The organism is Mesorhizobium sp. M1A.T.Ca.IN.004.03.1.1 (genome assembly GCF_003997555.1).
In the GTDB taxonomy this organism is placed as follows: Bacteria; Pseudomonadota; Alphaproteobacteria; order Rhizobiales; family Rhizobiaceae; genus Mesorhizobium.
Map to the genome: position 1 here is coordinate 294,380 of NZ_RZTV01000001.1, position 170,499 is coordinate 464,878.

Sequence of the window (170,499 nt, forward strand, 5' to 3'; positions counted from 1 at the left end):
GTTCGGCTGCTCCATGTAGCCGAAGGTCAGCGTGACCCGCATGAACAGCTCGTTGACCGTCTCCATCTTCACCCGCTCGTTGTCCGGCACCACCGGCTGCGGCGCGGTCACCACCGAAAGAATGACGTTCTTTTCGTGCAGCACCTTGTAGTGCTTAAGGCTGTGCATGAGCGCGGTCGGCGCGCTCAGCGGATCGCTGGTCAAGAACACGGCGGTGCCGGACACCAGCTGCGGCTTCTTCTTGAGGAGGTTCATCGCCAGAAAGTCGAGCGGGATTTCGTTGCGGCGCGTCTTGTCGAATAGGTAGCGGGTGCCGCGAATCCAAGTCCACATGATCAGCCCCATGATCAAAGCGACAGTGATCGACACCCAACCGCCTTCGACCATCTTGACGACATTGGCCGAGAAGAAGCCGAGGTCGATGACGCCGAAGAGCAGCGCCAGCGCCAATGCGAGCGCCAGCTGCCATTTCCAGAGCCAGCGCATGACGACAAACAAGAGGATCGTCGTCATCAGCATCTCACCGGTCACCGAAATGCCATAGGCGGAGGCGAGCGCGCTCGAGTTGCCAAAGCCGACGACCAGAAGCATCACGCCGAGCGCGACCAGCAGATTGACCCTCGGCATATAGATCTGGCCGCTTTGCATCTCGGATGTGTGCTGCACCTCGATGCGCGGCAGAAGATTGAGCTGCACCGCCTGTCTGGTCAGCGAGAAGGCGCCGGAGATCACCGCCTGGCTGGCGATGACCGTCGCCGCCGTTGCCAGGGCGACCATCGGCATCAGCCCCCATTCGGGAAGCATCTGGAAGAACGGGTTGGTCGGCTTGCCGCCGTGCGAGAGCACGAAGGCGCCCTGCCCGAAATAGTTGAGGAGCAGGCAAGGGAAAACGATGGAAAACCAGGCCAGCACGATTGGCTTGCGGCCGAAATGGCCAAGGTCGACATAGAGCGCCTCGGCGCCGGTGACCGCGAGGAAAACCGCGCCGACGGTGACGAAGGCGCCCGTCGGCGTGGTGGCCAGGAAATAGACCGCATAGTAGGGGTTTATAGCCAACAGGACGGACCAGTCGTCGACGATGTGATAGAGGCCGGCAACGCCGATCGCCACGAACCATGTCGCCGTGATGGGTCCAAACACTGCCGCCACCTTGCCCGTGCCGAAACGCTGCACGGCGAAAAGCACCGCCAGAATCACCAGCGTGATCGGAACGACATAGGCATCGAGCGCCGGCGTGATGACTTCCAGGCCTTCAACCGCCGAAAGCACGGAGATCGCCGGCGTGATGATCGAATCGCCGAAGAAGAGGGCCGCGCCGCAGAGGCCGATCACGAGGATCAGGCTGGAGCCCTGCGGATAGGCGCTCCTTGCCAGCGCCATCAGCGACAGCGTGCCGCCCTCGCCCTTATTGTCGGCCCTCAGCACGAAGGCGACATATTTGATCGTGACGATGATGGTGAGCGCCCAGACGATCAGCGACAGCACGCCGAGCACATCGTTGCGGGCAACCACTCCCCCTGAAGCATGGAGAGCCTCTCGAAAGGCGTAGATCGGGCTCGTGCCGATATCGCCGTAGACGACGCCGAGCGCGCCGAGCATCAGAACCTTGGTGCTGTGCTGCCGCTCGGTTTCGGCATGGCCCGAAGGTTCGAGGGATTCTGTTTCGCTGGCGTTGGCTAGCACCATGAACCCCACTTCATCAGATTCGCCACGCTCCGAGGCTGCCGCAAAGCGCGGAACACGCCGGAGCTACGCAAGGCATCCTCGCCCTACCATCCGCAGGCCTTCAAGAACCGCCCAACCGTGCCGGCCATGCCATACTCCAGCGCATCCGCTGTCAACCCATGTCCGATCGATACTTCGGCCAATGCGGGGATGCGTTTGATCAATGCCGGCAGATTGTTCACGGTCAAATCGTGGCCGGCATTGACCTGGAGCCCCGCCGCGAGTGCCGCGTCCGCGGTTTTTCCCAGTCTTTCCAATTCCTTGGCTGCCTTGGCGGAATCGGAATGGTAACCGCCATACGGCCCGGTATAGAGTTCGATCCGGTCGGCGCCGGTATCGCGCGCGGCATTCACGCCGGCCGCATCGGCGTCGGAAAACAGCGACACGCGAAATCCGCCCTTCTTCAGCCGCTTGACGATCGGTGTCAGGAACGCGGCCTGCGCGACGAAGTTCCAGCCGTGGTCCGACGTCGCCTGCGCCGGATCGTCGGGCACCAGTGTCACCTGCTCCGGCTGGTTCTTCTCGACAAGCGCCAGGAAATCCTCTGTCGGATAGCCCTCGATGTTGAATTCCGTCTTGGGGAACTCATCGTCGAGCAGCGCCCTGATCTCCGGCAGGTCGGAATGTCTCGTATGCCGCTCATCGGGACGTGGATGGACGGTCAACCCATGCGCGCCGGCGGCAAGAGCGATGCGCCCCAGCCCCGTGACGCTCGGCCACGGCAGGTCGCGGCGGTTGCGCAGCATGGCGACAGCGTTGAGGTTGACCGAAAGCTTTGCAGGCATGAATTGGCATCCAGCTTGGTTTTGGCGGGCATCTATAGCGCCTTTGCAGGGAACAGATAGTGGGTTTCCGGTGTTCCAGAGACTAGCTGATGGCCAACACAAGGATTTGCCAGTGAATTTCCTCGAGGCGGTGCCGGCGATACGCCGCATTGAAACCAACCGTGACGCGCTTTTTGCCATCGACGTCGTCGGCGATGTCTCGCCGGCGGATGCGGAAAACCTGTTCGGCCTGCTGGAAGCTGCCTATGCCCTGCACCCGAGGATCGACGTGCTGGTGCGGCTGACTGACGAGGAGAGCGTCGATTGGGCCAACATCTCGCAAGAGACGCTGCAGCAAGGTGTGGCCGACGCGCTGGAGCATGTCGTCCGTTGCGCAGCTATCGGCGAACCGCGCTGGGCATCGCTTGTCGGCGACTTCTTTCCGAAGGTTCTGCCGTTCGAATTCCGGCATTTCCCCAGTCAGGACGAAGCCGCGGCCTGGCAATGGCTCGATGCGAGGCCCGCGGAATAAGCGGACTGGAGCATTTCCAGGAAAGGTGAGAACGGCTTTCCGTTCGGAATTGCGCCAAAGCAACGAGCTAGAGGGGTTTACCGTTTCCTGACCCGGTGAACCGCTCTATCGCACGATCGTCAGCCGCTCGGCCGCACGCGTGATGGCCGTATAGAGCCAGCGTTGCCGGGTCTCCTTGAAGGCCCAGCTCTCGTCGAACAGCACGACGTCATTCCACTGCGAGCCCTGCGCCTTGTGCGCGGTCAGCGCATAGCCGTAGTCGAAATCGTCGAATCGCTTCTTCTGCTGCCATGGAATCTCGGCATCCGGATCCTCGAACGCTGCCTTCAGCAGCTTGATCTTGGCAACGCCGCGGTCGGGATCGTCCTCCTCCGGCGAGACCAGCAGGTTGATGCCAGGCTTCACCGTCTCGCGCGACGAGGTCATCACTTTCCACAGCGATCCGTTGAGCAGCCCCTTGGCCGGATCGTTGCGCAGGCAGACCAGCTTGTCGCCGGCCTGCGGATAATCGGCGGAAAAGCCCTTCAGCTCGCGCAGGCGCTGGTTGTAGCGCCGCCGCGTGCGGTTGGTGCCGACCAGTACCTGATCGGCTTTCATCACCAGATCCTGCGTGACCCCTTCCCTGCCGATCACCTGCGCCGTGCCGTAGTCGCCATGCATGAACTCGCGGCCTTCGCGCACGTCGAGCGCCAGCCGGATGATCGGGTTGTCGCGCGCCTGGCGATGGATCTCGGTGAGCAGCACATCCGGCTCGTGCTCGGTGAAGAAGCCGCCGCCCGAGATCGGCGGCAACTGCGCCGGATCACCGAGCACTAGGATCGGCGTGCCGAAGCTCTGCAGGTCGCGGCCGAGTTGCTCGTCGACCATCGAACATTCGTCGATGACGACGAGCTTGGCGCGCGCGATCGGACTTTGCCGGTTGAGTGAAAAGGTCGGCGACATCGACGTCTTGCCGGTCACCTGGTCCTCGACCGATTCCTCGCCCTTCGGCCTGTAGATCAGCGAATGGATGGTGCGGGCGTTGGTCGCTCCCTTGGAGCGCAGCACCTGGGCAGCCTTGCCGGTGAAGGCCGCGAATTGCACCTGCCCGTCGACGTGCTCGGCGAAATAGCGCGCAAGCGTCGTCTTGCCGGTGCCGGCATAGCCGAACAGGCGGAAGATCTGCGGCCGCCCGTCCTTCAGCCAGCGGCCGACCGCCTTCAAAGCCTCGTCCTGTTGGGGAGAGAATTCCATCAGTTCGACAGACCGGATTCGCGAGCGAAACACAAGGTTGGCGTGCCATCACCGGCGTCGTCGGCGACGGTCTCATTCATTATCAGCTCGGCACGCTATCAGGCGCAAACAAGAACGTAAAGGGAACGAAGTTTGAGTCCGGGCTACCGGTGGGCTCCGGGATCATTCTCCAGCAGGATCGGCTTGCCGTGCGGCGTGGCGTGGGCGGCACGCTCCCAGGCGGCCGCGAGCGCATCGATCTCGTGCTTGCCGGCGACGCCCTTGATCGCCAGCAATTTTTCCAGCGCCGACAGCCAGTGCTCGTAATAGTCGTGGCCGTCCCTCGCGGCGTCCGGCTTCTTCACTTCGGCGGACAGGGCGTCCGCCCATTCGTTCCACGAAAACAAGCCGCTGTCGTGCAGCGCGACCGTGATGGCGAAAGCCTCCGCCTGCCACGGTTCGGCGAACACCGGATCGTCGAAGCCGCCCGGCAGTTCGGTCTCATGCGGGCTCAAGGTAGCTCTCCCAGGCATCGATCGAGACCTCAAGCGTCGGGTCGGCGCCCTCGCCCCAGATCTCGGCGCCGTCGAAAACCACGGTGTAGACCCATTGCGGGTTCTCGCCCTTGCCATGCGCGTTGCTGTCCGGGAACACGAAGCCATCGCGAACGGCCTCGATCCTTCCGTTCTTGCCGCGCGCGTAGCGCGGCAGGCGCGTATGGCCGGTCGGACTGAAATTCTTCGTCCGCACGCGGTCGCCCGCCTGGAAGCGCGCCGGCGCAGCCACGGGACGGTCGCAAGGCCCACCTTTGGCGAGCACGGCAGGCACATCGGCAGCCTTCAGCACGCGTTTGGGTGTCGACGCCGGATCGACAGCCTTGCCGGCGGCAAGGTCGCGTTCCGTCACGAAGCCATGGCGCTTCAGGAGTACCTCAAGCGCCTGGATCCAGATCTGGTAATAGCTCGACGAATAATAATCGGCGGGATGCAGCGACTCTCGCGCATGCCGGCTCTCGTCGATGTTCCAGGCACCCATGGCGCCGGCAGTGAGCGTGACGCCAAGCGCCCGCCGCTCCCAGGCAGCATGGAAGTAAGGCTCGTCCGTCTCGGGCGCGACCGGCCCGAACCCCATCTGCCCGCCGAGATCTTGCGGCCCGTTCATGCCGGCTCCTTCGCCAGCGCAGTGCCGATCATCGAATCGCGGCTGACCAGGCCGGCGAGTTGCTCCTCGCTCCAGCCCTCGGTGCCTTTCGGCCGCATCGGCACCACCAGATAGCGAAGCTCGGCCGTCGAATCCCAGACGCGGATTTTCCTGCCCGCGGGCAAGGTTAGCCCGAATTCTTCCAGCACGCCGCGCGGATCGATAACAGCCCGCGAACGATAGGGCGGCGCCTTGTACCAGACCGGCGGCAGGCCGAGCACGGACCACGGATAGCAGGAGCAGAGCGTGCAGACGACGAGGTTGTGCGTCTCGTGCGTGTTGAACACCGCCTGCATGTGCTCGCCCTGGCGCCCGGTATAGCCGAGCGAGGCAATTGCCGCCGTCGCGTCGCGCTTCAGCCATTCGGCATAGGCCGGATCGTTCCAGGCCTTCGCCACCACCCTGGCGCCGTTGCGTGGGCCGATTTTCGTCTCGTAGGTATCGACGATGACGTCGATGGCCGCCGGATCGATCAGGCCCTTCTCGGTAAGGATCGTTTCCAATGCGCGCACGCGCGCCGCAAACGGATCGAGCTCGTTGTCGTGGTCGTGATCATGGGACATGGCGCAAGGTTACGATCGTGCGCACGCCCCCGCAAGCTCGGCAACTTGGGCCAGAGCCGGGCCGCCTATTCGGCGGCCAACTTTCTCGGTTCGGCATTTTCTCCGGGGTCAAAGAGCGAGGGCTGCTCGACCGGCTCGACCGCATGCAACTCCGGCCGGCTCTTCTTCGAGGAGAAGCTGAGCAGCCAGCCGGAGAAATGCTCGAAATAGACATAGATGACCGGCGTGACGAACAGGGTCAGCGCCTGGGATGCGAGCAGGCCGCCGACCACGGCAACGCCGAGCGGCTGGCGCAGCTCGGCGCTGGCGCCGGTGCCGAGCGCGATCGGGAACGTGCCCATCAAGGCCGCCAGCGTCGTCATCATGATCGGCCGGAAACGCATCAGGCAGGCCTTGTGAATGGAGTCCAGCGCCGACATCCCTTCGCGCCTCAACTCCAGCGCCACGTCGATCATCATGATGCCGTTTTTCTTGACGATGCCGATCAGCATCAGGATGCCGATCACGGCTATGACCGACAGGTCCATGCCGAAGAGCCGCAATGCAACCACCGCGCCCAGTACCGCCGATGGCAGGCCCGTCAGAATGGTCAGCGGATGAATGAAGCTCTCGTAGAGCATCCCGAGCACGATGTAGATCGTGAGGATCGCGCCCCCGATCAGCAGCCCTTGGTTGGCAAGCGAATCCTGGAACGTCTTGGCCGTGCCGGCGAAGGTGGTGCCGATTGCCTGCGGCATGCCGATCTGGTCCTTGAGCTGGTTGATGCGGGTCACCGTGTCGCCGAGCGAGACACCCTGCGGCAGGTTGTAGGAGATCGTCACCGCCGGCAACTGGCCAAGCTGGTTGACCGTCAAAGCGCCGGCTGTGCGATCGACCCGGGCGAAGGCACCGAGAGGAACGAGGCTGCCGCTTCCCGTTCTCACCTGAATGGCCAGCATGCGCTCCGGCGACCACTCGATCTTCGGATCGAGCTCGGTGATGACTTCGTAACTGTCGGCCGAGCCGAAAATGGTTGAGACCTGATCGGTGCCGAAGCCGCCATAGAGGGCGGAGCGCAGCGTGTCCGTGTCGATGCCGAGCTGAGCGGCCTTGTCGCGATCGACGACCAGCGACGCCTGCAGCGCGTTGTTCTGCAAATCACTTGTGACGTCGGTGAAGAATTTATGATCGGCGGCCATGGCGTCGTTCAATTTCTGCGCCCAGGCGTCCGTCGCGCCGTTATCGAGGCCTTGGACGACCAACTGATAGGCGCTGGCCGAGGACCGCGAGCCGAGCCTGAGGTTCTGCACCGGTTGCATATAGGTTTCGATGCCGGCGACGCCGGACAGCTGCCGCCTCAAATCGGAAAGCACCTTCTCTATGTCGGGACGCTTGTCCTTGTCCTTCAGTTGCACGAACAACTGTCCCTGATTGAGCGCATTATTGCCGCTGCCCACCGACCAGGCGACGTGATCGACGTAAGTCGAATGCGAGAAGACGTCGGCGACCTGGCTCTGCAGCTTCGTCATCGCGTCGAAGGAGATGTCCTGGCGGGCGATGGTGGTTACCGAGATCTGGCCTATGTCTTCTTGCGGGAAGAAGCCCTTCGGCGAAACCTGGATCAGCCAGACGGAGGCCGCCGCGGTGCCGACGAAGACCAGGAACACCAGGAAGGTGTGGCGCAGGCAGAAGCTCAGGATCCAGTCATAGCCACGCGTGATGAGATCATGTCTGTGACCGTCGGCATGCGCCTCGCGATCGGCCTTGGTCACCGACAAAAGCCGCGAGCACAGCATCGGGGTCAGGGTCAGCGACACGAACATCGACGCCAGGATGGCGACCGTTACCACGACGGCGAATTCGTTGAAGATACGGCCGATGACGCCGCCCATCAGAAGCACGGGGATGAACACCGCCACCAGCGAAATCGAAATCGATATGATGGTGAAGCCGATCTCACGCGCGCCCTTGAGCGCGGCGTCGAAAGCCGACAGCCCGTCCTCCTCCATGTGGCGGAAGATGTTTTCGAGCATGACGATCGCGTCGTCGACGACGAGGCCGACGGCCAGCGTCAGACCCATCAGAGATATGTTGTCGATCGAAAAGCCGAACAGGAACATCGCGCCGAGTGTGGCGATCAGCGAAATCGGCACGGCCACCGCCGGGATGATCGTTGCCGTGACGCGGCGCAGGAACACGAAGATCACCATCACCACCAACGCGATGGTCAGGAGCAGCGTGAACTGCACGTCGTCGACGGCCTGGCGGATCGAGGTGGATCGGTCGTTGAGCAGTTTGATGCTCGCGGCAGCCGGCATCTGGTCCTGGAAGGACGGCAGCATCGCCTTGACCTTGTCGACGACGTCGACCGTATTGGCGTCGGGCTGACGCTGCACGGCCATGATAATGGCGCGCGTGCCGTCATACCAACTCGCCGTCGTCGTGGTTTCGACCGAGTCGATGACGCGCGTGACCTCGCCCAGCCGCACCGGATGGCCGTTCTTGGTGGCGATGATAATGTTTGAAAAATCGGCGGCGTTCATCAACTGAGTGTTGGCCGTGATCGTCAGCTGCTGCTTGTCGTTCTGCAGCACGCCGAGCGGGGTGTTGCTGTTGGCCGAGGCCACGGCCGTCTGCAACTGGTCGATCGAGATGCCGCGCGCGGCGAGCGCGGTCGGATCGATCTGGATGCGCACCGCATATTTTTGCTGTCCGTAGATCGAAACCTGCGCAACGCCATCGATGGTCGATAGCGAGGGCGAGATGACGTTTTCGGCGAAGGCGTCGAGGTCGGTGAGTGGAACGGTGTCGCTGACCAGCGACATCAGAAGAATCGGCGCATCGGCCGGATTGACCTTGCGATAGCTTGGCGGCGCCGTCATTTGCGGCGGCAGCGATTTTTGCGTGCGCGCAATGGCTGCCTGAACGTCCGCGGCAGCCGCGTCGATGTCGCGGTTGAGCACGAACTGGATGGCGATCGAGGTCTGGCCCAGCGAGTTGGTGGTCGAAATCGAATCGATGCCGGCAATGGTTGCGAACTGCTTGATCAGCGGCGTCGCGACCGAGGTCGCCATGGTCTCCGGCGAAGCGCCGGCCAGTTGGGCCGAGACATTCACCACCGGGAACTCCGCGCTGGGCAGCGCGGCAACCGGCAGGAACTTGTAAGCGAACAGTCCGCCCAGCACGAGGGCGAACGACATCAGCAGCGTGGCGACGGGCTTTCGTATGCAGAATTCGGAAATCATGGGCGGGCCTCGCCGGCCTTGTCGGCTTGTGCGACCTTAGGCGAATTTTGATCGCCACTGTTGCTCGCTGTCTTGCCTTCGTGCACCGTCGCGCCGTCCTTTAGCCTTGTCTGGCCTTCGACCACCACTTTCTCGCCGCCCTTGAGGCCTTGGCTGATGGCGCTGTTATCGCCCTCCGTCAGCGCCACCTGCACCGGCCGCATCTCGACCGTGTTGTCCGGCTTGACCACATAGACGAAGGGACCTTTCTGGCTCGGCTGCACCGCGACCGTCGGCACCGAGGTCATTTGCGGCATCGTGCCGGCATCAAGGATGACGTTCACATACTGCCCCGGCCAAAGCGAAAGATCGGAGTTCGGTATGCTCGCCCGCGTGGCGATGGTGCCGGAGGCGGTGTCGACGCTGGAATCGACGAAATCGAGCGTGCCCTTGCCGATCGGCGTCGGATCGCCGTCCTTGGTCAGCGTCACGTCGCCTTGCTGTGGGCTCGCCAACGCCTTGTGCAATAAAGCAAGGTTGCTTTCCGGCAGAGTGAAATTCACCTGCAGCGGGTCCATCTGTGTGATGGTCACAAGCGGCGTCGTGGTGCTTGAGCCGTTGCTGGTGGTGACGAGATCCCCGACCGAGACATTGACCGCCCCCAGCCTGCCTGAGATGGGCGCGCTGATGGTCGCGTAGCTTAACTGGACCGTATCGGCGTCGATCGTCGCCTTGTCGGCATCGATGGTGGCGGCCGCGGCCTTCTGCGCCGCCAGTGCCTGGTCGTAAGTCTGCTGCGTGCCAGCCTGCTTGGCGACAAGGTCCTTGGCGCGCTGAAGATCCGCCGTGGCGCTCACCAGCAGGGCCTGGTCCTTGACGAGCGTCGCCTGATCCTTGGCAAGCTGCGCCTTCAGTGCGCGGTCATCGAGCGAGAAGAGAAGGTCGCCGGCCTTGACCATTTGCCCGTCCTTCACCGCGATCGACACGATCTGGCTGGAGACACGGGCATTTACGCTGACCACCGACGGTGAGGAGACGAAGCCGATGGCGTAGCGACGGATCGGAAAATCGGCGGTCGTCGCAGTTGCCGAAACGATCGAGGCGGAACGCGCGCCGCCAGCGCCGCCCTTCTGGCTGCCCGATGCCTTGGTCGTGTCGGCGCCGGCTGTGTCGGCCTGCTGGCCGGAGATCAGCTGCTGCACCCTGCCCATCGTAGCGGGCGACAGATAAAGGCCGACACCTGCAAGGCAGGCCAGAGCAACGACTGTGAAGGCGATTTTTCCGCGCATCGACAACTGGCCCTCTATCCGACACGCCGAAACCGGTGGTCTATTCTCAGCTCATTTCACGGCCGTTGCCGCGAATTTCGCCGAATAGATAGGACAAGGCTTTGGCGGAAAAGGGCCAAAACGCGGGATTACGAAGATTTAATATGCACTGCACAATTGTTGTGCAGCCGGCTAACGTGCCGTGGCGATCCCTTAACGCAGCATCGGCCAGAGCGTCGCTGCGAGCAGCAGACCCATTCCTATGTTGAACCATTTCAGCCGCATGGGATCCGAAAGGAAGCCGCGCAGCGCGGTGCCGAACCCGGCCCACACCGAAACGCTGGGCAGGTTGACGATGGTGAAGGCGATTGAAATCAGCGCCACCGAGACGAACGGATGATCCGGATTGGTGTAGACGGCCATGGCAGTGATCGCCATCACCCACGCCTTCGGGTTGACCCATTGGAACGCGGCGGCATCGATGAAGCGCATCGGACGCGCCTTCGCCCCGTCCTTGCCACCCATCGAGCGCGACATGCCGATCTTCCAGGCAAGATAGAGCAAATAGGCGGCGCCGGCGATTTTCAGCGCCATATGCAGCACCGGAAACGCTGTCAGCACCGCGCCGAGTCCGAAGCCGACGGCCAGCAGCAGAACCAGAAAACCGATGCTGATGCCGAGCATATGCGGAACCGTTCTGAGGATGCCGAAATTGACGCCGGAGGCCAGCAGCATGAGATTGTTCGGCCCCGGCGTGATCGACGTCACGAAGGCATAGACCAGGAGTGCAAGGAACGCGTTGACGGACATCATATCCTCCCGCGGATAGGTCAGCTATATTGTCCTTTTCCGGCAGGCGCGCAAAAGCCACGGACGGGCGACTGCCGGACCAGCAAGGAGAATTTGAAGCAGTCGGAGCGGTGGGTGGCGCGCCTACATCCCCTGCGGGCCACGGTTCATGGCTGCGACACCGGTGCGGCAGATCTCGACCAGGCCGAGCGGCTTCATGATGGCAATGAACTGGTCGAGCTTGGAACCCTTGCCGGTGATCTCGAAGATGAAATGCTCGGTGTTGGCGTCGATGACCGACGCGCGGAAGGCATCGGCCAGCCGCAGCGCCTCGACGCGGGCGTCGCCGGTGCCGGCGACCTTGACGAGCGCAAGCTCGCGCTCCAGCGGCCGCTCCTGGCCGAGTTCGTGCGAGCGCACGGTGAGATCGACCACGCGGTGCACCGGCACGATCCGCTCGAGCTGGTGCTTGATCTGCTCCAGCACATGCGGCGTGCCGCGCGTCACGATGGTGATGCGCGACAAATGCTTCTCGTGCTCGGTCTCGGACACCGTGAGGCTTTCGATGTTGTAACCGCGCCCCGAGAACAAGCCGATGACGCGGGCAAGCACCCCCGGTTCGTTGTCGACCAGCACGGAAAGCGTGTGCGTTTCCGGCTTTTCGGTTTCCTTGGCGATGAAGTAGGCGGAGCCGGTCGGCTGGAGCTGTGCGTTCATGACGTGAATCTCGATTTCAAACTTTGGCGCTAATTCTATGTTTCCACACGGCTTCCGCCGCAGACGCTGCCTGCCGCTACACCAGTTCCCTGCCCTTGGCGTCGATGGCGTTGGCCACCGCCTCGTCGGTCGCCTCGTCAGGCAGGAGCATCTCGTTGTGCGCCTTGCCGGACGGAATCATCGGGAAGCAGTTGGCGAGAGTCGCCACGCGGCAGTCGAATAGCACCGGCTTCGTCACCGAAATCATCTCGCGGATCGCGTCATCCAACTCGTCCGGCTTGTCGCAGCGTATGCCATGGCCGCCATAGGCGTCCGCCAGCTTGACGAAATCCGGCATCGCCTCGGTGTAGGAATGCGACAGCCGGTTGCCGTGCAACAGCTGCTGCCACTGGCGCACCATGCCCATATACTGGTTGTTGAGGATGAAGATCTTGATCGGCGCGTCGTACTGCACGGCCGAGCTCATCTCCTGCATCGTCATCTGCACCGAAGCGTCGCCGGCGATGTCGATGACCAGCGCATTCGGATGTGCGATCTGCACGCCGAGCGCCGCCGGCAGGCCATATCCCATCGTGCCCAGGCCGCCCGAGGTCATCCAGCGGTTGGGCTTGTCGAAGTGATAGTGCTGCGCCGCCCACATCTGGTGCTGGCCGACTTCGGTGGTGATGTAGGTGTCCATATCCTTGGTCAGCGCATAGAGCCGCTGGATCGCGTATTGCGGCATGATCACGTCGTTGTTCATCCTATAGGCGAGCGAGTCCCGCGCGCGCCATTTCGCGATCTGCTCCCACCATGGATAGAGCGCCTTCTTGTCGGCCTTGGCAGTCGCCCGCCACAGCCGCACCAGATCCTCCAGCACGCGGCCGACATCGCCCAGGATCGGCACATCGGCATGGACATTCTTGTTGATCGAGGACGGATCGATGTCGATATGGATCTTCTTCGAGTTCGGCGAGAACGCGGTCAGCCGGCCGGTGATGCGGTCGTCGAAGCGCGCGCCGATGCAGATCATCACGTCGCAATCATGCATGGCCATGTTGGCTTCGTAGGTGCCATGCATGCCGAGCATGCCGATCCAGTTCTTGCCCGAAGCCGGATAGGCACCGAGGCCCATCAGCGTCGAGGTGATCGGGAAGCCGGTGAGATCGACCAGCTCGCGCAGCAGATGGCTGGCTTCCGGACCTGAATTGATGACGCCGCCGCCGCTGTAGATGATCGGCCTCTTCGCGCCGGCCATCAATTCGACGGCGGCCTTCACCTTCTCAAGATCGCCCTGGACCTTCGGCTGATAGCTGGTGCGCGGCGCCGTTTGCGGCGGCACGTAGATGCCCTTGGCGAACTGCACATCCTTCGGAATGTCGACCACGACCGGGCCCGGCCGCCCGGTAGTCGCGACATGGAAGGCTTCATGGATGGTGGCGGCGAGCTCGTTGACGTCTTTCACCAGCCAATTGTGCTTGGTGCAGGGGCGCGTGATGCCGACGGTGTCGCATTCCTGGAAGGCGTCGGAGCCGATCAGCGAAGTCGGCACCTGACCGGTGAGACAGACCAGCGGAATGGAATCCATCAGCGCGTCCTGCAGCGGCGTCACCGCATTGGTGGCCCCGGGGCCGGACGTGACCAGCAGCACGCCGGCCTTGCCGGTCGAACGCGCATAACCTTCGGCGGCATGGCCGGCACCCTGCTCGTGCCTGACCAGAATGTGCTCGACCTCATCCTGCTGGAAGATCTCGTCATAGATCGGAAGGACCGCGCCGCCCGGATAGCCGAAGACATGCTTGACGCCGTTGTCCTTCAGCGCCTGCACCACCATTTCGGCGCCCGTCATTTCGCGCCGCTCGTTATGTCCGTTGCTCATCGGTCTGGTCCCGTACTGTTCGCCATCTGGCGATTTGCTGGTCGTTTAGTTGGGTTTTGGGCAATAAAAAAGGCCCCCGAGGGAGCCTGTGGGATGCGCATGGGAGGTTTTCGCCCGGCGGTTACACCGCCTTGCCCACGCGCCAGCCTACGAGAATGAGTGCTGTTTTCATGGGCGCGGACAATAAGGTCGGTTCCGCGCCGCTGTCAACGGGCAATCTGTCGGTCCCATTGTTCAGCGGCGCGGATTGTTCAGGCCGCCAGCACCACACCCCTTGCCTGGTTGCCGCCAACGCATTTTGCCGGGTATGTCGAGACGCATGATGTTGCCGAGAAACGGCGCACTATTGTAGGCAAGTGTGCCGGGTGGGGCGGCGCCGGTGATCACGTCGCGCTTCGGGCCGCGAACTTTTTCACCACCCGCTCCAGCAGCGGCACGTAGTCGCGAAAGGCGCGCGTCTTCATGTTGGCGACCTTGCCACCCTCGTCCCAGATGCGCACACGCACGGCTTCCTGATGGAATGGATTGCTGCGGAACTCCGCCACCTCCTCCGCGCTCATCGGCCCGCCCTGCAGCGACAGCGTATGGACCGAGGCCGGCGACAGCTTGCCGAAATAGCTCGGATCGGTGGCGCAGAGATAACGCTTGGCCGCAACATGCAGCCTGACGCATTCGACGATGACCGGCGGAAAGAACGGCGCCAGCACCTCGCCACCCGCCTCGTCGTGGTGCTTGTCCTCGACGTCGTCGGGCGAATAGGTGCCGAACTCGCTGGTGTAGTGGCCGATGTCGTGCAGCAGCGCCGCAGCCACAAGCTCCTCCGGCGCGCCATCCTGCTCGGCTAGCCACGCGCCCTGCAGCATATGCTCGGACATGGTGACCGGCTCGCCGAGATAGGATTCCGCGCCGCGACGCTCGAAAATTTCGGCGATGAACTCGACGATGTTGCCGGTGTTCAGTTCATTCGATTTCATTCGGCCGCCTCTCTGACATCGTGTTCGATTGCCGCCAGCGTCGACAGCAGGCCGTCCTTGTCGGTGTAGCAGCCCTGCAGCCAGCGCTTGCCGCTGCCGGAAAAGGCCTTGCGCGCATGCATGACGCGCGTGTTGTCGACGATGAAGGACTGGCCCGCCTCGAGCTTGAAGGTTACCTCGAAGGCCGGATCCTCGATCAGTTCGGCGAACCGGCGATAGGCGGCGTAATATGCGTCCATTTCGGCGAACGGCACGTCGATGGTCGGCGCCAGCGAGCGGTTGTTGAAGCGCACGCAGATGAGCTCGCCATCCGGTCCGAGCTCGATCATCGGGCGCTTGGACTGCAGCCGCACGCCCGATGAGCCGGCATATTCGAAGCGCGCCGGATAGGAGGAAAGCAACCGGAAGCCGTTCGAATTCTCCGCCTGCAGCGCGGCCGCCACCGCGAACCCGTCGACGACGCTGGATTCGCCGCCTTCCACCGTATTCTCGATGCAGGCCAGGATCTGCAGCGTCGGCACCGGGTCGCGGTAGGGATTGTCGGTATGCGCCTGCAGGCCAAGGTTGGTGTAGGCAAGATTGTTCGGATTGACCTCGGCGCGCACCTCGAACCAGCGCCCGTAATTGGTTTCCCTGATATATCCGAAGAGATCGGCCACATTGCATAATGCCCCGGATTCTGCCGGCAGACCGTCCATGACGGCAAAGCCAAAGCTCCGTACCGCCGTCAGCCATTGCCGCAGAACATTCGTGTCGTGCCGCGCCTCACTATAGGCCGCGCGCGGCACCGAACTCTGCATCGTGGCCTTGGTCCACCGCCGAATGTCGCTGCCGGTCCAGCCGGGCTGCCGATTTTCTTCGCGGTCGTAAGTATGGGCGCGAAGCCAGCTTGCGGGAAAGCTGACGGTCTTGTCTTCAGGCACGAACGTGACCACCAGCGCCTCGCCCTTGATCGAGGCCTCTCCGATCCGTGTCTCGGCCGGAATGTCCAGGATGGTGATCAGCCGCTGGCCGTTGCCGGCGCTGCGCGTCCTGTCGTCCAGTGCGTTGTCGCGCAGCCACATGGCATGGAATCGGCTGCGTGTTCCGTCGTCCCAGCCAAGCGCGATCGTCCGTCCTTCGTCGACAAGGGTTGCTCTCGTCAGCACGTTTCTGAAACTCCCGTCTTCGGGCCGTCGCCGCGGTACCGATTGCATGCTGTCTTTGCCGAAGGCATAAATCAAGTTATTGTTTTTCAGCCGATGCTGCCAAAAACCTAATGACTGGAAAAGCTGCCGATCCCATGCCTCCGCTCGACTGGCTACGCAGTTTCGAAGCGGCTGCGCGCCTGTCGAATTTCACCGCCGCTGCCGCCGAGCTCGGGCTCACGCAAGCCGCCGTCAGCCAGCACATCCGCTTTCTGGAAGAGCGTCTCAAGACGCGACTGTTCGCGCGGCTGGCACGCGGCGTGGCGTTGTCGCCGCAGGGCGCCGCCTATCTTCCCCACATCCAGTCGGCGTTCGCGATCATCGGCAGCAGCACGAACGAGTTGTTCGAGCCACGCGTTTTGCAGACCGTCACCCTTCGCGTTCCGATTTCTTTCGCGCTGCTGGTGCTGGTCCCGGCTCTTCCTGATCTCGCAAAGGCGCTGCCGTGGATCAGGCTCGATCTGGTGACCATCCATCGGCCGACGGACTACGACGAGGCAGGCTCGACGCTCGACATCCGCTTCGGCAACGGTTCGTTTTCCGGGCGCGACGCCGACCGGCTGACGGTCGAGCGGCTCGTTCCGGTCGCTGCGCCGATCTTGGCCGGAAATGCCGAATGGACATCGCTGCCGCTGCTGTTGGTGGCGGGCGCGCGCGAGATGTGGGCGGAGTGGTTCGCAGCCTCCGGCCTTGCCGGCCACTCCCAACGCTCGCATCGCTTCGACAGTTTTGTCGCCGCGATGGAGGCGGCGAAGTCCGGCGCCGGAGCGCTGCTGGGCTCGCGGCCGCTCATCGAGGCCGCGCTAAAGGACAATCTCCTTGTCAGGCTTTCCGATTTCGAGCTCTCGAGCCCATCGGGTCACTTCCTGACATGGCCATCGTCATCGCGGCTGTCCGGCGCCGAACAGGATTTTCGCCGCTGGCTTTTGTCGCGTCTCGCCAGCATTTCAGGATAGCGCCCGGGCTGGCTCCCCTATCCGCTTCCAATAGATGAGCGTGCCGGTGAGCCCACCATGGGGTTTTAGCGCATAGTCCGGAATCTCGCCGGTCAGCGAGAAGTCGAGTTTTTCGTAAAGGCCGCCGGCCCCCTCTTCGCTTGCTGTGTCCAACACCAGCAGGGTGCGCCCTTTCTTGACCGCCAGTTCCTCGGCGGCCCGCATCAGGCCGGTGGCAATACCTTTGCCGCGACAGTCGAGGCGGGTCATCAGCTTGGCAATCTCGGCGCGGTGCGGTTGGTTGGGCGGGCAGTCGAGAAGCAGTGAGACGGTGCCGGCAAGCGTCTTGCCATCCCATGCGCCCAGCACCGCCCGTTCTCCGCGCGCCGCGGCAGCGAGCGATTTGCGCCAGAACTCATGGGCCGCATCGGGAGACAAGGGATGCATGAAGCTTACCGATCCGCCGGCGGCGACTGTCTCGATCAGCAGGTCGGCGAGCATCCCGCTGGTTTTTGCGTCGTCGTTCAACGCCCTGATTTCAAGGGGATTCATGTCGGGGGTCTCCAGGTGATAAGGTGTCGGGCCGCGGTCATGCGAAATGACTGCTCCGACTTCGGCGGCGCGCCCTTCGGATTTCCGCGATCCGCTCGGCATCGTCCTCGCTGAGGTGCCGCCCGCGCTCCAGGATCTCGAGCGTGTATTCCTCATAGCTGAGCCCAAGCCGCTCGGCCTTTTCCAGCCGCATCAGCATGACGGCATGGCTCGGCGCCTTCCAGGCTTTGTCGTGGGCGGTGCGCCAGGCAAGAAAGATGTAGGGGTCGCCCTTGCCCCAGGGCGGACCTTCGTAGTCGTCGAGAGGCGGCCCGCCATTGTGGGACCGTTCAGGCCGGCGTGCCATGCGATCAGCCCCGGACCAGCGCCACCAGATACTCGGCGGCTTCCGGTCCCGGAGCGTGGAAGGTGCAGTCCGACGGGGCTCCGAGCGCCAGGCAGTCGCCCGGCTCCAGCCTGTGCACGACATTGCCTTCGGTGAAGTCCAGGCGGCCGCCGATCAGCCAGATCTGCTGCTTGATGAAGGCATAGGACGCTGCCGGGAAATCGACCTTGGCGCCTGCCGGCAGGCTGACCCGGATCAGCTCGAGCGGCATTTGCGTTGCAGGCGACAGATGGCGTCGCACATAGCCGGTCGCCGGATCCTGCCAGACCGGCTGCTCGTCCTTGCGGGACACGCTGCCGCCCTGCATTTCGGCGCGGGCAATCAGCGTCGAGAGCGTCATGCCGAAAGCCGACGCGATGCGCACGAGGAGCGCCGCGGTCGGACTTGTCATGCCGCGCTCCATGGCGCTCAGCATCGCCTTGGAAACGTCGGAACGCTCGGCCAACTCGGCCAGCGACCATCCCCGCAAATCACGCTCGGAGCGTATCCGCCTGCCGATCGTGGACGTGATGTCGTTCGATATATCAGTCATTCATCCAATATATCGAAATTCCGGGATGAAGGAAGAGGCTGGTCGATCGCATTTTCGCGAGTGGTTTAACGGGCCCTACACCATCCGACCTCACGCGGCTTTAACCCCGATTGGGATAGCTTTGACCTCGAGGGGAATGGGACAGGTAACCGATGTTTGTTGAACGCGAAGCCTCCATTGGGGAGCCGACCTCGCAGGAGCGCCGCGACGCCCAGCAGAGCGACAAGCGCATCCTGGGCAACGTCGTGCAATGCGACGGTGCGCGCGCTACCATCAGCGCCTATGCCGAAGATGCCGAAGGCACGGTGACCGGCCTGTGGACCGTCGGCAAGATGATTTCCATCAACCTTGGCGCGACGCGAACCGTTGGCCTTGTCTATGCGATCGGCAAGTCTGACCGCGCCTGGAGCAATGAGGGCCAGAACGCAATCGAGGTCAGCATCGAACTGATCGGCGAGGTGCGCGACGGAGCCGAGCCCAGCGCCAAACCGGTCTTCGACCGCGGAATCACCACCTATCCGCATATCGGCGCGGTTGCCCACCGTATCCGCAGCCGCGACCTGCAGGCCGTCTACGATCTCGCCGGCCGCCATTCGATCACCATCGGCACGCTGTCCCAGGACGAGGCGATCGACGCCAACATCGCTGTCGACGACACGCTGGCGCGCCATTTCGCCATTGTCGGCACGACCGGCGTCGGCAAATCCACGGCTGTCTCGCTGCTGTTGCGCAAATCGATCGAGGCGCGGCCCGATCTGCGCGTGCTGATCCTCGACCCGCACAACGAGTTTGCCGCCTCGCTTCCGGAATACTGCGTGAAGGTTGATTCCAAGACGCTCGACCTGCCGTTCTGGATGTTCAGACTGGAAGAATTCGCCGAAGTTCTGTTTCGCGGTCGCGAGACCGTTCCGGAGGAAGTCGACGTCCTGCGCGACCTCATCCCGGCCGCCAAGAACCTCTATCGCAACCCGAGCTCCGGCTCGTATATCAGGCGCGGCAGCGATGCGCTGACGGCGGACACGCCGGTGCCTTACCGCATCGCCGATCTGCTCAAGCAGATCGACGAGCGCATGGGTCTGCTCGAAAGCAAGAACGATCGGCCGACACTGAAGTCGTTGAGGACGCGCATCGAATCGGCCGCTTCCGACCCGCGCTACCGTTTCATGTTTAATTCGCGGCTGATCGAGGACACCATCCACGAGACGATCGGCAACATCTTCCGCGTACCGAACCATGGACGTCCGGTGACCTGCTTCGAGATGGCGGGCATGCCGTCCGAAGTCGTCAATTCGGTCTGCTCGGTGCTGGCGCGCCTCGCCTTCGACCTTGCGCTCTGGAGCGAGGGCCGGCTGCGGCTGCTCCTGCTTTGCGAGGAAGCGCACCGCTACATGCCTGCCGATCCGCGTCTCGGCTTCGCGCCGACCAGGCACGCTTTGTCGCGCATCGCCAAGGAAGGCCGCAAATATGGCTGCTATCTCGGCGTTGTGACCCAGCGTCCAGGCGAGCTCGATCCGACCATCCTGTCGCAATGCTCGACTTTCTTCGCCATGCGGCTCGCCAACGAGCAGGACCAGGCGATCATCCGCTCGGCGATCGCCGATTCCTCGGCCTCGACGCTCGCGTTCCTGTCCTCCATGGGCCAGCGCGAAGCCATTGCCTTCGGCGAAGGCGTGGCGACGACCATGCGGCTCAAATTCGAGAAACTGTCCCAGGAATTCATTCCCGGCACAGCGAAGCGGGAGCAGGCCTTGCCCGCGGATTCCGGCGACGATGTCGATCTCGCCGGAATTGTCGAGCGTCTGCGCAACGTGCCGAAACCGCAGCAGTCGATAGCGTTCGCCGAAGCCGTCGATACCGGGCGCCAGGCTGGCGACCCCGACTACCGCAAGCCATCGGCGCCGCGCGTGCAACCGGACGACGATTTCGACATGCGTTACGGCCTGAGGCCCTCGACCTTCGGCATGCGCCAGCAGAACGACTAATCGTTCTGCATCTTCGCGCCGACTGAGTCCCGGGCTGAGTCGACTGAAGTCGCTTTCGAGAACCGGAGCGGACATATAGTCCGTGAGCACGCGCATGACCCCGAAAATCGAGAACGCTTTTCGGAAAGGATCATAGGAGACGCGCGGCGCGGTAGAAGCGCAGAACACGGCTCCCGGCGGCCAGCGTCAAGAATTTGATCATGGAATTTCAGGCGCAGACGCGGTTGCGGCCCTGCTTCTTCGCCTCGTAGAGCTGCCGGTCGGCGCGGCGATAGAAGTCCTCGGCACTCTCCTTGCGGTCCCAGACGGCGAGGCCGACGCTGGTGGTGACCTTCAGCCGCACATTGCCCGACATGATCGACAGGTTGGCGATCGCCTTGCGGATGCGCTCGGCGAACCGCGCGAGCAGTTCCGCATCCATGTTGGGCGTGACCACGGCGAACTCCTCGCCGCCCAGCCTCGCCACCACATCGTGATAGCGGGTCATGCCCCGTACGCACTGCGCGACAGACCGCAGAACCTCGTCGCCGACATCGTGGCCATGCGTGTCGTTGACCTGCTTGAAATGATCGAGATCGAGGATCATCAGGCCCACCGGCTTGTCGATGCGGCCGAATTCGTCGAGATATTCCCGCAACGCGTCATCGAAGTAGCGGCGGTTCTGCATTCCGGTCAGGCCGTCGGTGAGTGCTGCGTGCTCAAGCGTTTGCGAACGGGCGCTCAGCGACACCGTCATGGCGCGCAACTTGCCCTCTTCCCTCACCTGGCCGCGGATCAGCGGGTAGATGAAGAAGGTTCCAAAGAACAAGGCAGCAGCCAGCAGCGCACCGGTCACGAACAGCAATTTGTTGAGATAGGCGATTCTGTCGAGACGCGATGCGGTGTCGAGAGCGGTCGCGATATCCTGCAATTGGCCATAGGCGTGAAAGGTCACCAGGCCGGCGGCCAGGATCACGAAGATAAAGACGAAAAACGCCGATTCCGCCTTGTGAAAACGCATAACGCCCCGCGGTACTGCGACCGTCGCCGTTATGGCATGCCAGGCCTTACGGACGGTTAACCCGGACAACCGTGACGGGAAGCTGCGCCCTCAATTCCAAGCCCTGATCAAATCGCATTCTATCAGTCCTCGATTGACCATTTCTCGCCCGGGCGTAACCTTTGCCACTCCGGCCCCAGTTGGTGTTTGAACCAGGTCGTCTGCCGCTTGGCATATTGGCGCGTCGCGATCTTGGCTCGCTCAATCGCTTGGGGAAAGCCCATGTGTCCGGCCATCGCGGCCTGCAGCTCGCGCACGCCGATCGCCTTCATCGCCGGCAGGTTCGGATCGAGGTCGAGTGCCATCAACTGCCTGACCTCGTCGAGCGCGCCCTTGTCGAGCATTTGATCGAAACGCGCCCCGATACGCGCCACCAGTTCGCCGCGATCCGGCTCGATCACCAGGAAGCGTGCGCTGTCGCGGTCGATGAGCGGCTGGCCGCGTGCCGCTTGCCATTCAAGGATCGACCGTCCCGACGCGTCGAGCACCTCCAGCGCCCGCACAATGCGCTGGCCATCGGTCGGCCGGAGCTGCATGGCGACAGCCGAATCCTGATGCATCAGTACACGGTGCAGCCGTTCTGCCCCTTGTTCCTTGAGTTCGTAGCGCCAGCGCTCACGCACCGAAGGCGGAATGTCGGGCATGTCCGAGATGCCTTCGGCTAAAGCTCGGAAATAGAGCCCGGTGCCGCCGACGAAGACAGCCGGCCGGCCGGAGAAAATACCTTCCGCGATCAGCCCGGTGACGTCGCGCAGCCAGGCGCCGGTCGAGTAGGCTGTCGAAGGATGCACGTGACCGTACAGATAATGCGGCACGCGCGCCGTTTCGGCCGCGCTCGGACGCGCCGTCAGCACGTCCAGAACCGAATAGCCCTGCATGGAATCGGTGTTGACGATCACGCCGCCCTTGCGCTCGGCGATGTCCAGCGCCAGCGCCGACTTGCCGCTGGCGGTCGGCCCCGCTATCAGGATGGCGTTTTTCACGCGGCCTTTGCCCGCCTGCCTGCCGGAATTTTCGATGCCTCTGATCGCCACGCTTGTGTCCAATCCCAAAGACCGCCGAGTGTCGGTCCCGCTTGCGAATATCGCCTCGCGAGCGGCAGGCGCAAGCGCCGTTCATTGGCTGGCCGAGGATGTCGCCTGCGATCTGGTTTTGCTGGAGACTCCCGACATCGGCGAATTGACGGCCAATCTGCGCGCGGCATTGGCCTCCGAGCCGGTCGACATCATCGTCCAGCCGGCTGAAGGCAGGAGGAAGAGGATCCTGCTTGCCGATATGGATTCGACCATGATCAATCAGGAATGCATCGACGAGCTTGCTGACGAGATCGGCGTCAAAGACCGTGTCGCTGCGATCACCGCGCGATCGATGAATGGCGAGATCGCATTCGAGCCGGCCTTGCGCGAACGCGTCGCCTTGCTGAAGGGCCTCGACACGGCGGTGGTCGACCGCATCCTCGCCAACCGGCTGACGCTGGCCGCCGGCGGCCGCGCGCTGGTGCAGACCATGCGTGCCAACGGCGCCTGGACGGCGCTGGTCTCAGGCGGCTTCGACGTCTTCACCAACCGCATCGCCGCAATGCTGGGCTTCCAGGAAAACCGCGCCAACCGGCTGATCGAGGACGGCGGCAGATTCACCGGCACGGTGGCCGCGCCTATTCTCGGCCGCGCCGCCAAGGCCGAGGCGCTGCTCGACATCGCGGCAAGGCTGGGCGTGACGACGCAGGATGCCGTTGCCGTGGGCGACGGCGCCAATGACCTCGACATGATCCGCCTGGCCGGCACTGGCGTCGCTCTTCACGCCAAGCCGGCGGTGGCTGAGCAGGCAAGGATCCGCATCGACCACGGCGATCTGACGGCGCTGCTCTACCTCCAGGGCTATCGCCAGGACGAGTTCGTGCAATGAAGCCGATCCGCACCGAGCGCCTCATCTTGCGCAATTGGGAAGAGCGCGACCGCGCGCTCTTCCATCGCATCAACTCGGACGAGCGCGTGATGGAATTTTTTCCGTTCCGCCGCGACCGGGCCGCGGCGGACGCAAAGATGGACGAGCTCCGCGCCTGGATCGATGAGGATGGCTACGGTTTCGCCGCCGCCGAGATTGCCGCCACCGGCGAGTGCATCGGCTTCGTCGGCCTCCTCCAAACCGATCATGTGCCTTCCCTGCCGGCCGGCACGATCGAGATCGGCTGGCGGCTGGCACCGGAATACTGGCGCAAGGGCTATGTCACCGAGGCATCCGAAGCCTGGCTCTCCTTCGGTTTCGAAACGCTGGAGCTGGACGAAATCGTCTCCTTTGCCGTCGTGGAAAACCATCGTTCGATCGCCGTCATGAAGCGGCTCGGCATGCGCGCCGACCCGGGCGCCGATTTCGACCATCCCGCCGTGCCGGACAGCCACCCTCATCTTAAGCGGCATGCGCTGTACCGGCTGTCGCGCGACGACTGGCAGGCGCGAAAAAGGGCGGCCCGCTAGCCGCCCATTCTTGCGAATCAACCCGTTCGGGCTCTCCGGAATCAGTCCATCCGGATCGTGACGAAGCGCAACTCGCCGGATTTCGAGGCGAGCATCAGCAGCGCGTTCTTGCGGCCCTGCTCTTTCAGCGCGCCGATCCGGTCCATGACATCCTTTGGCGTGCCAACCGATTCCTGCGCGATCTCGGTGATCACCTCGCCGGGCTGGATGCCGCGTTCGGCGGCGGCCGAATCCTTGGCGACGTCGGTGATGACCACGCCCGACACATCGGCCGCGATGCCGAATTTCTGTCTGGTCTGCTCGTTGAGCTCGCCAACGGTCATGCCGAGCACCGAAGCCGTCGACACAGGAGCCGCCTTGTCGCCCTTGTCCTCGCCGGTACTGCCGTTCTCGCCGCTGGCCAGCTTCTCGCCGTCCTCGAGCCGGCCGAGCGTCACCTTCACTGTCTGCTCGACGCCCTTGCGCACGATGACGACGTCGACGGCCTTGCCGACCGGGCTTTCGGCGACGACGCGCGGCAGGTCGCGCATTTCGTGGATGTCCTTGCCGTCGAATTTGATGATGACGTCGCCGGCTTGAACCGTGCCGTTGTCGACCGGTCCGCCCTTGATGACACCGGCCACCAGCGCGCCCTTGGCCGTCGCCATGCCGAGGCTTTCGGCGATGTCTTCCGTCACCGGCTGGATGCGCACGCCAAGCCAGCCGCGCCGCGTTTCGCCGAACTGGCGAAGCTGATCGACGACGCCCGCGGCGAGCTGCGAGGGAATGGAAAAGCCGATGCCGATCGAGCCGCCGGACGGCGAGATGATCGCCGTGTTGATGCCGATGACCTCGCCACTGCTGTTGAACAGCGGACCGCCGGAATTGCCGCGATTGATGGCGGCGTCGGTCTGGATGAAGTCGTCATAGGGGCCGGAATTGATGTCGCGGTTGCGCGCCGAGACGATGCCGACCGTGACCGTGCCGCCAAGACCGAAAGGATTGCCGATCGCCATCACCCAGTCGCCGACGCGCATCTTAGTGGAATCGCCGAACTTCACCGCCGTCAATTTGTGGCCCTTCGGATCGACCTTCAGCAACGCGACGTCGGTCTTTGTATCGGTGCCGACAAGCGTCGCCTTCAGCGTCACGCCGTCGGAGAAATTGACCTCGATGTCGTCGGCATCGGCGATGACGTGATTGTTGGTCACCACGATGCCCTGCTCGGCATCGATCACGAAGCCGGAGCCAAGCGACTGCACCTTCTGCCCACCGCCCTTGTCGCCGCCGCGGTTCTTGAAGAAGTCATCGAAAAAATCCTGGAAGGGCGAGCCTTCCGGAAGCTGCGGCATCGGCACCGCACCGGGGCCTTCCGTGCCTTTGACGGTTTGCGAGGTCGAGATGTTGACCACCGCGCCGAGCAGGCGTTCGGCAAGGTCGGCGACGGAAGGCGGCGCGTCGGAAGCGATCGTGGGCGTGACGAAGGACGGGACGGCAACTATGCCGACGACGAATGCGGTGGCGCCGGCGAAAAACCTGCGCCGCGCCGCGCGCAACAGGGTGTCGGATATCATCGTGGCCTCCCGGCGTTTTGAAAAAGAAAGGCGCTTCCGCAAAGGCGCCCGTCAATTCATGTTGGCAAGAAATAAGGCACGTTTGCGGCTATAGCTATCGGCGGAAGATAAATCGTCAATCGCCTCGGCACCAAGGAATTTCATCAGCCGCGAACCAGCCAGACGATGGCGACGCCGAGGGCGATTGCAGCCAATCCGGCGATCCGCAGCACATTCTCCGGCAACGACAGCACCTCCGCCGCCAGTTTCCTGGCCAGAGCCGGAAACCCGCCATAGACCAGGCCCTCGATGACGAGGACCAGGCCGATGGCCGCGAGGAAATCCTGCACCGTCCGCTACTGGGCGCTGCCGGGTTGCGTGGCCGGGGCTGCCGGCGTCGCGGGCGCGGGCTGCGATGCCGCCGGCTGTCCGGGCTCGGGCTTGCTTTCCGGATCGCGGAAGAAACGGAAGAACTCGGAGTCGGGCGACAGCACCATGGTGGTTCCGGTGCTGTCCAAGGCTGTGCCGTAAGCATTCATCGAGCGATAGAAATCGAAGAAGCCCGGGTCCCGCTTATAGGCTTCAGCAAAGGTGGCGCTGCGCTGCGCCTCGCCCTCGCCGCGCAGGATCTCCGATTCTTTCTGCGCCTCGGCGATGATCTCGACGACCTCGCGGTCGGCCCTGGCTTTGATACGCTGCGCCGCCTCGTTGCCACGGGCTCTCAGCCGCTCGGCTTCCGCCAGGCGTTCGGCTTTCATGCGATCGTAGGTCTGCTGCGATACTTCGGCGGTCAGATCCGTCCGGCGGATGCGCACATCTTCGATGTCGAGGCCGAGCGACGTCGCGTCCGGACGCAGTTGGTCACGCACCTCGCGCATCATGACGCCGCGTTCTTCGGAAAGTGCCGCCTCGAAATCGCGCAGACCATAGACGCGGCGCAGCGCCGCATCGAGACGCGTCTTCAGCCGGGCTTCGGCGAGTTCCACCTGCCCCGATACCGCCGCGCGGAACGTGCGCGGATCCGAAATGCGGTAGGCGATGAAGGCATCGACCTCGTAGAACTTGCCGCCGGAGACCTGAACGCGGATATTGTCGAGGTCGAAGCGCATGACTTTTTTCTCGATCGTCTGAACGCTGTCGGCATCGAAGAAGGCGAATGGCGCCTTGAAATAGATGCCCGGCTCGGTCTTGACGTCGATGATCTCGCCGAACCTCAGCACGATTGCCTGCTCGCCCGCCTTGACGACGAACACCGACGAATAGAGCAGAAACAGAAGGACGGCCGCGATGACCGCGATGATGGGAAGACGGTTGGCCATCACTGGTTACCTCCCAGCGCAGGCGCGGGCGGCGCCTTGGGCTGCAGTGCCGGCAGCGGCAGATAAGGAAGCACACCCTGCCCGTTGCCCTGCTCGACGACGACCTTGTTCGAGTCCTTCAGGATCCTCTCCATTGTTTCCAGGTAAAGGCGCTTGCGAGTCACGTCGGGCGCCTTGGCGTATTCGTTGTAAACGGAGATGAAGCGCTGCGCCTCACCTTCGGCTTCCTGCACGACCCGGTTCTTGTAGGCGGCGGCATCTTCGCGGATCTGGGCCGCCTCACCGCGCGCCTGGCCGAGCTTCTGGTTGGAATATTGATTGGCCTGCTCGACGAACTTGTCCTCGTCCTGCTCGGCGCGCTGCACCTCGTCGAAAGCATCGGCGACCTCGCGCGGCGGCGCGGCGTCCTCGATGGAGATTGCGTTGACTTGCAGACCCGTCTTGTAACCATCGAGCGTGTTTTGGATGATCTCACGCACCGATGTGGCAATACCCTGGCGATCGTCGCGGAAAATATCCTGCGCGGGGCGCCGGCCGACGACCTCGCGCATGGCGCTTTCGGCCACCTGCGTCAGCATGCCGTCGGGATCTGAGACGTCGAAAAGATAGGCCCTTGGATCGGAAACCTGGTAGGCGACCGAGAACTGCACATTGACGATGTTCTGGTCGCCGGAGAGCATCAGCCCGGAGCCGCTGCTCGCCCCGCCGCCGATGCTGACGAGCTGCTCGGAAATCTTTGCCGTTTCGATCGTTTCGATCGGCCACCAGTGGAAATGCAGGCCTGGCTGCGAGAGCTCGGCCTTCGGCTTGCCGAAGCGCAATTCGACCGCGACCTCGTCAGGCTGCACGGTATAGATGGCCTTGAAAGCCCAAAGCACGACAAGCGCGAGCGCGATCAGCCCGAGGACGGCCGGGCTGGCGCCGCCGCCTCCCGGAAGAGCGCGCCGCAGCCTGTCCTGGCCGCGGCGGATGATGTCCTCGAGATCGGGAGGCGACCCGGGCGGGCCGCTCGGGCCTTTCGGTCCCTGTCCCCAGGGCCCCTGATTGCCGCCGCCGCCCCATGGGCCGCCGCCACCGCTCTTGTCGTTCCAGGGCATGAATGTCCTTTCGCTTCGGTTCCCTCAGGCCTTGCGGCGCGATCCTAGCGCATGACCTCGAAAACCGATATCGGTTTTTCCGAAAGGAATCATGCGCCAAATCAAAGTTTTACGGCGACCTTCTTGCGCGTCCGGTTGGAAGCGTGGCGCTGTACCCTCGTTCTTCTATAGGGACGCCGTGACGCGCTTTCAACGCGATCCGCTACGCGCGCCTCCGATTTGAGCCGTCAGCGACCCTTTGTCCTCGTCAGTGACCGTCGCCGCGGCGCTCGTAAACCGTATAGCGTGTCGCGTGGCTGTCCTTTTCGCCCGCCGGAAAATCCTCGGATCGGACGATCCGCCAGATCGCGGGGTCGATCGGCGGAAAATGAGCGTCGCCATCGACCGCGGCCAGCACATGGGTGACGTGGAGACGATCGGCCAGCGGCAGGGCCTGGGCATAGATCTCGCCGCCGCCGACGACGCAGATCTCCTCGGCACCTGCCGTGCAGCGGCCGCGCACCTTGGCCAGCGTGATCGCCTCGTCGAGCGAATGGGCGACTTCGGTGCCCTCGGATCGCCAGTCTCTGGCTCGCGTCACCACGATGTTGAGCCTGCCGGGCAGGGGCCGGCCGATGCCCTCATAGGTCTTGCGGCCCATGATGATCGGCTTGCCCATCGTGTCGGCCTTGAAGCGTTTCAGGTCGCTGGAAAGCCGCCACGGCAGCCCGCCTTCGCGTCCGATCACGCCGTTCTCGGCAATGGCGACGTAGATCGCGATGTCCATCAGCCGCCGTTCCCACTATTGTCCGACGGCTCAAGCAGCAAGATGCCGATATCGTGCTCCGGATAAAAATCCTTGGCCGTCATCTCGAACGTCGTCGGACCGACCTTGCGGACATTGTCGCCACAGAAGGAGACCAGATTCTTTGGGCTGCCCTTGTCGATGGTGAGCTTGAAATTGCCGATACTGCCGGACGCCCAGTTGCCGCCGGTGGTCAGGATATATGCGATGCGGCTCTCGAAATATTTGGGATAGCCGTCGGGATTTTCCTTCGCTGCCTTGCGCACAGCGTTCTCGAACCCGCCGTCCATGCAGTAGCGGGTCTTGTAAGTGTCGTACTGCCCCTGGAACTTGCCGTCGTAATAGAAGCTGACCGATGACGTGCCGCCGACGCTCGGCTTGTAGCGGTGCGAGACATGGACTTGCTTGTTGGCCGGGAAGGTGGAGCGCCACCAATAGGTCGAGCGCAATTGCCAGAACGGCGCGTAGGCAGTTTGCATGCCCGAACCGTTGTCGGCGGTGTCTTCGATGATGATGCCGCGATCTTCCCAATCCTCCGCGACGTCCTTGGGCAGCTTTGCCAGCGCCGCCTTGGCGGCGTCGCCGAACGGATAGAGCGGCACGTCGTGCGCCTGGAGTTCCGCGGTGATGTCGATGCCCAGCGCGAACGCCTTTTGTTCGAGCTGCGGGTTGGCGTCGACGCCGTCGATCGTCACCTCGAAGCCGAGGAAATTGTCGCTCTGCGCTTCCGGGATCGCCGGCATCTCGTTCGGGTCGCCTTCGATGTCCGGCATCGGGAAGGCGACGATCGCGCTGACGTCCTTGTCGGTATTGTTGCGGAAAACGTAGTCGACGGTCACTTTTTCCGGCGAGATGAAGAGATCCTCGCTTTCCATGGCAACCGCATCGCTGCGCGACAGGATCAGCCCGCCGGTGCCAAGCTCGGCAACGGAATCGTTGGCGAAGGCAGGTGCAACCGAGAATGCCAGCGCTGCAGTCAGGATAGTGCGTAACATGGCTCCCCTCTCGACGGCATGACCGGGATCATGCGGGTGCGCTTCCATCTAGAGCAATTCCAGGAGAAGTAGCTAGAGGCGTTCAACGTTTCTGCCAATCGGTGGAAGTTTTGCGTTCCCGCATGCCTGCCTGCCCCCGTCTGGACACCGGCCGCCCGATCGGGCAGGAGGACGCCTATGCGCAAGCTTCTCGTCATCGGCATCGGGGCCGGCAATCCCGACCACATGACCGTACAGGCCATCAACGGCCTGAACCGGGCCGACGTGCTGTTCGTTCCCGACAAAGGCGCCAGAAAGAACGACCTCGCGGAACTCCGCCGGCAGATCTGCGACCGCTTCGTCACAAACCCGAAGTCGCGCCGCGTCGAATTCGACGTCCCGGTTCGGGCCGAGCCGACATCGTCCTATCGCGTGACCGTCGACGACTGGCACGAGGCGATCGCCGAAATCTATGAAGGGCTGATCCGCGACGAGCTTGCCGAGGACGACTGCGGCGCGTTCCTGATTTGGGGCGACCCCTCGCTCTACGACAGCGCGCTGCGCATACTGGAGCGCGTGCGCCTGAGGGGCAATGTCGGTTTCGAGCTCGAGGTCATTCCGGGCATCACCGCGATCCAGGCGCTTGCCGCCGTCCACGCGACCGCGCTCAACCGCATCGGCGATTCGATCCTGGTCACCACCGGCCGCCGGCTGACTGAGGAAGGCCTGCCCGCGAATGCCGGAAGCACCGTTGTCATGCTGGACGGCAAGTGCGCCTTCAACACACTGGTCGACCAAGATGTTTTCATTCAGTGGGGCGCTTATCTCGGCACGGCGGACGAGATCATCCTTTCCGGCCGCCTCGGCGATGTCGGCGCCGAAATCGAGAAGGTCCGAGAGGAAGCTCGGCGCAAAAAGGGCTGGATCATGGACACCTATTTGCTCCGCAAGCCCGGGGAGCCGGAGGAATAGGCCCCTTACAGGCCCAATCAACCGGCGTCGATCTCGGCCTGCAACGCCTGCATATGTACGGCCGCCGCTGAAGCCGCCGCGCGCTCGATCGCTCTGAAACGGCTGACGACGGCGAGACCCACGGCGGTCAATTGCGCGCCGCCGCCTTTTCGGCCGCCGGTCTGCGCCGCCACCAGCGGCTTGCCGAACACCCGGTTCATGTCCTCGACCAGGTCCCAGGCATGCTTGTAGGACATCTCCATGCCGCGCGCCGCGGCCGAAATCGAGCCGAAAGCGGCGATCTGCTCCAACAATTCGATCTTGCCCGGACCAATTCGTCCGTCAGGGTCGAGATTTATCCGCAGGCTCAGCGATGGCATCCCTTGTCCTCTGCGATCATGTCGAGATTACCCTCTCCGCCGCCACATCGCTATTCCAAACCAACATAGCGATATTGCCCTTTCGTCAACCATCGGCCTCCACCGGCAGCCCAGCACCTGTCGTCGCGCTGTCAAAGCTCACCGTCTTGATCACCGCGAAGACCTCGCGGCCGAGCGCGAGCCGAAGGCTCTGCTTCGACTGTTCGGTGACGCGCGCCAGCACCGTTGCTCCGTTGCAGTCGATGGCGATCTCCACCGTAGGCCCGACGCCCGGCCTGACCGCGGCGATTTTGCCCGGCAGTATGTTGAGCGCGCTAAGACCCGACGGCTGTTCGGTCGCGATCATGACATCGCGGGCGCGGATGCGGAGCCGCACCAGAGCTCCCGCCGGGCGTGAAACGCGCGGCACGCGGATCTCGCCGGCCGGCGAGCCGAGCACAGTCATGCCGAAAGCCTCGTCGTGACGCAAAACCCTGGTGTCGAGCACCGCGCCGCCCTCGCCGCGCTCCTCCGCCGGCAAGAGGTCGAGCCGCTGCATGATCGCCTCGGTCGGGCCGAAAGCCGCGATCTTGCCTTGGGACAGCACCGCCACGTCGGTCGCCAGCCGCGCCACCTCGGCGACGGAATGGCTGACATAGGCGATCGGGATCTTCGTCTCATCGCGCAGCCGCTCGATATAGGGCAGGATTTCGGCCTTTCGCGCCTCGTCGAGCGAGGCAAGCGGCTCGTCCATCAAAAGCAGTTTCGGGCTGGCAAGGAGCGCGCGGCCGATCGCCACGCGCTGCTTTTCACCACCCGACAATTTCGCCGGCCGCCGGTCGAGCAGGGGACCGATGCCAAGGAGTTCGACCACCGCATCCATACTGGCGTAGCGCTCGGCAACCGGCGTGAACCAGCGGCCATAGCGCAGATTGCCGGCGACGCTCAAATGCGGGAAGAGCCGCGCATCCTGGAACACCATGCCGATCCGTCGCTTGTGCATCGGCACGAAGATGCCGGCGGCGGTGTCGACCAGCACGCGCCCGTCCACCGCGATCCGCCCTTTCCGCGGCCGGATCAGCCCGGCGAACACATTGATCAGCGTCGACTTGCCCGAGCCCGAAGGCCCAAACAGCGCCGTCAGCCGGCCGGCGCTTTCGAAACTCGCCTCGATGGCGAAATCGCCGAGACGATGACTGACGTCCACCGAGAGCGTCATTCGACGTCCATCCGCTGGCCGATCCGGCGCGCCAGAACCTCGGAGGCCACCAGCGCCACCATCGAGATGACGATCGAAATCAGCGTCAGGCGCAGCGCTCCGGGATCGCCGCCCGGCACCTGCGTGAAGGTGTAGATCGCCGAGGGCAGCGTCTGCGTCTCGTTGGGGATGTTGGAGACGAAAGTAATGGTCGCGCCGAACTCGCCCATCGCCTTGGCGAAGGACAGGATCGCGCCGGCGATCAGGCCGGGCAGGATCAGCGGCAGCGTGATTGTGGCGAACACCCAGACCGGGTTGGCGCCGAGCGTGCCGGCGGCCGCCTCCATCTTGCGGTCGACTGCCTCGATCGACAACCGGATCGCCCGCACCATCAGTGGAAAACCCATCACCGCGCAGGCAAGTGCTGCCCCCGTCCAGCGGAAGGAAAAGACGATGCCGAAATGCTCGGCGAGGAAGGCGCCGGCCGGCCCGCGCCGGCCGAAGGTGAGCAGCAGCAGATAACCGGTCACCACCGGCGGCAGGATCAGCGGCAAATGCACCAGCCCGTTGAGCAAGGTCTTGCCCCAGAACCGCCCCCGGGCCAGGACCAGCGCGATCAGGATGCCGGGCGGCAGACTGGCGATCATCGCCACCGTCGCCACCTTGATCGACAGCCGGACCGCATTCCATTCGTCGGGAGTGAGGTCCAGCAGCCAGTTCATATGCGGTGTTAGGTCTTTCTCAGTTGCTCGGCGCGAGCACCGTAAAACCCTGTTCCTTGAAGAGCGCGGCGGCCTTGGCCGACTCGACGCATTTCAGGAAGGCAGCCGTATCCTTGTCCTTCGAATCCGCGGTCTGGGCAATCGGATAGATGATCGGCGGGTGCGAATCCTCGGGGAAGGTGCCGACGACCTTGACGCCCTTTTCGGCATGGGCGTCGGTGGCGTAGACGATTCCGAGCGCGGCCTCGCCCGTCGATACCAGCTTGAGCGCGGCGCGGACATTCTCGGCCTGCGCGACCTTGCCTTCGACCGAGGACCACACGCCCAGCCATTCCAGCGCCGCCTTGCCATATTTGCCGGCGGGCACCGCCTTGAAATCGCCCATGGCGAGCCGACCGTCGCCGATGAGCCCGGCGAGGTCGAAGCCCTTCTCGACCTTCGCCTCGACCTTGGAATCTTGCGGCGCCACCAGCACGATCTGGTTGCCGAGCAGTTTCACTTCGGTGTCGGGCCTGGTCAGCTTCTTGTCGGAGAGATACTTCATCCAGTCGAGGTCGGCCGAGACGAAGACATCGGCCGGCGCGCCGCCTTCGATCTGCTTGGCCAGCGCCGAGCTTGCCGCATAGGAAATCGTGGCCGCCTCGCCGACCTCCGGCTCGCAGGCCTTGTTGACCGCATCGAGCGCGTCCTTGAGGCTGGCCGCGGCGAACACGATCACCTTGTCGTCGGCCTGAGCAGCGGGGACAGCCGCCATCAACGCTGCCGTCAGTCCGCCGATGGGGATCGCCTTCAAGCCAAAACCCTTGCCCGTCATGAAACCTCGTCCTCTTCTGAAAATCCGTTCGGCTCGAGCCCTGACCGATATATCCCGATGAACATAACAAGAAAAGGACTTTTAGGCTCCGCGCCGTTGTCCGTCAGGATCCCACCAGCCCACGGTGAAGTCCGTTCGATACAGCGAGGCATAGGCAGATGTAGATCAGCGCCGGCAATGTCCTGAAGGGCAAGGTCATCGTCGAGGGAGCGACCACGTCGCATGTCCGGATAGCTATCGGCGGCGGCGTCCTCGACACGGCTTCGATCACCAACGAAGCGGTTGCCGATCTGCGACTGGGCAAGTAGGGCCTATGAAGTGATCAAGGCCTCCGACGTCATCGTCGGGACTGGCTGACGGCTTGAGCGCTGGCAGCGCTCAAAGCGGGCCTTATACCGCGATCGGCGCCTTGATATTGGCGTCCGCAAAATAGTTCTCGAGGCGGAAATCCTCGAAGCGGAAGGCAAAAAGATCCTTCACATCCGGGTTGATCCACATCGTCGGCAGCGACTTCGGCGTGCGCCGCATCTGCTCGCGCGCCTGCTCGAAATGGTTCGAGTAAAGATGCGCATCGCCGAGCGTGTGGACGAAATCGCCAGGCTTCAGGCCGGTGACCTGCGCCACCATCAGGGTCAGCAGGGCGTAGGATGCGATGTTGAACGGCACGCCCAGGAAAATGTCGGCCGAGCGCTGGTAGAGCTGGCAGGAGAGCCGGCCTTCCGAAACGTAGAACTGGAACAGGCAATGGCAGGGCGGCAGCGCCATCGCCTCCACTTGGGCCGGATTCCAGGCTGAGACGATCAGCCGGCGCGAATTGGGATTCTTGCGTACCTCCTTGAGAAGGGCGGCGATCTGGTCGATCTCGCCGCCATGCCCATCCGGCCATGAGCGCCACTGCTTGCCGTAGACAGGGCCGAGATCGCCGTTCTCGTCGGCCCATTCGTCCCAGATGGTGACGCCGTTGTCGTTGAGATATTTGATGTTGGTGTCGCCGGCCAGGAACCACAGCAACTCGTGGATGATCGACTTCAGATGCAGCTTCTTGGTGGTGGTAACCGGGAAGCCGCGCGAAAGGTCGAAGCGCATTTGGTAGCCGAACACCGACCGCGTGCCGGTACCGGTGCGGTCGCCGCGATCGGCGCCGTTCTCCAGCACATGCTTCAACAGGTCGAGATATTGGCGCATCGGCTCGGCCTCGATTCGGATGACAAGCGATCATAGCCGACTGGCGGTCGGTCGAATACCCAAAGCCTACAGATGTCGATCCGGCGCGAAAAATCCACGGCGCCGGCACGTTGCCATGCCGGCTGCCGATCGCCTTGCCTCACAGAGAACCCAGTTTGCCCAGGTCCTTCGCCACCAGATAGTAGAAGGTCACGCGGCTCTTGGTGTTGTCGGCGGCCATCGCCTTGCACGCCTTCTCGATCGAGGCGTCGGCCTTCTTGGCGTCGGCAATCCCAAGCTTCTTGGTCACCCAGTTGTCCCGGACGCGCTCGAGCTCCTTCGGGTCCGCACAGGAGACCAGGGAGGAATCGCGGTTCCTGAGCGCGATGCCCAAATGCTTGACGATCTTCTCGACCGCATCGGCGCTGGCGCCGGCATCGTATTTCTTCACATCCGCAAGATAGTCGGCCATGAAACTTCCCCTCGTCGGCGCCACGGATCCGATCGATGAGGCTTGTGGCGCGCCGCGCAACTTGTGCGCTAGGTCAGGATATTCCTCATCGCCGGCGGAGCTTCGATTGAGTAGACGCGCAAGTCAACCCTCGGCTGTCGAGTTTGGCGCAGGGGACAAGCCTCGACTTGGCCCTTTCATTTTCCGTAACCGCTCCCTATATTCGCTTCGTCGGCTTGACCGACTATGGCGATAAACAGGCGATGAAATAAGCCGTTCGGACCCGGGGGCGGTACCCGGCGCCTCCACCAAAAACCGCTCTTCCAAAGGGAGCGGTTTTTGCTGGGGGCGAAATAGGATCGACGAAGGTGTAAAGATCGTACTTTTGCCCGGCATTGTACCACCGTCATCGGGCTAAACTTATAGTTGCCAACGACAACTATGCGGAAGCTCGTCTCGCTGCTTAATGCAGTGCGAACGCTTCAAATCAAGCCCTAGAGGTTCGCACTTCTAGGCGGGGTTCGGAGGTACCTGGCAACAGAAACCTCCACCTTCCCCCTCGCCTTCTTTCCAAGTCAATTGAACGGCCGAGCATGCTTGGCGCGCATGCTTGCGGTCCTGCCTGGGCTGAAAAAGGCCGGGCAATCCCGGCCTCTTCCGATTTTCTATCCGCGTCTTACTCGGCAGGCGCTTCGACCGCTTCGCGCGCACGGCCGAGCGTCAGCTTGGCCAGCATGAAGGAAATCACCGCGCAGAGCGTGATGCCGGCCACCATCGGCAGCGGCGTGCCGTCGAAGAAGAGGCCCGCCACGCCCATGGCCAGCGCGCCGATGGCGAAGTGCAGCGTGCCCATCAGCGCCGATGCCGTGCCGGCGATCTCGCCATGCTCTTCCATCGCCAGCACGGAGGTGGTCGGAATGACCAGGCCAAGGAAGCCGTAGCCGACAAAGAGCAGCGCCGCCATCACGTCGAGCCGGTCGACACCGGATGCCATGATCGCGAACAGCGCCACCATCACCGTGGCATAGCCGGTCACCGCGACCCACACGACCCGCTTCAAGCCGAAGCGATCCGCCAGCATCCCGGTCAGCTGCGACATGCCGATGAAGGCGACCGCGTTGATCGAGAAGAACACGCTGTAGACCGACGGCGACAGGCCGTAGTGGTCGATCAGGATGAAGGACGAACTCGACAGATAGACGAAGAAGCTCGCAATGCCGAAGCCGGCGATCGCCGTCAGGCCAAGGAAGTTGCGGTCGCTCATCAGGTAGCGGTAACCGGCAAGTGCCGTGCCGAAGGACGAGTTGGCGCGCTCCTCCGCCGAACGCGTCTCTTTCAGCGAGGTCGCGAGCAGGATGGTGGCTAAAGCGGCGGCGCCCGTCACAGTCCAGAACACGGCACGCCAGCCGAAGCTCTCGATGATCTGGCTGCCCGTGAGCGGCGCGAGGATAGGCGACACCGAGAACACCAGCATCAGCAGCGACATCAGCTTGGCGGCCTCGTTGCCGGTGTGCAGGTCGCGCACGATGGCGCGCGGCACTGCCATGCCCGCGCTGGCGCCGAGCCCCTGCAGGAAGCGGAAGGCGATCAGCCACTCGATATTGGGCGCCATAGCCGAGCCGACGCCGCCAACCATGAACAGCGCGAGTCCGACATAAAGCGGCAGCTTGCGCCCGACAATGTCCGAGATCGGTCCGACGACGATCTGGCCGAAGCCCATCGACAGGAAGAAGATCAAGAGGCTCATCTGCACGGCGGCGGTGCCAGCTTTCAAATCCTCACCGATCGAAGGCAGCGCTGGAAGGTACATATCGATGGCGAAGGGGCCGATTGCGGACAACAAGCCGAGCACGACCGCGATGCGGAGGAATTTGGGACTCATGATAAGGGCTTCTTTCGGATCTGGTTGTCGCCGTGGTCCGGCGTCTACCCGAGGACGTTCCATCCCGTGGAACCCCGACATCCGGGATGTGAAATCATCGTCGCTTCAAAGCGCGATTCTGTCGTTCCCGGGAGCGGGCTTCGCTTTATTGTGTCTACAAATTTAGACAGCCTTGTCCAATTCGTCAATCATCGCTATATAGTTTTTTATGAAGGTCGGCGTTTCTCCTGACACTTTCCCGCCACGCAGCCACGAGGCCAAGCGCATATCGGTGGTTGATGCTGCCGCTTCGGTCTTCTGCCGCGAAGGCTATGCCGGCGCCAATATCGACCTGATCGCGGCCGAGGCCGGCGTTTCGCGCCAGACCGTCTACAATCACCATGGCGATAAGGAAAAGCTGTTCATGGCCATTGTGCGCGACCTGACGGAGCGCTGCAATGCCGGCATCTTCGCCACCATTGCCACCTTTCCCGACCAGCCCGCCGATCTCGAAGCCGATCTTGTCGCCTTCGCGGTGCGCATGAACCGCAACTGTATCTGCAACCGCGACGGCCGCTTCCTGCGCAAGCTGATCCAGGCCGAGGGCGAGCGCTATCCCGAGCTTTTTGCCGAGTGGCGCGAACAGGGACCGGGCCGCACCTGGTCGGCGCTTGCCGCCCGCTTCGCGCGGCTGGCCTATGCCGGGCACCTCTCGATCGACGATCCGGACGTGGCGGCGCGGCAGTTCCTCGCACTAGTCAACGCCGAGTTGCAGACAACCTTCATGCTCGGCGGCATACCGACGGAGGAAGAGGTGGTGCGCTCAGCGACCAATGGCGTGCGCACCTTCCTGGCCGCCTTCGGCAGGAAGAAAGCGGCAGCCGCCCGGCAGGCCGCCCTCGCCCACGCCTGAGCGATCAAATCGCCGCCAGCCCTCTTGGCCTTAGCTTTCGGCGCCTATATGCGGTTTACGCCGCGCCCAAGCTTGATTACAGCTATGCGGACGATTCAACGGAACCCGACCGTCACATGGCCGACGACCACATCCGCTACGACATTCTGGCCCAGGAGGCATTGCGCGGTGTCATGCGCAAGGTCCTGGCCGAAGTCGCGCGCACGGGCCTTCCGGGCAACCATCATTTCTTCATCACCTTCCTGACCGGCGCGCCGGGCGTGCGCATCTCCTCGCGGCTGCGCGAGCGTTATCCGGAGCAGATGACCATCGTCATCCAGTTCCAGTACTGGGACCTGAAGGTGACCGACACCGGTTTCGAGGTGGGACTCTCCTTTTCCGACGTGCCCGAAAAGCTCGAAATCCCCTTTTCCGCCGTGCGCGGTTTCTATGACCCATCAGTGAATTTCGAACTCGAATTCGACGTCAAGGCGGACAACGCCGCGGAAGACGACGACGCCGCGCCGGCCCCGGAGCTGCCGATCGCGGTCGTGACCGAAAAGAAACCGGAATCGAAGAAAAAGGCCACCGAGGCCGAGAAGAAGCCGGCTGCCGCCGATACCGGCGGCAAGGGTGCCGAAGTGGTTTCGCTCGACGCCTTTCGCAAGAAGTGAGCCGGGGAAATGGGCGAGGTCGTCAATCTCCGCCAGGCCCGCAAGCAGAAAGCGCGCATCGAGAAGGAACGCCTGGCCAGGGAAAACCGGGCATTGCACGGCCGTTCCAAAGCCGAGCGCGAGCGTGACCGGCTGACGTCCGACATGACGGAAAAATTCATGGACGGCCATCGCCGCGAAAAGCCCGGCGATCCGGACCGGCGCTGAGCGCCCGGATGGCCGCTGTCGAAAAACGCTCGGTGACGATCCGCGGCCACCGCACCAGTTTTTCCCTGGAGCAACCCTTCTACGACGATTTGGTGGCGATCGCGACGCAGCGCTCGCTGTCGCTCGCGGCCCTCGTTGCCGAGATCGACGAAACGCGGACCCGTGACGCCAACCTCTCCTCCGCGCTCAGACTCTACGTGCTCGCCTGGGCAAAGCGCGGCGGCAAGGCATCTTGACCGGCCTCAGACCGGATCGCCGAGGCTTTCCTGCGCCTTGCGCTTGGCGCCGAAGCTGAGCAGGGCCGAACGGTCGCGTTCCTCGGCCTGCTTTTTCGACCGCACCCGCATCAGGTCCTTCCAGCCGATATAGCCGACCAGCCGTGCATCCTCGCGCGAGACGACCGGCAGATGCGAGACGTTGGCCAGGAGCAGCTTGTCTGACAGTCCTTCCAGATATTCGTCGGGATAGGCGAGCGTGACCTTGCTGCCGGCCAAAAGTTCGCCGAGCGTCGTCTTGCGGTGCTTGCCGGCGCGGCGCCAACGCAGGATCGCCGGCGGATCGATGAGGCCGAGCACATGGCCTTTCTCGTCGATCACAGGAAAGCTCGGATGGCGCGTGTCCGGGGCGGTCAGGAATGCCGCCGCGCCGTGCAGCGTCATCGTCGCCGGCACGCTCTCGACCTTGGTCGTCATCACCTCGCGCACCCTGGTCAGCGCGAAGGGATCGACGCGGTATTCGCGAACGAGGTGGTGTCCGCGCCGCGCCACCTTTTCGGTCAGGATCGATCGCTTCATCAACAGCACGGTGACGGCATGGGCGGTGGCGCAGGCTGCGATCAGCGGCACCAGCATGTGGGTGTTGCCGGTGAGTTCGACCGCGAAGAAGGTCGCGGTCAGCGGCGCGCGCATGGTGCCGCCCATGGTCGCGGCCATCGCCAGCAGCGGCCAGAAGCCGGGCGTCGCCTCGGGCAGGATACCGGCAAGCACCGCGCCCATCGCGCCGCCCATGATCAGGAGCGGCGCCAGCACGCCGCCCGACGTTCCCGAACCCAGCGCCACCGACCAGATAATGGCCTTGACGACCAAAAGCGTCAGCGCCGCCGCCAGCACATGGCCATCCAACATGTTGGCGATGTTGTCGTAGCCGACACCGAGCGCCTGCGGCTCGATCAGTCCACCGATACCGACCACCAGGCCGCCGATCATCGGCCACCACATCCAGTGTATCGGCAGCTTCTGGAAGGCGTCCTCGCAGGCATAGACCATTTGCGTCAGCAAGCCGGAGAGCAGGCCGGCGGCAATCCCGACCAGCACCCAGCCACCCAATCCGGCGATCGTCGCTTCCATGCTGCCCGAGAACGGGAAGATCGGTCCCGGCAGGTGCAGCAAGGTGCGTTCGACCTCGGCGATGATGGCGGCAACGGCGACCGGGATGAAGCTGCGCGGCGTCCATTCGAACAGCAGCAGCTCGACGGCGAGCATGATTGCCGCGATCGGCGTGCCGAACACGGTCGTCATGCCGGCCGCCGCGCCCGCCACCAGCAGCGTCTTGCGTTCATTGTCGCTGACCGGCAGCATCTGCGCGATCAGCGAGCCGATCGCCCCGCCGGTCATGATGATCGGCCCCTCGGCGCCGAACGGTCCGCCGGAGCCGATCGAGATCGCCGACGACAATGGCTTCAATACCGCCACTTTGGCGTCGAGCCGCGAGCGGCCGAGCAGGATTGCTTCGATGGCTTCCGGAATGCCGTGGCCGCGGATCTTTTCGCTGCCGAAGCGCGCCATCAGCCCGATGACCAGCGCGCCGATCACTGGAACCAGCACGGCGGCATAGCCGAGCGGCGTGTCCTCGAGCCTGAGCTCGGCCAGTGTGAACTGGCCGAAATAGGCGATGTTGGTGGCGAGCCTTATCAGCTTCAACAGCGCGATGCCGGCAAACAGCCCGGCGGTCGCCACAACGACTGCGATGGCGGCGATGATGAGCACCCGCGGATCGGTGGTGAAGTCGCGGAGATGGCCGTTTCCGGCATGAGCGGATTTCATTGGGGAGCCTGAGCTTTCTGGCGGCGCGGTACCGTCCGGTTGTCGGCCGGCTACATATCGTAACACGATATAATTCTTCAAGGCCGTTTTTGGTGGTTGCTCCGCGTCATTTTGGTCATGGATGTGCCAGGCTTTCATAAGAGTTGAGCTTTGGCCGGAAAGGGCGATAAGTCGTGGCATGACGCATCCGAAGAAACCACGTCCCGCCATCAGCCAGGCCGACTATCAGCGGCTTTCGGAGTTCCGCTACCTGATCCGCCGCTTCCTCGAATTCAGCCAGTTGCAGGCGAATGAGGCGGGCTTGACCCCGCGCCAGCACCAGGCGCTGCTGGCGATCAAGGGCTATCCCGGCGGCGGGCCGGTGGCAGTGGGCGATCTGGCGGAGCGGTTGCGCATCCGCCACCACAGCGCCGTCGAACTGGTGAATCGGCTGAGCGAGGCCGGCTTGGTCGCGCGGGATCAAGATAAGGCCGACCACCGCCGCGTCCTGCTGCAACTCACCCCGCTCGCCGACGACCGTCTCGCCGAATTGTCGGCCGCCCATCTCGACGAGCTTGCCCGCATCGAGCCTATGCTCAAGCGCCTGCTTTCGCGGCAGGAGCCGGTTTGAGCGCTACATCCAGCGCTGTCCTTCGCGACGTCTTGGGTGTTTTGTTCGCCCGCGATTCCGGGCGGAACCGCTATGCAGTTTTCCCGGAATAATGGGTTTCAACCGCCGTCCAGCGACTTCAGGAGGTTGTCGATCGTGAACGGATTGGACTTGGGCTTCGGCGGCTCTGGAACGGAACCGTCGTTGACGCCGGGAAGCGACCGGTCGACTTTTGGCGCCTGCTCAACCGCCCTGCGTTCAGCTTCCAGCCTCGCCTGCTCGGCACGCTTGCGATCCGCCTCGGCCTGGGCTTTCGCGGCTGCGGCCTGTTGCTCGGCCTTTGCCTTGGCATCGGCTTCCGCCTCTGCTTGCGCATCAGCCTCGGCCTTGGCGCGCGCCTCGGCCTCGGCCTGAGCCTTGGCGTCGGCTTCCGCTTTTGCCCTTGCCCCTTCTTCCGCTTTGGCTTGCGCCTCGGCTTCTGCCTTCGCTTGCGCCTCCGCTTCGGCTTTCGCCCTGGCTTCAGCCTGGGCTTTCTGTCGCGCCTCTTCCTCTTGCCGGCGCAGTTCCTCGGCCGCCCGGTCGCGCTCCGTCTGCAGCGCAGCGTAGTAGCGCACCTCGCGCCGCAGCCTCTGCTTCTCGAGCAGCGCCGCCTGCATCGCCTCGACGCGCTGCTGCTCCTTCTCCAGCGCGCGCTGGGTCAGGAACTGCGCCAGCGGCGCGCTGTCGAACTGGAGCGACGTCGCCCCGATCTGGCCTGCAAGGCTGAAGTTCACAGCCGGTTCGGAGCCGACAAGCGCCTCGTCGCCCGGTCGATAGGTAATCGCTCCCTTGGCGGCCAGCGTGCTCGCATCGAGGTCGGCGGTAACGTCCGCCGACAGCGTCGCCGCCGGATTGTCGAGGCTGATCGGCGGCGCCCGCAGCGTGCCATTGGCAACGGTGAAGGGGATATCGGTGTTGCCGGCCGCGAAACTTCCCTGTCCGGCGATCTCAGGCGCGAAGCCGGCGGTCTTGGCGGCATCGATGTCGCGTCCGATTGCATCGGCCTTGGCGATGACGGGGGCAAAAGCATCGGGATTGATGCCGGCGATGGTCAGTCCCTTCAGCGCCGCCGTGCCGGACCCTGACAGGGCGGCGATCATCGCATCGACAGACTTGCCGCTGGTCGACAGCGCGGCCGAAATGTCGCCGCTGCCGCTGATTCCGGCGCCAGGCAGCACTGCGGTAAGATCACTGCCCGCCAGCTTCAACTGACCCGATAACAGGCCGGTGCCCTCCGTGTTCTTGAGCTCGAACAGGCCGGTCAGCGTGCCCTCATAGAGCTTGGCTTTGAGGTCCGAGACACGGATGCCTTCCCGGTCGAGCTTCAGCGACAGCGTCGCGTCATGCGCGGTCGCGAACGGTCCGGCGGCAAGGGCCGCCGTGTTGAGGTCGAGATCGGCGCTGAACGGCAGGGTCGATTTCCGGCTGAACGGCGTCGTCGGCCAGCCACCGTCCTTCCCGGCGAGGAAGGACTGGTCGCCGAACAGCGACACCGCCAGCGGGTCGAGGTCGAGCTCATCGAGCGCCAGCGCGCCGGCAAGATGCGGCAGTCCGTCCTTCATGTCGGCGTTGACGTCGCCGGACACAGTCGCCTTGTTGATGGCGCCGCTGAGCCCGCTCAGCACCAGAAGCCCATTGCCGAAGTCGGCATCGCTGGCGAGCGAAGCCGACGTCCCGGTGCCCATGCCGGGCAGCCCGACACCTGTCGTCATCAGCCATGGCTCGATATCGGCGGCGTCGAGATTGACCTTGCCCTTGGCGGTGGCGCCTTGCTCTGTCTCGGCGATGGTCCCGTCAAAGCTCGCCCTGAAATCGTCGGCCGTCAGGTTGAAGCTGGTTGCCAGACCGCCGCCCAGCGAGCCTTTGGCCGTGATATCGGTGGTGGCCTGTCCAAGCATGCCGAGCGGCAGCGCCGGCAGGCCGTAGAGTGCAAGCAGCGTGGCGGCGTTCTCGTTCCTGGCATTGAAGGTGATCGATACCGGCGCATCGGGAAGCCGATCCCGCGTCCCCCTGCCCGAAAGCGAAGCCGAGAAGGCGGAACCGCCGGCCTTGCCTTGCGCCGAGAGCGCGAGTCCGGTGGTGCCGTCGCCATTGTCGGCGGCACTTATCACCAGGTCGATCCGGGCGTCCTGGAACAGCTCCGGATAGGCAGCAACACGGGCAGCCAGGCCTTTCAGAACCTGATTGTCCGGATAATGCTGGGCTGCGACATCGATGAGCGGCTTGAGATCGACGGCCACCACGGATGCGTCGAGCTTGCCGGTCGGGCTTTCCGGAAAATCCTTGATGCGCCCGGTGGCGCTGATCGAAGCGCCGGCGAGCCCTCCGACCGAGAGCCGGTCGATCTCGAGCAGGCCCTTGCGCAGCCTCAACGCCGTATCAACTGTATCGGCGGTCAGCCCGGCGGCGCTGACCGGGCCCGCCTTGATCTGGAAATCGAGGTCGCGGTCGGAGAAGCGGTTGGCGCCCTTGTCGCTGACGAAGATCGAGGCGAAGGCCGCCAGCCCATCGACGTCGAGTTCGCCGCCCTCCAGCTGCATCAGCACCGAGGGCCTGGCGCCATCGGGTTGGCTGGAATCGATGCGGCCGGAAAATTTCGCCTTGCCGAGGATCAGCTCGAGGTCGCTGAACGACTGCCGGTTCTCGCTGAGATCGACCTTGGCCTTGAAGCCCGCCGCCGGCAGACGGCGGATCGCGTCGTCGACATCCTTCGACAGCCAGGCGGCGAAACCGGACGGCTGTCCGACAGCAAGCAGCAGGGATCCGGTGAAGCCGAAATGGTCCTCGACGTTCAGCATGCCGTCGGCTTCAAGCGTCGCCCGGCCCGGCAGTGTCGCGGCGAGCGACTTCACCGACCACCCGCCTTCGGCCGGCTCCGCCGAGAGCCGCACGTCGCGAACCGTGGTATCGCCCGCCACCACCGCCGGCAGCCTGACCTCGACCGTGCCCGGTATCGTCGGCTTCGGCATGTGCTGAAGCGTCTGCTCGAACGCCGCGATACGCTGGTCGAGCGTCAATCCGGCACCTGCGGATGCGCCCACCGCCTCGTCGAACTGCACCTGCGCGCCGTTCGCTTCGATCGAAAAATGCGGTTTCAGGCCGAGATCGACCGAGGCCTTGCCGTCGGCGGTATAGGGGTTGTCGAGCGGTCCGGTCTCGAAGCGGAATTCATCGACACCGAGCTTCTGATGGTCGAGCGCGAATTTGCCGTTCAGCCGGAAGCCGGGATCGGGCTTGCCGGCGCTGACCTTCACGGGCTCGCCGTCAGTGCCGCGCAATTCGGCCGAGCTCCTGTCGGCCCCATTCTTGTCAGAGGCCGAAACCTTGAACTGACCGGAATAGACCGCCGCGCCTCTGACGATGCCGGCATTGCCGTCCGTCTCGATGATGAGCGGATAGGCATCCGGGTCGGCTTTGAGTCTGACCCGCATCTGGCCGTCGGCTTCCGCTCTGCCGGTTGAGGCCGAGACTTCCGTGCGCAGTCCGTCGAAGCGCAGGGAGCCATCCATCCGCCACGGACCGGCGAGCGACTTTGCCGACACGGTCGAGTTGATCTCGGAGATGAAATGGCTGCGCCCGCCGGCGGCATGGCGCAATTCGATCTGCCCTTCGGTCACCGTCAGCTTCTCGATCGCGATCTGTCCGGGATCAAAGGGCGTCGACGGCCGGATCGCCCAGTCGACCGTGCCGTCGCCGGCAACATCGATGGTCGCCTTCGGATGCACCAGCCGCATGTCGAAGATCAGCAGTTCGCCGCGCAGGAACGGCGCCAGCTCCGCGTCCATGGAGAAGGTCTCCATCGTCATCGCCGGCTGTCCGCCAGGGCCGCCTGCGACCTCGACATTGGAGAAGGTCACCGAAGGGAATGGCAAGAGCCGCGCGGTCGCGTCGCCTTTCACGGTCACCTTGCGACCGAGGATGGTGCTCGCCTCGCGCTCGAAATCGGCGCGGTAGCCGGTCCAGTCGACGAAATACGGCACCACCAGCGCCGCGCACAGCACCAGCACGAACAGGCCACCGAAGATCACGAACAGGCGAGCGAGCATCGGCCCCAAAGCCTAGGATTAAGTCAGCCGCACTCTACCCGCATCCGCGCGGCGATAAAGAGGCAATTCGGCTGCAACCCTCGGCGTCTAGGCTCTCGGCAAGATCTTGCCGGGGTTCATGATGTTCAGCGGATCGAGCGCCTGCTTGATCGTTCGCATGACCTCAACGCCATGGCCGAGCTCATGGCGCAGGAAGCCGACCTTGCCCTGGCCGATGCCGTGCTCGCCGGTGCAGGTGCCTTCCATGGCGATCGCCCGCATGTTGAGCCGCGCGACGAATTTTTCAGCGAGTGCGATCTCCTGCGGGCTGTCCACATCCATCAGCACCAGCACATGGAAATTGCCGTCGCCGGCGTGGCCGACGATCGGCGCGATGAGGCCCATTTCGGCAATGTCGGCTTCGGTCTCCGTGACGCATTCGGCAAGCCGCGAGATCGGCACGCAGACATCGGTCGAAAGCCCCTTGGCGCCGGGGCGCAGCGTCAGCGACGACCAGTAGGCGTCGTGCCGCGCCTTCCAGAGCTTCGTCCGCTCCTCGGCGACGCTGGTCCACAGGAACGGTCCGCCGCCATTCTCCTCGGCGATCATGCCGAAAGTCTCGGCCTGTTCGGCGACACCGGCGTCGCTGCCGTGGAATTCGACGAAAAGGCATGGGCTCTCGGGATAGTCGAGCTTCGAATAACTCTTCATCGCCCGCATCTGCAGCGCGTTGACCAGTTCGATGCGCGCCACCGGGATGCCCATCTGAATGGTCGCTATCACTGCGTTGCATGCGGCCTCCAAGGTCGGGAACGGGCAGACGCCGCCGGAGATCGCCTGCGGAATGCCCTGCAGCCTGAGCGTCAGTGCTGTGATGATGCCGAGCGTGCCTTCCGAGCCGACCAAGAGCCGCGTCAAGTCGTAGCCGGCCGAGCTTTTCTTCGCCCGTTTGCCGGTCGTCACTGCCTCGCCGTCGGCCATCACCGCCGTCAGCGACAGCACGTTGTCGCGCATCGTGCCGTAGCGCACGGCATTGGTGCCCGACGCCCGTGTTGCCGCCATGCCGCCCAGCGAGGCATTGGCGCCGGGGTCGATCGGGAAGAACAGGCCGGTGTCGCGCAAATGGCGGTTAAGATCCTCGCGTGTCACTCCGGGCTCGACCGTGCAGTCGAGATCCTGCGGATTGACCGAGAGGATGCGGTTCATGCGAGAGGTGTCGATGGATATGCCTCCGCCCGGCGCATTGGTGTGGCCCTCGAGCGAGGAGCCGACGCCGAAGGCGATGACCGGGACGCGGTGCGCGGCGCAGGTGCGCACGATCTCCTGCACCTCCGGCGTGGTTTCGGCGAAGACGACGCCGTCCGGCGCCTGGGTCGGGATGTAGGTGGTGGTGTGCGCATGCTGGTCGCGGATCGCCTCGCCGGTCTGAAAACGCTCGCCGAACCGCTGCTTGAGGATGCCGAGTGCGGCGGCGATGCCTTTCTCGTTGCGCTCGACGGGGTTGAGGTCGCTCAAAGCCATGAATTCCTCCGCGAATGGACCAGCGGCCACTCTTGTAATGCAGCTATGGATGATGCCTAAAGCAATTCCAGGAAAAGAGTGAAGCACCGGAATTGCGCCAGAGCGAAGAGAACCTCACCAGCCAGGCCCTGTCCAGCGACGATCAAGGAAAACCAGATGACGATGACCGCGCCGATCATTTCCAAGCCGATGGCGATCGAGAAGGATTGGATCGACTATAACGGCCATCTCAATATGGCCTATTACAACGTGCTGTTCGACTGCTGCTCGGACGAAGCGTTCGAGCTGATGGGCATGGGACCGAACTATGCCAGGGACCGCCGCCTCACCATCTACACGGCGGAAGTCCATGTCTGCTACGTGCAGGAGCTTCACCTCGACCACAAGGTGAAGGTCTCGTTCCAGCTCATCGACCACGACGAGAAGCGGCTGAGGGCCTATCAGGAGATTCGCCACGTCGATGGCTGGCTGGCCGCGACGTCCGAGCAGCTTGCGCTGCATGTCGACATGGCAGGGCCGAGGGTCGCTCCCTTCCCGGCCGATGTGATGGCACAGGTTGAAGCCATGCGCGCCGCCCACGCCGCGTTGCCGATGCCGGAGCGTGCCGGCCGTTCGATCGGCATCAAACGCAAGAGCGCTTGAAAACCCGCACACCGGCGTTAACCTTACCAAGGTTTTAACGTGAACAAGCCGATTGAGTCTGTTGAACGACTCAGTGGCGCGTTCGAAAACCGCCGCACCGGGTTTACGCGCGGGCGGCAGGCGGAATGCGGTGCGAGGACAGTGCATGAAAACCGACATCAAGGTCGAAGTGGAGCGGTTGGCGGCCGATCCGCGCATCACCGACTATGATTTCTGGCGATCGTTGAAGAACGTCAACAACGAGATCTTCCACATCGCCAACAACAAGGAGCCCATCCCCTTCGACATGATCCGCTGGCGCGCGATTCTCAAGCAGGCGCGCATCAGACGCGGTCACACTGAGCCTTCAGCGCTCCCTTAAACTGCCAAGCGGCGAGCGCGCCTCGACCGGCGACGACTGTATGATGGCGGTGTTGGTCATCGCATAGGGAATAATTTTGTCGATCACCCGCTCCAACTCGGCCACCGAGCCGACATGCGCGAGCGCGATGAAGCAATCCTCGCCGGTCACTCGGTCGCATTGGGCGATTTCCGGCAGGTCGCGAATGATCCCGGCCACCACGGCAAGCTGCCCCGGGACCGGCCTGATTCGCAGCCATGCCGACAGCTTCATGCCGAGCGCCGTCGGATTGATCTTCACCGTATAGGCTTCGATCACGCCATTCTCCTGCAGCTTGCGAATGCGTTCGGCCACGCTCGGCGCCGAGAGCCCGACGGCGCGCGCCAGTTCCGCCGTGCTGGTGCGCGCATCCTTTTCCAGGAGTCGCAGGATTTTCAGGTCCGCCGCATCCAGCTCGCCATTTTCATTTCGCAGGCGTTTCAAATAATTCTCTTTTCTTCAGAAGGTGAACGGCGATCGGAGCCGTGCATCATCCATATAAGTCGCGAAGTTCGCCTGCGATAATGACCCTATGAATTCTGAAGCGCAAGTTCGTCCGACAAACCGGGCCGGCAGCGACACCGACGCTGCACGCCCTGCCCTCGCCGGACTGGCCGATGCGGTGCCGCCGCATGTCTGGTTCTGCGTCAGCGCGATCTTCCACTATCTTGGGCCGGCCTTCGCCGTGCTGCTGTTCGCTCAAGTCGGCGTGCTCGGCATGGCCTGGCTGCGCATCGCCACGGCCGCGCTCGTCTTCGCGCCGCTTACCAGGCCATGGACGGTTTTCACGCGCGCCGACCGCTCGGCCCGCCTGCTGCTGTTGGCCTTCGGCGCCTGCCTGGCGGTGATGAACTGCGCCTTCTATCTGGCTCTAGACCGCCTGCCGATCTCGCTAGTCGCCGCGATCGAATTTGTCGGCACCATAGGCGTCGCGATGGTCGGCCTCAGAACCCCGCGCAATTTCGCGGCGCTCGCCATCGCTGTCGCCGGCACGTTGCTGCTCATCGATGTCAAATGGTCGAGCGATCCCGTCGGCCTGTTCTGGGCTTTTCTCAACGGCGCGCTGTTCATCGGCTATATCGTTTTGGGCCACCGCATCGCCCGAACTGGCCTCGGCATCGCCGGCCTCGGCACCGCCATGGCGATCGCCTTCCTCGTCGTGCTGCCGGTCGGCTTCAGCGAGGCGCTGCCAGCCTTCTCGGCGCCGCAACTGCTGATCGCCGGTATCGGCGTCGGCCTCTGCTCCTCCGTCATCCCCTACATTTGCGATCAGCTCGCCATGGCGCGGCTGCCGCGCGCGAGCTTCGCGCTCATGCTATCGCTCTTGCCGCTCACCGCGACCCTGATCGGCGTGGTCGTGCTCAGGCAGGTTCCGAGCCTTACCGATTGCCTCGGCATCGCGCTGGTTGTGGCGGGCGTCGCCATGCACAAGCCAGCGCCGGAGTGATCCGCCGCCCGTCGAGGTGTGTTGAGGTTCAGGTCAGGCCGAGCCGAGAATGGTGGATTCCGAGAACCAGAGCGGAGCGTACTTTGAAGTACGTGAGCACCGGAAGCGCAGGAAGCCGCCATTCGCAGGCCGGGCTAACCTGAATATCAACACACCTCAGGCCAGTTTCTCCTTAAGGAAGGCGACCGTCCTCCCCCAGGCCAGATCGGCCGCCTTCTTGTCGTAGCGCGCGGCCGAGGTGTCGTTGTTGAAGGCGTGGTTGACGCCGTCATAGACATAAACGGTGTATTCGACATGCGCGGCGTCGAGCGCCTTCTTGTAGGCGTCGATGCCGGCATTGATGCGCTCGTCCAGCCCGGCATAATGCAGCAGCAGCGCCGCCTTGATCTTCGGCACATCCTCGGCCTTAGGCTGCATGCCGTAATAGGCGACGCCGGCACTGAGGTCCGGCGCATTGACGGCGAGCGTGTTCACCGTGCCGCCACCCCAGCAGAAGCCGACCGCGCCGACCTTGCCGTTGCTGTCTTGGTAAGTCTTGAGATAGGCGACCGTCGCTACGCCGTCGGCCGCGACTTGGGCAGCATCAAGCTTGCTGAACATGTCGCGCGCCTTGTCCTCGTCGGCTGGCGTGCCGCCGAGCGGCGACAGGAAGTCCGGCGCCAGCGCGACGAAGCCTTCCAGCGCCACGCGCCGGGCGACGTCACGGATATGCCCATTGAGCCCCCGGTTCTCATGGACGACGATCACCGTGCCGAGTTTGCCGGACTGATTCGCCGGCTTGACCAGATAGCCCTTCATCTCGCCGCTGCTGCCGGGATAGGTAATGTCCTCGCCCTTCACCCTCGGATCGTTCTCGGCGACGATCGCCGCCTTGGCCGAATTCGCAGCCAGCATCGGCGCGATCGCGGCGGCCGCGGCGCCCGATCCAGCGAGCCGAGTCAATTGCTCCATGAAGCGCCGCCGGTCGAGCGTCAGATGCGTATATTCGTCATAGGCATCGATCATCGCCTGAGTGATGATGGGCTGTGTGACGACAGGCTTGGCGACAGGTTCGGTCATGGCTCTCCTCGACGACTGTTTGACGCGCAAGATAGGGTTAGAACGCGCACGGTCCAGTCATCCGCCGGCGACAACGGCACTCGATCCGAACTTCGACCATGACGATTGCCGGTGGCTTCTGCATCCATCACATTTTGGTCATTCCGAAAAAGTTGATGGTGCTGTCACGGTGGGACGGGAAACTGCGGAGCGGCCCCGCCCGGTCCGAACGGCAAAAAGGGGAATGCCGGGAACGTGATGGCCGCCGGCGTAGCGGCTGGCTGAGGCGGCGCTTGCTGTCGTCGCTGCAGGCGCTTGGCCACGTGCTCGGCGAAAAAGGACGGCGCGATTGGATGTCCTCGTCTACTTGGGCAGCGTGTAAGCCATCACATAATCGCCCGGCCTGGTACCGACCGAGCCGTGGCCGCCGGCGACGATGACCACGAACTGGCGGCCGTCGGCAACCGTGTAGGTCATCGGTGTCGACTGCCCGCCGGCCGGCAGCCTAGCGCGCCAGAGCTGCTTGCCCGTCGTAAGGTCATATGCGCGCAGATAGTCGTCGACCGCGGCCCCGAGGAAGGCGACGCCGCCGGCCGTGATCATCGGCCCGCCGATGCCTGGAACGCCGACCTTGAGCGGCAGGGGCAGCGGCGTCATGTCGTAGACGGTGCCGTTGCGATGCTTGTAGGCGATCTGGCCGGTTCTCAGGTCGACGCCGGCGACATAGCCCCAGGGCGGCGCCTGACAGGGAATGCCGAGTGGCGACAGGAATGGCCCCATCACCACCGCGTAAGGCGCGCCCTCATTGCGGTTGAGCCCCTGCTCGCTGCCCTTGGTGTCGCCGGGCGGCGGCACGTCCGCGCGCGGAATGAGTTTCGACGTGAAAGCGAGATAAGTCGGCATGCCGAACATCACCTGTCGCACCGGGTCGACCGCGACGCCGCCCCAGTTGAACACGCCGAAATTGCCGGGATAGACCAGCGTGCCCTGCAGCGAGGGCGGCGTGTAGCGTCCCTCGTAACGCAGTCTCTTCAGTTCGATCCGACACGCCAGCTGATCGAACATGGTGATCCCCCACATGTCGGCGCCGGTCAGCGGCTTCGGGTTGAACGACAGGTCGGAGGACGGCTGCGTCGGCGAGGTATGGTCGCCTTCGATCGCTCCGCCCGGTGCCGGCACTTCCTTCACAGGAATGATCGGTTCGCCAGTGCGCCGATCGAGCACATAAAGATCGCCCTGCTTGGTCGGCCCTACCAGTGCCGGCACCACGCCGCTCCCCGTCGTGATGTCGACCAGCGTCGGCTGCGCCGGCACGTCCATGTCCCACAGGTCGTGATGCACCGTCTGGCGCACCCAGCGCAACTGTCCGGTGTTGAGGTCGAGCGCAGTGATCGAGGAGGAGAATTTTTCGACATTGGCGCTGCGGCCCATGCCGAGCTGGTCGGGCGTCTGGTTGCCGAGCGGCAGGTAGAGCAGGCCAAGCTTCTCGTCGGCGCTCGCCGTTGACCACATGTTGGGCGAGTTGTTGGTGTAGTTCTGCCCCGCCGGCAGCGGCGTCGTCTGATCCGGTTTGCCGGAATCCCAATTCCACAACAGCGCGCCGGTGCCCGCGTCATAGGCGCGGATGACGCCCGACGGCTCCTCGGTCGAATAATTGTCGTTGACCGCGCCCCCAACGATGATCTTGCCGGCGAGGATCAGCGGCGCCGAGGTCGAATAGTAGTAGCCCGACTTCGGAAAGGGCATGTTGGCCATCAGGTTCAGCGTGCCGCCTTCCGCGAAGGACGGACAAACTTGCCCGTTCGCGGCATCGAGGGCGATCAGCCGGGCGTCCGAAGTCGGCAGGTAGATGCGTGCCGCGCAGGGCTGGCCCGCCGCGATCTTCGCATCGGCGTAATAGGAAACTCCGCGGCAGGTCTGGTGCTGGCGGTTGGGATCGAGCTTGATCTTCGGGTCGTAGCGCCATTTCTCCTTGCCGGTCGCGGCATCGATGGCGATGGCGAAATTGTGGGGCGTGCAGATGTAGAGCGCATCACCGACCTTGAGTGGCGTTACCTGATAGGTCGTCTCGCCGATGTCGTCCGGACCCTTCATGTCGCCGGTGCGGTAGGTCCAGGCCGGCTGCAGCTTGGCGACATTGTCCGGCGTGATCTGAGCGAGCGGCGAGTAACGCTGGCCGAACGGCGTGCGGCCGTAGAAATGCCATTCGCCCGCCGGCATGTCGCCGCCGAGATTGGCCGTCGGCGTCACCTTATCGGTGTTGAGCGTGCCGCCGATGTCCTTCGGATCGGCGGTCATCGAATAGCCGGCCACCGCAAGCGATGCGAGCACCGCCAGGATGAGCGGAGCGCGTCCGTCCGGACCGGTGAATCCCCGCCTGGCCCATGGCGTCAGCAGCCAGAGCGCGATGAGAACGATGATGCCGCCGCGCGGGCCGAGCTGCCACCAATCAAAGCCGGTTTCCCACACCGCCCAGCACAGCGAGGCGAGCACGATCGCGGCATAGAGCCAGAGCCCTGTCGATCTGCGGCGGAAAACGAGCCAGGCGGTGATCAGGAAGGCCAGTCCGGCAATCAGGTAGTACCAGCTGCCACCCAACGTCACCAGCCAGATGCCGCCGCCGCCGAGGACCAGGCCGATAAGCAAAAGGACGAGGGAGGTGATGGTGACAGCCAAGACGATACTCCTTCGACTGTTGCGCGCTTGCGGCGCCTCTGAGGCAACGGCTTGCCGTCCCTGCCCTGTTGGCAGCTTTCTCTCGCAAGTTGCGCCTGTCAAGGCGGCCCCGAACAGGAACAACTAGAACAAAACGGAGACACTTCTGGCCTTTCGCTGCCGAATCACTACATTCGGGGGCGATGTCCGGCTTTTCGGAAGACATGCCCTTTTTTGACGAACCGAATGCGCGGCCCGCCGCCCCATCCGGCCTCGCCGCGCGCGCCATGGCCGCACGCAACGCGCAGAACCGTGCGCCCGATTATCTGAACGGCCTCAATCCCGAACAGCGGCTCGCTGTTGAAACGACCGAAGGCCCGGTTCTGGTGCTGGCCGGCGCCGGCACCGGCAAGACGCGGGTGCTCACCACGCGAATCGCCCACATCCTTGCCACCGGCAGGGCCTTCCCCTCGCAGATTCTCGCCGTCACCTTCACCAACAAGGCCGCGCGCGAGATGAAGCAGCGCATCGGCTTGCTGATCGGCGAGCAGAATGTCGAGGGCATGCCCTGGCTCGGCACCTTTCACTCGATCGGCGTCAAGCTGCTGCGCCGGCATGCCGAGCTTGCCGGATTGAAATCCGATTTCACCATCCTCGATACCGATGACGTGGTGCGGCTGATCAAGCAGCTGATCCAGGCCGAAAATCTGGACGACAAGCGCTGGCCGGCCAAGACCTTCGCGCAGATGATCGACAACTGGAAGAACAAGGGCCTTGGCCCCGACGAGATTCCGGAAGGCGACGCGCGCAGCTTCGGCAACGGCAAGGGGCGCCAGCTCTACAAGGCCTATCAGGAACGGCTGCAGACGCTGAATTCCTGCGACTTCGGCGATCTCCTCTATCACCCGATCCGCATCTTCCGCGCCTATCCGGACGTGCTGAGGGACTATCATCGCAAGTTCAAATACATCCTGGTCGACGAGTACCAGGACACCAACACCGCGCAATACATGTGGCTGCGCTTGTTGGCGCAGAGGTCGCAATCCTCCCCCCTTGAGGGGGAGGTGTCCGCGAAGCGGACGGAGGGGGTCGCCGCGGAAGGCGCCGCCCAGTCATCAGGCGCCGGAGCGTCGAGCACTGCCGCGAGGACCCCTCCCGACCGGGCTTCACCCGGCCACCCTCCCCTCAAGGGGGAGGGAAACCGGCGTCGATCCACTGTCAACATTTGCTGCGTCGGCGACGACGACCAGTCGATCTATGGCTGGCGCGGCGCCGAGGTCGACAATATCCTGCGCTTCGACAAGGATTTTCCGGGCGCCACCATCATCAGGCTGGAGCGCAACTACCGCTCCACCGCGCATATACTGGGTGCGGCTTCGCATCTCATCGCCCACAATGAGGGCCGCTTCGGCAAGACGCTGTTCACCGACCGCAACGACCCCGAGGACGATAAGGTGCATGTCCATGCCGCCTGGGATTCGGAGGAAGAGGCGCGCGCCATCGGCGAGGCGATCGAGGCCTACCAGCGGCAAAAGCACAACCTCAACGATATGGCGATCCTGGTGCGCGCGTCCTTCCAGATGCGCGCCTTCGAAGACCGCTTCATCACGCTCGGCTTGAGCTACCGCGTCATCGGCGGCCCGCGTTTCTACGAACGGTTGGAAATCCGCGACGCGCTGGCCTTCTTCCGCGTCGTCGCCAACAGCGGCGACGACCTTGCCTTCGAGCGCATTGTCAACGTGCCGAAGCGCGGGCTCGGCGAAGCCACCATCCGCCAGATCCACGACACCGCGCGGGCCATGCAAATCCCGATGCTTGAGGCCGCGGCGACGCTCGCCGAAAGCGACGAGCTGAAGCCGAAGCCGCGCGCCGCGCTCCGCGAGGTCGCGGCCAATTTCGAGCGCTGGCAGAAGGCGCTGGAGACCACGCCGCACACCGAGCTCGCCGAGACCATCCTCGAGGAGAGCGGCTACACCGACATGTGGAAGAACGACCGTTCGGCCGAAGCGCCCGGGCGGCTGGAGAACCTCAAGGAACTGATCCGCTCCATGGAGGAGTATGAATCCCTGCGTTCGTTCCTCGAGCATGTCGCGCTGGTCATGGAGGCAGAGCAGGGCGAATCGCTCGATGCGGTCTCGATCATGACGCTGCATTCGGCGAAAGGGCTTGAATTCGAGACCGTATTCTTGCCCGGCTGGGAGGAAGGTCTGTTCCCGCATCAGCGCGCGCTGGACGAAGGCGGCCGCTCCGGCCTCGAGGAAGAACGCCGCCTCGCCTATGTCGGCCTGACGCGCGCGAAAAAGAACCTGCACGTCTGGTTCGTCTCAAACCGCCAGATCCACGGCCTGTGGCAATCGACCATTCCGTCGCGTTTCGTCAATGAATTGCCGGAAGCCCATGTCGATGTCGCCGATGGCGGCAATTCCTATGGCGGCTATGGCAATCCCTATGGCGGCGGCTCCTTCGCCTCAGGCCGCGGCGGCGGCCGGCAGAATCCCTACGGCGCCTCGCGCTTCGACAATATCGGCGCGGAAAAATCCGGCAGCTTCTCCAACACCTATGCGACACCCGGCTGGCAGCGCGCGCAGGCGAACCGCACCGAAGCGACCGACCGCAACTGGGGCACACGCTCCGGCCACCAGGTCGAACGCATCGGCTATGGCGAGACTGACAGCGGCTATGGCGCCGGCCGCACCTCGGTGAAAGGCCGCACCATCGAAGGCGAACTGGTCGCCAAATCGGTCGCCGACACACCTTCGCCATTCAAGCTCGGCGACCGCGTCTTCCACCAGAAATTCGGCAACGGCAATATTGCCGCCATCGACGGCAACAAGCTGACCATCGACTTTGACAAGGCCGGCCAGAAACGTGTGCTGGACGGGTTTGTCACCAGCGTTTGAGCGGCGGCCGCCAACGGATCACCGTCCGAAAACCGCAGCCTCTCAGCGATACCGCGCCTGGTTCCATTTGTGGCCGAGCAGGGACAGGATGATGATCAGCCCGTTGAAGAACTGGACGTAGAAGCCGCTCAAACCAGCCGCCACGACGCCGGTCTGGATGAACGACACGGTGACCGCGCCGATCGCGCCGCCGACCACTGTACCGATACCGCCCCAGGTCGGCGTGCCGCCGACGAACACCGAGGCCAGCACCGGCAGCAGATAGCCGTCGCCCGCCGTCGGCCACCAGGTGAAGTTGATCATCACCGAGAAGGTTCCGGCGATCGCCGCCCCGATGCCGGTGAAGACGAACACCTTGACCCGGACGCGCTGGACGTCGATGCCCATTTGCTTGGCGCTGTCCGGATTGTCGCCGACCACCTTGACCTGGGCGCCGAAGCGGTGGCGGTTGTAGAGCAGCGCCGAAAACACGACGAAGGCGATCGCCCAGAAGATCTGCACCGGGATGCCCCAGAGCTGGCTGGAGAAGATCGCGTAAGCTGAGCTGTCGGCCAGATTGGTCAGCGCCGTCGACCTGCCCTCGTTGATGATCTGGATCAGCCCGCGCAGCAGGAAGTTCATGCCGAGCGTGGCAATCAGCGACGACAGGCCGCCATAGACCACCAGCGATCCGACCAGGAAGCCGAGCAGCGTGCCGGTGAGAAGCGCCGCGGCGATGCCGAGGAACGGATCGTAGCCGGCCTGCACGACGATCGCGAAGGCCCATGAGGCGAAACCCATCGTCGCCGGGAACGATAGGTCGATCTCGCCGCAGGTGACTACGAAGACCAGCGGCACGACAACGAACAGCGCGACGGGAAGCGTCGTCAGCACCGAGCTGTAAAGATACCAGGTGGTGAAGACGGTCGGGTTGGCGATCATGAAGATCGCCATCATGACGATGAACACGGCGAGCGTGCCTAGCGCCGCGCGATTGTCGAGGACGAAGCCGCGCAGCCAGTGATCGGAAGGATGACTCCACTGCTTGCCTGATTCTGTCGGGCCGCTTGCCCTTCCCAGAGGTGTTTGCAGATCGGGTTCCATGGCCTTGCTCATCACGCTCTCTGCTCCGCTCCGCCCGCCTCGTGTAGCCCTGGCAGGCCACCCGGATGCGCGATCTCTTCCATAAAGTTGATGAGGTCGTCGGCTGACTTGACCTCGCTGCGGTCAGCCGTCAGCGCCACCTTGCCGCGGTCGAGCACCACGAAGCGGTCGGCGATGTCGAAGACATGATGAATGTTGTGGCCGATGAACAGGATCGAGCGGCCACTCGCCCGCACCTGGCGCACGAAATGGAAGACCTTGGCGGTCTCCGTCAGCGACAGCGCCGTCGTCGGCTCGTCGAGGATAATCAGCTCCGCCTGCTTGTAGATGGCGCGCGCGATCGCCACACCCTGACGCTCGCCGCCCGAGAGCTGGCCGACGATGGAATGCGGCGTGAACACTTTCGAGGTGAAGCCGATCTCGCGCATCAGCCGGCTTGCCTCGTCGATCTCCTTGTTGACTTTCAACCAGCCCATGAAGCCGGTCAGCTCGCGGCCCATGAAGATGTTGCGCACGATCGTCTGCTGCACGGCCAAAGCGCGGTCCTGGAAGACTGTCTCGATGCCGGCATCGCGCGAGCGGGCGGCACTCCATCCGGTCACCGGCTTGCCGCGTACGAGGATGTCGCCGCTTGTCGGCTTGACCACGCCGGATAGGATCTTGATCAGCGTCGATTTGCCGGCGCCGTTGTCGCCGATCAAGCCGACCACCTCGCCGCGGTCGACGCTGAGGTTGACGCCGCCCAGCGCATAGACCTGGCCATAGGATTTCTTGATGTCGCGCAGTTCGATGATGCGTTCGCCCATGCGATCCTCGCTTCCAATTGTCTTATCGGCCGCTTGCCGGCGATCCGGTCGGCCGGGCCCAACCCCGACCGACCGCCTGGGAGGTCAACGCAGCGCCTGCTTGGCCAGCTCAGCGACGATCTCGTAATTCTGCGGCGTGACGAAGCCGGCCCCGGTATCGACATTCATCGGCGCCAGACCCAGCACCACCTGCTGGCAAAGGCTCAAGATCGGCAGATAGCCCTGCAGGAAAGGCTGCTGGTCGGCCGTCAGCTGCACCCAGCCGCCCTTGAAGCCTTCGACGATCTGCGGGCTGGTATCGAAGCCGAAGTTGAAGATGTCGCCGGGCTTGCGTCCCGCCGCCTGCATATAGGTGGCGACGTTGCCGAGCATCTGTCCGCCGGGATAGCCGACCGCCTTGACGTCGGGGTGGTTGAGCAGAGCCGCCGTGATCACCGGAATGGCAAGGTTGGGGTCGGACGCCCATTCGCCGCTCGGCGGCGAGGACAGCTGGATCACCTCGACGCCCGCCTCCTTCAGCGCCGCGACCGTGCCGCGCTCGCGCGCGCCGCGATTCTCGTTCTCGAACGGGCCGATCATGATCGCCTTGTCGCCGGCCTTGAGCTTGCCGAGCTTGAACGCCTCGGCGCCGAGCGCGCGGCCCTGCTGCTCCTGCTGCGCGCCGACATAGCCGCCGCCGAACGCTTCCACCACCTTCGGCACCGGCACGTTCTGGTACATCATCTTGATGCCGTCCTTATGCGCCTGCTCGGCCAGCGGCATGATCGCGGCATCGCCCGGATGGCCCATCATGGCGATGCCTTGCGGCTTGACCGCGACCGCCTCGCGCAATTGCTGCACCATCTTCTCGACATCCCACTGGGAGAAGATGTAGTCGACCTTCGGCCCAAGATCGGCCGCCGCCTGCTTGGCGCCATTGTAGACGATGGTGCCGAAGGCGTCGCCCTCGGCGCCGCCGACGAAGAAGCGGATATGGACGTCCTTGCACCATTGGGCGTCAAGCGCCTTTGCCGGCAAGGTGGAAATCGAGGCGCAGAGCGCCGCAGCAGCCGCCGCGACGGTCGAGCGCAGAACAGTCCTTCTCGTCGTGATGCTCATGCACGTTCCTCCCTTTTGGTCCCTCGCAACAGAGGGTTTCGACGATTGCTTCGGCCGTAGTCTTGGTGGCCGGCACCTCCCGCCGGCCGGTCCTCACACCGGATTGGGCAGGTAGCTGGCTCCTCCCCTGCACTGCTTCAGATAGCCCAGCGCCCGCACCTGACCGGTCATCTCGAGGTCGCCGCGATAGACCGGGTCGTGCCAGCCTTCGATGTCGATGGCGCCCTTGTAGCCGGCCAGCCGCAATTCGCTGATCACCCGGGTCCAGTCGCTGTCGCCGAAGCCGGGGCTGCGCATCTGCACGAATGGCAGGCGTCCGAACACGCCGTGCTCGCGGATCACGTCCCAGCGCACGGTGGCGTCCTTGCCGTGGACGTGGAAGATACGCGGCGCCCATTTGCGAATCTGCGGAATCGGGTCGATCAGATAGACGAGCTGGTGGCAGGGCTCCCATTCGAGCCCGAGATTGTCGTCGGGCAATTCGTTGAACATCAGCTCCCAGGCGTCTGGGTTGTGGGCGATGTTCCAGTCGCCGCTCGCCCAGTTGCCGTCCATCGCACAGTTCTCGAAGGCGATGCGCACGCCCTTGTCGGCGGCGCGCCTGGCCAGCGGCCCCCAGACCTCGCGGAAACGGGGCAGGCTGTCGGTCAGCGGTTTGCCGCGCAGCCGGCCGGTGAAGCCGCAGACCATCGTGGTGCCGAACAGATGTGCGTTGTCGATGACGGTCTCCCACGCCGCGAGCACGCCGCGGTCGACCTCGCCGTTCTCCAGCGGATTGCCGAACACGCCGATCGATGAGACGGCGACGTCCGCATCGCCGATCGCTTCGCGGATTTCGCCCGCCAGGCGCTTTAGGTCCTTGCCGCCCAGCGTCTGCCAGAAAAAAGGCTGGATGCTCTCGAAGCCGAGCGGCAGGATCTGTTTCACATAGACGGCCGGGTCGTCGAGATTGGCTCGCACCATGGTGCCGATCCTGATGTCGAGAAGCGGGTTCGGCATCACGGCGTTTCCTTTGCGATTGCGACGCGGCGTCCGGTCTCTGCGCTTTCGATGGCGCCAAAGACCATGGCTAGGCTTTTGATGTTGTCGGTGCCGCGCGTCTCCGGTTCGGTGCCGGTCTCGATCGCGCGCATGAAATCCTGGATGATGCCGAGATGGCCGTCGACTCTGTCGGCCGCGTCGAGCGCCGGCACCTCGATCGACTGGGTCTTGTCGATGATACCGTCGCGGCCGGATGCAACCACCTCGGCCTTCAACCCGTCATGCCCGTCCCACAACAGGCTGCCGCGCTCGGCGACGATGCGCCAGCTGCCTTCCCAACTCGTGCGGAAACCGTCCGCGCACCAGGAGCCGGCATAGGTGAAGACCTTGCCGCCGCCGAAATCGAACACCGCGCTGGCCGACGAGCCCTGACGGTACCAGGAATTGGCAGGCTCCCACTCCTGGCAATAGACGCCGGCCGGTTCGCCGGCGACCATGTAGCGGGCGGCGTCGAACGTGTGGATCGCCATGTCGAGCAAAAGCACGTGGCGCATCTCCTCGCGAAAGCCGCCGAAGTGCGGCGCGACGAAGAAGTCGGCATGGATGCTGGTCGGCTTGCCGATGGCGCCGGAATCGAGGAACCGCCGGATCCGCCTGACATTGGCGACATAGCGCCGGTTCTGAACCACGGCATGGACCCGCCCCGCGCGGCGCGCCGCTTCGATGATGGCGCGCGCATTTTCTGGGCTGTCGGCAAGCGGCTTTTCGGTGAGCAGATGGCAGTTATGGGCAAAGGCTGAAAGCGCGACCTGGCGCCGCGCAGCAGGAACCACGACATCGAACACGGCATCGGGCCGGGTCTGATCGAGAACGGCATCGAGGCTGGTGCCGATGACGGCATTGGGGAGCTCGTACTCGCGCGCCCTCGCCTGCGCCCGCTCGGCATCCAGATCGACAAGGCCGGCAATGGCAAGCCCGTCGATCTGCCTCGCGGCATCGAGCCACTGCCTGCTCATGGCTCCGCACCCGACCAGGACGACCTTCATCATCCAGCGCTCCTCCTCCGCTCGGCCCCTCCAGGCCGAGTGTCACGGCATTTCCGGCTTCACCGTAAACGTTTTTCCGTAAACGTTTACGAGAACACACCCGATGGCGTAGAATGTCAATCACCTGCTCGCGAAAATCGACATGCACTGCTTGGCCTGAAGGACGGCCGGTGCTAGCGAAGTCAGGGGGAGAACCTACCTTGGCGTCCAGCATCCACGATCTCGCGCGTCACCTGAACATTTCGATCGGCACCGTGTCGCGCGCGCTGAACGGCCGCGCCGACGTCAATGCGGAGACGCGCCAGCGCGTGCTCGAGGCGGCCAGGAAGCTGAACTATTCGCCCAACCAGTCGGGCCGCAGCCTGCGCCAGGGCGCCACCCGCTCGATCGCCTTCATGCTGCAACCGCATCCCGGCGACCAGCAATATGGCGAGCCGTTCTTCATTCCGTTCCTGACCGGCCTGCAGGCGCGGCTCGCCGAGCATGAGCTGGATCTGATGGTCGTCATGGGCGAGCCCGGCCAGTATCAGCAGGAGCGGCTGCGCCGCGTGGTTGAGACGCGCCGGGCCGACGCGGTCGTGTTGGCCAATACACGGCGGGAAGACGATCGGATCGACTATCTGAGCAAGGCCGGCTTTCCCTTCGCCACGCTTGGCCGAAGTCAATCCGGCGGCGACACCTATCCTTCGCTCGATATCGATTTCGAGAGGGCGGGTAATGAAGCCGTCGACCGGCTGGTTGCGCGCGGCCACCGCCGCATAGCTGCCATCCGCCCTTCGCTTGATCTCAACTTCGGCTACCTGTTCCTCGACGGCTACCGCAAGGCTCTGAAGCGGCACGGCATCGAAGTCGACCCCGGCCTGATCGCCGACGGCTTCATCAACGAGACCGGCGGCTACCAGGTGACGCCGCGTGTCATGCTCTCCAAGGACCGGCCGACAGCCATCATCTTCAACAATGACGCGATGGCGCTCGGCGGCTGCAAGGCACTGGCCGAGATGGGCATCAGGCCCGGCCACGACATCGCGGTGATCGTCATCGTCGACACGCCGCTCTGCCGCTACTTCTCGCCGACGCTGACCGCCTTCCGTCCGGCGCTGGAGCCGATGGGCCGGCGGCTGGCCGAGATGCTGCTGGCGTCACTCCCGGCCCATGCCGGTCCGGAGGGGCCACGCACGATCCGCGAAGTCTGGCCGCTGGAGCTCGTCGCGCGCGAGAGCGATTGAGCACCCTCTCCTTCTCCCCTTGCGGGAGAAGGAGACGCCGAAGGCGACGGATGAGGGGTGCTCCAGGGAAAGCCAACGTCTCGCTCCGCTGGAACACCCCTCATCCGTCTCGACGCTGCGCGCCGATCCACCTTCTCCCACATGGGGAGAAGGAAGGAGCCCCACTCCTGTCACGCAAGTATCATGTTCGCGTCCTAGACCCGATGTGACACCATTCCGGCTCCGCTCGTCACATGGCGACATCATGAAGCACCTCAACCGAACCGTCGCGCTTGGCGCGGCAATCGCCCTGTTCACCGTGCTGAGCCCTGCGCTCGCCGAGGGTGTTGGCTATGTCAACAAGGGGCTGGTCGGCGTTGGCCGCATCCCCGCCAGCCAGAAGGACAAGTTCGGCGAGACCTTTGGTTCGGGCTCCGGCATGGCGATCGACGCCAAGAGCTGGGCGCGTGACGGCGCCGGCTACAAAGGCTCGCTCTGGCTGCTGCCGGACCGCGGCTACAACGTCGCCGGCACCACCGACTACCGGCCCCGCTTGAACACCATTGCAATCGAGCTGACCCCGACCGCTCCGGGTGCTGCGCCCGCCGCCGGCCAGGAACAGTCGGGCGTCAAGGCAACGCTCGTCGACACCATGCTCCTGACCGACGACAAGGGCGCCGACGCCACCGGCCTCGACCCGCTCAACGGCGTGCGCCCCGCTGCCGGCGACATGCCGATCCTGCCGCAGGCCGACAATGGCAAGCTTTCGCTCGACGACGAGGCGGTCGTGCGCCTGCCCGACGGCACCATGTTCATTTCCGACGAATATGGCCCCAACATCTATCGCTTTTCGGCCGACGGCCGCCTGATGTCGGCGACGCAGCCGCCGGCGGCCCTGGTGCCGATACGCCATGGCAAGCCGAACTTCGCTTCCGACAATCCTGGCCCGGGTGCCGCCGAGCCGGATCCCAAGGATCCCGAGACCGGCCGCCAGAACAATCAAGGCCTCGAAGGCATGTCGATGACGCCGGACGGCAAGTTCCTGATCGCCGTGCTGCAGTCGGCGCCGCGCCAGGATGGCGGCGATTCCGGCTCGACCCGCCGGAACACCCGCGCGCTGGTCTATGACGCCTCCGACCTCGCCCACCTCAAGCTGGCGCACGAATATGTCGTACCGCTGCCGGTGTTCAAGGACGCCAAGGGCAAGACCAAAGTGGCCGCGCAGAGCGAGATCGTGGCGCTGTCCGACAAGAGCTTTTTGATGCTGGCACGCGACAGCGGCAACGGCCAGGGGCTGAAGGACGCCGAGTCGGTCTACCGCAAGATCGAGATCGTCGACCTGTCCGCGGCCACCGATATCGCCAACGGCCCATTCGACGCCGCCGACAAGCCGGTTGCGCCGAAAGGCGTGCTCGATCCGTCGGTGACGCCGGCCAAGCTCACCTCGTTCATCGACATCAACGACAAGGGCGAACTCGGCCGTTTCGGCCTGCACAACGGCGCGCCGAACGACAGGAACAACCTCTCGGAGAAGTGGGAGGCGATGTCGCTGGTGAGCGTGCTGGACCCGAAGCTGCCTGACGACTATTCCTGTTCGTCGCCAACGACAACGACTTTCTCACCCAGGACGGCTTCCAGGTTGGTGCCCCGTACAAGGCCGAGGATGGCGCCGATGTCGACACCACCTTCCTGGTCTATCAGGTTACCCTGCCCGGCCTGTCGGGGAACAGTCTCGCCGCAAACTAGTTGCGATTACCTGGTTTACGCCGGACAGGCGGTTCGAGCGTCTCGTGGAAAGATAGCGGGTTCTTACTGCCGCATCACTTTCAGTTTTTCTGCCGCCGAGGCGGCAAGGTCGGCATAGCGCTCTTCCAGCCGCTCTGCTGCCTTGATGACGGGAAAGTCATGGCCGAACTTCTCCAGCGCCAGGCGCAGCTTTTCCGCGAAGTCCGCCTGTTGCTCCAGTGCCGAAAACAGGGTCTTGACCTGCGCCTCGCTGATATCGGGGTTGGCGAGCATCTTCGGCACATCCCGGCCCATCTGTTCGCCGGTGGCGGTCTGCTCCTTCAGGATTCCGATCCAATCGGTCAATGCCGAACTCCTTTTCCGGCAGCATGCGCGGGGCAAGCTGCTGCGGTCAACCCATTGGCGGTACCGCCGTCGATCATTGCAGCGATCAAGGCTTGCCTCGCCCCTGACCGGCGTTAAGTTCGGCTCGACCCGGAATAAGGACATCAACCATGACCAGCGACGCCGAAATCCAGACCGCCCTGCCCGCTTTCGCCTCCGGCAATGTCGCCGTCATCACCGGCGGCGCCAGCGGCATAGGCCTGGCCGCCGCGAAGCGCTTCGCGGCCATGGGCATGAAGACCGTGCTTGCCGACATAGGCGGCGTGCGCCTCGACCAGGCCCGGCAGGCGGTCGCCGTCATTGCCGGGGACGATGCCGTTCTCCCTATCCCCACCGATGTCTCCAAGGCCGACGAAGTCGACCGGCTCGCGGAACTCACCTACGGTGCATTCGGTGCGGTTTCGGTGCTGATGAACAATGCCGGCGTCGGCAACAATCCCGGCAAGCCGTGGGAAAACCGTGAAGCCTGGAAACGGCTGCTGGACATCAATTTCTGGGGCGTCGTGCATGGTGTCGAGGCCTTTGCGCCGCGCATGCTGGCTGCGGGCGAGCCCGGCCTGATCATCAACACCGGATCCAAGCAAGGCATCACCACGCCGCCCGGCAATCTCGCCTACAACGTCTCCAAGGCGGGCGTGAAGACCTTCACCGAGGGCCTGGCCCACACGCTGCGCAACGAGCCTGGGGCCAAGCTTTCCGCGCATTTGCTCATCCCCGGCTTCACCTATACCGGCCTGACCGAGGGCGCGACGGAAAAGCCGGCCGGCGCCTGGACGGGCGAGCAGGTGATCGATTTCATGCTGGCATCGCTCAAGCAGGACTACTTCTACATCCTTTGCCCGGACAACGAGGTCGCTCGGCCCATGGATGAAAAGCGCATGGCCTGGGCGATCGGCGACATCATCGAAAACCGCCCCGCTTTGTCGCGCTGGCATCCGGATCACAAGGACGCTTTCGCCGCCTTTATGAACCGCTGACGGGCCGTTCAGGCGGCGCCTTCCTCTTAGAGCTTGCCTTCCGTGGCACGGTCTTGTTGGCGGCCGCCTCAGCGATCTTGCGGTCGCGCCCGGAACCGTTTTTTATCGTCATAGCCTGCTTGGCCGCTGTTTCGGCGATCTTGCGGTCGTGCCGTTTTGCCGCCGCTTCGCATTTGGCGCGGATCTCCTCGACCTCCGATTCCGTCAGGTGCTCGATGCCGATGAAATGGTTGTGGGCCTCGCTGACGCGAATCAACTCGTCGAGCTTGGTCTGGATTGCGGCGCCATCGCGGTTCTGCGTGTTCTGGATCAGGAACACCATCAGGAAGGTGATGATGGTTGTCCCGGTGTTGATCACCAGTTGCCAGGTATCCGAGAAGCCGAAGACCGGGCCAGTCGCGGCCCAGATCACCACGATCAGAACGCAGACGGCAAAAGTCAAAGGCATACCGGCCAGGTGAGCCACCCAATTGGCAACCTTGGTGAAAAGCTTTTCGATCATCCAGTCCTCACAAAACGCAAGAGCGCGGCATTTCGAGAGAAACAAGGGCCGGCCTCTCCGGTTCCCGCCGGCCCGATTTTCCGCCTGCAATCGCATACACGCGAGAGGCGCATGGCGACGAAAAAACACCTTATGCGTTGTTGCCATGGTGCCGGTGCAGGTCGAAAAGCCTGCTCGTTCCGCTTCACGGCGGCTTACCTCCGGCCCCTTCAGCTGCTCCCCCCGCATGGCGGAGGGGCGCTTCACGGGTTCAGGTCGCGGCGTTTTCCCAACGATCGAGGAAGGCCTCGATCGGCAACGACTGCATGTCCGGGATCGCCCTGGCGAGTTTTTCCGGCGTCCAGTCCCACCAGGCGAGGTCTTCAATGCGCGCCGCCACGTCGGCGCTAAAGCGCTGGCGCAAGGGTTTGGCCGGAACGCCGGCGACGACAGCGTAAGGCGGCACGTCATGCGTCACCACCGCGTTGGCACCGATGACGGCGCCATTGCCGATCGTGATGCCTGGCATGATGACGGCGCCATGGCCGATCCAGACATCGTGCCCGATGCTGACCGGCTTTGCCTGCCGCCGCTCTCGAAATGCCGCGTCGACGCCAAGCCAGCGGAAATATTCGTTGGGCCGGTAGCTTACCTTATGCTGGGTCAGCCGCTCGATCGGATGCTCGAGCGCGTTGATGCGGCTGTTGGCGGCGATGGAGCAGAACTTGCCGATCGTCGTGTAGATCGCTTCCGAATGACGCTCGAAATAGGAAAAATCGCCGATCGTCACGTCGCGCAGGATAACCCGCTCGCCGATCGATGCATAGCGGCCAAGCTTGCACCCCTTCAACTCCGCGGTCGGATGGATGCGCGGCTCGGGATCCTTCGCAACGAGATGTTCAGGACGGTCCATGGCGCGGCTTTACGCCCGAGCGATTGCCCCGGCAAGCGGGACCAATCATCATTGCGGCTTGCCCTTGGCCCACACGACGTTCTGGCCATAGAGCGGCACGGTCGTGACCGACATCTTCGCCGAGCCGTTCTGGACCTGGCGCGAATGCGAGAGATAGATCAGCGTCTCGTTCTTCTTGTCGTAGATGCGGTTCACCACCTGTTTCTTCCAGATCAGGCTGAGGCCCTGCTTGAACACCTCTTCGCCGCGCTCGCTCATGTCGATGTCGCCGATGGTGATCGGCCCGGTCTGGCGGCAGGAGATCGACGAGTCCGACGGATCCTCGAACCAGTTGCCCTTGTGCAGCCGATCGATGATGCTGCGGTCGAAATAGGCGACGTGGCAGGTGACGCCGTCGACCTTTGGATCCTTGATCGCATCGATCATGATGTCGTTGCCGACCCAGTCGACGCCGACCTTGCCGACCTCGTCCGCCATCGCTGCGCCGGCGCCGAGGGCAATGCAGGCGGCAATCAAGCCGATCAGTTTTCGCAAGGAAGCCTCCTCGGGTTTTGCGTTTAGCCGATGTCAGGTGGGACAGGACAATGGCATTTGCAAGCCATTCGATGATCGTCGCGACGGAGGCGGCAGGTCTCGTGGTTGCGGCAACGCGACCTCTTTGCGCTCGCGCCGCCAAACCGCTAAGACTGTCGCCGAACAGGCTCGCGCCGGATCCGCCGGGCCGCGACGATCGCAACGGATAGTTTCTGATGATGCGCTCAATTCTGGTCGGCATCCTCGTCCTGATGGCGGCGGGCATCGGCTGGCTCACTTTCGACTGGTATCGCGGCCATTATGGCGGCCAGCCCTACGGCGCACCGTTCACACTGATCGACCAGAAGAGCGCGCCGATCACCGAGGCCGCGTTCCGGGGCCACCCAAGCGTCGTCTTCTTCGGCTTCACTCATTGTCCGGAAGTCTGCCCGACAACGCTGTTCGAAATGGCCGGCTGGCTGAAGACGATGGGCGACAGCGGCAAGAACCTCAACGCCTACTTCGTCACGGTCGACCCGGAGCGGGACACGCCGCAGATCATCAATTCCTACGTCGGCAATTTCTCCGACCGCATCACCGGCATCACCGGCGATCCGGACAAGGTGCATGCAATGGCCAAGGCCTTCGGCATCTACTGGAAGAAGGTCGACACCGGCGACGGCGATTACACGATGGACCACACGGCCTCCGTGCTGCTCCTCAACGCCAAGGGCGAGTTCGCCGGCACCATCGCCTATGGCGAAAGCGCCGACACGGCTATTGCGAAGCTGAAGCGGCTCGCAGCAGGCGGCCAGGCGTGATCCCGAACCGAAGGTTTGCGTAGCAACAAGTGGAACCGGTTCTCGGAAATGATCACGCTCAAACATGAGTCGCCCTGATGGGGCAGACCAGGTTCCATTTCACGGCGGGCAAGGCCGAGGCTGACCGCATCTTCGCGGCGCTTGATGCAGCTTTCGAGGACGAAGGCCTGCCGCTTGCCCTGCTGGAGGTCGACGAGGCCAATGACATCCACGAAGTGTCGCTCTATGCCGATGGCGATGTCGATGCCGTCGCAGTCCGGATCAACGGCATACTCGCGGACCTGGCCCTGCCGAAGCAGGTCGAGCGCGAGGCGCTCCCCGACATCGACTGGGTTGCACGCTCGCTCGAAGGACTGAAACCGGTCCGCGCCGGGCGTTTCTTTGTCCACGGCGCGCATGTTCGCGACAAGCGCCGCAGCGGTGACCTCGCCATTGAGATCGAGGCGGGTCTTGCCTTCGGCACCGGCCATCACGGCACCACGGCCGGCTGCCTCGAACTGCTGGAACAGGTGGTGGTGCGCGAACGCCCCGGCAACGCGCTCGACCTCGGCACCGGCAGTGCCGTGCTGGCGATAGCGCTGGCCAAGCTCGCGCACATCCCGGTGCTGGCGACCGACATCGATCCGGTCGCCGTTCGCGTCGCTGCGACCAATGCGCGACTGAACCGAGTGAAGGCGCTTGTCGAGACGGTGACGGCGCCCGGCTTCCACCATCCGATCTTCTCTAGGCGCGCGCCCTTCGACCTCATCGTCGCCAATATCCTGGCGCGCCCGCTGATGCGGTTGGCGCCCGAGATGGCCAGGCACATCAGGCTCGGCGGCTCGCTGGTGCTCTCCGGCATTCTCGACCGTCAGCGCGATGCGGTGATCTCGGCCTATGTCGGCCAGAGCTTCCGCCACGTCCGCACCTTGCACCGCGAGGGCTGGGTGACCATCCACCTCAAGCGCTGAAAACCGGATCGTTCAAGACTGGCCCTGTCGAAATCGATTCCGGTTTCGAAGACCTTGCGCTACGGTCGCGCGAGCCATTCGAGGAGATGCGGAAAAATGTTCCAGACCTTTGATTCCGCCGGCGATCCGGCTGTCGGCAAGCCGCGCGTGGCGACGCTGCGCCAATGGCTGGCCGAGAACAAGCTGGACGGCTTCATGGTGCCGCGCGCCGACGAGCATCAGGGCGAATATGTCGCCGACCGGTCGGCCCGGCTGAAATGGCTGACCGGCTTTTCCGGCTCAGCCGGCGTCGCCATCATCCTGCGCGACCGCGCCTTCATCTTCGTTGACGGCCGCTACACGCTGCAGGTGCGCAATGAGGTCGATCTTTCGATCTTCACCGTCGAGAGCCTCGTCGACAATCCGCCGGCCTCCTGGATCAAGGACAATCTCGGCAAAGGGGCCAGGCTCGGCTTCGACCCGTGGCTGCACACGATCGGCGAGATCAAGGCATTGAAAGCCTCGGCCGAGCAGTCCGGCGCGACACTGGTGCCGCTCGAGAAGAATCCGATCGATATCATCTGGGAAGATCAGCCCGAGCCGCCGCGCGCACCCGTGGAACTCCATCCGGTCGCCTTCGCCGGCGAGCTCGCCAAGGACAAGCTGGCGCGGCTGGCGGGCGCGATCGAAAAGGAGGGCGCGACGCACGCCGTGCTCACCGACCCTTCTTCCATCGCCTGGGCCTTCAACATCCGCGGCGGTGACGTGGCGCATACGCCGCTGGCGCTCGGCTTCGTCATTCTTGCCGCCGACGGCAAGCATCAACTCTTTATGGACCAGCGCAAATTTTCGCGCCAGGTCGCGGCCTATCTCACCCAGCTCGCCGATCCGCACGATCCAGGCGAATTCGAAGCGGCGGTCGCCAACCTCGCCAAGGGCGGCGCAAAAATCGCGCTCGATCCCGTTCTGGCGGCGGAAAAGCTCAAGATGCTGGTCGAGGGCAATGGCGGCATCGTTGTCTCTGCGCCAGACCCCGCCCGCATTCCGCGCGCCACCAAGAACCACGCCGAGGTCGCCGGCAGCCGCGCCGCGCATCGTCGCGACGGCGCCGCCATTGCCAAGCTGCTCTGCTGGCTCGACCGGCAGCAACCGGATACGCTCGACGAGATCGACGTCGTGACCAAGCTCGAGGAGGTGCGGCGCCAGACCGGCGAGGAAACGCAGATGCCGCTGCGCGACGTCTCTTTCGACACGATTTCCGGCGCCGGCCCGAACGGCGCCATCATGCATTACCGGGTCTCCCGCGCCACCAGCCGCAAGCTGCAAAGCGGCGAGCTGTTCCTGCTCGATTCCGGCGGACAATACCAGGACGGCACCACCGACATCACCCGCACCGTGCCGATCGGCCAGCCGACCGAAGAGATGCGCGAGCGCTTCACGCTGGTGCTGAAGGGCATGATCGGCATCTCGACGCTGCGCTTTCCGGCCGGCACGCGCGGTTCGGAAATCGATGCCGTCGCCCGCGTGGCCCTGTGGAAGCATGGCTGCGACTTCGCCCACGGCACCGGCCATGGCGTCGGCTCTTACCTCGCCGTGCATGAGGGCCCGCAGCGCATCGCCCGCACCGGCACCGAAAAACTGCTTGCCGGCATGATGCTGTCCAATGAGCCGGGCTATTACAAGGAAGGCTCCTACGGCATTCGCATCGAGAACCTGATCCTGGTCACGCCTGCCGAGCAGATCGAGGGCGGCGACATCGCCATGCACGGCTTCGAGACGCTGACGCTGGCGCCGATCGACAAGCGCCTCATCCGCAGTGACCTGCTGACCCGCGACGAACTGCACTGGCTCGACCAGTATCACGCGCGGGTTCTGGCCGAGATCGGTCCGATGGTGGACGGCGAGACGCTGGCCTGGCTGGAGAAAGCCACGGCGCCGCTGCCGCACGACGCCAAGATCTGACTTCTAGCCGACGAACTGCCTGGCCAGAATCAGCACCGCGGCACCGGCCAAAAACATCGCCATCAGGCCGCCGCGCAGCGACACCAGCGCGGTGACGATCAGCGCTGCCCATTCGGCCGGTCCGGCGCCGAGCGCGGCAGGTGCCACAAGTGTCGTCAGCACAGCGGCCGGCACGGCGTTGAGGCCGGCCTCGACACGCGGGTGGACGGTCTCGAAGCGCGAGATGACGAGATGGCCGCCGACGCGCGTGAGATAGGTGGCGACGGCGCCGGCGAGGATGATCCAGAAGGTCGTGCTCATGTGCGCTGCCCCACGCCGCTATGATGCGGCGGCAGAATGACCGCCAGAAGGACGCCGGCAATGGCGCCGATCGAGACATGCCAGGGCGAGCCGACCGTCTTGTAGGCGACGATCGAGGCGGCCGCGCTGGCGACGACCACCGGCAGCCACAGCGGCCGCTTGCGGAAGCCGAGAACCAGGCCGAGGAAATAGATCGGCAGCAGGAAATCGATGCCCAGAGCATGGGTATCCGGGATCATCTTGCCGAAGATTGCGCCGAGCGCGCTTTCGGCCACCCAGAACACATAGACCGGCAGGCCGAGCCCGAGATACCAGACGAACCCGACCGATTGGCCGGACGCCGCGCGCGCCTCGGCCACGGCATATTGCGGATCGGTCAGGATGAAATAGCCCAGCGCTTGCTGCAGCAGCGGCCAATGCGCCATGCGCCGGCCGATGCCGGCGGAATAGAGCACGTGACGGAAATTCACCGCGAAGATCGAGAGCACGATCAGCCAGGGCGCGACATGCTGGCCGAACAATTCGATGCCGACCATCTGGCTGGCGCCGCCGAAGATCAGCGCGCTCATGAGAAATGCTTCCAGGACCGAAAACCCGTTGTCCACGGCAATCGCGCCGAACAGGATCGCGAACGGCGCGGAGGCGACGACGACCGGCATCGACAGCCGCACGCCGTCCCAGAAATCGCTCCTCGCACGGCTTTCGGAGATTGCTTCCGCCGTCATCCAACTGCTCCCTTGAGCGGCTTGATTTAGGGAGCGTCGCCCCGCTTGTCACACCAATTCGCTTGAGCCGACGATCAGCGGAACTGATTGCCGGGCTTTGAGCGGCTCAGGCAGCCTTGCCCTGGATCGCCCTGCCCCAATCGAGCAGCGGCTTGGCGCGCAAGGTGAAGCCGACGAGATCGTCAACTAACGCCGCCATGCAGATGGTTTCGGGATCAATATTATGCCGCACCACGAAATGGCGGTTGCGGACTGCTTGCGCGAGATCGGCTTCGCTGACGTCCTCGAAACCACGCGGCGCGCGCTTCAGGCAATCTTCCCTATCCAGCTCCAGCCCAGTCTTTTTCAGCGCTGAAACCATGGCGCGGAAGGCGGCCGGCTTCGTCACGATCGCCTTGCGCATCGCCTGCAGCAACTCCGGTCCGGGCTGCCACCAGGCGACGCCGGCAAAGCAGCGCTCGAGGCCGATATGCACATAGAACACGCCCTGCTCCATCTTGGTGCCGTCTGGCGACAGGATTGCCGACAGGTGCCGATTATAGGGGCGCTTGTCCTTGGAGAAGCGAACGTCGCGATTGATGCGGAACAGCGACTTCTTGCGGTCGCCGCGCAGGCCAAGTCCCGCCGCCGCGAAACGCTCGCTGAGCGCTTCGACGAGATCGCAGAACGGCTCGTGCAGCTCACTCTCGTAGAGACCGCGGTTTTCCTGAAACCATTCGCGGCTCTGGTGGAAGTCGAGCGCCTTGAGGAACGGAATGGCCTTCTCGCCAAAACCCTTGAACGCTCCGGCCATCAGCCGCCCCTGCCGATGCGCTGCAGCCAGGTGTCCTCGTCGATCACCTCGATGCCGAGATCGCTCGCAACCTTGAGCTTGGAGCCGGCGCCCGGACCCGCCACCACCAGATCGGTCTTGGCCGAAACCGAGCCGGCGACCTTCGCCCCCAGGCGCTCCGCCATCGCCTTGGCCTCGGAGCGCGTCATCTTTTCCAGCGTGCCGGTGAACACCACCGTCTTCCCGGATACCTCGCTGCCGGCCGAGATCTCGACCACATAGGGCTTGGGATGGACTTGCGCCAGCAGCGCATCGAGCACGTCGTCATTGCGCTCATTGCCGAAGAAGTCGCGCAAGGCGTTGATGACGGTGTCGCCGATGCCGTTGATCGACGGGAACACGTCATGCGGATCCTCCGCCTTCGCCGTCTCCTTGCCGACGCGGATCAGTTCCTCGATGGTCGAGAACTGGCGGGCAAGCACCGCCGCCGTCGTCTCGCCGATATGGCGGATGCCGAGCGCGAAGATGAAGCGGTCGAGCTCCGGCTCGCGGCGCGCGTCGATGGCTGCGAACAGTTTGTCGAGGCCTTCGTAGTTGCGATCTTCGATGCTGCGCACATTCTTGCGCGTCTTGCCCGATGCGGCCTCGCGCAGTCTGGCCTGCTCCTCACGCCGCTCCGCCAACGCCTTGGTGACGGCCGGCCGGCGGTCCTTCAGCGTAAAGATGTCGGCGGCGGTCTTCACCAACCCGGCATTGAAGAACAGGTCGATGTTCTCGGCGCCAAGGCCCTCGATATCGAGCGCGCCGCGCGACACGAAGTGGCGCAGCCCCTCCACGGCCTGCGCTGCGCAGATCAGCTCGCCGGTGCAGCGGCGCCGCGAATCCTCCTTGCCGGTCTTCTCGTTGATCTCGCGCGTCGCCGGCGAGCCGCAGACCGGGCAGGTGTGCGGGAACTCATACGGCACCGCATCGGCCAGCCGCTTGTCGATGAGGACCCTGACGATCTGCGGGATGACGTCCCCTGCCCGCTGGATCACCACCGTGTCGCCGATGCGAACGTCAATGCCGTCGCGGATCGGCTGCCCGTTGCTGTCAAAACCCTTGATGTAATCTTCATTGTGCAGCGTGACGTTTTCCACCACCACGCCGCCGACCGTCACCGGCGCCAGCCGCGCCACCGGCGCCAACGTGCCGGTGCGGCCCACCTGGATGTCGATCTTCTCGACCGTCGTCATCGCCTGTTCGGCCGGGAATTTGTGGGCAACTGCCCAGCGCGGCTCGCCGGTCACAAAACCCCAGCGGCGCTGCAGCTCGAGCTGGTCGACCTTGTAGACGACGCCGTCGATGTCGTAACCCAGCGAAGAACGCTGTTCCTCGATCCGGTGGTAGTGCCCGATGAGGTCGTCGATCGACCTTGCCCGCACCATCAGCGGACTGATCTTGAAGCCCCATTCCTGGAACTTCTGCACGGAATCGTACTGGGTCGGAGCGGGATCCGCCGTCGTGTAGCCCCAGGCATAGGCGAAGAATTTCAGATTGCGGCTGGCGGTGACGGCTGGATCCTTCTGGCGCAGCGACCCGGCCGCCGTGTTGCGCGGATTGACATAGTCCTGGCCGCCGATAGCTGCCGAGCGCTGCTTCAACGCCTCGAACTCCGCGTAGGTCATGTAGACCTCGCCGCGGATTTCGATGACCTCCGGCCAGCCAGAGCCCTGCAACTTCTTCGGGATGTCGGCGATGGTCTTGAGATTGGCGGTGATGTCCTCGCCGACCGCGCCGTCGCCGCGTGTCGCGCCTTGCACGAAGATGCCGTTTTCGTAGCGCAGCGATGCCGACAGCCCGTCGATCTTCGGCTCCGCCGTGAAGGCGATATCGAGGTCCTTGTCGCGGTCGAAGAAGCGCCGGCCACGCTCGATGAAATCGGCCACGTCCTGGTCGGTATAGGCCTTGGCGAGGCTCAGCATCGGCACAGCATGCCGCACCTTGGTGAAGCCTTCCGCCGGCGGCGCGCCGACCCGACGCGACGGCGAATCCTCGCGAACGAGATCGGGAAAGCGCCCCTCGATGGCAAGGTTGCGCCGCGCCAATGCGTCGTATTCGGCGTCCGAAATCGTCGGCGCATCCTCCGTGTGGTAGCGCCGGTCGTGCTCGGCGATCTCCGCCGCCAGCCGCTTCAGCTCCTCCGCGGCCTCGCTTTCGCTCAGCGAATCGACTGGTTTTTCAGACATGAAGCGCGGTCCTCGAATTGTGGCGGGCCACTATAAATCAGGATTCGGTATGGAGGAGTCGGCTTGCGCAAAAATCATTGCCGAACAGCAGGATGCAGCCACCTGCTGACTCGGCATTCCAGCCGGGGATCAAGAAGCCTAGGCTGCCGCCGTGTTCTCGCGCAGCAACCGCTCAGCGGCGGCGCGCGCTTCATCGGTGATGGTGGCGCCGGCCAGCATGCGCGCGATCTCTTCCTGGCGCGCCGCGCGATCCATTTCGGCAACGCCGGTTGCGACACGGTCCTTGCCGCCGGACTTCGAGATTAGAAAATGCGTCGCGGCGCGCGCCGCCACTTGCGGCGCATGCGTGACCGAAAGCACCTGCACCCGCTTCGACAGCCTCGCCAGCCGCTGACCGATGGCGTCGGCCACGGCGCCGCCGACGCCGGTGTCGATCTCGTCGAAGACCAGGGTCGGCGCCGAGCCGCGGTCGGCAAGCGCCACCTTCAGGGCCAGAAGGAAGCGCGACAGCTCGCCGCCGGACGCAACCTTCATCATCGGCCCGGGCCGTGTGCCCGGATTGGTGCGCACCCAGAACTCGACCTGGTCGATGCCTTCTTCCATGCGGCCATCGGCATCGCTCACCATCTCGACGATGAACTCCGCCCGCTCGAGCTTGAGGGCCGGCAGTTCGGCCATCACCGCCTTGGTGAGGCCCGCCGCCGCCGCATGGCGCAGCGAAGAGAGCTGCGCCGCGGCTATGTCGTAAGCTTCGCGCGCGGCGGCTGCTTGTTTCTGCAGCCCGTGCAGGCGTTCCTCGCCCGCATCGAGATCGGCAAGGTCGGCCGCCATCGTGTCGCGCAGCTGCGCCAGATCGTCGACCGCGACATTGTGCTTGCGTGAGGCCGCGCGCAGCGAGAACAGCCGCTCTTCGGCCTTTTCCAGGCGCTGCGGATCGTATTCGGTGGCGCGTAGTGCTGTCTGGACGCCGGACTGCGCCGCGTCGAGCGAGATCATTGCCTCGTCCAGCGACTTGACCACATCGTCGAGCAGGCCCGGCACCTCACCCGATTTGCGCTGCAGCCGCCTGAGCAGGCTGGCGAGCTGCGGCAGGGGCGAAGACGGCCCCGACAGCACATCCTGCGCATCGTGAATCTCGGACGCGATCTTTTCGGCGCGCATCATCTGGGCGCGTAATTCGGCAAGCTCGGTCTCTTCGCCCGGCTGCGGATCGAGCTTCGCCAACTCGGCGACCGAGGCCCTGAGATAATCGGCCTCGCGCGCCGCCGCCTCGACCTTGGCGCGGTGCCGCGAAAGCTCCTGTTCGCAGTTCCGCCAATAGCGCCAGGCTTCGCCCGTCCCGCGCACGGCGCCGAGATGGCCGCCGAAACTATCCAGCAATTCGCGGTGGGCGCCGGGATCGACGAGCGCCCGCTCGTCATGCTGGCCGTGTATCTCGACCAGCGCGCGGCCGACGTCGCGCATCAGGGTCACGCTGGACGGCTGATCATTGACGAAAACGCGGGTGCGGCCGTCGGCGGTCTGCACGCGGCGCAGGATGATGTCGCCATCATCCTCGATGTCGTTGTCGGCAAGCAGCGCGCGCGCCGGGTGGTTGCGCGGCACGTCGAACACGGCGATGACCTGGCCCTGCGCCGCGCCATGGCGGACGAGCGAAGCGTCGCCGCGCGCGCCAAGCGCCAGCGACAGCGCATCGAGCAGGATGGATTTGCCGGCGCCGGTCTCGCCGGTCAGCACCGAAAGCCCAGGCAAGAAGTCGATGTCCAGCTTCTCGATCAGGACGATATCGCGGATCGACAGTCTGGACAGCATCAGAAGTGTCAGGCGCCGGTGATCAGCTTCCCGGCCTTGGAGATCCACGACCCGGCATTCTCGCGCGGTTCAAGCCCGTTGCTCTGCAGGAGCTTGTAGGAATCCTTGTACCACTGGCTGTCCGGATAGTTGTGGCCGAGCACCGCTGCGGCTGTCTGCGCTTCCGACGTCAGGCCCATCGCGTAGTAGGCTTCGGTCAGTCGCGCGAGCGCCTCCTCGACGTGGCGCGTGTTGGAGTAGTTCTCGACCACGGTGCGGAAGCGCTTGACGGCGGCGATATATTCGCGGCGTTCCAGATAGTAGCGGCCGATCTGCATCTCTTTGCCGGCGAGCTGGTCGGTGGCAAAGCGGATCTTGTCCTTGGCGTCGTCGACATACTCGGAATTCGGCCAGCGGGTCACCAGGTCCTGCATGGTCTGCACCGTCTGGCGCGCTTCCTTCTGGTCCTGGGTGACGTCCTTGATCTGCCGGTAGTAGCTCAAGCCGATGATGTACTGCGCATAGGCGGCATCGTCGGTTGACGGATAGAGCGTCAGGTAACGTTTGGCGGAACCGATCGCCTCGTCATAGTTGCCGGCGCGATAATCGGCGAAGGCGCCCATCACCATCGATTTGCGGGCGAATTCCGAGTAGGGATGCTGGCGGTCGACGGCGTCGAACTTCTTGCTCGCCTCATCGAGGCGGCCGGCATTCAGATTGGCGAGGCCCTGGTTGTAGAGAACGTCTGCGGGTTCGGTGTGGTCGACATAGGTCGCCAGATTGACGTCCTTTTCGGAGGACATGCAGGCCGACAGCATGAGCGACGGGGCGACCAACGAAAACGCCAGGAAAACAGCCCGATACGGCGCCTTCGATTGACCAACTCGCGAAAAAAACATGTTTGGATTCCGCCCTTTCGGCGTCGTTTCGGTCCCGGCCGCAGCCATAAACCATTATCCCCTTGCCCGGCAACGCTATGTCCGGCCAATCGCACATTTTTGTGGCGGTTTGGGACCGTCCCCAAAGCCGCTCGATTTCACGGGTTTGTGATGCATTTGCGCAACACCGGCTTCGCTACAAAGCCAGAAAATCGTCAAAAATCAGATGACCCAGGGCGCGTAGACCGGTCCGCTGACGGCGATCATTTCGGCGACCCGGCCGCGCTCGCGGCGCCGCGTCTCGACGATCTCGAAGGCCGTACGGTCCGAAAGCAGGCGGCGCAGCGCCGCCGCGTTCATCCGATGGCCGCCACGATAGGAGCGGAAGCAGCCGATGAAGCGCGCACCGGCAAGCGCCAGGTCGCCCATGGCGTCGAGCGTCTTGTGGCGGGCGAATTCGTTCGGATAGCGCAGTCCGCCGACATTGATGACGCGGTTGTCGTCGCCGATGACCAGCGAGTTCTCCAGCGACGACCCGAGCGCGTAGCCGGCGGCCCACAGCCGCTCGACATCCTTCATGAAGCCGAAGGTGCGGGCCCGCGCGATGTCGCGGCGGAAGATGTCGGGGTTGATATCGGAGGCGAAGAGCTGGCGGCCGATAGCTGGGCTCTCGAAGTCGATCTCGACCTCGAATCGCGTGCCGTCATAAGGACGGAACTCGGCCCAGGATGCACCGGCTTCGACGCGGATCGGCTTGACCACGCGGATATAGCGGCGCTTCACCGAAAGCGTCTCGATCCCCGCCTGGTCGAAGGCTTCGACAAAGGCCACCGCGCTGCCGTCGAGAATGGGAACTTCCGGACCGTCGATCTCGATGATGAGATTGTCGATGCCAAGTCCGAACACCGTCGCCATGAGATGTTCGACGGTTCCGATATGCTGGCCGACCGGATCGCCGAGCATGGTGCACAGGTCGGTGGCGCCGACCTCGGAGACCAGCGCGCGGAACTCGCGGAACTCGCCGCCATTCGCGAGGTGGAACACGATGCCGGTATCGGCGTCGGCGGGCAGGAAATGAACGGTGACGGGCTTGCCGCTGTGGACGCCGATGCCAGTCAGCGTCACGCGCGCCTTAACTGTCGTCTGATAGTCGTGCAAGACAAACCCCATAAGCCCAAACCGCCTGTGTCCGCTTGTCAGCCTTAGGCATTATGGCCCGACGGATCATCTGGCCTGCGCGCAAAAGCGGCGAATGAGCAAGGCAGCGGCTCTGATGTATCGGCAGGCAGGGCCAACTCCCCGAATCCCGGCAAACCGACTTTAGTCCGACGCGAAGATAGTGGCCCGTCTGGGAGACTCCAAATCACGGTTTCTTACCCCGTGTAACCGCTGCCCTGAGCGAAAAAACACTCGTAATGCGTTGTTTTTTCTATAACTTTTAAAGGCAACAGACAGACGATCTCTCGCCCGCCTGTTAACAGCTGTTATATATCGTTAGTGTATGTTCCGCCCGAAAGTGCACAGCGGTTTTGGGAGAACGACATTATCAAACATTGCTTAAAGCGCGCCGCATAGGCGGCGCGCTTTAACGATTAGTTCGCCTGGCGACGCAGGAACGCCGGGATCTCCAGCTGGTCGTCTTCCTGCACCGTGCGGCTTTGAGGCGTGAGGCGCCCCTGGTCGTCGAGCTGGCCGCGGCGCGGCGCATAGAGCTGCGGGTCCTGGCTGGCAAGGCGGCGCATTTCCGGTGCCGCCTGGCGCAGTTTCGGCTCGCGCGGCTGCGCCGGCTGCAGCCGGGCCGGCTCTTCCTCGCGGCGGGTCAGGCCGTTGGTCAGCCGCTTGATCAGCCCCATCGGTCCGCTGTTCTCATGATCCGCAGGGCGGCTCTTGGCCTCCACCTCGGCCCTCACAACCGGTGGAAAGTCCTCGACGCGCGGCATGCGCTGCGGCGCTGCAGCCACAGGCTGCGGCATCTCGCGCTGCGGCGCGGGCTGCATGACCGGCTGCTGGGCGATCGGCTGCGGCTGAGGCTGGGCCGGCGGAGCCTGGAAGATCTTGCTCTGCGGGCGGAAGTCGTCGACCGGCGCGGGGCGCGGCTGTGCCATCGCGGCGGCGTTCGCCTCTGCAAGCTGGATCGCCTCGGCAACCGGATCGACGGCGCGCGGCTCGTAGGCCTGCTGCTGAACCGGTGCGGGACGGCTTTCCTGAACAGGTGCCGCGGGACGGGCGACCGGCTTCTGCGGCGCGCGGATGGAGATTGGCGCCGCGGCGATTTCGGCCGCCGACTTGTCGATGCCGGTAGCGACCACCGAGACGCGGATCACGCCTTCCAGTTCCTCGTCGAAGGTGGCGCCGAGGATAATGTTGGCGTCCTGGTCGACCTCCTCGCGGATCCGGGTCGCAGCTTCGTCGACCTCGAACAGGGTGAGGTCGCGGCCGCCGGTGATCGAGATCAGCAGGCCCTTGGCGCCCTTCATCGAGGTCTCGTCGAGCAGCGGGTTGGCGATCGCCGCCTCGGCGGCGGCCATGGCGCGGCCCTCGCCCGAAGCCTCGCCGGTGCCCATCATCGCCTTGCCCATCTCGCGCATCACCGAGCGGACGTCGGCGAAGTCGAGATTGATCAGGCCTTCCTTGACCATCAGGTCGGTGATGCAGGCTACGCCGGAGTAGAGCACCTGGTCGGCCATGGCGAAGGCATCGGCGAAGGTGGTCTTGTCGTTGGCCAGCCGGAACAGGTTTTGGTTGGGGATGACGATGAGCGTATCAACGCATTTCTGCAGTTCCTCGATGCCCATGTCGGCCGTCTTCATGCGGCGCTGGCCTTCGAAGTGGAACGGCTTGGTGACGACGCCGACGGTGAGGATGCCCTTTTCGCGCGCCGCGCGGGCAACGACAGGTGCAGCGCCCGTGCCGGTGCCGCCGCCCATGCCGGCGGTGACGAAGCACATATGCGTGTTGGACAGATGATCGATGATCTCGTCGATGCACTCTTCCGCCGCCGCGCGGCCGACTTCCGGCTGCGAGCCGGCGCCGAGGCCTTCCGTGACATGCGCGCCGAGCTGGATCAGCCGCTCAGCCTTCGACATCGTCAGCGCCTGCGCGTCGGTGTTGGCCACCACGAACTCGACGCCGCGCAAGCCGGCTGTGATCATGTTGTTGACCGCGTTGCCGCCGCCGCCGCCGACACCGAACACGGTGATGCGTGGCTTAAGCTCGGTGATGTCCGGCTTCTTGAGATTGATGGTCATAGTCTCCGTCCTTTGCCTTTCCCGCCGCCTCGCCGCTGCGGCCGCCTTTGGGGCTGTCCCCGTCAAATTAAAAACTGTCTCTCAACCACTGACTCATGCGATGCAGTTTTCCGCCCGTTCCGGTCATCCTGAAACCGGAAAGTCCTTTCGCCGAATGGCTCTCGAAGCTCGCCATTTGAGGATAGATCAGAAGCCCGACCGGGGTCGAAAACGCCGGCCCCTTGGCCGCTTCCGGCAGGCCTGCCACGCCGAGCGGCCGGCCGATGCGCACGTTGCGCCCAAGAATGCGGCGCGCCGCCTCCGGCAGGCCCGCCAGTTGGCTGGCGCCGCCGGTGAGGACGACCCGTTTGCCGACGGCGTTGCCGTAGCCCGATTTGTTCAGCCGGTCGCGCAAAAGCTCGAGCGTCTCGTCGATGCGCGCCCGGATGATCCGCGTCATCACCGAGCGCGGGATCTGTAGCGGCAGCTCGCCCTCCTCGCCGATCGGCTGGATGGAAACCAGGTCGCGGTCGTCCGCACTGCCCGGCAGCGCAGAGCCATGCATCACCTTCAGCCGCTCGGCGGCGTCGAGCGAAGTCGACAGCCCCTTGGCCATGTCGAGCGTCACATGATTGCCGCCGATGGCGATGGCGTCGCCATGCACGAACTTGCCTTCCGAGAACACCGAGATCGTGGTCGTGCCGCCGCCCATATCGATGCAGGCCGCGCCCATTTCGAGCTCGTCGTCGACCAAAGCCGCGAGACCGCTGGCATACGGCGTCGCCACCATGCGCTCGACCGACAGATGCGAGCGGTTGATGCAAAGCTCGAGATTGCGCATCGGCGCAGCATCGCCGGTCAGCACATGCATATCGACGCCCAGCGTCTCCCCGACCATACCGCGGGGATCCCGCACGCCGCGCTCGGCATCGAGCGAGAAGCCGACGGGAAGCGAATGAACCACCTCTCGCTCGGCCCGCAGCGCCTGCTTGGCGCCGGCAGCGAGCACGCGCTTGATGTCGGCTTCCTCGACCTGATGGCCGCCGAGATTGATGGTTGCCGAAAAGGCCTCGCTCTTCAGCCGGCCGGCCGTCATGTTGACGATAAGGGAATCGACGGTGAGCCCCGCCATGCGCTCGGCGGCGTCGACGGCGAGACGGATGGCATGCTCGGCGCGGTCGAGATCGACCACGACGCCCGACTTAACTCCCTGCGACTTCTGATGGCCGATGCCGATCACCTGGATGCGATGCGAGCGTCCGCGCAACAGCTTGCCGTCCTCGCGCGGCTTCAGCTTCGCCACCACGCAGCAGACCTTGCTCGAGCCGACATCGAGCACCGTCAGCGTGCCCGACCGGCGCGAAGAGGCATCACCGCCGCCGCCAAGCCAGCTCATATCTTCGTCTCCGGCTTGCGTTTCGTCAGGGTCTTCGGCTTGTCGCTGAGCGCGGCTTCGCGCTGCGTCGCCGCTTCCGGCGAGAGCTCGACGACCAGGCGATCCGACAACCGCATGTCGACGGCAGCGATGTCGCGCGTCAACAGTCCGTTATCATGGTCAAGCTTGACGAGCTCAGCGATCGCCTGATCCTCGCCGTCTTCCGGCAGCTTCACGGTGATGCCGTTCTCCAGCTTGAGATCCCAGCGCCGCTCGCCGACACGGATATAGCCTTTGACCCGCGCCGCCAGCTCGGGATAGCGCTTGATCCTCTCGAGGAAATCCGGTGCCTTGGCCGGCGCGCCCGTGCCGATGATCAGCGGCAGCAAAGCCTGCTTGCCGCCCGAGAACGGCGCGATCACCTCGCCCGACCGCTCGATGACCGAAAGCGAATTGCCCTGCTGCCAGAGCGCGAAGGGCTCACGCTCCTCGACACGGACCTCGAGCGTATGAGGATAGATCTTGCGCACCGCCGCAACCTCGACCCAGGGCAACGTCGCGATGCGCTCGCGCGCAGCCTCGGCATCAAAGCCGATCAGCGACGTCCAGCCATCGAGGCCGAGGCGGTCCAGGATATCGATCTCGGAAGTCTGGCGATTGCCGACGACCTTGATCTGGTCGACGGCAAAACCGGTTCGGGCCGTCACGCCCTGCACGATGCTGTCGGCGTAGCCGCCGAGATAGGCCCCGTAGGCTCCGGCGGAAGCCAACAAGGCAGCCGAGAGGATCGCAGCCGAGAAGCGCGGCGCCTCGTACTCGCCATCGCAGAGACGGGCAAGCAAACGCACCGGCCGCCGCAGCTGGCGCGGCAACACGAAATTGTCGAACGACAGCGGCACGCCGAACAGCGCGGGCCCAGTCCCGCGGCCCTTGCCCTGGCCCCACCTCAACGCAGACACGAAGCGTCCTCCACCATCCAACTCAACAATTCGCCGAACGAATGCCCCGCTTGCGCGGCGATTTCAGGCACCAGAGACGTCGGCGTCATGCCCGGCTGGGTGTTGATCTCGAGCCAGACAACCTCGCCGTTTTCGGAGTGACGGTCGTCGTAACGGAAGTCCGACCGGGAAACGCCCCGGCAACCGATAGCAAGATGAGCCTTGAGGGCCAGTGTCTGTATTTTTTGGTAAATATTCGGTGAAATTTTTGCAGGGGTTTCGTGTTTTGATCCACCCGGGACGTACTTTGAATCGTAGTCGTAGAAGGAATGACCGGTCGGGATGATTTCACAGACCCCAAGCGCCACGTCACCCATCACCGCGCAGGTCAACTCGCGCCCGTGGATGTAGCGCTCGACCATGACGATCTCGCCATACTTCCATTCGGACGAGCCGATGACTTGCGGCGGATGCGACTGCCCCTCATGCACGATGACGACGCCGAAGCTCGAGCCTTCATTGACCGGCTTCACCACGTAAGGCGGCTTCATCGGATGCTTGTTCTGGACGGAGAAGCGGTTGACCACCTTCGATTCCGCGACGGGAATGCCGGACGCCTTGGCGACCTTCTTGGCCTGCTCCTTGTTCATGGCCAGCGCCGAAGCGAGCACACCCGAATGGGTGTAGGGAATTCCGAGATATTCGAGAATTCCCTGGATGGTGCCGTCCTCGCCGAACGGGCCATGCAGGGCGTTGAAGGCGACATCGGGCTTGAGCTCGGCAAGCACAGACCCGACATCGCGCGAAACATCGACGCGGGTGACCTGATAGCCTTCATTCTCGAGCGCATCCGCACATGCCTTCCCCGACGACAGAGACACGGGCCGCTCCGAGGAAAATCCCCCCAGGAGAACAGCCACATGCTTCTTCTTCATCCCGCCTTCCCCTTTCACGCCGGGCCTGCAACCAATATTTCCGCACGCAACATTTCCGCACATTGAGTCCGAGTCTTCCGGCAGGTTGCCCCCCCAGACGGAAAACGCGGGTAACGCGTCAAACGACTCAAATCAGGAAACGCTTTAGAGCAGAGAATCAGAGAGTTGATTCCCTGGCAAGTACCTATGATTCCGAGAGATTCACTTTCCGCGAAAACGGGCGAGAAAAGTGTGTTGTTGAGTCTTTGCGGTAACGCTTGACGGCGTCGCCGACGACGCAAGTTCAAGCACTACTTGAACATCGCAGCGAGCTAAAGAAGCTGGCCCAGGAACTCCTGCACCGCGTGACCCGGCCGGAAGTTGCCCAGCCGCTTGATCTCCCAATGCAGGCGGATGCCCGAATTTTCCAGCACCCGCGCGCGCACCGTCTCGCCGAGATATTCGAGATCGTAGCCGGTCGCCGTGCCGGTGTTGATCATGAAGTTGCAGTGCATGGGAGACATCTGCGCGCCGCCGATCATCAGCCCGCGGCAGCCGGCCTTGTCGATCTCTCTCCACGCCGACGAGCCTTCCGGGTTCTTGAAGGTCGAACCGCCGGTCTTCTCGCGGATCGGCTGCACCGTCTCGCGATGGTTCTGCACGGCATCCATCGCCGCCTTAATCGCAACCTTGTCTTGCGGGATGCCCTCGAAGATGGCGGAGGTAAAGATCAACCCGCCAGGCGCCGACGAATGGCGGTAGGCATAGCCCATATCCGCATTGCTCAGCGTATGGACATTGCCTGCGCGATCGAGCGCCTGCACCTCGACCATGCGCTCGCGCGTCTCGACGCCATTGGCGCCAGCGTTCATCCTCAGCGCCCCGCCGACAGCGCCCGGAATGCCGTGATAGAAATGGAACCCGCCGATGCCGGCTTCATAAGCCACGGCGGCCAGACGCTTGTCCGGCGTTGCCGCGCCAGCCTTAATGGTGGTCGATCCGGTGACTTCGGCCTCGCCGAAGCCCTTGGCGGAGAGCCTCACCACAAAACCGGGGATGCCGCCGTCGCGCACCAGAAGGTTTGAGCCGACGCCGACGACCGTAATCGGGATTTCCTCCGGCACCGCGCGCAGGAAGGCCGCGAGGTCCTCCTCGTCGGCCGGCTGGAACAGCGCTTCCGCCAGCCCACCGGCACGGAACCAGGTGATCTTGTCCATCTCGGCATTGGGCGTGACGCGGCCGCGCAGGCCGGCAAGCTTGTCGCCGAGCTTGTCGATCAGGTCCTGGCCGCGCATCATGAGGGGCCCCCACCGAGTTCCTTGGGCAGCGCATAGGCCCATTGCGTGATGTTGCCGGCGCCAAGGAAGATGACGAAGTCGCCCGGCTTGGCAAGTTCGCGGACGGCCGGCGCGACCGCCGTCGGGCCTTCGATATAGCGCGCGTCGCGATGGCCGCCGGCACGGATGCGCGACACCAGCGCGTCCGAGGTCACGCCCTCGATCGGTTCCTCGCCGGCCGCGTAAACGGGCGCCACCATGACCGTGTCGGCATCGTTGAAGCAGACGGAAAACTCATTGAACAGGTCGTGCAGCCGGGTGAAGCGGTGCGGTTGCGCGATCGCGATGACGCGGCCCTTTGTGGCCCCGCGCGCGGCCTTGAGCACCGCCGCGATCTCCACCGGGTGGTGGCCGTAATCGTCGAAGACCTCGACGCCGTTCCAGGAACCGGTGTGCGTGAAACGCCGCTTGACGCCGGCGAAGGATGACAGGCCTTTCTTGATGGCTTCGGCGGACAGACCGAGCTCGTGCGCGACCGCGATCGCCGCCGTCGCGTTGGAGACATTATGGCGGCCGGGCATGGGCAGTCGCAGACCTGTGATCGTCGTCGTGCCCCGTCCCTTGCGGTCGCGGATCACCACGTCGAACTCGGATGTAGCTCCGTCCATGCGATGATTGGCGAAGCGCACGTCGGCCTGGGCATTCTCGCCATAGGTGATGACGCGCCGATCCTCGATGCTGCCGACCAGCGCCTGCACCTCCGGATGGTCGGTGCACATCACGCCGAAACCGTAGAACGGAACGTTCTCGACGAACTGGCGGAAGGCCTCGCGCACCTTGTCGAAGCTGCCATAGTGGTCGAGATGCTCGGGGTCGATGTTGGTGACGACGGCGATGTCGGCCGGCAGCTTGAGGAAGGTACCGTCGCTCTCGTCGGCCTCGACCACCATCCACTCGCCGTCACCCATGCGGGCATTGGTACCATACGCGTTGATGATGCCGCCATTGATGACGGTCGGGTCGAGCCCGCCGGCTTCGAGCAGCGTCGCGACCATGGAGGTGGTCGTCGTCTTGCCATGCGTGCCGCCGATGGCGACCGCCTGGCGGAAGCGCATCAGCTCGGCCAGCATCTCGGCGCGGCGCACGACCGGCAGCAGTTTCTCGCGCGCCGCCTTGAGCTCTGGGTTGGATTTCTTGATGGCGGTCGACACCACGACCACCTCGGCCTCGCCGATGTTCTCGGCCTTGTGGCCGACGAAACATTCGATGCCCTTGTCGCGCAGCCGCTGCACATTGGCGCCGTCCGCCTGGTCCGAGCCCTGCACCTTGTAGCCGAGATTGTGCAGCACCTCGGCAATGCCGCTCATGCCGATACCGCCGATGCCGATGAAATGCACGAGGCCGATCGTCTGCGGCATCTTCATGCGCGCGTCCTCCTGTAGTCGGAAACCGTTTTGCCGGACGCAATAGCCTCTGTGAGATCGCCGAGCAACCGCGCCGCGTCGGGTTTTCCGGCCGAGCGGGCAGCCGCGGCCATTGCGGTCAGCCGGCCGGGATCCTCCATCAGCCCGCCGACCAGCGCGGCGATCCGCTCGGCCGAGAGCGTCGATTGCTGATGGACCTCGGCCCCACCGGCGGAGGCAAGTGCCGCGGCATTCGCCGCCTGGTCGTGATCGAGCGCATGCGGGTAAGGCACCAGCAGCGCCGGGCGTCCGATGACCGCGATCTCCGATACGGTCGAGGCACCGGACCGCGACATCACCAGATGTGCGGCCGCCATGCGCGCCGCCATATCGGTGAAGAAGGGCGAGACCTGCGCGTCGACGCCGAGATCGGCATAGGCGGTCTTCACTCGCGCCACGTCTTCCGCGCGCGCTTGCTGGGTGATCGCCAGCCGCTTGCGCTGCGCTTCGGGCAAAAGCGCGATCGCCGCCGGCACAGCATCGGAAAAGAACTGCGCACCCTGGCTGCCGCCGAAGACCAGGAAGCGGAACGGCTCGCTGGCATCCGACGCGACATAAGGCGATTTCGCCGCTTCAAGTATCTGCGGCCTCACAGGATTGCCCGTGGTCACCGTCTTGGCGCCGGCCGCGCTTTCCCCCTCCGGCAGGAAACCGCCGGCAATCGCATCGACCCGGCTCGACAGCGCCTTGTTGGCACGGCCCATGACGGCGTTCTGCTCATGGATCAGCGTCGGCACCTTGCGCCGTGTCGCCGCATAGAGCGGCGGCAATGTCGGATAGCCGCCGAAGCCGACGACGACGTCGGGCTTGATCCTGGCGATGACACGCCCCGCTTGCCGCACGCCTTGCCAGATCGCCCAGAAGGCGGCGAGCACGGCGAAGGGATTCTTCGAGCCCAAAGTCGCCGAGCGGATGGAGTGGATCGCGGCGGCGGGAAAGTGGCCGGAGTAGCGCTCCGCGCGGCGGTCGGTGGCAAGATGCACCTCCCAGCCCCGCTCGATCAGCTCATGCGCAAGCGCCTCGGCTGGGAACAGATGTCCGCCCGTTCCGCCGGCCGCCAGCAGGATGACACCCCTCGACATCCCGCCTCATTCCGCCGGCATGGCGCGCTGCGAGAAGGCGTAGCCAATCTGCTTGCGCTTTTCGGGATGCCTGCGCGTCAGCGCCAGCACCATGCCCATCGAGACGGCAATCGCGATCTGCGAGGAGCCGCCGTAGGAAATGAAGGGCAGCGTCATGCCCTTGGCCGGCATCAACTGTAGGTTCACGCACATGTTGATGGCCGACTGCAGGCCGAAAATGGTGACGAGCCCGCCGACGGCGTAACGGGTGAAGTCGTCATGCTCCTTGAGCGCGATGCTCAATCCGCGCAGCACGATGAAAGCGAAAATCGACATGATGAAGAAGCACATGATCAGCCCGAACTCCTCGCCCGCGACCGAAAACACGAAGTCGGCGTGGCTGTCGGGGATGACCCGCTTCACCGTGCCCTCGCCTGGGCCGACGCCGAACCAGCCGCCATTGATCAGCGCCTCGCGGCCCATGTCGACCTGGAAAGTGTCGCCTTCGCCGGTGAGGAACTTGTCAATGCGGGCGGCCACATGCGGAAACACTGTATAGGCCGCGAACACGCCGCCGACGCCGGCAGCCCCCAGCGTGACGATCCAGAACCACGGCAGGCCGGCCATGAAGAACATCACGCCCCAGGTGCCCAGCACCAGCATGGTCTGGCCGAGATCCGGCTGCGCGATCAGCAGCGAGATCACCAAGGCCAGCAGCAGCATGGCGAACAGATTGCCGGGAATGTCTGGCTGGCGCTTGTGCTCGGCAAACAGCCAGGCGCAAATGATGACAAAGGCCGGCTTCAGGAACTCGGACGGCTGGATCGAGAGCCCGGCGAGCGATACCCAGCGCCGCGCGCCCTTCACCTCGACGCCGATATAGAGAACCGCCACCATCAGCACCAGCATGATGCAGATCATCGCCAGCGACATGCGCCTTATTTGTCGCGCTTCCAGGAAGGAAACCGCGAGCATCACGACGAGCGCCGGGATGGTGAAGATGATCTGTCTTGTGGCGAAGTGGAAGCTGTCGAGACCGATGCGCTCGGCGACCGCCGGGCTTGCGGCGAAGGACAAGACGATGCCGAGCCCCATCAGCGACAGGAATGCCGCCAGGAACCAGCGATCGATCGTCCACCACCAGGTTGCGACCGGACTTTTGTCGAGACGGCTTTGCATCAACGTGGCCCTCCGATGGGTTTCACCCCATCAATAGCAGTCGCGGCTTGCCTGAAGGCTTCGCCGCGAACCTCGAAATTCTTGAACTGGTCGAAACTGGCGCAGGCCGGCGAAAGCAGGACGACGGCCTCGCCGCCGGTGTCGCCCGCGGCGTCATGGGCGGCGTGCTCGACCGCGGCCGCCAACGTTCCGGAAATTTCGTAAGGCACCGCCTCGCCGAGCGTGGCGGCGAAAGCGGGAGCGGCCTCGCCGATCAGATAGGCCTTGGCGATGCGTGGGAAGAAACCGCGCAGCGGCTCTATCCCTCCTTCCTTGGGTAGGCCGCCTGCGATCCAATAGATGCGGTTGAAGCTCGACAGCGCGGGAGCCGCCGCATCGGCATTGGTCGCCTTGGAATCGTTGACGAACAGCACATGATCCTTGCGGCCCACCTGCTCCATGCGGTGCGCCAGCCCCGGGAAGCTTTCCAGCCCCGCCTGGATCTCGCCGAGTTCCAGCCCGACCCTGAGGCAGGCGGCCACGGCGGCGAGCGCGTTCTGCGCATTATGCTGGCCGCGCAGCGAGCCGATGCCTTCCAGGAATGCGATGCGGCTGTAGCGACCGTGCACGGCTTCCATCAGATTCGTGCCGTCAGCGAAATAGCCGTCGGTCAGCGGCAGGCGCTTGGAAATGCGGATCACTTGCCGGCCTGCCCGCTCCAGCCGGTCGGCGATCTGGGCGCACCAGGAATCGTCGACGCCGATGATCGCGGTGTCGCTGCCGGCGACCAGCCTTTCCTTGATCGAGGCGTAATGCGCCATGGTGCCGTGGCGGTCGAGATGGTCGGGCGTCAGATTGAGCAGGATGCCGGCGGTCGGATTGATCGAGGGCGCGAGATCGATCTGGTAGGAAGAGCACTCCACCACATAGTGCCGTTCGGCCTCGGGCGGATCGAGCGTCATGATGGCGCGGCCGATATTGCCGCCCATCTGGGTGTCGCGTCCGGCCGACTTCAAGATATGCGCCGTCAGCGCCGTGGTCGTCGACTTGCCGTTGGTGCCGGTGATCGCGACGAAGGGTGCGGCCGGCGCGCGCTGGATGCGCTCGCGGCAGAACAGCTCGATGTCGCCGATCACCTCGACGCCGGCGCCGCGCGCCAGTTCCACCGTCCAGTGCGGCTTCGGATGCGTGAGCGGCACCCCGGGCGACAGGACGAAGGCCGCAAAGCGCGACCAGTCGGCGCCGCGCAGGTCGCCGGTCGCGATCCCGGCGGCTGCCGCCTTGGCGACGCTGTCCGGATTGTCGTCCCAGGCGAGGATCTCGGCGCCGCCGGCGATCAGCGCATGCGCGGTCGCAATCCCCGATCCGCCGAGCCCGAAGAGCGAAACGCGTTTGCCTGCAAAGGAAGCGGCGGCGATCAAGCGGGCATCCTATCTGAGCTTGAGGGTGGAGAGGCCGACCAGCGCCAGGATGACGGCGATGATCCAGAAGCGGATCACCACCTGGCTCTCGGTCCAGCCGAGCTTTTCGAAATGGTGATGGATCGGTGCCATCAGGAAGACGCGCTTGCCGGTCATCTTGAAGTAGCCGACCTGAATGATGACCGACAGGATCTCCACCACGAACAGGCCGCCGACAATGACCAGCACGATCTCGTGCTTGGTGGCGACAGCGATGGTGCCGATCAGGCCGCCCATGGCAAGCGAGCCGGTGTCGCCCATGAAGATCGCGGCCGGCGGCGCGTTGAACCACAGGAAGCCGAGGCCGGCGCCGATGACGGCGCCCAGCACGACCGCCAGTTCGCCGGTGCCGGGAACGAAATGGATCTGCAGATACTCGGCGAACACCGCGTTGCCGGAAAGATAGGCGATGACGCCGAACGACGCCGCAGCGATCATGATCGGCACGATCGCCAGCCCGTCCAGACCGTCGGTCAGGTTCACCGCATTGCCGGCGCCGACGATCACGAAGCAGGAGAACGGCACGAAGAACCAGCCGAGATTGATCAGGAATTCCTTGGCGAACGGGAAGGTCAGCGACGACGAGAACGGCGCCTGGCCATTGTGCATGATCACCCAGGCCGCGATGCCGGCGACAATGAATTCGATCGCCAGCCGCGCCTTGCCGGAGAAGCCCAGATGCGACTGTTTCGTCACCTTGAGATAGTCGTCGTAGAAACCGATCGAGCCGAAGCCGACGGTGACCAAAAGCACCACCCAGACATAGATGCTGGAGAGGTTTGCCCACAGAAGCGAGGAGCCGATGATGCCGGACAGGATCATCAGCCCGCCCATCGTCGGCGTTCCGGCCTTCTTGAAATGTGTCTGCGGTCCGTCGGCGCGGATCGGCTGCCCCTTGCCCTGGCGAAGCCGCAGCGAATTGATGATGGTCGGTCCGAATATGAAGACGATCAGCGCCGAAGTGATCAGCGCACCGCCGGTGCGAAAGGTGATGTAGCGGAAGACATTAAAGGCCGAGATCTTGTCCGCAAAATCAACGAGTAAAGTGAGCATCGGTCCCCCGGATCCCGACCTCAGGTCGGTTCAATGGTTGCGGCTTCCGCCGGAAATTTGCCGAGCAATGCCTCGACCAGCTTTGAAAAGCCGATGCCTTTCGACGACTTGACCATCACCACGTCGCCCGGCCTGATCGCCGACATGACGACGGGCTTCAGCTCTTCGGCTCCTGGCCGGTACTCGGTTTCGACATCCGAAGGCAAAACCTCGGCCAGTGCCCGCATCTCCGGGCCGCCGAGAAAGACCTTACGCGTTTCTGTGCCGACAATAAGTTCGGCAAGGGCCGCGTGGAGCTTCGCCGAATGGCTGCCGAGTTCCAGCATGTCGCCAAGCACGGCGATGCGCCTGCCCTCGCCCGATACCGGCGTGGCGTTGAGCAGCGCCATGGCTGCCGCCATCGACGCTGGATTGGCATTGTAGCTCTCGTCGATCAGCGTGATCGGACCGTTCGGATGGCGCAAAATGTGGCGCCGGCCGCGCCCGCGCTCGGCCGAAAGATCGGCGAGCGCCGCCGCGACCTTGTCGAGATCGGCGCCGACCAGTTGCGCGGCGCCAAGCACCGCCAGCACATTCTGCACGATGTGGCGGCCGGGCGCCCCCACACGGGCCGTCACGTCCCTCTTGCCGATCTTGACCGCGATATCGGAGTGATCGGCATAAAGGTCGCAGCCAACAAGACGAAAGGCCGAGCGGGCGTTCTCGCCGAAGCCGAAGACATGCTCGACACCTGCATCCTTGGCCACTTTCCCGAGCAGCTTCCAACGCGGATCGTCGCGATTGAGCAGCGCGGCGCCGCCGGCCTCTATGCCCTCGAAAATCTCGGCCTTGGCCATGGCGATCTCGTCGAGATTCTTGAAGAAGCCGAGATGGGCGGCCGCGATCAGCGTGACGATCGCGACATGCGGCCTCACCATCTTGACCAGCGGCCTTATCTCGCCCGGATGATTCATGCCGATCTCGAAGATCGCGTAGTCGCAGTCTGCGGGCATGCGCGCCAAGGTAAGTGGCACGCCCCAGTGATTGTTAAACGACTGCGCCGAGGCGTGCACCTTGCCGACCGCCGACAGCACATGGCGCAGCGCTTCCTTTGTGGTCGTCTTGCCCGCAGAGCCGGTCACCGCGATGATCTTGGCCCGTGAGCGAGCGCGCGCCGCAATGCCGAGCTTTTCCAGCGCCGCAAGCACATCCTGCACGACGATCATCGGCGCCGTCAGCCGGCCAAGGGACGGCAGCTTGCCCTCGGCCACCACCAGCACCGCAGCGCCCGCCTTCACTGCAGCGGTTGCGAAATCGTGGCCGTCCATCGTCTCGCCCTTGATGGCGAAGAAGGCGTTGCCCGGCTCGAGGGTGCGGCTGTCGATCGAAATGCCGGTGATGCCTTCCGGCAGCGAGCCGATCGGCCTGCCGCCCATGGCCTCGACAAGCGCTTGCGACGTCCACAGCAAGCTCATGCGGCGCGCTCCTGGAGCGCCTCGCGCACTTCCTCAAGATCGGAAAAGTGGAAGGTTTCGGTGCCGATCGTCTGGCCTTCCTCATGCCCCTTGCCGGCGACGATCAGCGTATCGCCGGCATGGAGCATGGCGACGGCCTCGTGGATCGCTTTGCGGCGGTCGCCGATCTCGATGGCGCCGGGCGCCGCGGCAAGGATTGCCGCGCGGATGGTTTCGGGGATTTCCGTGCGCGGATTATCGTCGGTGACGATGACGACATCGGCGAGCCGGGTCGCGATCTCGCCCATGATCGGCCGCTTGCCGCGATCGCGGTCGCCGCCACAGCCGAAGACGACAACGACCCGGCCCGTGGTGAACGGACGAACCGAGGTCAGGACATTTTCCAATGCGTCGGGCTTGTGCGCGTAGTCGACATAGACCGGAGCGCCGGCGGCCGTCGTGCCCACAAGGTCGAGGCGGCCCGGCGCACCTTTGAGTTTCTCCAATGCGGCCAAGGCCTTATCAACGGATGTTCCAGTCGAGATGGCGAGGCCGGCCGAAACCAGCGCGTTGGCGATCTGGAAATCACCTGCCAACGGCAGGTCGATCTCGTGAAGCACACCATCGGCCTCCACCTCGGCACGCTGGCGCCGCCGCTCATGCTCGACGCGCTTCAGAGTCAGGAATTCGCCGTGGCGGCCGACTGTCAGCACGTTCAGGCTCGCTGCCCGCGCGGCATGAACCGTCGGCTGCGACCAGGGATCGTCGGCGAAGATCACGGCCGGCGCCCCCTTCGGCAGCAGCGTGTCGAACAGACGCAGCTTGGCGCGATGATAATCCTCGACCGTCGGATGGTAATCCATGTGGTCGCGGCCGAGATTGGTAAAGCCGCCGGCGGCCAGTTTCACGCCGTCGAGCCGACGCTGGTCGAGACCATGGCTGGAAGCTTCCATCGAGGCGTGCGTTACCCCTGCCTCCGCCAGTTCCTTGAGCAACTGGTGCAGCGCGACGGGATCGGGCGTGGTCAGCGAGCCATATTCGTTGCGGCCAGGCGCCACCACGCCCGTCGTGCCGATCGAAGCGGCGGCAAAACCTGCCTGCTCCCAGATCTGGCGGGTGAAGGCGGCAACCGATGTCTTTCCGCTGGTACCGGTGACGGCGACCATCGTCCGAGGCTGCTTGCCAAAGAAGCGCGCCGCGCTCAGCGCCAATGCCAGACGCGGATCATCGACGGCAAGAACCGGGATCGACAGACCGGAGATGGTATTGCCTTTGGCCGCCACGATTGCGGCAGCGCCGCGGCCGGCGGCATCGGCGGCATAGGTCGAGCCATCAGCCTTGCTGCCGGCGAGCGCGAAAAAAACGACGCCCGGTCTTACCTGGCGGGAATCGGAGGAGAGACCGGTAACCTCCAGATCGGGGGAAGCTGTTCCCTCGACAGGCAGGATGCCGGCTAGATTTTTCAGATACATTGAGTCCCGTTCACCGCAACAAAATAGCGCGCAGTTGCCGGCGCGCCCTAAGAATCACTGATAGGAAACCAGCGTTGCACCATTTTCATGGCTGAAATCTGGCTTCACGCCAAGCATCGAAGCCGCACGCCTGATGATGTTGCCTGCCATGATGCCGGCATTCGAGGCGGCGGTGGCGCCCATGCCGGGCTTTTCCGGCTTCGGCTCATCGGCGATGGTCAGCACGATATATTGCGGATCGTCCATCGGAAAGGCGGCGACGAAAGCGTTGAAATTCTTCTCTTTCGAATAACGGCCGTTAACGACCTTTTCCGCCGTGCCCGTCTTGCCGCCGACGCGGTAACCCGGAACCCTGGCGCTCTTGCCCGAGCCTTTCTCGGCGTTGAGTGCGTAGAGATAGCGCATCCCTTCCACGGTTGTGTCCTTGACCACCCTTTTGGCCACCTCCATCGCCTGCTCGGCCGTGCGCGGCAGAAAAGTCGGCTCGATCAGGTAGCCACTCATCAATGCGGCGCAGCCGACGGCAGTCTGCAGGGGCGTTGTCGAGACGCCATGGCCGAAGGCGATGGTGATCGAATTGACCTGCTTCCATACTTTCGGTTCGGTCGGGCGCGCCACTTCCGGCAACTCCGTCTGCATCTTTTCGAGCACGCCCAGCCGATGCAGGAACTCGCGATGCCCTTCGATGCCGACAGCCTCGGCTTCTTTGGCCGAGCCGATGTTGGATGAATAGATGAACACTTCGGGCACCGAAAGCACACGGCCTTTGCTGTGGAAGTCATGGATGGTCTGGCGGCCGATCCTGATCGGGCGCGACGCATCGAAGCGACTCTCCAGCGTCACCTTGCCGGAATCGAGCGCCATGCCGGTGGTGAAGCTCTTGAAGGTCGAGCCCATCTCGTAGAGCCCGGCCGACATACGGTTCAGCCGGTCCTTTTCCTGAGCATTGTAGGGATTGTTGGGGTCAAAATCCGGCACCGAGGCCATGGCCAGGACTTCGCCGGTCTTGATATTGAGGACCACCGCGCCGGCCGCGATCGCGTGAAACCGCTCCATGCCGGTCGCCACCTCGTCGCGCACCACATGCTGGACGCGCAGGTCTATCGACAGCTTCACCGGCTTCAGATCCCTAGCCACCGCCAGTCCTGACGCCTGCAGATCGGTCAGGCCCTGGTCATCGATGTACTTCTCCATACCGGAGATGCCCTGATTGTCGATGTTGGTGAGCCCGACAATGTAGGATGACGTTTCGCCGCTCGGATAGAAGCGGCGCTTTTCGGTGCGGAAACCGAGACCCGGGATGCCGAGCGCCATGATGTCGGCCTGCTGCTTCGGCGTCAGCTGCCGCTGCAGCCAGACGAAGCCGGCGCCGCTCTTCAGCTTGTGATAAGTCTGCTCGTAGTCAATCTCGGGAAGTACGGTCGAGAGCTTCTCGATCGCCTCGTCGGCGTCGACGATACGGCGCGGCTCGGCGAACAGCGACGCCGTCTTGATGTCGGTCGCCAGCACCTCGCCGTTGCGGTCGACGATGTCCGGCCGCGATGCAGTGACGCGGCTCTGCGGACCACCCGAATTGTCCGGATTCTGCAGGCCGAGATAGACCAGTCGGCCGGCAATCGTCGAATAGATGGTGAAGAACACCGCCATCGTCATGACGATGCGGGTCTTGGCCTTGCCGCCGGTTGCCTTGCGGGCGGCGTCGACGACGATCGAGCCGTCCTCAGCTGCCTTGCTTCGGCGCTTCAGCAGGTTGCCGATCCCTGGAAGCCTGCTGATCATTGCACGGTGCTCCCGGTCACCACCGGATCCTTGCCGTCCGACGGCCCTTTGCCCGAATTGTCGGCCATGCCGCCGAGCGGCTGCGACGACAGGTCCTCGATATTGAGCGGCTTCATCGGCACGTCGTCGAGCCCGCCGATTTGGTGGGCGTTGAGCGGCTCGAGCCCGAGCTGCGACTTGTAGATTTCGGCAAGCTTCTGCAGCCGCGCCGGCTGGGTGAGCAGGCTCCAGTCCGCCTTGAGAAGATCGATTGTGTCTTCCTCGTAGCGGATCTGCGCCTGCAGCTTCTGCACCGCCGCCAGCTGGTCCTCGGCCTCGCGCTTGGTCTTGTAGGTCAATGCCGCCGCCGAGACCATTACGGCGATCAGGACTATATCGCTGGTGCGAAACACGTGCTTACCTCTCCCCCGGCCGCTCGACGGCGGGAAGCTTTGGAAGGCCGAAAATCGAAAAGTCGCCGGCGCGCGCAGGCGCGCCGGTGCGGATTGCCGCGCGCAGCCTCGCCGAGCGCGCCCGCGGATTGCCGGCGATCTCGGCCTCTCCCGGCGTCACCCCGCCGCCGGATTTGCGGAAGGTCGCCAGCCGCGCCGGCGCGTCCGGCATATGACGCGATCCGCTGGCCGCATCGGCGCGATCGGCGATGAAGCGCTTGACGATGCGATCCTCCAGCGAATGAAAGGTCACGACGGCGAGCCTGCCGCCCGGCTTCAGCACCCGCTCGGCGGCGAACAGCGCGCTCGCCAACTCGCCGAGCTCGTCATTGACGAAGATGCGCAGCGCCTGGAAGACGCGGGTGGCGGGATGGATCTTGTCCTTCGGCGCGCGGCCGACATGGGTGGCGATGGCGTCGGCAAGATCGAGCGTGCGCTCGAAGGGCCGCTTCTCGCGCCGGGCCTCGATCATGCGGGCGATGCGGCCGGCATGCCGCTCTTCGCCGAGAAAGCCGAAGATGCGGGCAAGGTCGCCCGCCTTGAAGGTGTTCACGACGTCGGCGGCGCTCAGGCCAGCCTGCGCCATGCGCATGTCGAGCGGTCCGTCGGCGCGAAAGGAAAAGCCGCGCCCGGCCTGGTCGAGCTGCATCGACGAGACGCCGATGTCGAGCACGACGCCGTCGGCGCTTTCGACATGCTTGTCCAGGGTCGAGAACGGCTCCTGAACGAGCTTCAGCCTGCCGCCGGCCTGCTGTTCCAGAGCCTGGCCCGCGGCGATCGCATCCGGATCGCGGTCGATGGCCACGACCGAGGCGCCGCGCTCGAGGATGGCGGTGGTGTAGCCGCCGGCGCCGAACGTGCCGTCGACGATCGTCTCGCCCGCCTTGGGGTCAAGCGCCTCCAGCACTTCGGCAAGGAGGACCGGAATGTGACGGACCAGTCCGCCAACGGCGTGAAGATCATCGCCGTGGCCAGTCATCATTCCGGTCGCTCCCCGGGCTTCGTCCCCTGCCGAAGCTGCAAAAGCCTGGCTCGAGCCTGCGCCCCATAGGCGGCAAGTCGGCCCGGCTCCCAGATCTGGAAGAAATTGCCGCGGCCGACAAAGGCCACCTCGTTCGAGATGCCCGTGTGCTCGCGGATGAAATCGGTCATCGTGATGCGGCCGTCCTGGTCGAGTTTCAGGAACGTCCCGTCGCCATGGCAGAAGAAGGACATATCGTCCGCCGTCTGCAGGAAGGGATCTTCCAGCGCGATCCGCTGCTCGTAGCGGTCGAGCAGATCGAGCCCGCCGACGTCCATCGCCGGAAGGTCGAGGCAGCGTAGCGCATAGAGTTCCGCATAGCCACGTTTCTGCACGACCGAACGGAAATGCGCCGGAACGGATACCCGCCCCTTCGCATCGATCCTGTTCACTGCGTTTGACAGAAATCGGTCCACTACGCCTTACAGCCGCTGTCGCCGCCGCACCCCTGCCCATGTTTTTCTCCGCGCCGCCGCCGCGCATCGCCTCGCGACAAATCGCTTCATTCACCAAGGCGAAAACCGGCAAACGCGCAGCCGCTGCGACTGCCCGATTGGCGTACGCTTCACCCTGACGCGGAACGAAAGCTTGATGGGAATGGGATATCATGGGGTAATATGGGCGTCAACGGGAAGAGGCATCACAAACACGCATGCCACAACCTGAAAGCGCAGGCTCGCGGCACGTCTCGTCTTTATCGTCCATTAAGCCTAACGAAGCGTTTAGAAGGCTCTGGCCCAAAAGGACGCGGCTTGCCGCGAAGGTCCGGCACGCCTAGCGTTCGGACGTCAGTTCAGCGAAGGAATGCGCCCAATGTCCGAAACCGCGAAGTCACGCGCCGCGACACTTGCCCATCTGCGCAGCGGCGATTTCGCCAAGGGCGATCCGATCCCTTTGCCGCTGACAATGGCCTCGATCTTTCATTCGCCGGGCGACGCGACGGGCTTCGATCAATACGGCCGCTTCAGCAATCCGACATGGCACGCGGTCGAGCATGCGCTTGGTCATCTCGAAGATGCGCAGTGCATCGCCTTTCCGTCGGGCATGGCGGCGATTTCGGCAACGTTCTTTGCGCTGGTCAAATCTGGCGACCGCATCCTCTTGCCCTCGGACGGCTACCACACGACGCGGGCTCTGGCGGAGCGTTTCCTGAAACCGCTCGGCATCGCCTATGACGTGAGGCCGACATCGAGCATGCTCGACGGCGGCTTCGCCGGCTACCGGCTGGTCTTCGTCGAAACCCCCTCGAACCCAAGGCTGGATATCTGCGACATCGCCGCCGTCGCCAAGACCGCCCACGAACAAGGTGCGCTCCTCATCGTCGACAACACGACGATGACGCCCTTCGGCCAGCGCCCGCTCGACCTTGGCGCCGACATCGTGGTCTCGGCCGATACCAAGGCGATCAACGGTCACTCGGATGTGCTGTTCGGCCATGTCGCCAGCCGTGATCCGGATATTATCGCCAAGGTCAGGGCCTGGCGAGAAACCGCCGGCGGCATTCCCGGGCCGTTCGAGGCCTGGCTCGTGCATCGCGGCCTTGAAACACTTGAGGTGCGGTACGATCGCATGTGCTCCTCGGCGGAAACGATCGCCCGCCGGCTCAAGGGGCATCGCGCCGTGAGCGGCTTGCGCTTTCCAGGCCTTGAGGGCGACCCCTCGCACAATCTGGCGCGTGCCCAGATGGAGCGCTTCGGCTTTCTCATCTCGTTCGAACTGGCTTCGGAAGAGAAGGCCGAGGATTTCATCAACAACTGCGCGCTGATTGAATCGGCGACCTCGTTTGGTGGCGTCCATACATCGGCCGAGCGGCGATCGAAGCGCGGCGATGCCGTGCCGCCCGGCTTCCTGCGGCTGGCCGTCGGCTGCGAGCCGGTGGAAGAGCTCTGGCAGGCGATCGAGGCGTCTTTGGACGGCTTGGCGGCTGAGCGGCTCGGAGCGCTGTAGAGGAAAATGCCAGCTGGCCTGTAAGCCGGGTTCTGTATGGCCCCCACGCCTTGCGGCGCGGGAACGTGGCGGCCATTCATCTTGGGCGCATGTCGCCATGCGCCTCACGCAACCTACCCGGGCGGTGGGCCGGAAACAGCCCTCGAAGGTTTCCCTTCGCACCGCCCCTATTCGGTCTTGCTCCCGGTGGGGTTTGCCGTGCCGCTTCTGTTGCCAGTCGCGCGGTGGGCTCTTACCCCACCCTTTCACCCTTGCCGCGGCAAATGCCGCGGCGGTTTGCTTTCTGTGGCACTTTCCCTGGGGTCTCCCCCGCCGGCCGTTAGCCGGCACCGTGTCTCCATGGAGCCCGGACTTTCCTCACCCGCAGCCTTTCGGCTCTTGCGGGCGCGGCCGCCCGGCCAGCTGACAAGGGCGTATAAAGGGATTCGCGCCTGAAAACGCAACAAAAAAGGCAACTGTCCCGCTTAGACAGGCGAACCGAGCGCTGCCATCTGCACCTTCACCTTGCTGCAATAGGCGGCCGAAATCGGATTCATCCGCGTCGCCCCATGGCCGGCATTGTATTTGAGGATGGTACCGCAGGTGGTGCCGCCACCTAGCCCCTGCGCCATGGCGAGGTACTTCATGCCGTATTTGATGTTGGTGTCGGGATCGAACAGTCCCTTGACCGAACCGGTATAGCCCATCATCCGGGCCGTCGCCGGCTTGATCTGCATCAGGCCGATCTCGCCGGCGCCGCCGACCATGTTGGGCCGGAAGTTGCTCTCGATCGTGATGACGGCCTTGGCCAGCGACACCGGCACGCCGTAGCTTGCCGCATAGCGGGCGATGATCGCCGAATATTGGCCGTCGCCAGTTGCCGAAGAAGACAAGGCGGGCTTTTCAGGACGGATGGAAGCTGTCGCGGTCAGGTCGATGGTTTGCCTGCTGCGCTTTGCGTAGCGTTTGACTCTTGATTTCGCGGACCGCGCTGCGGCGGCTTTCTGCACCTTCGCCGGGGCAGCTCTCTTGGTCGTCGAAGTCTTGGCGCTTGGCGCAGCCTTGGGCTTTGAGGCGGTCGCAGCAAACCCATTGTCCGCCGCCCGGAGGCTCAGGGGGGCGCTGTTCGCTGGGCTGAAGGCAAAAGTCATCACTCCGGCAGCAACGGCTGCCGCTACAACGGTCAATCTTTGCATGTATTCCTGTTCTGTTAGAACCGCGCGAAGAATTTCACGCGGCGAGGCCAATCCAACACCGGAGCATCTTGAAGGGATAGATGCCCGACAACTTGCGGGAGATGCGTTTGGAGACCGAATTGGCGCCAATAAAGGCGAGGCAATTCACTTTGTATGACAAATTGTAATTTAGTCAGCTTGACCGGCTATTTGGAAGAGGCTGCCTTTACCGCAGCCAGCAGCCTTTGGAGCGTGCTGATCGTCGAACCGTCCGCCACGCCGTCGACGAGCCGCCGTCGAAAATGCCGCTGAAACGCCGCCACCACGATTTCCGTCTGGCGGTCGAAGACACCCGATATCTCGGCGCTGTAGCCGTAAAGCGCCAGCATCGACTGCAGGGCTTCCACGTCAGCACCTGCGTCGCCCGCCCTCAGCGCCGCGCCCATCTTGATCGGGGCCGCGGGAACGAGATGACCGACGCCGGCCGCAAAGAGCGCCTTCCAGGGAAACTTCTCGCCCGGGTCGACCTTGCGTCCCGGCGCCACATCGGAATGCCCAAGCACCCTTTGCGGTGGAATGGAATGCCGGTCAGCGATCCCCACGCACAAATCGATCACGGCCTTGATCTGCCGCTTCGGGAAGGTTTTGTAGCCCAGCGAATGCCCGGGGTTGACGATCTCGATGCCGACAGAGCAGGAGTTGATGTCGGTGCACCCGAACCATGAACTCTTGCCGGCATGCCAGGCGCGGTCGCTTTCGCGCACCATTTGCACGATGCGGCCGTCCTCATGGACAAGATAATGCGAGGATACCTCGCTTGCCGGATCGCACAGCCAGGCCTCGGCGCCGGGCCCCGTCGGCATGCCGGTATAGTGCAGCACGATCATGTCGGGCCTGAGTGTCTCGCGTCGCGGACCGAAATTCGGCGATAACCTGACCTCGGCACCCGGCTGGTCGGGCAAGAAACCGCTCATACGTGCCTGAGGCCCCGTTCGATCATCTCATAGGCGGCATTGATCGCAGCGACCCTTGTCGTGGCGATCTTGATGAATTCCTGCGGCAGGCCGCGCGCGATCAGCCGGTCGGGATGGTTGTCGGAGATCAGCTTGCGATAACGCTTCCTGACCTCCTCGAATGGCTTCCCGCGTTCGACGCCGAGAACCACATAGGGATCGGCGGCGCCCAGATTGACGTGGCGCGCCAGGATCGCCTGGTAATGCGCCTCATCGATCTGAAAAATCTCGGCGATGCGATGCAGGAATTGCCCTTCCCTCTCGTGAACCAGGCCATCCGCCTTGGCGATGTGGAACAGCCCGTCGAGTATGTCTTCCAGCATCTTGCAATTCGCATGACCGGAACCGCAAAGCTGCGACATGCGCTGGGCGTAGATTTCAAATCCGGCAACATCGCGCTTGGCGAGGTCATAGAGGCGCGCCACATTGCGCGTTTCGCTCGGCGGCACCTCAAAGATTTCCTGGAAGGCCCTCACCTCGTCCTGGGTGACGATGCCGTCGGCCTTCGCCATCTTGGCCGAAAGCGCGATCATCGCCACCGAGAAGGCCACGCGCCGGCGTAGATCCGGGTCGCCCGAGTACATGGTCCGCACGGCCTCGACGACATCGCCGACGCCCGAGGACGCCGACGACGAAACACGAGCGATGAAGTCGCCGAGGCGGTCCCAAATCGACATGCGGCTTCTTAGTGCGAACCGGGCACCGCTATCAAGCCGGGACGATGCCGCAGGTCGATCGACTTTGAGGACAGTCCCGCCAAAAAGGAAGGCCGGCACAGGGGCCGGCCTTCCTGATTCAGTGGATGAACTTCTACTGCGCGGGCGCAGCAGGTGGTGTTGCCGGAGCCGGTTCAGCAGGCTTCGAAGGGTCAGGGGTGGCCGGCTTCATTGGCTGTTCGTTGGCCGGCGGGTTGGTGCTCTGCGTGGTGGTGTTGTCGGTGCTGCTGTCGCTGCAAGCCGCGACCCCCAGCAGGGCGAGCGCCGAAACAGACGCCAGAATAAGCTTCTTCATGGTATCTCTCCTTCAGCAAACGCTCACGTTTCGGTGAACGTCGCAGAAGAAATGCAGAAATCAGACCTGGGTTTCGTAACGTTGCGTTTCCATGTGTAACACCAAGCGCATGGTTGCCGGGGCCAAAACGGCGAACTAACAGAACGGGTTGTCGCAGATAACGGATAAGCAGCATGCAGGACGCCGCAGCCAACAAATGGGATTTCTGGATCGACCGGGGCGGGACCTTCACCGACATCATCGGCCGCGATCCGCAAGGCCGACTGCATCCCCGGAAGCTTTTGTCGGAGAACCCTGAGGCCTATGCCGATGCCGCTATCCAGGGCATCCGCGAACTGCTTGGACTGAAAACCGGCGCCGCCATCCCCGCGGAGCGCATCGGCGACATAAAAATGGGCACCACTGTCGCTACCAACGCGCTGCTGGAGCGCAAGGGTGACCGCGTGCTGTTGCTCATCACCAGGGGTTTTCGCGACGCGCTGCGCATCGCCTATCAGGCGCGGCCGGATATTTTCGCCAAGGAGATCATCCTGCCCGAACAGCTCTATGAGCGGGTGGTAGAGATCGACGAGCGCGTGCGCGTGGACGGGTCCGTCGAGCGCCTGCTCGACATCGCCGCCTGCCGCCCGGCCATCGAGCAGGCCAAGGCCGACGGCATCGACGCGGTCGCCATCGTCTTGATGCACGCCTGGAAATATCCCGACCATGAAAAGGCAGTCGCGAAAGTCTGCCGCAAGATCGGCTTCAGCCAGATATCGGTCAGCCACGAGGTCTCGCCGCTCATCAAGCTGGTCGGTCGTGGCGACACCACGGTGGTCGACGCCTATCTGTCGCCGATCCTGTCACGCTACGTCGAAAGGGTGGCGGGAGAATTGGGCGCCGGCCCGCGGCTGATGTTCATGATGTCATCGGGCGGGTTGACCGCCGCCGACATGTTCCAAGGCAAGGATGCGCTGCTTTCCGGCCCGGCCGGTGGCGTCGTCGGCATGGTCGAGACGGCGAAGCTCGCCGGCTTCGACAAGGTCGTCGGCTTCGACATGGGCGGCACCTCGACCGACGTCGCCCATTATGACGGCGAATACGAGCGCGCCTTCGACACTGAAGTCGCCGGCGTTCGCATCCGCGCGCCGATGATGCGTATTCATACCGTCGCGGCCGGCGGTGGCTCGATCCTGCACTACGAGGCCGGTCGCTTCCGCGTCGGCCCGGACTCCGCCGGCGCCAATCCCGGCCCGGCCGCTTACCGACGCGGCGGCCCGCTCGCCGTCACCGACGCCAATGTCATGCTCGGCAAGCTGCAGCCCGATGTCTTCCCGGCGATCTTCGGCCCCGGTCAAGACCAGCCGCTCGACGTCGCCGCCGTGCGCGAAAAATTCGCGGCTTTAGCCGCCGAGATCGGCGATGGACGCTCGCCCGAAGCGGTGGCCGAGGGTTTCGTCACCATCGCCGTCGAGAACATGGCCAACGCCATCAAGAAGATTTCGGTGCAGCGCGGTTACGATGTCACTGAATATCTCTTGAACTGTTTCGGTGGCGCCGGCGGCCAGCATGCCTGCCTCGTCGCCGATGCGCTCGGCATGGAAGCGGTGCTTATCCACCCCTTCTCCGGCTTGCTTTCGGCTTACGGCATCGGGCTGTCGACGGTTTTCGCCTCGCGCCAGCAGGCGTTGCTGAAGCCGCTCGCCGAAGAGTCCCGCTCCTCGATCGAGGACCTGATTGCGACCTTGCACCAGGGCGTCATCGCCGAGCTTGCAGTGCAAGGCATTGCGCAAGACGCCATCGCCTCAAAGCCGGTCCTGCAGATCCGTTATGACGGCACCGACACAACTTTGCCGGTCAACTTCGAGCACGGCTCGATTTTTCGCGCCAGGAGCGATTTCGAGGCCGCCCATCAAGCGCAATTCGGCTTCGTCTACGAAGACAAGCCGATGATCGTCGAGGCAGTCGGCGTCGAAGGCAGCGATGTCGGGACCGCCAGCCGCGACGAAAGTGAATCAGGGCTCGAAGACCAGGTGGGAAGCCCCTGGCAGTCCCGGCAATTCTTCGCCGACGGCGCCTGGCGCGATGCCGGCATCTTCCGTCGCGAGGATTTGAAGCCTGGTCACAAGGTGGCCGGCCCCGCGCTCGTGATCGAGCCGAACCAGACCATCGTCGTCGAGCCGGGCTGGCAGGCCGAGATCACGGCCAGGAACCACGTGCTGCTGCGGCGTATAGAGAAAAAGGCGCGGCAGGCGGCGCTCGGCACCGAAGCCGATCCGGTGATGCTCGAGGTCTTCAACAACCTTTTCATGTCGATCGCCGAGCAGATGGGCGTCACGCTGCAGAACACCGCCTATTCCGTCAACATCAAGGAGCGGCTCGATTTTTCCTGCGCCGTGTTCGACCGCCATGGCGCGCTGGTCGCCAACGCGCCGCACATGCCGGTGCATCTGGGGTCCATGGACCGCTCGGTCGAAACCGTCATCCGCCTGAATTCGGGTGATATCCATCCCGGCGACGTTTTTGCTCTCAACGCGCCCTACAATGGCGGCACGCATCTGCCCGACATCACCGTGGTGACGCCGGTGTTCGACGACGCGCGCACGGAAATCCTGTTCTGGGCGGCCTCGCGCGGCCACCATGCCGATGTCGGCGGCACCGCGCCGGGCTCGATGACGCCTTTGGCCACAACCGTCGACGAGGAAGGCGTGCTGTTCGACAATTTCCGCATCGTCGATCGCGGCCGCTTCCGCGAGGAGGAGCTCGAGGCGCTCCTCACCGACCATCCCTATCCTGCCCGCAATCCCGCCCAGAACATCGCCGACCTCAAGGCGCAGATCGCCGCCAACGAAAAGGGCGTGGCGGAGTTGCGCAAGATGGTCGCGCATTTTGGCCTCGCTGTCGTCGAGGCCTATATGGGCCATGTTCAGGACAATGCCGCCGAGAGCGTGCGCCGCGTGCTGGAAAGGCTGCCCGACAGTTCCGACTACGAGTATGCCACCGACACCGGCCAGGTGATCAAAGTGAAGATCACCGTCGATCGGCAAAGGCGCGACGCGACGGTCGATTTCGCCGGCACCTCGAAGGTCATGCAGAACAATTTCAATGCGCCGGAGCCGGTGGCGCGAGCCGCTGTGCTCTATGTCTTCCGCGTCATGGTCGAGGACATGATCCCGATGAACGCCGGATGTCTCAGGCCGATCAACATCGTCATCCCCGACGGTTGCATGCTCAAACCCTCCTACCCTGCCGCCGTCGTCGCCGGCAATGTCGAGACCTCGCAGCATGTCACCAACGCGCTGTTCGGCGCCATGGGCGCGATGGCCAACGCGCAAGGCACAATGAACAATCTCACCTTCGGCAACCGGCAATACCAATATTATGAGACGATCTGCTCCGGCTCGCCGGCCGGCCAAATGAATTCGGGCCGCGGCTTTGCCGGCACCTCCGGCGTCCACACGCATATGACCAATTCGCGACTTACCGATCCCGAAGTGCTGGAACTGCGCTTCCCGGTCGTGCTGGAAGACTTCCACATCCGCGACGGTTCCGGCGGCAAGGGCAAATGGAACGCCGGCAACGGCACCAAACGCACGATCCGCTTCCTCGAAAAAATGGAATGCGCCATCCTCTCCTCACACCGCAACCGCCCGCCGCAGGGTCTGAACGGCGGCGGCGACGGCGAGGCCGGCTCGACCAAGGTCAGACGCAACGACGGCTCGATCGAGGTGCTGAAGGCCTGCGACCAGACCACGCTCGACGCCGGCGAGGCCGTCATCGTCGTCACGCCGACGCCCGGCGGATTCGGCAAGGCCTAAGACTCAGCGTCAGCAGCCTGTCACCCGCCTGTCACAACGCTGCGCTACCCGCTTGCGCCAATGCAAACGGGGAATCAGCTTGCCATGTCGGATGTATCGGGAGAACTCGTTTTTCGACGCGGCAAGGAGGTTGGAAAAGCCGTCTACCAGAACCGCGCCCTGTCGAAGGACGGCATTTCCGAGCGGCTTTTCGCCTTCCTGTTTTCCGGCCTCGTCTATCCCCAGATCTGGGAAGACCCGGAGGTCGACATAGACGCCATGCAGCTTGGCGCCGGCCACCGCGTCGTCACAATCGCATCGGGCGGCTGCAACATTCTGGCTTACCTCACCCGTTCGCCGGCCCGGATCGACGCCGTCGACCTCAACGCCGCGCACATCGCGTTGAACCGCATGAAGCTGGAGGCGGTGCGCCATCTGCCCTCGCAGGGCGATCTGTTCCGTTTCTTCGGCGCAGCCGACACCAGCCACAACTCGGAAGCTTACGACCGCTTCATCGCGCCGCATCTCGACCCGGTCAGCCGTCACTACTGGGAGCGCAGGAACTGGCGCGGCCGCCGCCGCATCGCGGTTTTCGACCGCAACTTCTACCAGACCGGCCTGCTTGGCCTCTTCATCGCCATGGGCCATCGTGTGGCAAAACTGTTTGGTGTCGATCCGGCCGGCATCATGAAGGCCGAGATCATCGGCGAGCAGCGCCGTTTCTTTAACGAGGAGCTGGCGCCGGTCTTCGACAAAAAGCTGCTACGCTGGGCGACATCGCGCAAGGCCTCGCTTTTCGGTCTGGGTATCCCGCCGGCACAGTACGACTCGCTGATCACGTCCGGCGACGGTTCGATGGCGAGCGTCTTGAAGGCGCGGCTGGAGAAGCTCGCCTGCGATTTCCCGCTGAAGAACAACTATTTCGCCTGGCAGGCCTTTGCCCGCCGCTATCCGCAGCCCGGCGAGGCAGCCCTGCCCGCCTATTTGGAACAGCGCAACTACAGGACGATCCGCGCCAACACCGAACGCGTCGCCATCCATCATGCCAACTTGATCAAATTCCTCGCCGGCAAGGATGCGGGCTCGGTCGATCGCTTCGTCCTGCTCGATGCCCAGGACTGGATGACCGACGACCTGCTCAACGATCTGTGGACCGAGATCACCCGCACGGCCTCGGTTGGCGCGCGCGTGATCTTCCGCACCGCGGCCGAGCCCAGCCTGCTGCCGGGCCGCGTCTCCAGTTCCCTGCTCGACCAGTGGCGCTACGAAGCCGAGGCCTCGCGCGAATTCTCGGCCAGGGATCGCTCGGCGATCTATGGCGGCTTCCATCTCTATGTGAAGCGCGCCGCATGAGCACGACGGAGCTGCCGGTCCGCCATGCCGATCTGATGGATGGCGTCTATCGCTGGCAGCGCCATATCTACGACATTACCCGCAAATACTACCTGCTCGGCCGCGACCGGCTGATAGCGGGGCTCGACGTGCCGCAAGGCGGCACCGTGCTCGAGCTCGGCTGCGGTACCGGCCGCAACATCGTTCTTGCCGCCCGGCGCTATCCAGACGCCCGCTTCTTCGGTTTGGATATCTCGGCCGAGATGCTGGAGACGGCAAACGCGGCTATCGCCCGCGAAGGTCTCTCCGACAGGGTCGAACTGGCGCGCGGCGACGCCACGGATTTCGATCCGGCGGCGCTCTTCGGCATCGAGCGCTTCGACCGTGTCTTCATATCCTATTCGTTGTCGATGATCCCCGGCTGGGAGAAGACCGTGTCGGCCGCGCTTGCCGCGCTCGCACCCGGCGGCTCGCTGCATGTCGTCGATTTCGGCCAGCAGGAAGGTCTGCCAAACTGGTTCCGGGCCTTGCTGCGCGGCTGGCTGCGGAAATTCCATGTCACGCCGCGCGCCTCGCTGCGCGACGTCCTTGACTCGGAGTCGAAACGGACCGGCGCAACCTTCCGTTTCAGAACGCTTTATCGCGGCTATGCCTGGCTCGGCGTCATCGGAGCTCGGATGTAGAGAGCCTTACTGGTGTAAAGCTTTCACCAGCGCGGCCACCATCGCCTGCGGCCGATAGCCGAGCTTGGCAGGTGTCAGCCCGAGCCGCACCACCACCAATTGCTCCGACGGAATGATGGCCACCGTCTGGCCGTCATGGCCTTCCATCCAGTAGGTGTCCTTGGGCAGGCCGGCGGCAGCGCCCGCGCCCGGATTCTCCTCATCGCCCGGACCCTCGATCCACACCTGGCCGTTGCCGTAGACCTTCGAGGCCGGCGCCGGCTGCCGCATCCAGTCGACGAATCCGGCGGGCAGGATCTGCGCGCCGTTCCAGACACCGCCCTGCAGCAGGAACTGGCCGAAGCGGGCCCAGTCGTGCGCCGTGGCGTAGAGATAGGACGAGCCGACGAAAGTGCCTCGCTCGTCGGTTTCGAGCACCGCGCTGTGCATGCCGAGCGGCTCGAACAGCGCCGTGCGCGGCCAGGTCAGCGCCTTCGCCTTGTCGCCGATTGCCTCCTGCCACAGCCGCGACAGCATGACGGCCGTGCCGCTCGAATAGGAAAATGCCTTGCCCACCTCGCCGCCGAGCGGCTTGGCCTCGGCAAAGCCCGCCATGTCCGGCTCGAGATAGAGCATGCGCGTCACGTCGGCGACGTCGCCATAATCCTCGTTGAACTCCAGCCCGCTCGACATCGCCATCATGTCGGCAAGGCTGATCGCCGCCCGACCGTCGGCCTTCCACGGCGAGAACAGGCCCTTCTTGTCGAGCGCCATCTTGCCGTCCTTGACCAGCGTGCCGACGATCGCGGCATTCACCGTCTTGGTCATCGACCAGCCGAGCAGCGGCGTCTTGGCCGAAAAACCCTCGCCATAGCGTTCCGCGACGATGCGGCCGTTCTTCACCGCCACGACCGCGCGCATGCCTGTCCCGACCATCGCGGCATCGTCGACGATCTTCGTGACGGCGGGGTTTTGCAGGGCGTCCACCCTTTCGCCCTCCGGCCAGAGCGCATCCTGCGAGGCCACCGCCAAAGGCTCGATATGGACGGAGGTCTGCCGCGCCCTGCCGGTGTCGCCATCCGGAACCGACGCGCAGCCGACCCCGTGGCGCTCTACGGCGACGCTCTTGCCCAGCGTCCAAAGCAGGCCCGCCGAAACAAGGCCCCTTTCCTTGTCGACGGATACCTTCATCAGCTTGAGCAGCGGATGGCCCGGCGCCTGCACGTCGACGGCCAGCACTTCATTCGGGTCGCGGCCGGCGATGAACACGTTGGAGCAGACGATCTTGGCCGCATAGCCCGAGCCGACACGGATCAGTTCGGGCGGCGCAAAGTAGAGCCAGGCGAAGAGCGCGATCACCGCCAGCACAATGAGGCCGAACAGCCATTTGATGAACTTCACGACAGCCCGCATCTTTCCGCCCTTGGGTTTTCCGGTTCGCTTTATGTCATTGATTTGCCGCCATTGCTTCTCCAAAATCATGGTCGATGTCGAGCGCCGTCAATGGATTATCAACCATGTTCGGCGATGAACGGAGAGACTGGGCGGTCCTGTGGGGCGACCGTCCGGAGGGGGCCTGCGGAAGCGACCACCATCAGTGAAGGACCCATCAGCGGCCGGCTGATCCCGGCTCGGGGGATATCATGCGCCGTCTTGCGGCCATCCTGATGCTGACGCTGTTGAGCGCCTGCTCGACCGTGGACGATCTATCGCCGCTGGCGCCGTCATCGCAGACGGTCGCCCTGCGCGCGCCCCGTTTCGAAGATTCCAAACCGCATGAATGGGACAGCGGCGCGCCGTGGAATTATGCGATCCACGGCACCGACGTCTCAAAATACCAGACCTCTGTCGACTGGCCGACGGCCAAGGCCAGCGGCATCTCCTTCGCCTTCATCAAGGCGACCGAGGGCGGCGATCGCTTCGACGATTATTTCAACGAGCATTGGGCACGCACCAAGGCCGTCGGACTCCCGCGCGCGGCCTATCATTTCTTCTATTTCTGCACCCCGGCCGCCACCCAGGCGCGCTGGTTCATCGCCAATGTTCCGAAAGATCCGTCGGCGATGCCGCCGGTGCTCGACATGGAATGGAACCCGAAGTCCCCGACCTGCCGACTGCGCCCCGATCCCGCGACGGTGCGCAGCGAGATGACCACCTTTCTCGAGATCGTCGAGCGCCATTATGGCAAGAAGCCGATCATCTATACGTCGCTCGACTTCTTCGATGACAATAACCTGGCGACGTTCCGCGGCTATCCTTACTGGCTGCGCTCGGTCGCCGGCCATCCGCGCCAGAAGTATGGCAGCCATCCTTTCACCTTTTGGCAGTACACCGGAACCGGCATCGTGCCCGGCATGACCGGCAAGTCCGACATCAATGTTTTCAACGGCTCGGAAGCCGCCTGGAACAAGTGGCTGCGGCAGAACACCCGTTGACATCGGCCCCCTTGCCTGCTTTCGACATGGCGGGCGGTGATAGTTGCAACCGCTGGCGATGCGGAGCGGCGCACCCCACCGGGGTGCCGCACGGCGCTCCTGAATTTTGAAATCTACGCATGATGCGTCCGCACCCGGCCGTGATCATGCCCCGGTCTCGTAAGGGAAGCGATGCGATTGCGCGTTGAAATCCTGGCGGCGCTGCTGGTCGGCGCTTTCGCTTGGCCTGCGGCGGCGCAGGAATGCGGCGGCGATTTCGAAGCGTGGAAACAGGGCGTGGCCGCGGAAGCCAAGGCAGCCGGCGTCGGCGCCGTTGGCCTGAAGGCGCTGGAAAATGCCGCGATCGATGAAAAGGTGCTGGCGCGCGACCGCGCTCAAGGGGTGTTCGCCCAGACCTTCACCCAATTCTCGAACCGCATGATCTCGGCCTATCGCCTGAAGCAGGGCGCGGCCAACCTCAAGAAATATGCCGACGTCTTCGCGCGCGCCGACAAGGAATTCGGTGTGCAGCCGGCCGTCATCACAGCGTTCTGGGGACTGGAGACGGATTTCGGCGCCGTGCAGGGCGATTTCCACACGCTGGACGCGCTGGTCACCCTCGCGCATGACTGCCGCCGCCCTCAGTTGTTCCGGCCGCAATTGGTGCCGTTGCTGACCTTGATCGACCGCGGCGTGCTGCCGGCCGACGTCAAGGGCGCCTGGGCCGGCGAGATCGGCCAGACGCAAATTCTACCGACCGACTATCTCGCCCGCGGCGTCGACGGCGACGGCGACGGCAAGGTCGATCTCCGGAACAGCGTGGCGGACGTGATCATGACCACGGCTGACAAAATCCTGTCGCGCGGCTGGAAGCGCGACCAGCCCTGGGTCGAGGAGGTGCGCGTTCCCGACGACATGCCCTGGGACCAGACCGGCCGCACCAACAAGCTGCCGCTGTCGCAATGGGCCCAATGGGGCGTGACCAATCCGGACGGCACGCCGCTCGTCGACAACGGCCTGAAGGCCGGGCTCGCCTTGCCCATGGGTCGCAAGGGTCCAGCCTTCCTGACCTACGACAATTTCGACGTTTATCTGGAATGGAACCAGTCCTTCACTTACGCGCTCACCGCTGCGGTGCTGGCGACCCGTCTGGCCGGGGCGCCGCAATTCGATCCGCGCACGCCCGAGCCCGGCCTCAACGGTGACCAGATGAAGGCCCTGCAGACCAAGCTTGAGGCCAAGGGCTACGATGTCGGCACGGTCGACGGTATCCTCGGCACGAATACCCGCGAAGCGATCCGCAAGGAGCAGATGCGCCTGGGCATGGCCGTGGACGGTTGGCCGACGCCGGAATTGCTGGCGAAATTGTAGCGCCCTGTCCTTCTCCCACAAGGGGAGAAGGGGGAGCTCAATCCGCCATCGTCTCCAAGCTCGCGAAACCTTGCGGCGCGTCGCCCTCGTCGAACGGCGTCGTCACCTCCACGAACGTGTCGGGATAGAACCCGTTGAATCGCGTCCTCAGTGACAGCGAGTAGGCGCCGATATGGCCGATCTCGATCCAGTCGCCCGTGTCGACCGTTTCCGGCAGCCAGAACGGCCTCGACAATATGTCGACGGAATCGCACGTTGCGCCGCAGACCTTGAACGGCACGACCGTCTTGTCGCTGCCATTGCGCGTGCGGATCGCCGGATCGGGAATGAAGCGCGCCGGCAGCGTGATCTTGCCGGTCCATGAATCCGAGAGCGACGCCCAGATGCCGTCATTGATGTAGAGCCTTTTGCCCTTGCGCAAGAGCACGCGCACGATCAGCGACAGGCAGCGCGCCACGATCACGCGGCCGGGTTCGGCGACCAGCGGCATCTCGTCGAACCGGTATTCCTTGAGGTCGCCGGCCAGCCGCGACATGAGCTGGCCGAGCGACGGCATCTCGATGTGCTTGCGGTTGGGATCGTGGCCGTACTCGGCCGGAAAGCCGCCGCCCACGTCGAGCCCGGCAATGTCGAAGGTCAGCCGGTTGCGCACCCAGTCGGCAGAGGCCAACGCGCGCTCGTAGGTGTCGGGGTCCTCGATCTGGCTGCCGACATGGAAGCACAGCCCGACCTTGTAGCCGGTACGGCTGAGCCGCTCGGCAAGCTCCACCGCATTGGCGGGACCGGCGCCGAATTTCTTCGACAGCTCATAGGCCGCGTGGCCTTTGGTCTGGATGCGCACGAAGACGGTGAGAGCGCCGGGATCGATGTCTAGCGCACGCACCACGCGCGTCAGCTTGGTGATCTCGTCCTCATGATCGAGCGAAATCACGCGGATGCCGTATTTCTCCAGCGCCAGCTTGATGTCCGACTGCGCCTTGATCGGATGCATGTAGAGCATTTCGGCCTCGGGCGAGACCCCCCGCACAGCGGCGAATTCGCCGGGCGAGGCGACGTCGAAGGCGCTCACGCCGGCCTCGACCAGCGTCTTCAGCACGATCTGCTCGCCATTGGTCTTGACCGCATAGGCGGTCTTGCCCGGGAACATGCCCATGAACTGCAAAGCATCGGCCTTAAGCACCTGCGGGCGGAAGCAATAGACCGGATCGTCCGGACGAAGCGCCAGTGCCGCCTCGCGGGCATTTTCGAATCGCTGCATGGACGAATCCTTGATCTCGGCGCGCACAATTAATCCTAGCTAGCCGCCAAAGAAAACAGTTCTGTGTCTCGCCTTCGCCTGCGAGCGGCCGTTTTGCGCCACGCTAAACCATTGGGCAGGTTTCGGGTGGCCCTTGCCACCGAACCGTATATCGGTTGGAGCTGGTTCGGCGGATTGAGGGAGCGATCGGCATGGGAGGGGTGACGACATGACGATGGCGGCTGGCGCCGCGCCGACACGCGGACCGATGACGCTCAGAGATTGGGCGCAGCTCCTGCTGCTCGGCGCGATCTGGGGCGGCTCCTTCTTCTTTGCCCGCATTGCCGTGGCGGAGATCCATCCTTTGGCGCTGGTGCTGTTTCGCGTCGCCATCGCGGCGGCCGCGCTTCAGCTCTATCTGGCGATCCGCGGCCCGTCCTTCCGTCTCGCCTTTCCCCACGCCGGCCTGTTCTTCCTGCTGGCGTTGGCCAACAATGTCATTCCGTTTTCGCTGATCTTCGCCGGCCAGACCGAGCTCGGCGCCGGTATTGCCTCTGTGCTCAATGCCACGACGCCATTTTGGACGCTGCTCCTCGCCAATGCGCTCACCGCTGACGAAAAACTGTCCTGGAACAAGCTGGCCGGCATCTCGCTCGGCGTTGCAGGAACAGCTGTCATGATCGGTCCTGGTTTGGCTGCTGGCCTCGGCGAGCCGGCCTGGGCCAAGTTCGCGCTGATCGGCGCCTCGGTGTCCTACGCGATTGCCCTGATGATCGCGCGCCGGTTCAAGGGGGTGCCAGCGCCGGTCATCGCCACCGGGCAACTGACCGCATCGACCATCATCATGATCCCCGTCGTGCTGATTGCCTACGGCCCGACCGGACTGTTTTCGGTCTCGCCGCCAGTCTGGGCCGCGGTGCTCGGGCTGGCCCTGCTCTCCACAGCCTTTGCCTACATCCTCTATTTCAACCTCGTGGCCTCGGCCGGCGCCACCAACGCCTCGCTGGTCACTTTGATCGTACCGGTGAGTGCCGTGCTGCTCGGATTCCTGTTTCTGGGCGAGCGGCTGCAGCTCTTCGAAATGGGCGGCATGGCGCTGATCGGAGTCGGTCTGATCACCATTGACGGGCGCCTGTTCGGCCGATGGTAGCGGTGCCATGCCACGGCTTCGCCATAATATATTCACAAACTCTTGGATCGATTTTTGCCGAAGAGTTTCAATGGCTAACGGCAAATTCGAGGTCGCAAATTCCACAATCACGTCGCAATGCAGCACATTTTCCGCTTGCCTGTGACCCAAATGACTCTAGATTCCGGCCATAGCTCTTAAGAGGAGGCTATGGCATGGGACTGACGAGGCCAATCAACGCATTGATGATTTGTGCTGCGTTTGCATTCATCGGCGCCCTTATCATGGGCGTTCTTCCCTGACCCGCCGAAGCCGGGAAGACCAGCACCGAGGATGAGTCCAACCGATTCGAAAAGGCCGGGTTCCGCCCGGCCTTTTCCGTTTCAATCATTGTTTTGAATGCATGTCGTTTCGCAAAACCGCTGCACACTTTTCGGCGAGTTTGATCAGGCCGCGGCCGAGCCGGCCGCCTCCGCCTCATGCGAGCGGATGCCGATCATGTGGCAGACGGCGAAGACCAGATCGGCACGGTTCATCGTGTAGAAATGGAAATCGCCGACGCCGCGCTCGACCAGATCATGGACCTGCTCTGCCGCGACCGCTGAGGCCACCAGTGCATGCGTTTGCGGATCGTTCTCCAGCCCTTCGAAGCGCTCGGCCAGCCAGGCCGGCACCAGCGCGCCGCAGCGGGAGGAAAAATTGGCGACCTGGGTGAAGTTGTGCACCGGCAGGATACCCGGCACGATCGGGATGTAGATGCCGGCGCGGCGCGCGCGCTCGACATAGCGCTCGTAGAGGTCGTTATCGAAGAAGAACTGGGTGATCGCCCGCGTCGCGCCATTGTCGACCTTGCGCTTCAGCATGTCGATGTCGGTGGCGAAGTCCGGGCTTTCCGGATGCTTTTCCGGATAGGCCGAGACCGAGATGTCGAAATCGCCGACGCTCTTCAGCGCCCCGACCAGTTCGGCGCCGTTCGCATAACCATCGGGATGCGGACGATAGGCGGTCCCCACGCCTGCTGCCGGATCGCCACGCAAGGCGACGAAACGGGTGACGCCAAAGTCGGCGAATTCCTGGATGACGGCGTCGACCTGATGCCGGGCCGCGTCGACGCAGGTCATATGCGCCGCCGGCGTCAGCGTCGTCTCGTGCAGAATGCGCTTCACGGTGCGCGCCGTGCGCTCCCGGGTCGAGCCGCCGGCACCGTAGGTCACCGAGACGAAGCGCGGCTTGAGCGGCTCGAGCCTTGTGACGGTGTCCCAGAGCCTTGCTTCCATCTCATCCGTTTTCGGCGGGAAGAACTCGAACGAAACCCGGACCTTGTCGCCAATGTCGGGGCGGCGGGAAAAGCGGAACTGGTTCATCAGGCTGTTTCCCTTGCTGGAAGTGTGTCGTTGGACGGATCGGCGATCAGCAGGCGGCGATCGCGACCCAACCAGAGCTTGACGGTGAGTCTCGCCTCGGCCTGGCCGCGCGGCTCGAACTCCTGGCTCTCTTCGAGGTCAAGCCCTGCCTCCTCGAACCAGTCGGCGATCTGCCGGTCGGAAAAGCCGAGCCGCATATGCGCGTGCTGGTCGCGCAGGAACTCCAGATTATGAGGCGCGAAATCGACGATCACCAGCCTGCCGGACGGACGCAGCAGCCTCGCGGCCTCGCCGATGGCGCGGGCCGGATCGTCGAGATAGTGCAGCACCTGGTGGATGGTGACGAGATCGAAGGCGTTGCGCTCGACCGGCGGCGAAAAGATGTCGCCCTGGCGCACCTGCGCATTGGCGACGCCGGCTTTGTCGAGATTGGCGCGCGCCACGGTCAGCATCTCGCGCGACATGTCGATGCCGACGCCGCGCCGGTAGAGCGGCGCGAAGATCTCCAGCAGCCTGCCCGTGCCGGTGCCGAGGTCGAGCATCGACTGGAACGGCCGTTTGCCGACAAGCTTGAGCAGTGCCGCTTCCACCGCGCGATCCGGCACATGCAGCGAGCGGATGCGATCCCAGCTGGCGGCGTTCTCCGAAAAATACTCCGCGGCCCGGTCCTGCCGCTTGCGCTTGACAGCGGCCAGCCGCTCCAGGTCGCGCACCACCTGCGGATCGGCCTCGCGCACGCCCGAGACGAGCCGCTGAACGAAATCGCGCGAGCTGTCTGTGTCCGACAGCCTGAAAAAGGCCCAGGACCCTTCCTGGTAGCGGCCGATCAGCCCGGCATCGAGCAGTAGCTTCAGATGCCGTGAGACGCGCGGCTGCGACTGGCCAAGGATTTCGGTAAGGTCGGAGACCGTGAGATCGCCGCGCGACAGCAGCACCAGAATGCGCAGGCGGCTGGATTCGGCAGCCGCCTTCAATGTATCTACCATCGTGTCGAGCGTGACATGCATGAAAGGTTCTCGCTGAAAGATATAAAGATATGTTTATGTCGAATTTAAAACCCTGGCAAGCGTTATGTCGCTCTCGGACAAGAAAATGGCGCAGCCATGGTCCGCGCATTGCAGGCCATGCGTCCGCGGATTGATTGAACGATGTTCGAGAGACGCGAGGACGAGACGCTCCTGGAAAACGACCCGGCCAATCTGCCGCCGGACGGCCATGTCGTCTTCATCGGCCGGATCGCCTCGCCTTGGACGAGCCGCGAGGATTGTCCCAAGAACATGCGCGCCGCCCGCGAGACCGGTCGGACTGGGGCCATCCTGATCGACAAGCCCTACCGCCGGGGGCTGCAGAACCTCGATCGCGCCAGCCACATCGTCATCCTGTCCTGGCTCGATCATGCCCCACGGAATCTGATTGTGCAGAAGCCGCGCCATGCGGCTGAACCGAAAGGCGTTTTCTCGCTGCGCTCCCCTGCCCGGCCGAACCCTGTCGGCCTGCACATCGCCAAGCTCGTCGCGCTCGATATCGAGGAAGGCCGGATCGAGATCGACGCCATCGACGTGCTCGACGGCACGCCGGTCGTCGACATCAAGCCCTACTATGCGTCGACCGATGCCTTCCCTGAGGCGGCCATTGCCGGACGGGAGGAGAAATGAGCGCGCCGACCGGCCGCCGCCGCGCGATTGCCAAGGCGCTCACCGCGCTCTTGCCGCTCGCCCCCTATTCCGACATGGAAAAAATCCGCGCCGATGCCGGAGCCGTGCATATGAAGAGCTTGCCGCCGACGATCGCGGTGTGGCTGGCAACCATCGCGCATGTCCGCCACACCCATACCGACTATGACAAACTGCTGGCCGAAGGCTATGACCGCGACTCGGCACGCTTCTTTGTCATCGACGAGACCAATGAGGTGCTGACCCGCTGGCGCGCGACGCGGCTGCTGGAAGAGGATGACGAGGACGAGTAAAGCACAGGCTAGGCTAGACAGCGCCGTTGGCCTGGCTCTTACTTCATTCGAAGCTGGACGCTAACCTGCCTTTCCACAACGACGAAGATGGAGCGAAATGAGCCAAGCCGCCCCCGCGCCTGCCGCGCCACTACCCATTCTGTCAGAGCGTCATCTCGATCCGCATGCCTATCCCAACGGCGTCGCTTACCTCGATGGACAATATCTGCCGATGTCGCAGGCAAAGGTGTCGGTGCTGGACTGGGGCTTTCTGCATTCCGACGCCACTTACGACACGGTCCATGTCTGGGACGGCCGCTTTTTCCGTCTCGATCTGCATCTCGACCGTTTCTTCGGCGGGCTGGAAAAGCTTCGCATGACCATCCCGTTCGGCCGCGACGGCGTTGCCGAAATCCTGCACAATTGCGTCGCGCTGTCCGGCCATCGCGGTGCCTATGTCGAGATGCTGTGCACGCGCGGCGCCTCGCCGACCTTCAGCCGCGATCCGCGTCAGGCGATCAACCGGTTCATGGCTTTCGCCGTCCCCTTCGGCTCGGTCGCCAATGCCGAACAATTGCGAAGCGGCCTCCACGTCGCGATCAGCGACAAAGTCCGTATCCCACCTGCCTCGATCGATCCCTCGATCAAGAACTACCATTGGCTGGACCTGGTGCGCGGGCTCTATGACGCTTATGACCGCGGCGCCGACACCGCGCTGGTCCTCGACTTCAACGGCAACCTCGCCGAAGGTCCAGGCTTCAACGTGTTCTGTGTCAGGGCAGGCAAATTGACCACGCCCGCCGTCGGCGTGCTGCCCGGCATAACGCGCCGCACCGTGTTTGACCTGTGCGCCGAGGCGGGACTGCCCACGGTTGCCGCGGATGTCAGCGTGGCCGCGCTCAAGTCAGCCGACGAAGTCTTCATCACCTCGACGGCCGGCGGCATCATGCCCGTCACGATGATCGACGGTGCTCCGGTTGCCGATGGCAAGGTCGGGGCGATCACTGAGCGTCTGATGCGCCTCTACTGGCAAAAGCACGAGGATCCGGCCTGGTCGAGCGCAGTGCGCTACGGATGACAACCAAAGCCACTCCAACAGTTCACTCGAGCGAGACTTGAACCGGCGATATCCAAAGCCGAAGCCCGATCACGCGCGATAGATCCACTGCTCCGGCACCCGCACCGAAATCTCTTCGCCGGTCCTGATGATGCCGGGTTTTTCGACCCAGGCGACCAGACCGCGCAGCCTCTTCGCCGTCTTCGGAAACAGCAAGGCCGTCGCGTCGCGATCCGCCGCGTTGACATGTTCGGCGATCGATTGCCCGGCGACCCGGCAGGGCTTGTTCTGGCCGTCGATCTTGATCGTCACGCCGCCCTTGAAGAACAACAGCGACCCCGCCGGCAGCATCGAAAGATGCGGCAGGCCTTCGATCATCAGGTTGGCGCCGATCCATTCCGCCTTGATCTCCTCGAGGCCCATGCGGTGGGCGACGATGGCGAGCTCATCCGCGGCGACGAGCGACAATTGCCGCTCGTTGCGCATTTCGGTGCCGCGCGGGTACCAGGGCTCGCGCCCGCCGGAGCGCCGCGTCGCGCCGGCATGGAAGTCACCCTCGATCCCGTCGAAGCCAAGGCGCAATTCGTCCACGGGCCTTGTCTCGAAATGATCGGACTGCGCGGCATAGAGTGCCGCTGCCAATGCTGTCAGCTTGCGGCCGGCGACGATGTCGGCCGTCGGCTCCGCCGACGGAAAAAGCTCTAGGTTCGTTTCCTGCATAGCGTTGGTCTAGACACGCTCGGCTACTCGGTCCAGTCGAAAGCGCTGATGATCCGATCACAGCGCTTCATGGCGATCACGACTTTCTTACCTGAAGATGCCGCACGCTTTCACATTCCGCCGCATTGCCGCCGCGCCGGCGGCGTAAATGGCGGCGCGAACTTGGGAGGGTTCAGATCATGCAGGTTCAACATGCGATCGCCGCGCTCTGGTTGGCCTGGGTGGTGTCTTGGGTGCTGGCCGCCGCGTGGGCCGATCCAGCGCAAAAGCGCGCGGACTTCAAGGCTGAGGCCCGTTACCGGGTTCTCTGGCTGGCCGGCACCTTTCTGCTGTTCGCGCCGGCGCACGGCTATGTCGGCCGATTGCGGCTGTGGACGCCGACGCTTGCCAAGGGCTGGATCTGCGTCGCCCTGATCGCGATCGGCATCGCTTTCGCCTGGTGGGCGCGCTTGCATCTCGGTCGGCTGTGGTCGGGCACCGTCACCGCCAAAGCCGATCACCGCGTGGTCGACACCGGTCCCTATCGGCTGGTCCGCCACCCGATCTACACCGGCCTGCTGGTGTCGATCCTCGCCACCATGGCAGCCAAGGGCACTGTCTGGGGTGTTGCCGGCGCTGCCCTGCTGCTTGTCGGCATCGTCGTCAAGGCTAGGCTGGAGGAGAGCTTCCTGCGCGGCGAGCTCGGCCCCGCCTATGACGACTATGCCAGGCGCGTGCCGATGCTGGTGCCGTTCGTTCCCGCCTGAGCCGGTTTACAACATCCTCAGCAGCGCGCCGCCGATCGAATAGCCTGCGCCGAAGGCGCAGAGCAGGCCGAAATCGCCGGCCTTCATGTCCGCATGATTTTCGGACAGTGCCACGATGGCGCCGGCGCCCGCCGTGTTGCCGAGCCGCTCCAGCACCATCGGCGCGCGGTCATGGTCGACATCATGGCCGAAGGCGAGTTTCAGGATCATCGCATTCATGCGCGCATTGGCCTGATGCAGCCAGAAGCGGCGGATGCCTTGCGGCGCCAGACCATGCTCGGCCAGGAACTCGACGATGAATTTGTGGCCCGCGACCGTGACTTCCTTGAACACCTTGTTGCCGACCTGCTTGATCAGATTGCCCTCGAGGTTGATCTGGTAGGGATCGTCCTGGGCAGTGCGGGTGTGGTAGCCGAGATTGGTGCGGATGTTGTTCGACATTTGCGTCCAAGTGCGCGTGTCGAGCACCTCGAAGCGTCCCGGCCGCTTCTCGCCCTGGTCGAGCCCTTCGACGATCATGGCGACCGAGGCGTCGCCGAAGATGAAATGCGTCTGCCGGTCGCGGAAGTTGAGATGGCCGGTGATGATTTCGGGCGTCGACACCAGGATGCGCTTGTGCGCCCCTGCCCTGACCAGGTTGACCGCGATGTGCAGCGCCGCCGCGGCGGAAGAGCAGCCGAGCCCCATGTCGAAGCCGGCGCCATTGGTGCCCAGGGCCTGCTGCATCTCGATGGCGATCGCCGGATAAGGCCGCTGATGATGCGAGGCCGAGCAGATCACCAGATCGATATCCGAGCCTTCCACGCCGGCATGGGCGATGGCCTTTTTGGCCGAAGCGATGCCGAACTCCGCCTGCAGCGACAGCGCGTCGTCCGGCCGGGCCGGAATGCGCGGCGCCATGCGGGTTGGATCGAGGATGCCTTCGCGTTCGATCACATGGCGGGTCTGCACGCCCGACGCATGGACGATGAAGTCGCTGTCCGACTTCTGCAGCAGCGTCTCGCCTGTGACGGCGCGGCGCGCATTCTCGGTGTCGACCCAGCTGTTGAAGCTTTCGACCAGCTCTTCATTGGTGATGACAGGCTCGGGGATTTCGGCGCCGATGCCGCTGATGATGACGCGATGCATGTCCAATCCGTCCGAGGCACGGCCTTTGTGCCGGAGCGCGCTACCCTTGTCGCATTTGGCCGGTTTATGCCAGCCTAAATCGCAGTTCCGGCTATCGCGATGAGTTGACCGGAAACGGTCAGGCCCGCTTGGCAATGATGAAGATGCGCGGGAAGCGCAGCAGCACCTTGCCGGTCGCCGTCTTCGGATAGGCCTTTGCGATCTTTGCGGTGTAGCTTTCGAGGAATGTCTTTCTCTCGTCCGCGTCGAGCGGATCGAGGAACGGCTTCAGCCCCGTCGCCTTGACCCATTCGACGATCGCTTCGGCATTGGCCAACGGATGATTGTAGATCGTGTGCCAGATATCCACGCGATCGGCGAGCGGCGACAGAAGATCGTAGTAGAAGGAAACCGGGGGCAGCGGCGCGCGGGCGGCGCTCCTGAGCTTGGCCGAGAACGGCATCTCGGCCGCGGTGTCGCGCATCAACCGATGCGAGGGTTCACCAAGATTATCGGGCATCTGGATGGCCAAGGCGCCGCCCGGCGCGAGCAGCCCGATCAGCTGCTGGAACACCGCCGGATGCTCCGGCAGCCATTGAAAGACCGCGTTTGCGAAGATCACGTCGACGGGCTGTGCCGGCTGCCATGCGGAAGCATCGGCTAGAGCGAAATTCACGTTGGGCAGCCGCGCCTTCGCCTTCTCGATCATGTCGGGTGAGGTGTCGAAGCCGCTGACCTCCGCATCCGGCCAGCGCTCGACCAGCAGCTCCGTCGAGTTGCCCGGACCGCAGCCGATATCGACGACGCGGCGCGGGAAATCGACCGGGACTTGTGCTGCCAGGTCCCGCGCGGGCCGCGTGCGCTCGTCCTCGAACTTCAGATATTGGGCGGCGGACCAGTCAGCCATTTCAGAGCCTCATATGTGTTCGCCGCCCACGGACTTTGTTACCGCGTCAGCCGCTTGTGCGTCATGCGGTGCGGGGTTGCCGCCTCCGCGCCCAGGCGGCGCAGCTTGTCCTTCTCATATTCCTCGAAGTTGCCTTCGAACCATTCGACATGCGCATCGCCCTCGAAGGCGAGCATGTGGGTCGCCATGCGGTCGAGGAACATGCGGTCGTGGCTGATGATCACCGCGCAACCGGCATAGGCTTCGAGCGCATCTTCCAGCGCGCCCAGCGTTTCGGTGTCGAGATCGTTGGTCGGTTCGTCGAGCAGCAGCACATTGCCGCCGCCCTTCAGCATCTTGGCCAGATGCACGCGGTTGCGCTGGCCGCCGGAAAGGTTGCCGACCTTCTGCTGCTGGTCGCCGCCGCGGAAGTTGAAGGACGAGCAGTAAGCGCGGCTGTTGACCTCGTGCTTGCCAAGCTTGATGACCTCGGCGCCGCCCGAGATCTCTTCCCAAACAGTCTTGTTCGGGTCGAGCGCGTCGCGGCTCTGGTCGACATAGCCGAGCTTCACGGTCTCGCCCTTGCGGATCGAGCCGGCATCCGGTGTTTCCTGGCCGGTGATCATCCTGAACAACGTCGTCTTGCCGGCACCGTTCGGGCCGATGACGCCGACGATACCGCCCGGCGGCAGTTTGAACGACAGATCCTCGATCAAAAGCTCGTCGGCAAAGCCCTTGTTGAGGCCCTCGACCTCGATGACGACATTGCCGAGGCGCTCGCTCGACGGGATGACGATCTGCGTGTCGGTCGGCTTGCGGTTCTGCGACTGCTCGACCAATTCCTCGTAGGCCTTGATGCGCGCCTTGGACTTGGTCTGGCGCGCCTTCGGCGAGGATTGGATCCATTCGCGCTCGCGCCAGATCGCCTTCTGGCGGGCGTCGTCCTCGCGCCCTTCCTGGATCAGGCGCTTGGCCTTGGCATCGAGATATTTGGTGTAGTTGCCCTCGTAGGGAATGCCGCGGCCGCGGTCGAGCTCGAGAATCCAGCCGGTGACGTTGTCGAGGAAGTAGCGGTCGTGGGTGATGATCAGCACCGAGCCCGGATAGTCGCGCAGGTGCTTTTCCAGCCACTGCGTGGTCTCGGCGTCGAGATGGTTGGTCGGCTCGTCGAGCAGCAACAGGTCGGGCTGCTCGAGAAGCAGCCGGCAGAGCGCCACGCGGCGCCGCTCGCCGCCCGAGAGGTTGGTCACTTCGGAATCGGCCGGCGGGCACTGCAGGGCGTCCATCGCCATCTCGACCTGCTGCTCGAGATCCCACAGGTTCAGCCGGTCCATCTCGTCCTGCAGCTTGGCCGACTCGTCCGCCGTCTCGTCGGAATAGTTCATCATCAGCTCGTTGTAGCGCTCGATGATGGCGGTCTTCCTGGCGACGCCGTCCATGACGTTTTCACGCACGGTCTTGCTGTTGTCGAGCTGCGGCTCCTGAGCGAGATAGCCCACGGTCGCGCCTTCGGCCAGCCACGCCTCGCCCTGAAACTCCTTGTCGAGCCCGGCCATGATGCGCAGGATGGTCGACTTGCCCGAACCGTTGGGGCCGAGGATGCCGATCTTGGCGTCCGGATAGAAGGACAGGTGGATGTTGTCGAGCACCTTCTTGGTGCCGTAGGCCTTCGACAGGCCTGACATGTGATAGATGAACTGGCGAGCCACGCGCGCTTTCCCTGAAACTGAACTGTCGAATTGGATGGGGTTGCGCGCTATGTAGGCGATGAAGCGCCGAACGGCAATCGCTTTCGGCACGCCGCGATCTTCACCAGCCGGCGATCATGCTCGGTTCGGCGGCCAGATCCGGGCCTAGGCACGCGCCCTATTGAAACCCTATCGCGTCCACCATGCCCTTCGGGCAGCCCGCCTTGCTCGTCGGCGCCGAGGCGATCAGCAGGCTGGCGAGCTTGCTGTCGGGGCCGATCGGACCGGAGAGACCGAGCGTCAGCTCGCCGATCAACCGCCTTCCGCTCGACGGATCGACAAGGCAGGAGACGCGCACGCGGTCCCCAGCGCCCTTGCCGAAGGCCTGGTCGAAGGCATTGCGGATCTGCTCCGATGTCAGCTGCTTGCCGATGTTTTTGACAAAGAGATCGCGCACCGGCGAGGCGTTCACCGCGCGCATCAGATTGAGCGCGTCGGAGAAATACTCTTGCTGGCTCTTGCCGTAGCAGGTGCCGTGCTTGATCCATTCATGGCGCTCCAGCTTGGACGCCGTGCCCGGCATCATCTGGTCGAGCTCGGCGCGCGTGTTGGCGTCGAGTTCGACGGGTGGCAAATCTCCCCAATGCGCGGGATTGTCGTTGGCCTTGTCGCCCGCCGACACCTGGCAATAGAAATTGCCGTTCGGCTGCGGCCACAGCCCATGCAGCGTGAAGTGCGAAGCGTCGAATTCGTTGGGATTCTGCGCCTTGCATTCGGGTTTGTTGGCCTTGGTCTCACAGAATGCGGGCTGCCAGCTCAGCGCGAACACATATTCAGGCTTGCCGGAACCAGGTTGCGACGGCTTCATCGGATCGGCCGGCGAGGGCGTGGCGGACGCGCTGCTGCCGGTGACATGACCGCAGCCGATCTTCACCCAGCGTCGCTCCGGATCGGCGCCAGGAACCTGGATGAGATAATGGGTGGGCTCGTCCTTGTTGCCTGCCAGAAGCTGATAGGTCTGTCCCGCTTCGGTAGACACGTTGCCGGAGTTCTTGCCGCTCCTGATGGCTTGCGTTGCCGGACAGGCGCTGTCGGCCACGAAGGTGCCGCTCATCCTCACATCGGCCTGAGCCGCGCCGGCGCCAACCAGGGCCAGAACAACCGAACCCCATACTGCCCAAACCCGCATTCCCGCTCTCCCGGCGATCATCGAACCGTATCGGATTCGCCACATTAGAACAGGCGACGTGTCAGAATTGCGATCTTTGTCGTCGCGCGAAAATAATCCCCAGGAGAGCGATAAGCGCACTCCATAGGCTCGAAAGGATCTCGCACTCTTGACGCAGCCGAAGCCCTCGCCCATCAGTCGCCAAGGGAGCGAGACATGCCATTCGACAAGCAGACCAGGCTGGCCTCACCGACCGGGGCCGACCTCAACCTCTATGTGAAACATGCGCAACTATCCCCGCGCGCCGTCATCCAGATCAATCACGGCTTGGCCGAGCATGCGGCGCGTTACGCCCGCTTTGCCGACTTCCTCGGCGCGCGCGGCTTCCATGTCTACGCCCATGACCATCGCGGCCATGGCGCGACAAAGGCGCCCGATGCGCCGCTCGGCCGGTTCGCCGATACCGACGGCATCGCCAAGGTGATTGCCGATGTCGGCGCGGTGCATGATCTGATCGCCGTTGAACATCCGGGATTGCCGGTCATCGCTTTTGGACACTCGCTCGGCGCCTCGATCGCGCTGAATTTCGTGCTCCGCCATTCCGATCGCGTCCATGCCGCCGCAATCTGGAACGGCAATTTCTCGCAAGGCCTGCTCGGCCGGCTGGCCCTGGCCATCCTGGGCTGGGAAAGGATGCGGCTGGGCTCCGACGTGCCATCTCGGCTGCTGCCCAAGCTGACCTTCCAGGCCTGGGGCAAGGCCGTACCCAATCACCGGACCTTGTTCGACTGGCTGTCGCGTGATCCGGTCGAGGTCGACAAATACATCGCTGACCCGCTCTGCGGCTGGGATGCCTCGGTCTCCATGTGGCGCGATGTGGTCAACCTGGCGCTCTACGCCGGCAGGGATTCTAGCTTCGCCGGCGTGCGCCGCGACCTCTTCGTCAATCTGATCGGCGGCGGGAAGGATCCGGCATCGGACCACGGCAAAGCGGTTCACCACCTTGCCCGGCGGATGGACAAAATGGGCTTTTCGAATCTGGTTTCAAAGATTTACGCCGACACCCGCCACGAAAGCCTGAACGAGGTCAACCGCGACATCATCATGAATGATTTCGCCGCCTGGGCGGATCATACGCTGAACTCTAGCGGCATTGGCCCATTGCATGGGTCGTGACAGGGGCGACCTCTGTTGGTAGACGCTGCGCTTTCGACCACTCACGGTGATCCATGGCTGAACCCCCGCTGAAAGGCATCCGCGTCATCGAACTCGCCCGCATCCTGGCAGGCCCCTGGGCCGGGCAGTTGCTCGCCGATCTCGGCGCCGATGTCATCAAGGTGGAGAGCCCGCACGGCGGCGACGACACCCGCAAATGGGGCCCGCCCTTCGTCATGAGCCATGACGGCGAGAACCTTTCGGCGGCGTACTATCATTCCTGCAATCGCGGCAAGCGCTCGGTCGCCATCGATTTCTCCAAGCCCGAGGGCGCCGACACGCTCCGCCGCCTCGTCGCCACGGCCGACGTGCTGATCGAGAACTTCAAGCTTGGCGGTCTCAAGAAATACGGGCTCGACTATGAAAGCCTGAAGAGGATCAACCCGCGTCTCGTCTATTGCTCAATCACCGGTTTTGGCCAGGACGGGCCCTACGCGCCCCGCGCTGGGTACGATTTCATCATCCAGGCGATGGCCGGCATGATGTCGATCACCGGCGAGGTCGGCCGCGAGCCGCAGAAGGCGGGCGTCGCCATCTCCGACCTGTTCACTGGGCTTTATTCGGTGATCGCCATCCAGGCGGCGCTTCGCCATGCAGAAAGGACCGGTGAAGGCCAGCATATCGACATGGCGCTCTTCGACAGCCAGATCTCGGCGCTCGGCAACCAGAACCTCAACTATCTGGTCTCGGGCAAGTCGCCCGTGCAGATGGGCAACGCGCATATGAACATCGCGCCTTACGAGGTGCTGCCGGTCAAGGACGGCCATATCATCCTCGCGGTCGGCAATGACGGACAATTCACCAAGTTCTGCGCAGCGGTCGGCCTCACCGATCTGCCAGCCAATCCGGATTTCGCCACCAATCCGGCGCGCGTCGCCAATCGCGCAAAGCTGCGCGAACAGATCATCGAGACGCTGAGCACGTGGGATCGCGATCCGCTGCTGGCGAAGCTAGAGGCGGCCGGCGTGCCGGCAAGCCCGATCAACACGATCGGCCAGATGTTCGCCGACCCGCAGACGATCGCGCGCGGCATGCGGCTCGACCTGGACGACGGTCATGGCAATTTGCTGCCTACGGTACGTGCGCCGATGGTGATGTCCGGCACGCCGCTCGTCTATGAGCGCCCCTCGCCGCGTCTCGGCGAGCACACTGAGGAAATCCTTGCCGAACTGGAGAGAGCAGCAAAATGAAAACGGGCGGACAATTGATCGTCGAGGCGCTCCAAGCGAACGGCACCGACCGCATCTTCTGCGTTCCAGGCGAATCCTATCTGGCAGTGCTCGACGCGCTGCATGACTCGCCGATCCGCACCATCGTCTGCCGTCAGGAAGGCGGAGCGGCGATGATGGCCGACTGCCAGGGGCGCCTGACCGGCAAGCCCGGCATATGCTTCGTCACCCGCGGCCCCGGCGCCACCAACGCTTCGGCCGGCATTCACATCGCCATGCAGGATTCGGTGCCGCTGATCCTGTTCATCGGCCAGGTCGCCAGTCACGCCAAGGAGCGCGAGGCTTTTCAGGAGGTCGACTACAAGCGTTTCTTCGGCGACATCGCCAAATGGGTGGTCGAGATCGACGATGCCTCACGCATCCCGGAATTCGTCACCCGCGCCTTCGCGGTGGCGACGTCAGGCCGCCCTGGCCCAGTTGTCATCTCGCTGCCCGAGGACATGCTGACCAGCGAGGTCGAGGCCCCAACGGCGCTGGCTCATACGCTGGTCGAAACAAGCCCTGGTGAAGCCGAACTCGACCGGCTTGAGGCCCTGCTCAATGCCGCCAAACGGCCGATTGCCATCCTGGGCGGCACGCGCTGGGATATTCAAGCGGTTCAGGACGTCACCCGTATCGCAGAGGCCTGGTCACTGCCGGTCGGCTGCTCCTTCCGCCGCCAGATGCTGTTCGACCACTTGCATCCGAACTATGCCGGCGATGTCGGCATCGGCATCAATCCGAAGCTGGCGGCAACGGTCAAGCAGGCAGACCTGGTGCTGCTCATCGGCGGCCGCATGGGCGAGATGCCGTCCTCGGACTATACGCTGTTGAAAAGCCCTTACCCGGACCAGATGCTGGTGCATGTCCACGCCGACGCCGGCGAGCTTGGCCGCGTCTATCGGCCGACCCTGGCGATCAACGCCTCCCCCGCCGCCTTCGTGCGAGCCTTCGCCAGACGCAAAGGTCCGGCCGCGCCCGGTTGGGCGGCGGAGACGGCAAAGCTGCATGCCGCCTATCTCGAATGGTCGACGCCGCCTCAGACCGGCCCCGGCGCCGTCCAGATGGGGCCGATCATGACCTATCTGGAAAAGGCGCTGCCGGAAGACGCCATCCTCACCAACGGCGCCGGCAACTACGCCACCTGGGTGCATCGCTTCCACCGCTTCCGCCGCTTCGCCACGCAGGCGGCGCCGACTTCCGGCTCGATGGGCTACGGCACGCCGGCCGCGGTCGCGGCCAAGGCCCTGTACCCGGATCGCGAGGTCATCGCTTTTGCCGGCGACGGCTGTTTTCTGATGAACGGGCAGGAGTTCGCGACCGCCGTGCAATACGACCTGCCGATCATCGTGGTGGTCGTCAACAATGGCATTTACGGCACGATCCGCATGCATCAGGAGCGGGAATATCCGAGCCGCGTCGTGGCGACCGACCTCAAGAACCCGGATTTCGCCGCCCTCGCCCGCGCCTATGGCGGCCATGGCGAGACCGTCGCAAGGACCGAAGACTTCGCTCCGGCCTTCGAACGCGCACGCGCCAGCGGCAAGCCGGCGATCGTCGAGATCAGGCTCGATCCCGAAGCCATCACGCCGACCCGCACGCTGACACAGATACGCGACAAGTCCTGATCAGGCAGAACGAGGCGGTCGCCCCCCTCGCTGCTGCCTGAGGAAACTCCGCTACATCGATCCGCCGGCTTTCTCGATCTGGCCGCGGATCTCGCCGTCCGGATTCGCCTTGGTGTGGACGTTGACGTAGTACTTGCCGGCCTCGAGGTCGGCCGCCTGCGCGTCGGTCAGCGTCGCCGATCCCTTGATCGGGCTCTTGAGCTTCTTGAATGGGATCACCGGAGGTGCGTTTTCACCCGACGCGGCCGGCCCGTGAATGTGAGCAGCCGTCGCAGGTCCGCTGAGGCCGGAATATTTGACGTTCCAGCTGAGCTTCTTCTTGGCGGTGTCGAAGGTGAATGTGGCGGTTCCCTTGCCTTTGGTGGTGACGGGCGGGCTCTGCTGGCTACCGTCGAGCGTCGCATTGTACTTCACAGTTTCGGCCAAGGCCGGAGATGCGAGCAGCAAAGCAGTCGAGACAGCAAAGGCCGAAAGCATCGGCCATGATTGGATGCGCATTGGAGAACCTCCTTGGCTGGCGCGCATCCGCCCCGCCGCGGCTCCCCCGGCGCGCGGATGCCCCACTGCAACGGTTGGCAGGCCGCTTGTATCCCTGCACACGGATATTTTACCACAGCCAAGCAAAAGGGGCGGTCACCCGCCCCCGTTAAGTCTCGACTGGCGAGGTCGACCTTACTTGATCGCCTTGTCGGTGATCGCGGTCGTGTAGGCGCCCGACGGCTCCTTGGCGATGATCTTCTGGTCGAGCAGCGCCTTGGCGGTGCGCTCATAGGTGGCCGGATCGAGCTTGCCGTCGGCATTGTCGATCAGCTTGGCGACTTCGCCCATCATGCGCTTCTGATGGTTCTCGTCCTGGCCGCCATTATCCATGACGATCTCGGCCGCCTCATCCGAATTGTCGACGGCGTATTTCCAGCCCTTCATGGAGGCGCGCACGAAGCGCACCATCTTGTCCTCGAAGGCCGGATCCTTCAGCTTGTTCTCCAGCGCGTAGAGGCCGTCCTCGAGCAGGTCGTTGCCCATGGCCGAATAGTTGAAGACGGTGAGCTGCTCCGGCTTGTAGCCGGCGTCGATCAGCTGCCAGTACTCGTTATAGGTCATGACCGAGATGCAGTCCGCCTGCTTCTGGATCAGCGGCTGAACGTCAAAACTCTGCTTCAGCACGGTGACGCCGTCCTTGCCGCCGTCGGTCTTGAGGCCAAGCTTGTTCATCCAGGCATAGAACGGGTACTCGTTGCCGAAGAACCAGACGCCGAGGGTGTGGCCCTTGAAGTCGGCTTCGGTCTTGATCGGGCCGTCCTTCGGGCAGACCAGTTCCATGCCGGCTTTCTTGAACGGCTGGGCGATGTTGACCAGCGGCACGCCTTTTTCACGGGCGGCCAGCGCGCCGCCCATCCAGTCGACGATCACATCGGCGCCGCCGCCGGCGATCACCTGCTCGGGCGCGATATCCGGCCCGCCCGGCTTGATGTCGACGTCGAGCCCTTCGGCCTCGTAAAAGCCCTTGGCCTTGGCGACGTAGTAGCCAGCGAACTGGGCCTGCGTGACCCATTTCAGCTGCAGCGTCACCTTGTCGGCCGCCATCGCTTGGAAAGCGGCCAGCGACATCGCCCCGGCCAGAGCAGAAATTACCAGTCTTTTCATGTTTTTACCCTCTGAAGTTAGCACCCAAACCCACCGCCCCTATCCACCACGGACAGAGGGATGCCAAAACGTGACGGCTCTCTCGACAAGAGCGACCACGCCATAAAAGACCGAACCCGCCAGTGCTGCAACTGCGATTTCGGCCCAGACCATGTCGATGTTCATCCGCCCGACTTCCGTCGAAATGCGGAATCCCATGCCTACCACGGGCGTGCCGAAGAACTCCGCGACGATGGCGCCGATCAGCGCCAGCGTCGAGTTGATCTTCAGCGCATTGAAGATGAACGGCATTGCCGCCGGCAGCCGCAGCTTCAGCAAGGTTGGCCAGTAGCCCGACGCATAAGTGCGCATCAAATCGCGCTCCATGTGGCCGGAGGCGGCAAGCCCCGCGACGGTGTTCACCAGCATCGGGAAGAAGGTCATGATGATCACGACCGCCGCCTTGGACGGCCAGTCGAAGCCGAACCACATCACCATGATCGGCGCGACGCCGATGATCGGCAGCGCCGACACCATGTTCCCGATCGGCAGCAGCCCGCGCCTGAGGAACGGCACACGGTCGGCAAGGATGGCGACGACGAAGCCGGCGAGATTGCCGACGATGTAGCCGATCAGCACCGCCTTGAAGATCGTCTGCCGCACGTCCGATCCCAGGATCGGCAGCGAGTTGGCGATGCGCGCGCCGATGGCGCTCGGCGGTGGCAAAAGGATGAAGGGAATGCCGGCGCCGCGCGTCACCGCTTCCCAGATGATCAGGATCCAGGCGCCGAAGATCGCCGGAATGATCAGGCGAAGCGCCGTTTTGGCCCCGCTGGCTGCAGTCCGTAGCGAGGACAACAGCGCGACGCAGCGCCAGGCAAGCAGCCAGGCGGCAGCGAGAACCAGAAAGTACGGCGCCAGCGCCGTGCCCTCGAAGCCTCCGATGCCCCTGACCAGAAGCCACGCTGCGACATGAGCGCCGACGAACAGGACAACCGCTTCGACAAGTGGCGCGAGTCTCACCGTTGAAACCAGCGCCGCGATCAGCAGCAATCCGAGGATGAGGCCTTTGGTGCCCATATATGGGTAGGCAACCGTCGCGGCAGGCTCGGCGAGCGCCGCCGCTTCCGGTGTCGACATCGCTCCGAGCGCGAAGGCGACGACGCAAAGAAGGATCGCCAGCACCGCTTGCCACGATGGTTTCAGCCAGGTCATGCCGGCCTCCCACCCATGGCGCGGTCGACCAGGCGGCCGGCGATGCCGACCACCATGACCAGCAGCGCCGCGACGATCGACCCCGCGACCAGCGCCGACCAGATGTCGATCGTCTGGCTGTAATAGGCGCCGGAAAGCAGCTTGGCGCCGATTCCGGCGACAGCACCCGTCGGCAATTCGCCGACGATGGCGCCGACTAGGCTCGCGGCCACCGCCACCTTCATCGACGTGAACAGGAACGGCACCGATGCGGGGACGCGCAGCTTCCAGAAGGTCTGCGAGGCGCTGGCATTATAGGTGTGCATCAGGTCGAGATGCATGAGCTCGGGGGAGCGCAATCCCTTCACCATGCCGACCGCAACCGGGAAGAACGACAGATAGGTCGAGATCAGCGCCTTGGGGATCAGCCCGGTGATGCCGATGGCCGCCAGCACCACGATGATCATCGGCGCCACCGCCAGGATCGGAATGGTCTGCGAGGCGATGATCCACGGCATAAGGCTGCGGTCGAGCGTCGTCACATGCACGATGCCGACGGCGATTACGATGCCGAGCGCCGTGCCGAAAGCAAAGCCGAGCAGCGTCGAGGACAGCGTCACCCAGGCATTGTAGACAAGGCTGCGGTTCGAGGTGATGCCGCGCAGGAAGGTGTTCTCGAAGAAGTTCACCGCCACCTGGTGCGGCGCCGGCAGCGTCGGCTTCGGCTGCGATAATGTCTTGCCGATGAATTCGACCGTGCCGGGGGTTTCGTTGGCTCTGGCGTCGAGATCGCGCTGGAACGGCGCATTGAGGATGACGGCGAAGACATACCAGAGCACCACCACGCCGGCGAGGATTGACGTGACCGGGATGATCTTGGAACGGAAGGAGTCCATTTAGCGGGCCTTCCCCCGGCGCAACGGCAGCACGCGGCGCTGCGCGTTTTTCGTCATCATAGGGCGGAGCAAGGAGCGAAGCGGCCCGCCGCGGACCCTAGGATCCATGCCGTTACCTCGACGCTCCGCTGTGGCGCAGAATACGGCTCCCTGCGCCGCGCTCAGCTCGTCGGGTATTCTGAGCCGCTTACGGCCTTCGGTCGACGTCCCGGCATGGATCCTAGGGTCTGCGCTCCGCTTCGCGTCGCTCCACCCTAGGATAACGAAATCACGGCGGTCGGCTCCCGCCACGCGCGCGGCTTCGCGCTTGCTCCGCCCCAGGATGTCGAAGCAGCGGGTGTCCGTCCGCTGGCAAGCACCCTCAATCATCATAGCTGTGCCCCGCCCTCAACCCGTCGCGCACGCGCGCGGCGATCGCCAGGAATTCCGGCGTCTCGCGGATGTCGAGCGGCCGCTTCCTGGGCAAGGTGGATTCGATCACGTCGGTGACGCGGCCCGGCCGCGGCGACATCACCACGATGCGGGTCGACAGATAGACCGCCTCGGGGATCGAGTGAGTGACAAAGCAGATCGTCTTGTTGGTCGAATCCCAGAGTTCGAGAAGCTGTTCGTTCAGATGATCGCGCACGATCTCGTCGAGCGCGCCGAACGGCTCGTCCATCAAAAGCAAATCGGCGTCGAAGGCGAGCGCGCGCGCGATCGAGGCGCGCTGCTGCATGCCGCCGGACAGCTGCCAGGGATACTTCTTCTCGAAGCCGGAGAGGTTGACGAGTTCGAGGGTTCGCTTGATGCGTTCCGCCTGCTCGGCCTGGCTGAGGCCAATGATTTCCAGCGGCAGCGCCACATTCCGCTCGATTGTGCGCCAAGGAAACAGCGCCGCCGCCTGGAAGACATAGCCGTAAGCCCGCTTCTCGCGCGCCTGCTCCGGCGAAATCCCATTGACGGAGATCGTTCCCGAGGTCGGCTTCTCCAGATCGGCGATGACGCGCAGCAAGGTTGTCTTGCCGCAGCCGGAGGGGCCGATGAAGGAGACGAACTCACCCTTGCCGATGGTGAGATCGACATTGGACAGCGCCTGCACCGGACCGTCATTGGTCTGGAAGGTGAGGCCGAGCTTGCTTGCCGAAACGACGGCTGGCGACTGTCCGCTCATCGGCAGAAACCTGTCTTTCGCAGCCGCTGCCGCGCCGGCCGGAATCCGGTTGATTTTACGATTGCCTTGCTTTCCACTCGTCCAGTCCCACTTGATCGACGCCCGGAGCCTTGCCGATGTCGCCTAAACCCACATGCCACCTTATTCGCCCTGAAAGCACTTATGAAGCAAGCAAGGCTTGAGCTATTTCGCCGGTATAGCCGCCGAAACCGTCGGCTCCTCCGGCATTTGTATGCATCTTCTCACCATGCCGCCCGGCGCCCGCGCCAAGGCGCATATGCATGAGAACCACGAGACCGCGATCTATGTGCTCTCCGGCGAGGTCCACACCTGGTATGGCGACCGGCTCGAGCATCACGAAGTCGTCAAGGCCGGCGACCTGTTCTACATTCCGGCGGGCGTTCCGCATCTGCCCGCCAATCTGAGCGGTGCGCCCTCTTCGGCGGTCATCGCCCGCACCGATCCCAACGAGCAGGAAAGCGTGGTCCTGATGCCGGAACTGGATGCGTTGGTTGCCTGAGGTCGACGGGACCGCCGTCATTTGCACCGGGAGACTTCTCCCATCGCGTTGCCGTCCTTGTCGGCGATCACCAGTCTCTTGGCGTTCTTGGCGCTGCGCTTGATGATGAACTGGGCCGGCGTCTGCCCCTCCTCGCCTTCCGCCTCGCACTGCGCCGTCACCACAAGGGAGCCATTCGCCTGGGGTCTCTTGTCGGTAAAGGTGCAGGCGCTGGCGACCGTGACGAACGCCTCGCTGGTCAACAGCAGCATGTCCTCGGCATAGACCTCCTGGCCGTTCTTGTTGATGCAGCCGGATTTGTTGCCCCAGGGCTTGGAGAGATCGATGCCGGCGGCGAAAGCTTGGCCGGCGGCCAGCAGCACGGCTGCCCCGGTCAGAAGGTGAGTTGCGCGCACGCTCAAACTCCGGTCGCCGGAATGCCCGTGCGCTCCACCTTGCGCGGTGCGCTGATCTCCTTCCAGGTCGAAAGCGCGCGGTTGACAGCGGCGTTCGGTTCGCGCGCCACGAACTCCCCGTGCCCGACCTTGGCCTTGACGTCCGCTTCTTCGATCGACAGTTCGCCGCGCGAAAAGACGAAGCGCGGCAGCCCTGTCACCTCGAAACCCTCAAAGACGTTGTAGTCGATCACCGACTGCTGGTTCTTGGCCGTGATCGTCTTCTTGCGCTTCGGGTCCCAGACCACGATGTCGGCATCCGCGCCTTCGACGATCGCGCCCTTCTTCGGATACATGTTGAGGATCTTGGCGATGTTGGTCGAGGTCACCGCGACGAACTCGTTCATCGTCAGCCGGCCGGTGTTGACGCCGCTGGTCCAAAGCACGGGCAAACGATCCTCGAGGCCGCCGGTGCCGTTCGGGATCTTGGTGAAGTCGCCGACGCCGTTGCGCTTCTGCTTGGTGGTGAAGGAGCAGTGGTCAGTCGCCACCACCTGCAGCGATCCGGCCTGCAGGCCTGCCCATAGTGAATCCTGGTGCCACTTGCTGCGGAAAGGCGGGCTCATCACGCGCCGCGCCGCATGGTCCCAGTCCTTGTTGAAATATTCGCTCTCGTCGAGCGTCAGGTGCTGGATCAGCGGCTCGCCATAGACGCGCATGCCCTTCTGGCGTGCCCGGCGGATGGCTTCATGGCTCTGCTCGCAGGAGACGTGCACGACATAGAGCGGCACGCCCGCCATGTCGGCGATCATGATGGCGCGGTTTGTCGCCTCGCCTTCCACTTCGGGCGGACGCGAATAGGCATGCCCCTCGGGGCCGTTATTGCCGGCGGCAAGCAGCTTCTGCGAGAGTGCCGCGACCACGTCGCCATTTTCGGCATGGACCAGCGGCAGCGCGCCGAGATCGGCGCAGCGCTGGAACGAGGAATACATCTCGTCGTCGTCGACCATCAGCGCGCCCTTGTAGGCCATGAAGTGCTTGAACGAGGTGATGCCCCTGTCGACGACGGTGGCCATCTCGTCGAAGACCTGCTTGCCCCACCAGGTGATCGCCATGTGGAAGGAATAGTCGCAGGCAGCTTTCGAGGTCTTGTTGTCCCACATCTGCAGCGCCTCCAGCAGCGACTGCTGCGGCGCCGGCAGGCAGAAATCGACGACCATGGTCGTGCCGCCCGAAAGCGCCGCGCGCGTGCCGGATTCGAAATCGTCGGCCGAATAGGTGCCCATGAAGGGCATTTCGAGATGGGTGTGCGGATCGATGCCGCCCGGCATGACATAGCAGCCAGTGGCGTCGAACTCGTGATCGCCATGCAGGTTCGAGCCGATGGCGATGATCTTGCCGTGCTGCATCAGCACGTCGGCTTTCCACGTGCGGTCGGCGGTGACGATGGTGCCGTTCTTGATGACTTTGGTCATAGCTGTTCCCCTGATCTTTTCACGCTTCTTTGCGAGCGGCTTTTTCGAGGTGATTTCTATTCGGTCATTCGACGATTCCTGCCGTCTCGACCACCGCGTGGAACAGCACATCGGCGCCTGCCGCCGCCCATTCCTTGGAGATGTCCTCGCCCTCGTTGTGGCTGAGCCCGCCGACACAGGGACACATGACCATGGTCGCCGGCGCGACCTTGGCCGCCCAGCAGGCGTCGTGGCCGGCGCCGGAGATGATGTTCATATGGCTGTAGCCCAGCTTCTCGGCGGCGGTGCGGACACGGCCGACCAGCGTCGGATCGAAGGTCACCGGATCGAAATGGCCGACCGCCTCGACGGCGCATTTCACGCCGAGCGGCTCGCAGATCTTCGGCGCCTCCTTCTCGATGCGCGCGCGCATGCCGTCGAGCTTCGCCTTATCGGGCGAGCGGATATCGACAGTGAAGATCACCGTGCCCGGCAGCACGTTGCGGGAGTTGGGCGAGAACTTCACCTGGCCTACACCGCCGACGGCGCCAGGCTGGTTCTCCATCGCGACCGTCTGCACCATCTCCAGGATGCGGGCCATGGCCAACCCCGCATTGACGCGCATGTTCATCGGGGTCGAGCCGGTATGCGCCTCCCTGCCGGTCAGCGTGAATTCCAGCCACCACAGGCCCTGGCAGTGGGTCACCACGCCGATCTGCTTGTTCTCGGCCTCGAGGATGGGCCCCTGCTCGATATGGTACTCGAAATAGGCGTGCATCTTACGCGCGCCGACCGTCTCGTCGCCGACCCAACCGATCCGCTTCAGCTCGTCGCCGAAGCTCAGGCCGTCGAGATCCTTGCGGGCATAGGCATAGTCCTGCGTGTGAACGCCTGCGAACACGCCGGAGGCGAGCATGGCCGGCGCGAAACGGGCTCCCTCCTCGTTCGTCCAGTTGGTGACGACGATCGGATGTTTGGTTTTGATGCCGAGATCGTTGAGCGAGCGCACGACCTCGAGGCCAGAGAGCACGCCGAGCACGCCGTCATATTTGCCGCCGGTGGGCTGTGTATCGAGATGGGAACCGACATAGATCGGCAGCGCGTCCGGATCGGTGCCGGGCCGCGTCATGAACATGGTGCCCATCTGGTCCACGCCCATCGTGAGCCCGGCCTCGTCGCACCAAGACTTGAACAGTTCGCGGCCTTGCTTGTCGGAATCGGTCAGCGTCTGGCGATTGTTGCCCCCGGCGATGCCGGGGCCGATCTTCGCCATCTCCATGATGGAATCCCACAAACGGTCTGAATTGATTCGCAGATTCTCGCCGGGGGCGGCCATTCAAAGTGTCCTCTCATTTCAGGTCTCCGGTCGGGCGGCGGTTCCCGTCGCCGCCCGAGCGGTTTGAGCAGTTAGTCTATCGAGCGCAGAACATCGCGAACATGGTCGATCAGTTCGTTGATCTGGCCCTTGGTGATGATCAGCGGCGGCGACAGCGCGATGATGTCGCCGGTTGTGCGGATCAGCGCGCCGCGTTCGAACGCTTTGACAAAGGCCGAGAAGGCCCGCTTGGTCGGGCTACCGGCGATCGGCGCCAGCTCGATCGCGCCGATCAGGCCGATATTGCGGATGTCGATGACATGCGGCTCGCCCTTCAGCGAATGCAGCGCGTCTTCCCAGTAAGGCGCCAGCTCCTCGCCGCGGGTTAGCAGGCCTTCTTCCTTGTAAGTGTCCAAAGTGCCGAGAGCCGCGGCGCAGGCGATCGGATTGCCCGAATAGGTGTAGCCGTGGAAGAACTCGATCATGTGCTCCGGGCCGTTCATGAAGGCGTCGTGGATTTCCTTCTTCACGAAAACCGCGCCCATCGGGATGACGCCGTTGGAGACGCCCTTGGCCGTCGTCATGATATCCGGCGTGACGCCGAAATAATCGGCGGCGAATGGCGCGCCAAGACGGCCGAAGCCGGTGATCACTTCATCGAAGATCAACAATATGCCGTGCTTGGTGCAGATTTCTCGAAGCTTCTGCAGGTAGCCTTTCGGCGGCAGGATGACGCCGGTCGAGCCTGCGACCGGCTCGACGATGACCGCCGCGATGGTCGAGGCGTCATGCAGGGTGACGAGACGCTCCAGCTCGTTCGCCAATTCGGCGCCGTGCTCAGGCACGCCCTTCGAGAAGGCATTCTTCTCCGGCAGATGGGTGTGCGGCAGATGGTCGACGCCGCCGAGCAGCGTGCCGAACATCTTGCGGTTGGCGACGATGCCGCCGACCGAAATGCCGCCGAAATTGACGCCGTGATAGCCGCGCTCGCGGCCGATCAGCCGGGTGCGCGAGCCCTCGCCTCGGACACGGTGATAGGCGATCGCCATCTTCAACGCGGTCTCGACCGACTCCGAACCGGAATTGGTGAAGAACACATGGTCCATGCCCTTCGGCGCGATATCGACCAGGCGGTTCGCCAGTTCGAAGACGATCGGGTGGCCCATCTGGAAGGCCGGCGCATAGTCGAGTTCGGCGGCCTGCTGCTGAATGGCCTCGGTGATCTTCGGCCGGCAGTGGCCGGCGTTGACGCACCAGAGGCCTGCAGTGCCGTCGAGCACCTTGCGGCCATCGCTCGTCGTGTAGTGCATGTCCTTGGCGGACACGAACATGCGCGGCGCCTGCTTGAACTGCCGGTTTGCCGTGAACGGCATCCAGAATGCGCTGAGATCGTTCGGCGTGACTTTCAGCCGGTTGGACATGACCAAGATTTCCCCTTGTAACCTGTTTCGGTGCGCTAACGCTTGGTCTTCCCAAGGCTTGGTCTTCGTTGCGTTTTCGTGCTACGCAAAATTTTGACCGGTTGGACAAACGTTAGCACCGCCCTGTCGGCGGTCAAGGGACTACTAGCGGAAATGCGGCATCGAAAGCGCGCTCCACGGCTCGGAGAAAAACTGGTCCAGAGAATTGGTCCAGAGTGCCTACACGGCAGCAGCCGGCAAGGATGACGGACAGGATGGAAGGCTCAGCTCCACGCCGCACCCGCATCCAGCAGGAAAAGCGCGAGCTCATCCTGGAAGCCGCGCTGGAAGTCTTCTCCGCCAACGGTTTTCGCGGCTCGACCATCGACCAGATTGCCGAAGCCGCCGGCATGTCGAAGCCGAACCTTCTCTATTACTTCCGCCGCAAGGAGGACATTCACGAGACATTGATGCAGCGGCTGCTGGACACCTGGCTGGCGCCGCTCCGCGAGCTTGACGATATCGGCGATCCGATGACCGAGCTCAGAAGCTACATCCGCCGCAAGCTCGAAATGGCGCGCGATTTTCCACGCGAAAGCCGGCTCTTCGCCAACGAGATCCTGCAGGGCGCGCCGCGCATCATGCCGATGCTGGAGGGCGAGCTGAAAACGCTGGTCGAGGAGAAGGCCGCCGTCATCAAGGGCTGGATGCGCGCCGGCAAGATCGCCCGCACCGACCCCTGGCATCTGATCTTCTCGATCTGGGCGACGACGCAGCATTACGCCGATTTCGACGTCCAGGTGCGCGCCGTGCTCGGCCCCGACCGCGGCGGCGACGGCCGCTTCGAGGATGCTGCCCGGTTCCTGGAGCAACTGTTCCTCGATGGGCTGAAGCCGAAAGCTTAGGTCGGGCGAAGATCAGGCGCTGCGCCGCTCGGGGGGCTTCTCTTCCAGCAGCTTCTTGAGCTTGGCGATCGTATTCTGCTCGGGCAACGGCGTGTAGACGATCAGCCGCATGTCTGAGCCGTCGTCGATCGACAGGCTCATATGCTCGAAAGCCATCGGGCCGGCTGTGGGATGGCGGACATGTTTCACGCCCGTCAGCCTTCTCGCCACGTCCCGCCGCGGCCACCAATCACGGAACTCCGGGCTTGAGCGCATCATCAGCGCGATCAGCCGCTCGAAATCCGGATCGCCGACATATTTGGCGCTCTCCGCGCGAAACGAAGCGAGCACCACGCGGGCAAGCGCTTCCCAGTCGACCAGCAGCCGGCGGTGATGCGGGCTTGTGAACACCAGATGGACGATGTTGCGGGCATCGCCCTCCAGCAGGCCATAGTCGCCGAACAAGGCGACCGCCGCCGGATTCCAGGCGAGCACATCCCAACGCCGGCCAACCACATAAGCCGGCTGCAGGACGAGGCTCCCCAGCATGTGCAGCAGTGTGGCGTCGACCTTTTCAGACGTCGCCGTGCGCTGCTCCGGCTGCTGGCGGCCGGCAAGGATGAACAGATGCCGCTTCTCGACGGCGTCCAGGCGCAGCGCCTCGCAGAGCGCGGTCAGCACCTCGACCGAGGGCCGCACGTCCCGCCCCTGCTCCAGCCAGGTGTACCAGGTGGTGCCGACGCCGGCGATCATCGCCACTTCCTCGCGCCTCAGCCCGGGCGTACGCCGCCTGGCGCCGCTCGCAATCCCAATGTCGGCAGGCGAGAGCCGCTCCCGGCGCGAGCGCAGGAAAGCGCCGAGCTCGCGGCGGCGGCTGTCGTCAGGGGAATGGGGCACGGCATCCATGCAGCTATTATAGCAGTATCGATACCAGGATAAAAATTGAACTGTTTGGCCTGCGCGCCGCGCCCCATCTTGCGTTCAGAGCAGCATAAGGAGGCTCTGAACATGGAACTTAAGAATAAGACCGTTCTCGTCACCGGCTCGACCGGCGGGGTTGGCCGCGTGGTCGCTGAAAGGCTCGGCGCTGCCGGCGCCCGCGTGCTGGTACATGGCCGCGACCAACTCGCGCCAAGGCGACAGTCGCTGCCATCGAAGCCGAGGGCGGCAACGCCGAATTGCTGCTTGCGGATCTTTCGTCACTCGCCGAAGTGCGCCGCCTTGCCGGCGCCGTGCGGGCAGGAACCGACCGGCTCGACATATTGATCAGCAATGCCGGCGTCGGCACGGGCGGCGAAGGCGCAAAAAGGCAAGTGAGCGCCGACGGCTACGAAATGCGCTTCGCCGTAAACTATCTCGCAGGCTTCCTGCTGTCGTCGGAGCTTTTGCCCTTGCTGAAGGCAAGCGCGCCGGCGCGCATCGTCAATGTCGCCTCCGCCGGCCAGCAGGCGATCGATTTCGACGATATCAATCTGGCCCGCGACTACAGCGGCGTGCGCGCCTATTGCCAGAGCAAGCTGGCGCAGATCTTGTTCACCATCGATCTGGCCGAGCAGCTCGAAGGCAGCGGCGTCACCGTCAATGCACTCCATCCGGCAAGCTACATGGATACCACCATGGTCCGGCAGGCCGGCATCACACCGTGGAGCTCGGTCGAGACCGGCGCCGACGCGATCCTCAACTTGGCAATATCTCCGGCGCTCGAAGGGCGCAGCGGCCTCTATTTCGATGGCCAGCGGGAAGCGCGCGCCGATGCCCAGGCCTATGACGAAAAAGCCCGCAGCCGGTTGCGGGCGCTCAGCCTCGAACTGACCGGACAATCTTCCGCGACATCCAAGGAACAGCATTCATGAGCATCGAACATTGCGTCATCATCGGCGGCTCGTCTGGCATTGGCCTTGCCACAGCCAAACGGCTGCTCAGCCCCACGATGAAGGTGACGATCACCGGCCGCAGCGAGGACAAGCTGAACAACGCCTGGAAGAGCTTCGGCGGCACCGTCGGCAAGGCCGCTTTCGACGCGACCAAGCCGGACGCGGTCCGGCACTTCTTCGATGGTCTCGGCCCATTCGATCATCTCGTTCTCGCCGCAAGCGGCGGCAAGGGCCTTGGGCCGTTCGCGACCCTCGACCTTGCCGACATCGGCGGCGGCGTCGACGAGAAGATCAAGCCGCAGCTAGGCTGCTTGCAAGCGGCCCTGCCGACCTTGAACAAAGCCGGATCGGTCACTTTCATTTCGGCCGTCTCGGCGCAGATCGCAGCACCCGGCATTGCCGGCATCGGCGCCATCAACGGCATGCTTTTGACCGTAGTCCCGATCCTGGCCGTTGAACTGAAGCCGCTGCGCGTCAACGTCGTGGCCCCCGGCGTCATCGATACGCCCTGGTGGGATTTTCTATCGGGCGAAGAGCGGCAGGCGGTCTTTGCCGAGTACGCCGGAAAGACGGCGGTCGGCCGTATCGGCCGCGCCGAGGACGTCGCCGACGCGATCGCCTTCCTGGTGTCCAACGGTTTCATGACCGGCCAGGTGCTGACCTGCGACGGCTGCCTGCGCTTCGCCGCCTGAATGGATCAATTGGAAATGAGGCCGGGCAGGAAGGCCAGCACCATCAGCCCGGCGACGACCGCATACCAGACAACCAGGTGGACTGCCTTCATCAGCGGGCGGCCCACTTCCCGCGCCCGCTTCGGGTGGAGAGGGTCATAAATCACTTCGACCGCTGCGCCGACGTTCCCGGTCGTTCTGTTGACCGGCAGGTGCGAGTAGAAACGCCAGGTCTTGCCCAGTCGGTCGGCGAATTCGATGATCGGCGTGTCCGGCCCGTCGCTCGACTTGTCGATGCCGATCACCTTGCCGGTGGCAAAGGCGCCGCGTCGCCTGAGCATGATGTCGCCATAGGTCTGTATGGCGACGACCGCGAGGAAGAAGACGCCGCACAGAAAGCACCATATCTGAATGTCGCTCGGATGCTGGCCGAAGGCTCCCGCGACTGCACGGAACGGAGCCAGCGGCTGGTGGAAGGCATCCGAAACGCGTGCCCAGAATGCAGTCCAGTTCTGCTCCATGAACGCTCCGACGGGCGAACCTGTTTTTTGCTAATACAGGACAATCGCGACAAACCGATTGACGCGGCGCCATCGACTGCGCGGAATCCGAGTGCAGTTGTCAGGCATAGACCCGCGCCAGGAACCCGCGGCCAGGGCGACATTGGCGACGAAGCCGTTGATGCGAGAGGCGCGATCCGGACCCTGATGATCCCAGAAATTGTGAAACATCGGCGTCGCGAAGGCTGCCACGGCAAAGCCACCCCCAAGCAACGGCAGGCAGAGGCGGCTTCTATGAACCCACCGAGCGCTTCAGAATTTGTAGTTGATCTTGCCCACGACGACATTTTCCGTGTCGCGATTGTCGACCGGAGCAATCGGTACCAGACTGGCAAAGCCGCTCCTGGTGCCGAAGTCGTAGTAGTTCCATTCCGCTCCAGCAGTCCAGTGATCGGTGAAGGCGTATTCAACGCCAAGACCTGCGGTCTAGCCGACGCGCGATCCGCCCCCGAAGGTCTGAACAAAAGGCTGAAACGGGGTGAATTTGTATTTAGTGAATGCGATACCACCATCGCCATAAACCAGGAAGCGGCCGAAAGAGTATCCGAGCCGGTCACGCACCGAGCTCAGGTAATCCTGTTTGATCTCGCAGGTCGTGAATGTGGCATTCGGACCACGTTGGTTGTCGCCCTTTACGGTCGAGCCCGCGAGGTCGCCTTCAATTCCGAGGACATATTGGCCGAACTGGTAGTTCTAGCCGATCTGACCGCCGAAAATGCCGCCGGACCCGTTGGTGTTGTAGGGAACGAAAGAAATTCCCCGACCAGTGGCTGTCATTCCACCGCCACCGACCTGGCCGCCGACATAGAACGAAAAAGGCATGGTGGCGACGACTGGCTGGACGAGGTCCGCCGCCATGACCGGTGACGAGACCGCCAGAATGCGACCGAACAAAGCAGTGCAAGTTTCATGTGAGCCTCCCGCATGGATCGACGCAGCCGTATCTCTGAAGGTTCGCGGATCACACCTACACGTTTAACCTCTCGAAATTGTGATCACGCAGTTGCACGGATGCAACAGCTGCCGCACTCCCGTGAGTCCATTACCGATCGGGCGGACTTTCGTCCATCCCCCAGATGTGAGACAACGTGCCGGTCTCAAACGAAATCGCCGACCTCAAGAAGCAGTTCATAAAGCTGATGCACCAGCAAAGCTGCCGAGCAACGTCATGAAATCGTACGTCATCAACTTGGACCGCAGCCCCGACAGATGGCAGCGGATGGCCGATCGCCTCAACTCGATCGGAGCAGCCTTTGAACGAGTCCCGGCGGTGGACGGGCGGCTGCTCAGCGACACTGAAATTTCGGACGTCCACAAGCCCGTCGCTGGCGCGGCCGCGATGACGCCGGAAGAGGTGGGGTGCTTCCTGAGCCACCGCAAATGCTGGGAGCGGATCGTGTCGGGCCCGGACGCCTACGGCTGCGTTTTCGAAGACGACATGTTGATATCCAAGCAAGCGGCACTGTTCCTGGGTGAGGACCCCTGCTGGATTCCCGCGGACGCGGACATCATCAAGATCGAAGCAGTCCCCGGAAGAGTGTGGCTTGACCGCGTGATATCTCCGCTACCGGGCATCTTCAAACTGGCGCTTCTGCGGAGCTTTCTCTGGGGGTCCGGCGGATACATCCTGTCGAAAGTGGCGGCCGAGCGCCTCTTAGCGCTCACAAGAGTATTCTCGGACGCGGTCGACCATGTGAAGTTCAACCCCGCCTGTGGAATAGCCCGCAGTCTGAAATCCTATCAAGTGATCCCAGCCCTTTGCGTTCAGACACAGGTCTTCTATCCGAAAGGATCCAATTTGATCGACGCTCCGGCGCTCGCTCTGCACAGTGATCCGCGTTTTCCGGAGAACCTGGAGAACAGGCCATGGCTGGAGCGAAAAGTCCTGCGGGCGTTTCATCGGGTGGCACACAGGCTGCGCCGACATTGGCGAACAGAGATCCTGTTTGCCGACCAGCCAGCTGCTTCCGGCCACACGCAAGGTAGGTCAGTCTGAGTGTTTTACATTGACGTATTCTAGGTCGGTCTGGACGAAATCTCGCGCAAGCAGATCACCGCCGAAAGGATCCTATCGATCCTCAACCGCGAGGGTCGGTTCAGCACCGTTGAGGGCTTCGGCAATCCGACGATCGCCCGCCCATGACGACCATCCAAAAGAGCTCTTGCCTGGTCGAGACCTATCTGGCGGAGAGCCACAAAACATCGGCGTCGCGACGATCCGGAACAGGATCAGGCTTGCCGCCAGCCCGGTCCATAAGCCGCCGATCACCAGCAGTCCGGCCACGACTGCAGGACAATGCCCAGCCAGAATGCCGGCCCTGCCTGCGGCACGCCGCGTGCCGTCATCATTGGGATGAGCAGGTCTTGTGCTGGACGTTGCGCAGGCCGGCAAAGACGAAGGCGCCGCCGAGCAGCAGGCGCGCGGCAAACAGAATCTCGCTCTGAAAATTCTCAAACATGTCATTGATCTCGCAATGAAAGCCGCGCGGGACGTTTTTTGCGGATCCGCGCGGCTTTGGATGATCAGGCAGCCTTGGCGGCCGGCATCGGATGGATGGCGTGGAACGACACGCAGAGCCGGTTCCAGGTGTTGATCATGCCGATCACCACTGTCAGCTTGACCAGCTCTTCCTCGGAGAACTGCTCCAGCGTCCTGGCGTAGAGATCGTCCGGAACGCCGTTGTCGGAGATGTTCGTCACCTTCTCGGTCCAGGCGAGCGCGGCGCGCTCGCGCTCGGAAAACAGCGGCGACTCCTTCCAGGCGGCGACCAAATAAAGCCGCTGCTCCGTTTCGCCATCTCGCCTTGCCTCGCGGCTGTGCATCTCGACACAATAGGAACAGCCATTGATCTGCGAAGCCCTGAGCTTGACCAGGTGCATCAGGCTTTCTTCCAGCCCGCACTCCTCGACGGCCTTGTTGAGCGCCATCACCGCCTTCATGATTTCAGGCGCCTTGGCGAAGAACTGCAGCCTCTGTTTCATTCTCTTACCTTTCACGCTTTGCTTGGTTGTTGAACTTTCTGCGCCCGCTGATGGCGTTCGACGAAGGCGCAGCTTGCGGCGACGGTGCGGGGATCGGCGTCGTTCATGAAATCGGCGACGATGTCGGAGAGCTTTGCATCGGCAAGCGCGGCGCGATAAGCGCGCTCGGCCCTCAGCATCGCGGCATTGATGCCGCACGGTTTGACATAGGCCGACGCGTCGAGCTTGACCGGGCCGCGCTGGCGGATCTCGCCGCAGCGGAAGGCAGGCTCCCTGCCCTCGACCGCAAGCACGATGTCGAGCAGCGTGATCCGCTCGGCCGGCCGCGCCAGCCTGTAGCCGCCTGCCGGCCCCGGCACGGATTCCAGGATGCGCGCCGTTGTCAGCTGATTGAGATGCTTCAAGAGATAGCTCGGCGACAGGCCGAACGCCTCGGCCATGGCCGCGCCCGACATGGTGCTGTTGCCGTCGACGCCGGCAAGCATGGCGGCGCAGTGGATCGCCGCTTCGACGCCCTCTCCCAGCTTCACGATCTTTGGCTCCAATTCATGGATAGTACTTATCATGGATAATCCTTATCTGCAATATAGGTAACGAAAAACGGCACCCGAAGGCGCCGCATTTCCTTCAAAAGTGTTCCCTACTCCGCGGCCACCTTGGCCATTGGATTGTTCGGATGCGTCGTCCAGTTGGCGTAGACCGGCGACACCGGTATGCCCGTGCGCTGATCCAGCACGCCGGCGGCCAGCGGTTCCATGGTGATGCAGCCCTCGACCGGGCAGACATTGACGCAAAGATTGCACCCGACGCATTCGGCCTCGATCACCTCGAAATGCCTGACACCGTCGACCATGCTGGTGATGGCCTGGTGCGAGGTGTCCTCGCAGGCGATGTGGCAGCGCCCGCATTTGATGCAGGCGTCCTGGTCGATATGCGCTTTGGCGACATAGTTCAGGTTGAGATACTGCCAGTCGGTGACGTTGGGCGTGGCGCGGCCGATGATGTCGGAGAGCGAGGCGTGGCCCTTCTCGTCCATCCAGTTCTCCAGTCCCGCGATCATCTCCTGCACGATCTTGAAACCATAAGTCATTGCCGCCGTGCAGACCTGCACGTTGCCGGCGCCGAGCGCCATGAATTCGGCAGCATCCCGCCAGGTTGTGATGCCGCCGATGCCCGAGATCGGCAGGCCGTGCGTTTCCGGATCGCGCGCGATCTCGGCCACCATGTTCATCGCGATCGGCTTCACCGCCGGGCCGCAATAGCCGCCATGCGAGCCCTTGCCATCAATGGTCGGCTGCGGCGCGAAACTGTCGAGGTCAACCCCGGTGATCGAGTTGATGGTGTTGATCAGCGACACCGCGTCCGTGCCGCCGGCTTTGGCGGCGCGCGCCGGCTTGCGGATGTCGGTGATGTTCGGCGTCAGCTTGGTGATGACCGGCATGCGCGTATACTGCTTGCACCAGCGCACCACCATCTCGATATATTCCGGCACCTGGCCCACCGCCGAGCCCATGCCGCGTTCGCTCATGCCGTGCGGGCAGCCGAAATTGAGCTCGATGCCGTCGGCGCCGGTCTCCTCGACCAGCGGCAGGATCGCCTTCCAGCTTTCCTCCTCGCAAGGCACCATGATCGAGGCGACCAGCGCCCGATCCGGCCAGTTCATCTTCACCTGCTTCATCTCGCGCAGATTGGTCTGCAGGTCGCGGTCGGTGATCAGCTCGATATTGTTCAGGCCGAGCAGCCGGCGGTCGGCGCCCCAGATCGCGCCGTAGCGCGGGCCGTTGACGTTGACGACCGGCGGGCCCTCTTCGCCAAGCGTCTTCCAGACCACGCCGCCCCAGCCGGCTTTGAAGGCGCGTTCGACATTATAGGCCTTGTCGGTCGGCGGCGCCGAAGCCAGCCAGAACGGATTTGGCGATTTGATGCCGACGAAGGTGTTGCGGATGTCTGCCATGCTCATGCCCTCCCGTTAGAGGTCAGTGCCCGGTGGATGGATTCGGCGGCGTCGCGGCCTTGCGCCACGGCCGAGACCGTCAGGTCGTCGCCGCCGAAGATGCAGTCGCCGCCCGCCCAGACTTTCGCCAGCGAGGTGCGGCCCTCGGCATCGACCCTGATGCGGCCGCCATCGAGCTCGATGGAGGCAACGCTGCCGTTGAGATGAGCCGGCACAAAGCTCTGGCCAATCGCCTTGAACACCTGGTCGGCGTTGAGCCTCAGCATTTCGCCGGTACCGGCAAGCTTGTCGCCATTCATGGCTGTGTATTCGAGCTCGATCGCCGACACTTTGCCGTTCTCGGCGATGACGCGCTTCGGCTGCAGCCAGTGGCGGATCGTGACGCCGTTCGCGGCGGCCAGATCCTGCTCGAAGCCGGAGGCATTCATATGCTCCTGGCCGCGCCGGTAGCAGATCGTCACCTCCTCAGCGCCGAGCAGCTTCGACTGCACCGCGGCGTCGATCGCCGTCATGCCGCCGCCGATGACGACGACGCGGCGGCCGACCGGCAGGCTGGAAAGGTCGCTTGCCTGCCTGAGTTCGGCGATGAACTCGACTGCGTTGGCGACGCCATCCGTATCCTCGCCTTCGGCGCGCAGCGCATTGACGCCGCCGAGCCCGAGGCCAAGGAACACCGCATCGTAGTTGCGGATCAGGTCGGAAAGCTGGAAGTCCCGTCCGAGCGCTTTGCCGTTCTGGATGTCGATGCCGCCGATCGCGGTGACGTAGTCGACCTCGGCCTGAGCGAAATCGTCGACGCTCTTGTAAGCCGCGATGCCGTATTCATTGAGGCCGCCAGCCCTCGGCCGCGCTTCGAGGATCGTCACATCGTGGCCGTGGCGGGCCAAGCGATGCGCCGCCGCCAGGCCCGCTGGCCCGGCGCCGACCACGGCGACCGTTTTTCCGGTCGGTTCGGCGCGCTTGTAGAACTGCTTGCCCTCATCCATCGCGACATCGGTCGCATAGCGCTGCAGCCGGCCGATCTGCACCGGCTTGCCCTCCGCGACCTCGCGCACGCAGACCTCTTCGCACAGCGTCTCCGTCGGGCAGACTCGGGCGCACATGCCGCCAAGAATGTTCTGGTCGAAAATGGTCTTGGCCGAGCCCAGCGGATTGCCGGTCGCGATCTGCCGGATGAACAACGGGATATCGATCGAGGTCGGGCATGCATTCATGCACGGCGCATCGTAGCAGAAATAGCAGCGATCGGCCTCAACCAGCGCCTCGTGGTGATCGAGCGGCGGGTGCAGGTCGGAAAAATTATCGGCGTATTGCTCCGCAGACAGCCGGCCGCCGGCTATGCCTTCGATGAAATGACCAGTCGCCATTCCAGTTCCCCTTGTTTGTTTTGAGGAAGGCTAGCACGTTTTATTTTTTTATCAATTGGTCAATTTTCGGCCAAGCTGCTGTATTGCTTGGACAAAACATGATAGTCGTACTCATATTATCGCCACGCCGATGTCTGTCGGTTCAGCGCTTTCAATCCTGGAGGGATGGATCGACCTGATCTCGTCTGCCACGAGTTCCTGCAGGCGCAACAGATTGCGGTCATGGATGCCGAATGTTTCGAGGTGGCTGACGGTGTAGTAAAGATATTCGGCGCCGGAACCTACATGGCCGCATGCGTGTGCCAGTGTCTTCGCCACCCTTTCGAGCGGCTGCCTGAGCGACGTGCCCCTACCCGTCACCCCGATCCAGAAGCCCAGCGCTTCGCAGCGATCCTTGCGCCGTGCGTACCGGAACCCACCGGACCGAGCTGACGCTTTCATGATCGTCGATTTCTCGCCGCAGCAATCTCTCGATCTGGGCGGGCTTCTCGCCGTCCGGCAGACGATAGATGACGCCGTCACAACGGCCGCCGCGCTCGAGCATCATCAACCCCGGCTGCGCGGCGCTGCCTCGCCAGCGCACCATGTCGAGGCAGAAGGAGCGATGCCAGCCATAGGCGGAGGCGCGGCGTTGCTCGATGGATTCCAACGCCGGCTTCCAGATCAGCGAGCCATAAGCGAACACCCAGAGCGGCCCCTCGTCGGCCTCGTCTGACAGGCGCGAGGCGAGCGCGCGGAAATCGTCGTCGTTAAGCTGGGTCCAGTCCCCGCTCGGACCAGGGTCGAGCTCCTCGCGATGGCACAAAGCCACTCTCGGGCGTAAGCGACATTCACGCATGGAAGACAGCCCCTCGTTGCCCGCAGCAAAGGCTAAAACCCCGGGCCATGCAAGATCACGGTTCCTATGGCGCTTCGCGCAGAACGGATAGGCCGACGCGCTTCAAGCTCCGATTTTGATGCGTGTCGGCCGCCCAAAACCGCTGCGCATTTTTGAGTGACATGCATGAGCGCCTTGCCGTTCTCGATTTCTGGTCCAGATGTCGGATTTCTGTCGCCGAGATCGTCCTACGATGGATCGGAACCGCGATCGCTGCCTGAACCGGTGAGGAGACCGACCATGCCGAATGCCGCAAAACCCTTCTTCTGGTACGAACTGATGACCACCGACCTCGACGCCGCCGAGGCTTTTTATACTGCCGTCGTCGGCTGGCGGGCCGAGCCCTTCGACAAGGCGCCGGGCATGCCGCGCTATATCGTGATGAATTCCAGCCTGCGCGGCGTCGGCGGTTTGATGACGATGCCGGAGGATGCCGCCAAGATGGGCATGCCGCCGGCCTGGCTCGGCTACATCTACACCAAGGACGTCGATGCCTCGACGAAGGCGCTCAAGGACGCCGGCGGTGCCGTTCATCGCGCGCCGGATGATATTCCCGGCGTCGGTCGCTTCGCCGTCGTCGCCGACCCGCAGGGCGCGACCTTCATGTTCCTGCAGCCCAACCAGCCCGAGCAGCCGCCGGTACCCGCTACCACGCCCGGCCATGTTGGCTGGCACGAGCTCTACACCTCGGACTGGAAAGCCGCTTTCGACTTCTATTCCAGCCAGTTCGGCTGGGAGAGCGCCGGTCAGTTCGACATGGGCGAGATGGGCCTCTACCAGACCTTCGGCGCCGGGCCCGAATCCGGCGGCGGCATGATGAACAAGCCGCCGCAGATCCCGGTCCCGGTCTGGCAGTTCTATTTCAACGTCGACGCGATCGACGCCGCCGCCAAGCGTGTCACCGACAATGGCGGCAAGGTATTGATGGGGCCGATGGAGGTGCCGAGCGCGCAGTGGATCATCCAATGCCAGGACCCGCAGGGCGCGCATTTCGCGCTGCTGGCGCCTGGGCGGTAGAAACTGCCGCCCCCTTGTGGGGCAGATATCCGGTCCATCCTCCGCAGCCGCGGCGCAGCTGCTGCGGAGGTCGGGCCGGGCAGAGGGGAGCGCTGGCCCGGCGCCGGCGTCGCCCTCTTGGGCGTCACTCCGGCGTCAGCACCGCCACTTTGAGATCGGCCTTCTTGGCGCCGCTGAGCTGCACGGTGGCCGGACCGGCCGACAGCTTGAAGCGCACGCTCTTGCGAATGCCTGGGCAGGTCTTCGCGCGGCTGAAGCCCGCCGACTTCACGGCGCGGCCGTCTTGGACGACATCGATCCAGACCTCATCGGACAGGCTGAACTGGAGCTCACCTTCAGCCGGTACGGTCACGCTTGCCATCGCGCCGAACGTGCCGGCTGCCGGTGCACGTCCAGGCGGAACTTCAAACCCGATCGTGTCGACCGCTGCAAGTGAGAAATCCGCCGCTTGCCCGACTGTCAGGGCCGCGCCGGACTGGGCGGCGGACGCTGACGGAAACAGGGCCTGCTCGCGTGTCACCGGCCATTTGAAGGCATCACAACCAGCATCGGCAGCTATGGCGAAGCTCGTGCCTGCAAGGAATGCGAAGAGGCTGATGGCGAATTTTTTCATGGCGATGGATTCCCGGATGATTTGGTGTATCCGCGCATCAATACAACTTATGAGAGACAATTGCAACCACGGCGAGAATAAGCCGGAAGAGGTGAACTCATGCCCACTCACCGATTGTTGATGGCAGGGCATGGGAAGTGAATGGTCCGCTTCCGGGCGATAATTTATGGCGGGTCCGGAAGGGCAAGATGGAGTTTAGATGAAGCTTTTTGAAGGTCTCTCCCGCTATCAGCCGCAGGCGCTGGGCGTACTTCGCATCATGACGGCGCTGCAGTTCACCGAGCACGGCACCCAGAAGCTGTTCAATTTCCCCGCCGGCGCCCATGCCGGGGCGCTGACGGGGCTCGCGCTGACGTCCGCAATCCTTGAATTCGCCGGCGGCATCCTGCTGGCGCTGGGGCTGTTGACCCGACCCGTGGCGTTCCTGCTCTGCGGCGAAATGGCCATCGCCTATTTCATGGCGCATTTCCCGCGCGACTTCTTCCCCGTTAACAATGGCGGCGACGCTGCGATCTCGTTCTGCTTCATTTTCCTCTATCTGGTCTTTGCCGGTCCCGGCGCTTTCGCGCTCGACAACCGCCGCAGCGCCTGATGCCCTGTGCGGACGCGCGCCTGTTTTTCAGGCGCGCATCCGCTCGAAATTGGCATCGAACAGCGGCGTTGCCTGAATGCGCGCGGCGTGGCGCTTGCCGAGGATCTCGATCTCGAAGCCGTCGGGCCTGTCGGCGATCTCCTTCGGCACGTAGCCCATGGCGATGGACTTTTTTGCATTGTGCGCATAGCCGCCGGACGTCACCCAGCCGCGCACGACGCCGTCGTGCCAGATCGCCTCGTCGCCGATGACGTCGGCATCAGTGGCCTCGACGATGAAGGCGCGCAGCCGGAGCTTGCCGCCCTGCTTGCGCTCGGCAATGGCGGCTTCCTTGCCGATGAACCCGGCCTCCTTGCCGTAGGCGACGAAACGGTCGAGCCCGGCCTCGAGCGGTCCGTAGATCGGCCGGTATTCGCGCGCCCATGAACCGTAATTCTTTTCGAGCCTGAGCGCATTGAGCGCGCGCGACCCGAACAGGCCGATGCCGAATTCCTCGCCGGCCCTGATCAGCGCCTGGTAAGCGGCGCGCTGATACTCCGGCGCCATCCAGATCTCGTAGCCGAGATCGCCGGTGTAGCTGACGCGGCCGACAAGACACGGCGCCATGCCGATATCGATCGTGGCGACGGCCATGAATGGGAACGCCGGGTTTGAGACGTCGGCGCGGGTGACTTTGGCCAGCACCGCCCTCGCCTTCGGACCGGCGATGGCTAGGCCGGTGAGCTTCTGCCCCAGCGATTTTATCTGCACCGAGCCGTCCTTCGGCAGATGCGCCTCGAACCAGCGCATATGGTACTGCTCGGCGACGCCGGAGCCGGCGACGAACCAGTCCCCCTCGCCGACATTGGCGAGCGTGAGATCGCCGATCAGCTTGCCGTCTCCCTTCAGCATCGGCGCCAGCGTCATGCGGCCGGGCTTGGGCAGCCTGCAGGCAAGCAGACGGTCGAGCCAGGCTGCCGCCCCCTCGCCCGTCACCTTGTACTTGGCAAAGCTCGAGATCTCCGAGAGGCCGACGCCGTTGCGGACGGCGGCCACTTCGCTGCCGACATGGTCGAAATCGGTCGACCGCCGCCACGAGAACTCGTCCTTGACGCCTTCGGGCGCATACCAGAGCGGCACTTCCAGCCCAAAGGCGACGCCCCATTGCGCGCCCTTGGCCGACAATGTGTCGTAAAGGGGCGTTGTCTTCAGCGGCCGTCCGGCCGGCAGTTCCTCGTTCGGGAAGCGGATCGAGAAGCGGCGCGAGTAATTCTCGCGCACCTTGGCGTTGGTGTAGGTCATCGTCGCCCAGTCGCCGTAGCGCGCCACGTCCATCGCCCAGATATCGGCGCCGGGATCACCCTCGATCATCCAGTTTGAGAGCGCCAGGCCAACACCGCCGCCTTGAGAAAAACCCGCCATGACGCCGCAGGCGACCCAGAAGCCCGGCAGGCTGCGCACCGGACCGACCAGCGGATTGCCATCCGGCGCAAAGGTGAAGGGGCCATTGATGATCTGCTTGATCCCGGTTTTCTGAAAGGCCGGGAAGTGACGGAAGCCGATTTCGAGCGAGGGCGCGATACGGTCGATATCCGGCTCCAAGAGCTCATGGCCGAAATTCCAGGGTGTGGAGAATTCGGACCAGACCTTGTTGGCTTTCTCGTAGGTGCCCATCAGCATGCCGCCGCGCTCCTGGCGCAGATAGAGCTCGCCGTCGAAGTCGACCGCATGGATGATTTCCGTGCCGGTCTTCTTGTTCCAGTCGGCGACCTCCGGCATGTCCTCGGTGATCAGGTACATGTGCTCCATGGCGAGCACCGGCAGTTCGAGCCCGACCATGCGGCCGACCTCGCGCGCCCAAAGACCGCCGGCGTTGACGACATGCTCGGTGATCACATCGCCCTTGTTGGTGATGACGCGCCAAAGCCCGTCGGGCCGGCGCACGATGTCCTCGACCTTGGTGAAGCGCTCCACTTCCGCGCCCAGCTTCCGCGCCGCCTTGGCGTAAGCGTGGGTGACGCCGGAGGGATCGAGATGGCCGTCCTCCTTGTTGCGCACGGCGCCGACGAATTGCTTCGGATCGATGAGCGGCATCAACTCGGCCGCTTCCTTCGCCGAGATCACCTCGAGGTCGATGCCGAGATAGCGGCCCTTGGAGACGACGCCGCGCAGCCAGTCGAGCCGCGCCTCGGTTGCTGCCAAAAGCACGCCGCCGGTCAGATGCACCCCCGTCGCCTGGCCGGAAAGCTCCTCGATCTCCTTGTAGAGGGAGATCGTGTATTTCTGCAGCTTGGCGACGTTGGGATCGCCGTTGATGGTGTGCATGCCGCCGGCCGCATGCCAGGTCGAGCCCGAGGTCAGCTCGTCGCGCTCCAGAAGCACCACGTCCGTCCAGCCGTGGCGGGCAAGATGGAACAGCACGGAACATCCTACGACACCTCCGCCGATGACCACGACCTTTGCATGCGACTTCATGGGTTCTTCTCGTTACTTCGGGGAATTGGATGATTGAGTGGATTCAGGATGAGAGGCATGTCTCTCCTCAAACGTCGGCGCTGTCCTTCACCCTTAACCTCTCCCCGTGAAAAACGGGGAGAGGGCCAGCGCTGTAGCGCTTCCCTTCTCCCCGTCCTTCACGGGGAGAAGGTGCCGGAAGGCGGATGAGGGGCGGCGCCAGCGTTCCAAAACCGTCACGGCTCGCCCTGCCCGATCGCTTCCTTGCGGCGCGCCATATAGGCTTCAAGCGCCTCGCGCACGGCTGGGTCCATTGTCGGCTGAACGTACTCTTCCAGCGCCTTCTTCCAGAGCCGGGTCGCGCGCGCCGTGGCATCGAGCGCGCCGGCCTCCTGCCAGGCCTCGTAGTTCTGCCAGTTGGAGAGCATCGGCTGATAGAAGGCGGTGGCATAGCGTTCAAGCGTATGCGGCTCGCCGAAGAAGTGGCCGCCGGTGGGCACGGCGCCCAATGCGTCGACCGCCAATTCGCCTTCGTCGACCACGATCGGCCGCAGGAATTCCATCATGTGCTGCATCATCTCGACATCGATGATGAGTTTTTCGAATGAGGCCGTCAGTCCGCCCTCCTGCCAGCCGGCGGCATGATAGACGAGGTTGCCGTGGCCAAGCACGGCGCCCCACAGCGCCATCAGCGTCTCGTAGGCGCCTTGCGCATCGGCGGCATTGGACGCCGAGCCCGGCGTCGTGCGGTACGGCAGATTGTAGCGCCGCGCCAATTGCCCGGAGGCGATGTTGGCCTTGGTGTTCTCCGGCGTGCCGAAGGCCGGCGCGCCGGACTTCATGTCGACATTGGAAGTGAAGGCGCCATACATCACCGGCGCGCCGGGCCGCACCAACTGGGTCAGCACGATGCCGAACAGTGCCTCGGCATTTTGCTGCGCCAGCGCGCCGGCAAGCGTCACCGGGCTCATCGCGCCCATCAGCGTGAACGGCGTCACCGCCACCGACTGGCCGAACTCGGCCATGGTCATCAGCCCTTCGGCCATCATCTCGTCGAAGCGGCGCGGCGAATTGACGGAAATGATGGTGGTGACGCCGGGGTCCTGGCCGATCTGGTCGAGAGTCAAGCCACGCGCAATCGCCATCATCTCGATGCCGTCCAGGGCCCTGCCCCGGCCGATCGCCGAGACATGGAAGCATTTGTCGGTCAGCGTCAGATTGGCGAAGTAGGTGTCGAGGTGCCGCGAATTCGCCGGCAGCTCGATCGGCGCGCAGACCTGGTTCCCCAGCATGTGAATGCAGTTGAAATGCTGCGCCAGCCGGACGAGATCGCAATAGTCGGCGAGATTGCCGGCGCGGCGGCCGCGCTCCATGTCGTGCACATTGGGCGGCCCGGCCACCAGCGTGAAGTTGATCGTGTTGCCGCCGAGATAAACGGCGTGAGCCGGGTTGCGTGGCGTAAGTGTGTAGCTGGCCTGTGTCGTCTTCAGCGCTTCGTCGACCATGCCCCGATCGAGGCGCACATTCATCGAGCTGTGATCGACCTTGGCGCCGGCGCGTTCGAACAGCGCGAGCGCTCGCGGGCTCATCACCTCGATGCCGAAACTTTCGAGAATATGCATCGAGGCCTGGTGAATGGACTCGATCTGGTCGGCCGAAAGCACCGCCATCGGCGGGTAAGGGTTGACCACGCGCCGTGGCGGCAGCTGCGGAATGGGGGCGGGCCCGCGGTTGCTGGTCCGTTCGGCGCCGCGTTTTCGTCTTGGTTCGGTCATGCGTCTATCAGAGCGCCGACGTCAGGCGCGAGCTGTCAGGAATTCGCCATTTGCCGGCGTGATTTTAGCCAAGGCGGCATTTTTTCGTTCTGATGAAGACAAATGCGACGAGTGACGTCGAAATATCGATAGAGCCCAGATCGAGGAGCCTCGGTCGGCGTTAAGGAAGCTCGAAAGATTCCTTTTATGATTTCGCCCTATTCGTCTTCCGATGCCTAGCTCGAGTTTTAGTAAAATTGTCGTTGTCTCTGTGCTGCTGGCGCTTTCGGCCTGCGCGACGGCGCCCAGCCACATCAACAATGTCTGCGCCGTCTTCGACCAGAATGACGGTTGGTTCGACAACTGGCAGTCCGCCGCCGAGCGCACCGAACAAAAATACGGCATTCCCGTTCCGGTGCTGATGGCGACGGTGCGCAAGGAATCCGGCTTCAAGAGCAACGCCCGGCCGCCGCGCACCAAGCTGCTCGGCTTCATTCCCTGGAAACATGTCTCCACCGCCGCGGGCTATTCGCAGGCGCTGGACGGCACCTGGTCGCAATATCAGATGGAGACCGGCAACTGGGCGGCGCGCCGCAGCCGTTTCGCCGATGCCATCGACTTCGTCGGCTGGTATCATTCCAAGACCGTCGACACTTTCGGCGTCGCCCGCAACGACACCTACAGTCTCTATCTCGCCTACTATCTCGGCTGGTCGGCCTACGGCCGCGGCAATCGCGGCGATGCCGGCGTGCAGAACTACGCGCACGCCACCGATCAGATGGCCCGCGACTACGCCGCCCAGTTGCGGCAATGTGGGAGCTGACCCCGGGACTGGGCGAAGTCTTAGTTCGGCTTCGGCCTCTTGCCCCTCGGGCGCTTGGGCGGGGTGCCGGCAAAGCCCGGCCCCGTGCCGTGCGGCGCGTCGTCCGGCACGCCTTCATGTGCCGCATGCTCCTTGTCGAACTTGATGACCGGCTCCATCTTCGCCAAGACATCGTCCGACAGCCAGCACAGGCTCATATGGCCGTTGCCGAGATTCTTCACCGGCGGCACCGTCGTCTCGCACAAATTGTCCGGCACCAGCTTCTTGTAGCCGCAGCGCGTCTGGAAGGGGCAGCCGGTCGGCGGGTTCATCGCCGATGGGATATCGCCTTCGAGCACGATGTGCTTCTTGACCACGCTGGTGTCGGCGATCGGGATCGCCGAGAGCAGCGCTTCCGTGTAGGGATGGTAGGGCGGCGAGAAGATCTGGTCCGTCGTGCCCTGCTCGACGATATAGCCGAGATACATGACGACGACGCGGTCGGCGATGTAGCGCACCACCGACAGGTCGTGGCTGATGAACAGCATCGTCGTCTTGTTCTTGCGCTGGATGTCCATCAAGAGCTCGGTCACCGCCGCCTGCACCGAGACGTCGAGCGCCGAGACCGGCTCGTCGGCCACCACCACCTTGGCGTCGCCAGCGAAGGCGCGGGCCACGCCGATGCGCTGCTTCTGGCCGCCTGAGAGCTGGCGCGGCTTGCGGGTCTCGAAGGCCCGCGGCAGCTTCACCAGGTCGAGCAGCTCCAGCATGCGCTTGCGCCGCTCGGCGACGGTCTTGCCGACATTGAACTTCTCCAGCGTGCGGATGATCTGCGAGCCGACCGTATGGCTGGGGTTCAGCGTGTCGAACGGGTTCTGGAAAACCATCTGGATCGACGATACCGTTTCGACATTGCGGCTCTCGATGCCGGTCGACTGGATCTCCTTGTTGCCCAGCGTCACGGTGCCCGAGCTTGCGGTCTCAAGCCCCAGAAGCACCTTGGCGAGCGTCGATTTCCCGCAGCCGGACTCGCCGACGATTGCGACCGTTTCGGACTCGCGCGCGGTGAACGAAATCGTCTCATTGGCCTTGACGACGCGGCCTTCACTGGAGCCGAACACCTCGCTGCCGCCGACCTTGTAGTACTTCTTGAGATTGTCGATCTTGAGCACCGGCGCGCCGGGTTCGACCTTTTCGTTGACCTTCTTGGCGCCGGGCGGCAGCGCTTCCCAGTCGATCTCGTTGAAGCGCACGCAGCGCGAGAAATGGCCCTCATGCCCCTCGACGGCAACCATCGGAATTTCGGCGGCGTTGCAGACGCCTTCGACGAAATGGTGACAGCGGGGTCCGAAATTGCATCCCTTCGGCCGCTCATGCGGCAGCGGCAATTGGCCGGGAATGGAGATCAGCGGCCGCGAATTCTTGTCGGCGCCAGGCAGCGGAATCGAGCGGAACAGCCCTTGCGTATAGGGGTGGCGCATCCGGTCGAACACGTCCTCGATCTTGCCGGTCTCGACGGCCTCGCCGGAATACATCACCGTGATCTTGTCGCAGGTCTCGAGAATGAGGCCGAGATTGTGCGACACGAAGATCATCGAGGTGCCGAACTTCTGGCCCAGTCCCTTGACCAGTTCGACGATGCCGGCCTCGACGGTGACGTCGAGCGCCGTCGTCGGCTCGTCGAGGAGCAGCAGCGCCGGTTTCGACAGCAGCGCCATGGCGATGACGATGCGCTGCTGCTGGCCGCCCGAAAGCTGGTGGGGATAGGAGCGCATCATGCGCTCCGGATCGGGCAGCTTGACCGCGCGCACCATCTCCAGTGCACGGTTATGGGCCTCTTCCTTCGAGACCTTGTCGTGGATCAGCGGCACTTCCATCAATTGCTGGCCGACCTTCATCGCCGGATTGAGGCTCGCCATCGGCTCCTGATAGATCATGGCGATCTTGTTGCCGCGGATGGCCCGAAGCTCCTCGTCGGACATCTCGCCCATGTCCCTGCCCTGGAACTTGATGCGGCCGCCGACGATCTTTCCGATGTTTGAGAGGTCGCGCATGATGCCGAGCGATACGGTCGACTTGCCGCAGCCGGATTCGCCGACGATGCCCATCGCCTCGCCGGGCATGACCGTGCAGGAAAAGTCCATCACCGCCGGGATCTCGCCCTTGCGGGTAAAGAAGGAGATCGAGAGGTTCTCGATCTCGATGATCGGCCCATTGGTCGTCTTGGCTGGATCTCGAACTGCCTCGTTCATGGGTCGCTCCAATCCTTGCTTCCTGGAAGATGGGGCCCGAAGCCCCGCCATCAATCCTTCATCGACTGTTCGCGCAGCGAATCCGCCAAAAGGTTCAGGCCCAGCACGAACGACATTAGCGCGATCGTCGGCGGCAGCGCCGGGTGGATGAAGGAGCGCAAGAGCCGGCTGGCATCCTTGATCGCGGTGCCCCAATCGGGACTCTCGGGCGCCAGCCCCAGGCCGAAATAACCGAGCGTGCCGAGCAGGATCGTCGTATAGCCGATGCGCAGGCAGGCATCGACGATCAGCGGTCCGCGTGCATTGGGCAGGATTTCCCACAGCATGATGTACCAGGGCGATTCACCGCGCGTCTGCGCCGCCGCCACGTAGTCGCGCGTCTTGATATCCATGGTCAGCCCGCGCACGATGCGGAACACGCCGGGGCTGGAAGCGAACACCACCGCCACGAAAATGTTGAGCTGGTTGGGATCGATGTGGACGATCCTCAGCGGATCCTTGTCGAAGACGAGGCCCGTATAGATCCAGCCCCCGATGACGAGCGTCAGGCCGAGCAGGATATAGAGCCGGTCCGGCCGGTTCTTGTAGCGGGTCCAGAACAGCACGCAAAAGAAGATGATCGGGAACAGGAAGAACAGCCCCGCCAGGGCGTACGGGATAGGCGTGTCCATGATGCCTGGCGTCACCAGCAGGTAGAACAAAAGGATCACCGGGAAGGCCAGCACCAGATTGGCGAGGAAGGACAGCACCGTGTCGATCTTGCCGCCGTAGTAACCGGCCGGCAGGCCGAGCGTGATGCCGACCATCAGCGCAAAACCGGTCGCCGCAGGCGCGATGATCAGCACGATCTGGCTGCCATAGACCATGCGCGAGAACACGTCGCGGGCGAGCTTGTCGCCGCCGAAATAGTAGACGAGCTTCGAAGTCGGCTCGATCGCGCCGGGCAGCGTATCCTTCATGATCGACACCTGGGCCAGCGGATCGAAAGGCGAGATGGTCGAGGCGAAGATCGCCGTGAACAGCCAGAACAGGCAGATGCCGACGCCGGCAATGCCGACGCCGCTGTCAAAGAGCTGGCCGTAGAGCCCGAGCTTCTTCTTGTAAGTAAAGCTAACGCCCATCACCAGGACAAGCGCGACCCATACCGGCCAGAAGCGCCAAAGCACGCCGAGCACGACATCGAAGGCACCGATATATTCGATCTGCATCCGCCCTGCCCCCTATTGAACTCTGATGCGCGGATTGAGAAACGCGTAGCCGACATCCGAGATGAGTTGGGTGATCAGCACGATGAATACCGAGACCAGCGAGCAGCCGAGCAGAAGGTCGATGTCGTTGTTGCCGGCGGCCTCGACCAGCGTGTAGCCGAAACCCTGGTAGCGGAACATCACCTCGACGATGACGACGCCGGTGAGCAGCCACGGGAACTGCAGCATGATGACGGTGAAAGGCGCGATCAGCGCGTTGCGTAGCGCGTGCTTGATCACCACACTGCCGAAGGAGAGGCCCTTGAGGCGGGCCGTGCGGATATACTGCTGCGTCATCACCTCGACCATCGAGGCCCGTGTCATGCGCGCGATATAGCCGGTGCCGTAGATCGCCAGAGTGATCACCGGCAGGGTGAAATTGTAGAAGGTGATGCCCTGGCTGGCGGATGCCGCCGAGCCGTTCAGCCAGCCCAACCACGAGGCGAAGATGACGGTGAAGATGACGCCCGACACATATTCGGGCGTCGCCGTCGAGGCGATGGAGGCCACCGACAGGGTCCGGTCCGTTCGCGAGCCTTCGCGCATGCCGGCAAGGATGCCGATGAGCAGCGAGATCGGCACCATCACCGCCAGCACCCAGAACATCAATATGCCGGTGGCGCCGAGTGCCGGAAACAGCTTGGCCGCGACCGTCGTCTTGAACTTGGTCGAACAGCCGAAATCGCCCTGCAGCACGCCGGAGAATTTCGGCTCGACCGGATCGTTGCAGAAGGAGAAGCGCTGCGTCACCTTGCCGGTGGCAGGATCGGTGATCGGCTGCTTGGGCAGGACGCCCAGCCATTGGCCGTAGCGCGCAAAGAAGTTCTGCCGGTAGCCGTGATTGACCAGCCAGCTTTCGAGCTGTTCGGCCGACGTGTGCATCTCGGTCTGGCTGATCGCCAGCTTCTTCAAGTTGGGCTCGAGATTGACGAGAAAGAAGACGACCAGCGTCAGGCATAGCATCGTGAGCAGAATCGTGCCGATGCGTCTGGCAATGAATGAGAACATGCGCGCTCCCCTGCCGGCCGGGTTGGGGTCAGATAGGTTCAACCCTGTGTCGGATACCTTGTGAGGCTCCGCCACCGTTGCACAATACGCAACGGCGACGAAGCTGCAAATAAGAGGGGCTGACGCCCCTCATATTTGTCGCAAAAGGATCACGCCTGTTCGAGCCAGACCTTGCCGAAGTCGTGCTCATAGGTCGGGTGCATCGAGTGGTTCTTCACCTCGGGCTTGATGTTGATGTAGAGCTTGCGCCAGTAGGGCTGGATGATGATTCCGGAATCCTGCAACGTCTGCTCGATGTCCTTCATCACAACCTTGCGCTTCTCCGCATCGGCGATGCCGAGCGCCTCGTTGACCTTCTTGTCGAAGTCGGGATTGGCGTAGGCCGTCTCGTTCCACGCTTCGCCGGAGCGATAGGCGATGGAGATGACCTGGATGCCCAGCGGGCGCATGTTCCAGTTGGTTTGCGAGAACGGATACTTCGTCCAGTCGTTCCAGAAGGTCGAGCTCGGCAGCACGGTGCGCTTCACCTTGATGCCCGCTTCGCGCAGCTGGGCCGCGATCGCGTCCGTGGTGTTCTTGTGATAGTCTTCGTCGTTGCTGATCAGTTCGTGCTCGAAATCGATCACGCCGGCTTCCGTCAGCATCTGCTTGGCCTTGGCGATGTCGCGCTTGACCTCGGGCAGCTTGACATATTCCGGATGGATCGGCGCGACATGGTGGTTTTCAGCCGGGGTGCCGGCATTGCCGTAGCCGAGCTGCAGCACCGTGGCGTTGTCGACCGCAAGCAACATCGCCTGACGAACCTTCTGGTTGTCATAGGGCTTGTGGGTGATGTTGAAGCGCGACACCACGGTGGCCGCCGTGACGACCTCCGAAACCGGCGCGCCGACATCAGCGATGATCTTGATGTAGTCGGCGGTCGTTTCGTGGTTGGTCTGGACTTCGCCAGATTCGAAAGCCGAAACCGTCGCCGCCGGATCGGTGCCGTAATCGATGAACTCGACACCGTCGAGGAAAGCTTCGCCCTGCCACCACTTGCCGGTCTCGCGGCGCTTGTAGACCACCTTCTGGCCGACATCGTAGGAGACAAGCTCGAACGGGCCGGTGCCGATCGGGCAATTCTTGAAGTTGGCGCCCTTCTCATCGAAGGTCTTGTGCACGACCAGTGCCGGGTAATCGCACATGTTCGGGATGATCGCGATGTCGGGCTTGCTCAGCTTGAGCTTGACCGTCATGTCGTCGACCTTGACGACGGAGCCTTCGCGCAGCTTCTTGGTGCCGTCGTCGACCAGGCTGCCGAGGCGGCCAGGCATCGAGTTGCCTTCCGCTGCCTTGTCGGCCCAGCGGGTGAAATTGTAGATCACGTCGTCGGCGGTGAACTTGTCACCGTTATTCCATTCGACGCCTGGCCGCACATGCAGCGTGTATTCGGTGGCGTCGTCGTTGATGTCCCAGCTTGCCAGCAGGTAAGGCGCGAAGGTGTACTCCTTCGTGTACTTCACCAGCGGCTCGAGCGCCTGGCGCTCGGCGTTGGCAATCTCCGACCAGTCGGCGGTGCGTGGATCCTTGGGATCCTTGATCGACATGGCGACCTTCAGCACGCCGCCCTTCTTGCCCTGCACGTCCTCGGCCTTGGCCGGCGTCGGCGCGGCGAGACCGAGCATGCCGTAAGCCATTGCCGTCGATGCACCGAAAACGCTGGCCAAAGCCAGGAATTCACGGCGGTCCACCGTGCCCGACTTGGCCGCTTCGGCCATCGCCAGGATGTGGTCCGGAACGCGATCACCGTTACTTTTGTAGATTGCCATGACTGACTCCCATTGTTTGGCTTTCTGCCTTTTAACATTCCGCATCCAGACCGTGATGTCAAAAGCCGGTTTGGAATTGGAACATGGTGGGGAATGTGCAACTTTGGAATGGGGCCGGTTGGCGTGATAGCGACAGCCTTGACGCAAATTTGTTAGTCCACAGCACATTTCCAAAAATTAACAGGGCAATCAAATCAAGACATTGCCGGCGGACAGGGCCTCGTGCGCGCGCCAAAAGTCCTCTTCAGCCCGCCGGGGCGGGCAACACCATCAATATTCGCGTTCGTAAAAGACGCCGCCCTTGGCTTCGCCCGCGTCGTTGGCCTCGCCGCGCAGCTTCACGCCCCTCCCGACATTGAGATCGATCGTCGCCTTGCCGGAGCCCGGTTTGTCGCCCTTCTGGATTGTCACATAGGTACGGTCGTTGAGGTACTTGCCGGCCGAAACCGCGGTGCCCCCCTTCTCGTCGGTCGTCACGTCGAGATCGTCGATGCCGATCGCGCTGCGTAGATTGTCCAGCAGCGAGGTCGTGCCGCCGGCCCCTGCCAATTGCGCGGCCGCGTCGGCAAGCTGGGCGATCTGCAGCGGCGAGAGATTGGACATCGAGCGGCCGAAGATCAGTTGCGCCAGCACCTCGTCCTCAGGCAGCGCCGGTGCGGAGGAGAAGTTGAACTTCGGGTTGGTCGCTTCGCCCGAAACGACGATGGTGACGGTGGCGCTGCTGGTCGTCGTGGTCGCGGTCAGGTTGAGGTAAGGCACAAGCGAACCCCGGAACCCGACTGTGCCCTCGGTGAAGGTCAGCCGCTTGGCAAGGATCGTCAGCCGGCCGCGTTGCAAGGTGAAGGTTCCGACGGCCTGCGGCGAGGATGCCGGGCCGGTCAGCTTCAGCGAGCCGCCTAGCTCGGCGTCGACGCCCCTGCCCTGGATGAAGATCTGATTCGGTGCGTTGACCGTTACGTCGAGGACAAGGCCGCTGCCGCTGCTGCCTCCGCTGCTGGATGTCGGCGGGTTCAGCGCTCTGTCCTGCGCGCGCACCGCGCGCGGCGGGTTCTTATGCTTCACATCCAACTCCGAGAGCGAGCCGGGCAGCTTGTCCGGCACGGAGATGACCGTCCTCGCCAGATTGATGGTGCCGGCGATCACCGGCGCCGACACGAGCGGCCCCTTGATGGTCAGGTCGCCGCCGAGATTGGCGGTCACCACCCTGCCGTCGGTGTAGCGGGCGTCGGTGAGTTTTATCGACAGGTCGGCCGGAAAACCTTGCGCCGGCGTGATGCCGACGGTGCCGCTCGCCGAAAGGCTGCCGCGCGTCGACAACGTGCCCGTAAGGCGATTGATCCTGGCGACGCCGCCGCCGATCGAGACGTCAGCCCCGATGTCGTTGACCGCCAGCCCGGAGCGCGCGTCGATGAGACGGGCGCCCGACGTCGAGACTTTGCCGCTGATCACCGGCGCGGATACAGGACCGCGCACCTGCACGTCGACATTGGCGGTTCCGTTGAGCGCCAGGCCTTGCACGGCGAGTTTCGAGGCAAGGAAGGAAAACGGCACCTTGCCTTTGAAATCGAGCGCCAGGGTCGGCCCGCCTGCCGTCGTCACCGTGCCGCCGCCCTTGAGACCAAGGCCCGCGCCGTCGCTGATGTTGGCGTCGAAGGCAAGCTTGCTGCCGGCAAAGGTTCCCGACGAGGATACGTTCATGCCGCCGAGGCCTGCGCCCCGCGTCTGCGAAGTCTGCACGCCCGAGGCATCGACATTGAAGGCGACCGTCGGAGTGGCCGGCGCGCCGGAGACCTTGACCGTGCCCGAGATCGAGCCTGCCGCATCGAGGCCAGGCGAGAAACTGTTTGCGAGCGAGACCGGCACCCTGGCCAGATTGGCGTTGATGTCGAGCGTCTGCGTGACCTTGCCCGTCACCGTCGCCGTACCGCCGCCGAGATTGAGCACCAGCCGGTCGAGGGTCGTCGCGCCGTTGGCGATGGTCACGGTCGAGGCCTGCGCGATCGCCGCCTTGATGCCTTGCACCGTCGCTTGGCCCGACGCGAGCTCGACGGTCGTCGTGCCGTTCGCCACTTTCACCCGGCCGGCCGCTTTCGCCGGAATGTTCTTCACGGTGGCGCCGCCGGAAAAGCCGGTCCAGTCCCCGTCGCGCTTCAGGTCGACATCGATCCTGGTAACGGCAGTGCCGCCGGAGGTCACGCTGTCGGCGCGGATCTTGCCGGAGATGACGGGTGCTGCAAGGTAATTGGCGATCTGGGCGTCGATGGCGACTTTTTTGGCCGAGAGGTCGCCGCGCCGGATCGCCGCCGTCGTTGCCTTGACGGCGACGTTCGGTGCGTTGCCGGCCTTCGAGAAGGCGATCGTGCCGCGGACGTCGCCTTCCGCCTTTTCCAGCGCAAGCGCCGCCAGCGGCCCGATGTCAGGAAGATCGAGCGACACGGTGCCCACCGGCACGAACGCTTCGTCGAGCGCGAGGTCGCCGAAGATCTTGTTCGGTCCCAGCGACAGCAGAAGCCCGTTGATCGCGCTCTTGCCATTGGCGGTGGCAAGCACCGCATTGCCCTGCAGCGGCTGTCCGGCGACATTGCCGGTCAGTTGCACATCGGCCGCCGGATTGGCGGCATCGGCCTTGCCTGTCGCGGTGAGCTTCAGTCCGGTGATCTCGCGCGCCGCCACGGACAGCCTGTCGCTGTTCACCGTCAGCGAGAGGTCGGGCGCCATAATCGGACCTTGCGCATTCAGGCCAAAAGCGATGGCGCCCTTGGCGTCTTTCGACAGCAGCGAAACGTCGCTCAACGCCCCCCTGATGTCGGCGGCAAGCTTGTTGTCGGCAAGGCTCGCCTGCCCGTCGGCGCTCAGCGCGCCCGAGTTGAGCTTCAAGCCGGAGACATTGACGTTGCCGTTGGCGTCGCGGTTCAGCGCGGCGCTCAATTGCGCGCTCTCGCCCAACATGCCGCGCACCGCCGCCGGCAAGGCGGAAGAAGCGACATTGGCGTTCACATTGAGGTCGACGGCGCCGTCGCGCAGCGACATGCGGCCGGCGACCTGGCTGTTGAGCGCATCGCTCTTGAGCGAGCCGCTGTTGACGGCAACGGCGTCGCTCGTCAAACGGCCATTGACCTCGGCCGTGACCTTGCCGGCAACCAACGGCGCGATCATCGGATTGTCCAGGCCGATCCTGTCGATCGACACCGTCCCGGAGACCGGGCCTGCCCGCCCCTTGAGATCGAACGCATCCGAATGCAGCGCAACGGCAAGGCCGTCCACATTCACCTGGCTGGCGGCAACCGAAGGCAGGATGGCGGAAGCCTCGAGGCGGGCCTGCGTGCTTTGGCCGGCTATCTTTGCCGACAATGACTGGACCTCGATCTTGACCGGGCTTTCGGCGCTGCCGATCGTCAACGGCAGGCTGGGCCCGGATGACGTCAGATCGAGCGAAAAATCGCTGACTCCGTTCGGATTCAAGGTGCCGGCGGCGTTGCCGGAAATCTTGTCGCCCGCAAGCGTTGCATGGTCCAGGGCCAGGCCGCTCGCCAGACCATAGCTGCCGGCGGCATCCAGATTGAGCGGCCCAAGTCCCGCCTGGCGGGTCTGGCTGGTCTCGGCGCCGGCAAGCTTGGCGTCGAACTCGATATCGGGATTGGCCGACGGACCCGTGAGGTGTGCCGTGCCTTCCAGCGTTCCGGCGGCATCCAGGCCCGGCACGAAATCATTGGCGAGCGCCGCAGGCAGGCTGGCGAAATTGGCCGTCAGGTCGAGGATCTGGCCGGCGCTGCCGGAAATGGTCGCCGAGCCGCCGCCGAGATTGAGCGCAAGCTTCTCGACGCTGGCGACGCCGTTGGCGATTGCAAGGCGCGACGGCTCGGCGATCGCCGCCTTGATGCCGCGCAGGGTCGCTTCGCCGGACGCGATCTCGACGCTGGTCTTGCCGTCGGCGATCTTCACGCGCCCGGTCGCGGTGGCCGGAATGCCGGATGCCGTCGCGCCGCCGGAAAAATTGGTCCAGTCGCCATCGCGCCTCAGGTCGATGCCGATACCGCTGACCACTGTCTTGCCGGAAGTGACGCTGTCGGCCTTGATCGTGCCCGATATTGCCGGTCCCTTGAGATAATTGGCGATCAGCGCATTGACGGTGATCGCTTTCGCCGCCAGTTCGCCGCGGGCGATCGATGTGCTGGCCGCATTGATGGTGAGGTTCGGAGTCGCGCCATCCTTGGCGAAGGCGATCGTGCCGTTGATATCGCCGGTCGCCGTCTGGCCGCCTAGCGCCGCCAGCGGGCCGACATCGGGAACGGCCAGCGTCAGCGTGCCAACCGGCAGGAACTGGTCGTCGAGCGCGAGGTCGCCCGAAACCTTGTTGTCGCCCAGTGCAAGGCTGAGGCCCTTGATCGCGCGCTTGCCATTGGCGGTGGCAAGCACGGCATTGCCCTGCAGCGGCTGTCCGGCGACATTGCCGGTCAGTTGCACATCGGCCGCCGGATTGGCGGCATCGGCCTTGCCTGTCGCGGTGAGCTTCAGTCCGGTGATCTCGCGCGCCGCCACGGACAGCCTGTCGCTGTTCACCGTCAGCGAGAGGTCGGGCGCCATAATCGGACCTTGCGCATTCAGGCCAAAAGCGATGGCGCCCTTGGCGTCTTTCGACAGCAGCGAAACGTCGCTCAACGCCCCCCTGATGTCGGCGGCAAGCTTGTTGTCGGCAAGGCTCGCCTGCCCGTCGGCGCTCAGCGCGCCCGAGTTGAGCTTCAAGCCGGAGACATTGACATTGCCGTTGGCGTCGCGGTTCAGCGCGGCGCTCAATTGCGCGCTCTCGCCCAACATGCCGCGCACCGCCGCCGGCAAGGCGGAAGAAGCGACATTGGCGTTCACATTGAGGTCGACGGCGCCGTCGCGCAGCGACATGCGGCCGGCGACCTGGCTGTTGAGCGCATCGCTCTTGAGCGAGCCGCTGTTGACGGCAACGGCGTCGCTCGTCAAACGGCCATTGACCTCGGCCGTGACCTTGCCGGCAACCAACGGCGCGATCATCGGATTGTCCAGGCCGATCCTGTCGATCGACACCGTCCCGGAGACCGGGCCTGCCCGCCCCTTGAGATCGAACGCATCCGAATGCAGCGCAACGGCAAGGCCGTCCACATTCACCTGGCTGGCGGCAACCGAAGGCAGGATGGCGGAAGCCTCGAGGCGGGCCTGCGTGCTTTGGCCGGCTATCTTTGCCGACAATGACTGGACCTCGATCTTGACCGGGCTTTCGGCGCTGCCGATCGTCAACGGCAGGCTGGGCCCGGATGACGTCAGATCGAGCGAAAAATCGCTGACTCCGTTCGGATTCAAGGTGCCGGCGGCGTTGCCGGAAATCTTGTCGCCCGCAAGCGTTGCATGGTCCAGGGCCAGGCCGCTCGCCAGACCATAGCTGCCGGCGGCATCCAGATTGAGCGGCCCAAGTCCCGCCTGGCGGGTCTGGCTGGTCTCGGCGCCGGCAAGCTTGGCGTCGAACTCGATATCGGGATTGGCCGACGGACCCGTGAGGTGTGCCGTGCCTTCCAGCGTTCCGGCGGCATCCAGGCCCGGCACGAAATCATTGGCGAGCGCCGCAGGCAGGCTGGCGAAATTGGCCGTCAGGTCGAGGATCTGGCCGGCGCTGCCGGAAATGGTCGCCGAGCCGCCGCCGAGATTGAGCGCAAGCTTCTCGACGCTGGCGACGCCGTTGGCGATTGCAAGGCGCGACGGCTCGGCGATCGCCGCCTTGATGCCGCGCAGGGTCGCTTCGCCGGACGCGATCTCGACGCTGGTCTTGCCGTCGGCGATCTTCACGCGCCCGGTCGCGGTGGCCGGAATGCCGGATGCCGTCGCGCCGCCGGAAAAATTGGTCCAGTCGCCATCGCGCCTCAGGTCGATGCCGATACCGCTGACCACTGTCTTGCCGGAAGTGACGCTGTCGGCCTTGATCGTGCCCGATATTGCCGGTCCCTTGAGATAATTGGCGATCAGCGCATTGACGGTGATCGCTTTCGCCGCCAGTTCGCCGCGGGCGATCGATGTGCTGGCCGCATTGATGGTGAGGTTCGGAGTCGCGCCATCCTTGGCGAAGGCGATCGTGCCGTTGATATCGCCGGTTGCCGTCTGGCCGCCTAGCGCCGCCAGCGGGGCGACATCGGGAACGGCCAGCGTCAGCGTGCCAACCGGCAGGAACTGGTCGTCGAGCGCGAGGTCGCCCGAAACCTTGTTGTCGCCG

At 63.9% G+C, this 170,499-nt stretch carries 146 protein-coding genes, 2 other RNA genes and 7 pseudogenes; 46 read left to right on the forward strand and 109 right to left on the reverse strand.

What is annotated here, in order from left to right; translation table 11 throughout:
* Positions 1 to 1,686, reverse strand: a 1,686-nt coding sequence (locus EOD29_RS01430) for a potassium transporter Kup (protein ID WP_164763679.1), incomplete at its 3' end; no start/stop codon positions are given.
* Positions 1,687 to 1,769: 83 nt separating this feature from the next.
* Positions 1,770 to 2,510, reverse strand: coding sequence for a pyridoxine 5'-phosphate synthase (locus tag EOD29_RS01435; protein WP_095832122.1), 741 nt, complete (start codon positions 2,508 to 2,510; stop codon positions 1,770 to 1,772).
* Between EOD29_RS01435 and EOD29_RS01440 the strand changes: the two genes are divergently transcribed.
* Complete coding sequence (locus EOD29_RS01440; protein WP_306462631.1) at positions 2,488 to 3,021, forward strand: STAS/SEC14 domain-containing protein; 534 nt, start codon at positions 2,488 to 2,490, stop codon at positions 3,019 to 3,021. The two genes, EOD29_RS01435 and EOD29_RS01440, sit on opposite strands and share 23 nt — an antisense overlap.
* A 105-nt stretch (positions 3,022 to 3,126) precedes the next feature.
* Here the strand turns inward: EOD29_RS01440 and EOD29_RS01445 are convergent, their stop codons facing one another.
* The 11 genes from EOD29_RS01445 to EOD29_RS01495 form a co-directional block, all read right to left on the reverse strand.
* Entirely contained in the window at positions 3,127 to 4,254 is a 1,128-nt protein-coding gene (locus tag EOD29_RS01445) for an ATP-dependent RecD-like DNA helicase (RefSeq protein ID WP_095783855.1), read from the reverse strand.
* 143 nt (positions 4,255 to 4,397) lie between these two features.
* Positions 4,398 to 4,748 (reverse strand): nitrile hydratase accessory protein, encoded by a 351-nt coding sequence (locus tag EOD29_RS01450; RefSeq protein WP_127245765.1) that lies wholly within the window; start codon positions 4,746 to 4,748, stop codon positions 4,398 to 4,400.
* Positions 4,735 to 5,394, reverse strand: a complete 660-nt coding sequence (gene nthB / locus EOD29_RS01455) for a nitrile hydratase subunit beta (protein WP_095783766.1) — start codon at positions 5,392 to 5,394, stop codon at positions 4,735 to 4,737. The genes EOD29_RS01450 and nthB overlap by 14 nt, the downstream gene beginning before the upstream one ends.
* Positions 5,391 to 5,996 (reverse strand): nitrile hydratase subunit alpha, encoded by a 606-nt coding sequence (gene nthA, locus EOD29_RS01460; protein ID WP_067323251.1) that lies wholly within the window; start codon positions 5,994 to 5,996, stop codon positions 5,391 to 5,393. The genes nthB and nthA overlap by 4 nt, the downstream gene beginning before the upstream one ends.
* Positions 5,997 to 6,061: 65 nt before the next feature.
* Complete coding sequence (locus EOD29_RS01465; protein ID WP_127245766.1) at positions 6,062 to 9,220, reverse strand: efflux RND transporter permease subunit; 3,159 nt, start codon at positions 9,218 to 9,220, stop codon at positions 6,062 to 6,064.
* Positions 9,217 to 10,488 (reverse strand): efflux RND transporter periplasmic adaptor subunit, encoded by a 1,272-nt coding sequence (locus EOD29_RS01470; protein ID WP_127245767.1) that lies wholly within the window; start codon positions 10,486 to 10,488, stop codon positions 9,217 to 9,219. Before EOD29_RS01470 ends, EOD29_RS01465 begins: the two co-directional genes overlap by 4 nt.
* Before the next feature lie 192 nt (positions 10,489 to 10,680).
* Positions 10,681 to 11,277, reverse strand: a complete 597-nt coding sequence (locus tag EOD29_RS01475) for a LysE family translocator (protein WP_095825021.1) — start codon at positions 11,275 to 11,277, stop codon at positions 10,681 to 10,683.
* A gap of 123 nt (positions 11,278 to 11,400) precedes the next feature.
* Positions 11,401 to 11,973: an acetolactate synthase small subunit gene (gene ilvN, locus EOD29_RS01480; RefSeq protein WP_059185300.1), complete on the reverse strand. Its 573-nt coding sequence runs from the start codon at positions 11,971 to 11,973 to the stop codon at positions 11,401 to 11,403.
* Between the two features lie 76 nt (positions 11,974 to 12,049).
* Entirely contained in the window at positions 12,050 to 13,831 is a 1,782-nt protein-coding gene (locus EOD29_RS01485; protein ID WP_127241708.1) for an acetolactate synthase 3 large subunit, read from the reverse strand.
* 383 nt (positions 13,832 to 14,214) lie between these two features.
* Positions 14,215 to 14,805, reverse strand: coding sequence for an HD domain-containing protein (locus tag EOD29_RS01490; protein ID WP_127216096.1), 591 nt, complete (start codon positions 14,803 to 14,805; stop codon positions 14,215 to 14,217).
* Positions 14,802 to 15,953 (reverse strand): gamma-butyrobetaine dioxygenase, encoded by a 1,152-nt coding sequence (locus EOD29_RS01495; RefSeq protein ID WP_127245768.1) that lies wholly within the window; start codon positions 15,951 to 15,953, stop codon positions 14,802 to 14,804. The genes EOD29_RS01490 and EOD29_RS01495 overlap by 4 nt, the downstream gene beginning before the upstream one ends.
* A gap of 134 nt (positions 15,954 to 16,087) precedes the next feature.
* Between EOD29_RS01495 and EOD29_RS01500 the strand changes: the two genes are divergently transcribed.
* On the forward strand, positions 16,088 to 16,948 hold the full coding sequence (locus EOD29_RS01500; RefSeq protein ID WP_164763695.1) for a LysR family transcriptional regulator: 861 nt from the start codon (positions 16,088 to 16,090) through the stop codon (positions 16,946 to 16,948).
* Here EOD29_RS01500 and EOD29_RS01505 read toward each other — a convergent pair.
* Genes EOD29_RS01505 through EOD29_RS01515 form a run of 3 tightly spaced genes read right to left on the reverse strand, consistent with a single transcriptional unit; the run spans position 16,940 to position 18,396 of the window.
* Positions 16,940 to 17,479, reverse strand: coding sequence for a GNAT family N-acetyltransferase (locus EOD29_RS01505; RefSeq protein WP_127245770.1), 540 nt, complete (start codon positions 17,477 to 17,479; stop codon positions 16,940 to 16,942). The genes EOD29_RS01500 and EOD29_RS01505 overlap by 9 nt on opposite strands.
* A 37-nt stretch (positions 17,480 to 17,516) precedes the next feature.
* Positions 17,517 to 17,825, reverse strand: coding sequence for a hypothetical protein (locus tag EOD29_RS01510; RefSeq protein WP_127245771.1), 309 nt, complete (start codon positions 17,823 to 17,825; stop codon positions 17,517 to 17,519).
* Positions 17,826 to 17,829: 4 nt separating this feature from the next.
* Positions 17,830 to 18,396, reverse strand: coding sequence for an XRE family transcriptional regulator (locus EOD29_RS01515; RefSeq protein WP_067323226.1), 567 nt, complete (start codon positions 18,394 to 18,396; stop codon positions 17,830 to 17,832).
* A 152-nt stretch (positions 18,397 to 18,548) separates the two neighbouring features.
* On the opposite strand from EOD29_RS01515, the gene EOD29_RS01520 reads away from it, so the two are divergent.
* Complete coding sequence (locus EOD29_RS01520) at positions 18,549 to 20,378, forward strand: ATP-binding protein (RefSeq protein ID WP_095824891.1); 1,830 nt, start codon at positions 18,549 to 18,551, stop codon at positions 20,376 to 20,378.
* 208 nt (positions 20,379 to 20,586) lie between these two features.
* Here EOD29_RS01520 and EOD29_RS01525 read toward each other — a convergent pair whose 3' ends face one another.
* The gene (locus EOD29_RS01525) at positions 20,587 to 21,378 is read right to left on the reverse strand and encodes a GGDEF domain-containing protein (protein ID WP_066990920.1); all 792 of its coding nucleotides are present in this window, start codon (positions 21,376 to 21,378) and stop codon (positions 20,587 to 20,589) included.
* A gap of 122 nt (positions 21,379 to 21,500) precedes the next feature.
* Positions 21,501 to 22,445 (reverse strand): tRNA (adenosine(37)-N6)-dimethylallyltransferase MiaA, encoded by a 945-nt coding sequence (miaA, locus tag EOD29_RS01530; protein WP_127246126.1) that lies wholly within the window; start codon positions 22,443 to 22,445, stop codon positions 21,501 to 21,503.
* Here miaA and serB point away from each other — a divergent pair.
* Together serB and EOD29_RS01540 are read left to right on the forward strand one after the other, a co-directional pair.
* Positions 22,435 to 23,322 (forward strand): phosphoserine phosphatase SerB, encoded by an 888-nt coding sequence (gene serB / locus EOD29_RS01535; RefSeq protein ID WP_127245772.1) that lies wholly within the window; start codon positions 22,435 to 22,437, stop codon positions 23,320 to 23,322. The genes miaA and serB overlap by 11 nt on opposite strands.
* The gene (locus tag EOD29_RS01540) at positions 23,319 to 23,891 is read left to right on the forward strand and encodes a GNAT family N-acetyltransferase (protein WP_095802670.1); all 573 of its coding nucleotides are present in this window, start codon (positions 23,319 to 23,321) and stop codon (positions 23,889 to 23,891) included. The genes serB and EOD29_RS01540 overlap by 4 nt, the downstream gene beginning before the upstream one ends.
* Positions 23,892 to 23,932: 41 nt before the next feature.
* On the opposite strand, the gene EOD29_RS01545 is transcribed toward EOD29_RS01540, so the two are convergent.
* From EOD29_RS01545 to EOD29_RS01570, 6 genes are all read right to left on the reverse strand, one after another.
* Positions 23,933 to 25,444 (reverse strand): DegQ family serine endoprotease, encoded by a 1,512-nt coding sequence (locus EOD29_RS01545; protein ID WP_127245773.1) that lies wholly within the window; start codon positions 25,442 to 25,444, stop codon positions 23,933 to 23,935.
* 143 nt (positions 25,445 to 25,587) lie between these two features.
* Positions 25,588 to 25,773 (reverse strand): DUF2065 family protein, encoded by a 186-nt coding sequence (locus EOD29_RS01550; protein WP_095783779.1) that lies wholly within the window; start codon positions 25,771 to 25,773, stop codon positions 25,588 to 25,590.
* Positions 25,774 to 25,779: 6 nt separating this feature from the next.
* Positions 25,780 to 26,742: a protease modulator HflC gene (locus tag EOD29_RS01555; RefSeq protein ID WP_095779003.1), complete on the reverse strand. Its 963-nt coding sequence runs from the start codon at positions 26,740 to 26,742 to the stop codon at positions 25,780 to 25,782.
* Positions 26,742 to 27,839, reverse strand: coding sequence for an FtsH protease activity modulator HflK (gene hflK / locus EOD29_RS01560; RefSeq protein ID WP_127245774.1), 1,098 nt, complete (start codon positions 27,837 to 27,839; stop codon positions 26,742 to 26,744). The genes EOD29_RS01555 and hflK overlap by 1 nt, the downstream gene beginning before the upstream one ends.
* Before the next feature lie 247 nt (positions 27,840 to 28,086).
* Positions 28,087 to 28,605 carry a dihydrofolate reductase gene (locus tag EOD29_RS01565; protein WP_127245775.1) on the reverse strand — a complete coding sequence of 173 codons (519 nt, stop codon included), beginning with the start codon at positions 28,603 to 28,605 and terminating at the stop codon, positions 28,087 to 28,089.
* Complete coding sequence (locus EOD29_RS01570; RefSeq protein ID WP_127243561.1) at positions 28,605 to 29,618, reverse strand: DUF4424 domain-containing protein; 1,014 nt, start codon at positions 29,616 to 29,618, stop codon at positions 28,605 to 28,607. The genes EOD29_RS01565 and EOD29_RS01570 overlap by 1 nt, the downstream gene beginning before the upstream one ends.
* Positions 29,619 to 29,795: 177 nt before the next feature.
* Here EOD29_RS01570 and cobF point away from each other — a divergent pair, with 177 nt between their 5' ends.
* Entirely contained in the window at positions 29,796 to 30,569 is a 774-nt protein-coding gene (cobF, locus tag EOD29_RS01575; protein WP_127245776.1) for a precorrin-6A synthase (deacetylating), read from the forward strand.
* 17 nt (positions 30,570 to 30,586) lie between these two features.
* On the opposite strand, the gene EOD29_RS01580 is transcribed toward cobF, so the two are convergent.
* The 4 genes from EOD29_RS01580 to modA all read right to left on the reverse strand — a co-directional run bounded on the left by EOD29_RS01580 (position 30,587) and on the right by modA (position 33,641).
* Positions 30,587 to 30,928: a winged helix-turn-helix domain-containing protein gene (locus EOD29_RS01580; RefSeq protein WP_066990897.1), complete on the reverse strand. Its 342-nt coding sequence runs from the start codon at positions 30,926 to 30,928 to the stop codon at positions 30,587 to 30,589.
* 85 nt (positions 30,929 to 31,013) lie between these two features.
* On the reverse strand, positions 31,014 to 32,126 hold the full coding sequence (modC, locus tag EOD29_RS01585; protein ID WP_127245777.1) for a molybdenum ABC transporter ATP-binding protein: 1,113 nt from the start codon (positions 32,124 to 32,126) through the stop codon (positions 31,014 to 31,016).
* Positions 32,123 to 32,827 (reverse strand): molybdate ABC transporter permease subunit, encoded by a 705-nt coding sequence (gene modB / locus EOD29_RS01590; RefSeq protein ID WP_127245778.1) that lies wholly within the window; start codon positions 32,825 to 32,827, stop codon positions 32,123 to 32,125. Before modB ends, modC begins: the two co-directional genes overlap by 4 nt.
* A gap of 19 nt (positions 32,828 to 32,846) precedes the next feature.
* Complete coding sequence (modA, locus tag EOD29_RS01595; protein ID WP_127245779.1) at positions 32,847 to 33,641, reverse strand: molybdate ABC transporter substrate-binding protein; 795 nt, start codon at positions 33,639 to 33,641, stop codon at positions 32,847 to 32,849.
* Positions 33,642 to 33,805: 164 nt separating this feature from the next.
* Between modA and EOD29_RS01600 the strand changes: the two are divergent.
* Positions 33,806 to 33,998: pseudogene (locus EOD29_RS01600) on the forward strand (transporter).
* A 33-nt stretch (positions 33,999 to 34,031) separates the two neighbouring features.
* Here the strand turns inward: EOD29_RS01600 and EOD29_RS01605 are convergent.
* Positions 34,032 to 34,826, reverse strand: a complete 795-nt coding sequence (locus tag EOD29_RS01605) for a thymidylate synthase (protein WP_127245780.1) — start codon at positions 34,824 to 34,826, stop codon at positions 34,032 to 34,034.
* A 139-nt stretch (positions 34,827 to 34,965) separates the two neighbouring features.
* Positions 34,966 to 35,277 (reverse strand): DUF2853 family protein, encoded by a 312-nt coding sequence (locus EOD29_RS01610; protein ID WP_066990883.1) that lies wholly within the window; start codon positions 35,275 to 35,277, stop codon positions 34,966 to 34,968.
* Positions 35,278 to 35,447: 170 nt separating this feature from the next.
* On the opposite strand from EOD29_RS01610, the gene ssrA reads away from it, so the two are divergent.
* Positions 35,448 to 35,808, forward strand: a transfer-messenger RNA (tmRNA) gene (gene ssrA, locus EOD29_RS01615).
* Positions 35,809 to 35,932: 124 nt separating this feature from the next.
* Here ssrA and EOD29_RS01620 read toward each other — a convergent pair.
* Positions 35,933 to 37,138 (reverse strand): multidrug effflux MFS transporter, encoded by a 1,206-nt coding sequence (locus EOD29_RS01620; RefSeq protein WP_127245781.1) that lies wholly within the window; start codon positions 37,136 to 37,138, stop codon positions 35,933 to 35,935.
* A 208-nt stretch (positions 37,139 to 37,346) separates the two neighbouring features.
* Here EOD29_RS01620 and EOD29_RS01625 point away from each other — a divergent pair, with 208 nt between their 5' ends.
* The 4 genes from EOD29_RS01625 (at position 37,347) to EOD29_RS01640 (ending at position 39,126) form a co-directional block, all read left to right on the forward strand.
* Positions 37,347 to 38,030 (forward strand): TetR/AcrR family transcriptional regulator, encoded by a 684-nt coding sequence (locus EOD29_RS01625; protein WP_127245782.1) that lies wholly within the window; start codon positions 37,347 to 37,349, stop codon positions 38,028 to 38,030.
* Positions 38,031 to 38,146: 116 nt separating this feature from the next.
* On the forward strand, positions 38,147 to 38,683 hold the full coding sequence (locus tag EOD29_RS01630) for an SspB family protein (protein ID WP_066990875.1): 537 nt from the start codon (positions 38,147 to 38,149) through the stop codon (positions 38,681 to 38,683).
* Positions 38,684 to 38,692: 9 nt separating this feature from the next.
* Complete coding sequence (locus tag EOD29_RS01635; protein ID WP_095802677.1) at positions 38,693 to 38,890, forward strand: DUF4169 family protein; 198 nt, start codon at positions 38,693 to 38,695, stop codon at positions 38,888 to 38,890.
* An 8-nt stretch (positions 38,891 to 38,898) separates the two neighbouring features.
* A complete protein-coding gene (locus EOD29_RS01640; RefSeq protein WP_095779013.1) occupies positions 38,899 to 39,126 on the forward strand; it encodes a ribbon-helix-helix domain-containing protein in 228 nt (75 codons plus the stop codon).
* A 6-nt stretch (positions 39,127 to 39,132) separates the two neighbouring features.
* On the opposite strand, the gene EOD29_RS01645 is transcribed toward EOD29_RS01640, so the two are convergent.
* Entirely contained in the window at positions 39,133 to 40,932 is a 1,800-nt protein-coding gene (locus tag EOD29_RS01645) for a chloride channel protein (protein ID WP_127245783.1), read from the reverse strand.
* Between the two features lie 178 nt (positions 40,933 to 41,110).
* Here EOD29_RS01645 and EOD29_RS01650 point away from each other — a divergent pair, with 178 nt between their 5' ends.
* On the forward strand, positions 41,111 to 41,542 hold the full coding sequence (locus EOD29_RS01650; protein WP_066990862.1) for a helix-turn-helix domain-containing protein: 432 nt from the start codon (positions 41,111 to 41,113) through the stop codon (positions 41,540 to 41,542).
* A 98-nt stretch (positions 41,543 to 41,640) separates the two neighbouring features.
* Here EOD29_RS01650 and EOD29_RS01655 read toward each other — a convergent pair whose 3' ends face one another.
* A complete protein-coding gene (locus EOD29_RS01655) occupies positions 41,641 to 45,606 on the reverse strand; it encodes an AsmA family protein (protein WP_127245784.1) in 3,966 nt (1,321 codons plus the stop codon).
* A gap of 87 nt (positions 45,607 to 45,693) precedes the next feature.
* Complete coding sequence (locus tag EOD29_RS01660) at positions 45,694 to 47,106, reverse strand: FAD-linked oxidase C-terminal domain-containing protein (RefSeq protein ID WP_127245785.1); 1,413 nt, start codon at positions 47,104 to 47,106, stop codon at positions 45,694 to 45,696.
* 156 nt (positions 47,107 to 47,262) lie between these two features.
* On the opposite strand from EOD29_RS01660, the gene EOD29_RS01665 reads away from it, so the two are divergent.
* Together EOD29_RS01665 and EOD29_RS01670 are read left to right on the forward strand one after the other, a co-directional pair.
* Positions 47,263 to 47,748, forward strand: a complete 486-nt coding sequence (locus tag EOD29_RS01665; RefSeq protein ID WP_127245786.1) for a thioesterase family protein — start codon at positions 47,263 to 47,265, stop codon at positions 47,746 to 47,748.
* 145 nt (positions 47,749 to 47,893) lie between these two features.
* Positions 47,894 to 48,109, forward strand: coding sequence for a hypothetical protein (locus tag EOD29_RS01670; protein WP_127245787.1), 216 nt, complete (start codon positions 47,894 to 47,896; stop codon positions 48,107 to 48,109).
* On the opposite strand, the gene EOD29_RS01675 is transcribed toward EOD29_RS01670, so the two are convergent.
* On the reverse strand, positions 48,095 to 48,571 hold the full coding sequence (locus tag EOD29_RS01675) for an Lrp/AsnC family transcriptional regulator (protein WP_067323168.1): 477 nt from the start codon (positions 48,569 to 48,571) through the stop codon (positions 48,095 to 48,097). The genes EOD29_RS01670 and EOD29_RS01675 overlap by 15 nt on opposite strands.
* Before the next feature lie 88 nt (positions 48,572 to 48,659).
* Between EOD29_RS01675 and EOD29_RS01680 the strand changes: the two genes are divergently transcribed.
* Positions 48,660 to 49,574 (forward strand): DMT family transporter, encoded by a 915-nt coding sequence (locus EOD29_RS01680; RefSeq protein WP_127245788.1) that lies wholly within the window; start codon positions 48,660 to 48,662, stop codon positions 49,572 to 49,574.
* Between the two features lie 156 nt (positions 49,575 to 49,730).
* Here EOD29_RS01680 and EOD29_RS01685 read toward each other — a convergent pair whose 3' ends face one another.
* Positions 49,731 to 50,633 carry a dienelactone hydrolase family protein gene (locus EOD29_RS01685; protein ID WP_127245789.1) on the reverse strand — a complete coding sequence of 301 codons (903 nt, stop codon included), beginning with the start codon at positions 50,631 to 50,633 and terminating at the stop codon, positions 49,731 to 49,733.
* 342 nt (positions 50,634 to 50,975) lie between these two features.
* Entirely contained in the window at positions 50,976 to 53,288 is a 2,313-nt protein-coding gene (locus EOD29_RS01690; RefSeq protein WP_127245790.1) for a glucose/quinate/shikimate family membrane-bound PQQ-dependent dehydrogenase, read from the reverse strand.
* A gap of 182 nt (positions 53,289 to 53,470) precedes the next feature.
* On the opposite strand from EOD29_RS01690, the gene EOD29_RS01695 reads away from it, so the two are divergent.
* Positions 53,471 to 56,167, forward strand: coding sequence for a UvrD-helicase domain-containing protein (locus tag EOD29_RS01695; protein ID WP_127245791.1), 2,697 nt, complete (start codon positions 53,471 to 53,473; stop codon positions 56,165 to 56,167).
* Positions 56,168 to 56,209: 42 nt separating this feature from the next.
* Here EOD29_RS01695 and EOD29_RS01700 read toward each other — a convergent pair whose 3' ends face one another.
* The 5 genes from EOD29_RS01700 to EOD29_RS01720 all read right to left on the reverse strand — a co-directional run bounded on the left by EOD29_RS01700 (position 56,210) and on the right by EOD29_RS01720 (position 61,184).
* The gene (locus EOD29_RS01700) at positions 56,210 to 57,262 is read right to left on the reverse strand and encodes an ABC transporter permease (RefSeq protein ID WP_067323158.1); all 1,053 of its coding nucleotides are present in this window, start codon (positions 57,260 to 57,262) and stop codon (positions 56,210 to 56,212) included.
* The gene (locus EOD29_RS01705; RefSeq protein ID WP_127245792.1) at positions 57,262 to 58,056 is read right to left on the reverse strand and encodes an ATP-binding cassette domain-containing protein; all 795 of its coding nucleotides are present in this window, start codon (positions 58,054 to 58,056) and stop codon (positions 57,262 to 57,264) included. Before EOD29_RS01705 ends, EOD29_RS01700 begins: the two co-directional genes overlap by 1 nt.
* Positions 58,057 to 58,140: 84 nt before the next feature.
* Entirely contained in the window at positions 58,141 to 59,154 is a 1,014-nt protein-coding gene (locus EOD29_RS01710; protein ID WP_067323154.1) for a substrate-binding domain-containing protein, read from the reverse strand.
* Positions 59,155 to 59,247: 93 nt separating this feature from the next.
* On the reverse strand, positions 59,248 to 60,153 hold the full coding sequence (locus EOD29_RS01715) for a sugar phosphate isomerase/epimerase (RefSeq protein WP_206520445.1): 906 nt from the start codon (positions 60,151 to 60,153) through the stop codon (positions 59,248 to 59,250).
* A complete protein-coding gene (locus EOD29_RS01720; RefSeq protein WP_127215480.1) occupies positions 60,153 to 61,184 on the reverse strand; it encodes a Gfo/Idh/MocA family oxidoreductase in 1,032 nt (343 codons plus the stop codon). Before EOD29_RS01720 ends, EOD29_RS01715 begins: the two co-directional genes overlap by 1 nt.
* Before the next feature lie 197 nt (positions 61,185 to 61,381).
* On the opposite strand from EOD29_RS01720, the gene EOD29_RS01725 reads away from it, so the two are divergent.
* Together EOD29_RS01725 and EOD29_RS01730 are read left to right on the forward strand one after the other, a co-directional pair.
* A complete protein-coding gene (locus EOD29_RS01725; protein ID WP_095802689.1) occupies positions 61,382 to 62,407 on the forward strand; it encodes a LacI family DNA-binding transcriptional regulator in 1,026 nt (341 codons plus the stop codon).
* A 244-nt stretch (positions 62,408 to 62,651) separates the two neighbouring features.
* A pseudogene (locus tag EOD29_RS01730) lies at positions 62,652 to 64,132 on the forward strand (esterase-like activity of phytase family protein).
* A 63-nt stretch (positions 64,133 to 64,195) separates the two neighbouring features.
* Here the strand turns inward: EOD29_RS01730 and EOD29_RS01735 are convergent.
* On the reverse strand, positions 64,196 to 64,477 hold the full coding sequence (locus EOD29_RS01735) for a hypothetical protein (RefSeq protein WP_095824909.1): 282 nt from the start codon (positions 64,475 to 64,477) through the stop codon (positions 64,196 to 64,198).
* Positions 64,478 to 64,626: 149 nt separating this feature from the next.
* On the opposite strand from EOD29_RS01735, the gene EOD29_RS01740 reads away from it, so the two are divergent.
* Positions 64,627 to 65,493, forward strand: coding sequence for an SDR family NAD(P)-dependent oxidoreductase (locus EOD29_RS01740; protein ID WP_127245794.1), 867 nt, complete (start codon positions 64,627 to 64,629; stop codon positions 65,491 to 65,493).
* On the opposite strand, the gene EOD29_RS01745 is transcribed toward EOD29_RS01740, so the two are convergent.
* From EOD29_RS01745 to EOD29_RS01755, 3 genes are all read right to left on the reverse strand, one after another.
* Positions 65,480 to 65,995: a low affinity iron permease family protein gene (locus EOD29_RS01745; RefSeq protein ID WP_066990799.1), complete on the reverse strand. Its 516-nt coding sequence runs from the start codon at positions 65,993 to 65,995 to the stop codon at positions 65,480 to 65,482. The genes EOD29_RS01740 and EOD29_RS01745 overlap by 14 nt on opposite strands.
* Positions 65,996 to 66,245: 250 nt before the next feature.
* Positions 66,246 to 66,887 carry a DapH/DapD/GlmU-related protein gene (locus tag EOD29_RS01750; protein WP_127245795.1) on the reverse strand — a complete coding sequence of 214 codons (642 nt, stop codon included), beginning with the start codon at positions 66,885 to 66,887 and terminating at the stop codon, positions 66,246 to 66,248.
* A 48-nt stretch (positions 66,888 to 66,935) separates the two neighbouring features.
* On the reverse strand, positions 66,936 to 67,364 hold the full coding sequence (locus EOD29_RS01755; protein ID WP_095802437.1) for a CreA family protein: 429 nt from the start codon (positions 67,362 to 67,364) through the stop codon (positions 66,936 to 66,938).
* Positions 67,365 to 67,636: 272 nt separating this feature from the next.
* Here EOD29_RS01755 and EOD29_RS01760 point away from each other — a divergent pair, with 272 nt between their 5' ends.
* The 3 genes from EOD29_RS01760 to EOD29_RS01770 all read left to right on the forward strand — a co-directional run bounded on the left by EOD29_RS01760 (position 67,637) and on the right by EOD29_RS01770 (position 71,112).
* Positions 67,637 to 68,221, forward strand: coding sequence for an SCO family protein (locus EOD29_RS01760; protein ID WP_066990790.1), 585 nt, complete (start codon positions 67,637 to 67,639; stop codon positions 68,219 to 68,221).
* A 77-nt stretch (positions 68,222 to 68,298) separates the two neighbouring features.
* Positions 68,299 to 69,171, forward strand: a complete 873-nt coding sequence (locus EOD29_RS01765) for a 50S ribosomal protein L11 methyltransferase (protein WP_127245796.1) — start codon at positions 68,299 to 68,301, stop codon at positions 69,169 to 69,171.
* 96 nt (positions 69,172 to 69,267) lie between these two features.
* Positions 69,268 to 71,112, forward strand: a complete 1,845-nt coding sequence (locus EOD29_RS01770; RefSeq protein ID WP_127245797.1) for an aminopeptidase P family protein — start codon at positions 69,268 to 69,270, stop codon at positions 71,110 to 71,112.
* Between the two features lie 3 nt (positions 71,113 to 71,115).
* On the opposite strand, the gene EOD29_RS01775 is transcribed toward EOD29_RS01770, so the two are convergent.
* The 23 genes from EOD29_RS01775 to mraZ all read right to left on the reverse strand — a co-directional run bounded on the left by EOD29_RS01775 (position 71,116) and on the right by mraZ (position 98,284).
* Positions 71,116 to 71,412, reverse strand: coding sequence for an AzlD family protein (locus tag EOD29_RS01775; RefSeq protein ID WP_067329066.1), 297 nt, complete (start codon positions 71,410 to 71,412; stop codon positions 71,116 to 71,118).
* Complete coding sequence (locus EOD29_RS01780) at positions 71,409 to 72,137, reverse strand: AzlC family ABC transporter permease (RefSeq protein ID WP_095824915.1); 729 nt, start codon at positions 72,135 to 72,137, stop codon at positions 71,409 to 71,411. The genes EOD29_RS01775 and EOD29_RS01780 overlap by 4 nt, the downstream gene beginning before the upstream one ends.
* A 106-nt stretch (positions 72,138 to 72,243) precedes the next feature.
* The gene (locus EOD29_RS01785) at positions 72,244 to 72,930 is read right to left on the reverse strand and encodes a TIGR02453 family protein (protein ID WP_067329064.1); all 687 of its coding nucleotides are present in this window, start codon (positions 72,928 to 72,930) and stop codon (positions 72,244 to 72,246) included.
* Positions 72,930 to 75,137 (reverse strand): NAD-dependent DNA ligase LigA, encoded by a 2,208-nt coding sequence (gene ligA / locus EOD29_RS01790; RefSeq protein WP_127245798.1) that lies wholly within the window; start codon positions 75,135 to 75,137, stop codon positions 72,930 to 72,932. Before ligA ends, EOD29_RS01785 begins: the two co-directional genes overlap by 1 nt.
* Before the next feature lie 138 nt (positions 75,138 to 75,275).
* Positions 75,276 to 76,949: a DNA repair protein RecN gene (recN, locus tag EOD29_RS01795; RefSeq protein WP_095802423.1), complete on the reverse strand. Its 1,674-nt coding sequence runs from the start codon at positions 76,947 to 76,949 to the stop codon at positions 75,276 to 75,278.
* 8 nt (positions 76,950 to 76,957) lie between these two features.
* On the reverse strand, positions 76,958 to 77,827 hold the full coding sequence (locus tag EOD29_RS01800; protein ID WP_066990991.1) for an outer membrane protein assembly factor BamD: 870 nt from the start codon (positions 77,825 to 77,827) through the stop codon (positions 76,958 to 76,960).
* A 201-nt stretch (positions 77,828 to 78,028) separates the two neighbouring features.
* Positions 78,029 to 78,976, reverse strand: a complete 948-nt coding sequence (lpxC, locus tag EOD29_RS01805; protein ID WP_127245799.1) for a UDP-3-O-acyl-N-acetylglucosamine deacetylase — start codon at positions 78,974 to 78,976, stop codon at positions 78,029 to 78,031.
* A gap of 422 nt (positions 78,977 to 79,398) precedes the next feature.
* Positions 79,399 to 81,054: a cell division protein FtsZ gene (gene ftsZ / locus EOD29_RS01810; protein ID WP_067329056.1), complete on the reverse strand. Its 1,656-nt coding sequence runs from the start codon at positions 81,052 to 81,054 to the stop codon at positions 79,399 to 79,401.
* 67 nt (positions 81,055 to 81,121) lie between these two features.
* Entirely contained in the window at positions 81,122 to 82,429 is a 1,308-nt protein-coding gene (gene ftsA / locus EOD29_RS01815) for a cell division protein FtsA (protein ID WP_066990759.1), read from the reverse strand.
* On the reverse strand, positions 82,426 to 83,367 hold the full coding sequence (locus EOD29_RS01820) for a cell division protein FtsQ/DivIB (protein WP_095828963.1): 942 nt from the start codon (positions 83,365 to 83,367) through the stop codon (positions 82,426 to 82,428). Before EOD29_RS01820 ends, ftsA begins: the two co-directional genes overlap by 4 nt.
* Positions 83,355 to 84,281, reverse strand: a complete 927-nt coding sequence (locus tag EOD29_RS01825) for a D-alanine--D-alanine ligase (RefSeq protein WP_066990754.1) — start codon at positions 84,279 to 84,281, stop codon at positions 83,355 to 83,357. The genes EOD29_RS01820 and EOD29_RS01825 overlap by 13 nt, the downstream gene beginning before the upstream one ends.
* 311 nt (positions 84,282 to 84,592) lie before the next feature.
* Positions 84,593 to 85,558: a UDP-N-acetylmuramate dehydrogenase gene (gene murB / locus EOD29_RS01830; RefSeq protein WP_127217036.1), complete on the reverse strand. Its 966-nt coding sequence runs from the start codon at positions 85,556 to 85,558 to the stop codon at positions 84,593 to 84,595.
* Positions 85,555 to 86,961, reverse strand: coding sequence for a UDP-N-acetylmuramate--L-alanine ligase (gene murC, locus EOD29_RS01835; RefSeq protein ID WP_067329048.1), 1,407 nt, complete (start codon positions 86,959 to 86,961; stop codon positions 85,555 to 85,557). The genes murB and murC overlap by 4 nt, the downstream gene beginning before the upstream one ends.
* Positions 86,958 to 88,082 (reverse strand): undecaprenyldiphospho-muramoylpentapeptide beta-N-acetylglucosaminyltransferase, encoded by a 1,125-nt coding sequence (gene murG, locus EOD29_RS01840; RefSeq protein ID WP_127240108.1) that lies wholly within the window; start codon positions 88,080 to 88,082, stop codon positions 86,958 to 86,960. Before murG ends, murC begins: the two co-directional genes overlap by 4 nt.
* Positions 88,083 to 88,088: 6 nt before the next feature.
* Positions 88,089 to 89,240 carry a putative lipid II flippase FtsW gene (ftsW, locus tag EOD29_RS01845; protein ID WP_127245800.1) on the reverse strand — a complete coding sequence of 384 codons (1,152 nt, stop codon included), beginning with the start codon at positions 89,238 to 89,240 and terminating at the stop codon, positions 88,089 to 88,091.
* Positions 89,240 to 90,640: a UDP-N-acetylmuramoyl-L-alanine--D-glutamate ligase gene (gene murD / locus EOD29_RS01850; RefSeq protein ID WP_095783819.1), complete on the reverse strand. Its 1,401-nt coding sequence runs from the start codon at positions 90,638 to 90,640 to the stop codon at positions 89,240 to 89,242. The genes ftsW and murD overlap by 1 nt, the downstream gene beginning before the upstream one ends.
* A 9-nt stretch (positions 90,641 to 90,649) precedes the next feature.
* Positions 90,650 to 91,732: a phospho-N-acetylmuramoyl-pentapeptide-transferase gene (gene mraY / locus EOD29_RS01855; protein WP_127245801.1), complete on the reverse strand. Its 1,083-nt coding sequence runs from the start codon at positions 91,730 to 91,732 to the stop codon at positions 90,650 to 90,652.
* 20 nt (positions 91,733 to 91,752) lie between these two features.
* Entirely contained in the window at positions 91,753 to 93,186 is a 1,434-nt protein-coding gene (locus tag EOD29_RS01860) for a UDP-N-acetylmuramoylalanyl-D-glutamyl-2,6-diaminopimelate--D-alanyl-D-alanine ligase (protein ID WP_127245802.1), read from the reverse strand.
* On the reverse strand, positions 93,183 to 94,637 hold the full coding sequence (locus tag EOD29_RS01865) for a UDP-N-acetylmuramoyl-L-alanyl-D-glutamate--2,6-diaminopimelate ligase (protein ID WP_127245803.1): 1,455 nt from the start codon (positions 94,635 to 94,637) through the stop codon (positions 93,183 to 93,185). Before EOD29_RS01865 ends, EOD29_RS01860 begins: the two co-directional genes overlap by 4 nt.
* Positions 94,638 to 94,691: 54 nt before the next feature.
* Complete coding sequence (locus EOD29_RS01870; protein ID WP_066990727.1) at positions 94,692 to 96,416, reverse strand: penicillin-binding protein 2; 1,725 nt, start codon at positions 96,414 to 96,416, stop codon at positions 94,692 to 94,694.
* Positions 96,413 to 96,808 carry a hypothetical protein gene (locus EOD29_RS01875; protein ID WP_066990723.1) on the reverse strand — a complete coding sequence of 132 codons (396 nt, stop codon included), beginning with the start codon at positions 96,806 to 96,808 and terminating at the stop codon, positions 96,413 to 96,415. The genes EOD29_RS01870 and EOD29_RS01875 overlap by 4 nt, the downstream gene beginning before the upstream one ends.
* A gap of 4 nt (positions 96,809 to 96,812) precedes the next feature.
* Positions 96,813 to 97,829, reverse strand: a complete 1,017-nt coding sequence (gene rsmH, locus EOD29_RS01880) for a 16S rRNA (cytosine(1402)-N(4))-methyltransferase RsmH (protein WP_067329034.1) — start codon at positions 97,827 to 97,829, stop codon at positions 96,813 to 96,815.
* Positions 97,826 to 98,284 (reverse strand): division/cell wall cluster transcriptional repressor MraZ, encoded by a 459-nt coding sequence (mraZ, locus tag EOD29_RS01885; RefSeq protein ID WP_095783823.1) that lies wholly within the window; start codon positions 98,282 to 98,284, stop codon positions 97,826 to 97,828. Before mraZ ends, rsmH begins: the two co-directional genes overlap by 4 nt.
* 397 nt (positions 98,285 to 98,681) lie before the next feature.
* Between mraZ and EOD29_RS01890 the strand changes: the two genes are divergently transcribed.
* The gene (locus tag EOD29_RS01890; RefSeq protein ID WP_127245804.1) at positions 98,682 to 99,815 is read left to right on the forward strand and encodes a cystathionine gamma-lyase; all 1,134 of its coding nucleotides are present in this window, start codon (positions 98,682 to 98,684) and stop codon (positions 99,813 to 99,815) included.
* A gap of 5 nt (positions 99,816 to 99,820) precedes the next feature.
* On the opposite strand, the gene rnpB is transcribed toward EOD29_RS01890, so the two are convergent.
* Positions 99,821 to 100,221, reverse strand: an RNA gene (gene rnpB, locus EOD29_RS01895) — RNase P RNA component class A.
* 58 nt (positions 100,222 to 100,279) lie between these two features.
* On the reverse strand, positions 100,280 to 100,909 hold the full coding sequence (locus tag EOD29_RS01900) for a transglycosylase SLT domain-containing protein (protein WP_245322407.1): 630 nt from the start codon (positions 100,907 to 100,909) through the stop codon (positions 100,280 to 100,282).
* Here EOD29_RS01900 and EOD29_RS36960 point away from each other — a divergent pair.
* Positions 100,824 to 101,147, forward strand: coding sequence for a hypothetical protein (locus EOD29_RS36960; RefSeq protein WP_245433283.1), 324 nt, complete (start codon positions 100,824 to 100,826; stop codon positions 101,145 to 101,147). The genes EOD29_RS01900 and EOD29_RS36960 overlap by 86 nt on opposite strands.
* A gap of 28 nt (positions 101,148 to 101,175) precedes the next feature.
* Here the strand turns inward: EOD29_RS36960 and EOD29_RS01905 are convergent, their stop codons facing one another.
* From EOD29_RS01905 to EOD29_RS01915, 3 genes are all read right to left on the reverse strand, one after another.
* Positions 101,176 to 101,943: an N-acetylmuramoyl-L-alanine amidase gene (locus EOD29_RS01905; protein ID WP_127245805.1), complete on the reverse strand. Its 768-nt coding sequence runs from the start codon at positions 101,941 to 101,943 to the stop codon at positions 101,176 to 101,178.
* Entirely contained in the window at positions 101,940 to 102,659 is a 720-nt protein-coding gene (locus EOD29_RS01910) for a DnaJ family molecular chaperone (protein WP_067329023.1), read from the reverse strand. The genes EOD29_RS01905 and EOD29_RS01910 overlap by 4 nt, the downstream gene beginning before the upstream one ends.
* Positions 102,660 to 102,792: 133 nt before the next feature.
* Positions 102,793 to 102,993, reverse strand: a complete 201-nt coding sequence (locus EOD29_RS01915; protein ID WP_082954075.1) for a hypothetical protein — start codon at positions 102,991 to 102,993, stop codon at positions 102,793 to 102,795.
* 173 nt (positions 102,994 to 103,166) lie between these two features.
* Here EOD29_RS01915 and EOD29_RS01920 point away from each other — a divergent pair, with 173 nt between their 5' ends.
* From EOD29_RS01920 to EOD29_RS01930, 3 genes are all read left to right on the forward strand, one after another.
* Positions 103,167 to 106,790: a hydantoinase B/oxoprolinase family protein gene (locus EOD29_RS01920; RefSeq protein ID WP_127245806.1), complete on the forward strand. Its 3,624-nt coding sequence runs from the start codon at positions 103,167 to 103,169 to the stop codon at positions 106,788 to 106,790.
* A gap of 84 nt (positions 106,791 to 106,874) precedes the next feature.
* Entirely contained in the window at positions 106,875 to 108,122 is a 1,248-nt protein-coding gene (locus EOD29_RS01925; protein ID WP_164763681.1) for a DUF3419 family protein, read from the forward strand.
* Positions 108,119 to 108,784 carry a class I SAM-dependent methyltransferase gene (locus tag EOD29_RS01930; protein ID WP_127245808.1) on the forward strand — a complete coding sequence of 222 codons (666 nt, stop codon included), beginning with the start codon at positions 108,119 to 108,121 and terminating at the stop codon, positions 108,782 to 108,784. The genes EOD29_RS01925 and EOD29_RS01930 overlap by 4 nt, the downstream gene beginning before the upstream one ends.
* Positions 108,785 to 108,790: 6 nt before the next feature.
* Here the strand turns inward: EOD29_RS01930 and EOD29_RS01935 are convergent, their stop codons facing one another.
* Entirely contained in the window at positions 108,791 to 110,176 is a 1,386-nt protein-coding gene (locus EOD29_RS01935) for a serine hydrolase (protein WP_067329156.1), read from the reverse strand.
* Positions 110,177 to 110,406: 230 nt separating this feature from the next.
* Here EOD29_RS01935 and EOD29_RS01940 point away from each other — a divergent pair, with 230 nt between their 5' ends.
* Together EOD29_RS01940 and EOD29_RS01945 are read left to right on the forward strand one after the other, a co-directional pair.
* Positions 110,407 to 111,198 carry a GH25 family lysozyme gene (locus EOD29_RS01940; RefSeq protein WP_067329008.1) on the forward strand — a complete coding sequence of 264 codons (792 nt, stop codon included), beginning with the start codon at positions 110,407 to 110,409 and terminating at the stop codon, positions 111,196 to 111,198.
* Between the two features lie 171 nt (positions 111,199 to 111,369).
* Entirely contained in the window at positions 111,370 to 112,548 is a 1,179-nt protein-coding gene (locus EOD29_RS01945; protein ID WP_067329003.1) for a lytic murein transglycosylase, read from the forward strand.
* Positions 112,549 to 112,585: 37 nt separating this feature from the next.
* On the opposite strand, the gene EOD29_RS01950 is transcribed toward EOD29_RS01945, so the two are convergent.
* Complete coding sequence (locus EOD29_RS01950; RefSeq protein WP_127245809.1) at positions 112,586 to 113,806, reverse strand: alanine racemase; 1,221 nt, start codon at positions 113,804 to 113,806, stop codon at positions 112,586 to 112,588.
* A 208-nt stretch (positions 113,807 to 114,014) separates the two neighbouring features.
* Between EOD29_RS01950 and EOD29_RS01955 the strand changes: the two genes are divergently transcribed.
* The gene (locus EOD29_RS01955) at positions 114,015 to 114,935 is read left to right on the forward strand and encodes a DMT family transporter (RefSeq protein WP_095802406.1); all 921 of its coding nucleotides are present in this window, start codon (positions 114,015 to 114,017) and stop codon (positions 114,933 to 114,935) included.
* A 425-nt stretch (positions 114,936 to 115,360) separates the two neighbouring features.
* Here the strand turns inward: EOD29_RS01955 and metF are convergent, their stop codons facing one another.
* Both metF and EOD29_RS01965 read right to left on the reverse strand, forming a co-directional pair.
* The gene (gene metF, locus EOD29_RS01960) at positions 115,361 to 116,278 is read right to left on the reverse strand and encodes a methylenetetrahydrofolate reductase [NAD(P)H] (protein WP_127245810.1); all 918 of its coding nucleotides are present in this window, start codon (positions 116,276 to 116,278) and stop codon (positions 115,361 to 115,363) included.
* The gene (locus EOD29_RS01965) at positions 116,278 to 117,285 is read right to left on the reverse strand and encodes a metalloregulator ArsR/SmtB family transcription factor (RefSeq protein ID WP_067328997.1); all 1,008 of its coding nucleotides are present in this window, start codon (positions 117,283 to 117,285) and stop codon (positions 116,278 to 116,280) included. Before EOD29_RS01965 ends, metF begins: the two co-directional genes overlap by 1 nt.
* Positions 117,286 to 117,426: 141 nt before the next feature.
* On the opposite strand from EOD29_RS01965, the gene tsaA reads away from it, so the two are divergent.
* From tsaA to EOD29_RS01980, 3 genes are all read left to right on the forward strand, one after another.
* On the forward strand, positions 117,427 to 117,933 hold the full coding sequence (gene tsaA / locus EOD29_RS01970) for a tRNA (N6-threonylcarbamoyladenosine(37)-N6)-methyltransferase TrmO (protein WP_067328995.1): 507 nt from the start codon (positions 117,427 to 117,429) through the stop codon (positions 117,931 to 117,933).
* Positions 117,930 to 118,244: a DUF2293 domain-containing protein gene (locus EOD29_RS01975; RefSeq protein WP_066990672.1), complete on the forward strand. Its 315-nt coding sequence runs from the start codon at positions 117,930 to 117,932 to the stop codon at positions 118,242 to 118,244. The genes tsaA and EOD29_RS01975 overlap by 4 nt, the downstream gene beginning before the upstream one ends.
* A 97-nt stretch (positions 118,245 to 118,341) precedes the next feature.
* Positions 118,342 to 119,301: a D-amino acid aminotransferase gene (locus EOD29_RS01980; RefSeq protein ID WP_095824936.1), complete on the forward strand. Its 960-nt coding sequence runs from the start codon at positions 118,342 to 118,344 to the stop codon at positions 119,299 to 119,301.
* Between the two features lie 69 nt (positions 119,302 to 119,370).
* Here EOD29_RS01980 and EOD29_RS01985 read toward each other — a convergent pair whose 3' ends face one another.
* On the reverse strand, positions 119,371 to 120,000 hold the full coding sequence (locus EOD29_RS01985) for an MOSC domain-containing protein (protein WP_095802403.1): 630 nt from the start codon (positions 119,998 to 120,000) through the stop codon (positions 119,371 to 119,373).
* 179 nt (positions 120,001 to 120,179) lie between these two features.
* Between EOD29_RS01985 and EOD29_RS01990 the strand changes: the two genes are divergently transcribed.
* Positions 120,180 to 120,746, forward strand: coding sequence for an isoprenylcysteine carboxylmethyltransferase family protein (locus tag EOD29_RS01990; RefSeq protein ID WP_095825028.1), 567 nt, complete (start codon positions 120,180 to 120,182; stop codon positions 120,744 to 120,746).
* 6 nt (positions 120,747 to 120,752) lie between these two features.
* On the opposite strand, the gene EOD29_RS01995 is transcribed toward EOD29_RS01990, so the two are convergent.
* The 4 genes from EOD29_RS01995 to EOD29_RS02010 all read right to left on the reverse strand — a co-directional run bounded on the left by EOD29_RS01995 (position 120,753) and on the right by EOD29_RS02010 (position 125,616).
* Complete coding sequence (locus EOD29_RS01995) at positions 120,753 to 121,874, reverse strand: beta-ketoacyl-ACP synthase III (protein WP_095824938.1); 1,122 nt, start codon at positions 121,872 to 121,874, stop codon at positions 120,753 to 120,755.
* Positions 121,875 to 121,992: 118 nt separating this feature from the next.
* The gene (gene tam / locus EOD29_RS02000) at positions 121,993 to 122,760 is read right to left on the reverse strand and encodes a trans-aconitate 2-methyltransferase (protein ID WP_095824939.1); all 768 of its coding nucleotides are present in this window, start codon (positions 122,758 to 122,760) and stop codon (positions 121,993 to 121,995) included.
* Positions 122,761 to 122,798: 38 nt separating this feature from the next.
* On the reverse strand, positions 122,799 to 124,448 hold the full coding sequence (gene ettA, locus EOD29_RS02005; RefSeq protein ID WP_067328984.1) for an energy-dependent translational throttle protein EttA: 1,650 nt from the start codon (positions 124,446 to 124,448) through the stop codon (positions 122,799 to 122,801).
* Positions 124,449 to 124,605: 157 nt separating this feature from the next.
* Positions 124,606 to 125,616 (reverse strand): ribonuclease, encoded by a 1,011-nt coding sequence (locus EOD29_RS02010; protein WP_127245811.1) that lies wholly within the window; start codon positions 125,614 to 125,616, stop codon positions 124,606 to 124,608.
* Positions 125,617 to 125,811: 195 nt separating this feature from the next.
* On the opposite strand from EOD29_RS02010, the gene EOD29_RS02015 reads away from it, so the two are divergent.
* Genes EOD29_RS02015 through EOD29_RS02025 form a run of 3 tightly spaced genes read left to right on the forward strand, consistent with a single transcriptional unit; the run spans position 125,812 to position 129,646 of the window.
* Positions 125,812 to 126,771 carry an alpha/beta hydrolase gene (locus EOD29_RS02015; protein ID WP_127245812.1) on the forward strand — a complete coding sequence of 320 codons (960 nt, stop codon included), beginning with the start codon at positions 125,812 to 125,814 and terminating at the stop codon, positions 126,769 to 126,771.
* A gap of 53 nt (positions 126,772 to 126,824) precedes the next feature.
* Positions 126,825 to 128,000, forward strand: coding sequence for a CaiB/BaiF CoA-transferase family protein (locus EOD29_RS02020; RefSeq protein WP_127216755.1), 1,176 nt, complete (start codon positions 126,825 to 126,827; stop codon positions 127,998 to 128,000).
* Complete coding sequence (locus EOD29_RS02025; RefSeq protein WP_127245813.1) at positions 127,997 to 129,646, forward strand: thiamine pyrophosphate-binding protein; 1,650 nt, start codon at positions 127,997 to 127,999, stop codon at positions 129,644 to 129,646. The genes EOD29_RS02020 and EOD29_RS02025 overlap by 4 nt, the downstream gene beginning before the upstream one ends.
* Before the next feature lie 51 nt (positions 129,647 to 129,697).
* On the opposite strand, the gene EOD29_RS02030 is transcribed toward EOD29_RS02025, so the two are convergent.
* From EOD29_RS02030 to EOD29_RS02050, 5 genes are all read right to left on the reverse strand, one after another.
* Positions 129,698 to 130,144, reverse strand: coding sequence for a CHRD domain-containing protein (locus EOD29_RS02030; RefSeq protein WP_066990644.1), 447 nt, complete (start codon positions 130,142 to 130,144; stop codon positions 129,698 to 129,700).
* 174 nt (positions 130,145 to 130,318) lie between these two features.
* A complete protein-coding gene (locus EOD29_RS02035; protein WP_066990642.1) occupies positions 130,319 to 131,290 on the reverse strand; it encodes an ABC transporter substrate-binding protein in 972 nt (323 codons plus the stop codon).
* A 39-nt stretch (positions 131,291 to 131,329) separates the two neighbouring features.
* Positions 131,330 to 132,484, reverse strand: coding sequence for an ABC transporter permease (locus EOD29_RS02040; RefSeq protein ID WP_067328973.1), 1,155 nt, complete (start codon positions 132,482 to 132,484; stop codon positions 131,330 to 131,332).
* Positions 132,481 to 133,359, reverse strand: a complete 879-nt coding sequence (locus EOD29_RS02045) for an ABC transporter permease (RefSeq protein WP_095802394.1) — start codon at positions 133,357 to 133,359, stop codon at positions 132,481 to 132,483. Before EOD29_RS02045 ends, EOD29_RS02040 begins: the two co-directional genes overlap by 4 nt.
* 361 nt (positions 133,360 to 133,720) lie before the next feature.
* A complete protein-coding gene (locus EOD29_RS02050; RefSeq protein ID WP_066990627.1) occupies positions 133,721 to 134,512 on the reverse strand; it encodes an ABC transporter ATP-binding protein in 792 nt (263 codons plus the stop codon).
* A gap of 110 nt (positions 134,513 to 134,622) precedes the next feature.
* Here EOD29_RS02050 and EOD29_RS02055 point away from each other — a divergent pair.
* Positions 134,623 to 135,032, forward strand: a pseudogene (locus EOD29_RS02055) (cupin domain-containing protein).
* Between the two features lie 17 nt (positions 135,033 to 135,049).
* On the opposite strand, the gene EOD29_RS02060 reads toward EOD29_RS02055, so the two are convergent.
* The 4 genes from EOD29_RS02060 to EOD29_RS02075 all read right to left on the reverse strand — a co-directional run bounded on the left by EOD29_RS02060 (position 135,050) and on the right by EOD29_RS02075 (position 139,596).
* Complete coding sequence (locus EOD29_RS02060; protein ID WP_067328965.1) at positions 135,050 to 135,427, reverse strand: hypothetical protein; 378 nt, start codon at positions 135,425 to 135,427, stop codon at positions 135,050 to 135,052.
* A gap of 2 nt (positions 135,428 to 135,429) precedes the next feature.
* Entirely contained in the window at positions 135,430 to 136,881 is a 1,452-nt protein-coding gene (hydA, locus tag EOD29_RS02065) for a dihydropyrimidinase (RefSeq protein WP_095824943.1), read from the reverse strand.
* A gap of 64 nt (positions 136,882 to 136,945) precedes the next feature.
* Complete coding sequence (locus EOD29_RS02070) at positions 136,946 to 138,196, reverse strand: Zn-dependent hydrolase (protein WP_127245814.1); 1,251 nt, start codon at positions 138,194 to 138,196, stop codon at positions 136,946 to 136,948.
* A 71-nt stretch (positions 138,197 to 138,267) separates the two neighbouring features.
* A complete protein-coding gene (locus EOD29_RS02075; RefSeq protein WP_067328959.1) occupies positions 138,268 to 139,596 on the reverse strand; it encodes an aspartate aminotransferase family protein in 1,329 nt (442 codons plus the stop codon).
* A gap of 254 nt (positions 139,597 to 139,850) precedes the next feature.
* Between EOD29_RS02075 and EOD29_RS02080 the strand changes: the two genes are divergently transcribed.
* Positions 139,851 to 140,480, forward strand: a complete 630-nt coding sequence (locus EOD29_RS02080; protein ID WP_095812645.1) for a TetR family transcriptional regulator C-terminal domain-containing protein — start codon at positions 139,851 to 139,853, stop codon at positions 140,478 to 140,480.
* Between the two features lie 12 nt (positions 140,481 to 140,492).
* Here EOD29_RS02080 and EOD29_RS02085 read toward each other — a convergent pair whose 3' ends face one another.
* Positions 140,493 to 141,365: a helix-turn-helix transcriptional regulator gene (locus EOD29_RS02085; protein WP_127215520.1), complete on the reverse strand. Its 873-nt coding sequence runs from the start codon at positions 141,363 to 141,365 to the stop codon at positions 140,493 to 140,495.
* Between the two features lie 102 nt (positions 141,366 to 141,467).
* Here EOD29_RS02085 and EOD29_RS02090 point away from each other — a divergent pair.
* Together EOD29_RS02090 and EOD29_RS02095 are read left to right on the forward strand one after the other, a co-directional pair.
* Positions 141,468 to 142,312, forward strand: a pseudogene (locus EOD29_RS02090) (SDR family NAD(P)-dependent oxidoreductase).
* Complete coding sequence (locus EOD29_RS02095; protein WP_127245815.1) at positions 142,309 to 143,025, forward strand: SDR family oxidoreductase; 717 nt, start codon at positions 142,309 to 142,311, stop codon at positions 143,023 to 143,025. The pseudogene EOD29_RS02090 and the gene EOD29_RS02095 overlap by 4 nt, the downstream one beginning before the upstream one ends.
* A 5-nt stretch (positions 143,026 to 143,030) precedes the next feature.
* Here EOD29_RS02095 and EOD29_RS02100 read toward each other — a convergent pair whose 3' ends face one another.
* From EOD29_RS02100 to EOD29_RS38000, 3 genes and pseudogenes are all read right to left on the reverse strand, one after another.
* On the reverse strand, positions 143,031 to 143,525 hold the full coding sequence (locus EOD29_RS02100; protein ID WP_127245816.1) for a DUF3592 domain-containing protein: 495 nt from the start codon (positions 143,523 to 143,525) through the stop codon (positions 143,031 to 143,033).
* A 132-nt stretch (positions 143,526 to 143,657) separates the two neighbouring features.
* A pseudogene (locus EOD29_RS36965) lies at positions 143,658 to 143,744 on the reverse strand (DoxX family protein); the annotation flags it as partial.
* A gap of 72 nt (positions 143,745 to 143,816) precedes the next feature.
* A pseudogene (locus EOD29_RS38000) lies at positions 143,817 to 143,927 on the reverse strand (porin family protein); the annotation flags it as partial.
* Positions 143,928 to 144,732: 805 nt separating this feature from the next.
* Here EOD29_RS38000 and EOD29_RS02115 point away from each other — a divergent pair.
* Entirely contained in the window at positions 144,733 to 145,560 is an 828-nt protein-coding gene (locus tag EOD29_RS02115) for a glycosyltransferase family 25 protein (RefSeq protein WP_127245817.1), read from the forward strand.
* A 527-nt stretch (positions 145,561 to 146,087) separates the two neighbouring features.
* Here EOD29_RS02115 and EOD29_RS02125 read toward each other — a convergent pair.
* The 5 genes and pseudogenes from EOD29_RS02125 to EOD29_RS02145 form a co-directional block, all read right to left on the reverse strand.
* A complete protein-coding gene (locus EOD29_RS02125; protein WP_067328952.1) occupies positions 146,088 to 146,546 on the reverse strand; it encodes a carboxymuconolactone decarboxylase family protein in 459 nt (152 codons plus the stop codon).
* An 11-nt stretch (positions 146,547 to 146,557) separates the two neighbouring features.
* Positions 146,558 to 147,076, reverse strand: coding sequence for an Rrf2 family transcriptional regulator (locus EOD29_RS02130; RefSeq protein ID WP_067328950.1), 519 nt, complete (start codon positions 147,074 to 147,076; stop codon positions 146,558 to 146,560).
* A 110-nt stretch (positions 147,077 to 147,186) separates the two neighbouring features.
* Positions 147,187 to 148,500 (reverse strand): NAD-dependent dihydropyrimidine dehydrogenase subunit PreA, encoded by a 1,314-nt coding sequence (gene preA / locus EOD29_RS02135; protein WP_067329150.1) that lies wholly within the window; start codon positions 148,498 to 148,500, stop codon positions 147,187 to 147,189.
* 2 nt (positions 148,501 to 148,502) lie between these two features.
* Complete coding sequence (locus EOD29_RS02140) at positions 148,503 to 149,867, reverse strand: NAD(P)-dependent oxidoreductase (protein WP_127245818.1); 1,365 nt, start codon at positions 149,865 to 149,867, stop codon at positions 148,503 to 148,505.
* Between the two features lie 111 nt (positions 149,868 to 149,978).
* Positions 149,979 to 150,705, reverse strand: a pseudogene (locus tag EOD29_RS02145) (gamma-glutamylcyclotransferase).
* 279 nt (positions 150,706 to 150,984) lie between these two features.
* Between EOD29_RS02145 and EOD29_RS02150 the strand changes: the two are divergent.
* Positions 150,985 to 151,761, forward strand: a complete 777-nt coding sequence (locus EOD29_RS02150) for a VOC family protein (RefSeq protein WP_127245819.1) — start codon at positions 150,985 to 150,987, stop codon at positions 151,759 to 151,761.
* A gap of 124 nt (positions 151,762 to 151,885) precedes the next feature.
* Here EOD29_RS02150 and EOD29_RS02155 read toward each other — a convergent pair whose 3' ends face one another.
* Positions 151,886 to 152,374 (reverse strand): hypothetical protein, encoded by a 489-nt coding sequence (locus EOD29_RS02155; protein ID WP_067328944.1) that lies wholly within the window; start codon positions 152,372 to 152,374, stop codon positions 151,886 to 151,888.
* 199 nt (positions 152,375 to 152,573) lie between these two features.
* Here EOD29_RS02155 and EOD29_RS02160 point away from each other — a divergent pair, with 199 nt between their 5' ends.
* Entirely contained in the window at positions 152,574 to 152,966 is a 393-nt protein-coding gene (locus tag EOD29_RS02160) for a DoxX family protein (RefSeq protein ID WP_067328942.1), read from the forward strand.
* A gap of 27 nt (positions 152,967 to 152,993) precedes the next feature.
* On the opposite strand, the gene EOD29_RS02165 is transcribed toward EOD29_RS02160, so the two are convergent.
* Together EOD29_RS02165 and EOD29_RS02170 are read right to left on the reverse strand one after the other, a co-directional pair.
* A complete protein-coding gene (locus tag EOD29_RS02165; protein WP_127245820.1) occupies positions 152,994 to 155,420 on the reverse strand; it encodes an FAD-dependent oxidoreductase in 2,427 nt (808 codons plus the stop codon).
* Between the two features lie 215 nt (positions 155,421 to 155,635).
* Positions 155,636 to 157,174 (reverse strand): trimethylamine methyltransferase family protein, encoded by a 1,539-nt coding sequence (locus EOD29_RS02170; RefSeq protein ID WP_127245821.1) that lies wholly within the window; start codon positions 157,172 to 157,174, stop codon positions 155,636 to 155,638.
* A 211-nt stretch (positions 157,175 to 157,385) separates the two neighbouring features.
* On the opposite strand from EOD29_RS02170, the gene EOD29_RS02175 reads away from it, so the two are divergent.
* A complete protein-coding gene (locus EOD29_RS02175) occupies positions 157,386 to 157,976 on the forward strand; it encodes a transglycosylase SLT domain-containing protein (RefSeq protein WP_127245822.1) in 591 nt (196 codons plus the stop codon).
* A 20-nt stretch (positions 157,977 to 157,996) separates the two neighbouring features.
* Here EOD29_RS02175 and EOD29_RS02180 read toward each other — a convergent pair whose 3' ends face one another.
* The 5 genes from EOD29_RS02180 to EOD29_RS02200 form a co-directional block, all read right to left on the reverse strand.
* Positions 157,997 to 160,207 (reverse strand): ABC transporter ATP-binding protein, encoded by a 2,211-nt coding sequence (locus tag EOD29_RS02180; protein ID WP_066990565.1) that lies wholly within the window; start codon positions 160,205 to 160,207, stop codon positions 157,997 to 157,999.
* Positions 160,208 to 160,257: 50 nt separating this feature from the next.
* A complete protein-coding gene (locus EOD29_RS02185; RefSeq protein ID WP_066990564.1) occupies positions 160,258 to 161,415 on the reverse strand; it encodes an ABC transporter permease in 1,158 nt (385 codons plus the stop codon).
* Positions 161,416 to 161,427: 12 nt separating this feature from the next.
* A complete protein-coding gene (locus EOD29_RS02190) occupies positions 161,428 to 162,462 on the reverse strand; it encodes an ABC transporter permease (RefSeq protein ID WP_067328931.1) in 1,035 nt (344 codons plus the stop codon).
* 149 nt (positions 162,463 to 162,611) lie between these two features.
* Positions 162,612 to 164,270, reverse strand: a complete 1,659-nt coding sequence (locus tag EOD29_RS02195) for an ABC transporter substrate-binding protein (protein ID WP_095779087.1) — start codon at positions 164,268 to 164,270, stop codon at positions 162,612 to 162,614.
* A 270-nt stretch (positions 164,271 to 164,540) separates the two neighbouring features.
* A partial coding sequence (locus EOD29_RS02200; RefSeq protein WP_127246127.1) for a translocation/assembly module TamB domain-containing protein occupies positions 164,541 to 170,499 on the reverse strand: 5,959 nt, incomplete at its 5' end.

Bases quoted from the DNA above. Each gene is read 5' to 3' on its own strand.
- EOD29_RS01435 (WP_095832122.1), bottom strand. From the start codon at position 2,510: ATGCCTGCAAAGCTTTCGGTCAACCTCAACGCTGTCGCCATGCTGCGC.
- EOD29_RS01445 (WP_095783855.1), bottom strand. From the start codon at position 4,254: ATGGAATTCTCTCCCCAACAGGACGAGGCTTTGAAGGCGGTCGGCCGC.
- nthB (WP_095783766.1), bottom strand. From the start codon at position 5,394: ATGAACGGGCCGCAAGATCTCGGCGGGCAGATGGGGTTCGGGCCGGTC.
- nthA (WP_067323251.1), bottom strand. From the start codon at position 5,996: ATGTCCCATGATCACGACCACGACAACGAGCTCGATCCGTTTGCGGCG.
- EOD29_RS01465 (WP_127245766.1), bottom strand. From the start codon at position 9,220: ATGATTTCCGAATTCTGCATACGAAAGCCCGTCGCCACGCTGCTGATG.
- EOD29_RS01470 (WP_127245767.1), bottom strand. From the start codon at position 10,488: ATGCGCGGAAAAATCGCCTTCACAGTCGTTGCTCTGGCCTGCCTTGCA.
- EOD29_RS01475 (WP_095825021.1), bottom strand. From the start codon at position 11,277: ATGTCCGTCAACGCGTTCCTTGCACTCCTGGTCTATGCCTTCGTGACG.
- ilvN (WP_059185300.1), bottom strand. From the start codon at position 11,973: ATGAACGCACAGCTCCAGCCGACCGGCTCCGCCTACTTCATCGCCAAG.
- EOD29_RS01485 (WP_127241708.1), bottom strand. From the start codon at position 13,831: ATGAGCAACGGACATAACGAGCGGCGCGAAATGACGGGCGCCGAAATG.
- EOD29_RS01490 (WP_127216096.1), bottom strand. From the start codon at position 14,805: ATGAAATCGAATGAACTGAACACCGGCAACATCGTCGAGTTCATCGCC.
- EOD29_RS01500 (WP_164763695.1), top strand. From the start codon at position 16,088: ATGCCTCCGCTCGACTGGCTACGCAGTTTCGAAGCGGCTGCGCGCCTG.
- EOD29_RS01505 (WP_127245770.1), bottom strand. From the start codon at position 17,479: ATGAATCCCCTTGAAATCAGGGCGTTGAACGACGACGCAAAAACCAGC.
- EOD29_RS01510 (WP_127245771.1), bottom strand. From the start codon at position 17,825: ATGGCACGCCGGCCTGAACGGTCCCACAATGGCGGGCCGCCTCTCGAC.
- EOD29_RS01515 (WP_067323226.1), bottom strand. From the start codon at position 18,396: ATGACTGATATATCGAACGACATCACGTCCACGATCGGCAGGCGGATA.
- EOD29_RS01520 (WP_095824891.1), top strand. From the start codon at position 18,549: ATGTTTGTTGAACGCGAAGCCTCCATTGGGGAGCCGACCTCGCAGGAG.
- EOD29_RS01525 (WP_066990920.1), bottom strand. From the start codon at position 21,378: ATGCGTTTTCACAAGGCGGAATCGGCGTTTTTCGTCTTTATCTTCGTG.
- serB (WP_127245772.1), top strand. From the start codon at position 22,435: ATGCCTCTGATCGCCACGCTTGTGTCCAATCCCAAAGACCGCCGAGTG.
- EOD29_RS01540 (WP_095802670.1), top strand. From the start codon at position 23,319: ATGAAGCCGATCCGCACCGAGCGCCTCATCTTGCGCAATTGGGAAGAG.
- EOD29_RS01545 (WP_127245773.1), bottom strand. From the start codon at position 25,444: ATGATATCCGACACCCTGTTGCGCGCGGCGCGGCGCAGGTTTTTCGCC.
- EOD29_RS01555 (WP_095779003.1), bottom strand. From the start codon at position 26,742: ATGGCCAACCGTCTTCCCATCATCGCGGTCATCGCGGCCGTCCTTCTG.
- hflK (WP_127245774.1), bottom strand. From the start codon at position 27,839: ATGCCCTGGAACGACAAGAGCGGTGGCGGCGGCCCATGGGGCGGCGGC.
- EOD29_RS01565 (WP_127245775.1), bottom strand. From the start codon at position 28,605: ATGGACATCGCGATCTACGTCGCCATTGCCGAGAACGGCGTGATCGGA.
- EOD29_RS01570 (WP_127243561.1), bottom strand. From the start codon at position 29,618: ATGTTACGCACTATCCTGACTGCAGCGCTGGCATTCTCGGTTGCACCT.
- cobF (WP_127245776.1), top strand. From the start codon at position 29,796: ATGCGCAAGCTTCTCGTCATCGGCATCGGGGCCGGCAATCCCGACCAC.
- EOD29_RS01580 (WP_066990897.1), bottom strand. From the start codon at position 30,928: ATGCCATCGCTGAGCCTGCGGATAAATCTCGACCCTGACGGACGAATT.
- modC (WP_127245777.1), bottom strand. From the start codon at position 32,126: ATGACGCTCTCGGTGGACGTCAGTCATCGTCTCGGCGATTTCGCCATC.
- modB (WP_127245778.1), bottom strand. From the start codon at position 32,827: ATGAACTGGCTGCTGGACCTCACTCCCGACGAATGGAATGCGGTCCGG.
- modA (WP_127245779.1), bottom strand. From the start codon at position 33,641: ATGACGGGCAAGGGTTTTGGCTTGAAGGCGATCCCCATCGGCGGACTG.
- EOD29_RS01605 (WP_127245780.1), bottom strand. From the start codon at position 34,826: ATGCGCCAATATCTCGACCTGTTGAAGCATGTGCTGGAGAACGGCGCC.
- EOD29_RS01610 (WP_066990883.1), bottom strand. From the start codon at position 35,277: ATGGCCGACTATCTTGCGGATGTGAAGAAATACGATGCCGGCGCCAGC.
- EOD29_RS01620 (WP_127245781.1), bottom strand. From the start codon at position 37,138: ATGAGTCCCAAATTCCTCCGCATCGCGGTCGTGCTCGGCTTGTTGTCC.
- EOD29_RS01625 (WP_127245782.1), top strand. From the start codon at position 37,347: ATGAAGGTCGGCGTTTCTCCTGACACTTTCCCGCCACGCAGCCACGAG.
- EOD29_RS01630 (WP_066990875.1), top strand. From the start codon at position 38,147: ATGGCCGACGACCACATCCGCTACGACATTCTGGCCCAGGAGGCATTG.
- EOD29_RS01635 (WP_095802677.1), top strand. From the start codon at position 38,693: ATGGGCGAGGTCGTCAATCTCCGCCAGGCCCGCAAGCAGAAAGCGCGC.
- EOD29_RS01640 (WP_095779013.1), top strand. From the start codon at position 38,899: ATGGCCGCTGTCGAAAAACGCTCGGTGACGATCCGCGGCCACCGCACC.
- EOD29_RS01645 (WP_127245783.1), bottom strand. From the start codon at position 40,932: ATGAAATCCGCTCATGCCGGAAACGGCCATCTCCGCGACTTCACCACC.
- EOD29_RS01650 (WP_066990862.1), top strand. From the start codon at position 41,111: ATGACGCATCCGAAGAAACCACGTCCCGCCATCAGCCAGGCCGACTAT.
- EOD29_RS01655 (WP_127245784.1), bottom strand. From the start codon at position 45,606: ATGCTCGCTCGCCTGTTCGTGATCTTCGGTGGCCTGTTCGTGCTGGTG.
- EOD29_RS01660 (WP_127245785.1), bottom strand. From the start codon at position 47,106: ATGGCTTTGAGCGACCTCAACCCCGTCGAGCGCAACGAGAAAGGCATC.
- EOD29_RS01665 (WP_127245786.1), top strand. From the start codon at position 47,263: ATGACGATGACCGCGCCGATCATTTCCAAGCCGATGGCGATCGAGAAG.
- EOD29_RS01670 (WP_127245787.1), top strand. From the start codon at position 47,894: ATGAAAACCGACATCAAGGTCGAAGTGGAGCGGTTGGCGGCCGATCCG.
- EOD29_RS01680 (WP_127245788.1), top strand. From the start codon at position 48,660: ATGAATTCTGAAGCGCAAGTTCGTCCGACAAACCGGGCCGGCAGCGAC.
- EOD29_RS01685 (WP_127245789.1), bottom strand. From the start codon at position 50,633: ATGACCGAACCTGTCGCCAAGCCTGTCGTCACACAGCCCATCATCACT.
- EOD29_RS01695 (WP_127245791.1), top strand. From the start codon at position 53,471: ATGTCCGGCTTTTCGGAAGACATGCCCTTTTTTGACGAACCGAATGCG.
- EOD29_RS01700 (WP_067323158.1), bottom strand. From the start codon at position 57,262: ATGAGCAAGGCCATGGAACCCGATCTGCAAACACCTCTGGGAAGGGCA.
- EOD29_RS01705 (WP_127245792.1), bottom strand. From the start codon at position 58,056: ATGGGCGAACGCATCATCGAACTGCGCGACATCAAGAAATCCTATGGC.
- EOD29_RS01710 (WP_067323154.1), bottom strand. From the start codon at position 59,154: ATGAGCATCACGACGAGAAGGACTGTTCTGCGCTCGACCGTCGCGGCG.
- EOD29_RS01715 (WP_206520445.1), bottom strand. From the start codon at position 60,153: ATGCCGAACCCGCTTCTCGACATCAGGATCGGCACCATGGTGCGAGCC.
- EOD29_RS01720 (WP_127215480.1), bottom strand. From the start codon at position 61,184: ATGATGAAGGTCGTCCTGGTCGGGTGCGGAGCCATGAGCAGGCAGTGG.
- EOD29_RS01740 (WP_127245794.1), top strand. From the start codon at position 64,627: ATGACCAGCGACGCCGAAATCCAGACCGCCCTGCCCGCTTTCGCCTCC.
- EOD29_RS01745 (WP_066990799.1), bottom strand. From the start codon at position 65,995: ATGATCGAAAAGCTTTTCACCAAGGTTGCCAATTGGGTGGCTCACCTG.
- EOD29_RS01750 (WP_127245795.1), bottom strand. From the start codon at position 66,887: ATGGACCGTCCTGAACATCTCGTTGCGAAGGATCCCGAGCCGCGCATC.
- EOD29_RS01755 (WP_095802437.1), bottom strand. From the start codon at position 67,364: ATGGCGGACGAGGTCGGCAAGGTCGGCGTCGACTGGGTCGGCAACGAC.
- EOD29_RS01760 (WP_066990790.1), top strand. From the start codon at position 67,637: ATGATGCGCTCAATTCTGGTCGGCATCCTCGTCCTGATGGCGGCGGGC.
- EOD29_RS01765 (WP_127245796.1), top strand. From the start codon at position 68,299: ATGGGGCAGACCAGGTTCCATTTCACGGCGGGCAAGGCCGAGGCTGAC.
- EOD29_RS01770 (WP_127245797.1), top strand. From the start codon at position 69,268: ATGTTCCAGACCTTTGATTCCGCCGGCGATCCGGCTGTCGGCAAGCCG.
- EOD29_RS01775 (WP_067329066.1), bottom strand. From the start codon at position 71,412: ATGAGCACGACCTTCTGGATCATCCTCGCCGGCGCCGTCGCCACCTAT.
- EOD29_RS01780 (WP_095824915.1), bottom strand. From the start codon at position 72,137: ATGACGGCGGAAGCAATCTCCGAAAGCCGTGCGAGGAGCGATTTCTGG.
- EOD29_RS01785 (WP_067329064.1), bottom strand. From the start codon at position 72,930: ATGGCCGGAGCGTTCAAGGGTTTTGGCGAGAAGGCCATTCCGTTCCTC.
- ligA (WP_127245798.1), bottom strand. From the start codon at position 75,137: ATGTCTGAAAAACCAGTCGATTCGCTGAGCGAAAGCGAGGCCGCGGAG.
- recN (WP_095802423.1), bottom strand. From the start codon at position 76,949: ATGCTGTCCAGACTGTCGATCCGCGATATCGTCCTGATCGAGAAGCTG.
- EOD29_RS01800 (WP_066990991.1), bottom strand. From the start codon at position 77,827: ATGTTTTTTTCGCGAGTTGGTCAATCGAAGGCGCCGTATCGGGCTGTT.
- lpxC (WP_127245799.1), bottom strand. From the start codon at position 78,976: ATGGGGTTTGTCTTGCACGACTATCAGACGACAGTTAAGGCGCGCGTG.
- ftsZ (WP_067329056.1), bottom strand. From the start codon at position 81,054: ATGACCATCAATCTCAAGAAGCCGGACATCACCGAGCTTAAGCCACGC.
- ftsA (WP_066990759.1), bottom strand. From the start codon at position 82,429: ATGAGCTGGCTTGGCGGCGGCGGTGATGCCTCTTCGCGCCGGTCGGGC.
- EOD29_RS01825 (WP_066990754.1), bottom strand. From the start codon at position 84,281: ATGAAGAAGAAGCATGTGGCTGTTCTCCTGGGGGGATTTTCCTCGGAG.
- murB (WP_127217036.1), bottom strand. From the start codon at position 85,558: ATGATGCGCGGCCAGGACCTGATCGACAAGCTCGGCGACAAGCTTGCC.
- murC (WP_067329048.1), bottom strand. From the start codon at position 86,961: ATGAAGATGCCGCAGACGATCGGCCTCGTGCATTTCATCGGCATCGGC.
- murG (WP_127240108.1), bottom strand. From the start codon at position 88,082: ATGTCGAGGGGTGTCATCCTGCTGGCGGCCGGCGGAACGGGCGGACAT.
- ftsW (WP_127245800.1), bottom strand. From the start codon at position 89,240: ATGCAAAGCCGTCTCGACAAAAGTCCGGTCGCAACCTGGTGGTGGACG.
- mraY (WP_127245801.1), bottom strand. From the start codon at position 91,732: ATGCTCACTTTACTCGTTGATTTTGCGGACAAGATCTCGGCCTTTAAT.
- EOD29_RS01860 (WP_127245802.1), bottom strand. From the start codon at position 93,186: ATGAGCTTGCTGTGGACGTCGCAAGCGCTTGTCGAGGCCATGGGCGGC.
- EOD29_RS01865 (WP_127245803.1), bottom strand. From the start codon at position 94,637: ATGTATCTGAAAAATCTAGCCGGCATCCTGCCTGTCGAGGGAACAGCT.
- EOD29_RS01870 (WP_066990727.1), bottom strand. From the start codon at position 96,416: ATGATCAGCAGGCTTCCAGGGATCGGCAACCTGCTGAAGCGCCGAAGC.
- rsmH (WP_067329034.1), bottom strand. From the start codon at position 97,829: ATGATGACTGGCCACGGCGATGATCTTCACGCCGTTGGCGGACTGGTC.
- EOD29_RS01890 (WP_127245804.1), top strand. From the start codon at position 98,682: ATGTCCGAAACCGCGAAGTCACGCGCCGCGACACTTGCCCATCTGCGC.
- EOD29_RS01905 (WP_127245805.1), bottom strand. From the start codon at position 101,943: ATGAGCGGTTTCTTGCCCGACCAGCCGGGTGCCGAGGTCAGGTTATCG.
- EOD29_RS01910 (WP_067329023.1), bottom strand. From the start codon at position 102,659: ATGTCGATTTGGGACCGCCTCGGCGACTTCATCGCTCGTGTTTCGTCG.
- EOD29_RS01915 (WP_082954075.1), bottom strand. From the start codon at position 102,993: ATGAAGAAGCTTATTCTGGCGTCTGTTTCGGCGCTCGCCCTGCTGGGG.
- EOD29_RS01920 (WP_127245806.1), top strand. From the start codon at position 103,167: ATGCAGGACGCCGCAGCCAACAAATGGGATTTCTGGATCGACCGGGGC.
- EOD29_RS01925 (WP_164763681.1), top strand. From the start codon at position 106,875: ATGTCGGATGTATCGGGAGAACTCGTTTTTCGACGCGGCAAGGAGGTT.
- EOD29_RS01930 (WP_127245808.1), top strand. From the start codon at position 108,119: ATGAGCACGACGGAGCTGCCGGTCCGCCATGCCGATCTGATGGATGGC.
- EOD29_RS01935 (WP_067329156.1), bottom strand. From the start codon at position 110,176: ATGCGGGCTGTCGTGAAGTTCATCAAATGGCTGTTCGGCCTCATTGTG.
- EOD29_RS01940 (WP_067329008.1), top strand. From the start codon at position 110,407: ATGCGCCGTCTTGCGGCCATCCTGATGCTGACGCTGTTGAGCGCCTGC.
- EOD29_RS01945 (WP_067329003.1), top strand. From the start codon at position 111,370: ATGCGATTGCGCGTTGAAATCCTGGCGGCGCTGCTGGTCGGCGCTTTC.
- EOD29_RS01950 (WP_127245809.1), bottom strand. From the start codon at position 113,806: ATGCAGCGATTCGAAAATGCCCGCGAGGCGGCACTGGCGCTTCGTCCG.
- EOD29_RS01955 (WP_095802406.1), top strand. From the start codon at position 114,015: ATGACGATGGCGGCTGGCGCCGCGCCGACACGCGGACCGATGACGCTC.
- metF (WP_127245810.1), bottom strand. From the start codon at position 116,278: ATGAACCAGTTCCGCTTTTCCCGCCGCCCCGACATTGGCGACAAGGTC.
- EOD29_RS01965 (WP_067328997.1), bottom strand. From the start codon at position 117,285: ATGCATGTCACGCTCGACACGATGGTAGATACATTGAAGGCGGCTGCC.
- tsaA (WP_067328995.1), top strand. From the start codon at position 117,427: ATGTTCGAGAGACGCGAGGACGAGACGCTCCTGGAAAACGACCCGGCC.
- EOD29_RS01975 (WP_066990672.1), top strand. From the start codon at position 117,930: ATGAGCGCGCCGACCGGCCGCCGCCGCGCGATTGCCAAGGCGCTCACC.
- EOD29_RS01980 (WP_095824936.1), top strand. From the start codon at position 118,342: ATGAGCCAAGCCGCCCCCGCGCCTGCCGCGCCACTACCCATTCTGTCA.
- EOD29_RS01985 (WP_095802403.1), bottom strand. From the start codon at position 120,000: ATGCAGGAAACGAACCTAGAGCTTTTTCCGTCGGCGGAGCCGACGGCC.
- EOD29_RS01990 (WP_095825028.1), top strand. From the start codon at position 120,180: ATGCAGGTTCAACATGCGATCGCCGCGCTCTGGTTGGCCTGGGTGGTG.
- EOD29_RS01995 (WP_095824938.1), bottom strand. From the start codon at position 121,874: ATGCATCGCGTCATCATCAGCGGCATCGGCGCCGAAATCCCCGAGCCT.
- tam (WP_095824939.1), bottom strand. From the start codon at position 122,760: ATGGCTGACTGGTCCGCCGCCCAATATCTGAAGTTCGAGGACGAGCGC.
- EOD29_RS02010 (WP_127245811.1), bottom strand. From the start codon at position 125,616: ATGCGGGTTTGGGCAGTATGGGGTTCGGTTGTTCTGGCCCTGGTTGGC.
- EOD29_RS02015 (WP_127245812.1), top strand. From the start codon at position 125,812: ATGCCATTCGACAAGCAGACCAGGCTGGCCTCACCGACCGGGGCCGAC.
- EOD29_RS02020 (WP_127216755.1), top strand. From the start codon at position 126,825: ATGGCTGAACCCCCGCTGAAAGGCATCCGCGTCATCGAACTCGCCCGC.
- EOD29_RS02025 (WP_127245813.1), top strand. From the start codon at position 127,997: ATGAAAACGGGCGGACAATTGATCGTCGAGGCGCTCCAAGCGAACGGC.
- EOD29_RS02030 (WP_066990644.1), bottom strand. From the start codon at position 130,144: ATGCGCATCCAATCATGGCCGATGCTTTCGGCCTTTGCTGTCTCGACT.
- EOD29_RS02035 (WP_066990642.1), bottom strand. From the start codon at position 131,290: ATGAAAAGACTGGTAATTTCTGCTCTGGCCGGGGCGATGTCGCTGGCC.
- EOD29_RS02040 (WP_067328973.1), bottom strand. From the start codon at position 132,484: ATGACCTGGCTGAAACCATCGTGGCAAGCGGTGCTGGCGATCCTTCTT.
- EOD29_RS02045 (WP_095802394.1), bottom strand. From the start codon at position 133,359: ATGGACTCCTTCCGTTCCAAGATCATCCCGGTCACGTCAATCCTCGCC.
- EOD29_RS02050 (WP_066990627.1), bottom strand. From the start codon at position 134,512: ATGAGCGGACAGTCGCCAGCCGTCGTTTCGGCAAGCAAGCTCGGCCTC.
- hydA (WP_095824943.1), bottom strand. From the start codon at position 136,881: ATGACCAAAGTCATCAAGAACGGCACCATCGTCACCGCCGACCGCACG.
- EOD29_RS02070 (WP_127245814.1), bottom strand. From the start codon at position 138,196: ATGGCCGCCCCCGGCGAGAATCTGCGAATCAATTCAGACCGTTTGTGG.
- EOD29_RS02075 (WP_067328959.1), bottom strand. From the start codon at position 139,596: ATGTCCAACCGGCTGAAAGTCACGCCGAACGATCTCAGCGCATTCTGG.
- EOD29_RS02080 (WP_095812645.1), top strand. From the start codon at position 139,851: ATGGAAGGCTCAGCTCCACGCCGCACCCGCATCCAGCAGGAAAAGCGC.
- EOD29_RS02085 (WP_127215520.1), bottom strand. From the start codon at position 141,365: ATGGATGCCGTGCCCCATTCCCCTGACGACAGCCGCCGCCGCGAGCTC.
- EOD29_RS02095 (WP_127245815.1), top strand. From the start codon at position 142,309: ATGAGCATCGAACATTGCGTCATCATCGGCGGCTCGTCTGGCATTGGC.
- EOD29_RS02100 (WP_127245816.1), bottom strand. From the start codon at position 143,525: ATGGAGCAGAACTGGACTGCATTCTGGGCACGCGTTTCGGATGCCTTC.
- EOD29_RS02115 (WP_127245817.1), top strand. From the start codon at position 144,733: ATGAAATCGTACGTCATCAACTTGGACCGCAGCCCCGACAGATGGCAG.
- EOD29_RS02125 (WP_067328952.1), bottom strand. From the start codon at position 146,546: ATGAAACAGAGGCTGCAGTTCTTCGCCAAGGCGCCTGAAATCATGAAG.
- preA (WP_067329150.1), bottom strand. From the start codon at position 148,500: ATGGCAGACATCCGCAACACCTTCGTCGGCATCAAATCGCCAAATCCG.
- EOD29_RS02140 (WP_127245818.1), bottom strand. From the start codon at position 149,867: ATGGCGACTGGTCATTTCATCGAAGGCATAGCCGGCGGCCGGCTGTCT.
- EOD29_RS02150 (WP_127245819.1), top strand. From the start codon at position 150,985: ATGCCGAATGCCGCAAAACCCTTCTTCTGGTACGAACTGATGACCACC.
- EOD29_RS02155 (WP_067328944.1), bottom strand. From the start codon at position 152,374: ATGAAAAAATTCGCCATCAGCCTCTTCGCATTCCTTGCAGGCACGAGC.
- EOD29_RS02160 (WP_067328942.1), top strand. From the start codon at position 152,574: ATGAAGCTTTTTGAAGGTCTCTCCCGCTATCAGCCGCAGGCGCTGGGC.
- EOD29_RS02165 (WP_127245820.1), bottom strand. From the start codon at position 155,420: ATGAAGTCGCATGCAAAGGTCGTGGTCATCGGCGGAGGTGTCGTAGGA.
- EOD29_RS02170 (WP_127245821.1), bottom strand. From the start codon at position 157,174: ATGACCGAACCAAGACGAAAACGCGGCGCCGAACGGACCAGCAACCGC.
- EOD29_RS02175 (WP_127245822.1), top strand. From the start codon at position 157,386: ATGCCTAGCTCGAGTTTTAGTAAAATTGTCGTTGTCTCTGTGCTGCTG.
- EOD29_RS02180 (WP_066990565.1), bottom strand. From the start codon at position 160,207: ATGAACGAGGCAGTTCGAGATCCAGCCAAGACGACCAATGGGCCGATC.
- EOD29_RS02185 (WP_066990564.1), bottom strand. From the start codon at position 161,415: ATGCAGATCGAATATATCGGTGCCTTCGATGTCGTGCTCGGCGTGCTT.
- EOD29_RS02190 (WP_067328931.1), bottom strand. From the start codon at position 162,462: ATGTTCTCATTCATTGCCAGACGCATCGGCACGATTCTGCTCACGATG.
- EOD29_RS02195 (WP_095779087.1), bottom strand. From the start codon at position 164,270: ATGGCAATCTACAAAAGTAACGGTGATCGCGTTCCGGACCACATCCTG.